The sequence below is a fragment of the Kitasatospora sp. NBC_00039 genome, assembly GCF_045160625.1.
In the GTDB taxonomy this organism is placed as follows: Bacteria; Actinomycetota; Actinomycetes; order Streptomycetales; family Streptomycetaceae; genus Kitasatospora.
This window is the reverse complement of sequence record NZ_CP108289.1, coordinates 5,018,708-5,246,600: the sequence shown is the minus strand read 5'-3', so window position 1 is coordinate 5,246,600 and position 227,893 is coordinate 5,018,708. Positions and strand designations below refer to the sequence as shown.

The window sequence follows — 227,893 nt, the reverse complement described above, 5'->3', positions numbered from 1 at the left end:
CCACCTGGCCGATCCGGTCCTTCAGCAGGTAGCCCACGCCCGAGCCGTCGCCGGAGTCCAACAGCTCGGCCGCGTAGGAGCGTTGCACGTACTGGCTGAGGACGAGCACCGGCAGCCGCGGGCGCCGTCCGCGCAGCGCCACGGCGGCCCGCAGGCCCTCGTCGGTCTGGCCCGGCGGCATCCGGACGTCGGTGATGACGATGTCCGGCGTGTGCTCGGCGACGGCCTCGTGCAGCGCCCCGGCGTCGCCGACGGCGGCCACCACCCGGTGGCCGAACCGGTCCAGCAGGCCGATCAGGCCCTCGCGCAGCAGCACGCCGTCCTCGGCGAGGACGATGTCCAGAGAGGTGGCCCCGGGCCGGCCCGGGCGACCCGCGGACTCACCGGAGTGGCTCACGGGCCGGCCGGGGCCGCTGGCGGACTCACCGGGGTGGCTCACAGGCTGATCGGGGTGCACGGGATCTCCACACGCAACAGGGTCGGCCCGCCGGGCGGGCTGCTCACCGCCAGTGTGCCGTCCACGACGGCGACCCGGTCGGCCAGGCCGGTCAGCCCGCTGCCGGCCGCCGGGTCGGCGCCGCCCCGGCCGTCGTCCGCGACCTCGATCGTCAACCGGCTGTCCACGTACCGGCCTTCGACGCGGGCCCGGCCGGCGCCGCTGTGCTTGGCGATGTTGGCGAGCGCCTCGGAGACGGCGAAGTAGCCGGCCGACTCGACCGGGGCCGGCAGCCGCCCGGGCAGGTCGAAGCGGGCGGCCACGGGAACGGGCGAGCGGTCGGCGGCATCCGCGCAGGCGTCCGGCAGGCCGCGGTCGGTGAGCACCTGGGGGTGGATGCCGTTGATCAACTCGCGGAGCTCGGCCAGGACTTCGCCCGCCTGACGGTGCGCCTCGGCCAGCCGGGCGGAGAGCTCGCCGCCCGGCTCCGCATCCAGCCGGGCCAGGCCGAGCGTCATCGTCAGCGCGACCAGGCGCTGCTGGGCACCGTCGTGCAGATCACGCTCGATCCGGCGCCGCTCCGCCTCGAAGGCATCCACCAACCGGGCCCGGGAGCTGACCAGTTCGCCGATCCGTCGCTCCTGCCCGCCCGGCCCCGCCACCAGCCGGACCAGCGCCGCCCGGCCCGCCGCCACCGCGGTCAGCGGGTACGCGAGCAGCGGGAACAGCAACGCCCCGCCCACCCCGAACAGGGCCGCGACGGGCAGGGAGTGGACCTGCCAGAGCTTCAGCACGTTCACCTGCTCGCCGTCCAGCAGCAGCAACGGCAGCGCGGCGAGCAGGTACCCGGGCACGGCGAGGGCGCAGCCGACCACCACCAGGTCGATCGGCCAGAGCACGAACGCGGCGAGGCCGGTGAGGCCCAGCTCGCGCCAGGTCGCCTGCTCCCGGTAACGCAGGCGCAGCCAGGCCGGGAGGCCGGGGCGGTCGGGCACGCGATGCGGGTCGGGGGCGCCCGTCGAGCAGGCGCAACAGCCGCCGCTCCCACGCCGCGTACGGCACCCCGACCAGCGCCAGCGCTGCCAGCAGCGGCAACCCGACCAGCAGCACCGCCAACACCCCGGCGACCACCGCGGCCACCAGCAGCCCGGCGCAGAGCACCAGTCCGGCCACCCCGCTCACCAGCAAATACGCCGCCGCCCGCCACGGCGCCCCCGACCGCAGGAACCCCGGCCGAAGGAACCCCGGCCGCGCCGGCTCCCCCCACAGTTCCCGCAGGTCCATCGCCCCCACCCTCCGCCCCCTGTCCGCCTCGCCGCCCACCCTAGGCAGCGGCGGGCGCGGTGTCGGTAGGGCCCGGCCTACCTTCCGGGGGGGGTGCCGCCGCACAGGAAGTCGGCCCCGGCGGCGTCCCGTGCGGCGGCAACCCCGTGACGCCCCCTACGGGTAGGGCGGGCCCCACCTCCCGGAGTGGGGCCCGGCCTGCTGACCGGGACCGGGGCCGGCCGGTTGGCTGGACGGCATGAGAATGGTGCGGATCGCGCGCAAGTCCCTGCAATCACGGTGGGTTTCACTACTCGGCGCATTCATCGCCCTCGCCCTCGGCGTCGCGATGACGGCGGTGATGCTGCTCGGGCTGGCCGCCGCCGTGGGCGCGCCCGGCGGGGAGGAGCTGGTGTCGCTCGTCGCGGCGCTCGGCACGGCCGGCGGGGTGAGCGCGTTCGTCTCGGCGTTCGTCGTCGCGTCCACCTTCTCCTACACGGTCGCGCAGCGCCGCCGTGAACTGGGCCTGCTCCGGCTGGCCGGCGCGACCCGGGCACAGGTCCGGCGGACGGTACTCGCCGAGGCGCTGGTCCTCGGCACCGCCGCCTCCGCGACCGGCTGCGCACTCGGCCGGCTCGGCGCGCCCGCCCTCGTCCGGTGGCTCGCGGACGTCGGCATGGCCCCGGCCGGCTTCGGGCTCGCCGACGGGGCGTGGCCGCTGCACGGCGCCTTCTGGACCGGCCTGCTGGTCGCCCTCGGCGGCGTCGCGGTGGCGGCCCGCCGGGCCGGCCTGGTCGGTCCGCTGGACGCGCTGCGCGCCGCCGACCTCGACTCCGGGGCGATGACCGCCGGCCGTCTGCTCTGGGGCCTCGGGCTGCTGCTCACGGCCGCCGCCCTGACCGGGGCGGCGCTCGCCGGCGACCCCGCCGACCTGCTGCACCGCAAGACCTACACCACCCGGCCGATGCTGCTGATCTCGGCCTGCGGTCTGCTCGCCCCGCTCCTCGCCCGCCCGCTGGTGCACCTGCTCACCTGGCTCCCGGTCCGGTTCACCTCGTACGCCGGCCGGTTGGTGCGCGGGAACGCCGCGGCGGCGGTCCGCCGGACGGGGGCGGTGGCCGCGCCGGTGCTGGTGTCGGTGGCGCTCACCGGCTCGCTGGCCGGGGCGCTGGACACGGTGAGCGCCGCCCGGACCGCCGAGGCCGCCGCCCGGACCGCCGCCGATCTGGTGGTGGTCCCCTCCTCCCGGCCGGGCCCGCTCGTCGAGGCCCTGCGCGCCGTCCCCGGCACCGCTGCCGTCTCTCCCACCGCGCCCACCACGCTCGCGCTGGTCGATCCGGACGGCAATGCGGTCAGGGCCGAGGCCCGGATGGCCGATCCGGCCGGACTGGCCGTGCTCGCCCGGCTGCCCGTCCGGTCCGGCTCGCCCGCCGGGCTGGGCGACGACGCCATCGTGCTCCCCGCCGAGTGGGGCCGGACGGCCGGCGAGCCGGTACCGGTGATCCGGGCCGACGGCAGCCGCACCACGCTGCGGGTGGCCGCCGTCCTGAGCGACGGCCTCGGCGACAACGGCCTCTACGTGACCGCCCGCAACGCCCCCGGCGCACGGGTCGACCGGATCGAGGTGCGCCTGGCTCCCGGCATGGACCCGGCCGGGCGGGACACCGCCACCGCACGTGTCCGCGAGGCCGCCCGGCCGTACGGCGCCACGGTGTTCACGCGGGACGACTGGCTCGCCGCCACCGCCCCCGCCAATGCCCGGATCGCGTGGCTGCGGACCGCCCTGGTGCTCGGACTCGCCCTCGTCTACACCGGGATCGCGCTCGCCAACACCCTGCTGATGGCCACCGCCGACCGCCGCCGCGAACTGGCCCTGCTCCGACTGGCGGGCGCCACCCGCGCCCAGGTGGTGCGACTGGTGACGGCCGAGTCCGTGCTGGTGGCGGCGGTCGGCTCACTCCTCGGCTGCGCGGTGGCCGCCGTCCAACTGGGCGCCATGCGTGCGGGGTTGGCCCTACTCGGGGCGCCGGCGCCGTGGACGCTGCCGTGGCGGCCGGTGGGCCTGGTGGCCGGGGGCTGCGTCCTGGTCGCGGCCGCCTGCGCCGCCCCGGCAGCTGCCTGGGCCCTGCGGCACCGTCCGGTCACGGCGGCCGCGCGCTGACCGGCCCGCCCGGCGCTGCCCTCAGACCGCCGCCCCTCTGGCAGTGCCAGCGCCCTCAGTTCACGGATCAGCGCCCGCACCGCCGCCGTCCCCGCCAGCTCCGGCGTGGTCACGTACCCGACGGAGCGGCTGGGCGGCTGCGGGCCGAGGTCGGTGACGGCCAGGCCGGGCGCGGCGCCGAGCAGGGCGTTCCGGGGCGTGATCGCCATCCCCAGCCCCTGCGAGACCAGCGAGACGGCCACCGTGTCGTCCACCTCGGCTTCGACGCCGCCTTCGACTACCACGAGGGCCCGATCGCGGACCGGCTCCACGAGGCCGCACCCGAGGGCCTCGACGTCTACTTCGACAACGTCGGCGGCGACCACCTCGAAGGCGCCATCACCGCCCTGCGCGACCACGGCCGGATCGCCTGGTGCGGCGCCGTCGCCCAGTGCAACCACCTCCGGGACCCGCCCGCCGCACCGCGCAACCTGTACGACGTGGTCGGCACGAGCCTTCGCCTGGAGGGCTTCCACGTCCGCAACCACCTCGACGCCCGCCCGGAGCTGTACGACTTCCTCGTCCCGCACCTGCGCTCGGGCGCCATCGTCCCGGACGAGACCGTCGTCCGGGGCTTCGAGAACGTCGTGGACGCCTTCATCGGCATGCTCCGCGGCACCAACACCGGCAAGATGATCGTCCAGCTCACCGACGCGCCCTGACGGCTCAGCGCCCGCCGAACTTCTCGTCCGTGAACACGACCTCACGCCCCAGCGGCATCAGCGAGATCGGGATCATCTTCAGGTTGGCCCACCCGAACGGGATCCCGATGATCGAGATGAACAGCGGGATGCTCGTGACCAGGTGCATCAGCGCCAGCCACCACCCCGCGAAGACCAGCCAGATCACGTTCCCCACGCAGGACGGCGCCCCGGCGTCCGGCTTCTCCACCGTCGTCCGCCCGAACGGCCAGATGACGAAGCCGGCGATGCGGAACGCGGCGATGCCGAACGGGATCGTGATGATGAGAACGCAGCAGACGATTCCCGCGATCACGTAGCCGATCGCCATCCAGATGCCGCAGAAGATCAACCAAATGGCGTTCAGGACGAACTCGATCACCTTCATGGTCGGCACCCTCTCACGGCCGACGGTCGGCCCCTATGACCCATCGTCCCCGCCCGCAGCCGTGTCTACGCCGTCCGGAGCCGCCCACTGGTCGGGCAACCCCTACAGCGGGGTGACCGCCTTCAGGACCAGGAGCAGCGCCACCGCCGCGTTGAGTGCGCAGAGCGCGGACGCCGCCGTGCCGATGGCGGCGACCATCGCGGCCAGGCCCGCCCGGCTGTGGGCCGGAGGCCAGTTGCGGGCGGACGGGACCGGGCCGAGGAGGGCGGCGACGCGGCGGGGGACGGGGCCGGGGGCGGCGAACGCGGCGAACCCGGGGGCCGGCGGCCGGCGGGAGGCGAGGGCGGCGCGGGCGACGGCGCGGGCGGTGACCCGCCGGTCGCCGACCGCCTGGGCCGACTCCTCGTCCGCCCAGCGCTCCGCGCTGTACGCCACCGCGTGCTGCAGGGGGCGCAGGAACGGGTTCACGCAGCCCGCGAGCTGGGTGGCCAGCAGATAGCGGTGGTGCCGGTGTGCGAGGTGGGCGCGCTCGTGGGCGAGCAGGGCGGCGCGCTCGTCGTCGGGGAGGCCGGCCAGCATGCCGGTGGAGACGACGACGCGCCCGGGCGAGCGGGAGGAGCCGGGCAGCGCGAAGGCGTACGGGACGGGGTCGGGGAGCAGGGCCACGTCGGAGGGGCCGTCCCCGGGCAGTTCGCGGCCGAGCGCGTGCCGGGCGCGGGTCCGGATCCGCAGGTGGCGGGCGGCGGTCCACAGGAGGGCGAGGAGGACGACCGTCAGCAGGCAGATCGCCGCCGTCCCGACGGTCTCGTGGTACGGCAGCGCCGCCCGCACCTCCGGGTCGGACCAGGTGTCCGGCAGGGGGTTGCCGGGGAGCTGGGCGGTGCCCACCACGCCGGTCAGGCCCAGGCAGACCGCGCTGCACAGCGCCATCACCGCGCTGATCACGGTGAGCAGCCGGGTGGCGCCGCGCGGGTGCAGGTGCTGCTCGGCGAGGCGGGCGATCGGTACCGCGGTCAGCGGCAGGATGAGCGGGAGGAAGACGAAGACGCCCACGGTTCAGCTCTCGGGGTGGGCCACAGCGGGATCGGCGGAGGCGCTCTCCAGGGCCGGAGCGTCCAGGCCGCCGTCCAGCGCCGCACTGTCCAGCAGCGTCCGCAGCAGCTCCTCGTCGTGCGGCAGCAGCGCGGTGACGAAGCTGGCCAGCACCGCGTCCCGGTCCGGCTCGCCGTCGAGCATCCGCCGCATCCGCAGCGCGGCCAGCCCCGCCGCGTCGGAGGCCGCCTGCCACAGGTAGGAGCGGCCCGAACGGCTGCGCGAGACGGCCTTCTTGGCGTGCAGCCGGGACAGGATGGTCATCACCGTGGTGTAGGCCAGGCCGCCCTCCAGGCGTTCCTGCACCCACCCCGCGGTGGCCGGGCCGGGCGCCCGCTGGAGCACGGCCAGCACCTGCGCCTCCAGCTCGCCCTGGCCGCGCCGCCGGGCCCGCGGATCCCCGGCCGCCTGGGCGTGCCTCTCCTCTGCCATGACGGCCACTCCCTCCGGATGCCGCGCCCCGCAGCCGGGCGGGGCGCGTTCTCATCCTAACGAGCGCCCGGCCGGCAGCCCCGACGAGCAGGCCCGCTGGGCAGGCCCGGCGAGCAGGCCCGGCGCGGCCCGCGGTGGAGACCCGGCTCAGCCCAGCGGCTCGCGCGCGTTCTGCCGCCGGTCCAGCTCGGCGATCTCGGGGTGGTTCAGGTCGAAGGCCGGGGATTCGGACCGGATCCGCGGCAGGGTGACGAAGTTGTGCCGCGGCGGCGGGCAGGAGGTGGCCCACTCCAGCGAACGGCCGTACCCCCACGGGTCGTCCTCCGTCACCTTCTCGCCGTACCGGGCGGTGTGCCAGACGTTGTAGAGGAACGGCAGCGTGGAGAGCCCCAGCAGGAAGGAGCCGATGCTGGAGACGGTGTTGAGCGTGGTGAACCCGTCCGAGGCCAGGTAGTCGGCGTACCGGCGCGGCATGCCCTCGGCGCCCAGCCAGTGCTGCACCAGGAAGGTGGCGTGGAAGCCGACGAAGAGGGTCCAGAAGTGGATCCGCCCGAGCCGCTCGTCGAGCATCCGTCCGGTGAACTTGGGCCACCAGAAGTGGAATCCGGCGAACATCGCGAACACCACCGTCCCGAACACCACGTAGTGGAAGTGGGCGACCACGAAGTACGAGTCGGAGACGTGGAAGTCGATCGGCGGCGCGGCCAGCAGGACGCCGGTGAGCCCGCCGAACAGGAAGGTGACCAGGAAGCCGACCGTCCAGAGCATCGGCGCCTCGAAGCTCAGCGAGCCCCGCCACATGGTGCCGATCCAGTTGAAGAACTTCACCCCGGTCGGGACGGCGATCAGCATCGTCATGATCGAGAAGAACGGCAGCAGCACCTGCCCGGTGACGAACATGTGGTGCGCCCAGACCGTGATCGACAGGCCGGTGATGGCGAGCGTCGCCGCGATCAGGCCGGAGTAGCCGAAGACCGGTTTCCGGCTGAAGACCGGGATGATCTCGGTGATGATGCCGAAGAACGGCAACGCGATGATGTAGACCTCGGGGTGCCCGAAGAACCAGAACAGGTGCTGCCAGAGCAGCGCCCCGCCGTTGGCCGCGTCGAAGACGTGCGAGCCGAACTTGCGGTCCGACTCCAGGCAGAGCAGCGCCGCCGCCAGCACCGGGAACGCGAACAGCACCAGCACGGCGGTGAGCAGGACGTTCCAGACGAAGATCGGCATCCGGAACAGCGTCATCCCCGGCGCGCGGAGGCAGACGATCGTGGTGATGAAGTTGACCGAGCCGAGGATGGTCCCGAAGCCGGAGAGGGCCAGGCCCATGATCCACAGGTCGGCACCGAGGCCCGGGCTGTGCTCGGCGCTGTTCAGCGGCGCGTAGGCGAACCAGCCGAAGTCGGCGGCGCCGTCGGGGGTGAGGAAGCCGAAGAGGGCGATCAGCGAGCCGAACAGGTACAGCCAGTAGGCGAGCGCGTTGAGCCGGGGGAAGGCCACGTCGGGGGCGCCGATCTGCAGCGGCATGATCCAGTTGGCGAAACCGGCGAACAGGGGCGTCGCGAACATCAGCAGCATGATCGTGCCGTGCATGGTGAAGAGCTGGTTGAACTCCTCGTTGCTGATCAGTTGCGTCCCGGGCCGGGCCAGTTCGATCCGCATCAGCATCGCCATCAGGCCGCCGACCAGGAAGAACAGGAACGAGGTGGTGATGTAGAGGGTGCCGATCCGCTTGTGGTCGGTGGTGGTCAGCCAGCCCACCAGGGCCTGGCCGCGCCGGCGGCGGCCGGCCGCGAGCCAGCGGTCCAGCCGGGGCGTCCGCGGCGGGTGCGGGGCCTGGTCCACGACGTCCTTCGGCAGAAGAGTCACGCTGCGCGCCTTCCGTGGTCGGGGCGGGCGGCGTCCGGGGCCGCCGGGGCGGCCGGACCGGGCCCGGACAGTGGTCGCCCCCACGACTACCAGCTGCCGGCCGCGCGACCCGGCGGCCGCGCGGGCGCGTCACCCGGACAGCCGCGGCCGGGTTGCCCGCGACTCCTGCGCGACGGACGGTCGAACCCGTACGCCCGTTCGGTCCGGTTCGGTCCGATTCGGCCCTGGAGGAGCCCCATGAGCAGCCCGTCGTCGTCCGCCCCCGACCAGCCCCCGCCCTGGCGTTCCGGCACCGGGGCACCACCACCGCCGCCATCGGTCAACCGGTTCAGCGACTGGGCGCCCGGTCTGGTGATCTTCGCCGGTGTCCTGATGCTCATCAACGGCTTCATGGAGGCGCTGCGGGGCATCATGGCGGTCGCCGACGACGACCTCTTCGTCACGACGCCGCGCTACGTCTTCCGGTTCGACCTCACCGGGTGGGGATGGATCCACATCGTCATCGGCGCACTGGTCGCGGTGGTCGGTGCCTTCGTCCTCAAGGGCTCCGACTGGGCCCGCTACGCGGGTATCTTCCTCACCGCGGTGAGCGCCGTCGAGAGCTTCCTGGCGATGCCGTACTACCCGCTCTGGTCGATCGTCGTGATCGCACTGGACGTCTTCATCATCTGGGCGCTCTGCGTCTACCGCACCGAGGACGTCGCCTTCTGACCTGCCGACCGGCCAACCGGCCGCCGCGCCCGCACCCGTCCCCGTGCCGGGGTGCGGGCGCGGCGCCGCGTCCGCGGGCCCTCTCCCGCACGGGCGGATCGCTCTCGCACCGAGGCTCGGGCGTCGCTCTCGCACCGGGGCTCGGGCGTCGCTCCCGCACCGGGGCGCGCCGGGTGATCACACACGGGCGCGCTGGGTGACCACAATGCTGAGCAGCACCACGACCGCCGTGACCGGCGCCGCCGCCGGCAGGTCCTCGGCCAGCAGCAGCACCGACCAGACCAGCGTCAGCAGCGGCTGCGCCAGCTGGAGCTGGCTGGCCCTCGGCACCCCGATCAGCGCCATCCCCCGGTACCAGACCACGAACCCGCCGAACTGCGAGACCGCCGCCGTGTAGGCCAGCCCGGCCAGCGCCTTCGCGCCCAGGTGGACGGGCTCGGCCGTCAGGGCCAGGGCGGCGGCCACCACAGTGACCGGCAGCGCCGCGACCACCGCCCAGGCGATCACCTGCCAGCCCGGCAGCTCCCGCGAGATCCGCCCGCCCTCGGCGTACCCGGCGGCGCAGATCAGCAGCGCGGCGAACAGGTAGAGGTCCGCGACGGTCGGCCGCCCGTGGCTCTGCAGCAGGGTGAAGGCCAGCACCGCCACCGCCCCGGCGAGCGCCGCCCCCCAGAAGGTCCGGGACGGCCGCCGGCCGGTGCGCAGCGCCGAGAACGCGGCGGTGGCGAGCGGCAGCACCCCGATGACGACCGCCGAGTGCGCCGTCGAGGAGGTCCGCAGCGCCAGGGTGGTGAGCAGGGGGAAGCCGAGCACGCAGCCGGCCGAGACCATCAGCAGCCCGGGCCAGTGCCGCCGCTCCGGGACGGGGACACGGGCGGCCGCCAGGCAGACCGCGGCGAGCAGTCCGGCCAGTGCGCCGCGCAGCCCGGTCGACGTCCACGGGCCGAAGCCGGTCAGGGCCCAGGCGGTGGCGGGGAAGCTGAAGGAGAAGGAGAGGACACCGAGCGCGGCCAGTGCGGCGCCGGAGCCGCCCGGGGCACCGGGAGTACCACCCGAGCCGCCGGACGTACCGGAGGCGCTGGAGGTACCGGAGGCCGACGGACCCTGCGGTGCTATCGCCGCGGACCGGATAGCGCTATCTTGTGTCGTCATGAACGAGCGTAGCAGTGTGGCCGATCTCGCCGAAAGACTGCGACGCGAGGTCGAGCGCTATCCGGAAGGACGGAAGCTGCCGTCGAGCCGAGCCCTGGTGGAGCGTCACCAGGTCAGCCCGGTGACGGTCTCCCGGGCGATGGCCGTGCTGGCCGCGGAGGGCCTGGTGGTCTCCCGGCCCGGCGCCGGGGTCTTCCGCACCGCCGCCTTCGCGGCCACCACCGCCTCACCGGCCGCCGCCCCGCCGCCGGCCCGTCCCGGCGACCTCTCCTGGCAGGAGGTCGCGCTGAGCGCCGACGCCGGCCAGCGCGACGTCGGCGCCGCGCCGCTGATCGCCACCCTCAACGTGCCGCCGCCCGACGTGATCGACCTCAACGGCGGCTACCCGCACGCCTCGCTGCTGCCGGAGCGGCTGCTGGCCGGCGCCCTCGCCCGGGCCGGACGGCGGCCCGGCGCCTGGGACCGGCCGCCGGTGGACGGGCTGACCGAGCTGCGCGGCTGGTTCGCCCGCGACATCGGCGGCAACGGCGGCCCGCTCGGCGCGGGCGACGTCCTGGTCACGGCGGGCGGGCAGAGCGCGCTCACCATCGCCCTGCGCTCGTTGGCCGCCCCGGGCGCCCCCGTCCTGGTGGAGTCGCCGACCTACCCCGGCATCCTCGCGGTCGCCCGCGCGGCCGGGCTGCGGGTGGTCCCCGTCCCGGTGGACGAGGACGGCGTCCGCACCGACCTGCTGGCCGCGGCCTTCGACGCCACCCGGGCCCGGCTCTTCGTCTGCCAGCCGTTGTTCCAGAACCCGACCGGCGCCGTGCTCTCCCCCGAACGCCGCGCCGAGGTGCTGCGGATCGCCCGGACCTCCGGCGCCTTCGTCGTCGAGGACGACTTCGCCCGCCGCCTGGTCCACGCCGACTCCCCGGCACTGCCGCGCCCGCTCGCCGCCGACGACCCGGACGGGGTGGTGGTGCACCTGCGCTCGCTGACCAAGGCCGCCTCGCCCAACCTGCGGGTCGGCGCGCTCACCGCGCGCGGCCCGGCCCTGCAACGGCTGCGGGCCACCCAGGTGGTGGACAGCTTCTTCGTGCCCCGGCCGCTCCAGGAGGCCGCCCTGGAGTTGGTCGCCGACCCGGGCTGGGCCCGGCACCTGCGCACCCTCGGCGCCGAGCTCCGGGACCGCCGCACCGTCACCGTGGCCGCGCTGCGCCGCGAGCTCCCCGGTCTGCTCGGCGCGCACCGGCCGGGCGGCTACCACCTCTGGCTGCGTCTGCCCGGCGGCACCGACGACCGGGCGCTCACCGCCGCCGCCCTGCGCGCCGGTGTCCTGGTCACCCCCGGCCAGCCCTACTACGCCGCGGAGCCGCCGGCCCCGCACCTGCGGCTGAGCTACGCCGCCGTGGACAGCACCGCCCACGCCGCCGAGGGCGTCCACCGGCTGCGGCGGGCGTACGAGGAGCTGACGGGCTGACGCGCGGAGCGCACCGGGCCAACCCGCCGGGTGGCCGGGCCTTCAGCCCCAGTGGCCGGCTTCAGCCAGGTGGCCGGGCCCGAATGCCAGGTGGCCGGACTCCGGCCCCGGTGGCCGGGCCTCAGACCCGGTAGCCGGCTTCAGCCAGGTGGCCGGGCCCGAATGCCAGGTGGCCGGACTCCGGCCCCGGTGGCCGGGCCTCAGACCCGGTAGCCGGCCATCCGCTCCAGGCGGGCGATCCGCTCCGCCATCGGCGGGTGCGTCGAGAACAGCTTCGCCCCCGCCTCGCCGGGCCGGAACGGGCTGGCGATCATCATGTGGCTGGCCGTCTGGAGCTGCGGCTCCGGCGGCAGCGGCAGTTGCCGGGTACCCGCCTCCAGCTTGCGCAGGGCGCTCGCCAGGGCCAGCGGGTCGCCGGTGATCCGGGCGCCGTCGGCGTCGGCCTGGTACTCGCGGGAGCGGCTGACGCCCAGCTGGATCAGTGAGGCGGCCAACGGTCCGAGGATCATGATCGCGAGCAGTCCGAAGAGCCCGGGCCCGTCGTCGTCGTCACTGCGCCCGAACGGCACCAGCCAGGCGAAGTTCACCAGGAACATCACCACCGAGGCGAGCGCCCCGGCGACCGAGGAGATCAGGATGTCCCGGTTGTAGACGTGACTCAGCTCGTGCCCGAGCACGCCCCGCAGCTCCCGCTCGTCCAGCAGCTGCAGGATGCCGTCGGTGCAGCAGACCGCCGCATTGCGCGGGTTGCGGCCGGTCGCGAAGGCGTTCGGCGCCGGGGTGGGCGAGATGTAGAGGCGGGGCATCGGCTGGCGGGCGGAGGTGGAGAGCTCGCGGACGATCCGGTACAGCCGCGGCGCCTCGATCTCGCTGACCGGCCGGGCCCGCATGGCGCGCAGGGCGAGCTTGTCACTGTTCCAGTACGCGTAGGCGTTGGTCCCGAGGGCGACCAGCAGGGCCACCACGAAGCCGGTGCGGCCGAAGAAGCTGCCGATCACCAGGATCAGCGCCGAGAGGCCGCCGAGCAGTGCTGCGGTCCTCAGTCCGTTGTGCCGGCGGTGCACGGCAGGCCCTCCAATGGTGCGGTGGGGAAGCCCTCTCTGCCTCGTCCCTCTGCCCCGACAACGGGCGACGACGTCGGCCTTGTTCCCTTGCGACCACCGTGACACCCGCACGGCGCCCCCACCGGGGCGGGCCGGCTCTCCCCGGGCCGCCGCCGGCCGGCTCCCCGGCCGCACCGGCCGGACCCACCCGGCCGAGGCCCCGCCCGCGTCAGAACAGGGTGCCGCCCACCACCTGGAGGACCAGCTGCGGAACCACCGAGAGCACCACGGCCACGGAGGCGGTGAGCCCCAGGGTGGCGGCCAGCGAGGCCGGCAGCCGGCGCTCGGCGACGGCCGTGGCGCCCTCGGCCGGAGCGAAGAGCCGCGCCGTCCAGAGCAGGTAGTAGTACAGAGCGATGACCACATTGACGGCCATGACCACGGCCAGCCAGCCCAGCCCGGAGTCGACGGCGGCGCGGAACACCACCACCTTGCCGAACAGGCCGATCACGCCCGGCGGCAGTCCGGCCAGGCAGAGCAGGAAGAAGGCGAGCGCCAGGGCCGTCCAGCGGCGCCGGGCGAACAGGCCGCGGAAGTCGTCCACGCTGGTCCCGGCCCTGCGGCCGACCGCGGCGACCACGCCGAAGGCGCCCAGGTTCACCACGCCGTAGATCAGCGCGTACGCGGCGGTGGCGCCGAGCGGGTCGGTGCCGGTCGGCGCGTACCCGGCGGCGGCGAGCGGCACCAGCAGGTAGCCGGCCTGGCCGATCGAGGACCAGGCGAGCAGCCGCACCGCGCTGTACCGGGTGTCGAACCGCTGCCGCAGCGCGCCGACGTTGCCGACCGTCATGGTGGCGGCGGCCAGCACCGCCAGCACCAGGCCCCAGGTGTGCGCGTACGGGCGGAAGGAGATCGCGGTGACCAGCGCCAGGCCGGAGAGGCCCGCCGCCTTTCCGACCACCGAGAGGTAGCCGGCCACCGGCAGCGGGGCGCCGGTGTAGGTGTCGGGCACCCAGAAGTGGAACGGGACGGCGGCGACCTTGAAGGCGAAGCCGACCAGGGTCAGCACCGCGCCGGCCTCGGCCAGCGGCTTCAGCTGCGCGGGGGCGTGCTCCAGACCGTCGGCGACCGCGGCCAGGTGCAGACTGCCGCTCGCGGCGTAGACGAAGCCGATGCCGAGCAGCATCACGGCGGTCGCGGTGACGGAGGAGAGGAAGAACTTCAGCGCGGCCTCGGCGCCCCGGCCGTCCCGGCGCAGCGCGACCAGCGCGAAGGCCGGCAGCGAGGCCACCTCCAGGGCGATCACCAGGGTGGCGAGGTCGCGGGACGCGGGCAGCAGGGCGGCGCCGGTGGCGCTGGAGAGCAGCAGGAACCAGTACTCACCGGCGGGCAGCTTCTCGTCGTCCACGGTGTGCGCCGAGAGCAGCGCGGCGATCAGCGCGCCGCCGAGCGCGAGCAGCTGGAAGACCAGGGCGAAGTGGTCGGCGACGTACGAGCAGCCTGCCGTGGCGGAGCCGCTGGTCAGCGGGGTGTCAGTGGCTCCTGTTACGTTCTGCGCACAGAAGGTGACCCGGGGTGATCCTCCGGTGAGCGGCAGGAGTGCGATGAGCGCGAGGGCGAGTCCGGCGGCGGTGAGCCGGCCGAGCAGCTTCTTGTGGCGCGCGGGCAGGAAGAGGTCGGCGACCAGCACGGCGAGGGCGGCCAGGGCGGCGATCAGCGGGGGCGCGATCGCCACCCAGTCCACGGACTGGATCAGGCTGCCCGGGTTGGCTACGGCGAGGGAGGTCACAGTGGGCTGCCCCGTGGAGTGAGGTCCGAGTGCGGTGCCGGTCGCGGCGCCGAGCTGCGTACTGGTGCCGAGCTGCGCGCCGAGGAGCTGCGCGCCGAGCGTGGTGCCGGGCATGATCAGCCACCTCCGAGGAGGTGCTTGACGGCGGGCTCGGAGAGACCGAGCAGGAGCGCGGGCCAGAGGCCGGCGAGCAGGGTGAGGGCGGCCAGCGGAGTCCAGCTGACGGCCTCGTAGGGGCGCAGGTCGGCCGGCTCCACCGGGGCGGACTGCTTCGGGTCGCCCATGCAGACGCGCTTGACCACGATCAGCAGGTACGCGGCGGTGAGGAGGGTGCCGAGGCCGGCCAGGACCATGTAGGTGACGAAGGCGGGGCGCGAGAGGCCGTCGGCCGGGTCGAACGCGCCGAACATCGCGAGCAGCTCGCCCCAGAAGCCGGCCAGCCCGGGCAGTCCGAGGCTGGCGACGGCGGCGAAGGCGAGCAGTCCGCCGATCCGCGGTGCCCGCCCGTAGAGGGCGGCGCCGGTGCCGCCCGCGAGCGTGTCGAGGTCGGCGGTGCCGTAGCGGTCCTTGAGCGCGCCCACGACGAAGAAGAGCAGACCGGTGATCAGACCGTGCGCGATGTTGGCGAACAGCGCGCCGTTGACGCCCACCTGGGTGAGGGAGGCGATGCCCAGCAGGACGAAGCCCATGTGGCCGACGGACGAGTACGCGATCAGGCGCTTGAGGTCGCCCTTCGCCCCCGGCCGGGCCAGTGCGAGACAGGCCAGCGAGCCGTAGACGATGCCGACGGCGGCGAACGCGCCCAGGTAGGGGGCGAGCGTCGCGGTGCCGTCGGGGACGACCGGGAGGAGGACGCGGACCAGACCGTACGTACCCATCTTCAGCAGCACGCCGGCGAGCAGCACGGAGCCGACCGTCGGGGCCGCCGTGTGCGCGTCCGGGAGCCAGCTGTGCAGCGGCCAGGCGGGGGCCTTGACCGCGAGCCCGACCATGATCGCCAGCGCGGCGATCACCTGGGTGGTGTGGCTCAGGCCGTTGCCGTGCGCGGCGGCCAAGGCCTGCATGTCGAAGGTGCCCGCCTTGCTGCCGACCAGCAGGAAGCCGAGCAGCATCACCGCCGAGCCGAGCAGCGTGTACAGGATGAACCGGTTGGCGGCCGGCACCTTCGCCCCGCTGCCCCAGCGGGCGATCAGGAAGTACATCGGGATCAGCACGATCTCGAAGGCCAGGAAGAAGAGCAGGAGGTCCAGCACCGCGAAGGTAGCGAGCATCCCGACTTCGAGGAGGAGGAACAGCCCGGTGAAGGCCCGGGCCGACGGCACGTCCTCCCCGGTGGGCAGCCGCTTCTCCGAGTACAGCGCACAGAGGAAGGTCAGCAGCGAGGTCAGCACGATCAGCGGGAGCGAGATGCCGTCCACGCCGAGGTGGAACCGCACGCCGATGGCCGGGATCCAGGACACATCGGTGGTGGCCTGCATCCGGCCGGGCTCGTCGTGGTCGAAGCCGGCCGCCAGGGCGACGGTCAGCAGCAGCACCACGCCGGTGACGACGGTGTTCAGCCGCAGCACGCGCCGGTCGGCGGCGGCCGCGTCGGCGCCGAACACCGGCGCCAGGGTCAGGGCGGCGCCGGCCAGCGGCAGCACCAGGAGGGCGATGAGGACTGCGTTCATCGGGGGCTCCTACGGACTGCGGTCGGCCGGACTGCGGTCGGCTCGGTCACCGGCTGGATCGGGGGAACGGGGTACGGCATCCGGCTACACCGCCACCAGGACGGCCAGCAGGACGACGCCGGCCAGCAGCGCGCTGAGGTAGGTCTGCGCGTTGCCGGTCTGCGCGAGCCGGACGGCCCGGCCGAGCAGGTTGGTGCCCGCCCCGCTGCCCTGCACGTACGCCTCCACGACCTCGCGGTCGAGGAAGCGGACCAGTTGCGCGGCGGCGGCCACCGGGCGGACGAACAGCGCGCTGTAGAGCCGGTCGACGCCGAAGCCGTGCCGGGCCGGGCCGAACAGTGGGCCGAGCAGGGTGCGCCCGGGGTCGGCGACGATCACCTCGGCGGCCGGGGCCCCGGCCTGCTCGGGCACCCGGCCCTCCGGCGCGGGGGCGGGCCGGCCGGCGCCGAGCCGCGCCACGGCGGAGCGCCAGGCGCCGTACGCCAGCAGCGCGCCGACCACGGCGAGGCCGGTACCGATCACGGCGGTGACGGCCGAGGGCCGCAGCGAGCCGCCGTCCAGCAGCGCGGGCAGCCAGTCCGAGCGCAGGCCGGTGACGCCGAAGCACATGGTCGGGATCGCCAGCACCCAGAGCGGCCAGCGCATTGCGGGCGGCTCGGCGGTGGCCGGGTCGGCCTCGTCCACCTCGGGCGAGTAGGGCGCGTCGGCCTCGTGGTCCGGCGCCGCCGAAGAGCCGGCGACTGCGGCCGGGGCAGGGGCCGGGCTGTGGAACGCCACCAGGAACATCCGGGCCGCGTACGCCGCCGTGAGCAGCACGGTGAGCCCGGCCGAGATCAGCACGATCCAGCCGGCCGCCTCCGGGACGGCCGAGGAAGGGCCGAGCCCGTTGGTCAGCGCCTCGCCGTCGGCGGCGTGCTCGGCGGCGGTCAGCACCGCCTCCTTGCTGAAGAAGCCGGAGAACGGCGGCAGCCCGATCAGGGCGACGAGGCCGATGCCCATCGTCCAGTAGGCGTCCGGGACGCGCTTGCGCAGCCCGGGCATCCGGGACATCGCGGAGATCGAGTTGGTGTGCGCGGTGTGGATCACCACACCGGCCGCGAGGAACAGCAGCGCCTTGAACGCACCGTGGCTGACCAGGTGGAAGACGGAGGCCTCGCGGTCGCCGCTGGCCAGCGCGCCGGCCATGTAGCCGAGCTGGCCGACGGTCGAGTACGCGAGCACCCGTTTCAGGTCGTCCTGGGCGAGTGCGCAGAGCGCCGAGCCGATCATCGTCACGGCGGCCATCACCGCCAGCACCACCAGCGCCGCAGCGGAGAGCAGGAAGACCGGCAGCAGCCGGGCGACCAGGTAGATGCCGGCCGCGACCATCGTGGCGGCGTGGATCAGCGCGGAGACCGGCGTCGGGCCGGCCATCGCGTCCGGGAGCCAGGTGTGCAGCGGGAACTGCGCGCTCTTGCCGGCCACGCCGGCGAGCAGCAGCAGCGCGGTCAGCGTCGGGTGGGCGATCCGCCCGTCGCCGGCGGCCGCCAGCACGTCCGGGATCCGGAAGCTTCCGGCGTCGGCGCCGAGCAGGAAGATGCCGAACAGGAACGGCACGTCGCCGAGCTTGGTGACCAGGAAGGCCTTCAGCGAGGCCGAGCGGGCGTCCGCGGTCTCCCAGTGGTGGCCGATCAGGAAGTACGAGCAGATGCCCATGACCTCCCAGCCGACCAGCAGCACGATCAGGTCGCCCGAGTAGACGACCAGGAACATCGCCGCCGTGAAGAGCGAGACCAGCGCCGCGTACGAGGGGTAGCGCGGGTCGTCCTTGAGGTAGGAGGTCGAGTACACCTGCACGCAGGTGGCGACCAGGCCGACCAGGACGGAGATCAGCGAGCTGTAGCCGTCCAGGTAGAAGCCGAGAGTGAGCTCCGGGCCGCCGGTCGGGGTGAGCCGGGCGGAGGCCTCCAGCACCTGGCCGGTGCCCAGCTGGAGCGCGACGACCAGGGCCAGCACGGCCGAGACGGCGACCGGCACGATCGCCAGCGGCCGGGCCAGGCCGGGCACCTTCCGGCCGGTGGCCAGGGTCGCGGCCGCACCGAGCGCGGGCAGCGCGGGGACGAGGGCGGGCAGGGCGAGGTTCATGCGGCGGCCTGGCCCTTCAGCGCCTCGGCTCCGGACGGCGCCTCCTCGGCGACGGACTCGGACGGGTCGCCGAGCGCGGTGACCTTGTCCACGTCCGCGGTGCCCCGGGCCCGGAACAGCAGCAGGACGATGGCGAGCCCGAGGCCGATCTCGGCGGCGGCGATGGTGATGGTGAACAGGGTGAGCGCCTGGCCGGCGTGCAGGGAGTCCCGCAGCCAGGCGTCGAAGGCGACGAGGTTGAGGTTGACGGCGTTGAGCATCAGCTCGACGGACATCAGCACCAGGATGACGTTTCGCCGGGCGAGTACGCCGTAGACGCCGACGCCGAACAGCAGCGAGGCGAGCACAACGGGGTAGGCGAGGTGCATCAGCTCTCCTCCGGCGAGGCCGCCGCATCCGGCGAGGTCCCCGAGGCCGCCGCATCCGGCGAGGTCGTCGAGTCCGGCGAGGTCGTCCCGGCGGGGGCCGACGGCCTGGGCACGGTCGCGGCGACCGTCCCGTTGGAGCCCACCGGCTTCCCGGCCCGGATCCGCCCGGCCCGGGGCACCGGCACCCGCCGCCCGGCCCCGCGCGTCAGCACGATCGCGCCGACCAGCGCGGCCAGCAGCAGCACCGAGAGCGCCTCGAACGGCAGCACCCAGGTGCGGAACAGGCTGGCGCCGGTCACCGCCGCCGAGCCGCCGCCCGCGCCGAGGTCGATCCAGGACGTGCGGAAGGCGTCCACGACGAGCGTCACCAGGGTGCCGGCCGTGGCCAGTGCCACCACCAGGGCGACCCAGCGGTTCTTCGAGTCGGCGTCCGGTGACCGCCCGATCGGCGCCTTGGTGAGCATCAGCCCGAACAGCACCAGCACGACCACCGAGCCGAGGTAGATCAGCACCTGTACCCAGGCGATGAACTCGGCGGTGAGCAGCAGGAACTCCACCGCCAGCCCGCCGAGCGCGGCCACCAGCCAGAGCGCGGCGTGTACCAGCTGCTTGGTGGTGACGGCGACGACGGCCGAGCCGAGCACGACGATGCCGACCAGCAGGAAGACGATCTCGACCCCGGTCGGGGAGAGGAAGGAACGCGCGGCCGGCTCCAGCGAACCGGTCGCGGCCAGCAGCGTGGCGGCGCTCACTCCGGCTCACCTCCCTCGGGCGTCTCCAGGGCGGCGGCCGCGGCGGCCGCCAGCTTGTCCGCCGCCTTGCGCGCGGCGGCGATCTCCTTGGGCTCCTCGGCCCCCGGGTCCAGCGCCGGCGGCGCCGGGACGGTCCACATCCACTCGCGGAGCTTCTCCCGCTCGTGGGTCAGCTCCAGGATGTCGGTCTCCGCGTACTCGAACTCCGGCGACCAGAAGAGCGCGTCGAACGGGCACACCTCGATGCAGATCCCGCAGTACATGCAGAGCGAGAAGTCGATGGCGAACCGGTCCAGCACGTTGCGGGTGCGGGCGCGCGCGTTCGGGTCGGCGGCCGGCAGCGTCTCCTTGTGGGAGTCGATGTAGATGCACCAGTCCGGGCACTCACGGGCGCAGAGCATGCAGACCGTGCAGTTCTCCTCCAGCAGCGCGATGACCCCGCGCGAGCGCGGCGGCAGCACCGGCTGCACCTCGGGATACTGCGCGGTGATGCTCTTCTTCGTCATCGTCCGCAGAGTCACGGCCAGGCCCTTGGCCAGGCCGGCACCGGGGAAACTCATGAGATCGCCACCTTGATGATGCCGGTGAGGGCGAGCTGGACGAGTGCGAGCGGAATCAGCACGGTCCACGCGAAGCGCATCAGCTGGTCCTCGCGCAGTCGCGGGTAGGTGACCCGCAGCCAGATCACCACGAAGGCCAGCGCAAAGGTCTTCAGAACGGTCCAGAGCCAGCCGAGCTCGTCCGGCAGCGGGCCGTGCCAGCCGCCCAGGAAGAGCACCGCGGTCAGCCCGGACACCACCAGGATGCCCGCGTACTCGGAGAGCAGGAAGAACGCGAAGCGCAGACCGGAGTACTCGGTGTACGCGCCGAAGATGATCTCCGAGTCGGCCACCGGCATGTCGAACGGCGGGCGCTGCAGCTCGGCCAGGCCGGCCGTGAAGAAGACGAACGCGCCGATGATCTGCCACGGGATCCAGTACCACTGCCAGGCGTCCACGATCCCCGGCAGCGAGAGCGTCCCGGCGGCCATCGCCACCGAGGCGGCGGCGAGCACCATCGGCAGCTCGTACGACATCAGCTGGGCGGCCGTCCGCAGACCGCCGAGCAGCGAGAACTTGTTCGCCGAGGCCCAGCCGGCCATCAGCTTGCCGATCACGCCGACGCCCATCACGGCGAGCACGAAGAACAGCCCGGCGTCGATCGCCTGGCCGACGAAGCCGTCCGGGCCGACCGGGATCGCGAGCAGCACGAAGAGGTACGGCAGCAGCGAGACGGCGGGTGCCAGCTGGAAGATCCGCCGGTCGGCGCCGGCCGGGACGATCTCCTCCTTCTGCGCGAACTTCACACCGTCGGCGACCAGCTGTGCCCAGCCGTGGAAGCCACCGGCGTACATCGGGCCGAGCCGGCCCTGCATGTGCGCCATCACCTTGTGCTCGGTCTGGCCGATGACCAGGGGGAAGGTGAGGAAGACGACGAGCGTGGCGGCACAGCGCAGCAACGTGTCGAGCAGGTTCACGCGCTGTCTCCGTCCTGGCCGGCCGACTCCGCCGGCGTCTCGCTCTCCGCGTCCTTCGCGTCCTTCGCGTCCTTCTGCTCCGGCTCGCCGTGCGCTGGCTTGCCGCGCTCCGGCTCGCCCTGCGCGGACCTGCCGTGCTCCGGCTCGCCCTTCGCGGGCTCGTCGTGGGCGGGCACGGGGTGGTGCCAGGGCGCGTCCGCGGACTGCGTCCGGGTCGGCCGCTCGGGCTTCACCTCTGCGGCAGCACTCCCGGCGCTCCCGGTGCTCTCGGCGGCGGTCCCGGTGGCCGCCTGGCTGACCGAGCCATCGCCGACCGTCCTGGTCCGGCGCGGCCGGTCGGCCCGCACCGGCGGCGCAGCACTCTCCGCAGCACCGTCCGAAGCCGCGGGCGTCTCCGCCGCCTGGCTGACCGAGCCATCGCCGACCGTCCTGGTCCGCCGTGGCCGGTCGGCCCGCACCGCGGGTCCGCCCTCGGCCGGAGCGCCCGCCGCGCCGGCGGCCGCAGCACCCGCGGCCGCCCGGGGCGTCCGCGCCGCGCCCGCCGCCCGCGCACCGCGTGCGGGCCGCTCGGCGACCGGCGGCAGGGTGCCCTTGAGCGGCCCCCACTCGTTCGGGTCCGGCACACCGGGCGGCTGCATCTTGCGCCGCGCCGGCCCGTCGCCGTGGTCGGACTCGCCCGGCTCCTTGGCACCGGGCCAGGCCTTGGCGACCCGGGCGGCGAGCACGAACTCCTTGCGCAGCGGGTACCCCTCGAAGCCGTCCGGCAGCAGCAGGGTGGCCAGGTAGGGGTGCCCGGGGAAGTCGATGCCGAACATCTCGTGCGTCTCGCGCTCGTGCCAGGCGGCACCGGCGTAGACCTCGACGGCGGTCGGCAGCGCAGCCTTGTCCCGCGGCACGCGGGTGCGCACCAGCAGGTGGCGCACGCCCGGGGCGTCGGCGGAGGCCAGGTGGGCGGCCACCGAGAAGCCCTCGGCCAGCTCGTCGACGGCGCTCAGCCAGTCGAAGAACGAGAGGCCCAGCACATCCCGGGCCGCGGTGAGCGCCTCGATCCAGTGCTCGGCGGGCACGTCGACAGTGACCAGGCCGTACGCCTCGGCGCCGGTGGCCCACTCGCCGACCGACGCCGCATACTCCTCGGCCGTGGTCACGAGGCCCCTCCCTCGGCAGTGGGCCCGGCCACCAGCGGGCGGCGCAGCGCGGCGGCCGGCGCGGTGTACCGGCCGGGCAGCGACTCGGCGGCGATCTTCTCCTGGAGCTTGAGGATGCCCTGGAGCAGCGCCTCGGGCCGCGGCGGGCAGCCGGGCACGTAGACGTCGACCGGGATGATCTGGTCGACGCCCTTGGTGACCGAGTAGGAGTCCCAGTAGGGACCGCCGGAGTTGGAGCAGGCGCCGAAGGAGATGACGTACTTCGGCTCGGGCATCTGCTCGTAGAGGCGCTTCACGGCGGGCGCCATCTTGTCGGTCACCGTCCCCGAGACGATCATCAGATCGGCCTGGCGGGGGCCCGGCGCGAACGGAATGACACCCATGCGAATGAAGTCGTGCTTGGCCATGGACGCGGCGATGAACTCGATCGCACAGCAGGCCAGGCCGAAGTTGAAGCACCAGAGGCTGTAGCGGCGGCCCCAGTTGAGGACCACCTTGACCGGGTCCGGCGCGAGCCGGGCCAGCGGGCCGATGCCACGCCGCTCGACGGCGGCACCGGGGCGCGCCGGGTCCGGCAGGCCCAGCGGGACCGGGCCGCCGGAGGCACCGTGCGCGTGCGCGTGGTTGTGCGTCACGTCCATTCCAGAACGCCCTTCTTCCAGGCGTAGAGCAGTCCGACCGCGAGGAAGCCGATGAAGACGAACATCTCGACCAGCGTTCCGGCGCCGTATCCGGCGGTGGCGAAGACGGTCGCCCACGGGAACAGGTAGATCGCGTCGACCGCGAAGATCACGTACAGGAAGGCGTAGACGTAGTAGCGGACCTGGGTGTGCGCCCAGTCCTCCCCCACCGGGTCCACGCCGCACTCGTAGGCGAGGAGTTTCTCCGGCGAGTACACCACCGGCCGCAGCAGCCGGTTGGCGGTGAACGCCACGGCGACGAAGAGCACGCCGACGACGGCGAGCAGGCCCATCGCGGCATACGCGTCGAAGTAGCCGCCGCCGACCGCCGGGTCGGCCGCGACGGCAGCTGCCGGCTGCCCCTCCATGCCACTCGCCTCCACATCGGCCGTGAAACCGCCCCACAAGGCAGTTCTACGACGTTTCTTTACACGGTCATAACCATCGCCAATGCGTGAGTCTAAGTGCACGGCCGTGGAGCACCGCACCCTGCCCGATCCGCAAGACAACCGGCGGCCGGCCCGCGGACGCCGGGACGTCCCGCGCCGGCCCCGGACCGCCTCCCGGGCCCCGCCGGCGGGGCCCGCCGGCGGGGGTGGGGATAACCCCCGCCCGGGGAGACGTATCACCCCCATGGCCCCAGCGGTCCCTTTCCGGGGAAGCTTGGATCATCAGCTCGACCGACAGGGACGGTAGATCCGGATGAAACCACTGCACCGCCGCGCCGCGGACGCCATCAAGGGGCAGGACGCGCGCATGGAACGCGCCCCGCTGTACGGCGCGCGGATGTGGCGGCAGGCCGGGCAGCTGATGCTCAACCTGCCGCTGGGCATCGCGGGGTTCGTCTTCACCGTCACGACGCTCTGCGTCGGCCTCGCGCTCTCCGTCACCGTGATCGGCCTGCCGCTGCTGGCCGCCGGGCTGGCCGGCTGCCGGGGCATGGGCGGCTTCGCCCGCCGCCGGGCCCGCTCGGTGCACGGCTCCGAGCTGCGCGACCCGGAGCCGGTGCGCCGGCCCCGCCCGGGGATCACCGGCTACGCGATCGCCCACCTCACGGACGCGCTAAGCTGGCGCTCGGTCCTCTACTACGTGCTGTTGCTGCCCTGGGGCCTGCTGAGCTTCGCCGTGACCCTGATCTGCGTGATCATCGGCTGGCCGGCGCTGCCCTGGGTGGTCCGCTTCGAGTCGGCGGTCGACCGGATGCTGGTGGAGGTCCTGCTCTCCCCCGGCGTGCTCTCCGAGCGGGTGCGCGAGCTGGAGGACGACCGCGGCACGGTGGTCGACACCGCCGCCGCCGACCTGCGCCGGATCGAGCGCGACCTGCACGACGGAGCCCAGGCCCGGCTGGTGGCGCTGGCGATGGACCTCGGCCTGGCCAAGGAGCGGCTTCGGGAGACGGAGACGCCGGACGACGTGGCCGCCGCCGCCAGGATGGTCGACAACGCGCACGGCGAGGTGAAGCTCGCCCTCCAGGAGCTGCGCGACCTGGCCCGCGGCATCCACCCGGCGGTGCTCACCGACCGCGGCCTGGACGCGGCGCTCTCCGCGGTGGCCGCCCGCTGCACCGTGCCGGGCGGGGTCAAGGTGAACGTCGAGCTGAAGGCCGCGGACGGCACGGTGGAGCGCCCGGACTCGGCGGTCGAGGGCATCGCCTACTTCACGGTCAGCGAGCTGCTGACCAACGTCTCCAAGCACTCCGGCGCAAGCTCCGCCACGGTGGACGTCTGGCGCGCCGGCGACCAGCTGATGGTGCTGGTCCAGGACGACGGCAAGGGCGGCGCGGCTCCCTACCCGGGCAGCGGCCTGGGCGGGCTGGCCGAGCGGATCCGGGCGGTGGACGGGGTGTTCCTGGTGGAGAGCCCGCACGGCGGCCCGACCACCGTCACGATCGAGCTCCCCTGGCACACCCGCGCCGCCCGCCGCTGATCGTCCGCCCGAAACCGGACCCCCGGACGGCAACCGGCCGGGACCACGTCGAGGCAGTCGACGTGGTCCCGGCCGCACCCGTGCGCCGGCCGCCCGCCGACCCTTGCGCGGTGTGCGGGCGGCCGGCGCCGGTGGTCTAGGGGGTTGCCAGGGTGCCGAGGGTGACCTCGGCGGTCCTGTCCTGGCCGTCCCGGGTGTAGCTGACGGTCACCTTGCTGCCCGGGGTGAGCGAGGCCAGCGCGGTGGTGAGCGAGTTCAGCGAGTCGACCGGGGTGTCACCGACCTTGGTGATCACGTCGCCGGCCTGCATCCCCGCCGCGTCGGCCGCGCCGCCCGGGCTGACGGCCACGATGACGGCCCCGGCCGGGTGGAAGTTCTGGTCGAAGTACGTGCGGGCGGTGATCCCGAGCGCGGCCCGGCCGGAGTTGGTGACCTTGCCGTCCTTGATCAGCTGGTCCGCGATGTTGGTGATGGTGGACGCCGGGATGGCGAAGCCGATGCCGGGCGCCGCGGCTCCGTTGGTCTCCGGCTCGGTCGCGGCGAGCGTGTTGATGCCGATCACCTGGCTGTTCAGGTTGACGAGCGCGCCGCCGCTGTTGCCCGGGTTGATCGCCGCCGAGGTCTGCACCATGTTGCCGATGGTGGCTCCCGGCGAGCCGCCGCCCGTCGGCTCGGCGACGGTCCTGCCGGTGGCCGAGACGATGCCCTCGGTGACACTGCCGGAGAGCCCGAGCGGGCTGCCCATGGCGAGCGTGATCTGGCCCAGCTGGACCTTGGTGGAGTCCCCGAAGACGGCCGGCCGGAGGCCGCCCGTCAGGCTGGTCAGCTTGATCACCGCGAGGTCGGAGTCCGGGTAGCTGCCGACCAGGGTGGCGTCCAGCGGCTTGGTGCTGTTGGCCAGGGTCACGGTGAAGGTGGTGGCGGTGCCGACCACGTGGGCGTTGGTGACGATGTCGCCCTTGTTGTCGTAGACGATCCCGGAGCCGAGGCCGGTCGCGGTGGTGATCTGCACCACCGAGGGCAGCACGTCGGCGATCACCTTCTGGTACGTGTCCTGGAGCTGGTTGCCGCTCGCCGGCTGGGTGGGGGCGGACGCGGAGGCGCCCGTGGTCGCGGAGGTGGACGACGAGGAGGAGGACCCTCCGCTGCTGCACCCGGCCACCGCCAGCGCGGCCACCACGGCGACCGCCCCGGGCACCGCCGGCCGCCCGCCGAACGCCTTGGGCCCGGTGGGGCGCGGCCCGGCCGGGAGAGGGCGGGTGGGCTCCTTCTTGCGGTTCACGATGGCCGCCTCCGATTCCCTCACCAGACAGAGATCTTTGTCAGCATTTCACCGGTATGCCCGAATGGCCCCACCGACTCGCCCGGCGCCGGCCCGAAAGCTCGACCGCCTAGGATGCGGGCCATGACTTGGTTGATCACCGGCGGTGCCGGATACATCGGCGGGCACGTGGTGCAGCAGCTCCTCGACGCGGGCGAGCGGGTCGCCGTCCTGGACGACCTCAGCACCGGTGACCGCACCCGGCTGCCGCAGGGCGTGGCCCTGATCGAGGGGTCCACGCTGGACCGCGCCGTGCTGGACGAGGCGATCCGCGAGCACGCGGTCGAGGGCATCCTGCACTTCGCGGCGAAGAAGCAGGTCGGCGAGTCGGTCGAGCAGCCCTTCTTCTACTACCGCGAGAACATGATCGGTCTGCAGACCGTGCTGGAGGCGGCCGCCGAGGGTGGCGTGAAGCGCTTCCTGTTCTCCTCCTCCGCCGCCGTCTACGGCATGCCGGACGTCGACCTGGTCACCGAGTCCACCCCCTGCGACCCGATGAGCCCGTACGGCGAGACCAAGCTGGCCGGCGAGTGGCTGGTCTCGGCGGCCGGCAAGGCCCACGGCATCTCCACCGTGTCGCTGCGCTACTTCAACGTGGCCGGCGCGGCCTCGCCGGAGCTGTCCGACGCGGGCGTGTTCAACCTGATCCCGATGGTCTTCGAGCGGCTCACCGCCGGCCAGGCCCCGCGGATCTTCGGCGCCGACTACCCGACCCCCGACGGCACCTGCGTGCGCGACTTCATCCACGTCTCCGACATCGCCTCCGCCCACGTGGCGGCCGCGAAGCGGCTGGCGGCCGACCCGGCCGGCGAGACCGCGCTGATCCTCAACATCGGCCGCGGCGAGGGCGTCAGCGTCAAGGAGATGCTGGACGTGATCGGCAAGGTGACCGGGTACGACGCCACCGGCGAGGTCACCCCGCGCCGCGCCGGCGACCCCGCCCGGGTGGTGGCCTCCGCCGAGCTGATCCGCCGGGAGCTGGGCTGGACCGCCCGTCACGGCGTCGAGGAGATGGTGGCCTCGGCTTGGGAGGGCTGGTGCAGCCGCCACCCGGAGGCCCGCCGGAAGTAGCGGAGCCGACGCGCAGGGGCGGGGGCCGTCGGCCGACCCCCGCCCCTGCCGTCTCCCCCGGTCAGTGCGAGGGCACCGCCGTGCCGTAGTAGGCGTCCAGCGCGTAGACGCAGCGGTCCTTGCTGCCGACGAAGACCTTCCCGCCGACCGCCACCGGCGAGCCGGTCAGCTCGCCCTTGGTGCCGAGCTCCCAGCGCAGCTGACCGGTCGCCAGGTCCAGGGTGTGCAGCGACTGGTCCCGGCTGCCCAGGTGGACCAGGCCGTCGGCGACCGCCGGGGAGCCGACGATCTCGCCCCTCGCGGTGTACCGCCACCGCTCCCGGCCGGTGGCCGACTCGAAGGCGTACAGCACCTCGCCGCTGCCGACCAGCACCATGCCGTCCCCGACCACCACCGGCTCGGCCCCCTGCCGGTTACCGGTGACGCCGCGCCAGCGGTCCCGGCCGGTGGCCGCGTCCAGCGCGTACACCGTGCCGAGGTAGTCGGCGACGTACACCGCGTCGGCGTCCAGCGCGGGCGGGGTGAAGAGCACGACGGGCGCCTCGAAGCGCCAGCGTTCGGCACCGCTCGCCGCGTCCAGCGCGTACACCCGGGTGCCGGCCGTCACGTACAGCACCCCGGCCCGCTCGGCCGGGCGCGACGGCACGTCCTCGCCGACCGGGAAGGACCACCGCAGGCCCGCCCCGCGCGGGTCTACGCAGCGCAGCCGCCCGCCGCCGTAGTAGTACGCGGCGCCGCCCACCAGGGCCGGGCCGGACTGCGGGTTCTCGTAGTCCTGCTGGGCGTCGTCGGCGCGCCACAGCTCGGCGCCGCCGGCCGCCGAGCGCAGCTGCACCCCGCCGCCCCGGACGCCGCAGCAGAGCACGCCGTCGGCGGCGTCCAGCGAGTAGACCCAGCCGTCCAGCGAGCTGCGCCAGCGCTCCGTGCCGTCCGCGACGTCGACGGTGTAGAGGTGCGGGCCGTCGGCGGCGTGCACCCGGCCGGCGTCGACGGCGAGCGCCCAGGCGACGTCGCGGGTCTTGTAGCGGCGCTGGCCGGAGGCGATGTCGAGGGCGTGCACCTCGAAGCTGGAGACGAAGAGGGTGCCGTCGGCGATCACCGGGGTGCCCCAGACGTCGTTGGACATCCGGAACCGCCAGGGGCGCCAGCGGGCGGCCCGCACCGGCGGCGGCGTGGCCCGGCGGACCCAGTCGGTCTCGGCAGGCGCGGAGCCCGGCCCGGCCTGCTCGGCCCTGGGCCCCGGGCCTATCCGCACCGAGGCGTTGGGCAGCCGCACCTCGGCGGCGCTCTCCCCGGCGACCGGGGCGCGGTGGCGGCGGGGGGCGGCGAGCTTCTCGGTGGCGGCCTCGGTGTCCGGCCCCGGGAGCGCCGGTGCGGCGTGCACCGGCCCGGTGCTGGGCGGGGCGTGGTGCCCGACGGGGTGCCGGGTGCGCGGGTCGTCCCGGTTCGGCCGCTGCGGCGGTACCGGCGCCTGCTGCAGAACGGGCTGGGGCTGCACCGGCTGCGGGGGCACCGGCTGCGGCGGCGCAGGGGCTACCGGGGCGGGCGGGGGCTGACGGCGGCCGCGCTTGCGCTCGATCAGCTCCAGCGCGTTGGGCGGCAGCCAGTCCCCGGCCTCGCCGGAGGCGTCGTCCCGGGAGAACAGGTGCGGGGCCAGCTCGGCCTGGATCTGCGCCGGCGACGGCCGGTGCTCGGGGGACGGCCGCATGCAGGCGCGGACCAGGTCCACCAGCTCGGCCGGCAGGCCGGAGAGGTCGGGCTGCTCGCGCAGCAGCTGGAACACCGTCTCGACCGGGTTGGCACCCCGGTACGGCGGGTGGCCGGTGGCGCAGAAGACCAGCAGCGAGCCGAGCGAGAAGACGTCGCTGGCGCCGGAGACGCTGCGGCTGTCGCGGGCCTGCTCGGGAGACATGTACGCCGGGGTGCCGACCGCGACGTTGGTCATGGTGAGCCGGGTGCTGGAGACCCCGGCCGCGATGCCGAAGTCGATCACCCGCGGGCCGTCCTCGACCACCAGCACGTTGGAGGGCTTGAGGTCGCGGTGGACCAGCCCGGCGGCGTGGATCGACTGCAGCGCCTCGGCGATGCCCGCCACCAGCCAGCGCACCGCCCCCGCCGGCAGCGGCCCGCACTCGGTGACCAGGTCCTCCAGGGACGGCGCCGGGACGTACGCGGTGGCCAGCCAGGGCACCCGGGCGTCGGCGTCGGCGTCCACCACGGCCGCGGTGTAGAAACCGCCGACCGTCTTGGCGGCCGCGATCTCCCGGGCGAAACGGACCCGGAACAGCTCGTCCTCGGCCAGCTCCCCCCGGACGGTCTTGATGGCCACTCGCCGGCCGGACGCGGAACGCGCCAGGTAGACCAGGCCCATCCCGCCCGCGCCGAGCCGCCCCAGCACCTCGAAGGGCCCGATCCGCCTCGGATCGTGCGCCGTCAGCTGGTCCACTCCGCTGCCACCTCCCCGTTTTCCGCACCCACCACGGGGTGCCGGACCCGATTCTCCAATGCCGCCCGGCCCATCTCCAACCTCCCCCGCCCAGAGGCTCCCCGGGGGCCCGTCGCGGTCGCCGTCCGGTCAGTGCCGCCGGAACGGCCGGATTCTGACGTCCGCTCCGGCGGCGGCTTGCATCCGGCCCGCCCGGACCCACCGCGGCCGGGTCCGCACCCAACCGGAGAGCGTCACGCTCTGTCACCGGATCACCCCTCAGCGGAGGGGCCGTCACGCTGTGAGGTCATAAGCACACGGGGGGGCTTGACCGGAGCACGGTGAATATCCGTCCGAACTGGTTCACACCCCTATACCAACCCCCGGGCGGAGTAATTGTCACATCACCGAATCGCGCCAAGATCGAGCCACGGTAAGCTGACGGCATGACAGGACAAGTTCGCACCGTCGACGGTCGCGTCGCCGGGCGACGCGGACAGGAGACGCGGCAGAAGCTGCTCGACTGCCTCCGCGAGATGCTCAGCACGTCGCCCTATCGGGACGTCAAGGTCATCGACGTCGCCCGTATGGCGGGTACCTCCCCCGCGACCTTCTACCAGTACTTCCCGGATGTCGAGGGCGCTGTCCTCGAAATCGCCGAGGAAATGGCCAAGGACTCCGACACGCTCAAAGAGCTGGTGGCCGGAAAGTCCTGGGCAGGGAAGTCCGGCACGGCCACTTCGGAAGAACTGGTCGACGGATTCCTCGCCTTCTGGCGCAAGAACGACGCCATTCTCCGAGTGGTCACGCTCGGTGCTGCCGAAGGGGACAAGCGGTTCTTCAAGATCCGCATGACGGTCCTCAACGCAGTCGCCAAGCCACTTACGGATGCCGTCAAGGAACTCCAGGCGAAGGGCCAGGCCGACAAGTCGCTCGACCCGGCAGCCGTCGCCGGCTCTCTGGTCTCGCTGCTCGCTTCGGCGGCCGAGCACCAGAAGGCCTTCACCTCCTGGGGCGTCAAGGTCAAGGACCTCAAGCCCAACCTCGCTCCCCTGGTGTACCTGGGTGTCACCGGCAAGAAGCCGCCCAAGTAGACCGATCCGCCAACCCACCCATCCGCTCCGCGCGCAACCCCGGCCTCCTGTCCGGGGAACGACGGACGGCGGCCGTGTCCTCGGGGGAGGTCTGCCGGCGGTCCGCAGCGCGCCAGACATGCCGGTGGGCGGGCACCCACTGCGGGGTGCCCGCCCACCGGCATTGTTCTTTTCCGGTCGCTACCGGACGGATTCAGGACGGGTTCAGGACGGCTCAGGCGGGTTGAGGACGACCGGTGACGCCCAGGCGACGCCCAGGGACCGCTCAGGCGCCGCCCAGGGGCCCCTCAGGGGCCGCTGAAGGCCCACTCGGGGCTTCGGGGCGCCGTTCCGGGGAGAGGCCGCTCAGGGGCAGCGGACGACCTGACCGGCGTACGCCAGGCCGCCGCCGAAACCGAACAGCAGCACCGGGTCGCCGGGCGACAGCTCGCCGCGCTCGACCAGCTTGGAGAAGGCCAGCGGGATGGAGGCGGCCGAGGTGTTGCCGGACTCCACCACGTCCCGGGCGACCACCGCGTCGGGGGCACCCAGCTTGGCCGCGATCGAGTCGATGATCCGCAGGTTGGCCTGGTGCGGCACGAAGCCCTTGAGCTCCGACGGGTCGATCCCGGCCTTCTCGCAGGCCTGCCGGGCCAGCGGGGCGATCTGGGTGGTGGCCCAGCGGAACACCGACTGGCCCTGCTGGCTGATCACCGGGTCCCAGCCGGTGATCACCACGGCGTCGCCCTTCTCCGGCTCCGAGCCCCAGACCACCGGGCCGATGCCCGGCTCGGCGCCGTCCTCCTGGGCCTCCACCACCGCGGCGCCGGCACCGTCGCCGAAGATCACGCAGGTGGTCCGGTCGGTCCAGTCGAGGGTGTCCGACATCCGCTCCGCGCCGATCACCAGGGCGGTGCGGGCCGCACCGGCCCGGATCGCGTGGTCCGCGGTGGCCAGCGCGTACGAGAAGCCCGAGCAGACCGTGTTGATGTCGTAGGCGGCGGGCGCCGTCACGCCGAGGCGGGCGGCGACGGCGGCGGCCGTGTTGGGGCTGCGCTCGACCGCGGTGCAGGTGGCGACCACGACGAGGTCGATGTCGGCGGCCGTGCGGCCGCTCTTCGCCAGCGCCTTCTGGGCCGCCTCGGTGGCGAGGTCCACCAGGGTCTCGCCCTCCGCGATGTGGCGGGTCCGGATCCCCACCCGGCTGCGGATCCACTCGTCGTCGGTGTCGACCAGCACCGCCAGGTCGTCGTTGGTGAGGACCTTCGGGGGCTGGTAGTGGCCGAGTGCCACAATGCGCGAACCGCTCATACAGCCACTCAACCCGGTTACCCACTGGTCTGCGGGGCGCGACCGGCTACAGGATCCGCGCCCGGAAGCTGTAGGAGGCCCACAAGGGCCGTTGCGGCGCCTGGGCCCACCACCCCGGACGGGTGCGCCCTCAGGCGGCCAGCGAGGCCGCGTCGCCCATCACGATCACCGGGTGGGCGGCCGGATCGAGGGTCCGGATCAGCAGGGCCATCTTGTCCTCGGGGACGGAGACGCAGCCGTGCGTCGGGCCGTCGTGGTCGACATGGATCCAGATCCCGCCGCCCTTGGAGGAGCCGTTGGGGCGGCGCGGGTCGAGCGGCGAGTTGCCGGGCACCCGGTTGTAGTTGATCGCGACCACGTAGTCGAAGGAGCCGGCCAGCTGGTCGCCGAAGAAGCCCGTCCCGGAGACCACGAAGCTCGGGTCCTTGTCGTACGGGAGCTTGCTGCCCGGGTCGGCCTTGCGGCCGCCGGCGTCGGTGAGCGAGAAGACCCCGATCGGGCTGCGCAGGTCGCCCTCGTTGTGGTCGGTGGTCCAGCCGTTGTTGCCGTTGTGGCCCTGCCAGGTCTCGCCGGCCAGCCACCGGCCCTCGGGGGTGCGGGTCCAGAGGGTGACGGTGTTCTTGTTGGCGTTCTTGTCCTGGCCGGAGGCGAGCACCACCTGGGTGGTCTCGGCGGGTATCCGGGCGGTGAAGGCGGCGCCGAGCCCCGGTATCGAGGCCACCGAACCGTCCGGCCGGGCCTCGCTGCGACCGGCGGCGGGCTCCCCGGTGTGCCGGTCGTCGACGGCCTGGGCCGCGGGGGCGGCCTGGGCACCGGCGGCCGGGGACGGCTGGTCCGGGGTGGAGACGCCATCCGGGCCGGGGCCGTCGGCGGTGGTGACGCCGGGCTTGGCGGAGTCCTGGCCGACGGTGTACCAGCCGGCGGCTGCCGCGAGCAGCAGCGCGGTACCGGCGGTCACGGCCTTGCCGGTGCGCTTCTTCGGCTTGGGCTTGCGGCGGTGGCCGCGGGCGGCCGCCCGGCCGCCGACCGGAGCCGCTTCCGCGGGCGCCGCGGCCGAGGCCACGACCACCGGCTCGGGGTCGAGCCCGGGCGCGAGGTCCGGCGCCGGCTCGGCGGCGTACGACGGTCCGGGCTCCGACCAGTACGCCCGCTCGGTCTCGGCGGGGTCGGCGGGGTACGAGTGGAAGGGCTGGTCGTAGGCGTCATAGGCGTCATAGGCGCCGTGGCTGCCGTAGCCCTCGTAAGCGGCCTGGCCCTGGTAGCTCTGCGGGGCCTGCTGGTTCTCGTACCCGTAGGGCGGCTGGTTCCCGTCGGCCGTGTACGGCTGCGCCGTGCCGTACTCCGGGTAGGACGGCTGCTCGTAGACCCCGTAGGACTGCTGCGGCACCTCGTACCCCGGCTGGTACGCCGGTTCGTGCATCGGCTCGTACGGCGGGTACGTGGTGGCGCGATGGGAACCGGACATGCGGCCGATCCTGCCAAACCAACGGCCTGTTGGGAAACCCGGGGGCTGTGCGGGGCCGGTGAAGACTGGGCCGGCCCGGGTGGAAACGCCCGTCTCCCGGGCCGGGCGGCGGCCCGGGAGACGGGGGAAATCACTGGTCGGCGTGGGGCCGCGCCGGTCGGTGCCCGGTCAGAGGCGCATGGCCTGCGGGGTCTCCCGGCGCGTCAGGTCCGGGCCGTCGTACTCGCGGATGACCTCGTAGCGGGTGTTGCGCTCCACCGGGCGGAAGCCGGCGTCCCGGATCAGGCCCAGCAGGTCGTCCCGGCCGAGCTTGTTCGGGGTGCCGAAGTTGTCCGCGTCATGGGTGATCTTGTACTCGACCACCGAGCCGTCCATGTCGTCCGCACCGTGGCTCAACGCCAGCTGCGCCGTCGTGACACCGTGCATCACCCAGAACACCTTGACGTGCGGCACGTTGTCGAAGAGCAGCCGGGAGACCGCGAAGGTCTTCAACGCCTCCGCACCCGTGGCCATCTCGGTGCGCGCCATCAGCCTGTTCCGCACGACGCCGTCCTTGGAGTCGTGGAAGTCGTGCTGGTAGCGCAGCGGGATGAAGACCTGGAACCCGCCCGTCTCGTCCTGCAGCTCCCGCAGCCGCAGCACGTGGTCCACCCGGTGCCGGGGCTCCTCGATGTGGCCGTACAGCATCGTCGACGGCGTCTTGAGGCCCTTGCCGTGCGCGAGCCGGTGGATCCGCGACCAGTCCTCCCAGTGGGTGTCGTGGTCCACGATGTGCTGACGGACCTCCCAGTCGAAGATCTCCGCACCGCCACCGGTCAGCGACTCCAGCCCGGCATCGATCAGCTCGTCCAGGATCTCGTCCGCCGGCAGACCGCTGATCTTCTCGAACCAGTGGATCTCGGTCGCGGTGAACGCCTTCAACGAGACGTTCGGCAGCGCCGCCTTCAGCTCCCGCAACGACCGCGGGTAGTAACGCCACGGCAGGGTCGGGTGCAGACCGTTGACGATGTGCAGCTCCGTCAGGGAGTCCACCTCCATCGCCTTGGCCAGACGCACGGCCTCCTCGATGCGCATCGTGTACGCATCCTTCTCGCCCGGCTTGCGCTGGAACGAGCAGTACGCACAGGACGCGTTGCACACGTTCGTCATGTTGAGGTGACGGTTCACGTTGAAGTGGACGACATCGCCGTTCTTCCGCGTCCGCACATGGTGGGCCAGACCACCCAGCCAGGCCAGGTCATCGCTCTCGTAGAGCGCGATCCCGTCCTCCCGGGTCAGCCGCTCACCCGCGTAGACCTTCGCCTCCAGCTCGCGCTTCAGCCCTGCGTCCATGCGGTGCCCCGCCTCCTCCGACTTCGAATCGTTGCCGGAACGAGCGTACGCCCCTGGCGCCCGCGGCCCCGTCGCGACCCGGGCGCGGCGACCTCAGCCCGCCAGTAGCTCCGCGAGCAGGGCCGGCTCGATGTTGCCGCCGCTGACCACCGCCGCCACCGCCTGGCCGCCGGTCTCGGCCGCGCGGTGGAAGTACGCGGCCGGGGCGACCGCGCCGGAGGGCTCGGCCACCAGCCGGCCACGGCGGGCCAGCAGGGCCACGGTGGCGCGGATCTCGTCCTCGGTGACGGTGACGATGTCGTCCACGTAGGCGGTGAGGTGCTCGAAGGGCAGCTCACCGACCGAGGGGGTGCGCAGCCCGTCCGCGATCGTCCGGTAGGTGTCGGCGACCGGCCAGGAGAGCCGCTCACCGGCCCGGAGGCTGGCCTGGGCGTCGGCCGCCAGCTCGGGCTCGACGCCGACCACCCGGACGCCCGGGCGGGTGAGCTTGAGCGCGGCCGCCGTGCCGGAGATCAGGCCGCCGCCGCTGACCGGCACCAGCACGGTGTCCAGCTCGGCCGGGGCGTCCTCGGCGATCTCCAGGCCGACCGTGCCCTGGCCCGCAATGATGAACGGGTCATCGTACGGCGGCACCCAGACGTAGCCGTGCCGCTCGGCCAGCTCGCCGGGCAGGGTGTCGCGCTCCTCCGGCGAGACCAGGAGCACCTCGGCGCCGAACGCGCGGGTGGCGTCGACCTTGACCGCCGGAGAGGTGTCCGGCATCACGATCACGGCCTTGATGCCGAGCAGCCCGGCCGCGTACGCCACCGCCTGCGCGTGGTTGCCGCTGGACTGGGCGACCACGCCGCGGGCCCGCTCCTGCCCGGTGAGCGCGGCGAGCCGGTTGTAGGCCCCGCGGGTCTTGAAGGCGCCGGTCGGCTGGAGGTTCTCCGGTTTGAGCCAGAGCCGGCGCTCGCCCTGGGCCGCCCAGGGGGCGGGGACCAGCGGGGTCCGTACCGCCACCCCGGCGATCCGCTGCCGGGCCGCGCGCAGCTCCTCCAGACCGACCAGTGCCATCGTTTTACTCCCCTTCGGCCAGAGGGAGTTCGCTCACCCGGTTCTCCCACTTCGTGGAGAGTACGACGGTCGTACGGGTCCGGGCCACGCCTTTCGTCCCGGAGATCCGCTTGACCACCGACTCCAGGCCCTCCACGTCGGAGACCCGGACCTTGAGCATGTACGAGTCGTCACCGGCGATGAACCAGCAGTCCTCGACCTCGCCGAGGTCCTTCAGCCGGTGTGCGACGTCCTCGTGGTCGGCCGCGTCGGTGAGCTGAAGGCCGATCAGGGCCGTGACACCGAAGCCGAGCGAGGCCGGGTTGACCGTCGCCCGGTAGCCGGTGATGACCCCGGCCTGCTCCAGGCGGTTGATCCGGTCCGTGACGCTCGGGCCGGAGAGGCCCACCAGTCGGCCCAGCTCGGCGTAGGACGCACGGCCGTTCTCCCGGAGCGCCTGGATGAGCTGTCTGTCCACCGTGTCCATATACCGTCCGCGTCCTTCCGAACCTCACCAGACCCACAGATCATTATCCGGATTCAAAGGCGCCATGCGCGGAACAACCCGGGTATCGCAGAGAACATACTCTCCCGCTCCCGGGCTCCTCACTCCCCCTCACTCCGGCTGCGCGGTGTGGCGCGCGGCCGCGCCCAACTCACCCTCCCAGCGCCGGTACAGCGTGTGCGGTACACCGACCGCGTCCAGCACCCGTCCGGCCACGAAGTCGACCAGCTCCCGGACGGTGGAGCCGCCCGCGTAGAAACCGGGCGAGGCGGGGAGCACGACGGCGCCCTGCGCGTCCAGCTCCACCAGGTGCTTCAGCGTCACCCCGTTGAGTGGCGCCTCTCGGACGCAGACCACCAGCGGGCGGCGCTCCTTGAGGGTCACGCTGGCGACCCGCTGGAGCAGGTCCTTGCTCAGGCCGAGCGCGATCCCGGCCACCGCGCCGGTGGTCGCCGGGACCACCAGCATGCCCTTGGCCGGGTAGGAGCCGCTGGACGGGCCGGCCGCGAAATCCCCGGCGGGCCAGTAGCGGACGTCATCGAGCTGCTCCGGGCCGAAGCGGGCGTCGTCGGTGGCCAGCCAGGCGGCGAGGTCGGTGCGCCAGTGCGCGTCACGGAACGAGATGCCGGTCTCGTCCAGGATGGTGAGCCGGGCGGCCCGGCTGACGATCAGGTCCACCGGCTCCCCGGCGGCGATCAGCGCCCGGATCACGGAGGCCGCGTACGGCGTACCGGACGCGCCCGAGACCCCGACCACCCACGGCTGACGCTTGTCTGTTCCCATGGCTCCCTTTCTATACGGAGGCCACCGCAACGGCCCCATCCGCCGTCACCCCTGGGAGGATGGGCGGCATGGCAGCGACCCTCGTCGACCTCACCCATCAGGTGACCACCGCGATGCCGGTCTACCCCGGCGATCCGGCCGTCGTCCTGGAGCCCGCGCTCACCACCGCCACCGCCGGGGTGAACGTGCTGGCCCTGCACCTCGGCTCGCAGTCCGGCACCCATGTGGACGCGCCGTACCACGTGGACGTCACCTGGCCGACGCTGGACGGCCTACCGCTGGAGCGGTTCACCGGCCCGGCCGTCGTCGCCGACCTGCGCGGTCTGGAGCCGCGTGCGGAGGTGACGCCGGAGCTGCTCGCCCCGGCGCTGGAGCGGTCCGCGGAGGGCACCGTCCTGCTGCTGGCCACCGGCTGGGCCCGGCACTGGGGCACCGACGCCTACCTCGCCCACCCCAGCCTGACCGCCGGGGCGGCCGAGGCGATCGTCGCCGCCGGGGTGCGGACGGTCGGCGTGGACGCGCTGAGCGTCGACCCCACCCCCGATCCGGGCCCGGGCGACCCGGCGGTGGCCGCGCTGCTGGCCGACCTGACCGACGAGCACGACCGGCCGGCCGCCGCAGAGCCCACGCTGGCCGCGCACCGGGTGCTGCTCGGCGCGTCCGGGGGCGGCGTGATCGCCGAGAACCTGACCGACCTGCGGACGCTGCTCATGGCCCAGCAGGCCGGGCGGCCGGTGGAGGTCTCGCTCTTCCCGCTGCGGCTGGTCGCGGCCGACGGCGCGCCGGTGCGGGCCGTGGCCCGGCTGGGGTGAGCGGTCGGGCTCGACCGGGCGGGCTCGACCGCACCGGCTTGACCGGACCGGCTTGACCAAAGGGGAACTTGGTCTAGACCATCCCCGGCGGGCGCCGCTAGGCTTTCCCGCCATGGCAGAGATCATCGGAGTGATCGAGCAGCTCTGGCGCTACCCCGTGAAGTCCACCGGCGGCGAGCGGCTCGACTCCGTCGAGGTGGACGAGCGCGGCCTGGCCGGCGACCGCCTGTACGCCGTGCGCGACGGCGCGGGCAAGTTCGGCTCCGGCAAGAACACCCGGCGCTTCCGCCGGATGGACGGCCTGCTCCGCCTCTCCTCCCGGCTCGGCCACCGGCTCGACGGCCCCGAGCTGTTCGACCCGCTCGGCCGGCCGGTCGCCGACCCGGCCGCCTTCCTGCGCGCCTACCTCCAGCGCCCGGACGTCGCACTCGCCCGCGAGGACGCCGTCTCCCACCTCGACCAGCTCCCGGTCAGCGTGCTCACCACCGCCACCCTGGACTGGGTCCGCGCGGCCTGCCCGTCCACCGTCGTGGACGAGCGCCGCTTCCGCCCCAACATCCTGCTGCGCACCCCGCCCGGCACCCGGCCGTTCGTCGAGGACGACTGGTTCGGCCACGAGGCCCGCAGCGGCTCCAGCGCCGGCGCCCGGCTGGCCTTCGTCCGCTCCAGCGAGCGGTGTGTGATGACCACCGCCGCCCAGCCCGGCCTCCCGCGCGCCCCCGAGATCCTCAAGGCCGTCGCCCAGGCGCACGACAACCGCCTCGACGCCCTCGCCGAGGTGGCAACTCCCGGCCGCCTGAGCGTCGGTGACGTCCTGTCGCTGGACTGAGCACACGCGGCAGGACTCCGCCCGCCCTGCGCGGGCACCGGCGAACGTTTCCGGTCAGCCGGCCCTGATCAGGCAGAACGGGTGGCCGGCCGGGTCCGCGTAGACCCGCCAGCCACCGGCGTCGGACAGCCTGGTGGCGCCGAGGGCGAGCACCTCGCGCTCGGCGCCGTCGAGGTCCTCCACGTCGATGTCCAAATGCACCTGCTGGGGGTGCGCCGGGTCGGGCCACTGCGGCGGCCGGTGGTCGGCGACACCCTGGAAGCAGAACACCGGGCCGCCCTCGGTGTGCACGGTGGACCACGTCTCGTCCAGCGACCACCGCCGGTCCGGCCGGTCGACCTCGCCGCCCAGCAGCGCCGCGTAGAACCGGGCCAGCACGGCCGGTTCCGGGCAGTCGAGGACGGTGCACTGCAGCTTGCCGATCACGTGTTCCTCCCGGGGTCCGGCTCGTTCTCGCCCACCGTGCCATGCGGGCATCGTGCCCGCACGGCCGCCCGCCGGGCACCCGCTTTACAGCAGGGTGCCACAGTCGGGAGCATGATCGGATGATCATGGGCGCAGGGTCGCTGGAGGAGCGGGTGGCGCGGATGCGCCGGGAGCGCGGGCTGCTCACACCCGGGGAGCTGATGGACCTCGCCGACCAGGGCGTCGTCGTACTCGACCCGTTCTCGGTGATCGTCTCGCGGCGGGTCCGGCTGCACCCCGGGAACGTGCTCTACCCCGGCGTGGTCATCGAGTGCGACGAACACAGCGGCTGCCTCCTCCGGCGGGGGAACGTGCTGCACGGCGGCACCCTGATCACGGCCACCGGCGGCGGGGTCATCGTGATCGGCGCGCGGTCGGAGATCGGCGAGGGCGGTGCACGGATCAAGGCGGCCGGAACCGACAGCATCGAGCTCGGCGACGAGACCTGGCTCGGGGGCGGCGCCGAGGTGACGGGCTCCAGCCGGATCGGCTCCGGCGCTCAGGTGCTCGGGCAGGTCTCGGCCCGTTCGGTGGTCCTGGCCGCCGGCCATCCGTACGGCTACCCGGACCCGGACGGGAGGGGCGGGGTGCTCAAGGGCTTCGGCCGGGCCCAGGGCGTCCGGGTCGGGGTGGGCGAGGTCGTCAACGGCAAGGGCGACTTCGGCGACGCACCGGTCGAACGGCAGCGTGCCTACCACCCGGAGGCGCCACGGCTCGGCTAGGCCGGCCCCGCCGTCCGGTACCGGCGCCGTCTGCTGGGCTGAACGTCTCAGCCCAGCGTGCGGGTGCGCTCCCGGACGGCAGCCGGCGCCTTGGCCGGGGAGCCGGTGTCGAACGGTGGTTGGGGGTCGTACTCGGTGCAGAGCTGGATGGCCTGGGCGGTGACGTCGTCGGTGAGCAGGGCAGCCAGCCGGAGGGCCATGTCGATACCGGACGAGACACCCGCCGAGGTGATGATCCGTCCGTTCCGGACGACCCGCTCGGCGGTGTAGGTGGCGCCGTGGCTCTCCAGATCGGCGACGGCGCCCCAGTGGGTGGTGGCGGTGAGCCCCTTGAGCAGCCCGGCGGCACCGAGGACGAGGGAGCCGGTGCAGACGGACGTCGTGAACCGGGTCGTCTCGTGCACGCGGCAGATCCAGTCGAGGAACTCCGGATCACCGGCGAGCGGCCGGGTGCCGTTGCCACCGGGGACGAGCAGCACGTCGCAGGCGTCGACCTCCGAGTAACGGGTGGGAACGTCCACCGTGAGGGCTCCCAACGCGTCGCCGACCCGGCCCGGTTGCGGCGCGACGAAGCGCACCTTCGCGCCCGGCACGTACGCGAGGATCTCGTACGGGCCGATCGCGTCGAGCGGCTCGAAGCGATCGAAGAGCGGGATCACGATGTCCATGTCCCGCAGCGTAGGCACGGGTTGGATCGGCTTTCCATGCCCGGCCGCGAACTTCACGCCATCGAGTGGCCCCCCGCTCCCGCGGGAATACCAGCCGGCGGGACCGGTCAGCCCACCACGTCGAGCGCGGCCCCGACAGCGGCGCGGATCGCGTCGTGCTGCGGGCCGAGGGCGTACTGCGGGTCGCGCCAGTGGTCCTGCGGGTAGAGCCAGACCGGCATCCGGACGAGGTGGTCGGGCTCCCAGTCGAAGCGGGGCCAGACGTGGGCGTGCAGGAAGGCGTCCTTGTTGCCGAGGATCTCCAGGTTGACGCGCCGGAACGCCGGATCTGCGGCCCGGCAGGCCCGTTCGACGGCCTCGCCGAGGCGGTCCATGTCGGCGAGGTAGGCGAGCCGGCGCGGGCGCGGCAGGTCGGAGAGGCGCTCGACACCCGGTTCGTCGGTCAGCAGGATCGAGTATCCGGGCAGGAACTGGACGTCGCCGACGACGGCGAACCCGGCGTCCAACCGCCTCATGACGGTGGGGTTCTCACCGCGCAGCGCGCTGCCGATCCGGTCGGCCCGCCAGCCTGGAGTGGTCTCGTCGATCATGCGCAGATGCTACGTCCCGGCCCGCACGACCGTCCCCCGGCGGGACGTTCGTCCCTCTGCGCCACCACCCGACCCTCCTGTGACCCGGATCACGCCGGGCATGCCGATGAGTTCCGCTCACGCTCCCGGTCTTACCGGGCATGACGAACACCACCGCAGTGCTGAGCGCCCCCGCCACCCGCACCCGCACCCTGCTGACCGCCGGCGCCGCCGCGGGCCCGCTGTTCCTGGCCGTGGGCATCACCCAGGGCCTCACCCGTGAGGGCTTCGACTTCGGCCGCAACGCCATCAGTCAGCTCGCGCTCGGCGGTCTCGGCTTCATCCAGGTGGCGAGCTTCCTGGTCACCGGCGTGCTGACGATCGCGGGCGCCGTCGGCCTCCGCCGGACCCTGCGCAACAGCCCCGGCGGCACCTGGGCCCCTCGCCTGGTCGGCGTGTTCGGCGCGTCGTTCCTCGTCAGCGCCGTGTTCAAGGCCGACCCCGGCGCCGGGTTCCCGGTCGGCGCCCCGGAGGGCCGGGTCGCCGAGCTCAGCCCGCACGGCACCGTCCACATGATCGGCGGCTCGGTCGGCTTCCTCGCCCTCTGCGCCGCCTTCCTGGTGCTCGCCCGGCACTTCGCCGCCGCCGGCGAGCGCACGTGGGCCGTCGCCTCCCGCGTCGTGCCGGTCGGCGTGCTGGCCGGATTCGCCGGCTCCGGAGCCACCGTCCTGGCTTTCACCGCCGGGGCCGCCCTCGGTCTGGGCTGGCTGACTGCAACCACCGCCAAGCTGACTGCGTGACAACCACCGGATCCGGATCACCACACGACCAGGAGACCCCCACCATGAGCACCGAACCCGCCAAGGGCCCCGCAAGCTACTTCCCGTCGATCGAGAAGAAGTACGGCGAGCCGGTCTCGCACTGGCAGGAGCTGATCCGCTCCTCCCCGCTGACCAGGCACATGGAGCTGGTCGCCTGGCTCAAGAGCGAGCACGGTCTCGGCCACGGACACGCCAACGCCCTCGTCAAGCACACGCTCGACGAGGGCGGGAAGAGCTGACGTCAGATCCCGAGGCCGCGCACGACCAGGTCGACCAGTGCGAAGAAGAACAGCGAGATCCCGACGAACCCGTTCGTCTGGAAGAACGCCCGGTTCAGCTTCGACAGGTCGTTCGGCTTCACGATGGTGTGCTCGTAGACGAAGGCGCCGGCCACGACCGCCAGCCCGATCCAGAACGCGGGCCCGGCGTCGGTCAGCACCGCGTACCAGCCGAGCAGCAGCGTGGTGAGCACGTGGCAGACGCGGGCGCCCCGGATCGCCGCCGGGATGCCGAAGCGGGCCGGCACCGAGCGCACGCCGCCCGCCCGGTCGGAGGCGACGTCCTGGCAGGCGTAGATCAGGTCGAAGCCGCCGATCCAGATGCCCACCGCCGCGCCCAGGACGACCGCGTCCCAGGACCACGAGCCCGTGACGGCCAGCCAGGCGCCGACCGGGCCCATGGCCTGGGCGAGGCCCAGGATCGCCTGCGGGAAGTCCGTGAACCGCTTGCCGTACGGGTAGACCACCATCGGGACGACGGCGACCGGCGCCAGCGCGAGGCAGAGCGGGTTCAGCAGCGCGGCCGCGCCGAGGAAGACCACCAGCGCGATCGCGGAGCCGGTGTACGCGGTCTTCACCGACACGGCGCCGGTGACCAGTTCACGCCCGGCGGTGCGCGGGTTCCGGGCGTCGATCTCGCGGTCGATGATCCGGTTGGCGGCCATGGCGAAGGTGCGCAGGCCGACCATGCAGACCGTGACGATGAACAGCTCGCCCCAGTGCACCCGCTCGTCGGCGAGGAACATCGCCGTCAGCGCGGCGATGTAGGCGAAGGGCAGGGCGAAGACCGAGTGCTCGATCATCACCAGCCGCAGGAACGCCTTCACCTTGCCCGGCGGGACCTCCGGAAGCGCCGCAGCGGTGCTCATGCGCCCGCCTCGCTTCGCTCGGCAGGGGCATTCGCCCATGCGCGCCCTTCGATGTTTCGCCCGCTGCGCTCGCTCACAGCCCGTACTCCTTCCAGCGGCGGTCCACCAGCTCGGCCGTGGCCGGGTCGGAGGAGACCATCTCGGGCCAGCCGCCGTCCCGGGTGTAGCCCTCCTCGGGCAGCTTGCGGGTCGCGTCGATACCCGCCTTGCCGCCCCAGAACTGCTGGTAGGAGGCGTGGTCGAGGTGGTCGACCGGGCCCTCCACCACCGTCAGGTCGCGGCTGTAGTCCACGTTGCCGAAGGCGCGCCAGGCGACTTCCTGGTAGTTGTGCACGTCGCAGTCGGAGTCCACCACGATGATCAGCTTGGTCAGCGACATCATGTGGGCGCCCCAGATGGCGTGCATCGTCTTCTGGGCGTGCTTGGGGTACTTCTTGTCGATCGAGACGATCACGCAGTTGTGGAAGCCGCCGGCCTCGGGCAGGTCGTAGTCGACGATGTCCGGGATGATGATCTTCAGCAGTGGCAGGAAGAACCGCTCGGTGAACTTGCCCAGCGGGCCGTCCTCCGTCGGCGGGCGGCCGACCACGATGGACTGCAGGATCGGGCGGCGGCGCATCGTCACGCAGTCGATCTTCAGTGCCGGGAACGGCTCCTGCGGCGTATAGAAGCCGGTGTGGTCGCCGAACGGGCCCTCGGGCAGCATCTCGCCGGGCTCCAGCCAGCCCTCCAGCACGACCTCGGCGTCGGCCGGGACCTGGAGCGGGACGGTCTTGCAGTCGACCATCTTGACCCGCTCCCCGGCGACGAAGCCGGCGAACAGGTACTCGTCGATGTCACCCGGCAGCGGCGCGGTGGCGGCGTAGGTGACGGCCGGCGGGCAGCCGAAGGCGATCGCGACCGGCAGCCGCTCCCCGCGACGGGCGGCCACCGCGTAGTGGTTGCGGCTGTCCTTGTGGATCTGCCAGTGCATGCCGATGGTGCGCCGGTCGTGCCGCTGGAGCCGGTAGAGGCCGAGGTTGCGGATGCCGGTGTCCGGGTCCTTGGTGTGGGTCAGGCCCAGGTTGAAGAAGGAGCCGCCGTCCAGCGGCCAGGTGAAGAGGGCGGGCAGTTCGTCCAGGTTGACGTCGTCACCGGTGAGCACGACCTCCTGGACGGCGGCCTCGCCCTGCTTGACCTTGCGGGGCGGCACGTGGGCCATCGAGGCGAGCTTGCCGAAGGCGTCCCGGAAGCCGGTGAAGCCCTGCGGCAGCTCCGGCTTCAGCAGGCCGGCGATCTTCTCGGAGATGTCGTCCGGACCCTTGAGGCCGAGCGCCTTGGCGAGCCGGCGCTCGGTGCCGAAGACGTTCATCGCCAGCGGCATCGACGAGCCCTTGACGTTCTCGAACAGCAGGGCAGGGCCCTTGGCCTTCTGGACCCGGTCGACGATCTCGCCGATCTCCAGATGGGGGTCCACCTCGGCCTTGATGCGCTTGAGGTCGCCCTCCCGGTCGAGGGCCCGCAGAAAGGAGCGGAGATCGTCGTATGCCATGCCAGTCAGTATCCGCCACCCGATAGCCTGGCTCGGTCAAGGGCCCCCGTGAAGCCGCCGCCGCTTCGAGGCCGCCCGCCACCACCGCCGTCGCCGGGGGAGATCGCCGCCGTGCTGAGGATCCTGACCTTCGTCCTTCCGCTCGCCCTCTGGGTGTGGGCGTTCATCGACTGCCTGACCACGCCCGAGGAGGAGGTGAAGCACCTGCCCAAGGTGATCTGGGTGATCATCGTGCTGCTCTTCCCGCTGGTCGGCTCGATCGCCTGGCTGGTGGCCGGCAAGCAGCGCGGCGCCCTGCAGACCCGGCCGGCGGGCCGCATCGCCGGCGGGCCCGGGTACGAGCGCCCGCGTGGCGGCCGGCCGCTCGCGCCGGACGACGACCCGGAGTTCCTGGCCTCGTTGAAGAAGGACGACAACCGGCACGAGGACATGCTCAGGCAGTGGGAGGCGGACCTGCGCCGCCGCGAGGAGGAGCTGCGGGGCAAGGACGAGCCGGAGGACGGCCGCAAGAGCTGACGCACTCCCTCGGACAGCCCACCCGGGACCATCCGGGTGGGCTTCGGTGTTTTTGGCGTATCCCTACGACTGATCGGCCGCCGAGGCCGCCCCTTCCCGCCCGGCCGACCCCGCCGGAGCCTGCCCGCAGCGGCTCCGTGGGCGGCCCGCCGACGACCCCCGGCGACCGGCCTGACCTGCACGTTTCCTCATGTCCAGATCATCCGAACGGGACCCGGCGGACAGCATCGGGTAATCGAACGGACACCGTCCGCACACGGCCTCCGGGGCCGGTTTCTGTGCAGCCCTGACATCTAAACGGACGCGACCTTGTACAGAATCGACGCCGAAACCAGCGCGGGGCCCCTCGTACAGTCATAAGTGAAGAAGTGATTCGCAGCCGGGGGCAATGCAGACGTTGGCTGTCGGACAGTTCCCTCACCCTTGGAGTGGTTCGAGATGACGGTTGTGCATGAGGCGCCGGTCGGCGACGAGATCCCCGAGGTCCCGGCCGACGCCCACGGGCGGGTCGCCGAGCTGCACGAACTGCGCGAACAGGTCCGCCGCGGCCCCAGCGAGAAGGCCACCGAGGCCCAGCACGCCAAGGGCAAGCTGACCGCCCGCGAGCGCATCGACCTGCTGCTCGACGAGGGCTCGTTCCGCGAGGTGGAGCCGCTGCGCCGGCACCGCGCCACCGGCTTCGGCCTGGAGGCGAAGAAGCCCCACACCGACGGCGTGATCGTCGGCTGGGGCACCGTGCACGGGCGCACCGTGTTCACCTACGCGCACGACTTCCGGATCTTCGGCGGCGCGCTGGGCGAGGCCCACGCACAGAAGATCCACAAGATCATGGACATGGCCATCGCCGCGGGCGCGCCGCTGGTGTCGCTGAACGACGGCGCCGGCGCCCGCATCCAGGAGGGCGTGACCGCGCTCGCCGGCTACGGCGGCATCTTCCAGCGCAACACCCGCGCCTCCGGCGTCATCCCGCAGATCTCCGTGATGCTCGGCCCCTGCGCCGGCGGCGCCGCCTACTCCCCCGCGCTGACCGACTTCATCTTCATGGTCCGCGAGACCTCGCAGATGTTCATCACCGGCCCCGACGTCGTCCAGGCCGTCACCGGCGAGAAGATCACCCAGAACGGGCTCGGCGGCGCCGACGTCCATTCCGGGGTCTCCGGCGTCTCCCACTTCGCCTACGACGACGAGCAGTCCTGCATCGAGGAGGTCCGCTACCTCCTGTCGCTGCTGCCCCAGAACAACCGCGAGATGCCGCCCACCGTCGTCAACGACGACCCCGTCGAGCGCCGCAACGACTCCCTCCTCGACCTGGTGCCCGCCGACGGCAACCGCCCCTACGACATGCGCAAGGTCATCGAGGAGATCGTCGACCACGGCGAGTACCTGGAGGTCCACGAGCGCTGGGCCACCAACGTGCTCTGCGTCCTCGCCCGCATCGACGGCCACGTCACCGGCATCATCGCCAACCAGCCCCAGTCGCTGGCCGGCGTCCTGGACATCAACGCCAGCGAGAAGGCCGCCCGCTTCGTCCAGATGTGCGACGCCTTCAACATCCCGCTGGTCACCATGCTCGACGTCCCCGGCTTCCTGCCCGGCGTCGACCAGGAACACGACGGCATCATCCGCCACGGCGCCAAGCTCCTCTACGCCTACTGCAACGCCACCGTGCCCCGCATCCAGCTCATCCTGCGCAAGGCCTACGGCGGCGCCTACATCGTCATGGACTCCCGCTCCATCGGCGCCGACCTCTCCTTCGCCTGGCCCACCAACGAGATCGCCGTCATGGGCGCCGAAGGCGCCGCCAACGTGATCTTCCGACGCGACATCAACGCCGCCGAGGACCCCGAGGCCATGCGCGCCCAGAAGATCAAGGAATACAAGAGCGAACTGATGCACCCGTACTACGCGGCCGAACGCGGCCTCGTCGACGACGTCATCGACCCCGCCGAGACCCGCCAGGTCCTCGCCGCCTCGCTCGCCATGCTCCGCACCAAGCACGCCGATCTGCCCAGCCGCAAGCACGGCAACCCGCCGATGTAGCAGCGCCGTTCAGCTGACCATTCACCAGTAACGTGCCGGGGGAGAAAACCACACCATGACCGCTTCCGCCGAACCTTCCTTCCGCATCGTCCGCGGCTCGCTCTCCGACGAGGAGCTCGCAGCCCTGACCGCCGTGCTGATGGCCCGCGCCGCGGCCGCCCAGCAGGCCGCGGCCGCCGCCGCGCCGGTCGAGCCGATCGCCACCTGGCACCGGCTGGAGCGCCGCCCGGCCTACTTCTCGCCGGTCAGCTGGCAGCAGGCCGCCTGACGGCTCCGCAGCACCCGACCGACGGCCGGTCACCCTTCGGGGTGGCCGGCCGTCGGCGTTACCGGCCCCGCCCGGCAGGGCCGGTCCGGCCGCAGGCGGCTCGGTAGAATACCTACTGGACGGTATGCGGCCCGCGCCCCGGCGCCTCCCCATAGGATCGGCCGCTGCCGAGCACGAGAACTTTCCAGGGAGGCTGCGATGGCCAGGCAGGCCCGGGCGCTGGCGACCCGCCAGGCGGTACTCCTCGCTGCGGCCGAGGTGTTCGACGAACGCGGCTACGCCGCCGCCACGATGTCGGAGATCCTGGAGCGGGCCGGCGTCACCAAGGGCGCGCTGTACTTCCACTTCCGCTCCAAGGAGGAGCTGGCACTGGCCGTCATCGAAGGCCAGGGGGCCTGGCTCGCGACCTGGGAGCCGACCTCCGACAGCCCGGTGCAGACCCTGATCGACCTCGGCTACGCCTTCGCGCACGCCCTGCTGGACGACCCGATGGTGCGCGGCAGCATCCGGCTGACCATCGAGCACGGCAGCTTCACCCAGCCGCAGGTCGGGGCCTACCAGGGCTGGTCGGACGCGGCGCGCGGGCTGCTGGAGCAGGCGCGCGAGGCCGGCGACCTGCACCCGGGCCTGGACGTGGCGGCCGCGGCCGGGGTGATCACCGGCGCGGTGACCGGGATCCAGCTCAGCTCGCAGGTGCTGAGCGGCCGCCGCGACCTGCTCCAGCGGATGGCCGACTTCTGGACGCTGCTGCTGCCCGGCCTCGTCCAGCCGCACGCGCTCGCCCGGCTCAGCGTGGCCGAGCGGACGCCGGGGAGTTCCTGAACCCGCGCGCGCCGGGGTCCGGCAGGACGGCAGGCGGCAGGACGTCAGGCGACAGGACGGCAGGTGCGGCAGGACGGCGGGCGGTACGGCCTCAGGTGCGGTAGGACGAGCAGCGGTCCGCCGGGACCAGGGCGGGCAGGGCGGCCGTCCACAGCGTGTGCAACGCCTCCGGCCGGAGCCGGCCGGTGTCCTCGGGCGCGAGCAGTACCAGCCCCGCCGCCAGGGTGGTGAGCAGCTCGGCGGCCTGCCGGCCGTCCACCCCGGGGCGCAGTTCGCCCGCGTCGGCGGCCCGGTCCAGCAGCCGGCGGAAGGCGGCGGTGAGGCTCTGCCAGGCGGCTCCGGCGCCGCCCCGGGCACCCTGGGCGAGCTGGACGCCGGCCCGGACCACCACGTCCTCGCGGAGCAGCCGGGCCAGCTCGTGGGAGAAGTCGATCAGGCCCTGGACGGCCGGCCCGGCGCCGCGCCGGGCCCGCAGGGCGGCCGAGCCGATCTCGCGCGCGGCCGCCGCACGGACGCCGTCGGCCAGCGCCTGCTTGGAGACGAAATGGAAGTAGAGCGCGCCCTTGCTGACCCCTGCGCGGCGGCTGATGTCGACCAGGCTGGCCGACTCGAATCCGGCTTCGGCGAACGTGTCCGCGGCCGCGAGCAGCACGGCCTGCCTGGTCCTCCCCGCACGTTCCTGCTTGACCACTGGCCCCTCCGGCCTCGGCCTCGGCGAGATCCCGGCTCGCCCGGCTGCTGTCAGGGCGCCGCCGTCGGTGGCGCGACGCCTCGCATGCGGACGGCCCGCCCGAAACCGCATGGTTGGTATCTAATCTAGCCCCTCGGTGGCCCCCGCCGTCCAGCGGGGACCGACCCCCGCCCAAGGTCTGCCCTCTCCCTGCCGGACGTTCCCGCAGCCCAGCGGCCGGGTAACGTGATCACGCCAAGTACCCGGCAGCGGTGACCCCGCTCGCAGGGCGCAAACCGGGTGGTCTGTATGTTTTGTGAAGGCCGCCCGCGCGGCCGGTCGACCGACACCCGGGAGTGGGGCCCGTCATGCCATTGATCGTAGAACCGGATGACCACGGTCCGTATCCCCACCCCGGTCCCGGCTACGACTTCCACGAGCGGACCGTCTCCCGGCATCTGGTCCACCGCTCCGCCGTCTCCGAGGTGCTCATCACCGGCTGGCAGGCGACCGGCCCCTACGACTTCCTGCTCGGCGCGCAGTGGCCCCGGCTGCACGGCTTCTACCGGCTGCCCGGCGACCGGCACCACGACCCGGTCCTGCTGGCCGAGACCGTCCGGCAGGCCGGGCTGCTGATCGGCCACGTCGGCTTCGGCGTGCCGGACGGCCACGAGTTCACGCTGGACGAGCTCTGTTACACGCTCGGCCCGGCCGGCCTGGAAGCGCTCGCCGTCACCGCCGCGCCCGCCTCGCTGATGCTGGAGGTCGGCTGCCACGACGTCCGGATGCGGCACGGCCGGCTGGCCTCGCTGCGGGTGCATGCCGAGATCCGGCGGGACGGCCGGCCGGTCGGCCATGCCTCCGGGCAGCTGCGGGTCTTCTCCCCCGTCGCCTACGCCCGGCTGCGCGGGGCCGGGAACCGGCCCGCCGGGCCCTGGCTCCCCGACGCCCCCACCGCGCCCGAGCTGGTCGGCCGCGAGCGGGCCGCCGACGTCGTCCTCGGGCCGTCGCCGGTGCCGGGCAGCTGGCTGCTGCGGGCCGACGCCCGCCACCCCGTGCTCTTCGACCGCGCCCCGGACCACGTGCCCGGGATGCTCGTACTGGAGGCCGCCCGGCAGGCCGCACAGCGGCTGCGGCACCCCGAGCGGGTCGTGCCGGTCGAGTTGGTCTCCTCGTTCAGCCGCTTCATCGAGCTGGACCGGCCCTGCCTGGTGCAGGCGGTCCGCGAACCCGGCACCGGCCTCGGCAACAGCCCCGAGCGGGTGCCGGTGCGGGTTCAGCTGGTCCAGGACGGCCGGACCGCCGCCGAGTGCCGGCTGGTCACCGCGCCGGTCGACGGCGGCGCCACCCGCCGGGAGGCCCTCGACGGCCGCCCGGCGGGGCCGGGCCGCGCTCCGGGCCTTCCGCTCGCCAGCTGACCCGCCGTCGGCCGCGTCGCGGTCCGCCGGGCTCAGGCCGCGACCAGCGCGGCCGGGCGGCCGGCGTGCATCACGCTGAGGTTGGCGGCCAGCCGGCCGGGGTCCTGGGCCAGCCAGAGCCGCAGCGCGGCGCCCAGCATGGCGCTGGCCGACCCGATCCGGACCTGGGTCACCTGGGCGATCCGGGCCGCGCCCGGGACCAGCAGGTCGGCCAGCGGGGTCGGCAGCCAGACCGTCAGGGCGCACGGCGCGGGGGCCGTGAGGGCGCCCAGCAGCCGGTAGGCGTCCGCCTGCGTGCTGAGCGTGGGGATGATGTCCAGCAGGCCGTCGGCCACGACCTCGGACACGTCGCTGCGGTGTCCCTGGGCGAGCCTGCGGAGCAGCGTGCGCTCGGCGGCGGTGATTCGGACGGTCAGCATGACCTCGTCGCACTCCATCGCGCGATTTCCTCCTCGTTCCTCCCCGTGCCGGCTCGGGTTGGCCGGCACGACTTACCCCTGTCACACCTCGGCCCGGCTTCCGATCTGCGGAGCGCCGGGCCGGTGGGTGCTTTCCTCCGGTCAGATCCCCGCGTAGGAGTGCTTTCCGGTGACGAAGATGTTCACCCCGTAGTAGTTGAACAGCCAGCAGGCGAACGCGGCCAGGGCCAGGTAGGCGGCCTTGCGTCCCTTCCAGCCGGCGGTGGCCCGGGCGTGCAGGTAGCAGGCGTAGGCGACCCAGGTGATGAAGGACCAGGTCTCCTTCGGGTCCCACTCCCAGTACTTGCCCCAGGCGGCCTCGGCCCAGATCGCGCCCGCGATGATGGTGAACGTCCAGAGCGGGAAGACCAGCGCGTTGATCCGGTACGACAGCTTGTCGAGCGTGGACGCGGCGGGCAGGCGCTGCCAGACGGACGCCGCCGTTCCGAGGGGGCCGGTGGTCAGGCCCGCCTCCATCCGCCGGTCGAAGGAGTCCTTGCCCAGGTACAGCAGCGTCGCGATGAACGCCGCGTAGAAGGCGCCGCCGCAGATGATCGCGGTGGAGACGTGGATCGCCAGCCAGTACGAGTGCAGCGCCGGGACGAGCTGCTCGGACTCGGTGTACAGCACCTGGGTGGCGATGCCGAGGGTGAGCACGACGGCCAGGGTGACCGGCAGGCCGAGCCAGCGGACGGGCTTCTTCGAGGCCAGCAGGCCGAGGTAGGCGACCGTCATGGCCAGCGCGAAGGCGCAGGAGAACTCGTACATGTTGCCCCACGGCCAGCGGGAGACCGAGAGGCCGCGGGTGAGCACGCCGCCCGCGTGCAGCAGGGCGCCCAGGACGGTGAGCGAGACCGCGATCCGGCCGGCCAGGTCGGCCCGCTCGCTGGTGCCGGCCGCACCCGGGCCGTCCACCTCGTCCTCTCCGCGCCCGCTGGTGACCACCGTCGCGCCCTCGCCCGCCAGGGCGGTGCGGGTGAGCGTGGTGGTGCCGCCACCCGCCGAGGCGACCGTGACGGTGACCTTCTTCGTGGCCTTGGGCTCGGCGGCGGCCGCGACCGTCTCGGCCAGGCTGCCCGCCTGTGCGGTCGAACGGACGGCGACGGCGCCCTTGCTACCGAAGGTCCATTCGAACATGTGGGCGAGCATGGCGATCGTGTACACGGCCATGGCCGAATAGATCAGCTTGTTGGAGAGGTCGGCCAGTTGGGGGTCGACCGCCGAGGCGAGATGCACCGTCTACTCCTTGGAGTTCTGGTCGGCAGGGACTGCGGGGTCTGCGGGTGCCGAGGCCTCGTCGGCCTCGTCGGCCCCGGGCTCGTCTGCTTGTTCATCCGGATCGTCGACCGCCGGGGCGTCGTCCTGGAGGTCCACCGCCAGCTCGGCCAGCTCCTCGGCGATCTTCGCCGACTCGCTGCGGGCCAGCCCGGCCAGCTCGACCAGGGTGCCGCCGCCGGGCAGCGCCACCGCGCGGACCCAGATCCGGCGCCGCTGCACGAACAGCGAGCCGATCAGGCCGAGGATCGCCAGCACGCCGCCGGCCAGGGCGATCTCGTTGCCCGGGCGGTGCGAGATGTTGAAGCTGGCCCACTGCTTGTAGCCCTCGAAGGTGACGGAGCCGTAGCCGTCCGGCAGCTCCCACGCCTGGCCGGGCTTCAGTCGGACCTTGGCGATCTTGCCGTCCTGCTGGAGCTGGGTCAGGTTCTTGGTGTTGAGCTGGTAGACGTTCTGCGGCAGGCCGGAGTCGGTGCCGAGGTCGCCCGCGAAGGCGTTCAGCACCAGCGCCGGGTCGGCGTCACCGGGGAAGAGCGAGCGCGGGCCGGTGTTCGCGTCGAAGGCCACCGGGGCGGTCGGCAGGAAGAAGCCGGAGAAGCCCATCTGGGTCTTCTTGCCGTCCTTCTCGCCGTAGTCGGAGACCTTGATGACGCCGGTGGAGGTCAGGTTGGCGTCCTGCGGCAGGAACGGCGTCGCCCCGGTGTAGACCACCTGGCCGGCGGCGTTCTTCACGGTGATCACGGGGGCGTAGCCGTGGCCGATCAGGTAGACCTTGCTGCCGCCGATCTCCAGCGGGTGGTTGACCTCGATCGTGCCCTTGGTCAGCTTGGAGGCGTCGCTGCCCGCGTAGTACTCGACGTTCGCGGTGAACTCGCGGGCGGCGCCGATCTGGTCGCCCTTGGTCTGGAAGCTCGACTTGAAGCTGTCCAGCTTCAGGTAGAAGGGGTCGAGGTCCTCGGTGCCGTAGAACCGCGATCCGGTGAAGTCGTCCAGCTGCGTGATGGTGTTGGAGTAGCCCTCGCCGCCCACCATCAGCTTGCCGCCGGTGCCGCTGGCCAGGCTCGCCCAGGCGAAGCCGCCGAGCAGCGCGAACAGCGACAGGTGGAAGACCAGGTTGCCGACCTCGCGCAGGTAGCCCTTCTCGGCCGCCACCGAACCGCCCGCCAGGTCGGCGCGGAACCGGCGCCTGCGCAGCAGCGCGTGCGCCGCGGCGTTCACCGCCTCGGCGTCCGCGTCGGTGCGCCAGGCCGCGTAGACCGGCATCCGGGTCAGGTTGCGCGGCGCGGCCGGCGGCGCGGCCCGCAGCACGCCGACGAACTGCCAGGTGCGCGGGACGATGCAGCCGGCCAGCGAGACGAACAGCAGGATGTAGATCGCCGAGAACCAGACCGAGCTGTAGACGTCGAACAGCTGGAGCTTCTCGTAGACCGGCGCGACCGTGGTGTGCTGCGTCTTCCAGGTCTCGACCTTGAACTGGTTCTGGCCGTTCTGCGGGATCAGCGAGCCCGGGATCGCGGCCAGCGACAACAGGAAGAGCAGGATCAGCGCGACCCGCATCGAGGTCAGCTGACGCCACATCCAGCGCAGCCAGCCGAGCACCCCCATGCCGGTGGGGCCGTCCGACTCGACCGGCGCGGTGGTCAGCCGCTCGGCCGCGTCCTCGGCCTCTGCCAGGGGCAGGTCGGTATCGGTCGTGGTCTTGCTCACGGTCAGATTCCGATCTGGAAGTCGGCGGTCCAGGACTGCAGCTCGTTCACCATCGAGTCCCAGACGCCGGTGACGAGCAGCAGACCGACCGCGACGAGCATGCCGCCGCCGATCCGCATGACGAGCGGGTAGTGCCGCTTGACCCACCCGAAGGCGCCCAGCGCCCGGCGGAAGGCCAGCGCGGCCACGACGAACGGTACGCCCAGGCCCAGGCAGTAGGCGGTCATCAGGAGGGCCGCGCGACCGGCGTCGGCTTCGTTGAGCGCCAGGTTCTGGACCGCGGACAGGGTCGGGCCGAGACAGGGGGTCCAGCCGACGCCGAAGACCACGCCCAGCATCGGCGCGCCGAGCAGTCCGACCGCCGGGCGGCGGTGCGAGCGCAGCTCACGCATGCTCAGCCCGGGCACCAGCCCCATGAAGGCGAGGCCCATCACGATGGTCAGGGCGCCGAGCACGATCGAGATGACCCGCTTGTGCTCCTGCAGCGTCGAACCGAAGTAACCGAACAGCGCGCCGCCAGAGACGAAGACGGCGGTGAAGCCGAGGATGAACAGCAGCGCCCCGGCCAACATCCGGCCGCGCCGGGCCCCGCGCGCGTCCGCGAGGTCGGCGGCCGAGAAGCCGGTGACGTACGAGAGGTAGCCGGGCACGAGCGGCAGCACGCACGGCGAGAAGAACGACGCCAGGCCGGCCACCAGCGCGATCGGCGCGGCCACCAGCAGCGCCCCACTCTGGATGGTCCCGGTGGTGTCGGCCAGCTGCGACGCGGCGCCGGCTGCCGCGCTCACTGCTTCTGCTCCGCGACCACCGGCTGGAGCATCGCTTCCAGGGCGTCGTCGACCTGGCCGCCGATGGCACGGGCCGCCAGCTTGCCGTCACGGTCGACCACCAGGGTGGTGGGCACGGACTGCGGGTTGAGGCTGCCCTTGGGGAACTTCAGCAGCTGGGTGCCGGCCGGGTCGTAGAGGCTGGGGAAGGTGACGCCCTTCTCCTGCTCGAACCGGACGGCGTTGGCCTTCTCCGGGTCCCGGGTGTTGATGCCGAGGAACTGGACGCCCTGGTCCTTGTACTTCTCCCAGATGCGCTGGAGGTCGTCCGCCTCGCCCCGGCAGGGCCCGCACCAGGAGCCCCAGACGTTGAGGACGACGACCTTGCCCCGGTAGTCCGAGAGCTTGACCGGCGTGCCCTCCAGGGTCTCGCCGGTGATGTCCGGCGCGTCCTGGCGGTGCCCGACCTCGGCCTTCGAGACGTTGTTGCCGTCGGCCTTGACGAAACCGATCTGGCCGTCACCACTGCCCGACGAGCCGGACGAGGAGCAGCCGCTGAGGGCGAGCGCGGCAGCGGCGGCCGTGACTGCGGCCGCTGCGGCGAGACGAGGACGGGGGCGCGTCGTGCCAGACATGTGAAAAGTTTCGCATGCTCTTCCGACCAGGTTCGGGGGGGTCCGACATTCCGTGTCGGACCCCCTCTGACCTGCAGCTGGACCAGACCACCCGGGCACGCCGGAGGTGACGCAGCCCATATTTAGACGGGTCTTACATCGGGCGGCGAGGCCTGCGCGCGGCCCGTCGGCGGGGCCTGCGGGGCACCGCGTCAGGCGCCGAAGCTCTTGCCCACCGGCTTGCTCTTGCCGCCCTTGCCGACCAGGTGCGCGGGCAGCAGGTCACGGGCCGGCTCGCGGTAGCCGACCGAGACGATCCTGTCGCCCTCGAACGTGAAGCTGGTCAGCGAGGCCAGCGAGCACTGCCGGTTGCGCGGGTCGTGCCAGAGCCGGCGGCGCTCCACGAAGGAACGGACGATCCAGATCGGCAGCTGGTGGCTGACGCAGACCGCCTCGTGCCCGCGAGCGGCGTCCCGGGCCGCGGCGAGCGCGCCCATCATCCGCACCGCCTGCTCGATGTACGGCTCGCCCCAGGAGGGCTTGAACGGGTTGGTCAGGTACTTCCAGTAGCCCGGGTTCCTCAGCGAACCGTCGCCGACCCCGAAGGTCTTGCCCTGGAAGATGTTGTCCGCCTCGATCAGCCGGTCGTCCGTCGCGAGGTCCAGACCGTGCGACTTGGAGATCGGCTCGGCGGTCTCCTGCGCCCGCTCCAGCGGGGACGCCACCACGTGGGTGATGTCCCGGCCGGCCAGGTCCTCGGCCACCCGGTCGGCCATCTGCCGGCCCAGCTCGGAGAGCCGGTAGCCGGGCAACCGGCCGTACAGGATGCCCTCCGGGTTGTGCACCTCACCGTGCCGCATCAGGTGGACGACGGTGATGTCCTTGGCGCTCACTTCTCAGTACTCCTGGGGCTCGGTGAAATCTAGGCCGTGGCCTCGGCGGCCGCACGGGCGGCGGCCGGCAGGGCGGCGGCGATCCGCTCGATCGCCCGCTCGTCGTGGGACGCCGAGACGAACCAGGACTCGAAGGCGGACGGCGGCAGGTAGACGCCCTGGGCGAGCATGGCATGGAAGAAGGCGTTGAAGCGGAACGCCTCCTGGGTCTTCGCCTCGTCGTAGTTGGTGACGGCGGTCTCGGTGAAGAACACCGAGAACATGTTCCCGGCGGTCTGCAGCCGGTGGGCCACGCCCTCCTTGGCCAGCGCGTCCGCGACCAGCGTGGAGACCTCGGCGGAGACCCTGTCCACCGTCGCGTACACCTCGTCGGTGCAGCCGCGCAGCTGGGCCAGGCCGGCCGCGGTGGCGACCGGGTTCCCGGAGAGGGTGCCGGCCTGGTAGACCGGGCCGGCCGGGGCCAGGTGGCCCATCACGTCGGCGCGGCCGCCGAAGGCCGCCGCCGGGAAGCCGCCGCCCATGACCTTGCCGAAGGTGAGCAGGTCCGGGGCCCAGCCCTCGACGGCCGCCTCCAGGCCGTACCAGCCGGCCTTGGAGACGCGGAAGCCCGTCATCACCTCGTCGGAGATGAACAGCGCGCCGTTCTCCTTGCAGAGCCGGGCCAGGCCGCCGTTGAAGCCGGGCAGGGGCGGGACGACGCCCATGTTGCCGGGCGAGGCCTCGGTGATCACACAGGCGATCTCGCCCGGGTACGCCTTGAACGCCTGCTCGACGGCGGCCAGGTCGTTGTACGGCAGCACGATGGTGTCGCCGGCCTGGGCGCCGGTGACGCCCGGGGTGTCCGGCAGGCCGAAGGTCGCGACGCCGGAACCGGCGGCGGCCAGCAGCGCGTCCACGTGTCCGTGGTAGCAGCCGGCGAACTTCACGATCTTCGCCCGGCCGGTGAAGCCGCGGGCCAGCCGGATCGCCGACATGGTCGCCTCGGTGCCGGAGGAGACCAGGCGGACCTGCTCGACCGGGGCCACCCGGGCGACGATCTCCTCGGCCAGCTCGACCTCGCCCTGGCCGGGCGTACCGAAGGAGGTGCCGCGGGAGACCGCCTGCTGGACGGCGTCGATGACCGCGGGGTGCGCGTGGCCGAGGATCATCGGGCCCCACGAGCACACCAGGTCGACGTACTCGCGGCCGTCGGCGTCGGTGAGGTAGGGGCCCGTGCCGGACACCATGAAGCGCGGCGTGCCGCCCACGGCACGGAAGGCGCGCACCGGGGAGTTGACGCCGCCGGGCGTGACGACCGAGGCGCGGTCGAAGAGCGACTGGGACTGGGGTGCTTCGTAGGGGTAGCTCACGGGAGACATGGTCTCAAATCGTGTCCTTCACCTCTGCATGTCGGACCTCATCATCTGGAACGATGATCCGGGGGACGAAGTCTGTACGGTTATCCGTACAACGGGGCCCCTGACTGCTCCCGCTGGACGGACCAGTCAGACTATGTACTCAGGCTTTCCACGCGGGGTGTGCAGACTCCCCGCGTGTGCAGGGGTGTGAAGAGGACTGCCGCGTGCCCCGACTGGGTACGGCGGCGCATGACGGGTAAGGAGCACGTCCGGTGGGACGCCGGACGTGCGGGGGTCTGTCGATTCCGGCGAATTCCGGTGAGGATGGTCCGAGTGTCCGAGGCGCAGGACGGCTACGACGAGGCCGCGGGTGGCTCCCGCCGGCCCGCCGAGGCCGCACGCGGGGGTACGGGAGCGGGTACGGGTCGTGGAGGTCGCGGCGGAGAGAGGCGGGGTGAGGGACGCGTGGGGGTGACCTACAAGTACTTCGGCGCACCCGACCGAGCCACCGCCGCCAGAGTCCCGACCGCGCTCGGCCCCGGCGGGCTCGGCCTCGACGCGGGCGAGCTCGGCTCGCTCGGGCGGCTCGGCGACCTGATGGAGACCAGCGGCTCCCCCAACGGCCACCTCTCCACCAAGATCAAGCCGGAGACCATGAGCGCGATGGTCCTCACCGGAATCCAGGGCGTGCCGCTGCACCAGGTCCCGCCGCTGGAGCTGGTCGTCCTGCACCCCGACTACGCCGTCGTCCAGCTCCCGCAGAACGTCGTCGAACCGCTGCGCAAGGCCGACGAGACCGAACTCGGCGCCGCCGCCTTCATCTGGTCCACCGTCCCCGACCGCCGGGGCCCGCGCGACGCCTTCGTGATCTACAGCATGCTGCACGAGTGGCAGGACTTCGCGAACCGGCTGCACGAGGCCGGCCACCAGCTGTACTGCCTGGTCTGGCCCTGACGTCCCGGCCCCCGCGCCCCCTCCGGGCCTGCGCCGCGGGGTGACCGGGGGCGCCCGACCGGGTCGCGCCAGGGACGGGCTGGCCGGCCCGAACGTGCCCGGTAACAGGTGTTCTGACGATCGGTGACATACTCCTGCCCGCACACCCGGCGTCGGCGGTTTCCACGCCGGGCCGTTCACAGGGGGATTTTCCGACGTTCATGTCATCGACTCGTATCACCATGCGCGCCACGCGGGCCACCCTCGGCGCATCCGTACTGGCACTGACCCTGCTGGCCACCTCGGCCTGCGGGCCTGACAACAGCTCCGGCGACACGACGGCCACGGGGGCCGCGACCAACGCGCCGGATCTGGGGCTGCCGGCCAATCTCGCGGATCTGAAGAAGTGGAGCTTCGACGACTGGGAGAAGTGGGCCAAGGACTACGCCCTCCCGGCCGTCGCCAAGGGCTACTGGAACCTGGACAGGATGCTGTCCGCCCAGCCGGCCGGGCAGGTGAAGCCGTCGGCGCCCCAGCCGTCCACCGCACCGGCGCAGTCCGCGCAGCCGACCACCGCCGTGCCGAAGCCGTCGACCGCCCAGACGCCGGGCGGAGCACCCACCCAGCCGGGCGACACCGGCAGCGACCCGGCGCCCCAGACCGTCACCGCGCAGGCCGTACCGCACCCGTACGCGAAGAACATGGCCGTATTCGGCAAGATCTTCTTCGACAAGCCCGGCGGCGAGAGCCTCGCGCCCGGCAAGCTGGGCCAGCACTACGTCTGCTCGGGGACCGTGGTGGCCGACCCGGCCCACCCCGGCAAGAGCAACCTGGTGTGGACCGCCGGCCACTGCGCCCACCAGGGCAAGGGCTCCACGTTCAACAGCAACATCGTCTTCATCCCCGACTTCAACAGCTCCGGCGCGGTGACCGGTGGCAAGCGGCCGACGGACCCCTCGCAGTACGCGCCGTACGGCGAGTGGGACGCGGTCAACTACGTCACCTCCCCGGTCTGGAAGGCCGAGGGCGGCGGCCCGGTGGGCCCCGCGGCGCAGTACGACTTCGCGATCCTGCGCGTCAAGCCCGAGAACGACGGTGGCAAGTCACTGGAGGAGACGATCGGCGGCGCCGTGCCGGTCTGGTTCAACGCCCCGCGCGACCAGCTGGCCGTCACCAATTACGGCTACCCGGCCGCACCGCCGTTCGACGGCATGGAGCTCAACCACTGCGAGGGCGGCAAGCCCTCCCGCTACTCGCTCGACCCCGCGCGCCCGCCGATGCTGGCCATCGGCTGCTCCATGACGGGCGGCTCCAGCGGCGGCGGCTGGCTGGCCACCAAGGACGGCAAGCCGGCCCTGGTCAGCAACGTCTCGGTCGGGTTCGAAGGTGAGCCGAAGTACCAGACCGGCCCGTACCTGGACAGTGTGGCGGCCGGCCTGTTCGACTTCATCGCCAAGAAGGGCTGACGGCACCCGGCGCACCGGCCGTCCCGCCGCCCCACGCGTGTGGGGCGGCGGGACGGCGCGCCGAACGGACGGGCCGCCGGGTCTCCCCGGCGGCCCGTCGCCGTGTGGTGTGTGACTGTCCGACCGCCTGGCTGCACGTCAGAAGATCCGCGCCTCAGAGGATCCGTGCCTCAGAGGATCCGTGCTCAGAGGATCCGTGCTCAGAGGATCCGTGCCTCAGAGCATCGGCACGGCCGGCCGGTCGGCGTCCGGGCGGGCGGGCCGCAGGACGACCGCGGTGAGCACCAGGGCCGCCGTGAGCAGGCCGGCCGCGACCGCGAAGGCGAGCCGGAAGCCGCCGGTGAGGGCATCCGCGGCGGAGTGGCCGGCCGCGGTCAGGGCGGCGCTGCGGGAGGTGGCCAGGGTGGTGAGGACGGCCACGCCGAGGGCGGCACCGACCTGCTGGGTGGTGTTGAAGAGGCCGGAGGCGGTGCCCGCGTCGGCCGTGCTCGCGCCGGACATGCCCAGCGCGGTGAGGCCGGAGAGCACCAGCCCGCCGCCACCGATCAGCAGCATGGTCGGCAGCAGGTGGACGACGTAGTCGGCGTCGGCCGGCAGCCGGGCGAGCAGCCCGAGTGCGGCGACCAGCAGCGCCAGCCCGGCGAGCAGGACGTTGCGCTCGCCGAAGCGGGCGTTCAGCCGGGCGGAGAGCAGCAGCGAGACGGCGCCGATGGCGACGGCCGCCGGGAGCATCGCCAGGCCGGTGGCGGCGGCTCCGTAGCCGAGCACGTTCTGCAGGTAGAGCGCGGCGAGGATCTGGAAGCCGAACATCCCGGAGATGGTCAGGATCTGCACGACGTTGGCGCCGGCGACGTTGCGGGAGCGGAACATCCGCAGCGGCAGCAGCGGGTGGGCGGCACGGGCCTGGCGCAGCAGGAAGGCGGCCAGCAGGGCGACGGAGAGCCCGCCGAGGCCGAGGGTGCGGGAGGAGGTCCAGCCGTGCTCGCCGGCGCCGACGACGGTGTAGATGCCGAGCATGAGGGCGGCGGTGACCAGGGCGGCGCCCAGGGCGTCGGCGCCGGCCCGCAGTCCGGGGCCGCGGTCGGAGTCGAGCACCCGGACGGCGAGCAGGGCGGCGGTGAGGCCGAGCGGCAGGTTGATCAGGAAGATCCAGTGCCAGTCGAGGGAGTCGGTGAGGACGCCGCCGAGGACCTGGCCGATCGAGGCGCCGGTCGCGCCGACGAAGCTGAAGGCGCCGATCGCACGGCCGCGCTCGCCGGGCTCGGGGAAGAGCGTGACGATCATGCCGAGGCTGACCGCGGAGGCCATCGCGCCGCCTACGCCCTGGAGGAACCGGGCCGCGATCAGCACGCCCTGGCCGGTGGCGACGGCGCAGAGCAGCGAGGCGGCGGTGAAGAGCGCGAGCCCGGCGACGAAGACCTTCTTGCGGCCGATCAGGTCGCCGAGCCGGCCGGCCAGCAGGAGCAGGCCGGCGAAGGCGATCAGATAGGCGTTCACCGTCCAGGTCAGGCCGGCGGGCGTGAAGCCGAGGTCGGCCTGGATGGCCGGCAGGGCCACGGTGACGATGGAGCCGTCCAGGACGATCATCAGCATCCCCGCGCAGAGGACCGCGAGGGCGAGCGCTCGGGAGCGGGCGGGAACCGCCGGGCCGGGGGAGGGCGCGGTCGGCGCGGCCTTGCGCGGGGCGGCCTTGCGCGGGGCGGGCGCGGTCGGGGCGTGCGTGGTCATGGTGGGTCTCCCGGTTCGTCGAGTACCGGGAATGACACTAACAGATTGTTTTGTTCGGGACTATCTTTCTCGGGAAGGTCTCGTCATCTACCCACTCAGCCCCTGGCGCGGCGGGCCCGCCGGACCGTCCGGTCGCTCTCCACCGGCTCGGCCAGATGCCCGCCCACCAGCCGCGACAGCGCCGAGACGAAGGCCGTCCGCTCCGGGCCCGGCAGCGACTCCAGCACCTCGCGGTGGACGCGGTCGGCGATCGCGGTGCCCTGCTCGACGGCCCGCTCGCCCGCCTCGGTCACCGAGATGATCCGGGCCCGGCGGTCGGTGGCGGACGGCCGGCGCTCGGCGAGGCCGGCCTTCTCCAGCTCGTCGACGGTGACGACCATGGTGGTCTTGTCCAGGTCGGCCAGTTCGGCCAGCTGGATCTGGGTACGCTCGGCCTCCATCGCATGGAAGAGCACGCAGTACGCGCGCGGGGTGATCCCGAGCTCGGTGAACGCGGCCGCCATCCTGGTCGCCAGCACGTGGCTGGCGTGGTCCAGAAGGCCGGAGAGGTCGCGGATCTGGCGCACGGGCGGGCTCGTCGTCATACGTCCGAGCGTAGCAAGGCCGTCTCCCGGCAGATGATCCCGTGAGCAACCAAATACGCCGCGCCCCGGCAGCACGCACCGACCTCCCGGAACGCGCCGGCCGACGGAACGCGCCGGCATCCCGGAAACGCGCCGATCGGCAGAACGCACCGCCGCGCGCAATGCCCGGCGCCGTGGGGCCACCCGGGCTACGGAGCGCCCGGGTGACGAGATGCCCGGGCTACGGAATGCCCAGCTCGAACAGCGCGTACCCCGCGTACCAGCCGGCCGCCAGCGACGGCACCGCGAAGAGGCCGATCAGGGCGGGCAGCCGCACCCGGCGCAGCGCGATCGCCAGGCCGATGACGAGCGGGAAGGCGGGCAGCAGGTAGCGCGAGATGTTGCTGAAGATCTGGTTGCTGCTCAGCGCGGTGAAGACGGTCAGCAGCGTGTAGACCACCAGCACCAGCGGCGGCCGGACGCGCAGCAGCAGCACCAGCAGGCCGGGCAGGGCGATCACCAGGCCGACCGCGATGAGGTCCGGCACCGGGTTGGACTGCCAGAAGGTCCAGTGCCCGGTGATCACGTCCAGGAAGGTGCGGGAGGTGGAGGCTCCCCAGTCGAAGTAGCGGTTCCAGGCACCGCGCTGGAGCTTGAAGTAGCCGCCCCAGTCGCCCATCCGGTAGCCGACCCAGGCGACGTACCAGAGCAGGCCCCAGGGGGTGATCAGCATCGCGGTCAGGGGGCGCGCGATTCCGTCCCTGCGCCGGATGAGTGCCACCAGCGCCGCGATCGAGACGGCCGCGATCAGCGCGGCCGCGGTGGGCCGGTTGAGACCGGCCGCGAGGGCCAGCAGGCCGGCGGTCACCCAGCGGCGCGTCATCACGCAGTAGCACGCCCAGGCGGAGATCGCGACGAAGAGCGAGTCCGAGTAGACCGCCCACTCCACCCCCGAGCCCGGGAAGAGACCCCAGATCACCGCGGCGGTCACGCCCGCCCGGAAGCCGCCCAGCCGCTCGGCGATCGCGAAGATCCCGGCCGCCGCGACGAAGGAGGCGACCACCGAGACGGCGATCCCGGAGCCGTACGGGCCGAGGCCGGTCACCGCGCCGACCAGCCGCATCAGCCACGGGTAGAGCGGGAAGAACGCAGCCGAGTTCTCGTGGTACGTGGCCAGCGTGCCGAAGACGTGCACCGGGACGAGCTGCGGGTTGTAGCCGTTCTCGGCGATCCGCTGGTACCAGATGCCGTCCCAGGTGCCGAGTACGTCCCAGGGCTGGGCACCGCCGCCGCGGCCGACCTCCTTCTTGAGGAAGTCCCCGGTGTGCGAGAGCAGCAGCATGAAGACGCCCAGACCGACCGCCTTCACCACCGCGTACGCGCCGATCGCGGGCGCGAAGCGGTCCACCGCGGCGGGGAACCGGCCGTGGCCCTCGGCACCGTCGGGCCGGGCGCCGGCACCGGACGGCTCCGCGCTCGCCGGCTCCGTACTCGAGGTGCTCGCTGCGGTGCTCATCGCTCGGGACTCCCTCCCCCGCTCGTGGTCGGCGCGGCCGTCGGTCGCTCAGCCGCCGAGCGAGCCTACGGCACGGGGGTTCGAGCGCCCGCGTCAACCTTCCGTGCCGGACACCCCGAAGGAGTGGAGCCGGTGCAGGGCGTCGACCAGCTCGCGGCCCCCGCGCGGAGGGTGCGGCCGTCCGGGGCGGTGAGCGGGCGGCGGGTGACCAGCCGGGCCAGCACGGCGTCGGGGTGCAGCAGCGTGCCGGCCGGGGGCAGGTTGACCAGCACGGTCTCCTCGGGGCCGCACTCCAGGAGCCCCGCGACGTCACCCCGGCGGACCAGCGCACCCTCGCGCAGCGCGTACGCCCCGGTCTCCGGAACCCGGACGGCGCGGGCCGGGGCACCGGCGTGGCGGACGGTCAGCTGCACGCCCTCCGCCCGGTCCGGGTCCGGCTTGCCGAGGGCGGGGACGCCGCGCCGCTCCAGCACGTGCCGGACCGGCGTGGGCAGCCGCCCGTCACCGCGCTCCAGCTCGGTCTCGCCCAGCAGCCAGCTGGAGCCCTGCATCCGGCAGTTGATCTCCAGGGCGAGCGCGCGGTCGTCGCGGAGCACGAACACCGCCCCGAAGACGCCCCGGTAGCCGAGGCCGGCCAGGGCCCAGCCGATCCGCTCGGTCGCGTCGAGGCAGCGGCGCACCGCGACCGGGAACAGCCGCTCGGGCGCCCCGAAGTCGCAGCCGGCGTACTGGCCGCACCCGGCGCCCGCCGCCTCGACCCCGGTCGGCTGGAGCGAGGGGCGCAGCACCTGCGGCAGCCCGTCCAGCCCGACGAAGCCGTGCACGTTGACCGCGGTGTCGCCGACGTACTCGCTGACCAGCCAGCGCTCCCGCTCGGGCAGGGCGGCCGCCTCCTCGGCGGAGCGGACCAGGTGGGTGCCGTTGCCCGCGGAGCCGCGCGGGGACTTGGCGACGTAGACCGCGCCGAAACGGTCGCGGAGCGCGCGGTGGTCGGGACGGCCGCCGACCACGGCGCCGGCCGGGGCCGGCACGCCGAGGTGGTCGAACCACTCGCGCATCGCCGTCTTGTCGACCAGGACCTCGCAGTCGGGGCAGGCGGCGGGGCAGCAGGGGGCCCGTCTGCCGTGCAGGCAGACGATGCCGATCCTGGTGAGCTGCCAGAGGGCCGGCCGGCTCGTGGGCCCGTAAACGGGCTCGGTCCCCGGAGGGCGTGCTTCCGGGGACCGACTTCGCTCTTGACCAGGGCTGGCGCTTCGCCCCCGTCCCTATCCCGCCGAGCGGACAGAGGGAGTGGACAGAGAGGGCGCTCTGCGGTCCAAGTGGCCGGAGCCGTGGCCGCGCTCGGCGCCTAGAAGGCGACGTTGGTGCAGTTGGTGTTGTACTCGATCTCGGGCGCCGGGGCGAGCAGCCCGGTGAGGGTGGCGGCCTGCGGCGCCGTGGAGCAGTTGTTGCTCTGCTCCGAGGCGCCGCCACCGCTCGCGTCGACGTTGAGGCAGTTGGTGTCGTACTCGATGTCGGGCGACAGGCCGGTCAGGGCGAGGACACCCGGGGCCGTGGAGCAGGTGTTGCTCTGCTCGACGGAGCCGCCGACGTGGTGGCTGGGGTGGCTGGGGTGGCCGCCGTCCGGGCCACAGGCGCTGGCGCCGCTCGCACCGGCGAGAATCAGCGCACCCGCAGCCGCCGTGAGGAACGCCGCCTTCTTACCAATGATCATAAGAGCCTCCACATGGGATCTACCCGCACATTCCGCGGACACCTGGCTAACGACGGCACCTGGCAAAGGTTCGGAAGCGTGCCCAGCTTCACCCGTCCGCACTACAGACTCAGGCTCCGTTGCCCCGTTGCCCCATTGCCCGGCGGAGTCAACGTCGGCCCCGGCAGCCGGTATCCGCACTCATCCCGCCGGGCCGGCGGTTCTGCCTGTGCTCAAGTCGCCTGCGGACCTTGCCGGTCCGGCTCCACGGTCGAGCGTCGCGCCCGGGCCCGGGGAACCGCCTGGCAGACCCGGCTCCGATCCGTACGCGGTGAAGTCGGTCATCCACGGGCCTTGTGCGTCGGCCCTCGGCCGGACGCAGCAGGCCGCGCCCGCGGGGGCAGGATGATCTGGCGTACGAGTTGGTGGAACGAGACGACGGCGGTGAGTGGAGGGAGCGCGGCGACGACCACGCCGGGAAATGTCCTGGAGGCGTGAATGACGCACAGGCCGGTGGCGACAGCCGAAAAGAGGACCACCACGACCCACGAATACGTGGCGCGGTGCCGCGTGAGGGTGGCGCGCAGGATCGACAGCGAGGCGACGAGCCAAGGGCCGTAGACAACCAGGGGCCACAGCTCCGCCAGGTTCCGTGAAACGCGAAGCGATGCCAGGTCCTGCAGCGGGTTATAGGAGAGCACCCATCCGAGGACGCTCACCGTGGCGACGGTCAGAGCGGCGAGAGCTGCGAACACGGTGCTGAGCGCCTGGGGCCACTGCCGCATCCTGGATACGCGGGGGCGCCGGCGACGGATGGCCCGGCGCTCGGCGGCCCGGCTGGCGTCCGGCATCTGCCCGACGTCCGGCACGGGACCGACGTCCTCCGCGGAGAACTGGATCCGGGTGAAATCCGGTGGGGGATCCCACCCGACCTCGCCCGCGCCAATGCTTTCCGGACAGTGCGGGTCTTGGCCTGCGGAATTTCCGTAGTACCAGCCGGGGTCACGGGGGACGGAGATTATCCCCGTGGCACCCTGGAATCCCTGGAATCCCTGGTAGGTCCCGAGTTCGTAAAACGACGTCGCATAGGCATTATGCCCCTGCCATGGCTGGCCATCGGCGAATGCCGGTCCGGTTGACACTTCCACTCTCACGCGGCAGATAACGCGGCAAACATGACATTGGTATTCGACTGGCGGAACGATTCACCCAGTTAGCTCAGGGCCGGCGCTCCCAGCAGAACGCCGAAGCGCCCCATGGCATCGGATTCGATCTCCTGCACCGTCCACAGAAAGTCCACCCACAGCTCGGAGCAGTACCGGAGACGAACCCGCTCCGCGCCGTACTCGAGGAAGATCTCTCCGGCACCCAGAAAATCACTTGAACTTCCCAGCGGATCCCCCTCCTCCACTCGGAACCGGCCGTCGGCGTCGGTGAACCGAAAGTCTGCGGACGCGGAGAACGAAGTTGTCGTAGTCACACCCGCATCAACGACGATAGCGTCGCCCAGGTGTGCGGCATGCGGGCGAATCTCCCTTTCGCGCCGCTCGGTTTCGAAGAACGACCGGTCGCAGCAATCCGCCGGGCCTGCGCCACCAACACATCTTCGGCCGGCGTGGCGGGCAAACAACATGCAAATGTTGGTTATCAGCGATCTTGCGCGGGGGACCCGCCGGGGTCTCCACGGCCGCGACCCGGCGCGGGGCTTGGCGGTGGCGGTGGCGGTGACGACGGCGCGTCAGTCAGCCCCGGCCAGGGTCGCGACGGACCGTCAACCGGGCCGCGGTCTCGGCCGGCCACTGCCCGCACCGGCGTCGGCGTCCGGCCGCGGGCCGCGGGCCGCGGGAGCATCTGTTGATTCCCGCACGGGACCGGACACGGCGGATCCCTCAGCCTGGGAACCCACCCGCCAGCGGCCGGGCCTCGCACGCAGCTGGTGGACCGGGCGCGAACTCGCGGCCCGGCGGGACCGGATGCCCGGATCCCGCAGTGGCCGGACGGGTCGAAGTGGCCGGGTTACGCATGGGGCTGCCGGTCGTCGTCCGTGTGACGGGAACCTGGCGAAGGAGTCGAGTCGCGGGAAGGTCACCACCGCGTTCGTCGGTCCCGACCGAGGAGACGAGTGCGCAGACTGCGGAGCAGAAGGCTCGTGTGAAGCGGGAGTCGGCCAGCCGGGACTCCCGGCAATCCTCGCGACCGCCGTCTCGGGCCGGGCTCGCACCGGCCGCATCCCGACTTTCCCGCCCCGGTTGGACGGCTTCACCGTCCGGTCCGGCCGCTCACCGCCCGGCTGCACGCGCCCTCGTCACGAGGACTGAGCTCAGGGCGACGGCAGAGTCATGCACCGCACGGGAGTTCAGCCCTTGGACGGCCCAGCCGTACCGACGCGGCGCCTGGGAGGAGAGCCTCCATCAGGACGGCACTCGGCCCCGTGCCCGTCCCACGCGGGGACGGACACGGGGCCGTCGGCGACCACTGTCCACAGAGGTCGTGGCCGGGCCGATCGCCTAGAACGCGACGTTCGTGCACTCGGTGGGGTACTCGAGCTTGGGCGCCGGCGCGAGCAGCCCGGTGAGGGTGGCAGCCTGCGGCGCCGTGGAGCAGTTGTTGCTCTGCTCCGAGGCGCCGCCACCGCTCGCGTCGACGTTGAGGCAGTTGGTGTCGTACTCGAGCTCGGGCGTCAGCGTGCCGGTCACAGCGAGGACGCCCGGGGCGGTGGAGCAGGTGTTGCTCTGCTCGACACCCTCCTGGCCGAACAGGTGGCCGAACCCGTGGGCACTGGCGCCACCCGCACCGACGAGAACCAGCGCACCCGCAGCCGCCGTCAGAAAGGCCGCCTTCTTGCCAACGTTCATTAAAGCCTCCGTGTGGGTCTTCTCCGCAGATTCCGCGGACACCGGACTAACGACGGCAACCTGAGGAGGCGTCGACACCGCACCCAACTTCACCCACCTGGCTTACTGCTGTACCCGGCCATCGCCGCCGCTCCCCGGATGAACCGTTCTGTGAACGGTCAGGCGCCGGTGCAGCGCGGCAGGATCGAGCAACGCACCGAGTTGGAGCTGATGGCGCCGTCCGAGCCGGCCACCCTCTCCTCGCCCAGCGCGAGCGCCGGCGGCTCGATCGGCAGGACGCGCAGCGTGGCCCTGGTCGCCGCAGCTCAGCCGAGGCGCCCGGCTGGCCTCTGGCCTGGCCTTATCCGGGCGCCTGCGGCGGCTGCGGTGAGGCGTCGGCCTTCGCCGATTTGCGGGCCGGTGCGGCAGGAGTTCTGCTGTAAATAGCCCCGCTTACTCGCCAGTTGCAAAGCGACGGCAGCTGCATCCCCACCTCTGGGGAGAGGGCAGAAGGGATGCACTCAGGCCCCCACCGCCAGCGCAGGCGCGCAGTCCCGGCCCGCGATGCGTCCATCCGGGCGGATGACGCGAGAGGAGGAGATGTCATGGGCATGACTCTACTTGAAGCCGTAGTCGCAGGCCGCGAGGGTGACGAGCTGGGCGGTCTCCCACTTCCCGAACGGTTCACCGCGGCGACGGTGCGGCTCAGCGACGTCGGCATGTTCCAGGGCGAAACGGACAAGGACGTCCGCAGGTCGCTCCGGATAGACGAAGTCCCCATGCCCGAGCTGGCGCCGGACGAGGCGCTGGTCGCGGTCATGGCCAGTGCCGTCAACTACAACACGGTCTGGTCGGCGATGTTCGAACCCATTCCGACCTTCCGTTTTCTCCAGCAGCTGGGACGCAGCGGCGGCTGGGACGCCCGCCACGACCTGCCTCACCACATCCTCGGATCCGATGCATCCGGAGTCGTGGTGCGGACCGGGTCGTCCGTGCGCCGTTGGAGCATCGGCGATCACGTGGTCGTCACTCCGGCATACGTCGACGGCCAGGAGCCGGCGACCCACAGTGACGGCATGCTGGGCAGCGAGCAGCGCGCATGGGGCTTCGAGACCAACTTCGGTGGTCTGGCCCACTTCGCCGTCGTGCGGGCCAGCCAGTTGCTGAGCAAGTCCCCGCTGCTCACGTGGGAAGAGGCCGCCGTCAACCCGTTGTGTGCCGCCACCGCGTACCGGATGCTCGTCAGCGACCGCGGCGCCCGGATGAAGCAGGGCGACGTCGTACTGATCTGGGGGGCGACCGGCGGCCTGGGCTCATACGCCGTGCAGTTCGTGCGCAACGGTGGTGGCATCCCGGTGGGTGTCGTGAGCTCGGCGGAGAAGGCCGACACCTTGCGAAGGCTCGGCTGCGAGGCGGTGATCGACCGCTCGGAGATCGAGCAGGGGGACCGCACGGTCCTCCAGCGTCCTGACGGCTGGAAGAAGCTCGGCTCAGCGATACGCGCGGCGGTGGGCGAGGATCCGCACATCGTTTTCGAGCACGTGGGCCGAGCGACCTTCGCGGCCTCGGTCTTCGTCGCCCGCCGTGGGGGCGCGATCGTGACCTGCGGATCCAGTACCGGATATGAGCACATGTTCGACAACCGCTACCTGTGGATGAAGCTCAAGCGGCTCATCGGCAGCCACGGCGCCAACCTGCACGAGCAGTGGGAGGTGAATCGGCTCATCAACATGGGCCGGATAGTTCCCACACTCTCGAAGACCTATGCCCTGGACGACGTTGCCTCGGCTGTCCGGAGCGTGCAGGTCAACGAGCACATCGGGAAGGTCGGGGTACTGTGCCTCGCCCCGCAGCCGGGGCTGGGCGTGACCGACCCCGTCGGCCGAGCACGAGTCGGCGAGGACCGGTTCCGTCTCTTCCAGGACGGAGACGGCGATGTGAGATCCGCGCCGACAGCCTGTCCGTAGTTCCCGCCCCTTCCAATGTCCCGGCATCGACGCCGGCCGGTGGCCTCATCCCCAGCTGTCGCCCCTGTCCCGTCCGTGCGGGCCGGGCGGTGAACCAGCCACGCCGCCCACCCCACGGGAGGTACGTCTTGTCCATCCTCAACGACGCTCGCCGTGCCGACCCGAAGCCGACGGTGATGCAGGCAGACACCCTCGGCAACCGCCTGGCCGAGGCTGCCGTGCGCAACCCGGACGCTCCTGCCTTCACCTTCGTCGACTTCGCAGCCGGCGGGACCGGGCAGGCCGCCGTGTCCACCTGGAGAGAGCTCGACCGTCAGGTGCGGGCAGCGGCGGCCGCGCTGCGCCGCGCGGGCGCCGGCGGCGAACCCGTGGCCGTCGTCGCCCCTCAGTGCCTCGAGTACGTCGTCGGCTTCCTTGCAGCGATCCGCGCGGGCGCCATCGCCGTGCCGCTCTTTCCGCCGGATCTCGCCCGCCATACCGACAAGCTCGCCGCCTCGCTGACCGACGCGAGGCCGACCCACATCCTCACGACCCGTGCCGAGCAGTCGGCCGTGGCGGCGTTCTGCGCCGCGAGCGGCATTCCGAACCGACCCCGTGTGCTGGCCGTCGAAGATCTCGTGTCCGCGCGGACCACCGAGGACGGCTCCGACGAACTGGCCGGCATCCAGCCGCGGCCCGAGGACTGCGCCTATCTCCAGTACACCTCGGGGTCGACACGGGCACCGTCCGGGGTGGAGATCACCCACGCCAACGTGGTCGCCAACGCGGGGCACCTCGTGCAGGCGTACGACATCCATCGGGACCGCAATCACATGGTCGGATGGCTGCCGCTCTACCACGACATGGGCCTGCTGCTGATGACCCTCCTGCCCGTCGTCGGCGGAGTGCACTCGGTGATCACCGATCCGCTGGCCTTCGTGCAACAGCCGGCGCGATGGCTGAGGTTGCTGTCCCGGTACCCGGGCGCCGTCACCGCCGCACCGAACTTCGCGTACGACTACTGCGCGCAGCGGGTACGCGAGGAGGACCGGGAGGGCCTCACCCTCGACAGGGTCGCTGTGATGATCAACGGCAGTGAACCGGTCCGGCCCACCACGTTGAACCGCTTCATGGCCGCCTTCGGCGACTACGGAGCCCGCCGAGTGGCGATGCGGCCCTCGTACGGTCTGGCGGAGGCGACGCTGATCGTCTCCGCCTCCCCCACCGAGGAAGAGCCGCAGGTCACCGCTTTCGACCGGGAACTGCTGGGCGGGGGCATCGCCAGAGTCGCCACGGACACCGCTTCCGTCCCCGTCACGGAACTCGTCTCCTGCGGACGGCCCCAGGGGCAGGAGGTGGCCATCGTGGACGCGGCGACATGCCGCCGGCAACCGGACGGCACGGTCGGGGAGATCTGGGTCAGCGGCCCCAACGTCGGGCGCGGCTACTGGGGCAATCCACAGAGCAGCGCGGAGACCTTCCGGGCGGTCCTGGCCGAGGACCGGTCCGCTGAGGGTGCCAGGCAGTGGCTGCGTACGGCCGACCTGGGCGTGTGGCACGACGGCCAGCTGTACATCACCGGCCGCATCAAGGACTTGATCATCATCGACGGCGTCAACCACTACCCCCAGGACATCGAACTGACCGTGCAGAACGCGCATCCGGCCATTCGCAAGGACCACGTGGCTGCCTTCGCCGTGTCCGCCGAGGCGGGTGAGGAGCTCGTCATCGTCGCCGAGTACTCCCCGCCCGCCACCGGTCCCGCGGCGGACCACCACAGCGTCACCCGCTCGGTGCGCCGAGCCGTTTCGACCGTCCACGCCCTGGCCGTACGGGACTTCGTCCTTGTTCCGCGCAACACCGTGCCCCGCACCACGAGCGGCAAGGTCGCCCGCCGCGCCAGCCATGACCGCTATCTGAACGGCGGCTGGAGCAGTGCCCGCAGGCCCGGGGCAGGATCCGAAGGGACGGCGTCATGAGGAGAGTCGAAGGCCCTGGCGGAACCACGCCGGGCGGTGCGCAATCCGACGCCCGCCCGGGTGGTGCGCCGGGGGCGGCATGGGGTGAGGCGGAGATCCGCCGACTGCTGCGGCAGCTGATCTCGGAGAGGTCCGACGTGCCCCCGGACGAGATCGACGACGACAGACCGCTGGCGGAGTACGGTCTGACGTCCCGTGACGCCGTCGCCGTCTCGGGGGAGCTGGAGAACGCGCTCGACGCGGTCCTGCCTGCCACCCTGCTGTGGGAGGACTCCACCGTCGACCGGCTGGTCCGCCGCCTCGCCCGGGGAGCGGCGGAGCCCGGAGCGCCCGAGGGGGTCGTGCCCGGCCGGGACGCGGCGCGCACGTCCGGGCCGGACGCACGTCTCCGCAGCCGGTCCGTCGCGGTCGTGGGCATCGGCTGCCGTCTGCCCGGCGGTGTCGAGGGGCCGGAGGCGTTCTGGGACTACCTGCTCGCCGGCGGCAACGCCGCACGCGAGGTGCCCGAGGACCGCTGGCAGGACTTCGAGGACGGTTCGAACGGCACGGCGGCTGCCCTCGCCCGCACCAGCCGGTGGGGCGGATTCCTGGGCGACATCGCGGGGTTCGACGCCGACTTCTTCGGGATCACGCCCCGCGAGGCAGAGCTGATGGACCCCCAGCAGCGCCTGCTGCTGGAGGTGACGTGGGAGGCACTCTGCCACGCCGGTGTCCCGCCGTCAGAGCTGCACGGCACTGCCACAGGGGTGTTCGTCGGTCTCAGCTCCCTCGACTACAGCCACCTGACCATGGCGGGCCTCGAGGGTGTGGCTGCCTGGACCAGCACCGGTGCGGCGGGGAGCATCGCCGCCAACCGCCTGTCCTACATGCTCGATCTGCACGGCCCGAGCATGACGATCGACACCGCCTGCTCCTCGTCGCTCGTCGCGGTGCACCAGGCGTGCCGGAGCCTGGCCGCCGGCGAGTGCGACACCGCCCTGGCCGCAGGGGTCAACGTCCTGCTCTCGCCGGTGATCACGGCGAACTTCGACCAGGCCGGCGCCCTGGCACCGGACGGCAGGTGCAAGGCCTTCGATGCCGCAGCCGACGGGATCGTCCGTGGTGAGGGGTGCGGCGTCGTCGTCCTGAAGCCACTGGACGACGCACGGCGGGCCGGCGACACGATCCTCGCCGTCATCCGGGGCACGGCGGTCAACTCCGACGGCCGCTCGTCCGGGATCATGGCGCCCAATCCCGCCGCTCAGGAGGCGCTGCTGCGCGATGCCCTCCGTGACGCCGACGTGGACGCGGCAGACATCGACTACGTCGAGGCGCACGGTACCGGCACACTGCTCGGCGATCCGATCGAGGCGGGCGCCCTGGGTGCCGTCCTGGGACTCGGCCGGCCGGCCGGCCGGCCGCTGCTCATCGGTTCCGTGAAGACCAACCTCGGGCACCTCGAAGGTGCGGCGGGCATCGTGGGTCTCATCAAGACGGTGCTTTCCCTGCACCACGGCACACTTCCCGCCAGTCTCCACTTCCGCACGCCCAACCCGCACATCGACTTCACGGCAAAGCGCCTACGCGTCGTCAGCGCAGCCACCGAGTGGCCCCGGGCGGGCCATCGGCCGGCGTTGGCGGGAGTGTCCGCCTTCGGATTCGGGGGCACCAACGCGCACGCCGTGCTCGAGCAGTGGTCTCCGGCCGGGTCACCGGCGCCGCAGGAGAGCGCTGCTCCGGGCGCTGGGGAAGCCCCTGCGCCGGACGCCGGCCCGCACGTCCTGGTGGTCACCGCCCGCTCAGCGGACCGGCTCGGTGACGCCGCCCGTGGTCTAGCCGGCTGGCTGACGACCGCGGCCGGCCGACAGACGCCCCTGTGCGACGTCGGGCACACCCTCGGACACGGTCGACGGGACGCCGTCAGCGCCGCCGTCGTGGGACGCGGGCACCAGGCCCTCGCGGCCGGGCTCCTCGCGCTGGCGGACGACCGGCCCTCGCCCGGCGTCGTGCGCGCTGCCGACGCCGGGGACACCGCGGCGGTCCCGGGCCGAGGACCGGTGTTCGTCTTCTCCGGATACGGCTCCCAGTGGTACGGCATGGGCCGCGGCCTTCTCGCGGATGACACCGCGTTCGCCGCAGCGGTGGACGACCTCGACGCGGCGTTCGCCGACGTGGCCGGCACGGCCCTGAGCCGCATGATCGCCCAGGGCGTGCCGACCACCGCCGTCCACGGCACCCAGTCCCTGCTGTACGGCGTTCAACTGGCACTCGCCCGTACCTGGCAGGCCTACGGCGTCGAACCCCGTGCCGTCATCGGCCACTCCATGGGGGAGGTGGCCGCAGCCGTGGTCGCCGGAACCCTTGATGCACGCGACGGACTGCGCGTGATCCTGGGCCGGTCGGCCCTGCTCGCCACCGTCGAGGGCGCCCGCGCCGGCGCCATGGCCTCCGTCGGGCTGCCCGAGGACACCCGCGCCGCAACGCTGGCGCGGTTCCCCGGCGTGGTGGTCGCCGTACACTCCTCGCCACGCCGATGCACGGTCACCGGCCCGGCGCAACCGGTGGCCAACCTGGTCGCCGAGCTGGAGGAAGCGGGCCTCGACGCCCGCCTGCTCGACGTCCACGGCGCCGGCCATTCGGCCGCCGTGGACGTCGTCCTGCCCGCCCTGCGCGAGGCCCTCACCGGCCTCCGGGGCAAGGCGCCCGCCATCGCCTGGTACGGAACGGTGTACGACGACCCACGCGACACGCCCGATCCCGATGCCGCGTACTGGTGCGCCAACCTCCGCCGCCCGGTCCGGCTGCGACACGCGGTGGCCGCGGCGGCGGCCGACGGCCACACCGTCTTCCTGGAGGTCTCACCCCACCCGATCGCCGCCCTGCCCATCCGCGAGACGCTCGACGAGGCACCCGGCGGGACAGCCCTCGTGCTGCCCACGCTGCGCCGGGACGACGACGAGTCCGTGGTCCTGCGCACCTCCCTGGCCGAGCTGCACCTGGCCGGAGCCCAACACCGGCGCGAGCTGCTGTGGCCGACCGGCCGGCGGACCGCCCTGCCCGCCGCGCCCTGGCGGCATGTACGCCACTGGGTCGACGGCGCGACGCGCAGGCGTCCGCCCCGCGCTGACGGACACCCCCTCCTCGGCCTGCGGATAGACCTCCCCGGCACCAACCGCGTGCTGTGGCAGGGCGACGCCGGCACCGGCGGGTGGAACCACATCGAACGGCACGTACACGGCACGGCGGTCCTGACGCTCGCGGCGTGCGCGCAGATCGTTCTCGCCGCGGCAACCGAGGCCACCGGCGTCCCGCCGGACGCCTTCCTGGTCCGCGATCTGACACTGGATCACCTCCTTCCGCTGTCGGACAGCACGCCGGTCACCACCGTCTGGGACCCGGCCGGCCCGGACAAGGCCGCCACCGTGAGCATCCAGACGCGGTCCCCCGCCGGGACCTGGCTGCGCCATGCCTCGGCCACGGTGGTGACCGGGCTGCCCGACGAGCCCCGCATTCCCGGCACCCGCGACGACGACCTCCCGGCCGTCGACGTCACCCTTCCCCACGCCACTGGGCCGGACACGCCACAGTCGGAGGCGCTGGGCGCGCTGCTCGATGCCGGCCTGCACGCGACCTCCCTGCCCCGGAGCACAGCCGGGGCCGCACAGCCGGAGCCGGACGGCGACCCGTCGGCCAACCCGTCCCCCGCGGCACTCCCCTTCTCGCTCGCCGCCCTGCGGGTGAGGCTCCGCACGACGCCGGGCCCGTGCCGCCTGCGCCGCCGCCTCGAGCAGGCCGCCGGAACCCGGGCCGGCGACAACGGTCAGCCACCTCCGCCCGAGCGCTGGACCGTCCGCCTGGACGACCGCGACGGCGACACCGTCATCGAGGCGCAGGGCGTGGCTCTGCGCACCCCCGAGCGGGCCGAGATACCACTGGCCCTGGCGGAAACCAGCTACGAAATCGTCTGGGACGAGGTCACCACACCCCCCGCCGCCGACCGCATTCCGGCCAACTGGCTGCTGCTCACCACCGGATCCGACGACACGTCCGGCAGGAGGAACCCGTTCGTCCCACCGCTCAGTTCGGCCCTCGAGCGCCGGGGAGCGAAGGTGGCGGTCGGACACTGCCGCAACGGCTCCACCGGACGGATCCTGGACGCCTGGCGCAAGGAGACCGCGAGTGCTCCCGGCTCGGTCGTTCTGCTCTGCACCGGGCCCGCTGACGGCTCCGGAGTCCGTGGGGCCGTCCTCGCGGCCACCGAGGTGGCCCGCCGGCTCGCCACCGTCCCCGGATCCGGCGCCGGCCCGCGCCTGTGGCTGGTGACCGAGCGGGCCGTGCCGGTGGCCGCCGGAGAGGCCTGCGATCCCGACCGCGCCTGCCTCCGGGGCCTGGTCCGCGTGCTGGCCCTGGAGCAACCCCAGCTCAGGGCCTGCGCGGTCGACGTCGACCGCGCGCCCGGTCTCGCCGACGACCTCGTCCAGGAGCTCCTCGGCGACTCCGAGGCCGACGAGGTCGCCTGGCGCGACGGCACCCGCTTCATCGCCCGCTTGGCCTCCGCCGCCCCGGACCGGGACGCCGCCGGGATCCGCTTCGCACGCCCGGACGGCGCCTACATCGTCACCGGCGGTCTCGGCGGGCTGGGACTGGCCACCGCCCGCCGGCTCGCCGAGCACGGTGCCGGCCGGCTCGTGCTGAACGGGCGCCGCCCGCCGGCCGAGGACACTCGGGCCGTCCTGGACGACCTGCGCGCCCTCGGGACGTCGGTGGAGGTCGTGCAGGGCGATATCGCCGAGCCCGACCTCGCGGCACGCCTTCTCGACGCCGCCCTGGCCGGGGGTCACGCCCTGCGCGGCGTCGCCCACGCGGCAGGGGTGCTGCACGACCGCATCATCACCGACCTGGAACCGGACGACGTCGAGACCGTGTTCCGGCCCAAGGTCGACGGCGCCCTGCGCCTGGAGGAGGCCGTCGCGGGGCACAGCCTCGACTGGTGGCTGGTGTTCAGCTCCGCCGCCGCCCTTCTCGGTTCCCCCGGCCAGGCCGCCTACGCCGCGGCCAACGCCTGGCTCGACGCGCTGGTGCAGCGCCGTCGTGCCGACGGTCTGCCCGCGACATCCATCGCCTGGGGCCCATGGGCTCGGATCGGAGGCGCCCCGAACACCGCGGCCATGGCGCTGGAACCCCTCATGCCGGCCCACGGGCTGGATGCCCTCCAACTGCTCCTCGCCGCCGGACGACCCCACACGGGCGTCGTACGGCTGGACGCCCGACGGGTCGTCGAGGCGTATCCGGGCATGGAGTCCGTCCCCTTCTTCACGAGCCTGCTGCACGACATCGCCCGCGAGACGGACCACTGGGGCGACCCCGATCAGCTGTGCGCCCTCGGCGCCCAGGCCCCGGCAGCGGTGCGCCGACGTCTCGCCCTCCGTGCGGCGGCCGTCATGGGCTATCGCACCGAGGACCTCGACAGTTCCGTCCCGCTCACCAGGCTCGGGCTCGACTCCCTGATGGCCGTTCGCATCCGGAACGCGGTCAAGCACGACTTCGGCGTTGTACTGCCGAACAAGCTGCTGATGCGCGGCGCCAGCCTCGATGACCTCACGGACGAACTTCTGAGCACACTCGACCTGCCTGGCGCACCGGAGTCGGTCGGCGTGGGCGACCGCACCTGCTCCCCGTCGCAGAGCGGCCCCGAGCCGAGCCGGACGACACTGCTCGCGAACGCCCCGGGTCCAAGCGGGCGGGCACCCCTGCCGACGACCATCGCCCCCCGGGACGCCGCCGAGCGGCTGGTCGCGGGAGTGTGGGAGCAGGTGCTCGGCCGGCGCCCCGACGGCGTTCTCCAGAACCTCCGGGCCGCAGGCGGCGACGACGCGACCGCCCGTGCCCTGGCCCTCGGTATCCACGCCCGGCTCGACGAGCCGCCACATGCCCTGACCCCGGAGCAGATCCTCGCCCGGCCTACCGTGGAGTCCATAGCCGACCTGATCCGCCCCGCTGTGAACGGTGACGGAGCGACTCCTCTGCGCGTGCTGCGCGATCCCGGCGGCACCACCACCCGCGCCCCGCTGTTCGTCTTCCACCCCGCCGGCGGACCGACGTCCGTGTACCGGCCGCTGGTGCGGCTGCTTCCCGCCGACCAGCCCGTCTACGGCTGCGAGCGCGTCGACGAGTTGGCGTCCATGGAGGAGAAGGCCAAGTACTACCTCGACCTGATGCGACGCATCCAGCCCCGGGGCCCGTACCAGCTGCTCGGCTGGTCCTTCGGTGGCTGCCAGGCGTACGAGATCGCCGTGCAACTGCGCGACCGAGGCGAGGACGCCGGCTATCTCGGCCTCATCGACACCATCCTGCCGGCAGCCCTGCCCGGCTCGGACTCGCAAGAGATCGTGCTGGAGCGGTTCAGACGGTTCGCCGACTACGTGGAGACCACGTTCGGCCATCACTTGCCGTTGCCGTACGAGGAGTTGCCGAGCATGACGGACGACGACCAGATCATGACGGTCATGCGCCTGGTTGCCGAGACCGGACTGTCCATGAGCCCGGGAATCCTGGAGCACCAGCGAACCTCGTACGTCGACGCCCGGATCGGCGAGCGCTACCGGCCGCGTCCGTATCCGGGGCACGTCACCCTCTACCGCGCCCAGGAGCCCCAGGTCATGATCACTGCGCTCGATCCCCGCTACCTCCGGGACGAGGCCGATCTGGGGTGGGCGCCACTGTGCCCCTCCCTCGAGGTCGTCCCGGTGCCGGGCGATCACCTGTCACTGATCGATCCGCCCCACATCGCGGTCATCGCGCAGCACCTTGCCCACACTCTGCACGGCGCCGCTGAGCCGGATCGATAGTGGCTCAGCGGCCGGGGGTACCGGCTCCGGCGACGTTCACACAGGTCGTGGTGTAAGTGATGTGGGGCGCGGGGACGAGCACGGGAACCACGACCGAGCCGAGGACGGGACTCGTGTCGCAGTGGTTGCTCTGGGACTCGGCCCCGTTCTCGCTGACGTTGACACAGGTGGTCTCGTGGGTGATGTCCGACGCCGGCGTCAACGGCGTAGCGACCACCACATCACCGACGAGCGGCCGCGTGCTGCACTCGTTGCTCTGCTCGACACCCTTGTGGCCCGTCAGGTGACCGATGCCGTCCGCACTGGCGCCACCCGCACCGACGAGAACCAGCGCACCCGCAGCCGCTGCCAGAAACGCCGCCTTCTTGCCAATGTCCATCTGAAGCCTCCGTAGGGAATCTCTACCGCGGACATCCGCGGACATCCGACTAACGACGGCAGCCCACGAAGGCTTCGGGAACACACACATATTCACTCGTCCGGACCACTCTGCCGAATCCGGCCGGCACCGGGTTCCGGTGAATCCTCTCCTTGGATGTCGACGGGGCCGGGATTCACCCGCCGGCTCGGAGCCGGTTTCCGGAAGTCGCGGGTGCGCCGAAGGCCGCCACCTTCTGAACCTGCCGATCTGCCCCACGCATACGGACGGACGAAGCCCCGGGACGAGAGGCTTCCAAGGGCTGCATTCCTGACCGGGGGAGCGGCGTCGCCTGTTCCCGGCCCGTCAGGGCCGGCGCACGTTCGTCGGCCTCAACGACACCGCGTTCGACCCGCCGCTGCCGGCCACCTGCGCGGGCGGTGCACCCGCTCCAAGACCGGCCGGGCCTTCCAGGTCCACGCCCACTACGACCGCCCCAGAGCCGCCCCGCCGGCAGGCTGCCGACCCGAACTGGCAGGCCGGGTACCGCCGCTGGCGGCCACCCGTCGAACGCGCCATGGCCTGGCTCGTCGTCCGGGGCAACCGCCGGGTCCCTTACCGAGGCGTCCTGAAGAACAACACCTGGCTCCACAACCTCCGCCGCCTGACCAACCTCGGGCTCACCCGCACGGGCCACACCTGGACCCTCGCCCCCGCGACCACATAGCCCAGGAGGGGCTGTCCCCAACCGGGACAGCCCCTCCATCAGCAAGATCTTCAGCAGACTTCTAGAACGCGACGTTGACGCAGTTGGTCTTGTACTCGATCTCGGGCGCCGGGGCGAGCAGCCCGGTGAGGGTGGCGGCCTCCGGCGCCGTGGAGCAGTTGTTGCTCTGCTCCGAGGCGCCGCCACCGCTCGCGTCGACGTTGAGGCAGTTGGTGTCGTACTCGAGCTCGGGCGTCAGCGTGCCGGTCAGCGCGAGGACGCCCGGGGCGGTGGAGCAGGTGTTGCTCTGCTCGACACCCTCCTGGCCGAACAGGTGGCCGAACCCGTGGGCACTGGCGCCACCCGCACCGACGAGAACCAGCGCACCCGCAGCCGCCGTCAGAAAGGCCGCCTTCTTGCCAACGTTCATTTGAAGCCTCCGTAGGGAATCTCTACCGCGGACATCCGCAGACATCCGACTAACGACGGCAGCCCGCGAAGGCTTCGGGAACGCACCAACATTCACTCGTCCGGACCACGAGTGCCGCTCGAGTGATCCGGCACCCGGTTATCGGGCCCTCGAACCCAGGGCATAATTCCGCCACCAATCCACGCAACGCAGACGCGGCCTCTGGAGGAATACTTCCAGAGACCGCATTCTTGACCGGACGTCACGCTTCGCCCCGTTCCGATCCCCCGGACGGGACGGAAGTCGGCCCGGTGGCTCAGCGACTCAGTGCGAGTGGTGCGGTCGGCCTGCGAAGTTGATGCAATTGGTGTGGTACTTGAGCGAGCTGGTCCCGACCAGCCCGGTGAGGGTGGCGGCCGCCGGGGCCGTGGAGCAGTCGTTGCTCTGCTCCGAGGCGCCGTGACCGCTCACATCGATGTTGATGCAGTTGGTGTCGTACTCGGCGTCGAGCGGGCCGGCCGAGGTGAGGATGCCCGGGGCCGTGGAGCAGGCGTTGCTCTGCTCGACCCCGCTGCCGAACAGGTCACCGATCCCGTGGGCACTGGCGCCACCCGCACCGACGAGAACCAGCGCGCCCGCAGCCGCCATCAGAAGGGCCGCCCTCTTGCCTACGTTCATCAAAAGCCTCCGTGTGGGGTTCTCCGCGAATGTCGACGGAGAATTCAGGCATACCAACGGAGGCCGTCATATCTTCGGGAGGACACCCAGCTTCACCCGTCCGGATCACGCATTGCACTCGAGTGATCGGGCTCCCGCTGCCCGTCGTCGAGCCCGCACGCGGAAGCGGCCCCTGGGAATGCTTCCAGGGGCCGCAACCTCGACCAGGAGGAGAATTCTTGCTTCGCCCGTCTCCAGCCCGCCGAACAGGACAGGAGGGGGTGGGTCAGCGACTCGTCGTCAGTGGCCGTGGTGGAAGTCGCCGGCGATGTTGACGCAGTTGGTCTTGTACTCGATCTCGGGCGCCGGGGCGAGCAGCCCGGTGAGGGTGGCGGCCTGCGGCGCCGTGGAGCAGTTGTTGCTCTGCTCCGAGGCGCCGCCACCGCTGGCGTCGACGTTGAGGCAGTCGGTGGTGTACTCGATGTCGGGCGACAGGCCGGTCAGCGCGAGGACGCCCGGGGCGGTGGAGCAGGTGTTGCTCTGCTCGACACCCTCGTGGCCGAAGAGGTGGCCGAACCCGTGGGCACTGGCGCCACCCGCACCGACGAGAACCAGCGCGCCCGCAGCCGCCGTCAGAAAGGCCGCCTTCTTGCCAACGTTCATTAAAGCCTCCGTGTGGGTCTTCTCCGCAGATTCCGCGGACACCGGACTAACGACGGCAACCTGAGGAGGCGTCGACACCGCACCCAGCTTCACCCATTCGGCAGAGCGGCCTCGACCCTGGCCCTGCACTCACGCCCGGGCATCGGGGGGGCGGGCGGGCATGAGTCGCCCTGCCCGACGGCGACCGGCCCGTGCTGACGGCGGGCCGGTCGAAGGACGATCACCACCTGGCGGGCGCCGCCCGGCCCCGGCCCGGAACCCGCCGGACACGCGACCGTGGCTGCGACGTGTTCCGGGGCCGGATCGGAGAAGGAGGCAGGCCGAGGGGCGTCCCGCTCAGTCGCGCGCCAGAAGGCGGGCGGCCTCGACCGCCCAGTAGGTCAGGATCTGCTCGGCACCGGCCCGGCGGATCGAGGTCAGCGTCTCCATGATCATCCGCTCCCGGTCGATCCAGCCGTTCGCCGCGGCGGCCTCGACCATCGCGTACTCGCCGGAGACCTGGTACGCCGCCACCGGTACCGGCGAGGCGTCGGCCACCTGCCGCAGGATGTCCAGGTACGCCATGGCCGGCTTCACCATCACCAGGTCGGCACCCTCGGCGAGGTCCTGTTCCAGCTCGCGCAGCGCCTCCCGGGCGTTGGCCGGGTCCTGCTGGTAGCTCTTGCGGTCGCCCTTCAGCGAGGAGCCGACCGCCTCCCGGAACGGGCCGAAGAACGCCGAGGCGTACTTGGCGGTGTAGGCGAGGATGCCCACGTCCTGGTGCCCGGCCTCGTCCAGGGCCCTGCGGATGACCGCGATCTGGCCGTCCATCATCCCGGACGGGCCGACCAGGTGGACACCGGCGTCGGCCTGCACCCGGGCCATCTCGGCGTAGCGCTCGAGCGTCGCGTCGTTGTCCACGCTGCCGTCGGCGGCCAGCACGCCGCAGTGACCGTGGTCGGTGTACTCGTCCAGGCAGAGGTCGGACATCACGACCAGGGAGTCGCCGACCTCGGAGACCACGTCCCGGATCGCCTGCTGGAGGATGCCGTCCGGGTTGGTGCCCTCGCTGCCGACCGCGTCCTGCACCTCCGGCACGCCGAACAGCATGACCCCGCCCAGGCCCGCCTCGGCGGCCTCGACCACGGCCTTGCGCAGGGTGTCGCGGGTGTGCTGGACCACGCCCGGCATCGACGTCACCGGCACCGGCGCGCTGACGCCCTCGCGGACGAACAGCGGCAGGATCAGCTCCGCCGGGTGCAGCCGGGTCTCGGCGACCAGCCGGCGCATCGCCGGGGTCGTGCGGAGCCGGCGGGGGCGAACGTACGGGAATTCAGCGGACACGGCTTCTCTCTCCGAACGGTTGTGCAGCGCCGGGGGCGACGGGGTTGCCGCCCCCGGCAGGAGGATTCTCAGCGGGCCTTGCGGCGCGAGCCCGGACGGCGCTCGCTGGGCCGGTAGACCGGCTCGCCCGCCGCGGTCGCGGCGTCGCGGCGCTTGGCCCCGAAGTCTGCCAGCGCCTGGGCCAGTGCGGCCGCCGACGGGGCCGGAGCCATCACGTCGACCCGCAGGCCGTGCTCCTCGGCGGTCTTCGCGGTGGCCGGGCCGATGCAGGCGATGACCGTCACGTTGTGCGGCTTGCCGGCGATGCCGACCAGGTTGCGCACGGTCGAGGACGAGGTGAAGAGCACCGCGTCGAAGCCGCCGCCCTTGATCGCCTCGCGGGTCTCGGCCGGCGGCGGCGAGGCGCGCACCGTCCGGTACGCCGTCACGTCGTCGACCTCCCAGCCCAGCTCGACCAGACCGGCCACCAGGGTCTCGGTGGCGATGTCGGCACGCGGCAGCAGCACCCGGTCGATCGGGTCGAACACCGGGTCGTACGGCGGCCAGTCCTCCAGCAGCCCGGCCGCGGACTGCTCGCCGGACGGTACGAGGTCGGGCTTCACGCCGAAGTCCACCAGCGCCTGCGCGGTGGTCTCGCCGACCGCCGCGACCTTGATCCCGGCGAACGCCCGGGCGTCCAGGCCGTACTCCTCGAACTTCTCGCGGACGGCGCGCACCGCGTTCACCGAGGTGAAGGCGATCCACTCGTAGCGGCCTGTGACCAGGCCCTTGATCGCCCGCTCCATCTGCTGCGGGGTGCGCGGCGGCTCGACCGCGATGGTCGGCACCTCCTGCGGCACCGCGCCGTACGAGCGGAGCTGCTCGGAGAGGCCGGTGGCCTGCTCCTTGGTCCGCGGCACCAGCACGTTCCAGCCGAACAGCGGCTTGGTCTCGAACCACGAGTGAGAGGCGCGGTGGGCGACCTGCTCGCCCACCACGGCTATCACCGAGGTCGCCGGGTCCACCGGGGCGGAGACCGGCGAGGGCAGCACCCGGGCCGCCTTCAGGTCCCCCGCGATGGTGGCCAGGGTGGCGGTGAAGGTGCGCTGGCGGGTGGTGGTGCCGGAGAGCGTCGCGCTGAGCGCCGACTCCGGCTTGCGGCCGTTGGAGACCAGCGCGTTGGCGGTGGCCGGCAGCTGGCCCAGGGTGGTGCGGACGACCAGCGTGGTCTCCGGCGCGCCCAGGTCCACCGGGCTGCCGGCGAGCAGCGCGGCGCCGTCCACGAACCGGACGTCGGTGCCGGCCGTGCCGCGCAGCGGGACGCCCGCGTAGGCCGGCACGCCGACCGACTGGGCGACACCCGGGATCACCTCGAACGGGATCCCGCCGCCCGCGCAGCTGAGCATCTCCTCGGCGGCGCAGCCGTCCAGGCCCGGGTCACCGTCGACGGTGCGGACCACGTGCTTGCCGGAGCGGACCGCCTCGGCGACCAGCTGGGCCAGGTCGAAGTCGGCGCCCTCGGCAGCGGGGGCGTGCACCTGCACACCGGCCGGACAGTGGCTGCGCACGGCGGCGGCCGTCAGCGGGTCGGCGACCAGGATGTCGGCCGAGGCCAGCACCTCGACGGCGCGCAGGGTCAGCAGGCCCGGGTCCCCGGGGCCCGCGCCCAGGAATGTGCACCGTCCGGCGGCGGCCGGCCCGCCCGCGAACGGGCTGTCGGCCGGGAACGGGGTGTCGGTGGCGGTGGTGGGGCTCATCGGGCTCGCTCCCCCATAAGGGCGGCCGCGCCCGCGTCGAGCAGCCGGGCGGCAAGGGCGTGGCCGAGGGCCGCCGCCTGCTGCTCGGCGGTCTCGTCGAGGACGATCGGACCGTTGGCGGACATCTTCAGCAGGGTGGCGCCGTCGACGGTGCCGACCACGCCCTCCAACCGCAGTTCGTACAGGTGGCCCCAGGTGGCCAGCGCAGCGACCGGCGCGGAGCAGCCGGCCTCCAGGGTGGCCAGCAGGGCACGCTCGGCGGCCACCGCGACCCGGGTGGGCAGGTGGTCCAGGGCCGAGAGGGCGGTGATCAGATCCGGGTCGGCGGTGGTGCACTCGATCGCGAGTGCGCCCTGGCCGGGGGCCGGGGTCATCAGCTCCGGGTCGAGGTGCTCGGTGATCTCGGCGGCGCGGCCGAGCCGGTTCAGACCGGCCGTGGCCAGCACCACCGCGTCGAGCTCGCCGGAGGCGACGAAGCCGATCCGGGTGTCCACGTTGCCGCGGATCGCGACCGTCTCCAGCTGGGCGCCGCGGGCGCGGGCCCACGCGTTCAGCTGGCCCATCCGGCGCGGCGAGCCGGTGCCGACCCGGGCGGTGTGCCCGGCGCCGGCCAGCTTCTCGACCAGCTCGTCCAGGGCCAGGCCCTCGCGCGCCACCAGGGCGTCGCGGACGTCCTCGCGCTCGGGCACCGCGGCCAGCACCAGGCCCGCGGGCTCGGCGGTGGGCAGGTCCTTCAGCGAGTGCACGGCGAAGTCGATCCGGCCCTCCAGCAGGGCGTCCCGCAGGGCGGAGACGAACACGCCGGTGCCGCCGATCTGTGCCAGCGCCTCCCGGGAGGTGTCGCCGTAGGTGGTGATCTCCACCAGCTCGACGGGGCGCCCGGTGAGCCGGGTCACCTCGCGGGCGACCATGCCCGACTGGGCCATGGCGAGCGCGCTGCGCCGGGTGCCGAGCCGCAGGGGTGCGGTGGCGGCCGGGGCCTGGTCGGTGAGCGGTTGACCATTCATGAGGTGATCGTCCCGGTGGTACTCGTGGGATGGCTGACGGTTCATCTGGCGCCCCCGCCCGAAGGCTGCTGGGTGCCGATCGGAGTGCCCGAGACCGCGTGCACGGCCGCCGGGTCGAGGTCGAACAGCTCGCGCAGCGCGTCCGCGTAGGACGCGCCGCCCGGCTCGGCGGCCAGCTGCTTCACCCGCACGGTCGGCGCGTGCAGCAGCTTGTCGACGACCCGGCGGACGGTCTGGGTGATCTCGGCGCGGGAGCGCTCGTCCAGACCGGGCAGCCGGGAGTCCAGGCGGCCCAGCTCGGCGGCCACCACGTCGGAGGCCATCGCCCGCAGCGCCACCACGGTCGGGGCGATCCGGGCGGCCCGCTGGGCGGCGCCGAAGGCGGCCACCTCGTCGGCGACGATGCCGGAGACGGCGTCCACGTCCCCGGCGCCGGGGGTGGCGGCGTGGGCGTGCGAGAGGCTCTCCAGGTCGACCAGGAGCGCGCCGGGCAGCTCGTGCACGGCGTGGTCGACGTCGCGCGGCATGGCGAGGTCGAGGAAGGCGAGCGGGGTGGCGGCACCGCGGGCGGCGACCGCCGCGGCGACGTCCTCGGCCCTGATCACCACGCCGGCCGCGCCGGTGCAGGAGATCACCAGGTCGACGTCGGCCAGCGCCTCGGGCACCTTGGCCAGCTCGACCGTCCTGGCCGCACCGGCGCCGAGGATCTCGACCAGCCGCTCGGCGCGCTCGGGCGTCCGGTTGGCGACCAGCAGGTCGGTGACACCGGAGCGGACGAGGGTGGCGGCGGCCAGCGAGCTCATCGAGCCCGCGCCGACCACCAGGGCCCGCTTGCCGGCGATCTCGCCCGCGCCGGCCGCGACCTGCTCCAGGCCGAAGGTCACCAGCGACTGGCCGGCCTTGTCGATGCCGGTCTCGCTGTGCGCCCGCTTGCCGACCCGCAGGGCCTGCTGGAACAGCTCGTTCAGGCCGCGCCCGGCGGTGTGCTCGTCCTGCGCCTTGGCCAGCGCGTCGCGCAGCTGCCCGAGGATCTGGCCCTCGCCGACCACCATCGAGTCCAGGCCGCAGGCCACCGAGAAGAGGTGGTGGACGGCGCGGTCCTCGTAGTGGACGTAGAGGTGGGAGGTCAGCTCCTCCAGGTCCACCCCGCTGTGGTGGGCCAGCAGCAGCGACAGCTCGGCGACGCCGGCGTGGAACTTGTCCACGTCCGCGTACAGCTCGATCCGGTTGCAGGTGTTCAGCAGCGCGGCCTCGGCGACGGTCGCGGTGGCCGCCGCGTCGTGCAGCAGCCTGGTCGGGACGTCACCGGTCAGGGCAGCGCGCTCCAGCACGCCGACCGGGGCGGTGCGATGACTCAGCCCTACGACGAGAAGACTCATGCCCGCCCCCTGGTGCCACAGATCTCGGTGCTCATGCCGGCATCACCGCGGAGAGCTCGCCCTCGCCGCCCTTGCCGGGCTTGTCGGCCTTCGGCGCCGCCTCGGCGTCCTTGGCCGCCGGCTCGGCGGTCGTACGGGTCTTGCCGGAGCCGCCGGCGGCACGGCGCAGCTTGGCGGCGGCCGCGCGGACCGGGCCGGGGGCGCGGTCCAGCACCGACTCGGTGCGGTCGGGCTCCTCGCCGGCCTTGCGCTGCTCGTGGAAGGCCAGGATCTGCAGCTCGATGGAGAGGTCCACCTTGCGCACGTCCACGCCGTCCGGGACGGTCAGCACGGTCGGGGCGAAGTTGAGGATGCTGGTGACGCCGGCCTCGACCAGGCGGTCGCAGACCTGCTGGGCGGCGCCGGGCGGGGTGGTGATGACGCCGATCGAGACGTGCTGGCTCTCCACGATGGACTCCAGTTCGTCCATGTGGCGCACCGGCAGGCCGGCCGCGCTGCTGCCGACCACGGCCGGGTCGGCGTCCAGCAGGGCCGCCACCCGGAATCCGCGGGAGGCGAAGCCGCCGTAGTTGGCGAGCGCGTGGCCGAGGTTCCCGATGCCGACGATGACGACCGGCCAGTCCTGGGTCAGGCCCAGCTCGCGGGAGATCTGGTAGACGAGGTACTCGACGTCGTAGCCGACACCGCGGGTGCCGTACGAGCCGAGGTAGGAGAAGTCCTTGCGCAGCTTCGCGGAGTTCACGCCCGCGGCGGCGGCCAGCTCCTCGGAGGAGACGGTCGGCACCGAGCGCTCGGAGAGCGCGGTGAGGGCCCGCAGGTACAGGGGAAGACGGGCGACGGTCGCCTCCGGGATTCCCCGGGCACGCGAGGGTCGGCGCGCGGCGCCCTGGTCGGGCGTCTGCGAACTGCTCTGTGGTGATCGGCCGATTGCCACGGTGCTCCTGTGGGTGAAGCTGGGCTTTGGCAGCCAGGCTATGCGTTTGTGAACGTGTGCACAAAGATGGTGTCCGATTTGTCCCCACACAGTGATGCGCATCACGCCGAGGACCCCATAGCACCGGTCCCTTTTCGGGCCGCCGCCGGGGGCTGTGCGCCCGGCGTCCGGACGGGGTATGGGGGCTCCCGAAGCGGCTCGGGCGGGCCCGCCGGCGACGCCTCGGGCGGCAGGTCGCGATGGCGCAGCGGAACGGGCTCACCGGACGGCCGGGAACGCGCCCGGCCCAGCCGCGGCCACGGCACCCGGGCCGCCTCGCGCAACGGCACCGCCCAGTCGTCCGGCGGACAGGACGGCGCCCCCACGCAGTGCCGCAGCAGCTCGGCGGTGGCCCGGGCGTCGCCCAGTGCGGTGTGCGCCGGGAACCGGCCCAGGCCGGCCGCCTCCGCGCAGGCCGCCAGGCCGAAGCCGCGGGCCTGCGGCAGGTGCGCGCGGGCCAGCCGCATCGTGCAGAGCAGGGGGACCGGCGGGAGCGGCACGCCGATCCGGGCGAACTCGCGGTCCAGGAAGGCGTGGTCGCAGGTCACGTGATGGCCGACCAGCACCCGGCCGGCCAGCAGCTCCAGCAGGCGCGGCGCGATCTCGCGGAACCGGGGGGCGCCCTCGACGTCGGCCTGGGCTATCCGGTGCACATGGGTCGGGCCGACCGGGCCCAGCGGGTCCAGCAGGGTGCAGAACTCGGCCTCGGGGCGCAGCGCCCCGTCCAGCAGCACCACGGCGACCTCGACCACCCGGTGCCGCCACGGGCTGCGGCCGGTCGCCTCCACGTCCACCACCGCGAACCCGCCGGCCCCGGCGGGCACGACAGAAGTCCCAGGGGTCGGGCCGGGAAGCATGGCGGCACTCCTCGCGTGCTCAGCCCCCCATGGGCGCAAACGAGTTCGATCGTAAGCCGACCAGCGGGGGGCTCCCCAGACCGATCCCGGTTTTCTTCACAACGATTCGGCGAACCGCCCCCGCCGGACGGCGGGGCGGCGGCAGGGGCGCGGGCCGCCCGGACCGGGCCCGGGCGCGTACCGCCCGACCCTCAGGCCCCCAGGGCGGCACGCAGGCGGCGCTCGTCGACCCGCCAGAAGTCGTGCTGGCGGCCGTCGATCAGGGTGACCGGGATCTGCTCCCAGTACTTCCGGTACAGCTCCTCGTCCTGTGTGATGTCCCTCTCCTCGAAGGACGCACCCAGCTCGCCGGCCACCCGGACGATCACCTCCCGGGCGTCGTCGCACAGGTGGCAGCCGGGCTTGCCGACCAGGGTCACGGTCCGCTCGGCCGGGTTCGGGCTCGGGTTCTTGTCACGTCGCAGCAGTGGGCTCACCCGGCCATTGTGCGCCCGCCCCACGCCGGCCCGGAGCCACGGGCGGGCCGCCCGGTGTTCACCGCGCGGGCACGCCGTCGTCACGGCCTCTCCCGGCCCGGCTGGCTATGCTCGGTGCCATGGCCGTGCTCCGAAGGCTCACCCAGTCAAGGCGTTCCACCACCGCGCGGACCGCCCTGGCCGGCGAGGCCGCGGCCGAGGCGGCGGAGGCAGCCCTGCAGGCCGAGCCGGCCGTCGCCGTCGCCCCGGACGCACCGGAGGAGCAGGCCCCGGCGGCCGACCGGTCGGCGAAGGCCCCCAAGGCACCCGCCGGGAACCACACCCCCGAGCGGGACGACCCGCGCGCCGCCGCCTTCTTCGACTGCGACAACACCATCCTGCGCGGCGCCGCGATCTTCTACCTCGGCGTCGGCCTCTACCGCCGGGGCTTCCTCACCCGCCGTGACATCGCCCGGTTCGCCTGGCAGCAGACCTGGTTCCGGCTGCACGGCGCCGAGGACCCGGACCACATGGCCGACGCCCAGCACACCGCGCTCGGCCTGGTCGCCGGCAAGCGGACCGCCGACCTCGAAGCCCTCTGCGAGGAGGTCTTCGAGCAGGTCGTCGCCGACAAGATCTGGCCCGGCACGCGCGCCCTGGTCCAGATGCACCTGGACGCGGGCCAGCGGGTCTGGCTGGTCACCGCCGCCCCGCTGGAGGTGGCCCGGGTCATCGCCCGCCGGCTCGGCATGACCGGTGCGCTCGGCACCGTCGCCGAGGCCGAGGGCGGTCTCTACACCGGCCGGCTGGTCGGCGAGCTGCTGCACGGGCCCGCCAAGGCGGCCGCCGTCCGGGCGCTGGCCCGCCGCGAACGGCTCGCCCTGGACCGCTGCGCCGCGTACAGCGACTCGGCCAACGACATCCCGATGCTCTCGCTGGTCGGCCACCCGTACGTGGTGAACCCGGACGGCGCGCTGCGCCGGCACGCCCGGGCTCAGGGCTGGCGGGTGCGGGACTTCCGGACCGGGCGCAAGGCGGCCCGGGTGGGCCTCCCGGCGGCGGCCGCACTGGGCGTCGTCGCGGGCGGGGCGGCCGCGGGGGTCGCCCTGCACCGCCGCCGGCGCGCCTGATCCGCGCCCGGGACCACACCCGGACCCGCCCGGACCCGCCCGGACCGCGTCCGGACGACGCCTCCGCCGTGCCGTGGCGCGCCGGGACGACGGCTTCCCCTGGGCGGGTGAACGCCCGTCAATCCGCATGCTGACCAGGCCGCTCGTACGGGCGAACTCCCGCGTGGCGCAGGGCCGTCCGAGCCGAGCGAACGAACCTGTCAGCCAGTGACCGGTTCTGATCGTTCGTCAGACGGGGAAAGTCGGGGGTTGCCGAGGCCAATGACTGGGAAACCGCTCGGCAGACCGCCGAATTGGTCACCCTGTGCGCCTGTTCGATCACGTTGAGCCGGATGAACGATGACATCTTCGGTCAGTGTCAGCCGAATATGCATGCAATGCGGATCCCAAACGACCACTTCGGCCACACGGTGTAGCTGTCATTGCACAAAGCGTTATTCTCTCCTGGATGCACGTCACCCACGCGCCCCTCCCGACCGGGCGGCGCGGGCGTGCTCTCCGCGCAGGCGGAGGTGATCCGTCCACAGTTCTGCCTCTGGGAGTCCCGTGTACCCACCCGTCCGGAACGACGCGCCTGCACCCTCCCGCCCGTCGCCCGCGCCCCTGCGCTCCCGTACCAGCCTCCGCGGCCGCCCGGCCTCCGCCCGGCAGATCTCCACCGGCCTGGAGCTGTTGCGCACCCTGCTCCGCAGCCAGCTCGCCGCCTCGCCCCAACTGGTCCCCGTCGGCGCCGCGTTCGGCTACGGCCCGCCCCAACCCGCCGGCCAGGCCCTGCGCACCACCGCCGCCGGCTCCTCCACCGGGACCGGCTCGCGCGGCCGGACCGGGGCCACCGGCACCAGCGGCCGCAGCCGGGCCAGAACGGCCCCGAGCCCCGGCTACGAGACCGAGCACAACCCGATCATGGAGCTGGTCGAGAAGGCCCAGGCCGGCGAGAGCGAGGCCTTCGGCCGCCTCTACGACCACTACGCGGACACCGTCTACCGCTACATCTACTACCGGGTGGGCAGCCGGGCCACCGCCGAGGACCTCACCAGCGAGACGTTCCTGCGCGCGCTGCGCCGGATCGGCACCTTCACCTGGCAGGGCCGGGACTTCGGCGCCTGGCTGGTGACCATCGCCCGCAACCTGGTGGCCGACCACTTCAAGTCCAGCCGGTTCCGGCTGGAGGTCACCACCGGCGAGATGCTCGACTCCAACGAGTGCGAGCGCAGCCCGGAGGAGTCGGTGCTGGAGTCGCTCTCCAACGCCGCCCTGCTGGACGCGGTGCGCCGGCTCAACCCGCAGCAGCAGGAGTGCGTCACGCTCCGCTTCCTGCAGGGGCTCTCGGTGGCCGAGACGGCCAGGATCATGGGCAAGAACGAGGGCGCCATCAAGACCCTCCAGTACCGCGCGGTGCGGACGCTGGCCCGTCTGCTGCCGCCCGACGCGCGGTGAGCGGAGCCGGACCGGGGGGCCGTGGCGGGAACACCGCCGGAGACGGCGCCGGGGACCGCCCCGGTGAGATAGCCGGGCAGCAGGCCGGGCGGACGACGGAGAGGGCGCCAGGGGTGCCGTCACCGTCGGTGCAGGCCCGACACGTCCGGGTGAACGGTCGGTCCGATGATCAGCCGTGCGTAACCGACCGCCCGCACCGCTCGTTGGCCAGCGTGCAAGCCTCCACCAGGCGTACGGTCAAGTCGAATTGCGACCTCTCACCCGATGGAGTGGCTTTGGCCCGCCGAGGCAACCGTCCGGCAGGCCGGGGTGTCGACAACGACGAAGGGAGGTGTGGCCCGTGACGGCAAACGTGCTGGAGCACCGGCGGGTGAAGGCCTTCGCCGAGGCGCTGGAGGCCCACCAGGCAGAGCAGCGCGGCGCCGCCGCTGGCGGATCGGCCAACACCGCTTCCACCGGGGCCGGTTCGGCCACCATGGCCGAACTGGTCGGCATGGCGGGTGCGCTCGGCGCGCTGCCCGGACCGGAGCTGGACGCGGAGGTCCGAACCGTCCAACGCGCCCAACTGATGGCCGCGTTCGAGCAGGCCTTCGCCGGCGGACCGGGCGCGACCGCCCCCCGCCAGCGCAGGCACCGGGCGGCCCGGATGGCGCCGCGCGGCCGTTGGAGCCGCCGGTTCGCGATCGGCGGCCTGGTCGCCGGGCTCGCCGTCGGCAGCTTCGCCGGCGCGGCCGTCGCCAGCTCCAGCGCGCTGCCCGGGGACACGCTCTACGGCATGAAGCGCGGCCTCGAAGGGCTCCGGCTGGACCTCGCGAACTCCGACAGCGAGCGCGGCGGGCTGCTGCTCGACAACGCCGCCACCCGGCTCGACGAGGCCCAGAGCCTGGTCGGCCGGACGGACGGCGCCGGCGCCGGCGCGCTCAGCCCGGGCACCGTCGATCGGGTCCGCAAGGCGCTCGACGACATGCACGCCGACGCCCTCAAGGGCCGCGACCTGCTGCGCTCGGTCTACCGGAGCAACGGCTCGCTCGACCCGATGCGCACCCTGGCCGGCTTCGCCCAGGACGAGGACGACCGCTGGAGCGACCTGCAGAGCAGGCTGCCGGTCCAGCTGATCCCCCAGGCGCACCTGGTCGACCAGCTCTTCGACGACATAAGCGAGGACGTCGCGCCCCTGCGACTGGCTGCGCCGCCCGCCAAGGGCGGCGACAAGGCCGGCAACGGGACGGGCGGCGACACGGGCTCCGGGCCCAACGGCAGCTCCCCGGCCGGCACCCCGGCCGTCGGCGGCAACGCCGCACCGGGCGCCGGGCCGGCCCAGAGCGGCGGCGCGGGCAGCGCCAACGGCGGCAAGGCCGGCACCACCGAGCGGGCACCGTCCACCGGGGCGGGCACGCCGGGCAACGGCGGCGTCGGCGCCCCGAGCAGCGTGCCCAGCAACGCCGCGGGCGCGGTGAACGGGCTGGTCGACAACCTCACCAACGGGCTCACCGGCACCAAGCCCTCGCCGAGCCCCGACCCGACGCCCGACCAGGCGGCCCCACAGCCGTCCGGGACGCCCAGCGCCGCCACCGGCGACGCACCGCCTCAGGGCGTCGAGGTGCCCGCGCTGATCCCCGGGCTGCTGCCCGGGCTGCGGGTCCTCGGCGGCTGACGCGGTCGAACACGGCTGAGGGGCCCGGCGCTGCCGCCGGGCCCCTCAGCCGTTCCGGAAAGGAATCCGGCAGGACGCCGGCAGGCTCAGAAGAACACCGAACGCCGCTGCACCAGCAGCTCGTAGAGGGTGTGCTGGATGGTCTCCCGCACCTCGTCGGCCAGGTCGAAGACCAGCATCGGGTCGTCCGCCGCCTCCACCGGGTGCCGGTCGGTGGCGATCGGCTCGCCGAACTGGATCGTCCACTTGGTCGGCAGCGGCACCGCGCCCAGCGGCCCGAGCCACGGGAAGGTCGGCGTGATCGGCACGTACGGCAGGCCCAGGAGCCGGGCCAGCGTCTTGAAGTTGCCGATCATCGGATAGGTCTCCTCCGCCCCGACGATCGAGCAGGGGACGATCGGCACCTGTGCCCGCAGGGCCGAGGCGACGAACCCGCCCCGCCCGAACCGCTGCAGCTTGTACCGGTCGGAGAACGGCTTGCCGATGCCCTTGAAGCCCTCCGGCCAGACCCCGACCAGCTCGCCGCGTTCCAGCAGCGCCTGGGCGTCCTCGTTGCAGGCCAGCGTGTGGCCGGCCTTGCGGGCCAGCTCGTTGATGCCGGGCAGGACGAACACCAGGTCGGCGGCGAGCATCCGCAGGAACCGCCCGCCGGGGTGGTGGTCGTGGATGGCGACCTGGGTCATCAGGGCGTCCAGCGGGATCGTCCCGGAGTGGTTGGCGACGATCAGCGCGCCGCCCTCGGCCGGGATGTTCTCGATCCCGCGCACCTCGATCCGGAAGTACTTCTCGGCGAGCGGACGCAGCAGCGAGAGCAGCACCTCCTCGGTCAGCTCGCGGTCGAAGCCGAACTCGTCCACCTCGTAGTCCCCGGTGACCCGGCGGCGCAGGAAGGCGAGGCCTTCGGCGGCCCGGCTCTCCCAGCCCTTGCCGAACAGCCGGGTGGCGGCCGGGCCGAGCCGCCCGGCCAGCGCCCCGCCGACGGCGTCGGCGAGCTGGTCGGCCAGGCCGGCGGGCCGGTCGGGCTCGCTCCAGCTGGGCGCGGACTCGATCGGGATGACCTTGGCCCGGCCCGGCGCATTCTCGGCTGCGGCACTCATCGCGGGTTCAGCTCCTGGGTCGGTCGGGGCGGGTGGCCGGGCCGTGCTCGCGCCCGAGCAGCGCGGCCAGCCCATCGGTGACGGCGGCGAGCCGCTCGGGCGGCAGCAGGCCGGCGGACTGCGCGGCGGCGAAGTCGGCGAACGCCTCCGGGGTGGTGTACCGGGGCCGGTAGCCGAAGGTCTCGCGCAGCCGGGTGGTGTCCACCACCCGGCCGTGGGTGAGCAGCCGCAGCTGCTCGGGCGAGAAGTCGACCATCCTGGTCTGCCGGGCCAGCCCGGCCATCCAGCTGATCGCGGGCAGCAGCAGCGGCAGCATCGGCCGGCCGAGCCGGCGGGCGCACTGGGAGAGCAGCAGCACGCCCTCCCCCGCCACGTTGAAGGTGCCGGCGTTGACGGTGCCCGGCTCGGGCTCGTCGGCCGCCCGGGAGAGGACCGCGAGCACGTCGTCCTCGTGGACGAACTGCAGCCGCGGGTCGTAGCCGAGGACGGTGGGCAGCACCGGCAGCGCGAAGTACTCGCTGAGCGGGGTGTCGGCGCCGGGGCCGACGATGTTGGCGAACCGCAGCACCGTCACCGCGACATCCGGGCGGCGCCGGGCGAAGCCGCGGACGTAGCCCTCGACCTCCACCGCGTCCTTGGCGAAGCCGCCGCCGGGCAGGTTCTTGGGCTGGGTCCGCTCGGTGAACACCGCCGGGTCGCGCGGCGCCGAGCCGTAGACGCCGGTGGTCGACTTCACGACCAGCCGCCGCACCCCGGGCGCCTTCTGGCAGGCACCGAGCAGTTGCATGGTGCCGATGACGTTGGACTCCTTGACCGACGAGCGGTTGGTGGAGCCCAGGCCGGTGGCGCTCACGGCCAGGTGGACGACGGTGTCGACGCCGTGCTCGGCGATCACCCGGGCCACCGCCGGGCGGCGCAGGTCGAGCTGGTGGAACCGGTACGGCGCGGCGGGCCCGTCCGGCTCCTCGACGGCCTGCCGGGGCGGCAGCACGTCCACGCCGACCACCAGGTCGACGCCGGGCCGGCGGCGGAGCTCGGCGGCGAAGCGGGCCCCCAGCTGGCGGGCCACGCCGGTGACGAGCACGACCTTGCCCACGGTGCTGCACCTCGTTCCTCGGCCTCCGCGGCCTGCGTGCACCGTACCGCGACACCGCGGCGGGCCGTGAAACGACACCGCCCGCCCAGACCACAGGGGTCTGGACGGGCGGTGGAAGCGCCGGGCGCGCAGGGCGCGGCGGGCGCTTACTTCTTGTTGCGGCGCTGCACGCGGGTCCGCTTCAGAAGCTTGCGGTGCTTCTTCTTGGCCATACGCTTGCGACGCTTCTTGATGACAGAGCCCACGGAACAACCCTCGCTCACTGAGACTCCCGTCCGTGAGAGACGGAGTCCATACGACTGACGGAGGGCCTAGCCTACCGTCCGTGGGCCCAGGGCAGTAATCGTGCTCCCGGTGACCGGGAAACTCGGGGGAAATCTGCGGCAAACGAGTGCGGGGCCCACCGGCTGTGAGCCCCGACCCGCCGCCTGTCCTACGCGCTCTCGAGCCGCACGTACGACTCCTTGAGGTACTCGTGCACCGCTTGCTGGGGCACCCGGAAGGACCGCCCGACCCGGATGGCCGGCAGCTCTCCGCTGTGCACCAACCGGTACACCGTCATCTTCGACACCCGCATGACCGCGGCCACCTCGGCCACAGTCAGGAAGACAACTTCCTGCAGGGGGCGTTCGCCGGAACTCATGACCATCACCCGACCCTTACCCGTGTGCAAGGCACCGGCTTCCCCTCCGGTGACTCCACCGGCACACGTGTATCCCCAGAGTAGTTATGGGTGGTACCAGTGGGAAGAGGGAGAAGCGCAGTCCTCGTACGGTGAGAGATAGGACCGTTGCAGTACGTAGTCGCTCGGCGGTCTGCCGTACCGTCCGTGCGCACCGCCCACACCCTTCACAACCGGGGGCCGTGGTTCAGGCCCCGGCCAGGGCCCTGGTCAGTGCCCCCGGTCAGGGCAGCAGGCCGTGGTGGGGCAGGACGGCGCGGCGGGCGGCCAGGATCGCCTGGTCGAGCCGGTCGGCCGGATCGTATCCCGCGTCGAAGTCCCGCCAGGCCGGGCGGGCGCCGTCGGTCATCCGCAGCGGGGCCGGGCGGCGGGTGCGCCGGTACACCTCCGCGCGCCAGGCCTCCGGGGTCTCGGCGGCAGGGTCGACGGGCCGGCCGGCCGCGGTGGCGACGAGGTGGGTCCAGGTCCGCGGGACGACGTCCACGACGGCGTACCCGCCCCCGCCGAGGGCGATCCAGCGGCCCTCGGCGTGCCGGTGGGCCAGGGTGTGCAGTTCCTCGGCGATCAGCCGCTGGGCGTCGACGGTGACGGCGAGGTGGGCGAGCGGATCCTCCAGGTGGGTGTCCGCGCCGTGCTGGGTGACCAGGACCTGCGGGCGGAAGGCGGCCAGCAGCTCGGGCACCAGGGCGTGGAAGGCGCGCAGCCAGCCGGAGTCACCCGTGCCGGCGGGCAGCGGCAGGTTGGCGGCGGTGCCGGGGGCGTCGGGGCCCCCGGTCTCGGTGGCCCAGCCGGTCTGCGGGAAGAGCGTGGCGGGGTGTTCGTGCAGCGAGACGGTGAGGACCCGGGGGTCGTCCCAGAACACCTGCTGGACGCCGTCGCCGTGGTGGACGTCCACGTCGACGTAGGCGACCCGCTCGGCGCCGAGTTCGAGCAGCCGGGCGATGGCGAGCGCGGGGTCGTTGTAGATGCAGAAGCCGGACGCCTTGCCGGGCATGGCGTGGTGCAGGCCCCCGGCGAAGTTGACGGCGTGCGAGGCCTCGCCGCGCCAGACCGCCTCGGCGGCGGCCACCGACTGGCCGGCGATCAGCGCGGAGGCGGAGTGCACGGCGGGGAAGGCCCAGTTGTCGTCGGTGCCGAGCCCGTGCCGCTGGTCCCGCTCCTCCGGGTGGGCGGCGGCGTGCTTGACCGCCTCGACGTATTCGCGGGTGTGCACCAGGTGGAGGGTGGAGTCGCCGGCCGGCGGCGCCGAGCGGACGGTCACACCCGGCCCGGTGTCCAGCCCGAGCGACTCCACGAGGCGCATGGTGAGCGCCAGCCGCTCCGGGTCCATCGGGTGGCCGGGACCGAAGTCGTAGGCGGTGACCGCCTCGTCCCAGAAGAGATGCAGGCCGCAGGGGGTGTCACGCTCGGCTTCGGGCATGGCCTCCACGGTAGTGCGTCGCGGCGGTGCGACAGCCGCCAGGGGCGTGGCCCCGGCCCGCGGGCGCGGCTACCCGCGGGCGTCCCGGCCGGCCGGCCGCGGTGCGGGGCGGCCCCGGTACCGCTCGCGGTGACGGCCGCGGTGCCCGTCCGGCCCGCCAGGCGGCAGCCGGGACAGTCGGGGTGGCCGTGCCGGGCGGCCGTGTCGCGGGTGCGCCAGTGCCGACGGCCGGGCGGGCGCGGGCCCGTGGCCTGGCCCCCACAGGCGCGCATCCTGGAGGTCTACGGCCCGTTCCACCAGCGCCTCGGCGCGCTGTTCGCCGACTACACCACGGCCGAGATCGCCGTCCTCGCGGACTGGTTCACCCGCGCCAAGGCGCTGATGCAGGAGTCACTGGACGAGATCCGCGAGCCCTGAGCCCTGAGCCCAGCACCCGGACCTCGGGCCGCGGGCCTCAGGCCTCAGGCCTCAGGCCTCAGGCCGTCGCCGGGGCGAGCACCGGGACCGGGGCGAACCGGCCGGCCAGCGGCAGGACGGCCAGCACCAGCAGCATCGGGGCGAGCAGCGCCCAGCGGTACGAGCCGGCGCCGGCGATCGCCCCGACCAGGGGCGAACCGATCAGGAAGCCCACGTAGTTGAAGAGGTTGAGCCGGGCCACGGCGGCGTCCGAGTCGGCCGGGAAGAGCCGCCCGCCGGCCGCGAAGACCTGCGGGATGATCGCGCAGATCCCGAAGCCGAGCACGGTAAACCCTGCGATCCCGGCCGCCGCACCGGGCGCGGCGGCCGCCGCCGCGAAGCCCAGCGCGGCCAGTGCGGCACCGCCGCGGACCACCGGGACGGCGCCCCAGCGCTGCACCGCGCGGTCGCCGACCGCACGGCCGAGCAGCATCGCCACCATGTAGCCGAGGTAGGAGAGCTTGGCGACGTCCTCGGGGCTGCCCAGGCCGTCGGTGAGGTACTTGACGCTGTAGTTGGAGACCGAGGCGTCGGCGATGTAGGCGAAGGCCATCGCCAGGCAGAGCGGCAGCAGCGGCCGCCACGGAATGGACCGGGCCGCGGCCTCGGCGGCCTCCCGGACGGCGTCGCCGAGTTCGGCGGGCCCGGCGGCCGAAGGCCGGGGGAGGGTGCCGGCCGCCACGGCGAGCGGGGCGATCACGGAGGCGGCCGTCCCGAACAGGACGGGCAGGCCGAGGTCGTAGTGCGAGCCGAGGCCCGCGAGGGCCGCGCCGACGATGCCGCCGAGACTGAACGCGGCATGGAAGCCGATCATGACCGAGCGGCCGTAGCGGCGCTGGAGGCCCACCCCGAGCATGTTCATACTGGCGTCCAGCGCGCCGACCAGCAGCCCGAACGCGCCCAGCGCGATGGCGAGTTGCCAGAGCGTCCCGCCGAGCCCGGCACCGGCCAGGGTGAGGCAGACGGCGGGCTGGACCACCCGCAGCACGGCCCGCGCGCCGGTCCGCTTCACCAGTTGCTCGGAGAGGATCGAGCCCACCCCGGCCAGGACCGGCACGGCGGCCAGGAAGACCGGCAGCAGCGCGTCGCTGAGCCCGTACCGGTGCTGGAGCTCGGGGATGCAGGTGACCAGCAGAGCGAACGTGACGCCCTGGAGCAGGAAGCTCGCGGCGAGCGCGGCTCTGGCCTGCCGCAGCCGAGGGGGTATCGCGGTGCTCACACGGACCTCGCTACTGGCCGGTACGACGATGTTGGCGAGAGCGTAGGCGGTGGCGGGCGATTGCGGGAGGGGTCGCGCGGGAGTTCCGGGGTCCGGTCCTGCGGGCTCAGAGCAGCGCCGGCACCTCGGCCAGGGCCGCGATCAGCCCGGTGGCACCGGCGGCGGTGAGCTTGGCCGGGTCGGTGAGCGCGGTGTAGCCGTACACGTCCATCCCGGCGGCGCGGGCGGCCAGCACGCCGTTGGGACTGTCCTCCAGCACCAGGCAGCGGGCCGGGTCGACGCCGAGCGTACGGGCGGCGTGCAGGAAGAGGTCGGGCGCGGGCTTGCCGACGCCGACGTCCTGGGCGCTGAAGATCCGCTCCTCGGCGTGGTACCCGCGCAGGCCGGTGACGTCGAGGGCGGTGCGGATCCACGCGTGGCTCGCCGAGGAGGCCAGGCAGTAGGGCACGGACCGCTGCTGAAGCTCCTTCAGCAGCGGCTCCGCGCCCCGGACGGCGGTGAGCTCGGCGTCGAACGTGGCGAACACCCGGGCGTGGAACAGGTCGTCGAAGCCGTCGGGCAGCTTCGCGCCGTCGTACCGCTCGGCGATCACGTCGTGGATCCGGTGGGCGGCGGTGCCCATGAAGTCCCGGTAGGAGTCCTCGGTCGTGGTCGGGTACCCGAGCTCGGTCAGGTACTCGGCGAGCAGCCGGTTGGAGAGCGGCTCGCTGTCCACCAGGACACCGTCGTTGTCGAAGATCACCAGGTCGTAGGCCATGCCGTCGAGCCTACTGGGCGGCTCCGGCCGCCCTACTTTCCGCCGGAGGCCAGCTCCCGGGAGCGGTCCCGGGCCGCCTCCAGGGCGCCGAGCAGGGCGGCCCGCACCCCGTGGTTCTCCAGCTCGCGGATGGCCGCGATGGTGGTGCCGGCCGGCGAGGTGACCGCCTCACGCAGCTTCACCGGGTGCTCGCCGGAGTCCCGCAGCATCACCGAGGCGCCGATCGCCGACTGCACGATCAGGTCGTGCGCCACGTGCCGTGGCAGGCCGAGCAGGATGCCCGCGTCGGTCATCGCCTCGACCAGGAAGTAGAAGTACGCCGGGCCGGAGCCGGACAGCGCGGTGGCCGCGTCCTGCTGGGCCTCCGGCAGCCGCAGCGCCTTGCCCACCGAACGGAAGATCTCCTCGGCGCGCTCCAGGTGCGCCTCGGTGGCGTGCGAGCCGCCGGAGATCACGCTCATCCCCTCGTCCACCAGGACGGGCGTGTTGGGCATCACCCGGACCACCGGGGTGCCGGCCGCCAGCCGGGCCTCGAACCAGGCGGTGGGGATGCCGGCCGCCGCCGAGATCACCAGCCGGTCCGCGCCGACGTGCGGCGCCAGCTCGTCCAGCAGGGTGCCCATGTCCTGCGGCTTCACCGCGAGGATCAGGGTGTCCGCGAGCTTGGCGGCCTCGCTGTTGCCCACCACGGCGACGCCGTACGTGGCGGCCAGCTCGGCGGCCCGCTCCGGCCGGCGGGCGGTCACCAGGACGTCCGCCGGGTCCTTCCCGGCCCGCAGCAGACCGGAGAGCAGGGCCTCCCCGATCTTGCCCGTGCCGAGGAAGGCGATCTTCTGCCCGTGCGCCGCGTTGTTTCCCATGGCCGCTCCTCACCTCGCTACTGCGGCCATCTTCGCACTGCGCCCGCTGTCCGGGCGGGACCGTCCGACCCGTGGGAAGGGAAAGTGTTCTAGGGGAGAACTCGGGGTTCTCCCCTATGGCCCCCGGCTCGGGTGCAGGCGCACCGTGGAGATGTGACTCCTCCTCTCCGGGAGCCGGAGAGGCTTCTCACGTGGCTCCGCGGAGCCTCATGACGGCCAAGCCCTGACCGCCGTCCGAGGACGGGCCACTGATTCATACGCAGGGCTGATCACGCAGGGAGAGGAAATGGCACACGGAGAGATGTCGCGACGTGAGAACCGGCAAGTCGCCGTCGCCGCCGCGACGGTGGGACCGTGGCGGACGGCCGCGGGTGTCGGTGCGGTGGTGGGGGCGACGGCCCTGGGGATCGACGCGATCTCCGGGGCCTGGTCGCTGAGCATGCTGGCCGGTCCGGCCGGCTGGGCGCTGTTCTTCTTCTTCCTGGTCGGCACGGTGGGCGGCCGGCTGCGCCGCGACACCGGAGACCGGCGGCTGCGCGCGTGGGCGGCCGAGCACCCGTGGCAGTCGGCGCTGCCGGCGGCCGGCGGACTGCTGGTGCTGAACACGCTGGCGCAGGCGTTCCTCGGCGACGCGAGCCTGTTCGGCGCGTTCTTCCTCTCGCTGCTGCCGGCCGGCGTGCTGCTGGCGGTCGCGGGCGTGGTCGGCTCGGTGAAGCAGGCCCGCGACAAGGGGTGAGGCGGCCCCGGACCGGACAAAAAGGGGCTATTCCCGCACGCCGCACACGAGTTCACCACAAGGTGCGGACCCGATCGAAGAACCGTCACACCCCGTCGGCATACTGGCGCGATGCCGATAGCCGAAGATCCAGAACCGCGCCCGTCCGAGGGCCGGAGCCCGGACGGGGCGGACCCGTCCGGGGCGGGCGGGAAGGACCCGTTCGACGACCTCGTCCTGGACGAGGAGTTCGTCAAGGGCGCTGCCGTGAAGGAGCAGTCGGGCCGCACCCGGATGCTCGCCGCCCAGTGGAAGCACACCCCTCCGGTCGACCCCGGCGGCCGCCGCTCGGTGAACGACGGCCCGGCGAAGGGGAGGCGGTTGGGCCGCGCCCCGAAGCCGGTCGACCCCTGGGGCGGCCCCCGCCCGCGCCGCCGGCTGGAGTGGCGCACGCCGCTCTACGTGGTGCTGACGATCGCCGTGCTGCTCGCGGCACTGAACCTGAACGCCCTGCGGAGCTGGTACTCCGAGCACTACGGCAGCGACAGCGGCTCCTCCGCCGCGCCGTCCGCGCCCCCGGAGACGGCGAAGCCGACCACCGCACCGCCGGCCGCCGACGCGCAGCAGCCGACCGTGGACCACCCGTGGGCCGGCTCGCCCGCCGAGGGCTGGCCGACCACGCTGGACGCCTTCGAGCTGTCGCAGGCCCCCGGCGCGATCGGGGTGTTCAGCGCCGAGCAGGTGGCCGCCCAGGTCAAGCTGGTGAAGGCGTACCTGGCGGCGGCCAACCTGGATCCGAAGGTGATCGCGGGCGGGCGGCCGGACGCGGCGCTGGCGATGCTCGAACGGGAGACCAGGGACGAGATCGAGGCCGCACTGGCCCACCCGTCGAAGGAGAACGACCCCACCGGGTCGTTCAGCCGCTTCGATCCGCGCGAGACGGTCCCGGTGACCGACACCGTCAAGCTGCAGGGCCGGATCAGCGTCGAGGGCGACGGCGAGAAGGGCGTCGTGGTGCACACAGACTTCACCTACGTCTACGCCCTGCGCCCGGGGCCGGAGGCCGCGCAGCTGGCCGCCTCCCGGCGCCCCACGACGGGCCCCCCGTCGCAGTCGGCGGCTCCTGCCCCCAAGGGCGACGGGACGGCCAAGGGCGACGGGACGGCCAAGCCGGTGGGCCTGCTGGTGCCGGCGGCCGACGTCGCCGGGGACACCTGGACCGCCCGCACCGTGGTACGGAAGATCGAGGACTTCCGGTTCTACGACCCGGGCAAGTACCGGAACGACCCGAAGAAGATCAACTTCGGCAGGAGCCGCTCGGAGTCCGGCAACTCGGCGTGCGACGTCTACGACGGCTACCTCCACCCGCAGTTCAACCAGTTCGCCCGGCCGCAGCCGAATCAGAGCGGGCCGACCAGCGACCCGTACGACCGCTCCAAGGACCTGACGGACCACGAGGACTGCGGCACGGTCAGCCGCAGCTGACCGCCGTCAGCGCTTGCGCTTGCCCCGGCCCGGCGCCTTGGCGTCGGGCCGGCCGCTACGGCCGGCCTGGCGGCGCCCGTGGGCGGCGGTGGCCCGCTCGTACCCGGCCCGCTTGACCGCCTCGCCAGGGGCCTCGGTGAGGCTGCGCAGGAAGTAGGCGAACAGCGCGCCGGCTCCGCCGATGATCCAGACCGCGCCGAGCGACTTCTCCTCGGCCATCCAGCCGGTCAGCTGGTCCCTGCCCTCGGTGAGCAGCGTCCAGTTGCGCAGCCCGGAGAGGCAGGAGCAGATCGCGAGGGCGGCGAGCAGCAGCCCGTTGACGAAGCCCCCGTTGTCGGAGAGCCGGACGCCGTCGACGGCGAGGCGCAGGACGAGGGCCACGGCAGCGGTCGCCAGCAGGGCGCCGACCGGCACGACGACCCGGCGCGTCCAGTAGTCGCTGCCACGGCCGACCCAGCTGGTGCCGAACCAGCGGATCGGCTCCGGCTCGGGGGCGCCGACGGGCTTGGGGGCGGGGGTGGGGTGCTCGGTCACACGGCCGATTATCACCCGGTGCCGCGGGAACGCGGAGGAGCCGTCCGCCGGGGCGGAACGGCTCCTCGTGGTGCGCGGTGCTGTGCGCGGGGTGTCAGGCGGGTGCGCGGTGCGTCAGCCGAGCTTGGAGACGTCGCGGACGGCGCCCTTGTCGGCCGAGGTGGCCATCGCGGCGTAGGCGCGCAGGGCCTGGCTGACCTGGCGGTCGCGGTTCTTCGGCCGGTAGCCGCCCTCGGCCTCCAGCTTCAGCCGGCGCTCGTGGAGCTCCTCGAAGGAGACCTCCAGGGAGATCTTCCGGCCGGGGATGTCGATGGCGATGATGTCGCCGTCCTCGACCAGGGCGATGGTGCCGCCCGACGCGGCCTCCGGGGAGGCGTGGCCGATCGAGAGGCCCGAGGTGCCGCCGGAGAAGCGGCCGTCGGTGACCAGCGCGCAGGCCTTGCCGAGGCCGCGGCCCTTCAGGAAGGAGGTCGGGTAGAGCATCTCCTGCATGCCGGGGCCGCCCCTGGGCCCCTCGTAACGGATGACGACGACGTCGCCCTCCTTGACCCGCTTGGTGAGGATCGCGTCGACGGCGTCCTCCTGGGACTCGACCACGACGGCCGGGCCGCTGAAGGTCCAGATCGACTCGTCCACGCCGGCGGTCTTCACGATGCAGCCGTCCTCGGCGAGGTTGCCGTACAGCACCGCGAGGCCGCCCTCGACGGAGTAGGCGTGCTCGACGCTGCGGATGCAGCCCTTGGCCGCGTCGGTGTCCAGCGACTCCCAGCGCTCGGACTGCGAGAACGCCTCGGCGGAGCGGACGCAGCCGGGGGCGGCGTGCCAGAGCTCGACGGCCTCGGCGGACGGCGAGCCGCCGCGGACGTCCCAGGTCTTCAGCCACTCCGCGAGCGAGTCGGAGTGGACGGTGTGCACGTCCTCGTTGAGCTGTCCGCCGCGGTAGAGCTCGCCGAGGATGGCGGGGATGCCGCCGGCCCGGTGCACGTCCTCCATGTAGTACGAGCCGTTGGGCGCGACCTTGGAGAGGCAGGGCACCTTGCGGGAGATGGCGTCGATGGCCCGCATGTCGAAGTCCAGCTCGGCCTCCTGGGCGGCGGCGAGCAGGTGCAGGATGGTGTTGGTCGAGCCGCCCATGGCGATGTCGAGGGCCATGGCGTTCTCGAAGGCGGCGCGGGTGGCGATCGAGCGCGGCAGGACGGAGTAGTCGTCCTGGTGGTAGTGGCGCTTGGTGATCTCGACGACGGTCCGGCCGGCCCGCTCGTACAACGCCCTGCGGGCGGTGTGGGTGGCGAGCACCGAGCCGTTGCCGGGCAGCGAGAGGCCGATCGCCTCGGTGAGGCAGTTCATCGAGTTGGCGGTGAACATGCCCGAGCAGGACCCGCAGGTCGGACAGGCGTTCTCCTCGATGATCGCGATGTCCTCGTCGGAGACGTTCTCGTTCACCGCCTGGGAGATCGCGTCGACCAGGTCGAGCTTGCGCACGGTGCCGTCGACCAGGGTGGCCTTGCCGGCCTCCATCGGACCGCCGGAGACGAAGACGGTGGGGATGTCGAGGCGCAGCGCCGCCATCAGCATGCCGGGGGTGATCTTGTCGCAGTTGGAGATGCAGATCAGGGCGTCGGCGCAGTGCGCGTTGACCATGTACTCCACGGAGTCGGCGATCAGGTCGCGCGAGGGCAGCGAGTAGAGCATGCCGCCGTGGCCCATCGCGATGCCGTCGTCCACCGCGATGGTGTTGAACTCGCGCGGGATGCCGCCCGCCTGCTTGATCGCCTCGGAGACGATCCGGCCGACCGGCTGCAGGTGGGTGTGGCCGGGGACGAACTCGGTGAAGGAGTTGGCGACCGCGATGATCGGCTTGCCGAAGTCCTCGCGGGCTACGCCGGCGGCCCGGAGAAGCGCCCGGGCGCCTGCCATGTTGCGACCGTGGGTGACCGTACGGGACTTCAGCTCGGGCACTGTGCTCCACTCCTTCGGAGGCCGGCGGCGCCGCCGGTAGGGAGGGTGCGGCGGCCGCTGTGTCTTCCGAGACTACGCCCGCCGTCCGGGCGGTGGACGCCACGTCCGCGATGCGGTCAGCCGCGCGTGCGCGCCACGGTCAGGTCCAGCACGTACGGCTCGATCACCCAGCCGTCCGGGAACTCCGCCAGCAGGGCCTCGCGCTCGACGGCGAGCAGCGGGGCGCGCTGCTCGGGGGTGAGGGAGGCGAGGTAGGAGCGGGAGGTGAGGTCGGTGAGCACGTGGTCCACCGTGACCCGGCGCTCCCAGCGCAGCACGGCGCTGTCGATCCGCAGGTCGTACGGGGCGAGGTGGCCGGCGATCTCGTTGACCGCGCCGTAGCCGTGGTACCGCTCCTGCAGGGCGACGGCGAGCCGCTCGCCCATGGCGCGCACCCAGCCGACGCTGCTGTCCTTCACGTTCCACCAGGTGGCCAGGGCGCCACCAGGCCGCAGCACGCGGATCGCCTCGGGGACGGAACGCTCCGGGTGGGTCCAGTGGAAGGCCTGGGCGTAGGTGACGAAGTCGGCCGAGTGGTCGTGGAAGGGCAGCTCGTCGCCACTGCCCTTGACCAGCGGCAGGGCCGGCGAGGAGGCCAGGAACTGGGCGCCCATGCCGTCGTTGGGCTCGACACCGACGACGTCGGCGCCGCGGCCGGCCAGCAGCCGGGTGGCGATACCGGTGCCCGCGCCGACGTCCAGCACCCGGGCGCCCTTCAGCGGACGGCCGGCCAGGCGCTCCAGCTCGTCGAACAGCTCGTCCGGGTAGGAGGGCCGCGCCCGGTCGTACTCGGCGGCCACCCCGCCGAAGGACTTGGCCAGCTCCCGGAAATCCGTCGATTCCGTCATCTCTCCCCCTCCGTACGGCAGTTCGTGGTCATCGTACCCGGGCCGGGGTGGCCAGGTGGAGCCTGGTGAAGGCGAGCGCCTCGGCGAGGTCGGCCTCGCGTTCGGCGGGGGAGGCCGAGCGCCGGGTGTTGACCTCCAGCACCACGTGGCCGTCGAAGCCGGTGCGGGCCAGGTGCTCCAGCAGCTCGGCACAGGGCTGCTTGCCGCGGCCGGGGATCAGGTGCTCGTCCTTGCCGGAGCCGCTGCCGTCGGCCAGGTGGATGTGGGCCAGCCGGCCGCCCATCCGCTCGACCATGGCGAGGGCGTCGATCCGGGAGGTGGCGGCGTGCGAGAGGTCGATGGTGAAGTGCCGGTACTCCTCCTCGGTGACGTCCCAGCCGGGGGCGTAGGCGAGCATCTCGCGGTCGCGGTAGCGCCACGGGTACATGTTCTCGACGGCGAAGCGGACGTCGGTCTCACCCGCCATCCGGTTGATGCCCTCGACGAACTCGCGGGCGTACTGGCGCTGCCAGCGGAACGGCGGGTGGACGACGACGGCGCTCGCGCCGAGCTTCTCGGCCGCGGCCCGGGCCCGGACCAGCTTGGTCCACGGGTCGGTGGTCCAGACCCGCTGGGTGATCAGCAGGCAGGGCGCGTGCACTGCCAGGATCGGCATCCGGTGGACGTCGGAGAGTCTGCGCAGCGCCTCGATGTCCTGGCTGACGGGGTCGTTCCAGACCATCACCTCGACCCCGTCGTAGCCCAGCTTGGCGGCCAGTTCGAAGGCGATGGCGGTGCCGGCCGGGTAGACGGAGGCGGTGGAGAGGGCGACCTTGGTGTCGGGGATGTGCAGGGCCGGGTGCGGGGGCAGCACCAGACGGTCGGTGGTGCGCAGCAGCGGGGCGGTCCGGCCGGCGGCCTGCCGGGCGGCCTTGACGGACTTCACCGACTGCACGGCGGCCTTGGCGGCGCCGGCGGCGCGTGCGGTCCGCGTCTCGCGGGGTGCCTGGGCGGTGGGGGCCTTGGCCGCGGGGGCCTTCCTCGCCTGCTTCCTCGCCTGCTTTTTCGCCGGCCCGGCCGGGGTGGCCTCCTCCCGGGTGGCCTCCTCCGGGGCGTCCTTCTCCCGGGTGGCCTTCTCCGGGGCGTCCTTCTCCGGGGCGTCCTGCGCGCTCTGCTGTGCGGCGCTCCGGGTGGCTTTCCGTCCGGCCTTCTCCGCAGCCTTCCGGTCGACCCCGCCGGCGGCCTTCTTCGCCGCCGCCGCGGTCTCGGCTGCGGTCGCCGCCTTGGCCGCCCGGACGCCCTTCACCACCTTGCCGAGTTTGCGGGAGCGGCCGGCCGTCCCGTCCGGACCCTCCGCGGGGCCCTCCCCGCCGGCCGGGCGCGTGCGGCGCGGGGCGTCCGGCCGCGGCTGCCCGTCCCCGGGTGCGCGGCCCTCCTGCGTCCCGTCCTCGCCCGCTGCTTGCGCCACGGGAGACAGCGTAAGCGGACCGCGCCCGGAACGGGGAGCAGGGCTCTCGGGGTCGGTCCGGACGGCCCTCAGGTGGTGAGGGCGGGACGGCGGCGGTCGGTGGGGCTGTCCATGGTGTCCAGACGGCGCAGGATGATGCCCTCGCGCAGCGCCCACGGGCAGACGTCCAGCTCGTCCAGGCCGAAGAGGTCCATCGCGGCGTCGGCGACCAGCGCGCCGGCCAGCAGCTGCTTGGCGCGGCCCTCGGAGACGCCGGGGATCTGCGCCCGTTCGGCGACGGTCATCGCGGAGAGCCGGGGCAGCCAGGCGGAGAGGTTGCTGCGGGTGAGCCGCCGGTCCGCGTAGGGGCCGGCGTCGGCGGGGGCGGCGCCGGTCATCCGGGCGAGCTGCTTGAAGGTCTTGGACGTGGCGACGGCGTGGTCCGGCGCGCCGAGCCGGGCGATCTCGCCGACCACCGCGGCCATCTCGGCCCGGATGTGGCGTCTGAGGCCGCGCAGATCCTCCGGGTCGGCGACGTCGCCGGACAGCCAGCGGCCGGTGAGGCGGCCGGCGCCGAGCGGCAGCGAGCAGGCGACGTCGGGCTGCTCGTCCAGCCCGCAGGCGATCTCCAGCGAGCCGCCGCCGATGTCGAGGTTGAGCAGCCGGCCGGAGGACCAGCCGAACCAGCGGCGGACGGCCAGGAAGGTGAGCCGGGCCTCGTCCTGCCCGGAGAGCACCCGCAGCTCGACGCCGGTCTCCTCGGCGACCCGGCGGAGCACCTCCTCGCCGTTGGCGGCCTCCCGGACGGCGGAGGTGGCGAACGGCAGGATGTCGACGACGCCCTTGTCCTCGGCGACCCGCAGCGAGGAGGCGACCATGCCGACCAGTTTGTCGACGCCTGGTCCGCTTATCGCGCCCTGCCCGTCGAGGAGTTCGGCCAGCCGCAGCTCGGCCTTGTGGGAGTAGGCGGGCAGCGGGGCGGCCCCGGGATGGGCGTCCACCACGAGGAAGTGGACCGTGTTGGAACCTACGTCGAGCACACCGAGTCGCATAACTCTCCACGCTACGCGATCCTGCCCCGGGGCAGACCTGGCACGGCGGTATCGGTGCTGGTCCGGGCCGGTCGGCCGGGAGGGCCCCGGCTCAGTGCACGCGGGCGCGTCGCGGGGCGGCCTCCGGGCTCCCGGTGCGGCAGTCGGCGTCCGCCCAACGGCGGGCCCGGGCGGGGGTGTCGGTGATCAGACCGTCGGCGTCCCGCTCGGTCATCAGCTGCCAGGACTCCTCGTCGTCCAGTGTCCAGACGTAGACCTCGCGGCCGGCCCCGTGCTCGGCGGCGATCCGGGAGGCGGTGGCCAGCGTGGCGTCGAGGGCGATGCCGTGCAGCGGCAGGCCGCCCGGGTCCTCGGCGATGCCGGCGCCCTGGATGAGGACCACCGGCAGGCCGGGGGCGGCGGCGTGGGCCTGGCGCAGGTGCTCGGCGGAGAACGAGTACAGCAAGACCCGGGCGCCGCTGCCGGCCGCGATCCCGGCGATCCGGGAGACGTCCTCGGCGCGCTGCCACTTGAGCTCCATCAGAAGCGGGACGCCGGTGCCGGCCAGCCGCCTCAGCAACTCCTCCAGGGTCGGCACCGGTTCGGCCGGGCCGGGGCCGACGGTCACCCGCAGCTCGGCGAGCTGGGCGGAGGTCAGGTCGGCGATCGCGCCCTTGCCGTTGGTGGTGCGGTCCACGGTGGCGTCGTGCATCAGCACCGGAACGCCGTCCCGGGTGGTCTGGACGTCGGTCTCCAGCCAGTCGGCGCCCTGCTGGAGGGCCTTCTCGAAGGAGGCCATGGTGTTCTCGGGGGCGTCGAGCGGCGCGCCCCGGTGGCCGATCACCACCGGCGGGGCGCAGACCGGCTGGGCGGCGGCCGGGCGGGCGCGCAGCCCGGGGTCGGAGGCGCAGGCGGCGGCCAGCACCGCGAGGGCGGCGAACACAGCCGTGCGGGCGGCGCGGGGCGACGTGGTCACGGCGGCGGGGCTCCAGCTCTGTTGCGGACGCCGCGGCGGAGGCGGGCGTTCGGAGGGAACGTCGGAGGTCGGCCAGGAATCGTCAAGATGATCCGACAACCCGACAGTACGGTCGGCTCACCTCGGGGTGCGCCCGCTCCCCGGGACGCCCCGGCCGCGGAGCACCGCAGATCACCCGGACGCACGCGCCCGCCTGCGCCGTCACAGCAGGCCGTCCCAGAGCTGCTCGACTATGACGGCCCACCAGTTCTCCGGGTCGTCGAAGACGGTCGGGTCGATCGCCGCCAACCCGCGCTGCAAGGCGTCGACGGCGGCCCCGGCGGCCAACGGGTCGAGCCCGCGCAGGCCGGGCAGCCGCTCGGCGAACAGCGCCAGGCAGCGGACGAAGGACGCCGGCCCGTCGTTGCAGTGCCGGGCGGTGGCGTAGTCGGGGTCGACCGCCCGGACGGCGCCGCAGGCGGTGTCCACCGTGATCAGCGCCCAGCCGTCCGTGCCCAGCAGCAGCTGCGGGGCCAGGGCCAGGCGCTCCCGCTCGGCCACCCGGGTGCCGCGGCCGATCTCCGCCAGGTGGCCGGCGAGCGGCGGCAGCACCGTACCGGGCCGGGTGCCGTCCGCGATCGCGTCCGGCCGGGGGTGGTGCAGCGCGAAGAAGCCCTCGACCGCCACCGGCACGCCGACCGTCAGCAGGACGCGGGCGGAGGCCTCCGGCAGGTCCGCCCGGGCGACGTCCGCCGGGTCGAACCTCTGGACGCCGCCGGCGCCGAACCGTTCCACCAGCCGGGCCGCCAGCACCCCGTCCGGCTCGGCGGGCACCGGCGGCAGAGTGCGCGGGAACGGCACCCTGTTGCGGGCCGGCGCACCCTCCCCGGGCCCCTCGGGCGCCCCGGGACCCTCGGGCGCCTCGGGCGGCAGGGCGCGGACGGCCGCCGCACGGTGGTCGAAGTACGGCCCGTACGGCAGGTCGAAGCCCACCCGGACGTCCGGCAGCTCGGCCGCCAGCGCGTACGCCCAGTAGCCGCCGGGCAGCGCGCTCAGCCGCAGGTCGGTGTGGACGGACAGCATGTGCTCGGCCCGCACGCCCTGCTCGCGCAGCCACCACCAGCCGCGCAGCGCCGGGTGCGGCAGGCCGGGCGCCGAACGCAGCGCCAGCGAGCGCACCTCGCCCAGGTCGTCCCGGTAGGTCAGCTCGGCCCGGGTGCCCCGGCCGGTGGCCGGCGGCCGGGCCGGGTCGTGGGCGCCCGCACCGAGGAAGTCCCGGTAGAGCGCGACCACCGCGTCCACCGGCACCGACGGCCAGACGGTGAACCGCCCGGTCTCCCGGTCCACCACCGCACAGGCCGCCCCCACCTCCTCGGGAGCCCGCCGCTCCCCCGTCAGCGGGTCGACCCGGGCCGGCGACGGCTCGGCCCAGACCACCCAGCCCAGCTCGAACTCGTGCGAGTGCACCCGCCGGCTCCCGGTCGAACCGTCGGCCGAAGCCCTCGGCAGCTCGCCGTTGATCCAGCGGTGGGCGGCCTCGATCGCCTGCGCGCGGGTGGTCACGTGGTGGAGCTCCTTGCATGGGCGCGAGCACGGACGGACGGACCGGACGGCGGGCACCGGAGCGCCGGTCCGGCCTCCGGCCCCCCACCGGCCACCTGCCAGGATCCCACGCGCCGCCGGCGCACCGGCCGGCCCGGCCCCCTCCCGGGGAGACGGCGCCGGGCGGACGGACGGGACGTCACGAGGCCTGGGCCGTGGCGAAGTCGGGGCGGCGGGCGGCGAGGTCGAGGGGGCGGCCGTCGGGGTCGAGGGCGATGGCCCAGAGGCCGTGGGCGGCGTCGTGCAGGGGGGCGTGGCCCTGGCGGCCGACCTGGTGGTCGAGGTAGGTCACGGTGTCCTCGTGGTTGACGGCGTTCCAGGCGTGCGGGCGGCCGAAGCCGTCCAGGGTGAGCAGCACGGCCTGGGCGCCGTGGCCGGCCCGCCGCAGCTCGCCGGCAAGCCGGCCGAAGGCCGTTCCGCCGTCGCCGAGGTCGCGGAAGGGTGCGCCGAGTTCCCGTTCGGCGCGGTCCCGCCCGCCGCGTTCGCCCGCGTCGCCCTCGGTGGGGATGCGCGGGGCCGCGCAGGTCGGGCGGCCGGTGAAGGTGTCGACGGCGGAGAGGGCGATCTCCAGGCTGTTGTTGGCCCGGCCGGGCCCGCGGTGCCCGCCGTCGTTGACGACCTCGGCCCAGCCGCCGGCCGCCGGGTCGGGGTGACGCAGCGGCAGGCCGTCGGCGTCCCGGGGCGCGCGGCGTTCGATCTCCCGCTGATGCTCGGGGTCGACGGGGCCGAGGCCGCCGGGCAGCCCGTAGGGGCGGCTGTCGGCGATGGTCCGCAGCCGGAGGACGAGCTCGTCGGGGGCGGTGCCGCGCCTCCCCCGCAGGGCGAGCTGAAGGGCCATCGCGTGGGCGGTGGCGACGGGCACGGCGGCCCAGTCGAGCCCGGTCTGGCCCTCGGCCGGGGAGCCGTCGGGGCGGCGCCGCTGGTCGCCCGGGTGGAACTCGGGGCGCCCGGTGCCGGGGCCGGCGAACGGCGGGGCGGCCGGGGGCGGCGGCACGATCAGCGGGCCAGGTGTGGTGACGGGGTGCGGGGTGCCGGTGGCGGCGCGCGGGCCGCCACCGGGCCCGGCGCCGGGCCGGGCCTCGCCGGGGGCGTGCTGCCCGGAGGCGCCGGGCGCCGCGGACCCGCCGGGCGCCGGGCTGCCCGTGCCGACCGGGACGCCGACCACTCCGGCGGGCCCGGCGGGCCCGGCCGGTACCGGCGCACCGGGGTGGGCGCCACCGGCCGGCGGACCGGCGACGCCGCCGCCGAACGGTGCCGTGCCCTGCCCGGCCGCCGGCGGGGCGGCGCTGTAGCCGCCGCCGTAACCACCGCCGTAGCCGGCCGACCCGCCGCCGAGCGGGCCGGGGCCGGTCGGACCCGCGGCCGGTCCAGCCCCGACCGGCACGTTGAACGGGCCGTTGTAGGAGGTGCCGCCGTGCGAGGCGCCGCCGGCCGACGGCGCGTCCGGCCCCGGCGTGTACGACGGGTACGAGGCGGGCGCCGACGGCGCGGGCGGGGCGAGCACGGAGTCGGTCCGCACGGTGACGGGCGCGCCGCCGCCGGAGGCGTACGAGGCCGCGGCCGGGGTGGCCGGCGCCAGGTTGTAGTCCCCCTCGGCCGGGCCGCCGCCCCCGCCGCCGTGGTGCGCCGGGGCGGCCGGCCGGTCCGGGGTGTCCGGGCGGGCGGGTGGCGGCGACCAGTCGCCGCCACCGGTCACCGGGCCGGTCCGCACCGGCGCCCGGCCGCCGTCGGCGGCGGAGGCGTCCGCGCCGGGGCCGCCCGAGGAGCCCGGCCCGCCGCCACGGCCGTGCCCGTTGCCGTCGGCTCCGGCCATGATCACCAGATCGTCCGGCCCGGCCCCGGTCACCCCCGTCCCGGGTGCCACGGGGGCGCCCGGCGCGCCGGGCAGCACTGCCCCCGGCCCGTCGGCGAGCGGGCCGCCCGGCTTGCCGTCGAGCCCGTGGCCGTTCCCCTTGCCGCCCCCCGCGAGGTCGGACAGCGGGACGACGACCTCCTTGCCGTCCTTGTCGGTCAGCACCGGCCGGCCGTCCTTGCCGAGCACCGGCCGCCCGTGCTCGTCGACCTTGACGGTGAGGTCCTCCACCCCGACCACCGGCCTGCCGTCCGCGCCCTGGACGACGAGCAGGCCGCTCGGGTCGGCGACCGGCGTGCCGTCGGCCCGGACGATGACCGGGTTGCCGAGCTCGTCCAGCACCGGCCGGCCGGTCTCGTCCAGTTTGACCGCGAGCCCGGGGACGCCGACGACCGGCTTGCCGTCCTCGCCGATCACCGGCTTGCCGTCCTTGCCGACCACCACCGCCAGGCCGGCGCCGCCCGCGCCGAGCACGCCGGGCTCGCCGAGCGCGGCGGGCAGGCCGGCGGCCAGCGGGTCGAACGCGCCGCCGGGGCCGGTGGTGTACGAGGCCGGGCGGACGCCGCCGGGGCCCCCGTCCGGCCCGAGGCGCAGCATGGCGACCACGGCGGGCTCCTTGAGCGTGCCGCTCAGCCCGTCCTTCATGGCCCGGCCTAGTTCGTCCAGCAGCCCGCCGATCTTCAGCTTCGCGGCCTCGACGGCGAGCGCCGCCGTCACCTCGGCGACCTTCTCGGTGGCGGCGTTCTGCACCCCGGTCGCGATGGCGTTGACGCCCTGCCGGAGCCCCCCGAAGACGCCGCCGGGGGCGCTGCCCCCGCTCTGGGTGGTCTGGGTGGCGGCGGCGATCGCGGCCGCGGCCTCCTTGGCCTTGGCCGCCTGCTCCTCGGCCTTCTTCAGCTCGGCGGCCAGCTCGGTGAGGGTGGCGACGATGTCGCCCTTGCAGCTGTCGACGGCCCGGGCGGCCTTGTCGAAGGCGCCGGCGATCAGGCCGGTGGCGGAGTGGGCGTCGTCCAGGTGGCCCTTGCCGCTCCCGCTGAACGCCTGCCAGTACGCCTCGAAGGCCTCCACCGCGCGGCCGGAGTTGTCCCCGGCGACGCGCTTGGCGGAGTCCCCGCCGCGCTTGCCGAGGCGCTCGGCCTCGGTGCCGAACTCGCGCCAGAGTCCGGCTGCCTTGCGCAGCCCGTCCTCGTCGGCCTGCGGCCACTGGTGACCGGTCCTGGCCAGTACCGGCGCCAGCTCCTCGGGCAGTTTCCGGGACACGTGCCTCCCCCTTCGACGTGCGGTCTTCGAACTGCGGACTTCGCCGTGCGGGCCATCGGCCGCACCGGCCGGACGGGCCGGAGGTCAGGCCGACATGTCCTTGGGGACGGTCTTTCCGCCCGCAGGGGTTGCGCCCGGCCTCCCGCCCGGCACCGCCGCGCCGGGCCCCGCCCCGCCGCCGAACCCCGTCGCGGCCGAGGTGTCCGCGTCCGCGGTCCGTTCGGCCATGGTGTGCAGCCCGGAGCCGACCTGGCCGAGCCGGCCGGCCAGCCCGCGCAGGCCGCCGAGCAGCCCGCCGTGCGCGTCCTTGTAGACGGCGGCGAACCCGCTGCCCGGCTTGTCCAGCCCCCACGGGCTGCCGAGCGCGGCGAGCGCCTGCTCCAGGGTGGCGGTCGCCTTCCCGAAGTCCTGCGAGATCTTCTCGAACTCCCGCCCCTCGCCGTGCAGTTCCCACGGCTTGATGACGAACTTGCCGCCTCCGGACCCGCCTGTGCTGCTGCCGCTGGCCATCCCCGTACCTCCCCGTAGCGGACCGGCCGCCATCCTAGGGCCGCTTCCGGGCGCTCCCGCAGCACGCCGGGGACCTCTTCACCCCGCCTTCACGCCCGCCGACGCGGCGTACCCCTGCCGTCACCCGGTGGAATCGTCGCAAATGCCCAAGCCACGGGCGGTTCGCACCGGCGCCGAGGCTCTACCCTTGCCGAGTGGCAGCAGCAGACACGTCCAAGAAGAAGTCCAAGACCGGCACCACCGCGGTCGACCTCGCGATGCCCACCCTGCGTACCGAGGTCCCGCTCGACTTCCCGCGCGCCTGGGTCGAGTTCGGCGACCCCGACGACGAGGAGCAGGTCTTCCGCTGCGACCTCACCTGGCTGACCTCCCGCTGGTCGTGCATCTTCGGCCGGGGCTGCCAGGGCATCCGCGAGGGCCGGGGCGAGTCGGACGGCTGCTGCACGCTCGGCGCGCACTACTCGGACGAGGACGACGAGCAGCGCGTGGCCGGCCACGCGGCCCGGCTGACGCCCGAGCTCTGGGAGAACTTCTCGCACGGCACCGACGCCAAGGGCCGGATCAAGCCGGACGGCGGCATCACCATGCTCGACGAGGACGGCGACCGGCAGACCCGCCGGGTCAACGGCGCCTGCATCTTCGTCAACAGCCCGGGCTTCGCGGGCGGCGTCGGCTGCGCCCTGCACGCCCTCGCCCTCAAGGAGGGCAAGGAGCCGCTGGAGACCAAGCCGGACGTCTGCTGGCAGCTCCCGGTGCGCCGCACCTACGACTGGATCGACCGCCCGGACGACACCCGCTACCTCCAGGTCACCATCGGCGAGTACGACCGCCGCGGCTGGGGCCCGGGCGGCCACGACCTGCACTGGTGGTGCACCGGCAGCCCGGACGCGCACACCGGCGCGGACCCGGTGTACGTCAGCTACCGCCCCGAGCTCACCGAGCTGATGGGCAAGGCCGCGTACGACGTGCTGGCCGGCCTCTGCGAGCAGCGGATCGCCACGAAGGGCGACCGCAGGGTGGCCCCGCACCCGGCCGACCCGGCGAAGCCGAAGAAGAAGCAGCCGTAGGCGCGGGCTGCTCGGCGGCCTACTTGTCGATGTCCCCGACGACGAAGAACATCGAGCCCAGGATCGCCACCATGTCGGCGACCAGGGTGCCGGGCAGCAGCTCGGTCAGCGCCTGGATGTTGTTGAAGGACGCCGAGCGGAGCTTGAGCCGCCAGGGCGTCTTGTCGCCGCGCGACACCAGGTAGTAGCCGTTGACGCCGAGCGGGTTCTCGGTCCAGGCGTAGGTGCTGCCCTCGGGGGCCTTGAGCACCTTGGGCAGCCGCAGGTTGACCGGGCCGGGCGCCAGCGTGGCCAGCTTGTCGAGGCAGGCGTCGGCGAGGTCCAGCGCGTTGACGGTCTGCTCCAGCAGGCACTCGAAGCGGGCCAGGCAGTCGCCCTCCTCGCGGGTGACCACGGTCAGCACCGAGCGCAGCTCGTCCGAGCCGTACGCGAGGTAGGGCTCGTCGCGGCGCAGGTCGAAGTCGAGCCCGCTGGCGCGGGCGATCGGCCCGCTGACGCCGTACGCCTCGGCGTGCGCCCTGCTGAGCACGCCGACGCCGGCGGTGCGGGCGCGGAAGATCTCGTTGCCGAGGACGAGGTCCTCGAAGACCGGCAGCTGCGACCGGACGGTGGCGACCGCCGCACGGACCCGGCCGAGCCAGCCGGCCGGGAGGTCCTCCTTGAGGCCGCCGACCCGGTTGAACATGTAGTGCATCCGGCCGCCGGAGGCCTCCTCCAGGACGTGCTGGAGGTCCTCGCGGCCGGAGAAGGCGTGGAAGATCGGGGTGATCCCGCCCAGCTCCAGCGGGTAGGAGCCGAGGAACATCAGGTGGTTGAGCACCCGGTTCAGCTCGGCGAGCAGGGTGCGGATCCAGACCGCGCGCTCGGGCACCTCCATGCCGAGCATCCGCTCGACGCCCAGCACCACGCCCAGTTCGTTGGCGAAGGCGGAGAGCCAGTCGTGCCGGTTGGCCAGCATGATGATCTGCCGGTAGTCGCGGGCCTCGAAGAGCTTCTCCGCGCCGCGGTGCATGTAGCCGATCACCGGCTCGGCGGTCACGATCCGCTCGCCGTCCAGCACCAGCTTCAGGCGCAGCACGCCGTGGGTCGCGGGGTGCTGCGGGCCGATGTTGAGCACCATGTCGGTGGTGCCCGCCTCGCCCGTGAAGTTCTCGGCTCCCGCCCCGATGCCGACCGTGGTCTCCCTCATGACCCCAGAGTCTGCCATCCCGGCAGCATCCCCAGGCTCTCCGGTACCGGCATGCGGACGGTCTGCGCGAGCCAGCCGAACGCGCCCAGGCCCGCGGAGTCGGTCAGCTCGGCGCCCTCGCCCGCACCGCCGAGCGCCCGCAGGTAGGCGAGGGGGTCGGTGGAGGCCAGGGCGAGCGCCGGGCGGGCGCCGCTGACGCCGAGCGCCCGCAGGGCGTCGCGCTGCGTCGTCCACAGGCTGTGGAGACCGGGCACGGCCACCGCGTCCAGCGCCACGTGCGCGGTGACGTCGCGGGATCCGTCCGGCACCGGCGGCACCTCGCGTCCGGCCCGGAAGCCGGTCAGGGTGGCCAGCGGCGGGCGGCGGGCGGCGGTGTGCCCGTAGTCGACGGCGACGGCGAGGCCGCGCTCCAGCCCGCCGACGGCCCGCGCCCAGGCCGTGTCCCGGGGCCCGCCGAACTCCACGTACGCCCCCGGGTCGCGGACCGGCCACCAGCGGGCGGCCCAGGCGGCGTCCGCCGCGTCCACCGGCCCGCCCGGGCGCTCGGCGCCCGTCACGGTGTCCACCTCGACGTAGCGCAGCACCCCGTCCTCGTCCACCTCGCCGGCGTCCAGCGGCACGTTGTCCAGCCACTCGTTGGCGAACAGCAGCCCGGTGACCCCGCTCGGCACCTCGTCCGTCCACAGGGCTGTGGACGGCAGTGCGTCCGGCCGGTCGGCGATCTCCACGCCGTACGGCCGCAGCCGGGCCCGCACCGCGTCCGGCAGCTCGGCCAGCACGCCGGCCAGCAGCTCGCCGCGGCCCGCCCCGACGTCCACGAAGGCCAGCTCCTCCGGACGGCCGAGGGCCGCGTCAACCTCAAGCAGCAGCCGGGCCACCGCACGGGCGAACAGCGGGGAGGCGAGCACGGAGGTGCGGAAGTGCCCGGCCGGGCCCTCCGGCCTGCGGTAGAAGCCGCCGTCCGGGTCGTACAGGGCCCGTTCCATGGCGGGCTGCCACCGCATCCAAGTCATGCAGCGGGACGCTACCGGGATCCGGGCGCACCCTCCCAAACGGAGCGGGGGCTTCTCCGACCTAGGGAGTAGGACGGATCGCCCTCCCGGCGGACCTGGGCACACTGTGCGACTGCCTACGCTTGAGACGTGCAACGACTCAACGCCTGGCTCCGCCGTCACCCCATGGTGGTCGACTCCGCCTGGGCGGCGATCGTGCTGTTCTTCGGGGTGCTGCCCAGCGACGCCGGCGAGGAGGGGTGGCGCGGGGGCGTGCAGCTCGCCGTGGCGATCACCCTGCCGCTGCTGATGGTCTTCCGGCGGCGCCGGCCCGACCTCACGGTGGCCGCCGCCGTCGTCATCGGGCTCACCCAGGTCGCGCTGAACGTCGACCCGGGCTCCTCCAGCATCGCCTACCTCGTCTTCGCGTACACCGGCGCCGCCTTCGGCTCCGCCTGGATCTCCAGACTGGCCCTCGCCGCCGGCCTGGCCGCCGGACCGCTGGTCTTCTGGCAGCAGGGGCTGCTCAAGAGCACGTACCACCCGGAAACCAGGACGACCACTCTCCACCCCTACGGCGTCGGCGAGACGCTCCTCATCATGGCGCTGATGACCAGCCCCTTCATCCTCTGCTGGGCGTGGGGCCGGCTGACCCGGGTGCGCCGGGCCTACCTGGTCGAGCTGGAGGACCGCGCCGCCCGGCTGGAACGCGAGCGGGACGCCCAGGCCAAGGTGGCCGTCGCCGCCGAACGGGCGCGGATCGCCCGTGAGCTGCACGACGTGGTCGCGCACAACGTCTCCGTCATGATCGTCCAGGCCGACGGCGCCGCGTACGTCCTGGACAACTCGCCGCAGCAGGCCAAGGAGGCCCTCGGCACGATCGCCTCCACCGGGCGCCAGGCGCTGGTCGAGATGCGCCGCCTGCTGGGCGTGCTGCGGACGGCCGACACCGCCGAGGAGTACGTGCCGCAGCCGGGCGTCGAGGAGCTGCCCGAGCTGCTGGACCAGGTCCGCACGGCCGGCCTCCAGGTGGAGTTCGCCACCTCGGGCAACCTCCGCGAGCTGCCCCGCGGCGTCGAGCTGACGGTCTACCGGATCGTCCAGGAGGCGCTGACCAACGTCCGCAAGCACGGCGGCCCCGACGTGCACGCCCGGGTCGCGGTCGACTTCGGCGAGCGCGAGCTGGCCGTCCTGGTCGAGGACGACGGCCGCGGCTCCACCGACGAGCAGCTGGCCACCGGCGGCATCGACGGCCAGGGCCACGGCCTGATCGGCATGCGCGAGCGGGTCGGCATGGTCGCCGGCAGCCTCGACGTCGGGCCGCGCCCCGGCGGCGGCTTCCGGATCCGGGCCGTCCTACCGCTCAAGGCAGCCCATTGACCGGGCCGCCCCCGAACGCCCCTACCGCGCCGCCCCCGAACTAGGAGCCACCTTGACCATCCGCGTGATGCTCGTCGACGACCAGGAGCTGCTGCGCACCGGCTTCCGGATGATCCTGCAGTCGCAGGGCGACATCGAGATCGCCGCCGAGGCCGGCGACGGCGCGCAGGCCCTGGAGAAGCTGAAGCACACCGAGGTGGACGTGATCCTGATGGACGTCCGGATGCCCCGCCTGGACGGTGTGCAGACCACCCGCCGGATCTGCCTCGCCGAGGACGGCAGCCCCCTGCCGGACGCCCCGCACGTCCTCATCCTCACCACCTTCGACCTCGACGAGTACGCCTTCGCCGCGCTCAAGGCCGGGGCCAGCGGCTTCCTGCTCAAGGACGTGCCGCCGACCGAGCTGGTGGCCGCGATCCGCGCCGTGCACGGCGGCGACGCGGTGGTCGCGCCCACCACCACCCGCCGCATGATCGACCGCTTCGCCGAGGTGCTGCCCACCCCGGCCAGCGCGCCCGGCCCGGACACCCTCGGCCCGCTCACCGAGCGCGAGCGCGAGGTCTTCCTGCTGGTCGCCCAGGGCCTGTCGAACGGCGAGATCGCCGCGCGGCTGGTGCTCTCCGAGGCCACCGTGAAGACCCACGTCGGCCGGATCCTGGCCAAGCTCGGCCTGCGGGACCGGGTCCAGGCCGTCGTCCTGGCCTACGAGGCGGGTCTGATCCGGGCCGGCGCCACGGATTGAAGGCGCGCCGGGCCGCGCCCGTAGAATGGGCCGGTGCGTCCGGTACCCGAGGAGGACCGGAACGGAGAGTGAGGACCAGGGCCGAGCCGTGAGCAGTGCCGACAGTGCCGACTTCACCCCGCTCGCCGACGGTTTCGGCGACCCGGCCGACCCCGGCAACCGCCCCGCCCGGCTCGCCGTCGGCGTGGTCGGCACCGGCCGGGTCGGCCCCGCGCTCGGCGCCGCCCTCCAGCTCGCCGGGCACCGGGTGGTCGCCGCCTCCGGGGTCTCCGCCGCCTCCCGCCGACGCGCCGACGCGCTGCTGCCGGGCGTACGGATCGTCACCCCGCCGCAGGTCCTCGCCGCCGCCGACCTGGTGCTGCTCACCGTCCCCGACGACGCCCTGGCCGACCTGGTCGCCGGCCTGGCCGCGACCGGTTCGGTCCGCCCGGGCCAGCTGCTCGTGCACACCTCCGGCGCGCACGGCGTCGCCGTCCTGGAGCCCGCCACCCGGGCCGGGGCGCTGCCGCTGGCACTGCACCCCGCGATGACCTTCACCGGCACCTCCGTCGACCTCGCCCGCCTCGCCGGCTGCCCGTTCGGGGTGACCGCCCCCGAGGAGCTGCGCCCGGTCGCCGAGGCGCTGGTGGTGGAGATGGGCGGCGAGCCCGAGTGGGTGCCGGAAGACGTCCGCCCGCTCTACCACACGGCCCTCGCGCACGGCGCCAACCACCTGGTCACGCTGGTCGCGCAGGCCCTGGAGCTGCTGCGCACCGCCGGGGTCGCCGAACCCGGCCGGCTGCTCGGCCCGCTGCTCGGCGCCGCCCTGGACAACAGCCTGCGCTCCGGCGACGCGGCCCTGACCGGCCCGGTCGCCCGGGGCGACAGCGGCACCGTGCGGCGCCACCTGGCGCAGCTCAGTACGGTGTCCCCGGACATCCCGGCCGCCTACCGGGCGATGGCCCGCGCCACCGCCCAGCGGGCGCTCGCGCACGGGACGATCGACGAAGCGTCGGCGGCGGCGCTGCTGGACGTACTGAACGAGGAGAGCTGACCAATGGCACGCGGCAAGCAGCCGGGCAAGGCCCAGCGGGCACCCAAGGTCCACCGGGCCGTCGTGACGCGCACCGTCGCCGACTTCGAGGCGGCCTTCTGGCCGGACGAGCAGCCGGTGGACAACGCGGTCGTGATGACCATGGGCGCACTGCACGAGGGCCACGCCGCGCTGATCCGGGCCGCCCGCAAGCAGGTCGGCCGGGAGGGCCGGGTCGCCGTCACCGTCTTCGTCAACCCGCTGCAGTTCGGTGCGGGCGAGGACCTGGAGCGCTACCCGCGCACCCTGGACGACGACGTCAGGCTCGCCGAGGAGTCCGGTGCCGACGTGGTCTTCGCGCCGTCCGTCGACGAGGTCTACCCGAACGGCGAGCCCCAGGTGCGCCTGGCGGCCGGCCCGATGGGCGAGCGCTACGAGGGCGCCACCCGCCCCGGCCACTTCGACGGCGTGCTGACCGTGGTCGCCAAGCTGCTGCACATCACCGACCCGGACTTCGCCTTCTTCGGCGAGAAGGACGCCCAGCAGCTGGCGATCATCCAGCGGATGGTGGCCGACCTGGACTTCGACGTCGAGATCGTGGGCGTTCCGACGATCCGCGAGGAGGACGGGCTGGCGCTCTCCTCCCGCAACCGCTACCTCTCGGACGAGGACCGCGTGCACGCGGCGGCCCTCTCCAAGGCGCTGTTCGCCGGCCGCGACGTGGCCGCGCAGGGCCCGAAGGCCGTCCGCGAGGCCGCCGCGGCCGTCCTGGACGCCGCCGAGGGCGTCACCCTCGACTACCTCGCCCTGATCGACCCGCACGCCTTCACCGATGCGGCGGACGACTTCCAGGGCGAGGCGGTGCTGGCCGTCGCCGCGAAGGTGGGCTCGACCCGCCTGATCGACAACGTCCACGTCATCTGCCGCTAGGCGGATGGGCACGAAGCACAGAACCGCCCGGCAACCCGGGCGAATCCGGTAGGCAACCCCCAGGCATGCACTCACAGGAGGCGTGACCCCCAATGCTCCGCACCATGCTCAAGTCCAAGATCCACCGGGCCACCGTGACCCAGGCCGACCTGCACTACGTCGGTTCCGTCACGGTGGACGAGGACCTGCTCGACGCCGCCGACCTGCTCCCCGGCGAGCTGGTCCACATCGTCGACATCAACAACGGCGCCCGGCTGGAGACGTACACCATCGCCGGCCCGCGCGGCTCCGGCGTGATCGGCATCAACGGCGCCGCCGCCCGCCTCGTCCACCCGGGCGACCTCGTCATACTCATCGCCTACGGGCAGATGGACACCGCCGAGGCCAAGGGCTACGAGCCGAAGGTCGTCTTCGTGGACGCCGACAACCGGATCACCGGCATGGGCGGCGACCCCGCCGAGGCCGGGGAGGGCACCGGGCTGCTCCGCGGCGACCAGGCGTACGGTGACGGCAACGACGCGGCCCCGACCGCCGCGCGCTGAAGGAGCCACTGAACGCCATGTCCGTCACGCACCGCCTCGCCGCCCCCGCCCCCGGCTGGACGACCACCACCGACGTCGTCGTGGTGGGCTCCGGCGTGGCCGGCCTCACCGTCGCCCTCAACGTCCGCAAGGCCGGCCTGCGGGCCGTGGTGGTCACCAAGGCGATGCTCGACGACGGCTCCACCCGCTGGGCCCAGGGCGGCATCGCCGCCGCCCTGGGCGAGGGCGACACCCCCGGGCAGCACCTGGACGACACCCTGGTGGCGGGCGCCGGGCTCTGTGAGGAGGAGGCCGTGCGGACCCTCGTCACCGAGGGCCCGGAGGCCGTCCGCCACCTGATCGCCACCGGCGCCGCCTTCGACCGCGGCGAGGACGGCGAGATCCTGCTCACCCGCGAGGGCGGCCACCACCGGCGCCGGATCGCGCACGCGGGCGGGGACGCCACCGGCGCCGAGATATCGCGCGCGCTGGTCGCCGCCGTGCGCAGCGACCCGGGCCTGGAGCTGATCGAGCACGCCCTCGTCCTCGACCTGCTGACCGACGCCGACGGCCACGCGGCCGGCCTGACCCTGCACGTGATGGGCGAGGGCCAGCGCGACGGCGTCGGCGCCATCCGGGCCCGCGCGGTGGTGCTCGCCACCGGCGGCATGGGCCAGGTCTTCTCGGCGACCACCAACCCGGCGGTCTCAACCGGCGACGGCGTCGCGCTCGCGCTGCGGGCCGGCGCCGAGGTCACCGACCTGGAGTTCGTCCAGTTCCACCCGACCGTGCTCTGGCTCGGCCCGGAGGCCGAGGGCCAGCAGCCGCTGGTCTCCGAGGCGGTCCGCGGCGAGGGCGCGCACCTGGTCGACGCGGCCGGCACCCGGTTCATGCTCGGCCGGCACGAGCTGGCGGAGCTGGCCCCGCGCGACATCGTCGCCAAGGCGATCACCCGTCAGATGCAGCTGCAGGGCACCGACCACATGTACCTGGACGGGCGGCACTTCGGCGCCGAGATGTGGGAGCAGCGATTCCCGACCATCCTCGCCTCCTGCCGCGCGCACGGCATCGACCCGGTCACCGAGCCGATCCCGGTCGCCCCGGCCGCGCACTACGCCTCCGGCGGCATCCGCACCGACCTGCACGGCCGCACCACCGTCCCGGGCCTGTACGCCTGCGGCGAGGTGGCCTGCACCGGGGTGCACGGCGCCAACCGGCTGGCGTCCAACTCGCTGCTGGAGGGCCTGGTCTTCGCCGAGCGGATCGCCGCCGACCTGACCGGCCGGCACCGCGCGGGCGACCTGCCCGAGCGGTCGGTGGACGTCGCGGCCGCCCGCGCCGCGCACGCGGTGCCGCTGCCTGCGCCCGAGGCGCGCGCCGAGATCCAGCGGCTGATGTCGCGCGGCGCCGGCGTGCTGCGCTCGGACGCGTCGATGGCCGACACCGCCGCCGGGCTCGCCCTGCTCGCCGGGCCGGGGGCACCTCACAGCCGCCGGGCCGGGGACGCGTCCGCGGACGTCGCCGAGGAGAAGCCGGCCGACCCCCGGGTGGAGACCTGGGAGGCCGCCAACCTGCTGCTGGTCGCCACCGCCCTGGTCACGGCCGCAGCGCAGCGGGCCGAGACCCGCGGCTGCCACTGGCGCGAGGACTTCCCCGAGCGGGACGACGCCCACTGGCAGCGCCACCTGATCACCACCCTCACCGCCTCCGGCGACCTTGTCAGCACCCCTGAGGAGCAGTAGAACCATGACCCACTCCCACGAGGAACTCCCGATGGCCGGCGGCTGCGGCGACGGCTGCGCGTGCGGGGACGGCGAGGGCTACGAGACCGGCCTGGACCCGCAGCTCGCCGAGCTGCTGGAGGAGGCCGGGCTGGACCCGATCGAGGTCGAGGACATCGCCACCCTGGCGCTGGCCGAGGACCTGGCCGGCGGCGAGGACGTCACCTCGGTCGCCACCGTGCCGGCCGAGGCCGTCGCCACCGCCGACTTCACCGCCCGCGAGGCCGGCGTGGTGGCCGGCCTGCGGATCGCCGAGGCCGTCGTCTCGCTGGTCTGCGAGGAGGAGTTCGAGGTCGAGCGGCACGTCCAGGACGGCGACCGGGTCGAGGCCGGCCAGGTGCTGCTCTCCGTCCGCAGCCGCACCCGCGACCTGCTGACCGCCGAGCGCAGCGCGCTCAACCTGCTCTGCCACCTCTCCGGCATCGCCACCGCCACCCGCGCCTGGGCGGACGCCCTGGAGGGCACCGGCGCGGTGGTCCGCGACACCCGAAAGACCACCCCGGGCCTGCGGGCGCTGCAGAAGTACGCGGTCCGCTGCGGCGGCGGCGCCAACCACCGGATGGCGCTCTCCGACGCCGCCCTGGTCAAGGACAACCACGTGATCGCGGCCGGCGGCGTCGCCGAGGCGTTCCGGGCCGTCCGGGCCGCCTACCCCGACCTGCCGGTCGAGGTCGAGGTGGACACCCTGGAGCAGATCCCGCCGGTGCTGGACGCCGGGGCCGACCTCATCCTGCTGGACAACTTCACCGTCCCGCAGCTCAAGGAGGCCGTCGAGCTGGTGGCCGGCCGCGCCCGGCTGGAGGCTTCCGGCGGCCTGACCCTGGCCTCCGCGCACGAGGTCGCCCAGACTGGTGTGGACTACCTGGCCGTGGGCGCGCTCACGCACTCCTCGCCGATCCTGGACATCGGCCTCGACCTGCGCGCCTGACACCTGATCGCCCCTCACGCAGAAGGCACCCATGCTGCTCACCATCGACGTCGGCAACACCCAGACCACACTCGGCCTGTTCGACGGCGAGGAAGTGGCCGAGCACTGGCGGATCTCCACCGATCCGCGCCGCACGGCCGACGAGCTGGCGGTCCTCCTGCAGGGGCTGATGGGCTCGCACACCGCGGTCAACGAGGCCGCGGTGGAGGGCCTGGCGATCTGCTCGTCCGTCCCCTCGGTGCTCCACGAGTTCCGCGAGGTGACGCGCCGCTACTACGGTGACGTCCCCGCGGTGATCGTGGAGCCCGGGGTGAAGACGGGCGTGCACGTCCTGATGGACCACCCCAAGGAGGTCGGCGCCGACCGGATCGTCAACGCGCTGGCCGCCAACCACCTGTACGGCGGCCCGTGCATCGTGGTCGACTTCGGCACCGCCACCACCTTCGACGCGATCAACGCCCGCGGCGACTACGTCGGCGGGGCGATCGCCCCCGGCATCGAGATCTCCGTGGAGGCGCTCGGCGCGCGCGGCGCCCAGCTGCGCAAGATCGAGCTGGCCCGGCCGCGCAACGTGATCGGCAAGAACACCGTCGAGGGCATGCAGTCCGGCATCCTCTACGGCTTCGCCGGCCAGGTCGACGGCCTGGTCGACCGGATGGCCCGGGAGCTCGCCAAGGACCCGGACGACGTCCAGGTCATCGCCACCGGCGGGCTGGCCCCGCTGGTCCTCGGCGAGGCCGCCACGATCGACGTGCACGAGCCCTGGCTGACCCTGATCGGCCTGCGCCTGGTGTACGAGCGCAACCGCCCGAGCTGAGGCGCCGGGCCCTACCCGTGGGGTGACGGGGAGGCCTCGGACGTCGGCCCGACCGAGGCGGTCGGGGCGACGGCGGGGAAGGTCACCGGGCCCGACTGCGGCTTCCCGCTCTGGGCGGCGGCCGCGGACTCGATCGCCGCCCGGAGGTCGGCGACGGGGGTGCCGTTGAGGATGCCGTTGCGCAGTCGGCCGTCCTTCGGCAGCGCGTCCGCGACGCGCTTCCAGCGTGGGTCGGCGGCCACCGCGGCGAGCTGCGTCGGGCTCAGCGGAGGGTCCGCGCGGGTGATCGGGGAGCCGTTCTCCAGCGGCTTACGGTTCCACTCCCGGAGCTGCACCTGGTAGCCGTCCTTGGCGTACAGGTTTGCGGACCACATCTTGCTTCCGGCCGGCTCGTTGTCCCGCGTGCCGGCCTGGTAGACCACCAGCTCGGAGCCGTCCGCCAGGGTGCTCGCGGTGCAGGCGTCCCCGCCCAGCTGCGCGGGGCACCCGCGGTCCGCACTCACCCCGGCCAGCCGCGCGATCCAGAGCAGGTACTGCACCGCGCCGTGGCCGTCGTCCAGGGTCAGCCGGAGCTGCGGGATGTCGTTCTCCGTCCCCCGGGCCTCCCCCACCTCGGTCGCCCCGGCCGGCAGCAGTTCGGTCAGCATGGCCAGGAACTCCTGCCCGGAGACCTGTGCGGCCGAGGGATCCCCGGCGGACGCTGGGCCGGCCTTGCCGGAGCCGCCCACCGCGCCGCTCGCGGCCACGCCGCCGACCCCGATCAGCGCCAGCGCGGCGGCTCCGGCCAGCACCGACGCCCGCCTGCGGCGGCGCAGCCGGCGGCCGTACGCCCAGCCGGAGTCGACCAGCGGGGTGGTCTCGGCGTGGAACACCTCCCCCGCGCGGCTGATCGCCTCGGCGAAGTCCTGCTCGTACTGGGTGTCGGGAAGGTCCCGGTCTGCGGGCATGCTGAACCACCGTTTCAGGTCGGTCGGTCGGGTGTGTGGGGCGAGCCGGCTCAACGCCCGGCGAGCTCGCCGAGGCTGTCGCCGAGTACGGCGCGGATCCGGTCGAGCGCCCGGACCGTCCGGGTGCGGACCGCGCCCGAACTGCTGCGAAGGATCTCGGAGGTCTCCTCGACGCTGCGGTCCTCCCAGTAGCGCAGGACGAGCACCGCCCGGTCGCGCGGCGCGAGCCTGGCGAGCGCGTCGACCAGGGTCAGCCGCAACGCCGGGTCGCTCTCCCGGGCGGCGCCGTCCGGGACGGCGCCGACGGGCTGCTCGCCGCTGCTGCGGCGGCCGCGGTGCGAGAGGAAGGCGCGCACCAGCACGGTGTGCGCGTACCCCGCCGGGTTGTCGATCCGGGCGCGCGGGACGAGCCAGGAGGTGCGGTGCCACTGGGCGTAGATCCGCCCGAGGGTCTCCTGGACCAGGTCCTCCGCCAGGTGGGTGTCCCCGCCGGTGAGGAGGCAGGCGGTGCGGTACAGGTGCGGGGTGCGGGCCGCCGCGAAGGCCCGGAAGTTCTCGTCCCGGTCCCGGACCCCCGCCGTCCGAAGCTGACCTTCTCGTGCCATCTGCCGGGCTCCCCTGCCTCGTTTTCCCCTACACCTGAATGACCGGCGGCGGGCCGGGGATGTTACAGACGCCCGCAGGATCTCCGGCGCGACCGGTCCGGCCGGCAGGCCGGCACGGCGGCTGCCACCGGTCGAGGCCCGCCTGTCCCATGACCGCCGCTCGTACGGGCACCGCGCCTTCTCCGCGCGGAACGCCCCTGCCCCGGGCGCGGATCCGCAAGGGGCGACGAGGCCGGCCGAGCGCGGCGGCCCGGGCCCTTCCGCAAGGTCAAGACGGTCCTGACAGTTCATCAATACTGTTGTATACAGACCTGATTGGCCGTGGACGGTCGGCCGGATCGAGGGTGGGGGCGTGACGGAGTTCGAGGAGCCGGAGGTGACGGCCGGGGACACCCCGGCCGGGGGGCCGGAGCCGCTGGAGGACGAGTCCGGGCGGCGCGGGCTGCGGCGGCGCAGACGGCTGCTGCTGGCCGTGGTGGCGGCCGCGGTCGCCCTCTCCGGCGGCGGGCTGGCCGCCTCACTGGTGATCAAGTCGCCCGCGCAGGCGGCGGCGGAGAGCGAACCCCCGCCGGCGGACGTGCTGACCGCCCCGGTGGAGAAGCGGGTGCTGACCGACTCGGTGGTGGTCCGCGGACAGGTCAGCGCCGGCCAGTCGGTGGACGTGGCGCCGGCCGGCGGCGGGGCGGGCGGGGTCAGGCCGGTGGTGACCAAACTGCCGCTGAAGGCCGGCGACCGGGCCCAGGCCGGGCAGCCGGTGCTGGAGGTGGCCGGGCGGCCGGTGTTCGCGCTCAAGGGCGACCTCCCCGTCTACCGGGACCTCAAGCCCGGGGCCACCGGACAGGACGTCCGACAGTTCCAACAGGCCCTGGAGGAGCTCGGATTCGGCTCGGACGGCGACCCTGCGGGCACCTACGGGGCGGCGACCAAGACCGCGGTGAAGGCGTTCTACGCGGCGCACGGCTACGACCCGCTGCCGGCCTCGCCGGACGGGGACGCCCAGGTGTCGGCCGCCCAGGACGCGGTGACCGGCGGCGATCGGGCGCTGTCCGACGCCAAGGACGCTCTGAAGGCCGCCCGGAAGCGGTACGACGACGCGGTGGCCGCCCAGCGGGCCCAGCAGTCCGCCCAGGCCCCGGGCGCCGCGACGGCCATGGCAGGCGCGCCGGCCACCCCGCCGCCCGGCGGCACGGGCACGGGCTCCGCCGGCCCGGGCTCCGCCGGCGAGAGCCCGGTGGACGCCGCCCGCACCGCCGTCGACACCGCCCAGAAGCAGGTGACCCGCTCCGGCGAGGACCTCGCCAGGCTCCGGAAGAAGGCCGCCGACGTCACAGCCGCCGACGGCCCGATGGTCCCGGCCGCCGAACTGCTCTTCCTGTCCGGCTTCCCCGCCCGGGTGGACGCCGTCACCGGCCGGATCGGCGGCGAGGTCAGCGGCAGGGTGCTGACCGTCTCGGCCGGGGCCCTGGTGGTCAAGGGCACGCTGACCGTCTCCGACAAGGGCCTGGTCCACCCCGGCCAGCCGGTCGAGATCCTCTCCGAGGTGACCGGGGCCAAGGCCACCGCCAAGGTGGCGGCCGTCGCCGACGCCCCCGGCGACGGCCAGCAGTCCGCCCCCGGCAGCACCCAGGGCGGCACCGGCCAGCAGGTCGGCGGCGGTCAGGGAGGCGGGCCGGCCGGCTACCAGCTGGTCATCCAGCCGGACGCCCCGCTCGACCCGAAGCTGGCCGGCCAGGACGTCCGCCTCACCGTCCAGGCCGCCTCCTCGGCCGGCCCGGTGCTGGTCGTCCCGCTGTCGGCGGTCTCCGCGACGGCCGACGGCAAGACCGTGGTGACGGTCTACGAGAACGGGCGGCGCCGCCGGGTGGAGGTGGCCCCGGGCACCGTCGGCGGCGGCTGCGCGGAGGTCCGGCCGCTGACCGAGGGCGCGGTCGGGCCCGGCGACCAGGTGATCGTCGGCGTGAAGGACGCCTCCGGGGCGGGCGCCCCGTGAGCACCCCCGTCGTCGAGTTCCGCCAGGTCGGCCTGACCTACCCGGGGCCGCCCCCGGTCGCCGCCCTCAGGCCCTGCGACCTGGCCGTCGCCCCGGGCGAGTACGTCACGGTGATCGGGCCGTCCGGCTCCGGCAAGTCCACCTTCCTCAACCTCGCCGGCCTGCTGGACACCCCCACCACCGGCCGGTACCTGCTGGACGGCATCGACACCGGCGCACTCCCGGACGGCGACCGCACCGCGCTGCGCGGGCGCCGGATCGGCTTCGTCTTCCAGTCCTTCCACCTGCTGCCGCACCGCTCGGCGGCCGAGAACGTCGCCCTCGCCCTGCTGTACACGGCGGCCCGCGGCCGCCGGGCCGCCGCCGAGCGACGGGAGCGCGCCCGCGCGGCCCTCGTCCAGGTGGGCCTGGCCCACCGGCTGGACGCCCTGCCGACCCGGCTCTCCGGCGGCGAGCGGCAGCGGGTCGCGATCGCCCGGGCGCTGGTCGGACGGCCCTCCCTGCTGCTCTGCGACGAGCCGACCGGCAACCTGGACACCGCCACCGCGGAGTCCGTCCTCGCCCTGCTGGACGAGCTGCACGCGCGGGGCCTGACCGTCCTGCTGATCACCCACGACCCGCAGGTGGCCGCCCGCGGCCGACGGACGGTGGCGATCCGCGACGGCGTGCTGCGGGAGGTGGCCGCGGCATGAGGCTACGCCGCCGTACCCCCGTGGTCGAGCCGTCCCGGCTGCCGCTGCGCGCCCTGCTCTCCGAGGCCCTGGCCGGGCTGCTGCAGCAACCTGCCCGCTCGGCGCTGACCGGCCTCGGGACCGTCCTCGGGGTCGGCGCCTTCGTGGCCGTCCTCGGGCTGACCGCCACCGCCTCCTCCCGGATCGACTCCCGGTTCAGCGTGCTGACCGCGACCGAGGTGAACGTCGAGGACACCGGCGGGCCGCGGCCGGAGCTGACCGCGCTCTCCTTCCCCTCCGACGCCGACGCCCGGATCCAGCGGCTGAACGGGGTCGAGGCGGCCGGCGTCTACTGGCCGGTGCGCCAGGCCACCGGCGCCGTCCGGGCCGCGCCGGTCGGCCGGCAGAACGGCGGGGAGCAGGTGGCGGTGGTCGCCGCCTCGGCCGGCGTGCTGGCGGCGGCCGGGCCGCAGCTCGTCCAGGGCCGGACCTTCGACTCCTGGCACGACGGCACCGGCCGGCAGGTCGCCGTGATCGGCGCCGCGGTGGCGGCCCGGCTGGGGATCACCACGCTGGACACCCAGCCCGCGATCTTCCTGGACGGCAAGCCGTTCAGCGTCATCGGGATCGTCGGCGACGTCCGCCGCAAGGCCGACCTGCTGCTCTCCGTCACCGTGCCGCGCGGGGCCGCCGAGAGGCTCTGGGGCCCGCCCGACCGGAGCCGGGCGAAGATGGTCATCTCCACCAGGATCGGCGCGGCCCGGCAGATCGCCGACGAGGCCGCGCTCGCCCTGGACCCGGCCCACCCGGAGAACTTCAAGCCGGTGCCGCCCCCGGACCCGCGCACGCTGCGCTCCGACGTCACCTCCGACCTCGACCGGCTCTTCCTGCTGCTCGCCGGGCTCTGCCTGGTGATCGGCGCGGCCGGGATCGCCAACACCACGCTGGTGGCCGTCCTGGAGCGGACCGGCGAGATCGGCCTGCGCCGGGCGCTGGGCGCCAGGGGCCGCCACATCACCGGCCAGTTCCTCGCCGAGTCGGCCTCGCTGGGGCTGGTCGGCGGCCTGGTCGGCACCTCGTTGGGGGTGCTCACGGTGCTCGGCGTGGCGCTGGCCCGCGACTGGACCCCGGTCGTCGACCCGGCGACGGTGGCCGCCGCGCCGGTCCTCGGCCTCGCCACCGGCCTGGTGGCCGGCGTCTACCCGGCCTGGCGCGCGGCCCGGATCCAGCCGGCGGAGGCGCTGCGACGCTGACGCCGCACCGGTCCGGCGTCGGGCGGGCGGCCCCGGCCCCCGCCCGGGCCCTTCGTCCACGGGAAATCCGCGGGCATCCGGCGGGCCGAACGTGGGGCGTCGGCGCGACGTTACCGACAAATCGGATATTCCTCACGTAGTGTCAACCCATGCCTACGCCACACGGATCGCGCGGCGGCATGGCCTTCAGCGCCGACGAAGTCCGCGTGCTGCGCCGCGCCCTCGCCCAAGCCCTGCACCCTGCCGCCCCCCTCCATCTCCAGGCCCCCGACCGGTTGCCGTTCGCCGGCGCGGGCGCGGACATGTGGGCCGAGGACGTCCAGGAGGCCCTGCGCCTGACCGAGGCGATCGACGAAGCCGTCCAGGAGGGCGGCCGGCTGCGCACCTTCCTGCTCGCCGACCTCGGCCGCTACCGGGCCGCGCTGCCCGGCAGCGCCCGCGGCTACCTGGAACGCCTGGAGGAGGCGGTGACCGACGGCTACCTCCCGGGGCCCGAGGACCTCACCGCGCTGCGCGGCCTGACCCGCCAGCCCTGCGGCCAGAGCGAGCGGACCCGCCGCTCGCGGCTGGCCGGCCGCTGCCACGCGCTGGCCGAGGCCGCCGTCCGCGAACGGCTCGCCCTCACCACCGGCCAGCGCCACCTCGTCGCCGTACCGAGCCCCGCCGCACCCCCGAGCAGTCTCCCCACCCCTGTTGGAGGACGGATTCCGATGAGCAGCACCGACGCCGGCACCGAGCAGCCCGCCACCCCCGCGTCCGCGCCCCGCCCGCACCGGATGCCCACCCCGGCCGAGCTCTTCGGCCGCCGCCCCAAGCCTCCGGCCCGCCCCGCTCCCCCCGCCGCGCCGGAGGAGGAACTGGAACTCGCCACCGGCACCGGCTGACCGGGAGGGCCGAGAGGGGCGGCGGGCCGACGGCCCGCCGCCCCTCTCTCCTCGTCTCTTCGTTGCCGAACAGTGATCGTCAAAGGGCAGCCCCGATGATCACCCCACTGGTATGACTGTGTGCTGCCGGAGTACGCCTCCGGTGGGGGCGGGCTCTGCAGGAACACTCTTTCGTTCGTTTCACCGGTCACGATGCCCGTGGCCGGGCCGGACCGTGCGCGGTCCGCCATCGTTCGCTCCCTGATCCGCCGACTCGCGATCCCTGGAGCATGGATGGACCGGTCCACCCCCTACCCGCCGCGGCCCCGGGTCTGGGCACCGCCGCGCACTCTGCTGCGCCTCGCGGTCGCCGCGACCGCCCTGGCCCTCGCGGCGGTCACCGTGCCGGCGTCCGCCGCACCGGCCGTCTCCCCCGGCGACCCCGTCCCGCCCGCGGCCGTCCAGCCCGGCCGGTTCGTCCAGACGGACCTCACCAGGCTGCTGGACACCCGGGCCGCCATCGGTGTCCCGGCCGAGGGGCCGCTCGGCGGCGACAGCACCCTCCGCTTCCCGGTCGGACAGCTCGCGCCCGGTGCCACGGCAGTGGTCCTGAACGTGACGGCGACGGACACCACCGAGGACAGCTTCGTCACCGTGCACCCCGACGGCCGGCCCCGGCCCGGGACGTCCAACCTCAACTTCACCCCCGGCCAGACGGTCGCCAACCTGGTCACCGTCCCGGTGTCCAACGGGTACGTCGACGTCTACAACCACGTCGGCTCGGCCAGCCTGATCGCCGACCTGTTCGGCTACTACACGGACGACCCCGCGGCGACCGCCTCGACCTTCCAGCCCGTCACCCCGTCGCGGGCGCTGGACACCCGCATGACCGGTCCGGGCGGCACCGCGCAGCCGGTCGGCACCGACGCCACGGTCAACCTCGCGCTCGCCGGGCGCAACCGCGTCCCGGCCGCCGGGGCCACGGCCGTGGTGCTCAACGTCACCGCCACCGACACCGAGGACTCCAGCTACCTCACGGTGTACCCGCACGGCACCGCCCGGCCGGTCACCTCGAACCTCAACTTCACCGCGGGCCGGACGGTGCCCAACCTCGTCACCGTCCCGCTCGGGGCCGACGGCAGCGTCGACCTCTACAACCACGTCGGCTCGGCCGACCTGGTCGTGGACGTGTTCGGCTTCTACACCGGCGCCCCCAGCGGCTCCGGCTTCACCTCCGCCGGCCCGGCCCGGGTCCTGGACACCCGCGACCCGGGCCACCACCCGGTCGGCCCGGGCGAGATCCTGAGCTGGTCCGTCGGCGACGAGCCGGCCCTGCCCGCCGGCAAGGTGAGCGCCGTCGTGCTGAACGTGACCGCGACCGGCCCGACGGCCACCAGCCACCTCGACGTCTACCCGGGCGGGAGCCCGCGGCCGAGCAGCTCGAACCTGAACTACACGGCGGGGCAGACCGTGGCCAACACGGTGATCGTCCCCGTCGACGGCTCCGGGAACGTCAACTTCTACAACCACTCCGGCTCGGTGGACGTGGTGGTCGACGTGTTCGGCTACTTCACCGCACCGCAGGGCGGCCCGACCGGGCTGTCGATGGACTACGACAACCCGGTCGCCTGCGACCTCCCCGGCCCGGGCCGCTGGCTCCGCCCGGGCCTCTACTCGACCGGCTTCAACGCCGTCCAGGGCGCGCTGCCGGGCGCCACCGGCCCGGTGTGGACGCAGCTCGTCGTGACCGGCCCGGCCGGCACCAGGACCTACGCGGGCAAGCCGGCCGATCCCGGGACCAAGTCCACCATCGGCGTCCCGCTGCCGGACCTCCAGCAGGGCACCGCGTACAGCTGGTACGCGTACACCACGGACGGGGTCCACGCCTCCGCGGCCAGCAGGCCGTGCTACTTCCGCTACGGGAACGACCCCGGTTTCAGGATGAAGATCTCGGATCCCAGCGGGCCCGTGTACACCGGGCAGACGACCAGGATCACGTTCACCGCCACCACGGACGACATCGAACCGGGCCTGCAGGCCGCGTCGTTCCGCTACGGCCTCGGTGACGTCTACAACATGAACTCCACCGTGACCGCGACCGACGGCACCGCGACGGTCGACCTCCGCCCGAGCAGCTGGGGCTCCCAGGTCCTGTACGTCGAGGCCACGAGCGCCGACGGTACGCGGGTCTCCAGGGCGAGCACGTCGTTCTACGTGATCTGGCGCTGACCGGAAGCACACGGAAAGGGGGAGGGCGCACGGCGCCCTCCCCCTCTCGGCGCGCGCTGCGGATATCCCGTGGCGGAGCACGGTGTGTGGCTGGCTACCCTTGTGGGGTGAGCGATCAGAGCCCCCTCCCCGCGACCGACGACCTTCCCGAGCAGATGCGCGTCCGGCGCGAGAAGCTGGACCGGCTCCGGGCGGCCGGCGTCGACCCGTACCCGGTCGGCTTCCCCCGGACCAGCACCATCGCGGACCTCCGTGCCAAGCACCCGGACCTCGCTCCGGACACCGCGACCGGCGAGCGGGCCGGCATCACCGGCCGCGTGATCCTCTCCCGGACGGGCGGCAAGCTCTGCTTCGCCACCCTGCGCGACGGCAGCGGCGACCTCCAGGTGATGCTCTCCCTGGACAAGCTGGGCGAGGAGCGGCTGGCGGCCTGGAAGTCCGACATCGACCTCGGCGACCAGGTCGGCGTCGAGGGCGAGGTGATCACCTCCCGCCGCGGCGAGCTGTCGGTGATGGTGGACAACTGGGCGCTCACCGCCAAGTGCCTGCGCCCGCTGCCGGACAAGCACAAGGGCCTGACCGACCCGGAGGCCCGGGTCCGCCAGCGGTACGTCGACCTGATCGTCAACCCCGAGGCCCGCGAGATCCTGCACCTGCGCTCCAAGGTGGTCCGCTCGATCCGCCGCACCTACGAGGAGCGCGGCTACATCGAGGTCGAGACCCCGATGCTCCAGCCGGTGCACGGCGGCGCCAACGCGCGTCCGTTCAAGACGCACATCAACGCGTACGACATCGACCTCTTCATGCGGATCGCCCCCGAGCTGTACCTCAAGCGGCTGGTGGTCGGCGGCGCGGAGAAGGTCTTCGAGATCAACCGCAACTTCCGCAACGAGGGCGCGGACTCCACCCACAACCCCGAGTTCACCTCGCTGGAGTCGTACGAGGCCTACGGCGACTACGACACCCAGGCCGAGCTGATCCGGGCGACGATCATCAACGCCGCCCGGGACGCGCTGGGCACCACGGTGATCCGCGGCCTGGACCCGCACGGCGTCGAGCACGAGATCGACCTGGCCGAGCCGTGGGCCGAGGTCAGCGTCTACCCCGGCATCTCCGCCCACCTGGGCACCGAGGTCACCCCGGAGACCGGCGTCGAGGAGCTGCGCAAGCTGGCCACCGAGCACGGCATCCCCTTCGAGAAGGAGTGGGGCCACGGCCAGATCGTGCTGGAGATGGTCGAGCGCCTGCTGGAGGAGAACGCCGTCGCGCCGACCTTCATCAAGGACTACCCGACCGAGGTGTCCCCGCTCACCCGCCAGCACCGCTCGATCGCGGGCGTGGCCGAGAAGTGGGACCTGGTGATCTTCGGCACCGAGATCGGCACGGCCTACTCCGAGCTGGTCGACCCGGTCGAGCAGCGCGCCCGCCTGACCGCGCAGTCCCTGCTCGCGGCCGGCGGCGACGTCGAGGCGATGCAGGTCGACGAGGACTTCCTGCGGGCCCTGGAGTACGCGATGCCGCCCACCGGCGGCCTCGGCCTCGGGGTGGACCGCCTGATCATGCTGCTCACCGGCAAGAACATCCGGGAGACCGTGCTCTTCCCGCTGGTCAAGCCGGAGCCCAAGGCGTCCGCCGCCACCGCGGCGGAGAAGACCGAGGAGGAGTGACCTGATGGACTACGTCAGCGCGATCGTCCCGCCGCTGGTCATGGCGATCGGATTCGGCTTCCTGGTGCGGGCCATCATCCGCAGCCAGGGCGGGGCCCAGAAGGCCAAGGAGGACCTGGTCGACTGACGCCGTCAGCCGCCCGCGGACACCGGCGCGCCGCCATTCCCGATTCCCGGGGGTGGCGGCGCGCCGGTTTGGCAGCACTTCACAAGATTTGCCCCATTCACTCCCTATCCTGGCCGCACTATGGTCCGGCAACTCGGCGAACTTGAGAACGCCATCATGACCCGGGTGTGGCAGTGGAACCGACCGGTCACGGTTCGCGAGGTTCTGCTGGATCTGCAGTCGGAACGCGAAATCGCGTACACCACGGTGATGACCGTCCTGGACAAGCTCCACAGAAAGGGCTGGCTGCGCCGGGAGCGCGCCGGCCGGGCCTATCGATATGAACCGGTCTCGTCCCGCGAGGCGTACACGGCGGCTCTGATGAACGACGCCTGGGCCACCAGTGACAATCCGGCGGCCGCCCTGGTGCACTTCTTCGGCCTGATGTCGCCCGAGCAGCGGGAGGCGCTGCGGGACGCGCTGCGGGTGGCCGCTCTGTTCCCGACCGTCCCGGGCCCGCCGGATTCCGCCGGGCCCGGGACGGATACCGGGGAGACCGGGGCGGGGCCGGCGCGATAACGTCCCGCCATGGAGGTCACCATCCGCCGGGCGCGGACCACGGACGTGCGGACAGTGCGCAGGCTCATCGACGCCTACTCGCGCGACGGCATTCTGCTCGACAAGCCCACCGTCACACTCTTCGAGTCCGTCCAGGAGTTCTGGGTCGCGGAACGCGACGACAACGGGGCGGTGGTGGCCTGCGGCGCGCTGCACGTCATGTGGGAGGACCTCGCGGAGGTTCGTACGCTCGCCGTCGATCCCTCCTGCCGCGGACACGGCGTCGGACACCTGCTGCTGGAGAAGCTGCTGCAGACCGCGCGCTGGCTGGGCGTCCGTCGGATTTTCTGCTTGACGTTCGAGGTCCCCTTCTTCGCGAAACACGGTTTCGTCGAGATCGGCGAGGTCCAGGAAACCGATGATGGTACGACAGACCCGGCGGCGATCGCTACGGATGTCTATGAAGAACTTCTCCGCTCGTACGATGAAGGTGTCGCGGAGTTCCTCGACCTGGAGCGGGTGAAGCCCAACACTCTGGGCAACTCGCGCATGCTGCTGCACCTGTGAGCGGCTCCCGGCCCCCTCAGGGGTTTGTGTTTTCCGCTGAAAGGCGCTTTCCTTTCCTTAGGCAATGGGTCGTTTAGCGGAAAGGGAAGCCCGTGGCACAGAGGGTGCAGGTCATTCTTGAAGACGATCTCGACGGTGGTTCGGCGGACGAGACGGTGACGTTCGCGCTCGACGGCGTTGCCTACGAGATCGATCTGAAGAGCGCCAACGCGGACAAGCTCCGCGGTCTGCTGGCGCCGTACGTGGAGAAGGGCCGCAAGCAGAGCGGCCGGCTCGCCGGCGCCCGCCGCCCGGGCCGTGGCACGGCTCCGCGCCCGTCCGGCAGCGCTCCGGACACCGCCAAGATCCGCGCGTGGGCCAAGGAGCAGGGCCTGGAGGTCAACGACCGCGGCCGGGTGCCGAGCACCGTCCGCGAGGCCTACGACAAGGCCAACGCGGCCTGACCCCGGCGCCGCCGGATCAGGTGCGGGGCGCCGGCGCGGGCCGGCGGTGTTCCTGGCACACGCGCGGGGCGCGGAGGGATCCTCCTCCGCGCCCCGCGGCGCACGCCCGGGCGGCAGGCACCGGTCCGGGCGGCGTTCCGGGCGGCGTTCCGGGCGGCGGAACAATCACAGGCCGTGCAACGCTGTAGGGGCGAAGCGGTAACGCAGGCACCACCGGGATGGCCTACCGGCCACAGCGGCCGCAGCTGAACCACCGTCACCGCCGGCCGACTTCTCGCCAGGCGAACACCGCCACCGCGGAAACTGCGCGAGAACCACCCCGATACCGGGTATGAATGCAGGTGGACGGGGTCCTCGACCCCGCCCGGGGCAGTACGTGCGACCGGCCGGGGGCCGTTCCGGATCCGCCGAGTCCGGCGATGTTCGCCGATGGCGTAGCGGTATCTGGTGCATCCGGCCCACCTGTGGGAACACCGTCTCCCAGCATCAGGTTGGGATTGGTGTCGGCTGGTCGCGCAGCATGTCGCTCCCGTACCGGGGAGTGAATCCGTGGGCCGCGCCGCTGAGCGGGACTAGCATGCGGAAGGACAGGGCGGGGACCGACCCCGAACTGCCCGACCGCTCTGAGGAGCGATAAACGATGTTCGAGAGGTTCACCGACCGCGCGCGGCGGGTTGTCGTCCTGGCTCAGGAAGAAGCCCGGATGCTCAACCACAACTACATCGGCACCGAGCACATCCTCCTGGGTCTGATCCACGAGGGTGAGGGTGTCGCCGCTAAGGCCCTGGAGAGCCTCGGGATTTCTCTAGAGGCTGTTCGCCAGCAGGTCGAGGAGATCATCGGCCAGGGCCAGCAGGCCCCGTCCGGTCACATTCCCTTCACCCCCCGGGCGAAGAAGGTCCTGGAGCTGTCGCTCCGCGAGGCCCTGCAGCTCGGCCACAACTACATCGGCACCGAGCACATCCTGCTCGGCCTGATCCGCGAGGGCGAGGGCGTCGCCGCCCAGGTCCTGGTGAAGCTGGGCGCCGACCTCAACCGGGTGCGCCAGCAGGTCATCCAGCTGCTCTCCGGCTACCAGACCGGCGGCGGCAAGGAGTCGGCCACGGCCGGCGGGCCCGCCGAGGGCACCCCGTCGACCTCGCTGGTCCTGGACCAGTTCGGCCGCAACCTCACCCAGGCCGCCCGCGAGGCCAAGCTCGACCCGGTCATCGGGCGCGAGAAGGAGATCGAGCGGGTCATGCAGGTGCTGTCCCGCCGCACCAAGAACAACCCCGTGCTGATCGGTGAGCCCGGCGTCGGCAAGACGGCCGTGGTCGAAGGCCTGGCCCAGGCGATCGTCAAGGGCGAGGTCCCGGAGACGCTCAAGGACAAGCAGCTCTACACGCTGGACCTGGGCGCCCTGGTGGCCGGCTCGCGCTACCGCGGTGACTTCGAGGAGCGCCTGAAGAAGGTGCTCAAGGAGATCCGCACCCGCGGCGACATCATCCTGTTCATCGACGAGCTGCACACCCTGGTCGGCGCGGGCGCCGCCGAGGGCGCCATCGACGCCGCCAGCATCCTCAAGCCGATGCTGGCCCGTGGCGAGCTGCAGACCATCGGTGCCACCACGCTGGACGAGTACCGCAAGCACCTGGAGAAGGACGCCGCGCTGGAGCGCCGCTTCCAGCCGATCCAGGTCGCCGAGCCGTCGCTGCCGCACACCATCGAGATCCTCAAGGGCCTGCGCGACCGCTACGAGGCCCACCACCGGGTCTCCATCACGGACGCCGCCCTGGTCGCCGCCGCCACCCTGGCCGACCGCTACATCTCGGACCGCTTCCTGCCGGACAAGGCCATCGACCTGATCGACGAGGCCGGCTCCCGGATGCGCATCCGCCGGATGACCGCGCCGCCGGACCTGCGCGAGTTCGACGAGAAGATCGCCGACGTGCGCCGCGAGAAGGAGAGCGCGATCGACGCGCAGGACTTCGAGAAGGCCGCGTCCCTGCGCGACGACGAGAAGCAGCTCCTGCAGGCCAAGGCCAAGCGCGAGAAGGAGTGGAAGGCCGGCGACATGGACGTCGTCGCGGAGGTGGACGAGGAGCTCATCGCCGAGGTCCTGGCCACCGCCACCGGCATCCCGGTCTTCAAGCTCACCGAGGAGGAGTCCTCCCGGCTGCTGCGCATGGAGGACGAGCTGCACAAGCGCGTCATCGGCCAGAAGGACGCCATCAAGGCGCTCTCCCAGGCCATCCGGCGCACCCGTGCGGGCCTCAAGGACCCGAAGCGCCCCGGCGGCTCGTTCATCTTCGCCGGCCCGTCCGGTGTCGGTAAGACCGAGCTGTCCAAGACGCTCGCCGAGTTCCTCTTCGGCGACGAGGACGCGCTGATCTCGCTCGACATGTCCGAGTTCTCGGAGAAGCACACCGTCTCCCGGCTCTTCGGTTCGCCCCCCGGCTACGTGGGCTACGAGGAGGGCGGGCAGCTGACCGAGAAGGTGCGCCGCAAGCCGTTCTCCGTCGTCCTCTTCGACGAGGTCGAGAAGGCCCACCCGGACATCTTCAACTCGCTGCTGCAGATCCTGGAGGACGGTCGCCTGACCGACTCCCAGGGCCGCGTGGTCGACTTCAAGAACACCGTCATCATCATGACGACGAACCTCGGCACCCGGGACATCTCCAAGGGCTTCAACCTGGGCTTCGCGGCCACGGGTGACACCCAGACCGGGTACGAGCGGATGAAGGCGAAGGTCGGCGAGGAGCTCAAGCAGCACTTCCGCCCCGAGTTCCTGAACCGCGTCGACGACATCGTGGTCTTCCACCAGCTGTCCGAGGAAGACATCATCCAGATCGTCGACCTGATGATCGACAAGGTGGACGGCCGCCTCAAGGACCGCGACATGGGCCTGGAGCTCAGCGTCGAGGCCAAGAAGCTGCTGGCCAAGCGCGGCTACGACCCGATCCTGGGTGCCCGTCCGCTGCGCCGCACCATCCAGCGCGACATCGAGGACCACCTCTCCGAGAAGATCCTCTTCGGCGAGCTGCGGGCCGGCCACATCGTGGTCGTCGGTGTCGAGGGTGACGGCAAGGAGGCCAAGTTCACCTTCCGCGGTGTGGAGAAGTCCGCGGTCGCGGACACCCCGGCCGCTGTTGCCTCGCCGGGTCCGGACCTGACGAAGTAGCAACATTTAACAGATAACAGCAAACGGTCTGAGCCCCCGGCGTTCACGTCGGGGGCTCAGACCGTTTTTCGTGCTGCCACAAAAGCTGTGATCCACCCCACGATGCCGCAGGTGGGGAGCCTGATCGGGGGGTGGTGTGGGGACGATCGAACCATCCGTCATCTTTTAATACCAATGTTGTTGACAGACCGTCAGCTGATAGTGAGTCGCGGAGCATAGCGCTGTGGCCATGTCACGGTCAAGGTCTATCTTTTCCGTCCACCCTTGGATCAAATGTCGTCCACCTGTCTTTCATTGGTTTACCGGATGGCCAAGAGCCGGACCGGTTTGGGGAGGACGTCACAACGTTGAAGATGACCAGGAAAGCCGCTGCGGCCGTTTCGGCCGCCGCGGTCATAGCCGCGCTCGGCGCGGGGCTGCTCCCGGGGACGGCCTTCGCCGCCGGATCCGCCCCGGTGCCGCAGGACCCGGCCGACGCCGTTCAGGTCAGCACTGAGCACAACCTGCCGGGCCCGCTCACCGAGAAGGTCGAGGCCGAGCAGAAGGCTGCCACCGAGCAGCTGCTCGCCGGCACCGCCCAGATCGAGCAGCACGGCGGCGGCAGCAGCATCAAGCTCGGCAAGGACAAGTACGTCGAGCTGGCCCGTGAGCGCACGGACAAGATCTTCACCATCCTGGTCGACTTCAGTGACCAGGTGGACAACACCACGAAGACGCCGGACGGCAAGATCAAGTTCGGTGGCGACCCCGGCCCGCAGCACAACCAGATCGAGAAGCCCGACGCGGCGACCAACAACTCGACGCTCTGGCAGGCCGACTACAACCAGTCGCACTACCAGGACATGTACTTCAGCAAGACCCAGGACTCGCTGAAGACCTTCTACGAGAAGCAGTCCTCGGGCCGCTACTCGGTCGACGGCCAGGTCACCGACTGGGTGAAGGTGCCGTGGAACGAGGCCCGTTACGGCTCGGACTACTGCGGCTCGCACGTCTGCTCCAACGCGCAGGACCTGATCCGCGACGGCATCAACGCCTGGGTCGCCGACCAGAAGGCCAAGGGCCAGACGGACGCTCAGATCAAGTCCACCATCGCGCAGTACGACCAGTGGGACCGGTACGACTACGACCACGACGGCAACTTCAACGAGCCCGACGGTTACATCGACCACTTCCAGATCGTGCACGCCGGTGAGGACCAGTCGGCGGGCGGCGGCAAGCAGGGCGACAACGCCCTCTGGGCCCACCGCTCGTACGTCTACGGCACCCAGGCCGGCTCGACCGGTCCGTCGAACAACCTGCTCGGCGGCACCCCGGTCGGTGACACCGGCATCTGGATCGGCGACTACACCATGCAGCCCGAGAACGGCGGCCTCGGTGTCTTCGCCCACGAGTACGGTCACGACCTCGGTCTGCCGGACCTGTACGACACCTCGGGCAGCGGGATCGACAACTCGGTCGGCTTCTGGTCGCTGATGTCCTCCGGCTCCTGGCTGGGTGAGGGCAAGAACTCGATCGGCGACATGCCGAACGACCTCGACGTCTGGAGCAAGCTCAAGCTCGGCTGGCTGAAGTTCGACAAGGCCAAGGCCGGCACCGAGTCGACCCACCACATCGGCCCGGTGGAGTACAACTCCAAGCTGCCGCAGGCGCTGGTCGTCGACCTGCCGAAGAAGACCGTCACCACCACGATCAACACCCCGTTCGCGGGTGCCAACGAGTGGTGGAGCGGCAGCGCCGACGACCTGAACGTCACGCTGACCCGCGACGTCGACCTGACCGGGAAGACCTCGGGCTCGCTCTCCGCGAAGGCCTGGTACGACCTGGAGCAGGACTTCGACTACGCCTACGGCGAGGTCTCCACCGACGGTGGCGCCACGTGGAAGGCCCTGGAGGGCACCTTCAACGGCACCGCCCTCCCGCACAACGCCGCCGACAAGGCGTCGCTGAGCGGCAACTCGGGCAACAAGTGGGGCGACCTGGTCTTCCCGCTGGACGCCTACGCGGGCAAGGCCGTCAAGGTCCGCTTCCACAACACCACCGACGGCGGCCTGCACCTGAAGGGCCTGGCCCTGGACGACATCGTCGTCACCGCCGACGGCGCCACCGTCTTCACCGACGGTGCCGAGAACGGTGACAACGGCTGGGCCGCCAAGGGCTTCTCGCGCATCTCGGGCAAGTTCTCCAACGACTACGCCCAGTACTACATCGCCGAGAACCGCCAGTACATCTCGTACGACCGGACCCTCAAGACCGGCCCGTACAACTTCGGCTTCGGTGCCGCCAAGCCGAGCTGGGTGGAGCACTACCCCTACCAGGCCGGTCTGCTGATCTGGTACTGGGACGAGTCGCAGACCGACAACAACGTCACCAACCACCCGGGCCAGGGTCTGATCCTGCCGATCGACTCGCACCCGACCCCGGTCAAGTGGGCCGACGGCACCCTGATGCGCCCGCGCATCCAGGGCTACGACTCGACCTTCGGCTCGCGCAAGACCGACGGGCTGACCCTGCACAAGAACGGCGTCGAGACGATCGTCCCGAAGGCCAAGGGCGTCGACGAGTTCAGCGACCTGAAGGACTACTGGTCGAAGGACAACCCGTACAGCAGCGTCATCGTCCCGAAGACGGGCACCAGCATCGAGGTCGAGAACGAGTCCTCGAACTACCTGGAGACCTGGATCCGGGTCCGCCCGGTCGACAACTGATCGCACCGAGCAGTGACGATCAGCCTCTGACCAGGCACCGCTGATTCACCGTCCGGCCCGTCCCCGCACCCGCGGGGGCGGGCCGGACGTCTTTTCAGGTCCGTGCTCTCAGGCCCTCAGAGCGGCCTCCTCGGCAGCAGCGCGAGAAAGGCGTCCACCGCCTCCGCGATCTCCTTCTCGGTCCAGTCCAGCGCGTCGGCCGCCACCGTGACCTCGGTCATCGACAGGCCCGGCAGGCCCTGCTCCCGCCAGGAGCCGAACAGCGCCGTCCCCGCCTCCTCGGCCAGCCGCAGACCCGCCGTGTCCAGCTCCTCCGGGGCGTACGGCAGCCAGAGCTGGAACTGGTGGGTGTGCGGCGGGGCCGGGTGGATCCGGGCCCCCGGAACGACCGCGAACGAATCGGCGAGCGCCGCCGCGACGGTCTTGGCCTGCGCCACGTACCCGGGCAGCAGCGGCAGTTCGCGGTCCAGCCCGGCGAGCGCGGCCAGCGCGGCCGGCCACTGCTGGAAGAGCTGGCCGCCGTAGCGGTGCCGCCAGGCCCTGGCGGTCCGGACGAAGGCCGAGCGGCCGGCCAGCGCGGCGCCACTGATCCCGCCAAGGGTCTTGTAGAAGGAGACGTAGACCGAGTCGGCCGTGGCGGCGATCTCCGGCAGCGACCGGCCGAAGTGGACGGCCGACTCCCAGATCCGGGCCCCGTCCAGGTGCAGCGCCGCGTGGTGCTTCTCGCGGACCACCGCGGCGACCGCCTCCAGCTCGGCCCAGGACGGCAGCACGAACCCGGCCTCGCGCAGCGGCAGCTCCAGGATCATCGCGGCGTACGGCTCGTCGAACGCCTCCAGCTCGGCCACGGTCGGCAGCCTCGGCGCGACGGTGGGCCAGACGCTGCGCAGGCCGCTGAGCACGGTCAGCGCGTGGCGTTCGTGCTGCTCGGTGTGGCCGAGCGGGTGGGTCGCGACCGTCGGCAGCCCGGCGGCCTCGGCGTGGATCCGCAGCGCGACCTGCTGGGCCATGGTGCCGGTCGGGAAGAACGCCGCGTCCTCGGTGCCGAGCAGCCCGGCGACCTTCTGTTCCAGGGCGCGGACCACGCCGTCGCCGTACATGTCCGGCCGCCGGTCCAGGTCGTACACGCCCTCGGCGTCCTCGGCCAGGGCGGCGAGGTGCTCGCGCAGGCTCAGCGGCCGGGCACCGGAGAGCAGCCGTTCGCAGCCGCGCCGCGCGGCGAAGCGGCGCTCCTGGAGGCCCGGGCCGTGGCCGCCTTCGGTGGATTCGCTCCTGTTGGGATACATGCGTCGATGGTCCCGCAGCAGGGGCGCCCGGTCAGCGGTGCGAGCACGTGCCCGGGATTCGTGCCGCGGAAACGTCCGAACCCCGGCGGCGGGTGGGACTGGTCACAGGGGTCCACAGCGGTACGACCGGCGGTAGTAGAGGCGGGGAGCGGGCGTCCGGAGTGGCCCGGCCCCCGAACGGACGATCGGATCACATGATCGTTACTCCGTCAGCTTGAATCTCCGGCACGACGCCGACTACACGCCGTAGTACGTCACACCGTTTGGGACTCCGCCCGGTGACGGTTACACCTGAGTGGTCCCCCGCTCAGCACGCCCGAACGGGCTCGTTGTGCTGCCCCCGTACGTCCGTGAGGTTGAGCTTCCGATGTCTTCCGTCCCGCCCATGGGGCCGGCCCTCCGTCGCCTCGCCGCCCGCGCGGCGACCCAGGCGGCGGCCTGGCAGCCCCGGCTCGGCCACGCCGTCCGCACCCACGCCGCCCCGCTGCACGCGCTCACCGCGCCCCGGCACACCCTGCCCGGCGGCCCGCTCCGGGCCGACCGGCACCGCACCGTCACCGCGGTCGGGGCCAGCGCGGTGATACTCTCCGGCGCCCTGCTGGTCGCCACCCCGGTCAGCGCCTCGGCTCAGACGGTCACCCCCACCACCCCCGGCAGCTCGGCGTTCACCGTCGCGCAGGGCGCCGCGCCCACCCCGGCGCTGGTCCAGGTGGCGGGCCCGAGCACGTACAAGCTCCCGCACGAACAGGGCTCCGCACAGGAGTACGTGGCGGTCGCCGCCAACCTGCAGGCCCCGGAGCCGCCCGCGGCCGCCCCCTCCGCGGACCAGGCGCCTGCGTCCGCGCCCGCTCCGGCACCCGAGGCCGCGCCCGCTCCGGCACCCGAGGCCGCGCCGGCTCCGGCACCCGAGCCCGCGCCTGCCCCGGCACCCGCTCCGGCACCCGAGTGGTCCGCCCCCGTCCCGGGCGCCCCGACCAGCAACCCGTACGGGGTGGCCAACCCCGAGTACGCGGCCGGGTACCACACCGGGGTGGACTTCGCCGTCGCCCCGGGCACCCCGCTGCTCGCGGTCGGCAACGCCACCGTGGTGTCGGCCGGCTGGGACGGCGCCTACGGCAAGGAGGTCGTGCTCCGGCTCGCCGACGGGCGCTTCGCGCAGTACGCGCACATGTCGGCGATCTCGGTGAAGGCGGGCGAGCGCGTATCGGCGGCCGAGCAGATCGGCCGCTCCGGGAACACCGGCAACTCGACCGGGCCGCACCTGCACTTCGAGATCCGCTCCAGCAACCACTACGGCTCGGTGATCAACCCGATCGCGTACCTCTCCGGACACGGGGTCACCGGGTTCTGACCCGCCCGCGCACACGCCCGAGGGGCGGCCCGGAGCCGGGCCGCCCCTCGGGCGTCAGTGTCGACCGCGCCGGTCAGACCTGCGCCGCGGGGTGGTCGATCAGGGCGCCGATCTCCAGGGCGACGCGCTGCGCGGCCGCCATCGCCTCCTCCAGCGAGGCCGCCCTCACCGCGTCGTCCGGGATGTGCCCGGCGGCCTCGCCGTCGCAGGCGTCCTGCTTGAGCAGGAATAGCGCCGAGTTGATGGTGAACAGCGACATGGCGGCGCGCAGCCGGTCCTCGAAGGTGGCCTGCGGGCCGTGCACCAGGCGGACCATCGCGACCATCCGGTCCTTGAACTCCAGCCCGGCCGGCGAGTCGCGCAGTGCGGGCTGGTTCTCGTGGAAGAAGCGCAGCAGCGGTGCCCGCTCGGACATGCCGGCCGCGAACCGCCGGATCAGCTCGTCCCGCAGCTCCGGCGTCCACGGCTGCTCGGCGCCCCACGCGAGGGTCTCGTCGATCGGCGCGGCCATGCTCTCCACGATGCCGTGGACGATGTCGTCCTTGGTCTTGAAGTGGTAGTAGAGCGCGGCCTTGGTGACGCCCAGCCGGTCGGCGATCTCCCGCAGCGAGGTCTGTTCGTAGCCCTGTTCCGAGAAGAGCTCCAGCGCGACCACGATGATGCGGGCCCGGGTGTCGCTGCGGGGGCTGTGCGGAGTACCCATGGCCTGCCTCATGACTGCGTCGGTTGACTGCTGCTCGTTCTCGGGTGCCCCTCGGGCACCCCACCCCCGGGCTCATTCTCCCTGCCCAGGCCGCCGGCCGGGAAACTGGCTTGACGACCGGCTAGCGCACAACCTACCGTGCCCACGGTCAACAAACTAGCCGGGCGACAAGTAAGTGCCGTCGAAGGCCCGAACGATCGTCCGATCCTGTCCGGGAGACACCCCCATGTCACAACCCAAGGCCGACAACCCGGCGCCGGAGAAGAAGACGTCCGAGGAGGAGGAGCAGCCGCGCTCCCCCCGTGAGATCCGCCTGGTCATGGTCGGCCTGGTGGTCACCATGCTGCTCGCCATGCTCGACGGCCTGATCGTCGGCACCGCGATGCCGACCATCGTCGGCGACCTCGGCGGCGCCGAGCACCTGTCCTGGGTGGTCACCTCCTACACCCTGGCCACCGCCGCCTCCACCCCGATCTGGGGCAAGCTCGGCGACCTCTACGGCCGCAAGGGCACCTTCCTCACCTCGATCGTGATCTTCCTGGTGGGCTCGGCCCTCTCCGGCCTCTCCCAGAACATGAACGAGCTGATCGGCTTCCGGGCCCTCCAGGGCCTCGGCGCCGGCGGTCTGATGGTCGGCGTGATGTCGATCATGGGCGCGCTCGTCCCGCCGCGCGACCGCGGCAAGTACCAGGGCATGTTCGCCGCGGTGATGGCGCTCGCCACCATCGGCGGCCCGCTCGTCGGCGGCTTCATCACCGACCACCTGAGCTGGCACTGGACCTTCTACATCAACCTGCCGCTCGGCCTGGTCGCGCTCGCCGTCGTCATGGTCACCCTGAAGCTCCCGAAGGTCCGCAACAACGCCCGGATCGACTACCTCGGTGCGGTCCTGCTCACCACCGGCATCACCGCGCTCACCCTGATCACCACCTGGGGCGGCCAGCAGTACGCGTGGGGCTCCAAGCAGATCCTGGGTCTGGCCGCGCTGGCCGCCGCCACCCTGATCGCCTTCTGCTACGTCGAGCAGCGGGTCCAGGAGCCGATGCTCCCGCTCGGCCTGTTCAAGAACCTGAACTTCACCCTGGTCTCGATCATCGGCTTCGTCGTCGGCTTCGTGATGTTCGGCTCGACCGTCTTCCTGCCGCTCTACCAGCAGATCGTGCAGGGCGCCTCGGCCACCAACTCCGGCCTGCTGCTGATGCCGATGATGTTCGGCATGCTGGTCGTCTCGCTGGTGGTCGGCCAGGCGGTGACCAAGACCGGCAAGTACCGGATCTTCCCGATCATCGGAACGATCGTGATGACCGCCGGCTTGGTGCTGCTCTCCACGCTCTCCACCGACACCGGCAGCTTCGCCGCCTCCTGCTGGATGGTCGTACTCGGCGCCGGCATGGGCTTCCTGATGCAGATCACCATGCTGGTCGCGCAGAACAGCGTCGAGCTGAAGGACATGGGCGTGGCCAGCTCCACCGCCACCCTGTTCCGCACCATCGGCGGCTCCTTCGGCGTCGCGCTGTTCGGCGCGCTGTTCAACAGCCGGGTCACCGAGACCATGAAGGACCGGCTCGGCGACGCGGCCGCGAACGGCGGCGGCAAGGGCGACCCGAGCCAGCTGAGCCCGGCCGCGCTCAAGGCGCTGCCCGCCCCCGTCCAGGACGCGTACCACCACGCGGTGGCCAACGGCATGCACACCGTCTTCCTGTGGGGTGCCGCGGTCGCGGTCATCGCGGTCGCCGCCGCGCTCTTCGTGCGCGAGGTCCCGCTGCGGGGCGCCGGTGCGCCGGCGTCGGACGGCGACGGCAAGGCCACCGAGCCCAACGCCGAGGCCGTCGCCATCTGACGTCCGCGGTCCGGAAATCCCCCTTCCCCCCTCCCTCACGAGAGGGGGGAAGGGGGATTTTCCGTCATACCGGCCGGTGCACCGGAAGCCTGCCGCGACGGCCTGGCCTACCTCATACCGGCCGGTGCACCGGGAACTGCTCCGGGAACTCCGGTGCACCGGGAGCTGCTCCGGGAACTACTGCGGCAGCCGGTAGACGCCCTGCTCGACCGGCTCGACCAGGCCGTCGGCGACCAGACCGTCCAGCGCCCGGGCCCGCTGCACCGCGTCCGGCCAGACGGCGTCCAGCCGGGCCTGCTCGACCGTGCCGTGCTCGGCGCGCAGCACCGCCAGGAGCTTCCCGCGGACCTGCCGGTCCGTCCCCTCGTACGACTGGCCGCGCCGCGCCGGGCCCTCGTACGGCGGGCGGCCTGCCCGCTGCCAGGCGCAGCCGGTCAACAGCGGGCAGTCGCCGCACTCCGGGCTCCGCGCCGTACAGACCAGCGCGCCGAGCTCCATCACGGCGACCGCCCAGGTCGCCGCCGTCTCCGCGTCCTCGGGCAGCAGTGCCGTCGCCGTCCGCCGCTCGGCGGCCGTCGTGGCCTGCGCCGGGTACTCGACGCCCGTCACCGCGCGGGCGAACACCCGGCGGACGTTGGTGTCCAGCACCACGTGGCGCCGGCGGAAGGCGAAGGAGGCCACCGCGGCCGCCGTGTACTCCCCCACCCCGGGCAGCGAGAGCAGCGTCGCGTGGTCGTCCGGGACGAGGCCGCCGTGCTCCTCGGTGATCGCCACCGCGGCCGCGTGCAGGCGCAGCGCCCGCCGCGGGTAGCCGAGCCGGCCCCACATCCGGACCGCCTCGCCGGGCGCGTCGGCGGCCAGGTCGGCCGGTGTCGGCCAGCGCTCCAGCCATGCCGCGTAGGCGGGCAGCACCCGCTTCACCGGGGTCTGCTGGAGCATGAACTCGCTCACCATCACCGCCCAGGACGAGGCCTCGGGGGTCCGCCAGGGCAGCTCGCGGGCGTTGGCCTCGTACCAGCCGAGGACGGTGGAGTGCAGCACCGGCAGCGGCAGAGGCAGCGGGACGGCGGCGGGACTGGGGGCGGGGGTGACGGTGATGGCAGCCATGGCCCTTCGATCCTCCCACGCCCGTTCCGCCCACCGAAGCGGAGTCCGAAGATCCGGATCGCCGCGCGAAAACCCCCGATCAGCCTCCCTCGAACGGCGCAAATGGCGGATCATGTGAAGGAAGGGGCGAGTGTGCGGTGTTGGTGAGTCAAAGGGCACACACTGTCTCGTAGAGTTTGGGCGTGCCCTCTCTCCGTCAACCCGTGGGACCGCTGCCGGCTTCGATCTACTGGCGACGGCGCGTCGTCGTGCTCGTCGCCGTCGCCGCGGTCGTCGCCCTGATCGCCTGGCTGATGTCCGATCAGGGCGGTGGTGACGGTGGATCATCCGGCAAGGCCGCACAGGCCGTGCCGTCCCAGACCCCCGTCCAGGCGATCACGCCCGGCGCCTCCCCCAGCGGCCCCGCGAACAACTCGCGCCCCGGCAGCGGCGGGAGCGGTGGCACCAACCCGGGCGGCGGCGCGGTCTCCGGTTCCGGCGGCGGCGACGTAAGCCTCAGCACCGGCGGCACGGGCGGGGCGCCCAACCCGGCCCCCGCGACCGGCGGCGGCGCGGCGGCCGGCGGGACGGCCGCGGGCGGTGCGGCTGCGGGCGGTGGCGCGGCCGGCGGCACCGGTGGTGGCACCGGCGGCAGCGGCGGGGCTCCCGCGGTGAACACCCCCGAGGTGATGGGGCTGCCCGTCTGCGCCTCGTCGCAGGTGACGCTGGAGCTGGCCGGCGCACAGAACTCCTACCAGCCCAAGGACAAGCCGAAGCTGGCACTGACCGTCCACAACTCCTCCGGTGCCAACTGCCGGGTGGACCTGGGCCGGACCGCCTCCGCCATCACCGTGACGGCCAGCAACGGCGAGCGCATCTGGTCCTCCGGCGACTGCCCGTCCGACCGGGGCAGCACCTGGGTGCAGATCCCGGCGAACAGCAGTCTGACCGAGACCTTCACCTGGGACCGCAGCCGCAGCAAGCAGCAGTGCGCCACGGCCGACCCGGCGGCCGCCCCCGCCGGCAACTACCTGGTGGTCGCCGACCTCACCGGCCTCTCCGGCGGCCAGGTGTCGGCACGCTCCTCGATCCGCCTGGAGAGCTGACCGCTCCTCAACCCGCCCTCCCGAGGCCCCGGCGCGATTCCGCGCCGGGGCCTCGGTGTGCGGCGTGCTTCGGTGTGCGGCGTGCTTCGGTGTGCTTCGCGGGCGTTCGGGGGTCCGCGCGGGTGTTCGGGGGTCCGCGCGGGTGTTCGCGGGTTCGCGGGTTCGCGGGTGTTCGCGGGTGGTCGCGGGTGGGCTCGCCTCGGCCGGCGGCCGCGGCTCGGCCCTGGTGCTCCGCTGACGCCGTAGCGGTCACGGAGCGACAGGACGGCCCCCGGGGAGTGGATCCCCGGGGGCCGTCCTCGCGTGTGCCGACGGTGCGCCGGTCAGACGTACCGCTCCAGGATGGACGATTCGGCAAGGCGGGACAGGCCCTCACGGACCGAGCGGGCGCGCGTCTCGCCGACGCCCTCGACCGTCTGCAGATCGTCGATGCTGGCGGCCAGCAGCTTCTGCAGACCGCCGAAGTGCTCGACCAGCCGCTCTATCACCGTGTTGGGCAGCCGGGGGATCTTGGCCAGCAGCCGGTAGCCGCGCGGCGAGACCGCCGAGTCCAGCGACTCCGGGGAGCCCGAGTAGCCGAGCGCCTTGGCCACCGTCTGCAGGTCGAGCAGCTCGGCGTGGGTCAGCGCCTCCAGGTCGGCCAGCACCTCGGTGACCGTCCGGCCCTTCTTGGCGGCCCGCTCGGGGAAGTAGTCCCGGGCGACCAGCTCGCGCTCCGGCTCCACGCCCGCGATCAGCTCGTCCAGCTGGAGCGAGAGCAGCCGGCCGTCGATGCCGAGCTCCAGCACGTAGCCGGCGATCTCGGTGGCGATCAGCCGGACCATCTCCAGCCGCTGGGCCACGGCGGTGACGTCCCGGACCGTCACCAGGTCCTCGATCTCCAGCGCGGAGAGCGTGCCGGCCACCTCGTCCAGCCGGAGCTTGTACCGCTCCAGGGTGGCCAGCGCCTGGTTGGCCCGGGAGAGGACGGTCGTCGAGTCCTCCAGGACCCGGCGGGTGCCGTTGACGTACATCGCGATCAGCCGCATCGAGTGCGAGACCGCGACCACCGGGAACCCGGTCTGCCGGTTGACCCGCTCCGCGGTGCGGTGCCGGGTGCCGGTCTCGTCGGTGGGGATGGTGGAGTCCGGCATCAGGTGCACCCCGGCCCGGACGATCTTGGTGATGTCCTTGTCGAGCACCACGGCGCCGTCGAGCTTGCACAGCTCGCGCAGCCTGGTCGCGGTGAACTCGACGTCCAGGACGAAACCACCGGTGCAGATCGACTCGACCGTCTTGTCGAAGCCGAGCACGATGAGACCACCGGTGTTGGCCCGCAGCACCCGTTCCAGGCCGTCACGCAGCCCCGTGCCGGGCGCGATGGCGGTGAGGGAGGCCCGCAGCAGGGCCTCCTCGCGGGAGGACTTGTCCGCCCGGTCGCTGGCTGCCACGTGACTCCTCCGGTCGACCCCGTGCCGCGCGCCTCGCGCCGTGCGCCGGCCTACGGTCTGTTGCTCTGTCGCTTAGTACTGCCTTATCACCAATGAGACAGGGGAAAGTCTAACTGTGTACGGCAACGACAGGGCTTGGGTCAGTGCAGTTCGTCGGAGTCGAGCGGCTCCCACCCTTCCATCAGCTCCTCCGGGTGGGCCACGACGGGGGGTGCGGCGGCGGCCCGGCGCGGGGTGGGCGGCCCCGACGGTGCCTCACCACGCGGCTTGGCGGCGGCCCGGCGGCGGCCCGGAATGGCCCGCAGCGCCTCGCCGATGTCCGCGACCTCGACCACCTTCATGCCCGGCGGCACCTTGCCCGGGTCCGGCGGGACCAGCGCGTGGGTGAAGCCGAGCCGGTGCGCCTCCGCCAGGCGGCGCTGCACACCCGTCACCCGCCGCACCTCGCCCGCCAGGCCGACCTCGCCGATCGCCACCAGGTTGCTCGGGAGCGGGGTGTCGGAGGAGGAGCTGGCCACCGCGAGGGCGACGGCGAGGTCGGCCGAGGGCTCGCTCAGCTTCACCCCGCCGACCGTCGCGGTGTAGATGTCCTGCTTGCCGAGCTTGACTCCGCCGTGCCGCTCGACCACGGCCAGGATCATCGCGATCCGGGGCGACTCCAGGCCCGACGTCGTCCGGCGCGGGGACGGGATCTGCGAGTCCACCATCAGCGCCTGCACCTCGGCCACCAGCGGGCGGCGGCCCTCCAGCGTGACGGTCAGGCAGGTGCCCGGGACGGGCTTGTCACGCCTGGTCAGGAAGAGGCCGGACGGGTCGGCCAGGCCCGCGATGCCCTCGTCGTGCAGCTCGAAGCAGCCCACCTCGTCGGTGGCGCCGTACCGGTTCTTGACCCCCCGGATGATGCGCAGCCGGGCGTGCCGGTCCCCCTCGAAGCTCAGCACCACGTCCACCAGGTGCTCCAGCAGGCGGGGGCCGGCGATCTGGCCGTCCTTGGTGACGTGGCCGACCAGCAGGGTGGCCATGCCGCGCTCCTTGGACGCCCTGATCAGCGCACCCGCCACCTCACGGACCTGCGCCGGGCCGCCGGGCGCGCCGTCCAGCTCGGCGGAGGCGATGGTCTGCACGGAGTCCAGGATCAGCAGGCCGGGGTTGACGGCCTCGATGTGGCCGAGGACGGCGCCGAGGTCGGACTCGGCCGCGAGGTAGAGGTGCTCGGAGAGCGCGTTGATCCGGTCCGCGCGCAGCCGGACCTGGCCGGCCGACTCCTCGCCGGTGACGTAGAGCGTGCGGTGCTGCGCGGTGGCCGCCTTGGCCGCGACGTCCAGCAGCAGGGTGGACTTGCCGACGCCGGGCTCACCGGCCAGCAGGACGACCGCACCGGGGACGAGACCGCCGCCGAGCACCCGGTCGAGCTCGGGCACGCCGGTGGAGCGGGCCGTCGCGACCTGGCCGTCCACCTGGGAGATCGGGCGGGCGGGCGCACTGACCGGGCCGGCGGCCGTCGTCCGGATCGGGACGGCGCCGTACTCCTCGACCGTGCCCCAGGCGTTGCACTCCGGGCAGCGGCCGACCCATTTGGGCAGCTGGTTGCCGCACTCGGTGCAGCGGTACGCCGGGCGCGGCTTGGCGGTGGTCTTGGTGCGGGCAGCCATGCGGTCACCGTAGCGCCTGGGTCCGACAACGGGCCGTGGACAGGGGTGGACAGGGGCGGACAGGGGCGGGCGAGGGGGCGCGGGCCGGGACGCGGGGGCTCGCGTGAGGTCCACGAATGGGCGATGTTGTTACCCGAAAGAAGTACAACAGCAGGGAATAGCCCGGATGACGTGCTCCGGCTCTCTACCGTCGGACGGGTGACAACGAGTACTGAAGGGCCGCGGAGCACGGAAGGTCCGCGCGACCCCGTGCTCGCGGCGTACGAGCGGCAGGTGGACGGCCTGTTCACCTACTGCCTCTCGGTGCTGTGCGAGCACGACGCGGCCGCCGCCGCCCTGTGCGAGGTGCGGGAGCTGGCACTGCGGCACGGGGTGCGACTGGCGGAGCCCGGGATGGTGCGGGCCTGGCTGTACTCGCTGGCGCGGTACTGCTGCCTGCGGCGACTGGAGGACGGTACGGGGCCCTCCGGTGCCGGTCCGGGCCCCTCGGTGGCGGAGGCCGGGGCGGGCGTTCCGGCGGCGGAGGCGGCCCGGCGACGGCGCGAGCTGGCCTCGCTCGCCTGGCCCGAGGCGGCCGGCACCGACCCCGAGCAGCGCGAGGCGCTGGAGCTGTCGGTCCGCCACCGGCTCAGCCCGATCGAGGTGGCGGCCGTGCTGGGCGTCCCGTTCGAGACCTCCCGCGTGCTGCTCGCCTCGGCAGAGGCGGAGGTCGGCCGGACCAGGGCGGCGCTGCTGGTGCTCGGCGTCGGCAGCTGCCCCGAGCTGGACCGCCTCGGCGGGGCCGGCGCAGAGAGCTGGCGGGACTGGGTGCTCGGCCCGGCGCTGCGCCGGGAGCTGGTGCAGCACGTGGTGGAGTGCCCGACGTGCCGGGGCACGGCCGAGCGGGTGGCCGGCGAGGTGGCGGAGGGGACGGCGGGCCTCTCGGGGCTACCGGTGCTCACCGCGCCGTCGGCGCCGTCGGCGGGCGAGGCCGGCCGGGGCGGCGGGGTGTTGTTCCTGCCGCGTGCGGCCGGGGCCCCGGCGGGGCGGCGAACGGCCGTCCCCGCCCCGGTGGTCGAGCCGGGCCTGCGGTTCGACCAGGGCGGGTTCCCGCGCCACCGCGCGCCGGACGCGGGCCGTGCGGTGGCGGTGCGCCGGCGGGTGGTGACCACGGGAGTGCTGGCGGCGGTGCTGGCCGCGCCGGTCGTCGCGCTCTGGGCCGGCCATCGGGGTGGCGGCGGCGCCGGCGCGGCCGCGGCGGTCTCCTCCGTCCGGGTCGAGGACGACCAGCGGGCCGCCGGGCACCGGCCGGGCGGTTCCGGGCCGACCGACGGAGGTCCCGGGCGAGCCGGGCAGGTCGGCGGGGTGGTGGGCGCCGTAGGGGCGGCTCCGGCGGTGGCCGGGATGGAGCTGGCGTGGGCCGGGCCGGTGAGTGCAGAAACGTTGCTTCCCGGGATTCAGGGGCCCGCCATCCCTGTGCCCGCGCACGGTGCGACGCCGCTGGGCAGTCCGACGCTGGTCGCGGCACCAGCGCCGGCACCGGCGCCCGCTGCCGGTCCGGCGGCGGGCGGTGCCGGGGGCAGCGGGCCCGGAGCCGGGGTGCCCGTGCCCGCTCCTGCCGGGCTGCTCACCGTCGAGGCCGGCGAGTACGGCAACCGGACCGTGCTCACCCTCACCAACTCCGGCACCACCGAGATCCGCTGGCACGCCGAGGTGGACGCCGCCTGGCTCCGGCTCAGCCGGGACGCCGGAACGCTCGCTCCGGGCCAGCGGATCACCGTGATCGTCACCGTGGACGAGGACCTCGCCCCCGACGGGCACTGGACCGCCCGCATCGCACTGCCGCCCTCGCAGGCCGTGGTCACCCTGGAGGGAGGCCCGCACAACCGCGGCGGCTCCACCTCGGCCCCGGCCGAACCGACGACGGGCCCGGCCCCGTCGGGCACACCCTCGCCGGGCGGGACGCCCTCCGGCACGCCGACCGGCGGGCCGACCGGTACGCCGAGCTCGCCCGGCTCCCCGACCGCGACGGCCTCACCGTCGTCCGCTTCACCCTCGTCCGCCCCGCCGACGACTGCGCCGACGGCGACGGCATCGGCCTCGCCTCCGTCGTCGCCCTCGCCGTCTTCCCCGCCGGCGGGGAGCGCGTCCGCCCCTGCCGCGACCGGGTCGGTGTCACCGCACTGACCCGGTGGGGGCGGGGTGGGCCAGGCTGCGGCCGGGGTGGTTGGGGTGGCCGGGGTGAGGGTGGCGGGGTGGCCGGGCTGCGGCCGGGTGGCCGGGGCCGCTAGGCCGTCAGGCCCGAGATCGCGTCGCCGATGTACTTCACACCGAGGACGACCAGGACCACCACCATGATCGCTGCATTGTGCGCCGCCATCCACGCCTTCCACTCCCCCAGCACGCGGGCCGAACGGTCCCCGCCGAACAGGTAGACCGAAAGCGGCAGCAGCGTGCAGAGCGAGCCGATCAGTACCATCAGCGCGGCCGCGACCGCCTTGCCGCCACCGGAGGCCGTACTGGTCGCGATGGAGACGGCGCCGCCGACCGCCAGCACCAGGTTCTTGGGGTTGGCCGCCACCAGGACGGCAGCCAGCCCGGCCGCCCTGCCCGGGGTGATCCGGTCGATCGCCTGCATCCACTTCGGCGGGCCGTGGACGTGCCCCTCTCGCGGGCGGCCCTGCCACTGCTTGAGGCCCAGCAGCACGAAGAGCACGCCCAGTGCCAGCTTCAGCCACCACTCCCAGGCCGGTTTGGACGAGTCGGTGCTCAGCCCCGATCCCGCCGACACCACCACGGTGACCACCACCGTCAGCGTCACCACCCAGCCGGCCGTGAACGCCAGGCCGTTGGCCTTCCCCTTCGGGGTGGCCAGCATCAGGATCACCGCGATCAACGGCATCGGGCTGATCGCGATGCCCACGGCCGAGGCCAGCATCTGGCCGACGGCGTCGCCCATCCCTGCGTCCCTTCGTCGGTGCGCCGGCTGCCCGTCGGTGCCGGTCGGTGCCGGTGCGCGGCCCCGGCGCCCGTACCCGTGCGGTTCAGGTGCGCCGGATCGGCGGTACCCGGTAGGTGCCGTCCAGGGCGACCGGCTTCGGCTGGTAGAGCCGGATGATCGGGCGGAACCCGCCCTCCGGGGTGGGCAGCCAGTTCGCCGCCCCGGCCGGGTCGGCTGGCCGCTCGTGCTGGAGCCGGAGCGTCAGCGAGCCGTCCTCGCCGTAGACCAGGCCGGGGGTGCGGTCGCCGATCGAGTAGCGCGCGTCCGGGTTCGCCACCAGGTAGTACTCGGGCAGGCCGTACATGGTGACGGACCAGAAGGCGTCAGCCGGCGGGGGCTGGTCGAAGCGCAGCGTGTACGCGTGGGCGCCGTTCAGCGGGCGGCCGTCGGAGTCGTCGTACGTCATCGCGTACACCGCCTCGTACGCGTGGTTGCCCCAGAGGCCGGCGCGGGCGGCGGCGGCCCGGCTGAGGTAGGCGGCGCGGCGGTCGGGGATGCGCCACTCCTGGTCGTCGATCGTGCCCGGGCCGAGGAAGTCGACGTTGTAGTCGAACAGGTGCAGGGCAGTGCGCCATTCACCCGCCGGGTGGTCCTCCGGCGGCCGGGTGGCGTCCTCGACCCGTTCGCGGCCGGCCGCCATGCCCTTGAGCAGGGCGAGGGTCCAGTCGGGCGCGGCGGCCCGGTACGGCGAGGGCCCCGAGTCGAGCAGACCGAGCGGGGCGAACCGCTGCTGGTACTCCACGTCCGCCGCGGCCGGCGGGAAGGCCGCCATCCAGACCCGGAGCCGTTCGAAGAACGACAGCCGCTCGGGCACGTCCGGGTCCGGTGCGGGCAGCCCGGCGACCAGGCCGCCCGGCTCCAGCGATTCGAGCGTCAGCCCCTCCTGGAGCGCCCGGACGCGCGGCAGGTCGTCGGGGCCGGTGCAGGCGAAGCGGCCGACGATGGTGGCCACGGTGGTCGGCGAGACGATCACGTGCTCGTGGTCCGTCGGGGCGCCGTGCCAGCCGGGCGGGACGATCAGCCAGGTCTGCGCGCCGGTGCCGGTGGCCCGGCGGCCGACGTAGGCGAAGTTGTCGGTCCACGCGTCGACGAACTGCAGCACGTAGTACGCCCCGTCGGTGTCCGGCACGTGCAGCACCTGGGGGCCCTCGGAGAGGTCGAGCTGGGCGATCGAGTAGACGGTGTCGTTGTTGACGGAGACGAAGGGGTCGTCCGGCCCGGCGAGCCGGGCGGCGTGGCTGACGTGGTTGAACGGAGCCGCCGGCAGGATGCCCATGCCGCCCTCGGTGAAGCGCTCGACCATGGTGAGGTCGGAGACCAGCGGATAGCCGTAGACGTAGGCGTCGGCGGCCAGGGCCTCCAGCTCGGGCTCGGTCATCGGGATTCCTTCTCTGGTCCGGCGTGCGTGGGTACGGGTGGTGCGGGCGGGCGGTACGCGTGGGTGATGCGGGCGGGAGGTACGGGTGGCTGGCACGGGTTGCGCGGTCCGGGCAGCCCGGTGCGGGTGAGGTGGCGCGAAGGCGCGGTGGTCAGCGCGGTGTCAGGGGCGGGGGCGTCCAGCGGCCGTCGAGGACCGACTCGTCCGGGCCGTAGAGCCTGAGGACCACCGTGAAGGGGCCGTCCGGCGCGGGCAGCCAGTTGGCCGAGTGCTGGGCGTCGGCGGGGCGCTTGTGCTGGAGGTAGAGGGTGAGGCCCCCGTCCGCGTCGCGGACCAGCCCGGGGGTGCGGTCGCCGATCGAGTAGCGGTCCAGGATGTTGTCGACCAGCCGGCGCTCCGGGAGGGCGTACATGGTGGCCGACCAGAAGAACCGGGCCGGCGGCAACCCGTCCGGGCCGAACCGCACGACGTAGTCGTGGTCGGCGGCGTCGGGCGGCCGGTTGCCCTCGCTGTCGGCGAGCCAGCCGCCGTGCCAGGCCTCCTGCACGGGCAGCCCGTACAGGCTCTTCATCGCGCCGACCGCCTGCTCCAGGTAGGCGGTGCCGAGCTGCTCGCGGGTACCGCAGAGGCCGGTGGAGCCGGTGGTCTCCTCGGCCGCGCGTTCCAGCTCGGCGCGGCCGTCGGCGATACCGCGCTCGATCTCGGCGCGGACCGCGATCGGCAGCGCGGCGGGCTCGAACTCGCCGCAGCCGTCGATGCCGAGGTCGGTGAGGCGGCCGCGCAGGTCGGCCTCGGCGGGCAGTACGGGGAAGAAGCCGAGCAGGAAGTCGAGGAAGCTGAAGAACTCGATGGTGTCCAGCACCTCCTCGCGCCAGACCGGCCAGACCGGGTTCGGCACGGGAGCCGGTGCCGCCGTGCCCGCGTACTCGTGCAAGGGGCGCAGGCGGTACTGCTGCTGGATCTCCTTCAGCTCCTCGACGGCCCCGGGTGACGTGCCGCCGAGGTAGGTGCGGCCGAGCACGCCGATCAGCTGGGTGGCCGTGCGGATGACGCCGTTGATGCCCTCGGGGGCCTCGCCCCGCCAGCCGGGGCCGGCCACCAGGTAGTCGCCGGCCTCCTGGCCGGTGGCGCGGGCTCCGACGAAGCCGGCGAAGACGGTGTCGAGTTCGTGCAGCGGGAGCACGTAGTAGCGGTCCTCGGCGGGTACCGAGATCACCCACGGCTCGGCGCGGAGGTCGAGCCAGGCCCAGGAGTACGGGGTGTCGTTGTCGGGGGTGACGACGTCGGTGTCGGCCGGGGTGAAGGGCTGCGGGTAGTGCCGGAAGACGCCGAAGCCGCCGACGTACCTCGGGTCGGCGTCGTCCACCGCCTGCGCGTACATGGTGCGGTAGTTCTGCAGGATCGGATAGCCGCGGACCCACGCTTCGGCGGCGGTCGCACGGATGGTGGCCGGGTCCACGAGTGCCGGGTTGACCATGCTGTCGCTCTCCCCAGTGCCGGAGCATCGCCCAGAAGACCGGATCATTGCTCAGAAATCAGACATATAGGTACACGGGGGATGCTATGCGGACCCGATTGGATCAGCACCTCGACCGGCAGGCCCACCTGTCCGGGGTGGCTAGCCCGCCGTCTTGGGCGGTCTGCCCACCGTGCCGCGCTGCCTCCCCCCGTCCGGCGCGGCCGGCCCGTCGCCCTCTGCCGAGAGCGAACGAGCGCGTGCGGATGAAGCAGGGGAGGCAGCCTTACCGGTATGAAGATCCTTCTACTCGGTGGCTCGTCCTTCCTTGGGCGGGCCTTCGCCTCCGCTGCCCTCGACCGGGGCCACGAGGTGACCACCTTCAACCGCGGCCGCTCCCACAGCGACCTGGCCGGGGTCGAGGCCGTCCGGGGCGAGCGCGACTCCGCCGACGACCTGGCACGGCTGGTCGAGGGACGGCACTGGGACGCCGTCGTCGACACCTCGGCGCAGCAGCCCGCCCAGGCGGTGATCTCCGCCCGGCTGCTCCGCGAGCACGCCGACCACTACACCTTCGTCTCCTCCGTGCACGCCTTCTCCGACTGGCCGGCCCTGGCGGTGAACGAGGACTCGCCGCTGCACCCCTGCCCCGCCGACACCCCGCCCGACCAGCCGCCCGGCAACGCCCTCAAGGCCGGCTGCGAGCGCGCCGTGCTGGAGCACTTCGGCGCCGACCGCACCCTGATCCTCAACAGCGGGCTGCTGATAGGCCCGTACGAGAACGGGGGCCGCCTGCCCTGGTGGCTGGAGCGGATGGCCCGCGGCGGCCCGGTGCTGGCGCCGGGCGACCGGGAGCGGGCGATGCAGGTGATCGACGTCCGTGACTTCGCCGCCTTCGGCATCGAGGTGGTGACCGCCCGGCACACCGGGCGCTACATCACCACCGCTCCGACCGGGAACGTCACCTTCGGGGAGTTCCTCGCCACCTGCCGGGAGGTGGTCGGCGAGCCCTCCGACGGCCGCCCGGCCGCCGAGCTGGTCTGGGTCGAGGACGGCCCGCTGCTCGCCGAGGGCCCGGACAGTGTCCTGCCGTGGCTGGAACTCCCGCTCTGGGCGCCGGACGTGCCGGAGATGGCGGGCGTCTGGCTCGCCGACACCGCCCGGGTGCAGGCGGCCGGGCTCCGCTGCCGGCCGTTCACCGAGACCGCGCGCGACACCTGGGCGTGGCTCCAACAGCGCGGGCCCGCCGAGGACACGGACGCGGATGGCCTCAAGGGGCGCAAGGGTGCCCGGCACAAGAACGGAATCGTCCCGGCGAAGGAGCAGCGCCTGCTCGCCGCGCTCGCCTGATCCCTGCCGGGCGCGTAATCCTGGCCCGTCTGCCCCTGGTCGGCCACGCGTGGGCGGGTGGTGGGGCGTCGCGCCGGCCGACCTCCCACTCCCCCGCACGCCGTCCGGTCAGTGGGTACGGCGGGTGACCAGCTCCGCGAGGGCGAGCAGCTCGTCGGCCGCGGACGGCTCGGGCACCGCCGTGGCCAGCTGGGCGAGCGCCGTGGCCATCCGCTCGCAGGACTCCCCCTGGGCCCAACCGCGCCCGCCGGCCCCCTCGACGGCGGCCGCACAGCGGTTCAACTCCTCTGGACTGAGCAGACGTTCGAGCGCGTACAGCTCGGCCAGGGCGCGCCCGTCGGCCGTGCCGGAGCCGAGCGCCGCCACCACCGGCAGCGACTTCTTGCGCGCGACCAAGTCCGCCCCGACGGGTTTGCCGGTGACGGCCGGATCGCCCCAGATCCCGATCAGGTCGTCGATCAGCTGGAACGCCAGGCCGATCTCGCGGCCGAAGCCGTCCATCGCCTGCGCGGCCTCCTCCGAGGCGCCCGCGTACGTCGCGCCCATCGCACAGGCGGCGCCGAGCAGCGCTCCCGTCTTGGCCTCCGCCATCGCCAGGCACTCGGTGAGCGAAACGTCACTGCGCTGCTCGAAGGCGCAGTCGATCTGCTGGCCCTCGCAGAGCTCGACCACGCAGTCGGTCAACCGGCGGATCGAGCCCTGGGCAGCCGGGTGGGTGTCCTCGGCGAGCAGGCGCAGGGCCAGCGAGTGCAGCGCGTCCCCCGCGAGAATGGCCTCGGTGGTGCCGAACACCCGCCAGGCGGTGGGACGGTGGCGCCTGGTCTCATCACGGTCGATGACGTCGTCGTGGAGCAGGGTGAAGTTGTGGACCAGCTCGACGGCGGCCGCGGCGGCGGTGGCCGTGGCCGGGGTACCGCCGAGTGCTTGGGTGGCGGCCAGCACCAGCGCTGGTCTGATGGCCTTGCCGGAGGGCGCGGCCACCGGTGTGCCGTCCGCCTCCCACCAGCCGAAGTGGTAGCCGGCCACCCTGCGCATCGAGCCGGGCAGCGAGTCGACGGCGGCGCGCAGGACCGGGTCGACGAGGCCGCGGGCGCGGGCGAGCACGTCCTCCGCCTCGTGCCCCTCGCGGTGGTCGCGTTCCAACGTGAAGATTGCCATTGGGTTCCTCCCCCTGATGTGACGACGATGGGCGCCGCCCGGCCGGGGTGCGGGTGAGCCCCGGCCGGGTGGCGCGGGTCCGACCGGCCCCGGTCAGTCGCGGTGGTGCGCGACGTCGACGTTTTCCAGGACGCCCACCGCGTCGGGCACCAGAATGGCGGCGGAGTAATAGGCGCTGACGAGATAGGAAATGATGGCCTTCTCGCTGATTCCCATGAACCGGACGGAGAGGCTCGGCTGGTATTCGTCCGGAATTCCGGCCTGGTGCAGCCCGATGACGCCCTGGTTCTCCTCCCCGGTGCGCAACGCGATGATCGAGCTGGTGTGACCGCCGACGACCGGGATCTTGTTGCACGGGAAGACCGGCACCCCGCGCCAGCCGAAGACCTGCCGGCCCTGGACCTCGACGGTGTCCGGGTAGAGGCCGCGGCGGTTGCACTCCCGGCCGAAGGCGGCGATGGCCCGCGGGTGGGCGAGGAACATCTTGGTGGAGCGGCGCCGGCTCAGCAGCTCGTCCATGTCGTCCGGGGTGGGCGGGCCGGAGTGGGTCTGGATCCGCTGGTCGTACTCGGCGTTCTGCAGCAGCCCGAACTCCTCGTTGTTGACCAGCTCGAACTCCTGGCGCTCGCGCAGCGCCTCGATGGTCAGCCGGAGCTGGTGCTCGATCTGGTTCATCGGCTGGTTGTAGAGGTCGGCGACCCTGCTGTGCACCTTGAGGACCGTCTGCGCGACGCTCAGCTCGTACTCGCGCGGCTTCAGCTCGTAGTCCACGAAGGCGCCGGGCAGCTCGTACTCGCCGTGGTGGCCGGCGGAGAGGCCGATCGCCGCCTCGCCGTGCTTGTTCTGCGCCTGCTCGAAGCCGGCCAGGTAGTCCATGATCTGGAGCTGGAGCGCCTCGGAGCGGTCCGCGAGGTCCTGGAACGCGGGCCAGGCGAGCGCCAGGACGGTACCGGCGGTGGCGGCCTTCACCGTGTACGGCCAGGCGCCGTCGTCCTGCCGGAGCGCCTCGTCGCCCAGGTGGTCGCCGTCGGCGAGAGTGCCGACCACCGTCTGCTCGCCGTACTTCCCGGATCCCAGCCGGTCGAGCTTGCCGTGCGCGATGATGAAGACCTCGTCGATCGGCGCCCCGGCCGCGACCAGCACGTCACCGGCGGAGAACTCGCGTTGGACGAAGCGCCCGGCCAGCTCCTCAAGGACGGCGTCGTCCTCGAGGCCGCGCAGCACCGGTACCTCGCGCAGCGTCGGCGGGACGATCCGCACCTCGGAGCCGGTCTTCACGAAGCTCACCCGGCCGCGGCCGACCGAATAGCGCAGGCGACGGTTGACCCGGTAGGTGCCGCCGGACACCTGGACCCACGGAAGCATCCTGAGCAGCCAGCGCGGGCTGATGCCCTGCATCTGCGGCGCGGACTTGGTGGTCGTCGCGAGGTTCCGCGCGCCCGCCGTGCCGAGACTCTGCTGCTGCCGGGCCTGCGGCTCGCCGCCCGGCGCAGGAATACCGACGTTGGTTTCGGTCGACATAGGGAGCCCTTCAAATACCCGATGAAGTGTCGCCTTGCAACAATCATGGTGAGGCCATTCGGTGGGCTTCGCAATCACTCTTTCGAGTGGTCGGAATAACCGAACAAATAGGACGACTGGATCACCAGATCGATATCAGTTCGACCATTATTCGAACATCTAATAATGCCTCGCCCCGGCGGCCGCCCCGCGCTCCCTCCCCGGAGCCGCCCGCGACACCCTTCCCGCCCCTCACCCACCCCGGGTTCGCGCCCGGGCGAGGGGCCGCTAAGGTGCCACCTCAAAGGGCCACGGGGCCAGTTGACGAGTGTGGTCGGACCGGATGCCCTCCCCTCGTTCACCCCTGCCCTGGGAGCCGTCATGAGCGCCCCCGTACGTATCTGGCTCAACCGCACCTACGCCGAGAACGTGTTCTTCATCGAACAGCTGCGCGAGGCTCCGCGGCCGGTCGAGATCCACGCCACCCACGTCGACCCCGACTCCCCCGTCCTTGCCGCCGCCGACCACGCCACCCTGGAGCCGGGCGGCCTCACCCCCGACGCGTACGTCGGCTACGCCCTCGACTACTGCACCCGGCACTCCGTCGACGTCTTCCTGCCCCGCCTCCACCAGCTCGCGATATCCCTGCACCACCAGGAGTTCGAGGCGATCGGCACCGCCCTCGTCTGCCCGCCCGCCACCGCCGTCGCGGCCTTCGACAGCAAGGCGGACGGCTACGCGGCGATCGCCGCCGCCGGACTGCCCACCCCGCCCTGGTGGCAGGTCCGCACCGCCGCCGACCTGCTCGCCGCCGTCGAACGGATCGAGGCCGCCGGGCTCACCGCCTGCCTCAAGCCCTCCTCGGGCGCCGGCGGCGAGGGGTTCCGGGTCCTCACCCGCGAGCCCTTCGGCCTGCACCGGCTTTCCGGCTGGGACAGCCGGGTCCAGGTCGACCAGGTGGCCGCCGCGCTGGAGGCCGCCGCACCGGAAGGCATCATCCCCGGGGGCGCCGGCGGTCCCGCCGACCTGCTGGTGATGCCCTACCTGGAGGGCCCCGAGGTCTCGGTGGACTGCCTGGCCGACCGCGACGGCACCCTGCTCGCCGCCGTCGGCCGCAGCAAGCACCGGCGCCGCCGCAGCTTCACCACCGCCCGGCGGTACCTGGAACCCGCCCGCCGGGTGGTCGAGTCCACCGGGATGGCGTTCCTCTCCAACGTGCAGTTCCGCCACCTGGCCGGGGAACCGGTGGTCATCGACGTCAACACCCGGCCCTCGGGCGGCCTGCACCAGCTGCGCCTGTGCGGCCTCAACCTGCCATGGAGCGCGGTGCAGTTGGCGCTCGGCGAGCGGCCCGACACCGGCCGGGCCGGAGACCTCGCCCGGGACTTCACCGGAGACTTCGGCGGGGACTTCGGCGGCATCGACTACACGCTCGTCTCGGGCATCCAGCCGGTGCTGCCGCGCCAGGCCCCGTTCGCCCGCGGTCTCGCCCCGGTGGGGCTGGTCCACTGAGCACGGCGCGGACGCGCTCCGGGACCCGACCGGACTGCTACAGCGGCCCGTTCCAGTCCAGCGTGGGTTCCAGCACGCCCTCGAGGGTGAGCAGCCAGCGCTTCACGTCGATCCCGACCCGCCCGCCGCCGAAGCCGCCGATCCCGTCCGCCGCCACCACCCGGTGACACGGCACCAGCAGCGCCACGGGATTGGCGGCCATCATCTGCCCGACCGTCCGGGCCGCCAGCCCCGGCTCCGACACGTCCTCGAACACCCCGCTGCGGGAGGCCAGTTCGCCGTAGGTGATGGTCCGCCCGAAGGGCACGTCGTGCCAGAGCGTCTGCAGCACCGCGCGGTGCGGCCCGGCGCTCAGGCTCCAGTCGATCGGCAGCCCCAACTCCCGGCTGCGGCCCGCAAGGTAGGCACCGATCCGGTCCGTGACGGCGGCGATCTTCGGCTCGTCCGTGCAGCGCGGCAGCTCGCCGCCCGCGTGCCCCAGGTAGCCCGCGGCCGCCACGCCCAGCGGCGTCACCGCGATGTGCATCGGCCCGCTCGGCAGCGGCGTCTCCACGGTCAGCCACGACATCGGGCCGGGCCCGGAACGGCTGCCGGCGCCGGTGCCGGTGCCGGTACCGGACCTCGGGCCGAACCTGGGGCCGGACGCCTGCCGGGGCTGCGACTCGGACTGTGGCACGTACGGGCCCCCACCCTCCTCCGCCGGGCCGGCCGCCGGCCACGCCGGCCCCCGGAAGGCGCGCGAGGACCACCCGCCCCGCGCGCCATCGTACGGCTCCGGCCGGTCCGGCACGGCCGCGGCTAGAGCCGCCCCTTCAGCTCCGCGGCGAGCCCGCGCGACCAACGCGACAACTCGGCCCGGTCCGGCGCCCGGCCCTCGCAGAGGGCGCCGAGCTGGGCGTCGTTGATCCGGTTCGGACCGGGGATCTCCAGCAGATACGCGAGCTCCTCCAGCACCGTGGCAAGCCGCTTCCCGTCCGTGTGGTCCAGGGCGACCGCCGACTCGTGGTGGCTGATGGTAGAAGAACCGGGCATGGCCTACCTCCTCCGTTCGCCCCCGCACTCCCTCCACGGTACGACCGCCCCGGCCGCCCTGCGCGCCACTGTCGCGAGCGGGGGGAGTCCGGCTCCGCCGCGCACCCGGCCGGACACGGTGCGCGGTGCACGGAGAGCCGCCCGCGGCCCGCGTCAGGGCACCTCGGCCGGCTCTTCCGCCGCCCGTTCCCCCTCCGCCCCGCGCTCGCCGCCCATCGCGTGCTCGCTTTCCGCGGCCCCGTGCTCCCCACCCACCGCGCCACCCTGCTCCCAGCGCCGCCGCCGCACCGCCGGGACGGCCAGCACCAGGATCCCGGCCACGATCTGCCACAGCGCGCCGAACAGCAGCACCGCGGGCACCCCGGCCCGGCTCGCGATCGGCCCGGCAGCCGCCAGCCCGGCCGGCCCCAGCACGAAGGCCCCGAGCGATCCGAACGAGGCCACCCGCGCCAGTACTCCGGGCGGCACCCAGCTCTGCATGGTCGTGCTGTACAGGGTGCCGCAGACCGCCGAACCGGCCCGCGCGACCACCGCCGCCGCCGCCACCCAGGGCAGCGACGCCCCCACGGCGAGCGCGCCCGAGGGCAGCGCCCAGCCGAGCGTCGCCACCGTGGCCACCGCGAGCGGCCGACCCGGCCTGCGCCCCAGCATCAGCATCCCGGCCAGCACCGCGCCGACCCCGTACACGCCCATCACCAGGCCCCAGCCGCGCGCCCCTCCCAGGCTCCGCTGCGCGGTCAGCGGGCCGAGCACCAGGAACGGCGCCCACACCAGCAGGTTGAACAGCCCCATGTGCGCGGTGGTGATCCACAGCCACGGCCGCGAGCCGAACTCGGCCCAGCCGTCCCGCAGATCGCCGAGCAGCGAGCCGGACGGGCCCTCGACAGCCACCCTGCCCGGCAGCCGCAGCCGGGCCAGCGCGAACCCGCCAATCCCGTACGTCACCGCGTCCACCAGCAGCACCGCCGCCGGACCCTGCACGGCCGTCACGACGCCCGCCGCCGCCGGCCCCGCCACCGTCGCCACCGAACGGGCCAGCCCCAGCAGGGTGTTGGCGTCCGACAGCAGTTCCTTGCGGCGTACCAGGTCCGGCACCAGCGCGCCGAGCGCCGGCGTGAACAGCCCCTCGCCGACGCCCCAGACGGCGACCAGCACCACCATCGCCCACACCGGCGCCCGGCCCGCCACCAGGACCACGGCGAACGCGGCCTGGACCACCCCTCGCAGGACGTCCGAGCCGAGCATCACCCACCGGCTGCCCAGCCGGTCCGCGATCACGCCACCGGCCAGCAGCACCAGCACGATCGGCAGGATCCGGGCGGCCATCACCCAGCCCAGATCGGTACCGCTGCCGCCGCCTTCGAGCACCGCGAACGCCACCGCCACCGGCGCCATCGAGGAGCCGAGCAACGAGGTCGTGTAGCCGACGAAGAACCATCTGAAGTCGCGCTCGCCCAGTACGGCGAGACGGCCTCCCAGCCGCCGCCGGCGGGCCGGAATCCGCTCCGTTTCCACTGCCATGGGCGGCAAGTCTGCCCCCGCCCGGGAGCGGCGTTCAAGGGTTTCCGGCGGAAAACCTGAGCCGAACGGCATCAATATTGCCGACCGCCGCGACAGCCGCAGTAAATTCTCCCATCAACCGCCTCCCACCTGCCATTTACTGCGCTTCACCGGTACTCTCGAACAACCTTCACGACCCATATGTACTGCGGTATTTACTGCGGAAGAGAGGCTCATGTGCCCGATCAGCCACCGGTGGAGTACGCGGTCGCCGTCGAGCGTTATCTCGCCGCCTCCGAGCTCGGCGCGGGCTCCCGCCGGATCTACCGGATCGCCCTGAACACCTGGGCCTGGGCGCTCGCCGACCGCCCCGCCCCCACCGGCCCCGAACGGCGCCGTGCCCGGCCGCCCGTCCTCCCGCTCGCCCTGCTCGACCACCCCGGAGCGGCCGCCCGCCTCCAGGCCGCCGTCACCCACCGCGCCGGCGGCGCCGACCCGCGCACCCTCAACCGCGAACTCTCCACCCTGCGCGCCGCCGTGGCCTTCTGGCGCACCCGGGGCTGGATCGACACCGACCCCACCACAGCCCTGCGCCAGCGCCCCTTGCCCGTCACCGACGCCGCCCCGCTCACCCCGGACCAGCTCCGCGCCCTCTTCGCCCTCCGCGCCCCGCTGCGCGAACAGGCCCTCTGGCACCTGCTCCACGAGAGCGGCGCCACCATCGAGACCGTCCTCGCCCTCGACGCCGACGACCTCGACCTCCCCCACCGCCGCACCCGTCCGCCCGCCCCGCCACTGCACTGGGGGGCCGGGACCGCGCGCCTGCTCCCCCTCCTCCTCGCCGGCCGCACCACCGGCCCGCTCTTCCTCACCGGCCGCCGCGCCCCCGCCACCACCCCCGCCCGCGACCGCTGCCCCCACACCGGCCGCGCCCGCCTCTCCTACCGCCGCGCCGCCGAACTCTTCACCGCCCACACCCCGGCCCCCGGCTCGACCCTGCGCCAACTCCGCCCGGCACCCCCGAAAACACCACCGCCCCCGGACAACGAGCCCGGGGCCGGTGATCACGCGACCACCACCCGCTGACGGCACGGTCCGGCCCCCGCCGCACACCGCGGAACCGGGATCCGCGGGAGAACGCCGAAGGGCCCCTCCACCCGTGATGGAGGGGCCCTTCGAAGTGCTTTGGCGGAGCGTCTGCACAGAGCCCCCTGTCGGGTTCGAACCGACGACCCCCGCTTTACAAGGATTGGCGTGAGGCCCTGCCGCTGACCTGCGGTAAGCCCACCCTGGCCACCTGACCGCCGCCGGGCCGCTGGCGCCCGCGATTCACCGTCACGTACCGCCCGATCTGGCACGCCTGTGGCACAGCCCCAGCCCCAAAGCCAGCATTGGCAGACTTTACAGTCCACTGAGGCTATCGCCTGCGACCCTGGTACTGCGCCTTCCGGGCACTAGATCACCTCGGGTTGACCCTGGTGAGACTGCTCTAGCTGCTGCTCACGCATTCGCTGGTCTGCCCGTAGAGCTTCGACAGTAGTGGCGAAACCTTCCAAATTCTGTTCATCATCCCGCCCATAGGGGGAAATGCCCAGATCGATCGCAATGACATGCTGCTCCATACTATCGGCAGTTTGCTGAAGGTTAAATGCGCGCTCTCGCGGCTTAAAATACCCGACCACAGCAGTGATTACCGTAATCGTGAAGCCCAAGACAATGAGGACCCCCTTTCCCGGCTGCGGAGGGTCATACCATGCGGTAATTGCAGAGACCCCCGCAGAGCCGACAAAGACTACCCACTGCAAAAAGAGGTGAACGCGCCGATAGTAGCGAGACTCCTTGCGGAGCCTAACCACTTCGCCAGGGATCCGCTCCTTATATGACGCCCGACGATCCACCGTAGACGGCGTGAGCCTCCTCGCCTCAAGGATTCTGCGCTCCTCGGCCAACTCCAGGTCGAGCTTAAGGTCGCTCACCGGGGTCTTGCGATCCTCCCAGAATTCAAGGTCTCCATTGAATTCCAAATTCGCCAAGGCAATGAAGAGAGCCAGCAATGCTGCCAAAATGCCAGCAAATGTTCCATTAACCTCGCCTGGAATATCCCGCCCCAGCCATACAAAGAGCCCAAGCCCAGCCCACAGCAGAGCAACAAGGGCAAATAGCAGCGGGACCCCGAAAAGGCCAACCACCTGCATGCGTCGATTTCTAATTCGGTGACGAAGGTCGGCGACCTCGCGACGATGCTCAATCAGGGCATCCGTCGTATCCACACTCCCTGAAGCACTCATCGATTCCGACATCGACTTTCCACCCCCACGGACGTAAGCCTTCCCACTGTCCGGCTAATTCTGCCAGCCCGCGGGTCTCGCTGGGCGACTTTAGAGAGACTCCTCGCGTCCAGCCGTGGCGATGCTCAGTCTTCCCGGGAGCTTCCTTCGTTCTCACTCCCCCTCAGCCCGAAATAGCCTGCCACTGTCGTCCCTACTTGCGGGCGGCGGAGCGGTTTTGGCCGGTGTCCTGTCTGGTCTGGGGTCGAGCATGATCGGGGGGCCGTAAGCTGTTGCGACTCGGTCAGGGCTTTTGGGCCTGACCGCAATTTGGCCGAGTGGCCCCCCGGTCTTGCTCGACGAGGGTCCCGGTCCTGGCAGGTGGGTAAAACCGTGGAGCCGACCGTCACCAGCCACGGCCGGTAGTGACCTGCACCCATGTCCTCCCGCCTGGCGCGGCCGGCCGCCGCCGTCGCGGGGCGCAGACAGGAGCGGCGGCGAGCGGCAGGGCCGCGCGCTGGCGCGCCGCGCGCGCCCTTGAACCCGTAGAGAAGAGTTTTACGCATCCCTCCTCCCCTTCACCCACCCCTCTCACCTCCCCTCCCCCTGCTCCTGGGCCCGCTGGCCGCCTATGATCGACAAGCTCTGACCTGACGGTTCTTCACCATCCTGCGCGGGGGCCATGGATACGATCACCCAGCTTGTGACCATCGCGGCCGTGGTTCTCGGTGGGCTCACGACGTACCTGACGAACAGCTTGATGGAGCGAAGCAGGCGCAAGGACGGGTTGCGGCTCCGCTGGGACGAGAAGAAGTTAGACGCCTACGCCGACTATGTCGGGCAGGTCCGGACCACGATCCACATCTCGGTCCTCCTGTACGAAGTCCGGGAAGAGATCCGGCAGATGCCTCGTACTGAGCACGAGCTGTCGATGGAGCTGACCGAAGCTGGTGGGGATCAGGGCAAGGCCTTCGAGCGGGTCATGCTGTTGGCCGGCGACGAGGTGATCGAGGCAGCTCACGCGATCCAGGAGACCCTTGCAGCGATCGGCTGGCAGGCTCGGGGGATGGTCGCCGGCTCCCTTGCCGACTGGCGGGCGCTGCACACCGAAGCGTTCAAGGCGATCAACCGGTTCCACGAAGCCGCTCGCGCCGACCTTGGTGTCGGGGGCCGTTTTGAAGGTGACCGACACACCGCTCGTGGACTGCTGCTGCCTGGCGCCCGGGCCGCCGGCGAGTCGACCGACCGAGCCTGAACCGGGCAGCAAAACGGCCCCAGCGAACTGCCGGGGCCGGTCCTGCCGCATCACGCTCAGCCGGCGTCGATCCGCCAGTTCTCCAGCGCCAACAGCGCCTCCGCCCGGGCCTGGACGACCGCCATGCGGGCCGCTCGCTCGATCTCCTGGCTGTGCGCCGCCTGGTGGGTGCTCTGTCCGGGCCACTTCCGGTACAGGAGTCCGGTCTCCTCGATGAACCACCCGCGGCTGACCGCGTTGAGCGCCAGCAGCAGCCCGGTGTCCTCGGACGCCGGAAGTGCCATCCACCCGCCGAGTGCGAGCAGTAGATCCCGTCGCACGCACAGCGTCGCCGGGTGCACCTGGGCACGGAAGTCGTGTGCCTTCCAGTGGGCCAGCACCTCGCCGCGCTCTACCGGTCCGGCCGGCGGGTCCTGGTCGAAGCCGACCGTGCTGCCGTCCGGTAGCAGGTCGAGCACGCGGGACGTCGTCCACGCCACGTCCGGCCGGCTGGTGAGCACGGCAAGGTCCCGGGCCAGCGTCCCGGGCGGCAGCATGTCGTCGGCGTCGAGCACCTTCACGAACTGTCCGGTGGCTCGGGACAGCCCCATCGTGCGTGCCATGCCCGCCCGCCCGTGTCGGCCCTGGCCGAAGCTGATCCGGGCATCGTCCGGGACGTGCGGGGCGACGTCGTCCGTCTCGCTGTCTTCCTGGATCACCCACTGCCAGTCCCACCCGTCCGGCAGGTCCTGCTCCAGCAAGGACTTGTAGGCGTCCGCCAGATACTCGGCGCTCGGGCCGTGGACGGCCGTGATGACGGTAACGAGGTTGGTCATGCTCACCACCTGTTCAGCTTGGTTGTGTAGACCATTTCGGTACGGTCACCCGGGAGCACCACATCGGCGACCTCGACCACGCGGTCTGTCGTGTCGATGCAAGTCTTCCGGAGGAGGATCACGGACACACCCATCGGCAGGCCGAGTTCTTCGATTTCCTCCGGCGTCGGGGGCCGGGTGCGGAAGGTCTCCACGACGCGGTCCAGCTCGATCCCGACGCTGAAGAGCTGGTTCTGCGTGCCACCCGGCCACGGCTCCTGGTCCTCGCTGAGCAGGTCCGGGTTCCCCGCGATCATGTCGAGTACGAGGTAGGACCGGGCGACGTTGAACGGTGCGCGCTCCTCGCTGTAGCGAGTGCGGTAGGTGCGCTGGAGCAGGATCGTCCCCTCGGGGATGCCGAACGCGGCGGCGAGATCGGCATCCGCCGGCGTCTGCTCGTACTTGGCCGCGAACACCAGATCGTTCACGGTGAGCCCGGTGTCGTGCTCGGTGGCGCCGGTCTTCAACCGCTCCGCCTCCGACTCGCGGGCGCGGTCCTTCTCCCACTGGTGCCGCAGATTGTCGCGCGTGACCGGGGTCGGCTGCCGGCGGACGAACGTGCCCCGACCGTGCTGCTTGTCGACCAGCCCTTGCGCCTGGAGCACTCCGACCGCCTGGCGCACGGTCGGAACGCTCACCTCGTAGATGTCAGCCAGCTCAGTCTCAGCGGGGAGCCGCTCGCCCGGGGGCAGGCTTCCGTCATCGATCTGGGCCGTGAGCTTGGCCGCGATCTGCTCGTAGCGCTTCGCCATGGTGCTGGTCACCGTCCTGTCGGGGTCTCCCGCCATCCTAAGTCCTAAAGAGGTGTTGACGACTAGCTGATGAGCCGTCATAGTCATGGGGACAGCAACTCCTAATGAGGACTTGAAGACAAGATCTCATGAGGTGCTGATGACACCCGGTATCTGCCGTGGTGAGGCTGCTCCGAGGGTCGATAGCTCCCCCCGGACCAGATGAAGGAGCCCAGCTCATGCGCTTCATCCCCGTCGACACGACCGCCGCGCTGGTGATGGTCGCCCAGGCGCCCCGCCCGAAGCTCAAGGACCGCCGTACCGGCGAGATGGCTATGGACACCGAGACCGGCGCGCCGCTGGTCACCCTGGACGTCACCTTCGTGGCCAACGGCGAGGCTGACATCCTGTCCCTGACCGTCCCGCAGCCGGGCATCCCGGACGGTCTGGCGCCCGGCATGCTGGTCAGTGTCACCCGGCTCATCGCGCGGCCGTGGGAGAACGAGTTCAACGGTCAGAAGCGCTCGGGCATCGCGTTCCGCGCCGACGCCGTGACCGTCACGTCCGCTCCGGCCTTCGCCGGCGCGAGCGCCTGATCGCCATGGACGCCTTGACGACGGCGCTCATTGAGCTGGGCGTCCCCGCTGCGGCCCTCGGTTCCGGCGCCCTCTACGCGAGGGCCAAGCTCCCGCGCACCTACTGGGCGACCGTCGGTCTGCCGCTGACCGTCCACCGCATCCGGCGCGACTACGACAACGTAATGGAGGCGTGCGGCCTCACCGTCGAGCCCTCATTCTGGCGGGCGATGGCCTCCTCGGCCACCAACCGGCCGGCGCGCCCCGCGATGCCCAAGATCCGTAGCATCACTGCCAGTTCGACCGGTTTGCGGATTCGGCTCCGGCTCGCCCGTGGCCAGGAGACGGCCGACATGCTGAATGCCACCGAGCGTCTGCGGCACGCCTGGGGTGTCCACGCGGTGTACGCCTCGGAGGTGAAGCCCGGCGTGGTGGACCTGCGGGTGGTCGGCTTCGACGTGCTGCGCAACGTCCGCATGCCGCGCCGGGTCACCGCCAAGTCCGCCGGCCTGCTGCGGGTCCCGGTCGCAGTCCGGGCCGACGGCGCCGTCCACTACCGGGACTTCCGGCAGGTGCCCAACGGGCTCAACCTCGGCGCTAACCAGTCCGGCAAGTCGATGTTCACCCGGAACCTGATCCATGGCCTGGCCGCTCAGCCGGTCGCCCTGGTGGGCATCGACTGCAAGCGCGGCGTGGAACAGCGCCCATTCGCCCCGCGGCTGTCCGCCCTGGCCACCGATCCGGGCGAAGCGCTCGGCCTGCTGCTGGCGCTGCTGGTCGAGATGGACGACCGTTACGACCTGATCCGCGCCCATCAGGGTGTCCCCGGGTCGGTGGCTGCCGAGGACGTGACCGCCGATATCTGGGGCCTGCCCGCCAAGGTCCGGCCGGTGCCGATCGTGGTCCTGGTGGACGAGATCGCCGAACTCTTCCTCGCCGCCGGCAAGGCCGACGAGGAACGCCGGAACCAGATCGTCATCGCGCTCATCCGGCTCGCCCAACTCGCCCGCGCCGCAGGCATCTTCCTGGAGATCTCGGGTCAGCGCTTCGGCTCGGAGTTGGGCAAGGGTGCGACACTGCTCCGATCCCAGCTCACCGGCCGCACTGTCCACCGGGTCAACGACCTGGAGACCGCGCGCATGGGCCTCGGCGACATCTCCGAGACCGCCATGCTCGCCGCTACCCGGATCAGCCCCGACATGCCCGGAGTTGCTGTCGCCGGCGACACCTCGGGCCGCTGGTCCGAGATCCGCACGCCGTATCGCTCGCTCTCCGAAGTCGCCGACCGCTGCGCGAACTTCGTTCACCTGGTGCCGCCGCTCCCTCGCCTCGCAGCCTTCCGCCCGCAGATCGCATCGGCTGCCGCCGCGGTGAGCGTCCCGCCGATGCCCTCGGCGCCGCCGGTCTTCGCGCCGGTTCCGGCCTCCGAGTAGAGCCCCCGCCCACGGTCGGCGTGACCGCCCCGCGCCAAGTTCCTACCCCCGCCATGCCTTGAACAGGAGAACGCCCATGTCCCGCAAGCCCTCCATCTCCGAGATCGGCGCCTTCATCGGCCGACTCAAGGCCAACTCCGAGAGCGGCGCCAACCCCGGTCCGCTGCTGGCCGAGAAGGCCGACCTGTTGGAGCGCATCGCCAAGACCAACCCGGGCGACCGCGACGCCGCCGAGGTCGCCCGCGACGCCCGTGCCGCCGCCGACCGCGCCCAGCGCGACGCCCGGTGACCCCCGTGGCCGCCCGCAAGCGCCCGACGGCGCCCATGCCCGCGCCCTGCCAGCCCTGCGAGGGCACCGGTCAGATCACCGAGGCCGTCTACACCGGCCGTGGTGCGCGCCGCCGCCGGCTCGCCGAGCAGGAAGCCACGTGCCTCGACTGCCTCGGCTCCGGAATCGCGCTGGAGGTGAACCGGTGATCCGGATCCGTGTGACCTGCGACGTCGACTCCGTGGCCGCTGTGGTCGCCGACCTGTGCCGCCTCTGGGCGGTGCACGACGTCAAGGAGTACCCCGCCCGGGACCCCGGTCAGCGACGCATCTACATCACCGCGTCCCGCCGCACGACCCGCGCCAGGTAGCACCCACTCGCCGAGTCCGGGCGGCCCACCGCCGGCTCGCCCGGTCTCCGCCCTACCGAACTGGAGGTGAACCGACATGCGCCGACTCCCCAAGCTGGACGCCGTCCTGGCGCAGGCCGTGATCGCTGCCGCACTGTCCTTCGCCCACCTGCACGACCTCGCCGAGTCCGCCGGTCAGTCCGGCTGGAAGTCCTGGGCCTACCCGGTGTCCGTCGACCTGCTGCTCGTCGCCGCCTGGCGCCGACTGCGGTCCGGGGCCTCGGTCCGGCTCGCCTGGTGCTGGTTCGTCATCGCCCTGGCCGCTTCGCTCGGTGCCAACATCGGCACCGCCGGACTGCTCGACCTCGGCAATGCCCCGGCCTGGCTCCGCGTGCTCGTCGCCGGCTGGCCCGCCGCCGCGTTCCTGGGCGGCACCCTGCTGGCTCACTCGACCACCGTGCCCACGCCGGATGTCACCCCGGTTGAACCGGAGCAGGACGTCCCCGAGGCCGACGAACTGCCGCCGCTCTACTCCCCGGCCGCCGAGCCGGTGACCGAGCCGACCCAAGTGCTCCCTTCGCCGCCCGTCCCGGAGCTCGCCCCAATTCCCGTACCGGAGCCGACTCCGGAGCCCGCTCCCGCTGCGGTCCCGACCGTCCCGTCCTTCCTCCTCGATCACGCCCGGAAGGTCGCCGACGACCACCGCATCCGTACCGGCAACCCGATCGACGCCGCGACGCTCCGTACCCGGCTCGGCATCAAAGATCCGCTCGCCTCGGCCCTCGTCGCCGAACTCGTCTGAAGGAACGGCCTGATGAACATCTCGCTGCCCCTCCTCCCGGTGCTCGCGCTCGCCGCCTGGTTCATCGTGCGAAATCTCCGCCTGCGCTGGTGGGCCGTCGCCGCGCTCGTCCTCCTCGGCTTCTACCTCGCCAGCTCCTCGGCCGGCCCGCTGATCGACAAGACCACCCGCGACGGTGTCGAGGTCATCAACAAGACCGGCACCAAGTAGCCGACCAGATCGGAGAGTTCCGCATGAACATCACCCTTCTGAACCTGCCGCCGCTGGTCACGGTCGACGGCTCCGGCCTGGTCGCTGAGATCGAGGCGTACTTGGCCACGCTGCCCGCCCCGGTCCGCGTCCAAGTCCCGTACATCTCGCCGCTCGGCTCCACCGTGCAGACCTGGAACGCCGGGTACCCACTTCCGCACGTCACCCTGCTCGACCGACTCACCCGGCGCCCGGCCCGTCAGATCCCGGTGACCGCCAGCGACCACCTGCGGCTCGTCTCCCGGTACATCACCGCCGCCGGCTGGATGCAGGGCGCCATGTGGGACTCCGCCGGCCGGGTCTGCCTCCTCGGCGCCCAAGCCGCCGTCCTCGTCCACGGCTATGGCACCCCGACCACCGTCCAGACCGCCCGGGTTCAGCTCATGGAGATCCTGCACGCCACCGGTCGCCCCGTGTGCTCCCCGGACGAGTTCAACGACCGGCCCACCACCCGGCAGGCCGACATCCACCACCTGCTCGACCGCGCCGCCGCCCGCGCTCTGTCGCTCGGCCTCTGACCTCCCCGGGGACGGCCAACACGCCGCCAGCATCCCGCCGCCCCGGAGATCGCAACCCTCCGCAACCCATCACGAAGGACCGCTCATGGATCTGCCCACGATCTTTGCCGCCGGTGCGCCGCTGATCGGATGGACCACTCACAGCGCCTGGCTGAACCGCCGCCTGGCCACCGCCCGCCGCGACCCGCTCACCGGGCTCCACACCCGCGCCGGCTTCACCGCCCGCGCCCACCGACTGATCGCGAACCACCCGGACCGCGCATCGGTGCTGCTGATCGACCTGGACGACTTCAAGGCCACCAACGACACCCACGGCCACGCCGCCGGCGACGCGGTACTCACTGCCACCGCCGAACGCCTCTCCATCTGGGTCGGCCGCTCCGGCATCGCCGCCCGCCTCGGCGGGGACGAGTTCGCTGCCGTCGTCCTGGACGGCCCCGGCCGCCTGCCCGGCCTGCTCGCGGCCCTCCACCGACCGGTCGCCTACGCGGGCTTCTCGCTTCCGGTCGCCGCCTCGGTGGGCATCTGCCCCGCCGCGGAGCTGCCTGTCGTCTCGCTCACGGACGCGCTCGCCGCCGCCGACCGGGACATGTACGCGCACAAGCGCGACGGCCGTACCTCCCGCCGCCGCTGACCTCAAGACCAGCCCCGGGGCGGCAACACGCCGCCAAGCATCCCGCCGCCCCGAGGCCGCAACCCCTTCCCGAACCGAAGCCCACGAAGGAGAGCACCATCATGCCCCAGCACAGTCACGCCCCGACTCGGATCTGCCCGGACTGCTCGGGTCACGCCACGGCACACATCGCCACGGGCGTGCGCCTCCGTGACGGCTCCCGCGCCACTGTCCCGGTCAGCTGCTCGGCCTGCCACGGCGCCGGCACCCTCGTCCGCCTCCTGGCCACCGCCGCGAAGGCCGTCTGACATGGCCCTCCTCGACTGGCGCGATTCCCGCCACTGGGCCCAGAAGCCCGCCCCCTGCGGCGTCTGCGACAAGCCGACCAACCTGCGCTCCGACCGCGGCAAGCCCGTCCACAAGGTGTGCGCGGAGCAGTGGACCGAGCAGCACCAGAAGCCCGCCGACCAGTCCTAACCAGCCCCGGGCCCCGGAGTCAGCAACCGGCTCCGGGGCCCTCCCTCGCATTGGAGGTGAACTACATGACCACGACCACCGCGCCCCCGGTCGCCGACCTGCTCGGGCTCGCCCAACTCGGCACCATGCCCGCCCTCATGCGGCAGCTCTCCGGCCTCGCCGGCTGCACCTCGCCCATCCGGCTCGCCGGCTGGCGCACCGAGATCAACCAGACGACCGGGCAGGTGCTCCACCATCTGGAGTCCGCCGAGCTGCCCGCCGGGAACCTGCTCGTACGCTGCGGCAACCGCCGTGTCACCCGCTGCCCGTCCTGTGCCGAAACGTATCGCCGCGACACGTACCACCTGATCACCGCCGGACTCGTCGGTGGAAAGGGCACCCCGGAGACGGTCGCCACCCATCCCCGGGTCTTCGCTACCTTCACCGCCCCATCGTTCGGGCCCGTCCACAACCGGCCCTCCTCCGGTCGCTGCCGCTGCGGTATCGCCCACGCGGCCGACGATCCGGCGCTCGGCTCGCCGCTCGACCCGGAGACGTATGACTACGAGGGCGCCATTCTGTGGAACGCCCATGCGGGCAAGCTCTGGGCCCGCTTCTCGATCCACCTCCGCCGGGAAGTCGCCAAGCGGGCCGGGCTGACGCAGCGGGAGTTCCGCGACTTCGCCCGCATCTCCTTCGGCAAGGTCGCCGAGTACCAGAAGCGCGGCGCGATCCACTTCCACGCAGTCATCCGCCTCGACGGCCCTGAGGGTGGCACCGACCGCCCGCCGGTTTGGGCCTCCGCCGAGCTGCTGACCGACGCGATCCGCGCCGCCGTCCGCCGAACCGAGATCGCTGGTCCCCTGGTCGACGGCCGCGAGCACCGGTTCGCCTTCGGCAGGCAGCTCGACATCCGCACGATCCGCAACGCCGACTTCGCAGGACCCGTCCCGATCACCGAACGGGCCGTCGCCGCCTACATCGCCAAGTACGCCACCAAGGGCGCCGAGACCGCTACCGGCACCCTGGACCGCCCGGTGCGCCTACTCGCGGAGATCGCCCAGTACGACATCCCCGAACACTCCCGCCGGCTCATCCGAACCTGCTGGAACCTCGGCGCCCGCCCCGACCTGGCCGGTCTCCGGCTCCGCGCTTGGACGCACATGCTCGGCTTCCGGGGCCACTTCTCCACGAAGACCCGCAAGTACTCCACCACTCTCGGTGCGCTCCGCGGCGCCCGAACGGCCTGGCGTCGCGCTCAGACGCTCGAACGCCTTCATGGCCCCGATGCCCTCGCCGCTGAGGACACCACGCTCGTCCTCGCGCACTGGGTCTTCGCCGGCCACGGCCTCACCCGCGGCGAACAGTGGCTCGCCGCCGCCATCCAACCCGCACCCGGCACGGAAGGAGAACCGACCCATGACTGACCGCCTGTTGACCGCCGCACAGGTCGCCGAACGGCTCGGCACCTGGGAGACCAGCGGGGAGCGATTCCCCCGCCGACTGATCGCCGAGCGCCGGATCGCCTTCGTCAAGGTTGGCCACCACGTGCGAATCCCCGCCTCGGCCGTCGACGCGTTCATCGCCGAACGCACGGTGCAGCCGGTGACCACCCGCCGTCGGCCGCTCCGGAAGGTGGCGTGATGGCCAACTCCAGGGGCAACCGCCGGCGCTTCGGCTCGGTCCGCAAGCTCCCATCGGGCCGCTTTCAGGTCCGCTACCCCGACCCGGTCACCGGCCTGATGCGTCCGGGTGAGGAGACGTACCCCACCAAGACGGACGCCGAGGTCGCGCTGACGCTCATCGAGGCTGACATCAAGCGCGACCAGTGGACCGACCCGGACGCCGGGAAGGTCATATTCGGTGACTTCGCCGACGAGTGGTTGAGGGACAGGAAGTTGGAGGACACCACCAGGGAGCGGTACGAGGGCGTGCTCCGGCTACACATCAAGCCGACGTTCAGTGCCCGCTTCCTGTCCGAGATCACACCAGCCCGGGTCCGGACGTGGCGAACGCGCCTCCTGGAAGGGGGAGTCGGCGAGCCGACCGTGGTCAAGGCGTACCAGCTCCTCCGCAGCATCATGTCCACCGCCGTGGACGACGAGCTGATCAAGCGCAACCCGTGCCGGATCACGGGCGCCGACACCTACGACGTCCCGGAGCGCCCGGTCCTGACCATCCGCGAGGTGTACGCCCTGGCGGCGGCGATCCAGCCTCAATGGCGGGCGCTGGTGCTGCTCACCGCGTTCACCACGCTCCGGCTCGGCGAGCTGGCCGCGCTCCGCCGGCGGGATGTCAACCTGGATGCCCGAACCCTCTGGGTCCGCCGAAATCAGGCCGAGCTGAGCAACGGCAAGCTGATCACCAAGGCTCCCAAGAGCCGCGCCGGCTTCCGCCCGGTGGCCTTCCCTGACCTCATCGTCCCAGACCTGGAGCAGCACCTTGAGCGTCACGCCGCCAAGGGGCAGGACGGGCTGTTCTTCGTCGGCCCCCGGGGCGGCAAGCTCCGCCGGAGCAACTTCCGGGATGACTGGACGGCTGCCAAAGCCAAGGCCGGCGTCTCGTCGGACGTCCACTTCCACGACGTCCGGCACACTGGCAACAACCTCGCCGCGCAGAACGGGGCCAGCACCCGGGAGCTCATGACCAGGATGGGCCACAGCACCACCCGAGCCGCGCTGATCTACCAGCACATGACCAGCGACCGCGACCGTGCAATCGCCGACCGGATGGGCGATGCCGCCCGCCGCGCACTATTCGATGATCCGGCAGCAGGAGGCTCGGGAGCATCTGAGTAGCAGGATCCGTTGCGTGCAGCTGAACCAGCATCACCACCGGCCAGCCCCGTCCGCGCTGCTCCACGCGTACAGGGCTGGCCTTCCGCCGTTACAGGGGAGCCGACTTCCAGACTCATGCCTCGACATGTCAGCGACATGATCTAGGGTCTGGCCATGACGACTTCCCTCGGCCCGATGGCTCCCGGCGACATCCGCACTCGGGCACAGATCCGACAGGAATTCGGAGGAAGCCCGCAGGGTGGCATCTGCCCCTCGGGTGAAAAGAAGAGTGTCAATCTCTATTCTGACCCAAGTGTCGGGGAGAACGTCGGCTACTACGACGGATGGCTAGCAGAGAAAGATGAGCTAGGCCCTGTCTTTGAATACACCGGGGCCGGCCTGACTGGCGACCAGACATTTGAGGGCACGTTTGGGCTGGGTAACCGGGCCATCCTCCGCCACGCCGAACAAGGCCGGAAGCTAAGGGTATTCATTCGCGCGGGCACCATTAAGGGAACTGCGACAGCAACCCACCGCTACGTCGGCACTTTCAATCTTGACCAGCGTCTTCCGTACGTCTGGCGGAAGGTCCGCGGAGAAAATGGCGAGGTGCGAAGCGTAATCGTCTTCCGCCTACGCCCTGATGGTGCCTTCGAAAGCTCTGCAGCGGATGCTATCCCCGCGGCCAAGGAAACCACGGTTGACTTCGTCCAGTTTCAGCCAATCACGGCATCGATGCTGAACTCAGGGCCAGCAACCCAAGGGGCGCTATCCATTCCGGCACAACAGCCCGGAGCAAAGGGTTCTACGAAGAATCGAACCGCGCACGCATCTACCGAAGGCATCTTTGTCGTGCCCGAGGCTTTCAATACGGAGATGAGCCTCAGGGCTGCTACCGCGGCAAGCATCGCCGTTCGCCGCGAGGCTGCACTGACAAAGTCGTATTGGGCTCACTTGGAATCATATGGACACAAGGTTGGTGCATTCCAGATCAGGGTCGAGGGTTTGAGCTCGACCCTGCGCACCGACCTCTACGACGCCACCGCTCACGTCCTCTACGAAGCCAAGGGCTCCAGCTCGCGTGAGGACGTACGCATGGCTATCGGCCAGCTGCTCGACTATGGCCGCTACGTAAAGACAGACGCCCACCCGCGCGAGCCTCGGCAGGTGGTACTGCTTCCCGCAGCCCCAGACCCGGACATTCGCAATCTACTTGAGCGCCACCAGATCGGATTGGTGCACCAGTTGAGCGATGGTCGATTCACTGGCCCAGACGCACTGGCTCTGGGCTAGTCCGCCATGGGCGCTGCTCCAGACTCCAACCGGCGCTAACAGGCCGGAGCAGCGCCCATTTCCTTCTAGAAGCTCCACTTCCTGGCAGCGAATCCCAAAGGCGTCGCACCGGAGTACGGCACCAGGTCCAGGGGGTGCATCCACGCATCGGAGAAGTGGATGTTCAGATGGAGAGCCAAGGGCAACAACACATCCCGATCCGGCACCGCATCTACCTGCATGAGCGATGACCCCGGCGACGGCGACCTGTCAAGATTGCCGTTCTTGGGATCCGTCCATTGCAGATGACCTTTACCAAGGACCCACACACTGTCCGGCCATTCGATCGGGTCACGTCCCGCACACCAATCCATCAGATGGCTGCCGATCGTCTCAAGGTTCAGACTGCCAAAGGCAACGATCATCCCGGATGTCGGGAAAAAGCTAAACGTCTTGCCATAGGCAGATGTGGAGCGAGGGATGAGACCCGGAACCGGCCTGTAAGCCACTTTTCCAAGCCGGCGAACCTTGGCAATCTTCTCGCAGGCATCCACCAGCTGCGCTTTATCGAGTTTTGTCTTTACCTCAACCACGCCGTAGACGCACTCGCTAGGAATGATTCTGTAACCGTTCAGTGTCGTGAACGGCGGCGTCCCTCGATCAATCAGCACGATGTCACACTGCGGCGAAACATCCCCGGCAGAGGCCACAATCTCAGCACTGTGGACAGCCTCAACATGCGACGGCAGGTAGCCCGAGAGGAACTCGCGCACCAACGCCTCGCGTGACGTGCCAGCCTCACCGTTGTGGTTGAAGTTCCGGGACTGCTCAAAGTCGGCGTGCATCTTCTTGGCCACGGAGCCGAGGATCATGCCGAGCTTCTCTTGGGTCATGCCCGGATCCTAGGCTCCTCCGTGTGGCCGCGGTCGGCCGTTGCAGCTACTCGTCGGCCGCTTCTGGCACGCCCGTGGCACAGCCTGAGTAGCTCCGCGGCAACAACGAAGGGCCAGCACCACCGGATCACCCCGGTGAGCTGGCCCTTCTGGCGTTCCCGCCGCGGAGCCCCCTGTCGGGTTCGAACCGACGACCCCCGCTTTACAAGAGCGGTGCTCTGGCCAGCTGAGCTAAGGAGGCATGGTGACCGTCCGCGACATGGTCACGGCGGCACCGGGGGCAGTCTACCGGGCGGGGGTCGGGCGATGGTGGCATATCCGGGGGATGGACCGGGCGGGGCCCGGGCGGGGCAGGTGGGCGGGCGTGATGGAACCGATGCCGAAATCGGGTGGGCCGGGGGCTGACAAGCGGCGAAGGCGCAGGTAGCGTCGCCTGGAGTCGCCGTGTGCAGTGGTTCAGACCACTGGGCGGGCGGCGCGACATCCACCCTTTACTCGGATCGTCCGGCACGTTCCTGCCGGTGAAGGAGAGCACAGCCATGGCTTCTGTGACGTACGACAAGGCGACCCGCGTCTACCCCGGGGCCGACAAGCCCTCCGTGGACGCGCTGGACCTGGACATCGCGGACGGGGAGTTCCTCGTCCTGGTCGGCCCCTCGGGCTGCGGCAAGTCGACCAGCCTGCGCATGCTGGCGGGCCTGGAGGACGTCAACAGCGGCGCGATCCGCATCGGCGACCGCGACGTGACGCACCTGCCGCCGAAGGACCGGGACATCGCGATGGTGTTCCAGAACTACGCGCTGTACCCGCACATGACCGTCGCGGAGAACATGGGCTTCGCGCTCAAGATCGCGGGCGTCAACAAGACGGAGATCCGGGCCAAGGTCGAGGAGGCCGGGAAGATCCTGGACCTCACCGCGCTGCTGGACCGCAAGCCGAAGGCGCTCTCCGGCGGTCAGCGCCAGCGTGTCGCGATGGGCCGCGCGATCGTCCGCGAGCCGCAGGTCTTCCTGATGGACGAGCCGCTGTCGAACCTGGACGCCAAGCTCCGCGTCTCGACCCGCACCCAGATCGCCGGCCTCCAGCGCCGTCTGGGCATCACCACCGTGTACGTCACGCACGACCAGACCGAGGCGCTCACCATGGGCGACCGGGTCGCGGTGCTCAAGGACGGCCTGCTCCAGCAGGTCGACACCCCCCGCAACATGTACGACCGGCCCGCCAACCTCTTCGTGGCCGGCTTCATCGGCTCGCCCGCGATGAACCTGGTCGAGGTGCCGCTGGTCGACGGCGGCGTGAAGTTCGGCGGCTCGGTCGTCAACATCTCCCGCGAGGACCTCGCCGGCGCCGGCACCGACAAGACCGTGACCGTCGGCATCCGCCCGGAGCACTTCGAGATCGTCCCGAGCGGCGGCATCGAGGGCGTCGCCGTCACCGTCAACGTGGTCGAGGAGCTCGGCTCGGACGGCTTCGTCTACGGCACCACCAAGATCGGCGGCGAGGACAAGGACCTGGTCGTCCGCGTGCACGGCCGCCAGATCCCGGCGCGCGGCGAGACCATCCACGTCGTGCCGATCGCCGACGAGACCCACGTGTTCTCCACCAGCTCCGGTGCCCGCCTGAGCAACTGAGCGACCCGGCGCCCCCCTGCCCGAGGACGTGGGGCCCGGGCGCGGAGCAGCGCAGGACGGAGCCCCGTCGGACCATCGCGGTCCGGCGGGGCTCCGCCGTCAACCGGCCTTCGTCAACACGATGAAGGGACGAACCGGGACACCACGTCACTCGATGGTGTAACGGAGGGCGATCCGGCCCCTACCCGGCGCTACTCTCCTGAGCGTGAAGCAGCTTGTTCGCCGTATCGGCCAGACCATCGCCCTCACTCTGCCCGTCGTCCTGGTGACCACGGGCACCCTCGCCGTGACCAGGGTGCCGTGGGCTCCGCCGACGGGCCTGGACCAGCAGGTGGTGGCGGCGTCCAGCGGGGACGGCGCCGGCATCGGCCGGGCGTCCACCGGCAAGGCTCCGGAGGGGCTCGACCCGCAGGACGCGCTGCGCGTCGCCCTGCTGGACGAGCTGCGCGCGCACAACCCGGGCACCGCGCTGGACCTGCTGGAGCGCTCGATGCGCGAGCAGCCGGCGCTGACGCCGTACTGCAGCACGCTCGCCACCGAGCTGGGCAAGGCGGCGGTGCGCAAGTACCAGGGGGACGCCCAGCGGGCCCGTTCCTTCGCCCGCCCGGTCTGTGACGGCTCGTTCGCCTCGGGAACCACCGGCTGACCCTCCCTGCCACTGTGGGCCGCCACCGGCGCGCGCCTATTGTGCAGGCATGACCGCTGACACCACGCCCCCGCGGGCGCCGCAGCCTCCCACGCCCCAGCAGACCGTCGTCACCCAGGCCGTCATCCTGGCCGGCGGCCAGGGCTCCCGGCTGCGGCCCTACACGGACGACCGCCCGAAGCCGCTGGTCGAGATCCCGGGGACGGGCACGCCGATCCTGGGGCACCAGCTGGCCTGGCTCGCCTCCGAGGGCGTCACCGACGCGGTGATCTCCTGCGGGCACCTGGCCGACGTACTGGAGGAGTGGCTCGACAAGGCCGACCTGCCGCTGCGGGTCCGCACCGTCGTCGAGGCCGAGCCGCTCGGACGCGGTGGCGGTCTGAAGTACGCGGCCAAGGCGCTGCCCCGGCCGGGCGAGCCCTGGTACGCCACCAACGGCGACATCTGGACCAGGTTCAGCCTGCGCGACATGGCCGCCTTCCACCACGAGCGGGGCGCCGTCGCGACCCTCGCGCTGGCCCGGCCGCGGATTCCGTGGGGTGCGGTGGAGACCGACCAGTTCGGCAACGTGCTGGACTTCATCGAGGCCCCGCCCTCGCCGTTCCTCATCAACGCCGGGCTGTACGTGTTCAGTCCGGAGTTCGCCGAGCTGCTGCCGGACGTCGGCGACCACGAGCGCACCACGTTCCCGCAGCTGGCCCGCGGCAAGCGACTGGCCGGGTACCAGCTGCCGCAGGGCGTCTACTGGCGTGCCATCGACACCGCGAAGGACCTCACCGAGGCGGCCAAGGAGCTCGCCGCGGGGGCAGGCCGCACTCCCGGCTAGACGCTCTCCCCGCGGGCCCTCAGGAGGCCGCAGGGCGGCCACCGCACGGCCATCGGCGCCCCCGCGCCCGAATTGGGGGCGGCCACCGCACGGCAATCGGCCGGGTGCTCCCCCACGGAGCACCCGGCCGATCCGTTCCCCGGCCCCTGAGGGGCCGGAGCCCCCAAGCGACCGGACGGCCCGTCAGGTCGACGTCGGCGACCCCGGTCGCGAACTGCGGGCGCCGCCGGACAGCTCGGACAGCGGCCCGCTGCCCAGCACCCCGCCCAGCAGGCCCGAACCGGAGCCGGTGCTCTGGCTGGGCTTGGGCGCCGTCCCCGAACCGCCCGGCGCTGGTGTGGTGCGCTGCGCGGAGGACGAGCCGGCCGGCGCGGCGGCCGACGGTGCCGCCGACGGCGCCGAGCCGGTACCGCCGGTCTCGGGCTTGGTCGACCGCGCCTTGCCGCTCGGGGTGGCCGTCGCGGCCTTCGACGAGGCCGAGGCCGGGGTCGGCGGCGCGGACGCACTCGGCGTCGGCGAGGCGGGCCGGGAGGGAACGGGCGAGGGCGAGGTGGACGGGCCCTGCCCGCCGGGCGCCACGGACGGCCCGCCGCTCGGCCAGACCGGCGTGCCGTAGTCGGTGGCCGGCCGGGACGGCGCGGGGTGCGGACGGCCGCCGGTGCGGACCGCGGCGCCCAGCATCGCCCCGAGGACCAGGGTCAGGCCGACCACCACCGTGGTGACCACGGCGCCACGCCGCAGCACCCGGCGGCGCAGCGCCCCCGGTGCGCCGGAGCCGTACCGGCGCCAGGCCTCCAGGTTGAGCCGCCCGTCCAGCGAGGCGTACGGCGCTCCGGCGATCAGCAGCGGACTCCAGGCCGCCAGGAAGATCAGGTCGGGCGTGTCGTAGACCGGCACGGACCGCCAGCTGACGGTGAAGAGCAGCGCGGCGGAGAGCAGCATCGCCGCCCCTGCCGCGAGCCGCTGCCAGAGGCCGAGGAGGGTCAGCACGCCCACCACGATCTCGGTGAACGACACCACCAGGCCCGAGCCCACCGGGTGCGCCATCGCGAAGGACAGCAGCGGCTCGGCGACCTTCCACGGGTGCAGCGAGGAGAGCCAGCGCATCATCGAGCCGCGCTCGCCGCCGTCGAAGTACACCGGGTCGCAGAGCTTGCTGAACCCGGCGTAGACGGAGAGCGAGCCCAGCACGGCGCGCAGCGGCAGCAGCACCAGGCCGAGGTCGACCCGGCGGCCGGGGTACCAGGGCTGCCTGCCCTCGGCGGACGCGGCCGAGACCTCGGGCAGCTCGCCGCTGGGCGTCCAGCCCTGCGGCACGCCGACCGAGCCGACGCCGGCCTCGGTGGCCGTCCCGCCGCCCTCGCGCGGCTGGCGCGGGACGGTCCGGGCGCCCGCGTACGGCGGGATCACCTGGGTGTCGTAGCCGGCCGGGTCTCCGTCGCCCATGCCGCGCCTGCCGACCCCGGCCGGCGCGGGCACGCCACTGAGCCGGACGGCGTCCAGCAGCTGGGTGGCCGCGAGGTCCCCGGGGGGCGCCTGCCCGGTCCAGGTGACGGCGGTGACCCGGCCCTTGCGGCGCGGCGCACCGGCGCCGCCGGCCCCTGCGAACGCCGGCACGGCGGAGGCGGGCACGACGACCTGCGGGGTGACCAGCGGACGTCGGATCAGGCCCTGGGTGGCGTACGGGTCGCCGAACGCGGCGCCGGTGGACAGCAGTCCGGCCGGGGCCTCGATCAGCGGCGCCACCGGGGTGCCGAGCCGGAGCCGGAAGCTCGCCTGGGTGCTGCTGAGGCGCGCGGGGTCGGACGGCACCTTGACGGTGTTGAGGCCGGGGCCCGCGTCTATCCCGGTGCTGCCGCCGCCCAGGAGGGGGCGCCGAGGTGTTCTGGTGTCCACACCCGTCTAACCGGGTGACACCCGGTTAGGACACTCTCGCGAGTGGATATCCGGCGCCCACTTGAAGTGATCATGAGTAAAGCGATCGGGCCCGGTCGGGCCCGATCGCTTTCACCCGGATTGCGGACGCGCTGCGGAAAATTCGAAAGATCGCCTGCGCCGCGCGACTCGCCTGTGCTGGGCCGAGAGCCCGCCTCAGCCGACCTTGCTGCGCAGGCGCGCGGCCTCGTACAGCACGATGCCCGCGGCGACGCCGGCGTTCAGCGACTCGGTGGCACCCGGCATCGGGATCCGCACCCGGATGTCGCAGGTCTCCGAGACGAGCCGGGACAGGCCCTTGCCCTCGCTGCCCGCGACGATCACGACCGGGCCGGACAGCGCCTCCAGGTCGCCGACCTCGGCCTCCCCGTCGGCGGCCAGACCGACCACCATCAGGCCGGCCTTCTGGTACGCCTCCAGCGCCCGGGTGAGGTTGGTGGCGCGGGCGACGGGCAGCCGCGCCGCGGCACCGGAGGAGGTCTTCCAGGCACCGGCGGTCATGCCGGCCGCCCGGCGCTCGGGGATGACCACGCCGTGCGCGCCGAAGGCGGCGGCGGAGCGGACCACGGCGCCCAGGTTGCGCGAGTCGGTGACGCCGTCCAGCGCCATGATCAGCGCGTCCTCACCGGCGTCGGCGGCGTCGGCCAGCAGGTCCTCGGGGTGCGCGTACTCGTACGGCGGGACCTGGAGCACCAGGCCCTGGTGGTTCATGCCGCCGGTCATCTGGTCCAGCTGGGGCCGCGGGGCCTCCATCAGCGGGATGCCGCGGTCGTTGGCGGCCTGGAAGGCGTCGCGGACCCGGTCGTCGGTGTCGATGAACTGCATGACGTACAGCGCCGTGGCCGGAACGCCGCCCTGCAGGGCCTCGACCACCGAGTTGCGGCCGAACACCAGCTCGGCGGCACCGGCGCCGCCGCGGCCGCCCCGGCCGCCGGCGCCGGCCCGGCGCATGCCGGCCCGGGCCTTGGCGTCCCGCTCGCGCTTCAGCGCGGCGTTGGCCTGGCGCTGCTTCGGGTGGCCCTTGCGCTCCGCGCCGGGAGGGGTCGGGCCCTTGCCCTGGAGCGCCTTCCGGCTGTGGCCGCCGGTACCGACACTCGCGCCCTTCTTCGATCCGGGGTTGCGACGGTTCCTGCGTGCACTGTTGCCGGCCATGGCTGTACTTCCTGTCTGTCCGGCATGCCCGGCCGCCCGGTGGAAACCGGAGCCGGCCGACGGCATGCGCTACGTCATGCGGGAGGGCCGCACCGGTCCGGTACGGCCCACCCTCACCCCGATCGTCAGATGGGGTTACTGGCTGTTGATCGTCCAGCGCGGGCCGGACGGGGTGTCCTCGATCGCCAGCCCGGCCACGCCGAGCTGGTCGCGGATGGCGTCCGCGGTGGCGAAGTCCTTGCGGGCCCGGGCCGCCTGCCGCTGCTCCAGCACCATCCGGACCAGCGAATCGACCACGCCGTGCAGGTCGTCACCGCGCTCCGCCCCGGCCCAGTGCGGGTCGAGCGGATCGAGACCCAACACTCCGAGCATCGCACGGACCTCGGCCAGACGCGCCACCGCGTTCTCCTTGTCGTCCGCGGTGAGGGCGCTGTTGCCCTGGCGGACGGCGGTGTGCACGATGGCCAGCGCCTGCGGAACGCCCAGGTCGTCGTCCATCGCCTCGGCGAAGGCCGGCGGCACCTCGGGCGCCGCGTCGACCGGCCCGCAGCGTTCGACGGTCCGCTGGACGAAGCCCTCGATCCGGCCGAAGCCGGCCTCGGCCTCGCGCAGCGACTCCTCGCTGTACTCGATCATCGAGCGGTAGTGCGGGGCGGCCAGGTAGTAGCGGAGCACGATCGGCCGCCAGCGCTGGACCATCTCGGAGACCAGCACCGAGTTGCCCAGCGACTTGCTCATCTTCTCACCGGCCATGGTGACCCAGGCGTTGTGCACCCAGAAGTTCGCGAAGTCGTCGCCGTACGCCTTGGACTGGGCGATCTCGTTCTCGTGGTGCGGGAAGATCAGGTCCAACCCGCCACCGTGCACGTCGAAGGCCGCGCCGAGGTACTTGTGGGCCATCGCCGAGCACTCCAGGTGCCAGCCCGGGCGGCCGCGGCCCCACGGGGTGTCCCAGCTCGGCTCACCGGGCTTGGTGGCCTTCCACATCGCGAAGTCGCGCGGGTCGCGCTTGCCGGTCTCGCCCTCGCCCGCGGGCTGGCGGAGGTCCGCCAGCTTCTGGTTGGAGAGCGCGAGGTACTCGGGGTACGACTTCACGTCGAAGTAGACGTTGCCGTCGGCCGCGTAGGCGTGCCCCTTCGCGATGAGCGTCTGCATCATCTCGATCATCTCGGGGACGTGCCCGGTCGCCCGCGGCTCGACGGTCGGCGGCAGGCAGCCCAGGGCCGAGTAGCCGTCGTTGAAGGCGCGCTCGTTCTCGTAGGCGATCTGCCACCACGGGGTGCCGAGCTGGCGCTCCTTGGCGATCACCTTGTCGTCGATGTCGGTGACGTTCCGGGCGAAGGTCACCTGGTAGCCGCGGTAGGCGAACCACCGCTGCATGATGTCGAAGTTGAGGCCGGACCGGATGTGCCCGATGTGAGGCGCCGACTGGACGGTAGCGCCGCACAGGTAGATCGAGACACAACCCGGTACAAGCGGGACGAAGTCGCGTACCTGGCGGGTGCTGGTGTCGTACAGGCGAATGCTCACAGCGTCAAGCGTAGTGGGCAGCAGGGGGTGCCCCGCGACATTCTCGAATGTCAATACCGCGGCTGCGCCGTTTCTTCTCCGTGACTTGGTGGAGGCGCCCCCTCCGTGCCGGACCGCCGGACCGGCCGCTCAGAGGTTGCCGACCACCTTGCGCGGGGCGATCCGCACGACCACCCGCACATCGTCCGGGCCGTCGAAGCGGTAGACCTTCTCGCCGCGGTACTTGTGCGCCAGCTCGTCGATCAGCTCCCGGCCGCCCTCCCGGGTGAGCGTGACCTCGCCGCGCACCTCCAGGTAGGAGTACGGGCTCTCCGGAGGGTTGACCACCAGGGAGATCCGCGGGTCCTTCAGCAGGTTGAGGTGCTTGCGGCGGCCCTCGACGGTGGAGAACAGGACGTCGTCGCCGTCCCGCTTCACCCAGACCACGGAGGACTGGGGGCTTCCGTCGGGCTGGATCGTGGAAACGACGGCGAAGCTCTTGCCGTCGATCAGGGCCTTGGCCCGGTCGGAGAGATGCGCGGTCATCGGGACCTCTTCTCGTCAAGCGGCGTACGGGAGGCCCCTGCCGAGGGGCCCGCACCGAACCGTAGCGACTCCCGCCCCGGCAGGGCGTCCTGAACACCCGTCAACCTCAGGGTGTCCCCGGAACGGACCCCTGCGCCCGGCCGGTGAGACCCAGGCCGGGCCGGGCCCCCGGCCTGGGCGGCCCCTCAGCGCCGCTCGTACACCAGGGCGGTGGCGATCGCCGCCAGGCCCTCGGCCCGGCCGGTGAGGCCCAGGCCGTCGGTGGTGGTGCCCGAGACCGAGACGGGCGCGCCGACCGCCGCCGAGAGCGCGGCCTGGGCCTCGTCCCGGCGCTTGCCGATCTTCGGCCGGACGCCGATCACCTGGACGGAGACGTTGCCGATCTCGAAGCCGGCCTCGCGCACCAGCCGGGCCGCCTCCTTGAGCAGCGTGACGCCGGAGGCGCCCGACCACTCCGGCCGGTCGGTGCCGAAGTGCGCGCCCAGGTCGCCGATCCCGGCGGCCGAGAACAGCGCGTCGCAGGAGGCGTGCGCGGCCACGTCGGCGTCCGAGTGCCCGGCCAGGCCGTACTCGGCGCCCGGCCACTCCAGCCCGGCGACCCACAGCGGCCGGCCGGCCTCGAAGGCGTGCACGTCGGTGCCGATGCCCACCCGGGGGATCAGCGGTACGGCGGGCCCGGCGGCCGTCGTCGGATCAGTAGCCATCGGATGCCCTCCGGCGGGCGAGTACGGCCTCGGCGAGCACGAGGTCCAGCGGACGGGTCACCTTGAACGCCTCTTCGTGGCCGGGCACCACCACCACCCTGCCGCCGAAGCGCTCCACCAAGCCGGCGTCATCGGTGACCGGCGGCAGGCCGCCCTCGGCCTCCTCGGTCAGCGCCTTGGCGTGCACCCCGGCCAGCGTCTCCCGGCGGAAGCCCTGGGGCGTCTGGACCGCCCGCAGGGTGGCGCGGTCGGGCGTGTCGAGCACCGGCTCGGGCCCGCCCGGGTTGGGCTCGACCCGCTTGACGGTGTCGGCCAGCGGGACGGCGGGCACCACGGCCTCGGCGCCGGACCGGACGGCGGCCGCGACCGCGTCCACCACCTCGACCGGGACGAGCGGCCGGGCCGCGTCGTGCACCAGGACGATCTCCACCTCGGGCGGGATGGCGGCGAGACCGAGCCGGACCGACTCCTGGCGGGTCGCCCCGCCGGCCACCACCCGGACGTCCTTGCCGTCCAGCCCGTGGCTGTCGAGCAGGCCGACCACCTCGGCGACCCCGTCGGCCGGCGCGGCGACCACGACCAGGCCGACCGCCCGGCTGCGGGCGAGCGCCCTGACGGCGTGCACCAGGAGCGGCACCCCGCCCAGTTCCCGCAGGGCCTTGGGGGCTCCGGGCCCCAACCGCTCACCGCGTCCCGCGGCGGGCACCACTGCTGCTGCAACTGCTGCTGCGGCGTTCAGGTTTCACTCCTTCGGCGAAGTGGGTATGGCCATGGCGTGCACGACGAGCGCGTGCACGACGGGCGTCCGGACCCCTTCCGAAAGCACCATGGTCCCCCCGCCCGCCGACCACGCACCGCGGCACACGCAGAACGCAGTACGCGCAGGAACGGTCATGCAGACCCGGGACCGGCCGGCTCGGGTGAGGGGGCGTCGTCCGGACACGCCTCAGCGCCCGAAGTGCCACTGCACCACTCCAGGACGTTTCGTCCGGGGAGCGGCGCGCCGGCATCGGGCGCTGTGAGCGGTGGGCGGCAGCCCGACTGCACTACGAGGCGAGCACCTCGTCGAGCAGCGTCTCCGCCTTGTCCTCGTTGGTGTTCTCGGCCAGCGCGAGCTCGCTGACGAGAATCTGGCGTGCCTTGGCGAGCATGCGCTTCTCGCCGGCCGACAGACCGCGCTCGCGCTCGCGACGCCAGAGATCGCGCACAACCTCGGCGACCTTGATAACGTCACCCGAGGCGAGCTTCTCCAGGTTCGCCTTGTAGCGACGGGACCAGTTGGTCGGCTCTTCGGTGTACGGTGCGCGGAGCACCTCGAAGACCCGGTCCAGACCCTCCTGGCCGACCACATCGCGCACGCCGACGAACTCCGCGTTCTCGGCGGGCACGCGGAGCGTCAGGTCTCCCTGCTGCACCTTGAGCACCAGGTAGGTCTTGTCCACACCTTTGATCTGGCGAATTTCGATGGCCTCGATCAGCGCGGCCCCGTGATGGGGGTAGACCACCGTGTCGCCAACCTTGAACGTCATGTGACAGGACCCCTTCCGTGGCTTTCCAGAATAACACGCTTTTCGGCGCACCCGAAGGGCGTTTTCGCAGGTCAGGGCGGGTCTCGGGGCTTGACAAGGACCCCCATGACGTGCTGCGACCGATGTTCGACGGGGGCTTACCGCAGGTCGGAGGCGGTTCCGGCGCCCACCGAAACCTGCGGCAACACTCCCGAAACCGCGATTGGATCTTGAGTTTTCACCGTTTATCGGGCCGTTTCCCGATCGTGATCCGATCTTGGTCGATTTTGACCTGGACACGGCGATGTGCCGCCGTACGGGCGCCCGGGACAGCTTCGGCGGGCGACACGGGGACCACCCCGTGAGGAGCGCATAAGCAAGGTCGATAATCTGAGACCCGACCACCCGCCACGTGACCTAGGAGAAGCCGCCGCCGTGAGCCGCAGCCTTCGAGTCGGCAGCATCGCCGCCATCGCCGCCCTCGCCATCGCCTCGCTGTCGTCCTGCGCGGCCGGCAACACGCCGGACACTCTGGAGATCAAGCCCGACAACGCCCAGGCGACGCTGGGCACCAACATCCGGCTGAACAACATCGTCGTCGTCACCGGCGACGAGCCCTCCGGTGAGTACACCGGTCCCGTCAACGTGACGGTGAACATCAGCAACTCCGGGAAGACGCCGATCGAGCTGCAGTCCGTCGCCGTCGGCACCAGCGCCGCCGCCCTGCTCGACGAGAAGGGCGCCCCGGTGGGCTCCCTCGTCATCCCGGCCGGCGGCACGGTGCTGCTGGGTGGCGACGGCAACCCGTCCGCCAAGGTCCCCGCCGCCACCGTGGTCGTCGGCGGCTACGCGCCCACCGAGTTCGCCTTCAAGAGCGGCGAGAAGGTCGGGACCGAGGCCGCCGTCAGCCCGAACGCGGGCCTGTACAAGGGCTGGGGCCCCGGCCCGGCGGCCGCCCCGTCCAAGCCCGCGGGCTCGCCGTCCGCCCCCGCCGCGACCACCGTCCCCGCCACCGGCGCGGCCACCCCGGGCGCCACGCCGTCCGGCGCCGCCGCTCCGGCCGGTACCGCCACGCCGGCCGCCGGGACCCACTGACCCGCGGCCGTCCAGGGCTGAACGACAGGGGGATGGCCCCTCCGGCACCTGCCGGAGGGGCCATCCCCCTGTGCTCGTGTCCGCTGCCGTGTCCGCGCGTGCGGCCCGGCCCGGGTTTACGGCTCGAACTTGTAACCGAGGCCGCGGACCGTCACCAGGTAGCGCGGCGCGCCCGGGTCCGGCTCGATCTTCGCCCGCAGGCGCTTCACGTGGACGTCCAGCGTCTTGGTGTCGCCGACGTAGTCCGCGCCCCAGACCCGGTCGATCAGCTGCATCCGGGTGAGCACCCGGCCCGCGTTGCGCAGCAGCATCTCCAGCAGGTCGAACTCCTTGAGCGGCAGGTCCACCTTGGCGCCGTCCACCGTCACCACGTGGCGGTCGACGTCCATCCGGACCGGGCCCGCCTCCAGCGCGCCCGGACCGCCGCCCTCGCCGGGGCCCTCGGTCTCGCCGCGCCGACGCAGCACCGCGCGGATCCGGGCGACCAGCTCGCGGGTGGAGTACGGCTTGGTGACGTAGTCGTCCGCACCTATCTCCAGGCCGACGACCTTGTCGATCTCGCTGTCCTTGGCGGTGACCATGATCACCGGGACGCTGGAGCGCACCCGGAGCTGGCGGCAGACCTCGGTGCCGGGCAGGCCCGGCAGCATCAGGTCGAGCAGGACGAGGTCGGCACCGTTCCGTTCGAACTGCTCGAGCGCGTCGGGGCCGGTGGCGGCGATGGCCACCTCGAAGCCCTCCTTGCGGAGCATGTACGACAGGGCGTCGCTGAACGACTCCTCGTCCTCGACCACCAGTACTCGGGTCACGATCAGGCCTCCGGGGCAAGCTGGGGGGTTGTTTCTGACAGGAGTTGCGCGGACTCCCCGGCGGGGAGCGTGTGGTCCGCGGGCGCCTGCCCGGCAGGCAGGCGCAGGGTGAAGGTGGAGCCCTGGCCCTCGACGCTCCACACCGAGACGGTGCCCCCGTGCGAGGCGGCAACGTGCTTGACGATGGAGAGACCGAGGCCGGTGCCGCCGGTCTGGCGGGAGCGGGCCGGGTCGACGCGGTAGAAGCGCTCGAACACCCGCTCGCGGTCCTTCTCGGAGATGCCGATGCCCTGGTCGGTGACCGAGATCTCGATCAGCTCGCCGTCGGCCTCGCCGAGGGCGGCGGCGCTGGAGATCCGGCGGGTCGCTATCGCCACGCGGGTGCGCGGCGGGCTGTAGTTGACCGCGTTCTCCACCAGGTTGCCCAACGCGGCGGCCAGCTGGCCCCGGTTGCCGTGCAGGTAGAGGCCGGCGATGCCGCCGGCCGCGATCAGGATCTGCTTGGCGGCCGCCTGCTGGCGGCAGCGGTCGATCGCCTCGGCGATCAGCTCGTCCACCGAGACCGGCTCCGGGTCGACCATCAGCCGGTCATCCTGGACCCGTGAGAGGTCGATGATCTCCTGGACCAGGCTGGCCAGCCTGGTCGCCTCGATCTGCATCCGGCCGGCGAAGCGCTGGACCGCCTCCGGGTCGTCGGACGCGTCGGCGACCGCCTCGGAGAGCAGCGAGAGCGCGCCGACGGGGGTCTTGAGCTCGTGGCTGACGTTGGCGACGAAGTCGCGGCGGACCGCCTCGACCCGACGGCGGTCGGTCTGGTCCTCGACCAGTACCAGGACCAGCCGGGAGCCCAACGGGGCGACCCGGACGGACACCGCGAGGGGCTCGGCGGTGCGCGCCGTGCCCGGGCGCGGCACCTCCAGCTCGACCTGGCGGATCTCGCCGTCCCGGCGGGTGGCACGGGCCAGCGCGAGCATCGGGTCGACGGCGACCGCGCCGCCGCGCACCAGGCCCATCGCGTACGCCGCCGAGCTGGCCTTGACCACCTCGTCGCCCTCGCCGAGCACGATCGCGCAGGATCGGAGCACGGAGAGTACGGTGTCGACCCCCGGGGGAAGCGGGGGCTCGTGGGTGCCTGCGCCGAGCGCCTGCTGCCGGTTCTTGCCGCTGGTTCCGCCGTGTCTGCTCCTGGCCTGTTCGCGCTCGCTCCAACGGAAGGCGATGGAGGCCGTGAGGCCGACGCCGAGCCCGGCTATGGCGCAGGCAGCGGCGGCGGCCACGTTCACGTCCATGCGGCCAGCCTAAGCGCACAGCCAGGCCACTCCCCAAGGGTCGGATCAAGGGATCGGCCGCGCGTTGCCGAGAATTCACCTTCACGTAGCTGCCGATTCACTGCACGGGTCGTGCGTGGTCGCCCGGACGGCCGAGAGTTGGCCACGCAGCCCGTGTGGGAGGGGTGGCGGACCGAACACCCGTCCGCCGGCCCCGGTGCGCGCGTACCATTCGCGCCACCAGCAGCGGTCACCCGAACGCCGTACCGACGGTCGTACGGGACGACCGGTCGGCACCGCCACCGACATAGCTACTGAGGAGAGAGCATGCGCGACGCGTACCACGAGGAACTCGACTCGATCGGCGACAGCCTGGTCGAGATGGCCCGGCTGGCCGGTTCGGCGCTGGGCCGAGCCACCACCGCACTCCTCGACGCGGACCTGGCGCTGGCGGAGAGCGTGATCGCCGCCGACGGGAAGATCAACGACCTGCACCACGAGCTGGAGAACCGGGCGATCGACCTGCTCGCCCGCCAGCAGCCGGTCGCCACCGACCTGCGCATCGTCGTCACGTCGCTGCGGATGAGCGCCGACCTGGAGCGCTGCGGCGACCTCGCCCGGCACGTGGCCAAGGTCGCGCGGCTGCGCTACCCCGACTCGGCCGTTCCGCGCGACCTGCACGCGACCGTCCTGGAGATGGGCCAGCTCGCCCAGCGGCTGGTGGCCAAGGCGGGCCTGGTGATCGCCACCAAGGACGTCGAGAAGGCGCTGGAGCTGGAGCAGGACGACGACGCGATCGACGCGCTGCACCGCGAGCTGTTCGCGCACCTGATCGACGACCGCTGGCACCACGGCATCGAGACGGCCGTCGACGTCACCCTGGTCGGCCGCTACTACGAGCGCTTCGCCGACCACGCGGTCTCGGTGGCCAAGCGCGTGGTGTACCTGGTGACCGGCGAGCACGTGGACGAGTTCGTCGCCGCCACCGAGGCCGCGGAGGCCGCCGGGAAGTGACCCGGCGGGTGGGGCGCTCACCCTGCGGGGTGAGTAAACCTCGGGCAGAGGTGGTGAGGGCGCACGGCCTTTCGGGCGCCCCACCACTGCGCGCCCGTTGACGCTCCCTCCGATCGGCGGTTTCACTCGATGCCGTAGGCACCGAAGTGTGCCCCTCACAAGGAGGGTCCAGCGCGATGAAGGCAAACCCGACTCGACCGACCCCGGCACACGACACCGTTGAGCCGCCCGCCCCGAAGCTGCTGCCCGTCCTTGCGGCCGGCTGCGGCTGCGGTCCGGGCTGCGGCTGCGGCTGCCAGTCCGGCGCCCCCTGCCAGTGCGGCGGCGTCAGCGGAGGCTGCTGCGGGCACTGAGCCCGGCGCCCGGCGGAGTTCCGGGGTGCGCGGCCGCCGTGGGAGGCGGTCGCGAACGTCGGACGACGCAACGGCGACGGCCCCACTCCCGCACACGCGGGGAGTGGGGCCGTCTCGTCTTCGGGCTACTTCTTGCCCTGGTTCTTGACCGCCTCGATGGCGGCGGCGGCGGCGTCCGCGTCGAGGTAGCGGCCGCCCTTGGCGACCGGCTTGAAGTCGGCGTCCAGCTCGTAGACCAGGGGGATGCCGGTCGGGATGTTGAGGCCGGCGATGTCCTCGTCGGAGATGCCGTCGAGGTGCTTGACCAGCGCACGCAGGCTGTTGCCGTGGGCGGTGACCAGGACGGTCTTGCCGGCGGCGAGGTCCGGGACGATGGCGTCGTACCAGTACGGGAGCATCCGGTCGACGACGTCCTTGAGGCACTCCGTGCGCGGACGCAGCTCGCTCGGGATGTCCGCGTAGCGGGCGTCACCGGCCTGCGAGTACTCGGCGTCGTCGGCCAGCACCGGCGGCGGGGTGTCGTACGAGCGGCGCCAGAGCTGGAACTGCTCCTCGCCGAACTCGGCCAGCGTCTGGGCCTTGTCCTTGCCCTGGAGGGCGCCGTAGTGGCGCTCGTTCAGACGCCAGCTGCGGCTGACCGGGATCCAGTGGCGGTCGGCCTTGTCCAGGGCGATCTGCGAGGTACGGATCGCACGGCGCAGCAGCGAGGTGTGCACCACGTCGGGGAAGAATCCCTCGGCGGCGAGGAGCTCGCCACCACGTGCGGCCTCCTTCTCGCCCTTCTCGTTGAGGTCGACGTCGACCCAACCGGTGAACAGGTTCTTCTGGTTCCACTGGCTCTCGCCGTGGCGGAGGAGGATGAGTCGGTACGTCGTGTCAGCCATGGCCCCCAGCTTAGTGGAGGCCCAAAAACCCCCTGGTTCGGACCTCCCCCCACGTGTAATGTGCGCACTGCATCTGTGCCACTTACCTGGCCGCTGTTCGGACCTGCCGGTACCGCTCAGCGGCACACCTGCCGCCCGGGAGCCCCCACATGCCCGATCTGCCCGTCTCCGCCCGAATCCGGAGAGCCGCGAGCGAGACGATGGGCGGGATGCCCCGGCAGTTCTGGTGGCTCTGGACAGGCACCCTGATCAACCGGCTCGGCGGGTTCGTCGTCACGTTCCTGGCGCTCTACCTGACGGCGGATCGGGGCTACTCGGCGTCGTACGCGGGTCTGGTCGCCTCGCTGTTCGGCCTCGGTTCGGCGATCGCGGCAGTCGGCGCCGGGGTGCTGACCGACCGGATCGGACGGCGGCCGACGCTGGTCGCCGCGCAGCTCGGTACCGCGCTGTTCACGACGGTGCTCGGCTTCACGGACGGGCAGGTGGCGATCGCCGCGGTCGCCTTCCTGGTCGGCCTCTGCAACAACGCGACGCGGCCGGCGACCTCGGCGATCATCGCGGACATCGTGCCCGCCGAGGACCGCGTCCGCGCCTACTCGCTGAACTACTGGGCGATCAACATCGGCTTCGGCCTCTCCGCGGCGGCCGCCGGCCTGATCGCCACCCATGGCTACCTGACGCTCTTCCTGCTGGACGCGCTCTCCACCCTGGTCTGCGCGGTGGTCATCTTCGTCCGGATCCCCGAGACCAAGCCGGACGCTCCGGCCGCGCAGGCAGGCGAGCCCGCGATCGGGCTCGGCACGGTGTTCCGGGACGCCCGCTTCATGGCGGTGGTGGCGCTCAACCTGCTGCTCGCCCTCGTCGCCCAGCAGGGCAGCACCACACTGGCCGTGGACATGGGCCGGGCCGGCATCACCTCCACCCAGTACGGGCTGGTGATCGGCCTCAACGGGCTGCTCATCGTGCTGCTGCAGATCCCGCTCACGCGGTGGATGGAGAACCGCAACCGGACCGCGCTGCTGGTCGCCAGCGCGCTGTTCATCGGCTGGGGCTTCGGGCTGACCGCGCTCGCCGGGTCGTCCGCCTGGTTCTACGCCTTCACCGTCGCGGTCTGGACGATCGGCGAGATCCTGAACGCGCCGACCATGATGGGCCTGGTCGCCGAGCTGTCGCCGACTCACGCCCGTGGCCGCTACCAGGGCGTGTACTCGCTCTCCTGGTCGCTCGCCTCGTTCCTCGGGCCGGCGGCCGGCGGGGTGCTGCTGGAGCGGGCCGGCGGTGGCGCCATGTGGGGCGCCTGCGCGGTCTGCGGCACGATCGCGGCGGCCGGGTACGTGGTGCTCGGGCGGCGGCCGGGCGCGGCGACGGCGGGGGTGGCCGGGGGCGCGAGCACCTCGGTGGCGCCCGGGAAGACGGACGCCGAGGCCGAGCCGGCCCCGGCGGCTTGCTGAACCCGGGGCTGCTCGGCGGGGGCCGTCGGGCGGCCGGGCGGCGGTACAACCCGACGCGGGCGGTTCGACGGCGGGGCCCCTCGACGGCGGGGCTACTCGGCGGCGGGGCTACTCGGCGACGGCCTCGGACGCGGGTGCAGCCTCGGTCTCGGGCGCGGCCCCGGTGGCCGGTCCGGCGAGGTGGGCGAAGGCGGCCAGGTTGCGGGTGGACTCCCCGCGCTTGGTCCGCCACTCCCACTCGCGCCGGATGGCGGAGGCGAAGCCCAGCTCCAGCAGGGTGTTGAACGGCTCGTCGGCGTTGTCCAGCACCGTCCCGAGCAGCCGGTCCACCACGTCCGGGGTGAGCACCTCCAGCGGCAGCCGGCCCGCCAGGTAGACGTCGCCGAGCGCGTCGATCGCGTAGGCGACGCCGTACAGCCGGGTGTTGCGCTCCAGCAGCCACCGGTAGACGGCCTCGTGGTTCTCGTCCGGGCGGCGGATCACGAAGGCGTTCACCGAGAGGGTGTGGTCGCCGGCCCGGAGCGCACAGGTGGTGCTCAGCTTGCGGGTGCCCGGGAGGGTCGCCACCAGCGTGTACGGGTCGGTGGTGGCCGGCTCCCAGGCCACCCCGGCGTCGTCCAGCGCGGTGCGCAGGAGGGTCAGGGCCTCGTCCTTGGTGCGGATTGCCATGGGGGTGACGTTACTCGGCGGTACCGGCACCCGAAAGCGGGGCGGGCTCAGGCCAGACGGCGGCGGGATCCGCCGAGACGGCCGGCCGGGCGGGCCAGGCTGCCTGCGTACACCTCGGCGGTGGTCGCCGCCGCGGTGTCCCAGCCGAACCCGGCGGCGTGCCGGGCCGCCGCCGCCCCCTGCCGGGCGAGCAGGCCCGGCTCGGTGACGTACGGCTCCAGCGCATGGGCCCAGGCCTGCGGGTCGTGGCCGCGGACCAGGGTGCCGGTCACACCGTCCCGGACCGCGACCGGCAGGCCGCCGACCGCGGCCGCCACCACCGGCGTCCCGCAGGCCTGCGCCTCCAGCGCGACCAGCCCGAAGGACTCGCTGTACGAGGGCATCACCAGCGCCGTCGCCGCGCGGTACCACTCGGCGAGCTGGGCCTGCCCGACCGGCGGGTGGAACCGGACCACGTCACAGATGCCCAGCTGGGCGGCGAGCTTGTGCAGGCTCTCCGGCTTGGCCAGCCCGGTGCCGGACGGACCGCCGACCACGGGCACCACCAGCCGCTCGCGCAGCTCCGGCTGCCGCTCCAGCAACGCAGCGACCGCACGGAGCAGCACGTCCGGCGCCTTCAGCGGCTGGATCCGGCCGGCGAAGAGCAGCACCGCGGCGTCCTGCGGCAGGCCGAGCCGGGCCCGCGCGGCGGCGCGCGCCTCCGGGCCGCCCGGGCGGAAGACGTCCAGGTTGACGCCCGGGTGGACGACGGCCAGCTGGTCCGGGCGGGCCGCGTAGTGCAGGGCCAGCTCGGCGGCCTCCTCGGTGGTGTTGGCGATCAGCCGGTCGGCTGCCTCGACCACCTGCGTCTCGCCGATCACCCGGGCGGCCGGCTCGGGGGTGTCCCCCTCGGCCAGCGCGGCGTTCTTGACCTTCGCCATGGTGTGCATGGTGTGCACCAGCGGCACGCCCCAGCGCTGGGCGGCCAGCCAGCCGACCTGGCCGGAGAGCCAGTAGTGCGAGTGGACCAGGTCGTAGTGGCCGGGGCGGTGGCCGGCCTCCGTCCGGAGCACACCGTGGGTGAAGGCACAGAGCTGGGCCGGCAGGTCCTCCTTGACCAGCCCCTCGAACGGGCCGGCGGTGACGTGCCGGACCAGGACGCCCGGGGCCAGCTCGACGGTGGGCGCGTCGTCCGAGCAGATCGCCCGGGTGAAGACCTCGACCTCGATGTCCAGCGCGGCGAGCCGCTTGGCCAGCTCCACGATGTAGACGTTCATGCCGCCGGCGTCGCCGGTGCCGGGCTGGTGCAGCGGGGAGGTGTGGACGGAGAGCATGGCTATCCGGCGCGGGCGGCGCCGGCCACCCGTGACCAGCGACTGGAGCCGGCCCCGCACGGGCGGGGTCGGCTGGGCACGGCGTACCGAACGGACGGGGTGCTGGATCACCTGGCTGAAGCCTCCTCTGTGCTGCCCGCCTCTGCAGCCCTGCTCTGTCTCCGCGGCGCTCCGCAGCCTGCCTGCCTGCCGTGCGCCGCCTGCCGTACGGTGTGTGCGCCACCGCCCACACCGCACCACCGCGTCGCGGTCGCGGCGCGGCGGTGAGCTACCCCGTCCGGGCACGCATCACCACCAGTGTGCCAACCACCGGGTGACCGACCGGCATTCCCGTCTCAGCACATGAGATGACCCCCGGCGACGGACGGGCGGCGGTACGCCGGACGCGGGCTCGCCGGCGCGGGGCGGGGCGGGGTACAGCGGGCGGGGTACAGCGGAGCGCGGTACGACGGGCCTGGGCGCGCGGGGCGTCGGAACGGACGGGCCGGGGCGGGGGCGGACGGCAGGGCGCCCGGGGGCGGCCGCGTACGCTTTTCGGCATGGCCGCCTCCTTCGACTCCGTGACCACGCCTGCCCGCGGGCGGGCGGGGCGGCCGGTGGGGACCGTCACCCGCGGCACCACCAACACCAACCGCCTCCGGCGGATGGACCGCTGGATCGCCCACACGCTGGGCCCCGCGCTGCGCTCCGCCGACCGCCCGCCGGTCGCCGTCGACCTCGGGTACGGCGCCGCGCCGTGGACGGCGGTCGAGCTGTCCGGGCGGCTGCGGGCGGTGCGGGCGGACGTCCGCGTGGTGGGGATCGAGATCGAGCCGGAGCGGGTCGCGGCCGCGCTGCCGTACGCGGAGCCGCCGCTGCTCACCTTCCGGCGCGGCGGCTTCGAGGTGCCGCTGGACGGCGGCGCGCCCGCCCAGCTGATCCGGGCCGCCAATGTGCTGCGGCAGTACGAGGAGTCGGCGGTGGCCGGGGTCTGGGAACGGCTCTGCGCCCGGCTGGCTCCGGACGGGCTGCTGGTCGAGGGGACCTGTGACGAGGTCGGACGCCGGCACGTCTGGGTCGCGCTCGGGCCGCAGGGCCCGCGGACGGTGACCTTCGCGGCCCGGCTCGGCGGGCTCGGGCAGCCGTCCGACCTGGCGGAGCGGCTGCCCAAGGCGCTGATCCACCACAACGTGCCGGGCCGGCCGGTGCACGCCTTCCTCACCGACTTCGACCGGGCCTGGGCGGCGGCCGCGCCCTACGGGGCGTTCGGGGCCCGGCAGCGCTGGGTGGCCGCCTGCACGGCGCTGGCCGGCAGCTGGCCGCTGGTGGACGCGCGCGGGCGGTGGCGGCAGGGCGAGGTCACCCTTCCGTGGACGGCGCTCGCCCCGTAGGCGCCCGGCTGGCGCCTACGGCTGCCGCGCTGCTGAGCGAGCCCGGGGATTCACTCGAACGAGTTATCGAATATCTCTGGCGTGTTGACGCCTGGTCACGCCACCATGGGGGCATCCGATCGGCGCCTCAGTCCTGCCCCTCCGACCCCTGCCCCTCCTCCTTACTTCCGCCCCTCCGACTCCATCGCCCGCCAGACCCGTTCGAATGTCCCGTACGCCTCGGGGCCGAACAGCACGAACCGCACCTCCGCCGGCTCACCCACCGCCCCCGGCACCTCCGCCACGACGGTGCCGAGCGCGATCCGGGCCGCGTCCTCCAGCGGCCACCCATACACCCCGGTCGACACCGCCGGGAAGGCCACCGTCCGCGCGCCCAGCTCCGCCGCCACCCGGAGCGACTCGCGATAGCAGGAGGCCAACTGCTCCGCCCGCACGTCGTACTCCTCCTCCCGGTAGACCGGCCCCACCGTGTGCACCACCCAGCGGGCCGGCAGCCGCCCCGCCGTGGTCGCCACCGCCTGCCCGGTGGGCAGGCCCCGGCCCCAGTGCGAGGCCCTGAGCCTGCGGCACTCCTCCAGAATCCGCGGCCCGCCCTTGCGGTGGATCGCACCGTCCACACCGCCACCACCGAGCAGAGAGGAGTTGGCGGCGTTCACGACCGCGTCCACCTGCTGTTCCGTGATGTCACCCTCGACCAGGGTGATCCGTGTCACCACCGTGTCCGCCCTTCCGGGCCCGGCCCGGCGCCTGTCGGCAGGGCCCCGGTCGTCGCCATGTCCTGTTCACCACACCACCACCGGCGTGGCACCCACACAACCGTGCCGGTCGGCCAGAGAGTTCCCCGGAGATCACGTTATGGTCGCGAGAAGTTCCCCGACGCAGGGTGCCACGCGGGCACTGCGGACGGACGCCGACCGTTACGCACTCGGGGAAAGGGAGGATCAACCGATGCCCGCAACGGGAGACGGGCGGGCACCTGGTGCCGCCGACCCGCCGGGCACCCTCGACGGTGCCCGCTCCGGCCGTACCCACAACCGGTCCGCCGCCCACAAACCGGCCGGCCCGGCCACGGCGCCTCCCCCGATACCCCACCCCCGGTCGAACGCCGCCCCCGCGTCGTCGCCCGCCCCACCCCAGGCGGCCCCGCTCCGGCTGCTGGTGATCGAGGACGACGCCTCCGACGCCCAGCTGCTCAAGGCCGCGGTGGCCGACAGCGGCGCCCCGATCGAGATCCACTGGGCCCGCGGGCTGGAGCAGGCCTCCGAACTGCTGGCCCCCGCCTCGTCCCGGCGCGGCCGGGCACGCGGCACCGACTTCAGCTGCGTCCTCCTCGACCTCGCCGCCCCCGCCGACCTGCCCCACCCCTCGGACGCCTCGGACGGCCTGGAGGGCCTGCACGAGTTGCTCCGCCGGGCCCCGCACACCGCCGTCGTGGTGCTCACCGACGCCGCCGGCGCCGAGCTGGGCGCCGCCGCGGTGGCCGCCGGCGCGCAGGACTTCCTGATCAAGCACGAGACGGACGGCCCGCTGCTCGCCCGCGCCCTGCGGTACGCCGTCGAGCGCAAGCGCGCCGACGAGTCCCAGCGCCGGCTTGTCGAGGCCGAGCTGCGCGGTCAGGAGAACGCCCGGCTCCAGCGCCACCTGCTGCCCACCCCGCTGCTGGACGGCGCCGGGCTCTCCTTCACCCGGCGATACCGCCCGGGCCGCCGCCGCGCCCTGCTCGGCGGTGACTTCTACGACGCGGTGCGCACCGACGACGGCACCGTCCACGTCGTGATCGGCGACGTCTGCGGCCACGGCCCGGACGAAGCCGCGCTCGGCGTGGCGCTCCGGATAGCGTGGCGCACCCTGGTCTTCGCCGGCCTCACCGGCGAGGCCCTGCTGACCACCCTTCAGCACGTCCTGGAGCACGAGCGGCGCAGCGACGAGATCTTCGCGACGCTCTGCATGCTGGTCATCGAGCCCGGTGACGCCGCCGGCAAACTCGACCCGCTCCGCGCCGTCGAACACGCCCGGCTCTACCTCGCCGGCCACCCCGCGCCCCTGCTGCTCAGCGCCGGCCAGAAGCCGGCGATGCTGCCGGCCGACCTCGCCGGCCCCGCACTCGGCCTGCTCCCCTGCGACGACGGCCAGGCCGTCTGGCCCGCGCACCGGGTCGAACTGCCTGCCGGCTGGCGGCTGCTGCTCTACACCGACGGCCTGATCGAGGGTCGGGTCGGGGCCGGCTCGCGCCGGCTCGGCCAGGACGGCCTGGCGGACCTCATCGGCGACCACCAGTCCGCCGGGCTGACCAGGGGCCGCCTGGTGGACAGCGCGATCGCCGAGGTCGAGGAGCTGAACGGCGGCGCGCTGACGGACGACGTCGCCGTGCTGCTGCTGGAGCGCAACCCGGTGCAGCTGATCCTGGGCTGACCGGGGCGGGGGCACATACGGAGAGCCCCGGCGCGCGGATGGTTCCGCGTGCCGGGGCTCGACGCTCGTCCTGCCTTGTCCCGCCCGTGCCTTGTGCTGCCTCGGCCCGCCCGAGTCCGTGTCTCGTCCTGCCCGTGTCCACCCGTATCAGGCCGTATCGGGCCGTATCGGGCCGTATCAGGCCGTGTCCGGGCGTGGACCGCCCGGTGGCTACCAGGGGCCGTAGGGGCCCATGTTGCGCCGGTCGCCCCGGCCGCCGCCCCGGCCGGTCAGCTCCCGGATCGCCGGGCGCACGTCGACCATGTAGACGATCGCCGCGACCAGGCCCGCCAGGGTCAGGAAGCTGGTCATGAAGTTCGCCCCGAACAGCAGGTCCAGCCCGAAGGCGATCCCCAGGACCGCCAGCCAGAACCCCTTGGTCTTCTTGTCCGCCGCCCGGTACGCGTCCTCCGGTCGGGTGGCCGCGTCGACCAGGGCGAACAGCTTGAAACCCAGGATGGCGACGGCCAGCCACCAGAACGGGTTCAGGTAGTCCAAGCCCAGGATCTGAGCCACTCCGCCCATCGCGGTCTCCTCTGCGTCTCGGCTCCGGCGTCCCGGCCGCCGCCCATCCTGGCACGGCGATCCGCCCGCCACGGTGTCAACGTCCCGAGGTCACCAGATGTGCCCCGGGCGGCCCGGACTCAACCGGGCCGTGGTGGCTCCCGGCGTTCCGCCGGCCGGCCGGCGGACTACTCGGTGCTCTTGCGGGCCCGGGGGGACTTCTTGACGGCGCGCTCGGCTGCGGGCTCCGTGGCGGCCTCCGCCCCGGGCTCGTCGTCCTCGACCAGCTCGGCGTCGACCGCCTCGGGCTCGGCCTCCACCGGCTTCGCGGAGGCGGGCTCGGCCGCCACCGGCGTGGACTCGGCGGGACGGCCCCGGTCGACGACGCCCTTGCCGCGCTCGGCCAGCTCGTCGTAGGCCTCCTTGGCCTTCACCGCCAGCTCGACCGCGCGGCCGACCTGCTGGAGCGCGAAGCTCTGCGCCTTCTCCTGGAGGATCTTGAGGTCGGTGGGCAGTGTGGTCACCGAGTCCGCGACCTTCGTCTGCGCCTCCACCAGCCGGCTCTGCGCCTCCTGGAGCCTGGCGGTGGCCTTCTCCTGCGCGCCCTTGCGGTCCGCGGCCAGCGCCTCGACCTTGCCGGGCACCTCGCGCAGCTTCTCGTAGGCGAGGTCCCCCGCGCCGGCGAGGGCGTAGAGCGGGGTCGGGTCGCTCAGGGTCTTCTTGATCTCATCCGTGATCGGCATGGCCGGTCCTCCCGTGGTCTAGGTTGCCGGGCCGGCGGTCTTCGGCCGGTCGGCGTCGGGGTCTTCGGGCACCGCGTCAGTGTCCTTGCGCGCGGCGTTCTCCTTGAGGAAGGCGTCGTAGACCGCGAGCAGCGCCTGCTTCTGCTGCTCGTTGATCAGCGGATCGGCCAGGATCGAGGCCCGCAGCTCCAGGCCCTCGCCCCGCCGTTCCTCCAGGATCCCGGCCTGGACGTACAGCGTCTCCGCCGAGATCCGCAGTGCCTTGGCGATCTGCTGGAGGATCTCCGCGCTCGGCTTGCGCAACCCTCGCTCGATCTGGCTGAGGTAGGGGTTGGACACGCCGGCGGCCTCGGCCAGCTGCCGCAACGAGTACTGCGCGTTCCGCCGTTGCTCGCGGATGTACTCGCCCAGCGAACCGACATTCAGTGAGGCCATGCGACCAGGCTGCATCACCGCGCTTGCAAATGCAAGCATGCTGCTAACAGCAGCAAACACGGCGTCGCGCGCCGACCACAGGACGGGGAACGGCCGACGGGCACGGGGCTCGTGTCGGTGGGCGAGCTCCAGGCACCGGCGCGCGGCGGGCGCGAGTGCCGCCCAGGCCGTCTCGAAGCTCTCCGTGATCCCCGTCCGGCCGAGACCAGTGAGGCCGGACCCCGGCCGGGGACTCTGCGATCGGACGGGAACGGCCGCACGAAGGCAATCGGGCGCAGGCGCTCAGGCGAGCTCGGGGACCCGGATCGGCATGAGGAGGGAGAAGGTGCCGGCCCGCCCGGCCGTCCGGATGGCCAACGGGGCGATCGGGCCGCCGATTTCGAGGACGAGCTGCTCGGGGCCGCCGGCCCGGAGGGCGTCCAGGAGGAAGTCGCGATTGACCGCCACCCGGACGTCGTCGGGGGCGGGCTCGGCGCCGTCGGAGGCGATGGTGAGCCGCCCGTCCCGGTCGAGGGTGAGCACGGTGACCTCGCAGGCGGAGCCGTGCGGACCGGAGGGCAGGCTGCGGGTGGCGCCGGCCTCGACCGCGCCGAGCAGCTCGGCGGCGGGCAGGCCGACCCGGTGGCCCGGGTCGAGCCGGACCAGCGAACGGTAGTCGGGGTAGTCGTGGTCGAGGGTGGCGCCCTCGATCCGGTGACCACCGGTCGTGACGCGGAACCGCCCGGCGCCGATGGCCAGTTCCGCCTCCTCCGCGCCGGAGCCGAGCAGCACGCGGACGGCGTCGGCCAGCGCGGTCGGGACGATCACGCCCGTCGAGGACGTCGACGGCGCGGGCACTTCGGCCAGCGCCATCCGGTACCGGTCGGTGGCGACCAGCCGCAGCAGTCCCCCGTCCAGGTCGAACAACACGCCCGACAGCATGGGTACTTCGGGGTCACTGCCGACCGCGAAGCGGACCGCGTCCAGGGCGGCGGCCAGCTCGCGGGCGGAGACGGTGAAGCCGTGCGCGGCGGGGGCGGTGGTCATGGGGTTCTCCCTCTGGTCGATCAGCGTGCGGATCAGGGAGAGCTCCCGGCGGGCGTCGGCGAGGCCGTCCTCCAGCCGCCGCAGATGCGCGTCGAGCACCCGGTGGGCCGTGCCGTCGCCAGGGGCCGCGGCGAGCACGGCCCGGATGCCGGCGAGGGGCAGGCCCACCCGCCGCAGCCGGCAGAGCAGCCGGGCGTCGGCGAGCTGGTCCGGCGCGTACCAGCGGTAGCCGGTCTGCGGGTCGACCCAGGCGGGGGCGAGGACGCCGGCGCCGTCGTAGAAGCGCAGCGCACTGACGCCGAGGCCGCTGTCGCGGGCCAGTTCACCGATGCTGCGCAGGTCGCTCTCCATGCCTGGGACTCTGGGGCCTCGACCAGGTCGAGGGTCAAGCCGCACGGCCGGACCGGCGTCGACGGTACCGGGCGGCGCGACCGTCACCACATGGTTGAACTTTGAACGAGATCGCCCTACAGTGGAGGCAACAAGTTGAAGCCTAAACAAATGGCTTCGAACCCGAGGAGGAGCCATGGGCCTTTTCAACCGCACCAAGAACGCCGTCGCCACCACCGTCATCGACACCCCCGCCGGCCCGGACCTGGGCCACCTCACCGGCGACTGGGCCATCGACACCACCCACAGCGAGGTCGGCTTCTCGGTGCGCCACGCCATGGTGACCAACGTCAAGGGCCGCTTCACCGACTACGACGGCAAGCTGCACCTGGACGGCACCACCCCGGGCAACTCGAGCGCCGAGCTGGTGATCAAGGTCGCGAGCATCGACACCAACCAGGCGCAGCGCGACGAGCACCTGCGCACCGGCGACTTCTTCGCCGCCGACGCCCACCCGGAGATCCGCTTCCGCAGCACCTCCGCCGAGCGTCTGCGCGGCGACTCGTACCGGATGAACGGCGAGCTCACGATCAAGGGCACCACCCGCCCGATCGTGCTGGACCTCGACTACACCGGCAGCGCCACCGACGCCTACGGCGCCGAGCGGGTCGGCTTCGAGGGCTCGGCCGTACTCGACCGCACCGACTGGGGCCTCACCTACAACGCCGCCCTGGAGACCGGCGGCGTGCTGATCGGCGAGAAGGTCAAGCTCAGCTTCGACATCTCCGCCGTCAAGGCGGCCTGAACCGGCCGACCACGGCCGCCGGACCGACCTTCGCACCGACGGTCGCCGTAGCGACCGCCCCGCCCACGCCCCACCCCTGCCGACCCCCGAGCGGCAGGGGTGGGGACGTCTCCGCGCACAACAACGCCCCTCGGCCGCCGAATTCCGGTCCTGCGGGATCCGCCGTCGTCCGGCGTGACGAACCGGCTGCGGCCGGGACGACCTACGCCCCCGGCAGTACCGCCCCCGCCTCCAGCAGCGCCGCGTCGGCGGCCGGCAGCCAACTGCCCGCCGGGCGCCGCAGCCACCCCTCCCGGGCGCCGAGTTCGCCGGCCGCCGCGCGCAGCGCCGTCAGTCCCGGGTGCCGCAGACCCGGGCGGTGTACCAGGCTGACCAGGCTGAGCGGCACCGGGTCGACGAGTGGCACGTTCACCACGCCGGGGATCAGCGGCCCGCTGGTGGTGGTCAGCATCGGGTCGCCGTGCCGGGTGAGGTAGCGGGCGGTCTCGTCCACCCCGACCGGCGGGACGTACGGCGCCGCCGCCGTCAGCCTGTGCTCGCGCAGCAGCCGGGTGCCGAAGTCGGCCCATTCGGTGGTGGCCGGGTTGCCGGCGCAGACGTCCACGGGGTGGCCGGCCAGCTCCGCCAGGCGCAGCACCGGTCGGCCGGCCAGCGGGTGGCCGACCGCCATCATCACCGAGACCCGCTCCAACCGCACCGGCGTCTGGACGAGTTGGCCCCGCACCCGGGCGTCCAGGCCGGCGAACCGGCCGAGCGAGGCGTCCAGGCGGTGGGCGATCAGCTCCTCGGCCGCCGCCGCCAGACCGCCGAGGAAGCGGGCCAGGATGTCGCCCTCCGGCCAGGCGGCGCGGGCGAGTTCGAGCAGCCGGTCGGAGGTCAGATCGGGGCCGTTGACGTTGCTGTTGACGTCCAGCAGCAACGGGCGGAGCTCGGCGGCCGTCACGATCTCGTCGTGCAGGGCGAGGAGCTGGCGCGCCTTCGGCAGCAACAGCAGCCCCGCCCGGGTGAGTTCGACGCTACGGGTGGTCCGGGTGAAGAGCGCGTCGCCGAGCAGCCTCTCCAGCGCGCGGACGTCCCGGCTGAGCGCCTGCTGGGCGACGTGCAGGCGTTCGGCGGCCCGGCCGAAGTGCAGGGTCTCGGCCGTCGCGACGAAACCGCGGAGCAGGCGGGGGTGCAGGTCGGAGGGCATGACGGCAGATTAACAACATCATGTTGTCAGTACGGCGAAACAGGTGTTGGACCGTGCCCGGGCCGAGACGTGAGGCTGGGAGCTCCCTCCCCCACTCTCTGCTTCGGAGTACCGTGCGCGCCTCCTACCGACGGCTCTTCGCCCTGCCCGGCACCGCCGCCTTCACCTTCGCCGGGCTGTTCGGCCGGCTCTCGATGTCGATGACGGGCGTCTCCCTGGTGGTGCTGCTCGCCGAACGACGCGGCTCGTACGCACTGGCGGGCAGCGTCTCGGCGGCCGGCCTGGTCACCGGGGCGATCGGCATGCCGCTGCTCGGCCGCCTGGTCGACCGGTACGGGCAGGCGCGCGTCGCCGTCCCGGCCACGCTGTACAACGCCGTCCCGTTCACCGGCCTGCTGGTCTGCGTCCGCTCCGGCGCGCCCGACTGGACGCTGTACGCCTGCTGGGCGGCCGGCGCGGCGGCGCCGAACCTGGGCGGCATGGCGCGGGCCCGCTGGGCACACCTCTACCGGGCCGACCCGGCCGCCCGGCACCTCGCCAACTCCTTCGAACAGGCGCTGGACGAGCTCTGCTTCATGGCCGGGCCGGTGCTCGCGATGCTGCTCTGCACGGCGGTCGCACCGGAGGCCGGCATGCTCACCGCCGGGGTGCTCGGCTCCGTCGGCGCCCTGCTCTTCGCCGCCCAGCGACGCACCGAACCCCCGCTCGCGGAGCGCCCGACGGGCAGCGGCCACGGCTCGCCGCTGCGGGTGCCGGGGCTGCGGGTGCTGGTGCTGACCTTCCTCGCCAGCGGCGTGGTCTTCGGCTCGATGGAGGTGACCACCGTGGCCTACGCCGACGCTCTCGGACAGAAGCCGGTGGCGGGCGGTCTGCTGGCGCTGGTCGCGGCCGGCTCGTGCGTGGCCGGGCTGCTCTTCGGCCTGCTCCGGCCGCGCCGGGCGGCGGGCGTCCGTTTCCTGCTCGGTGTCACCGCGATGGCCGTCCTGCTGCTCCTGCCGCTGGCCGCGGGGGTGGGCGGCGCCGGACCGGCCGTGCTCGGCGTCACGCTGTTCGTGGCCGGGACGGGCACCGCACCGACCATGGTCACCGGCATGACGCTGGTCCAGGAGCTGCTCCCGCAGAGGCAGCTGAACGAGGGCATGGCGGTCGCGGTGTCCGGCATCGTGGTCGGCATCTCGGCCGGCGCGGCCCTCGCCGGGGCGGTCGCCGAGCACGCCGCACCCGGCTCCGGCTACTGGCTGCCCGCGGGAGCCGCCGCGCTCGCCCTGCTGATCGCCCTGGCGGGCCGCCGCCACCTGCGGATACCGGGCTCTTCCACGGCCCCGGACGCCCCCCTCCCGGTGCAGGGCTCCCTCCCGGTACGGGGCACTTCATCGGCCGCGGGCGCTCCCTCGGCGTCCGAAAATTCCGAACGGGCTGTCACTGCCGCGCGCTAGCGTTCGGGCATGGAGACGGCGACCATCCGATACGTCCGTGGCGACGCCACCGCGCCCCAGGCGAAGGGCGTGAAGGTGATCGCGCACGTCTGCAACGACCTCGGCGGGTGGGGCAAGGGATTCGTGCTGGCCCTGTCGCGGCGCTGGCCGGAGCCGGAGGCGGCGTTCCGGCGCTGGCACCGGGAGCGCGCGAAGAACGACTTCGGCCTGGGAGCCGCCCAGTTGGTGCAGGTCGAGCCGTACGTCTGGGTGGCCAACCTCGTCGGGCAGCGCGGCCTCCGGACCGGCCGGTCGACGGGCGTACCGGTGCGGTACGAGGCGATCGACACCGCGCTGGCGGCGCTGGCCGAGCGGGCGCCCGCGCTCGGCGCCTCCGTCCACATGCCGCGGATCGGCTGTGGACTGGCAGGCGGGCGCTGGGAGTTGGTCGAGCCGCTGGTGACGGCCCGCCTGGTGGACCGGGGGATCCCGGTGACGGTCTACGACGTCGACTGAAGGCCCGCCGATGCCGGTGACGGCCGCACCGACGCCGCCGGCCAGGTGTACTCGTACTCGGGCAGCAGGTAGCCGCCCGGGAAGACGCCCTCCTGCTCGGCCGTCCGGCGGCCGCCCTCGCGCTCGTAGAACGCGACCGCCCGGGCGTTGTCGCGCAGCACCTCCAGGTAGAGGTCGGCGCCGGGGTGCTGCCTGGCGACATGCCCGCGCGCCGCGTCGAGCAGCGCACGGCCGATGCCTCCGCCGGTCTGCCCGGGCCGGACGTGCAGGTTGTCCAGGAGCACCCGCCCGTCCTCCTGCGGCACCAGGTAGACGAAGCCGACGACGCTCCCGGTCTGTTCGGCGATCAGCAGCTCGGGGGTGTTGGCCGGTTCGCCGTAGTCGACGGTCAGCCGCAACGCCCAGAGCTCGCGCCGCGCGGCGACCATCCCGTCACCGAGCGCCTGCTCCGGGACGATGCCGGTGTAGGCGGTGCGCCAGCTGAGGGCGTGCAGGCCGGCAACGGCCTCGGCGTCGTGCGCGGTGCCGCGGCGGATGGTGGCGTTCATGTGACGAGCTTCCCACACGCCCCAGCTTGAGCATGTTCAACTCCAGCCCCTAGAGTCATGCCCATGCTTTTGAACGCGTTCGAACCGGACGCGGGCGGAGCGGCGGTACCGGGTGCGGAGGGGGCATCCGGTGCTGTCCGTACCGACACCGGTCGGAGCTGAGCGGTCGTGTCAGGCCTGCCCTGACACCGCCAGGCAGGCGGGAGTTTGACGGCAGGCCCTAGGCTCGGAGCCGTGAACGACCTGGCAGCGACGAACGGACCCGACAGCACGAGTGGCACCGCCGGCACCGACAGCCCCGGCGACAGCCTCGCCACCGGCACCCCCGCTCCGGCGGAGCTTCCCGGCGGAAGAGCCCAGCCGAAGACGGACAAGAGTGAGGCGACCCGGGCCCTGATCCTGGAGACCGCGATGCGGCTGTTCCAGGAGCGCGGCTACGAGAAGACCACCATGCGCGCCATTGCCACCGAGGCGGGCGTCTCGGTCGGGAATGCTTACTATTATTTTTCGGCGAAGGAATTCCTGATCCAGGGATTCTACGACCGGATGACGTACGACCACGCGGCGGACGCCAGGAATCGCATGGCCCATACTCGGGATTTCGCCGAGCGGCTGGAAATCGCGCTGACCTCCTGGCTCGACACCGCCGCGCCGTACCACGAGTTCGCCGCGCAGTTCTTCCGGACGGCCGCCGACCCGACCAGCTCGCTGAGCCCGTTCTCCAACGAGTCGCACCCGGCGCGGGCGACCGCCGTGGAGCTGTTCCGCGACGTGCTGCAGGGCTCGGAACTGGCGCCGAAGCTGGACGCCGAGCTGGTCGAGCTCCTGCCGGACGTCCTCTGGCTGCACCTCATGGTCGTGGTCCTCTACTGGGTCTTCGACCGGACCGAGGACACCGAGCGGACGCGGGAATTCGTCCGCCGGTCCACCCCCATGGCGGCCCGGGTGATCAACCTCTCGCGTTATCGGGTATTCCGGCCGATTGTCCGCGACGCCAAGGGACTTATTCAGGACTTCATCCTGCCGACCATCGGGAAAACCGCCGTCAAGTAGGCGGAGCATGCGAAGCCGGGGATCGAACGGCGCCGGGCCGGCCGTCGGGGAGACGGCCGGCCCGGCACCGGTGCTTCGGGGCGCCCGACTCAGAAGCCGTCCGGGTTCCAGGAGAGCAGCGGTGTGCGCAGTACCAGGTCCACGGCGGCCGCGGCGCCGTCCCAGACCTCGGTGACCAGACCGGCCGCGGCCAGCCGGGGAGCCGTCTCGCCGCCCAGGTAGAGCGACCCGAGCGCCGAGGATTCGAGCAGGAGGTCGGGCACGTCGGTGGTGCGGGTGCAGCGGCCGGTGCCATCGGCGGCGGCCTCGATCGCCCAGCGACCGGCGGCGTAGCCGTCGCGGTCCTTGACCTCCAGCACGACCCGGCCGGGCGCGCCGTACGTCCGGGCGTTGAACGCGGCCTCGAAGTCGAGCACCCGCAGCCACATGAAGTCGGCATTCTCCGCGTACGGGGTGGCCGCGCGCGGGTCGTTGAGCAGCAGAGGCAGCGGGTCGTCCGGGCCTATGTTCTCGATCACGACCTTGCGCACCCAGTCGACCGAGAACAGGAACCGCCACAGTTCGGCGGCGGTGGCCCGGTCGAGGGCGAGGAAGTCGACCACGGTGAGCGTGCAGTTCGGGTAGCTGCCGTCCCAGGTGTCATCGACCCGGTAGACGGCCAGGCCGGTGGCGTTGCCCTCGGCGTCCCGGTGGACGGCGGCGAAGGGCTCCTTCCACTCGAAGCCCGGGACCGGGACCGCGCCGGTGTGGCGCTTCCACCACGCCTCGTCGCGGGCGAGCGCGCCGGGCTGGGTGAGCCGCCAGCGGTCGTGCAGCTCGGGGCCCACCTTGCGCAGCTCCTCCATGGTGAGGAACTCGATCCGCCCGCCGGGCACGGTGGGCAGGCCGTCGCGCAGGCCGCGGGCGCGCGTCAGGTCGACGTTCCACCCGTGGCCACGGGTGGCCGGGCCGAAGCCGAACCGGGCGTAGATGCTGTACTCGGCGGCGATCAGGACGGCGACGGGGGCGCCGCGCTCGCGGGCGGCCGCGAGGTCCCGCGACATCATCCGGCTCAGCAGGCCGCGCCGGCGGTGGGTGGTCGTCACGGTGACGGAGGTGATCGCGTTCGCCGGGACGACGGCCCCGCCGGGGACGGTCAGCTCGACGTCGAAGCTCCGGTAGGTGGCGACGAACCGGCCCTCGGCCTCGGCCCCGAGCGCCCGCCCGGGCTGCCACTGCAGCCGGCGGAACTCCAGCGCGCTCTCCGCGTGCGGGCGCAGGAACCCCAGGGAGATCGCGCGGCCCCAGGCCTCGATCTCGCTCTCGGCGATCGCCCGGATCTCTGCTCCGCCGACCGTGTCGGTCCGTTCCTCCAGCCGGCCGTGGCCCTGGTCGCCGGTCTCGCCGTACGCATCGTTGCCCATCCGCCCACGGTACGGCGGGCCCCCGGCGGCGGCATCCGATTTATTCCGCCGCTGCCCCGGGCCGGTCCAGGGGGTCGAAGACCCAGTGGTTGACCCGCAGAAGCCGGCCCGCGAAGTCCACCTCCCGCTCGCCGAGCAGCCGGAAACCGAGGGTGCGGCAGATGCCGTTGGACGGCCCGTTGGTGGTTGCCGGGTGGGCGTGCACCGGGCCCCAGCGGCCGTCCCGGGCGGCCAGGTCGAGCACGGCCCGGACGGCCGCCTTGCCGACGCCGCGGCCCTGGAACTCCGGCAGCACCATCCAGCCGATCTCGGAGACGACCTCGCCGCCCTCCTCGTTCGGCCAGAGCGTGACGCTCCCGGCCACCTCGCCCGGCGCGGCCCCGTCCGGGACGATCATCTTGATCCAGGAGCGGTCCGCCGCCGCGGCCAGCACGTCCCGCCGGACCTTGTCCGCGATGCCCTCCACCGGCAGCGGCCCGCCCAGTTCGGCCATCATCACCGGATCGCACCGCATCCGGACGTAGGCCCCGGCATCCCCCGGCTCGACGTCCCGCAGCCTCATGTCACTTCCCTTCCGGCCGGCCATCGTACGGCCGCCCTCCGACAACCGGCCCTCCGACAACCAGCCTTCCGCACGCCGGCCTTCCGCACGCCGGGCGGGACGGGCGGGACGGGCGGGACGGGCAGGACGGCGGACGGAGGGACGGCGGACGGGCATGATGGGAGCCATGTCTCCGGTCCCCGTCACCCCGCGTCCCCTGAACGCCGCCGAGCGGGCGGTGCTGGAGCACGTGCTCTCCGCCGGCTTCGACGGCGCCGCCGAACTACGGAGCCAGCTGGACCGGACCGAGGTGGTGGCCGTCTGGGGCCCGCGGTCGGTCAGCGTGGACGTCCGGGTGCGCGAGCCGGCGCCACCCGCGGCGGCGCTCCGGGGCACGAGGCCGCTGCCGGTCGACGCGATGGTGTTCGACGAGGCCGGCGAGTACGTCGGCGAGCTGCTCGTCTGGACCGAGGACGGCGCCCTGGCCGGCCTCGAATACGCCTGGGTGACCGACGAGATGCCGCTCACGCTGCCGCCGGTCACCCGGATCCGGCCGGGCGCCCCGGATTCGCGGCAGTTCTGACGGGTCGTCACCACCGGCAGGCGCCGCCACGACACCGACCCCGCCACGTTCACGACTCGACCTGCTCGCCGGCGCCTGCCCTCAACGGAACGCCTTCCAGCGCCAGGACCGTGGTCACGGCCGGGCGTAGAAGTCCGGCTTGCCCATGATCCAGAGGCTGGCCTGTTTGACCGGCATGCCCGCGCGGGGTGCCTCGATCATCTGGTCGTCGCCGATGTAGAGGCCGACGTGGTGGATGTCGGCGGCGCGGCCGGTGTCGGTCCAGAAGACGAGGTCGCCGGGGCGGAGCTGGCGGTAGCCGATCGGGGTGCTCTGGGCGTACTGGTCGGCGGCGAAGTGGTTGAGCTGCCGGCCGCCCTCGCGCCAGGCCATCATGGTGAGCCCTGAGCAGTCGTAGCCGCCGGGGCCCTCGCCGCCCCAGATGTACGGCAGGCCGATCTTGGAGCGGGCGAAGGCGACGGCGGCGGCCGCGCCCTCCGCCGACCACGGGCGGGCGGCCGTGGTCGGCGGGCCGGCCGCCACACCCCCGGCGGCCTTCGCGGCTTCGGCCCGGGCGGCCTCGGCAGCCGCTGCCTCGGCGGCGGCCCGGGCGGCGGCCTCGGCCTCGCGGGCGGCGATCGCCTCCAGCGCCTCGCGCCGCTGCCGCTCCAGCTCGACGGTGGTGTGGCGGGCGGCGGCGAGGTCGGTGAGGAGCTGTTCGCGGCGCCGGGCGGTGGTGAGGAGCTGGTTCTGCTGGGCGGCGAGCCGTGCCTCTGCCCGCTCCCGGGCCGCGCCGACCTCCGCGGCGGCCTTCTCGGCGGCCGCGGCCGCGGCGCGCGCGGCGGCCGAGGCGCGGGTCGCGGCGGCGGCGGTGGAGGTGGCCGCGTCGAGGATCTGCCGGGTGCGGTCGCTGGCCACGCCGACCACGGCGGCCCGGTCGCCGGCCTCGCGCGGACCGCGGGCGCCGATCAGGGCGTTGATGGCGGAGAGTTCGGCGGTGGTGCCCTGACGGTACGTTTCGGCGGCCAGCGCGGCGGCGTCCTCGGCGGCCGCGGCCCGGTCGGCCTCGGCGGAGGCGGCCCGGCCGATCGCGGCGGACTCCTCGGCCCGGGCCCTGGTGAGCGCGAGCTGGGCGCCGTTGTAGGCCTCGACGGCCCGTTCGGCGACCTGGCCGGCCCGGTCGAGCTCGGCCTTGGCGGCGGTGAGCCCGGCCTCGATGGCGGTGACCGAGGCGGCCCGGCGGTCGGCCTCGGCTCGTGCGTGGTCGATGTCCTCGGCGGACGGGTAGGCCTCGTCGGCCGCCGGGGCGCCCGAGGCCTGGTCCGGGTCGACCGGGGCGGCCGCGGCGACCGGGAGCTGCCCGAGCACGGCGGTGAGGGACAACAGGAGGATCGGCAGAAGCCTGCGCGCCACGAGACATCCCTTCTCAGGGTCCCGGACGGGGCCGCCGGGTGGCCGTTCGGCAGAGCGGGCTCCCGGCAAAGCACCCCATCACATGACAAATCGTTTACGCATCGCCATGCTCTCAAGCCGGGCGGCCTTCACGTCCCAGGCCCGCACGGCCACCCGGGTGACCCGTCAGATGATCTGACTGGACATCAACTCCAGCCGGGTGCGCAGGGTATACGAACTACCGTCGGATCCGGCGGGTGTGCGGCCGCAGGTGGGGGTGGCGGCCGGGCCGCGGCTCCAGGCCGGTCGGGCGGACCGCGTAGGTGCGGTTGCGGCCGGCCCGGACGGCCCGACGGCGCTGCTGGGCGCGGCGCCAGGTGCCGGGCTCGCGCGTTCCGTCGGCGGGGGTAGCCGTGCCGGAGCCGGGCGCGGCGGCGGCCGCCGAGCGGCGGTCGGCCAGCCGGGCGGAGCGCCGGGCCAGGGCGCGGGCCGCGTGCGCGTCGAGGTGGGCGGAGGCCCGGGCGGCCATCCGTTCGGCGACCCGGTGGGCGGCGGGGTGGTTGGCCGGGACCTTGTCCGGGGCGCCGGCGATCAGGTCGAAAAGCCAGGTACGGGCAACGTCCGCACGCCGGTGCAGTCGGCGCTCGCGCCGGAGCGCACGAGCCCGGCGACGCGGGCGCGTCGCGTAGCGCCAGCGCGCCCAGGGGCTGCTGGGCCGGGCCAGCCGGATCGCGCCGATCCAGGAGATGCCGGGCACCATGATGCCGAGCAGGCCGGTCCACACCTTGCCCTTGAGCAGGGCGACGATGGAGACCAGCATGTTCACCGAGATCACCGAGACCAGCCCCCACCTGGTCTCCTGACTGGGCACCACACCGAGCGGCACGTAGCCGACCAGCAGCAGCGCGGTGAAGAGGATGCCGAAGATCACCGCGTCCACCGACTTGCGGCCCTGCTCGCCCCAGTAGACGTCGTCCAGGTGCAGGATCAGCGCGAACTCGTCCAGCACCAGACCGCAGCCGATGCCGAAGAGCAGGCCGAACACGTCGATCCAGGGGTGTCCGCCGTAGGTCGCGAACACCCCGATGCCGCCGACGAGCAGGAAGCCCAGGCCGAACACCATGTGGTGGATGTGCAGGCCGCCGGGGGTGACGTTGCCCGGCCACCAGCGCACCTGGGCCCTGATCATCCGGACGCTGAACCTGATGAAGACGAAGGAGGTGATGAACCCGACCAGCAGCAGGAACAGCGGTTGCTTGTGCGCGGCGACGATGTGCTCGCGGTAGCCGTCCAGCAGTGTGGTCATGCGTCTTACCTTCGTTCCTGGTCCTGCGTCCGGCCTGCCGCGACATGGCCCGGGGGGCCGACACCGGCGCAACGAGCGTGGCATACGGTCCGGCAGCCGCCGGTGCGGGCGGGAAGCCGCCGGTGCGGGCGGGAGGCCGCGGGTGCAGCTGGGAGGGCGCGGGTGCGCGCCGCCGGCCGCGAGTGGTGTCAGAAGCCGCGGGTGCGCTTGGCCGCCCGGCGGGGGACGGCCGGCAGCTCGGCGTCGGCCGGCAGCTTCATGAAGAGCCGGGCGATCTCGCCCCCGAGGTTCACGCCGATCGCCAGCGCCAGGGCGATCGCGGCGGCCCGGGTGATCTGCACCAGGCCGCCCGCGGAGTGGCCCTGGGCGAAGGAGAGCATGCCGAGGTAGAGCGCCGAACCGGGCATCAGCGGGCCGATCGCCGCGGTCACGTACGGCAGTGCGGAGCCGTAGCGGTAGCGGGCCATCAGCTGGCCGAAGAGGCCGACCAGGCCGGCCGCCACACCGGTGGCGACGATCGGCGAGATCCCCGCGTTGTGGACCAGCACGCCGTAGCTGGACCAGCCGATGCCGCTGTTCAGGGTGACCAGGGCGAGCAGGCGGCGGTCGGTCTGCAGCAGCATCGCGAAGGCGAGCGTCAGCACCAGCGCGGCGACCATCTGGACCGGCGGGTAGTTGACCCCGGCCAGGCCCTCGTCCGGTTTGAGCTCGGCGTCGTAGCCGACCCCGAGGTAGAGGATCAGCATCACGCCGATGACGATGCCCGCCACCAGGTAGATCACTTCGAGCAGGCGGGCGGCGGCGGTGATGTAGAAGCCGGTCAGGCCGTCCTGGACGGCGGCGACCAGGGCCCGCCCGGGCAGCAGCGCGAACAGCCCACCGGTGATCACGACGGAGCCGCGCAGGCCCCAGTCGTTGAGGGAGAGGATGATGCCCGAGGCCGCCGCGGGCATCGCGGCCAGCACGAACTGGTAGAACTCCGGCAGGCCGCGACGGGCGATCAGCGAGGCCAACCGGTCGCCGAGGACGGCCGCGATGAAGGCGCTGGCGAAGACCAGCCAGGCCTTGTCGTCGATCCGCCCGCCGACCAGGAAGGTCGCCGCGCCGGCCAGCAGCCCGGTGTTCAGCGCGAGCAGCCAGGCCGGGTACGGGTGCCGGTTGCGGCGGATCAGGGCGAGCCGGCGGTACGCGTCGTTGACGCTGACCGTCTCCGCGGTGATGTCGGCGACCAGCTCGTACACCGCGTTGAGCCGGGTGTAGTCGGAGGTGCGGCGGCGCACCACGCGGTCCGCGGTGACCGGCGGCTCGACCAGCGAGGGCTGGTGCGAGATCCCGATCAGGGTGAAGGTGACCTGCGGCTCGCAGCGGTCCAGCCGGTAGGCGTGGGCGATGCCGAGCATGGCCGCCTCGACGTCCTCGGCGGCCTCGCCGCTGGCCAGCAGCAGTTCGCCGATCCGGAGCGTCAGGTCGAGGATGCGGGGAACGTTGCGGGCGGCGGAGGGGTGCAGTTCGCGCGGGGTGCGTTCGAAGGCCGGGCGCTCGGTCATCGGGGTGCGCAGCAGCGTGCGCATCCGGTCCGGCCAGGGCGCCTCGCCGGGGGCTCCGGGCTTCAGGGCCGGGACGGCGATGCCGGTCGGCGGGGTGTAGCCGGCCGCCTGCCACTCCTCGGGGGTGAGGGTGTCCTCGGCGACCGAACGGCGACGGTAGGCCGCCGGGATCTCGTCCGCCGGCTCCTCGGCGGCCTCGTCGGCGCGCTCCGGGCTCAGCAGGCCCTTGGTCTCGGGGACGGGCGGGGCGAGCGGGATCACGGTGGCCGGCTCGGCGGCCGGGGCGGGGTGGCCGAGCAGGCCCTCGGTGGGCGGCGCGTCGGAGGGGTGGAGCGGCTGCGCGCCGGGAGCCCGACGCGCCTGCCGGGCCCCTCTGCCGCCCCTGGCCCGCTTGCCTCCGCCCGGTCGGCCCCGCTTAGGCACTTCCGCTCCTTGCCGCCCCTGATGGCGCCGGGGTCGCCGGGCCGCCGTTCGATCTCGGGTACACCTTGCCCGATCGGACTGCCGGACGCACATGTACGCCGCGGCGGGCGCCGGGTGCGGGGGGTGCCTACCCGGCGTGGTCGCCCCGACCCGGGCCGGCTGCGATCAGAGCCCGTACCGCTCGATGACCTCCTCGTGCCGGCCGGTGTCCGTGCCCGCCGCCCTGGCCAGGTCGAGCCAGGCCAGCGGGTGCGGCCAGGCGCCGGTGAGCCGGTGCAGCAGCGCGTCGGCCTCGGCGGCGTTGGCGGTGGGCGGCACCCCGACGGCGGCGTAGACGCCGGGCAGGAAGGCGTCCTCGTCGGCCGGGTCGGTGATGGTGTAGCCGTCCCCGCTGTAGGCCCAGACCGCGTAGCCGGCCTGGGCCAGCTCCTCGCGCAGCACGGCCCAGGCCTCGTCGCCGGGCCAGCCGCCGTCCATCCAGTAGGTGGTGTAGCCGGCCGGGTCGAGCAGGGTGAGCAACCCGAACACCGGGCGCCAGCGCCGCCGCTCCTCCTCCGGCGCGTCCTCGGCGGGCGGCTCCTCCAGCAGCGCCGGGGCGAAGACCACCACGTCGCCGTGGTTGAGCGTCACGTCGTCGCCGAGCACCGGCAGGATGCGGGCGGTGGCCGGGCCGGTCCGGACGGCCGGGAGGTCGGCGGTGGCGCCGTTGGTCCGGGTGGCCCGGACGGTGACCAGCTGCCACTCCTCGTCCACCGGGCCCTCGGGCTCGTCGAACTCCAGGCCGATCAGGGCGCCGGTGGAGCGGACCACCTCCCAGTCCCGGTTGGCGGTGGCGGCGGTGATCAGGTGCCAGAGGTCGGGCTCCTGGACGGTGCGGTACTGCTCCTCCTCCGGCGTGCCCTCGGCGGGCAGCGCGTGTACCAGGAGCTCCTGGTAGAACCGCTGCGCACCCGCGTGGTCGCCCAGCTCGGTGGCCGCGGCGGCGGCCATCCGGCGGGGGCTGATCCGGCCCGGGTGCTCGGCCAGGATCGCCTCGCAGTGCTCCACCACCTCCGCCCAGCGGCCCTCGGCGGCGGCCCAGCGGGCCCGGACCCAGTGGCCGTCGGCCGGTCCGGTCGCTGCCAGGCGGTCGGCGAGGCGGCGCAGGCCCTCGTCGTCCTCGGCCTCGATCAGGGCACTGGCGAGCATGCCGCTCAGTTGCTCGCTCGCCGGATCGGCGTCCAGCCGCTCCCAGAGGAGGTCGGCGGCGGCCCGGACGTGGCCGAGGCCGCCCAGCACCGCGGCCAGGTTGAGAGCAAGGCCGGTGGAGCCGTCCTGCTCGCCCCGGTACCGGTCCAGGGCGACGGAGAGCAGGTCGGCGCCGGTCTCGGGGGGGACGCCCACGGCGGCGAGGTGCGCGAGCAGCTCGCCCGGCGGGACGGGCAGTTCGGGCACCGGCAGCGCCTCGGCGGCCGCCCGCAGCGCGGCGACCTCCGCGGCCACGCCGTCCGTGCGGCGCAGCCGGGTGAGCTTGCGCTCGCCGGTGGCGGCCAGGGTGAGCGCGACCGTGCGGGCCCCGCGGGCGAGGGCGAGCCGCCCGGCGGCCAGCAGCAGGTCGACGCAGGGGCGGTGCGAACCGGTGCCGTCGAGGTAGCCGACCCAGCCGGCCACGGTGGCGCCCAGCTCGGCGTCGTTCTCCCAGGCTCCGGCCGCGACCAGCAGCTCGACGGTCTTCGTCCAGGCCGGCCGCAGGTCGGCGTGGCGCTCGGCCTCCTCCCGGCCCGGGAGCAGTGCGAGCGCCTCCTCGGTGCGGCCGAGCGAGGCGAGCGCGCGGGCCCGCGTCAGGGCGCCCCAGCGCCGGTCGCTGTCGTCGATCTCCCGGCCGCGGGCGCGCTCGGCCTGCTCGGCGGTATCGAGCAGGGTCAGCACCTCCTCGTGCCGGCCGAGCAGGTGCAGGGTGCCGGCCCGGGCGTGGTGGAAGTGGAGCGAGAGCCGCTGGCCGGCCGCCTGCATCCGGGCGGCGGCGGTGTCCAGGTGGTCGAGCGCCTCGCCGGGGCGGCCGTCGTCCTCCAGGGCGTCGGAGTACTCCCGGGAGAGGCAGTCGAAGCAGGCCCGGGACGGCTCGATCCGCTCCAGCGTCTCGCTCAGCACGGCGAGCCGCTCGGGCACGTAGCCGGGGCCGTCGACCCGGGCGTGGCAGATCGCGAAGTCCTGCACCACGCAGACCGACTGCGGGCAGCCTGCGGTCTCCTCGCGGTGGGCGAACTCCAGCAGGTCGACCGCCTCGGGCAGAACCTGCTCGCCCTGGTGGCGCTTGTTCAGCAGGTTCTGCATCCGCCAGTGCCGCAGGTAGACCTCGACCCAGGGCAGGCCGAGCGACCGGGCGGCGGCGACGGCCTCCGGGTAGACGGCGTCGAGCTGCTCGTTGCGGCCCTCGTTGGCGTGGCCGGGGAGCTCGTAGATGGCGTCGGCCAGCCGCCGGTGGCCGGCCTCGGCCAGCTGCTCGTGGGTTTCGCGCACCCAGGCCCAGATGTCGGTACTCATGCCTCTTCCGTCTCCCCCTGCGGGTCGTGCGCCGTGCTGGTGGTCAGTGTGGCCCGGACCGCTGACGGTCCGTCCGGACCGTGGGCCGGGGCCGTCGGTTCAGCCCGCATCCGTGAGCCCGCCCGGGCTGTCCGGGACGGCGGGCAGCCCGGCCGGCACGGCGGCGGTCAGCGCGGAGACCGCGGTGCCGATGCCCGCCAGGGCCGCGGTGAGGTCGCCGCCGCCCCCGCCGGCCGAGGCCGCCGCCATGATCACCTTGAGCGAGCGGAGCAGCCCGGCGGCGGTGGCGCTGCCGGTGTGCCCGTCGCGGTAGGCGGTGAGCAGGTCCTGGACGGCCGGGCTGGCCAGGTTGAGGTAGAGCCGGGCCTTGACCTCGCCGTCGGTGCGGGCGGTGAACGCCCGGGCCAGCCGCAGCGCGGCGGACGGGATCCGGGCGTCCGCCTGGTCGTCCTCGATCCGGGCCTTGAGCTCGGCCTCCCGGTCGGGGACGAGGACCAGCGGCAGCCCGGCCGGCTCGAACCGGGCCGGGACGAGCTGCTCGCCCTGGTCCGCGAGGGCTCCGGCGAGCCAGGCGGCCTCCTCGGCGGGCAGCGGGCGCTCCGGGTCGCGGAACAGCTCGCGGTTGCCGCGCTCGCTGCCCAGCTCGACGATCCGGCAGTCCCGGAGCTGGGCGTAGCGGCGCAGGAACGGCAGCACGGCGTAGCGGTCGCCGCGCGCGATCGGCACCTGCATCGCCCGGTAGAGCATCTCCTCGAAGCCGCCGTTGCTGCCGAGCGCGACGTGCACCGCGCCTCCGCCGGCCGCCCGCAGCGCGCCGGCCGTGAGGTCTCCCTGCGAGGTGGGCACCGGGACGTCGTCGGCGAGCAGGGTGAAGAGCCGGTCGTCGCAGAGCGCGGCGCCGAGGAGGTCCTGGCCGTGCCGGGCGAGGATGCGCCGCCAGACGGCGGGCCGCAGCCGGGCGGTCTCGTAGAGGCCGTCCACGACGGCGTCGGTGAGGGCCTGCTGGAGCGCGCGGTAGTGCTCGTCGCGCTGGAGGTCCTCGCGGCTGGCGGTGGGGGTGAGCCGGCTGGACTCGACCACGCCGCCGATGAACCCGGCCCAGCCGGGCAGCAGGTCGCGGGCGTCGTCGGCGAGCAGCATGCCGCGCAGGTAGACGGCGAGGTCGCGGTTGTCGCTGCTGCCGTAGGTGCCGCCGTCCTGGACCCAGAGCAGGCCGACGGCGTCGCTGCCGCCCTCGACGGGCCGGACGGGGAAGGCGGTGAGCGGCTCGAAGCGGCGGCCGAAGGCGGTGGCGAACCGCATCCGGGCGGCGTACGGGTCTGCGTCGGAGGGGTCGCGCGCAGCGCCTCGGCCGAGGCTGGTGGTGGTCGACGGGTCGGAGGACTGCCGCCAGGGCACCGGGACGGCGTTGACGGGCTGCTCGTCGTCGCCGACGTAGACCGGGATCGGCAGCAGCACGCAGTACCGGCCGAGCACCTCGCGCAGCGCGTGCTCGTCGGCGAGGTGGGCGTGTTCGGTCTTCAGCGACAGCTCGACCACGGTGCCGGCGCCGGGCCGCGCGGCGGCCGGCTCGACGCTGTACTGCTCGCCGCCGAAGCTGCGGTAGCGGTGGCCGAGCAGCGGCTCACGGTGGGAGGTGGTGGTGACGGTGACCTCGTCGGCCACCGAGAAGGCGGAGAGGAAGCCGAGGCCGAAGGCGCCGATCAGCTCCTGGTTGCCGGTCAGTTCGCGCAGCATCCGGGTGTAGCCGGTGCCGACGGTGGCGAGGTAGGCGTGGATCTCCGGCTCGGTCAGGCCGGCGCCGGTGTCCTCGATGCTGACGGTGCGCCGGTCCGCGTCGGCTCGTACCCGGATCAGCGGCCGGTGGTCGCCGTCCGGGTCCTCCAGCAGGCGCCGGGTGTGCGAGTCGTGGGCGTTCTGGACGAGCTCGCGCAGGGCGACCAGCGGGGTGGAGTAGAGATGGGTGGCGAGGACGTTCACCAGTCCGCCGAGATCGACCTCGGTCGTACGCAGATCCTCGGCGGGCACGGGGTCGGGCGGGAGACCTTCAGACATGGGTCCTCAGTGTGCCAGTGCGACTATCCGGCGACCATTTCTTTCTGACGACGGACGTCCGGTCAACCTGGTATTGACCGCCGGGGGTGGCGGACCGGCCGTCGAGTGCTCCGTTCGGGTGCATCAACCTCCCTCCACACGGGTGGATTTGGCGCTGGGAGCGTAACGCCTCGCCGTCCCACCCGGGATCCGGATATGCCGCCTTCATGACACCATCGGGCGAATTGCCACTCATTCGGTGGAGTTCGTCCACGGCGCTGGTGAATGCTGGTCGCGCGACGTCAGGCAACG

Annotated in this window: 207 protein-coding genes, 1 tRNA gene and 1 pseudogene (1 of these 209 only partly in view); 86 read left to right on the top strand and 123 right to left on the bottom strand. The window is 73.0% G+C overall.

What is annotated here, in order from left to right:
* A protein-coding gene (locus tag OG286_RS23315; protein ID WP_396321549.1) for a response regulator crosses the window boundary here: on the bottom strand, positions 1–337 show its 5' portion. It extends 299 nt beyond the left edge of the window; only the first 337 of its 636 coding nucleotides appear in the window; its start codon is at positions 335–337; its stop codon lies off the left edge, out of view.
* Positions 338–435: 98 nt separating this feature from the next.
* A pseudogene (locus OG286_RS23310) lies at positions 436–1,720 on the bottom strand (sensor domain-containing protein).
* Positions 1,721–1,958: 238 nt separating this feature from the next.
* Here OG286_RS23310 and OG286_RS23305 point away from each other — a divergent pair.
* Together OG286_RS23305 and OG286_RS23300 are read left to right on the top strand one after the other, a co-directional pair.
* A complete protein-coding gene (locus tag OG286_RS23305) occupies positions 1,959–3,860 on the top strand; it encodes an FtsX-like permease family protein (RefSeq protein WP_405360186.1) in 1,902 nt (633 codons plus the stop codon).
* Complete coding sequence (locus OG286_RS23300; RefSeq protein WP_405363728.1) at positions 3,746–4,561, top strand: zinc-binding dehydrogenase; 816 nt, start codon at positions 3,746–3,748, stop codon at positions 4,559–4,561. The genes OG286_RS23305 and OG286_RS23300 overlap by 115 nt, the downstream gene beginning before the upstream one ends.
* A gap of 4 nt (positions 4,562–4,565) precedes the next feature.
* On the opposite strand, the gene OG286_RS23295 is transcribed toward OG286_RS23300, so the two are convergent.
* From OG286_RS23295 to ctaD, 4 genes are all read right to left on the bottom strand, one after another.
* The gene (locus OG286_RS23295) at positions 4,566–4,967 is read right to left on the bottom strand and encodes a YccF domain-containing protein (protein WP_396321517.1); all 402 of its coding nucleotides are present in this window, start codon (positions 4,965–4,967) and stop codon (positions 4,566–4,568) included.
* Between the two features lie 102 nt (positions 4,968–5,069).
* Complete coding sequence (locus OG286_RS23290; protein WP_396321518.1) at positions 5,070–6,020, bottom strand: M56 family metallopeptidase; 951 nt, start codon at positions 6,018–6,020, stop codon at positions 5,070–5,072.
* 3 nt (positions 6,021–6,023) lie between these two features.
* A complete protein-coding gene (locus OG286_RS23285; RefSeq protein ID WP_396321519.1) occupies positions 6,024–6,491 on the bottom strand; it encodes a BlaI/MecI/CopY family transcriptional regulator in 468 nt (155 codons plus the stop codon).
* A gap of 147 nt (positions 6,492–6,638) precedes the next feature.
* Positions 6,639–8,297, bottom strand: coding sequence for a cytochrome c oxidase subunit I (ctaD, locus tag OG286_RS23280; RefSeq protein WP_405363730.1), 1,659 nt, complete (start codon positions 8,295–8,297; stop codon positions 6,639–6,641).
* Between the two features lie 297 nt (positions 8,298–8,594).
* On the opposite strand from ctaD, the gene OG286_RS23275 reads away from it, so the two are divergent.
* Entirely contained in the window at positions 8,595–9,068 is a 474-nt protein-coding gene (locus OG286_RS23275) for a hypothetical protein (protein ID WP_405360187.1), read from the top strand.
* A 177-nt stretch (positions 9,069–9,245) separates the two neighbouring features.
* Here OG286_RS23275 and OG286_RS23270 read toward each other — a convergent pair whose 3' ends face one another.
* The gene (locus OG286_RS23270; protein ID WP_396321521.1) at positions 9,246–10,220 is read right to left on the bottom strand and encodes a DMT family transporter; all 975 of its coding nucleotides are present in this window, start codon (positions 10,218–10,220) and stop codon (positions 9,246–9,248) included.
* Here OG286_RS23270 and OG286_RS23265 point away from each other — a divergent pair.
* Entirely contained in the window at positions 10,219–11,679 is a 1,461-nt protein-coding gene (locus OG286_RS23265; RefSeq protein WP_405365766.1) for a PLP-dependent aminotransferase family protein, read from the top strand. The genes OG286_RS23270 and OG286_RS23265 overlap by 2 nt on opposite strands.
* Before the next feature lie 200 nt (positions 11,680–11,879).
* Here OG286_RS23265 and htpX read toward each other — a convergent pair whose 3' ends face one another.
* The 11 genes from htpX to ndhC form a co-directional block, all read right to left on the bottom strand.
* Complete coding sequence (gene htpX, locus OG286_RS23260) at positions 11,880–12,743, bottom strand: zinc metalloprotease HtpX (protein ID WP_396321523.1); 864 nt, start codon at positions 12,741–12,743, stop codon at positions 11,880–11,882.
* A 208-nt stretch (positions 12,744–12,951) separates the two neighbouring features.
* Positions 12,952–14,625 carry an NADH-quinone oxidoreductase subunit N gene (locus tag OG286_RS23255; RefSeq protein WP_405360192.1) on the bottom strand — a complete coding sequence of 558 codons (1,674 nt, stop codon included), beginning with the start codon at positions 14,623–14,625 and terminating at the stop codon, positions 12,952–12,954.
* 2 nt (positions 14,626–14,627) lie between these two features.
* Complete coding sequence (locus OG286_RS23250; protein ID WP_405365765.1) at positions 14,628–16,181, bottom strand: NuoM family protein; 1,554 nt, start codon at positions 16,179–16,181, stop codon at positions 14,628–14,630.
* Positions 16,182–16,265: 84 nt separating this feature from the next.
* Positions 16,266–18,305 carry an NADH-quinone oxidoreductase subunit L gene (locus OG286_RS23245; protein WP_405365764.1) on the bottom strand — a complete coding sequence of 680 codons (2,040 nt, stop codon included), beginning with the start codon at positions 18,303–18,305 and terminating at the stop codon, positions 16,266–16,268.
* Positions 18,302–18,673, bottom strand: a complete 372-nt coding sequence (gene nuoK, locus OG286_RS23240; protein WP_405365763.1) for an NADH-quinone oxidoreductase subunit NuoK — start codon at positions 18,671–18,673, stop codon at positions 18,302–18,304. The genes OG286_RS23245 and nuoK overlap by 4 nt, the downstream gene beginning before the upstream one ends.
* Positions 18,673–19,425 (bottom strand): NADH-quinone oxidoreductase subunit J, encoded by a 753-nt coding sequence (locus OG286_RS23235; RefSeq protein ID WP_405365762.1) that lies wholly within the window; start codon positions 19,423–19,425, stop codon positions 18,673–18,675. The genes nuoK and OG286_RS23235 overlap by 1 nt, the downstream gene beginning before the upstream one ends.
* Complete coding sequence (locus tag OG286_RS23230; RefSeq protein WP_396321529.1) at positions 19,422–19,985, bottom strand: NuoI/complex I 23 kDa subunit family protein; 564 nt, start codon at positions 19,983–19,985, stop codon at positions 19,422–19,424. The genes OG286_RS23235 and OG286_RS23230 overlap by 4 nt, the downstream gene beginning before the upstream one ends.
* The gene (nuoH, locus tag OG286_RS23225) at positions 19,982–20,935 is read right to left on the bottom strand and encodes an NADH-quinone oxidoreductase subunit NuoH (protein WP_396321552.1); all 954 of its coding nucleotides are present in this window, start codon (positions 20,933–20,935) and stop codon (positions 19,982–19,984) included. The genes OG286_RS23230 and nuoH overlap by 4 nt, the downstream gene beginning before the upstream one ends.
* Before the next feature lie 2 nt (positions 20,936–20,937).
* Entirely contained in the window at positions 20,938–22,089 is a 1,152-nt protein-coding gene (locus OG286_RS23220; protein ID WP_405365761.1) for an NADH-quinone oxidoreductase subunit C, read from the bottom strand.
* Complete coding sequence (locus OG286_RS23215) at positions 22,086–22,730, bottom strand: NADH-quinone oxidoreductase subunit B (protein WP_396321531.1); 645 nt, start codon at positions 22,728–22,730, stop codon at positions 22,086–22,088. Before OG286_RS23215 ends, OG286_RS23220 begins: the two co-directional genes overlap by 4 nt.
* Positions 22,721–23,137, bottom strand: a complete 417-nt coding sequence (gene ndhC, locus OG286_RS23210) for an NADH-quinone oxidoreductase subunit A (protein ID WP_396321532.1) — start codon at positions 23,135–23,137, stop codon at positions 22,721–22,723. The genes OG286_RS23215 and ndhC overlap by 10 nt, the downstream gene beginning before the upstream one ends.
* Before the next feature lie 388 nt (positions 23,138–23,525).
* Here ndhC and OG286_RS23205 point away from each other — a divergent pair, with 388 nt between their 5' ends.
* On the top strand, positions 23,526–24,695 hold the full coding sequence (locus tag OG286_RS23205; protein ID WP_396321553.1) for a sensor histidine kinase: 1,170 nt from the start codon (positions 23,526–23,528) through the stop codon (positions 24,693–24,695).
* Between the two features lie 136 nt (positions 24,696–24,831).
* On the opposite strand, the gene OG286_RS23200 is transcribed toward OG286_RS23205, so the two are convergent.
* Positions 24,832–25,893: a S1C family serine protease gene (locus OG286_RS23200; RefSeq protein ID WP_396321554.1), complete on the bottom strand. Its 1,062-nt coding sequence runs from the start codon at positions 25,891–25,893 to the stop codon at positions 24,832–24,834.
* A gap of 207 nt (positions 25,894–26,100) precedes the next feature.
* Here OG286_RS23200 and galE point away from each other — a divergent pair, with 207 nt between their 5' ends.
* The gene (galE, locus tag OG286_RS23195; RefSeq protein WP_396321533.1) at positions 26,101–27,087 is read left to right on the top strand and encodes a UDP-glucose 4-epimerase GalE; all 987 of its coding nucleotides are present in this window, start codon (positions 26,101–26,103) and stop codon (positions 27,085–27,087) included.
* Between the two features lie 61 nt (positions 27,088–27,148).
* On the opposite strand, the gene OG286_RS23190 is transcribed toward galE, so the two are convergent.
* The gene (locus OG286_RS23190) at positions 27,149–29,533 is read right to left on the bottom strand and encodes a PQQ-binding-like beta-propeller repeat protein (RefSeq protein ID WP_396321534.1); all 2,385 of its coding nucleotides are present in this window, start codon (positions 29,531–29,533) and stop codon (positions 27,149–27,151) included.
* 425 nt (positions 29,534–29,958) lie between these two features.
* On the opposite strand from OG286_RS23190, the gene OG286_RS23185 reads away from it, so the two are divergent.
* On the top strand, positions 29,959–30,606 hold the full coding sequence (locus OG286_RS23185; protein WP_380313970.1) for a TetR family transcriptional regulator: 648 nt from the start codon (positions 29,959–29,961) through the stop codon (positions 30,604–30,606).
* A gap of 345 nt (positions 30,607–30,951) precedes the next feature.
* Here the strand turns inward: OG286_RS23185 and OG286_RS23180 are convergent, their stop codons facing one another.
* From OG286_RS23180 to OG286_RS23155, 6 genes are all read right to left on the bottom strand, one after another.
* Positions 30,952–31,896, bottom strand: a complete 945-nt coding sequence (locus tag OG286_RS23180) for a beta-ketoacyl-ACP synthase III (RefSeq protein WP_396321535.1) — start codon at positions 31,894–31,896, stop codon at positions 30,952–30,954.
* Between the two features lie 130 nt (positions 31,897–32,026).
* Positions 32,027–33,361: a L,D-transpeptidase family protein gene (locus OG286_RS23175; protein ID WP_405365760.1), complete on the bottom strand. Its 1,335-nt coding sequence runs from the start codon at positions 33,359–33,361 to the stop codon at positions 32,027–32,029.
* Between the two features lie 168 nt (positions 33,362–33,529).
* Entirely contained in the window at positions 33,530–34,693 is a 1,164-nt protein-coding gene (gene mqnE, locus OG286_RS23170; RefSeq protein ID WP_405359729.1) for an aminofutalosine synthase MqnE, read from the bottom strand.
* Between the two features lie 93 nt (positions 34,694–34,786).
* Positions 34,787–35,749 (bottom strand): threonine/serine dehydratase, encoded by a 963-nt coding sequence (locus tag OG286_RS23165; protein WP_396326110.1) that lies wholly within the window; start codon positions 35,747–35,749, stop codon positions 34,787–34,789.
* A 4-nt stretch (positions 35,750–35,753) separates the two neighbouring features.
* A complete protein-coding gene (locus OG286_RS23160; RefSeq protein ID WP_209417486.1) occupies positions 35,754–36,215 on the bottom strand; it encodes an Lrp/AsnC family transcriptional regulator in 462 nt (153 codons plus the stop codon).
* 129 nt (positions 36,216–36,344) lie between these two features.
* On the bottom strand, positions 36,345–37,016 hold the full coding sequence (locus tag OG286_RS23155) for a UbiX family flavin prenyltransferase (RefSeq protein WP_396326111.1): 672 nt from the start codon (positions 37,014–37,016) through the stop codon (positions 36,345–36,347).
* 68 nt (positions 37,017–37,084) lie between these two features.
* Between OG286_RS23155 and OG286_RS23150 the strand changes: the two genes are divergently transcribed.
* Complete coding sequence (locus OG286_RS23150) at positions 37,085–37,828, top strand: cyclase family protein (protein WP_396326112.1); 744 nt, start codon at positions 37,085–37,087, stop codon at positions 37,826–37,828.
* Between the two features lie 112 nt (positions 37,829–37,940).
* On the top strand, positions 37,941–38,657 hold the full coding sequence (locus OG286_RS23145) for an MOSC domain-containing protein (protein WP_396326113.1): 717 nt from the start codon (positions 37,941–37,943) through the stop codon (positions 38,655–38,657).
* A gap of 54 nt (positions 38,658–38,711) precedes the next feature.
* Here OG286_RS23145 and OG286_RS23140 read toward each other — a convergent pair whose 3' ends face one another.
* The gene (locus OG286_RS23140; RefSeq protein ID WP_396326114.1) at positions 38,712–39,083 is read right to left on the bottom strand and encodes a VOC family protein; all 372 of its coding nucleotides are present in this window, start codon (positions 39,081–39,083) and stop codon (positions 38,712–38,714) included.
* Between the two features lie 119 nt (positions 39,084–39,202).
* Between OG286_RS23140 and OG286_RS23135 the strand changes: the two genes are divergently transcribed.
* Positions 39,203–39,844, top strand: a complete 642-nt coding sequence (locus tag OG286_RS23135) for a hypothetical protein (RefSeq protein ID WP_405365759.1) — start codon at positions 39,203–39,205, stop codon at positions 39,842–39,844.
* Between the two features lie 47 nt (positions 39,845–39,891).
* Here OG286_RS23135 and OG286_RS23130 read toward each other — a convergent pair whose 3' ends face one another.
* Both OG286_RS23130 and OG286_RS23125 read right to left on the bottom strand, forming a co-directional pair.
* A complete protein-coding gene (locus OG286_RS23130) occupies positions 39,892–40,512 on the bottom strand; it encodes a DJ-1/PfpI family protein (protein ID WP_396326116.1) in 621 nt (206 codons plus the stop codon).
* Positions 40,513–40,619: 107 nt separating this feature from the next.
* Positions 40,620–41,102 carry a diadenosine tetraphosphate hydrolase gene (locus tag OG286_RS23125; protein ID WP_396326117.1) on the bottom strand — a complete coding sequence of 161 codons (483 nt, stop codon included), beginning with the start codon at positions 41,100–41,102 and terminating at the stop codon, positions 40,620–40,622.
* A gap of 140 nt (positions 41,103–41,242) precedes the next feature.
* On the opposite strand from OG286_RS23125, the gene OG286_RS23120 reads away from it, so the two are divergent.
* Together OG286_RS23120 and OG286_RS23115 are read left to right on the top strand one after the other, a co-directional pair.
* Positions 41,243–41,881, top strand: coding sequence for a DUF998 domain-containing protein (locus OG286_RS23120; RefSeq protein ID WP_405360207.1), 639 nt, complete (start codon positions 41,243–41,245; stop codon positions 41,879–41,881).
* A gap of 44 nt (positions 41,882–41,925) precedes the next feature.
* Positions 41,926–42,141, top strand: a complete 216-nt coding sequence (locus tag OG286_RS23115; protein ID WP_405360209.1) for a DUF4287 domain-containing protein — start codon at positions 41,926–41,928, stop codon at positions 42,139–42,141.
* A 2-nt stretch (positions 42,142–42,143) separates the two neighbouring features.
* On the opposite strand, the gene mqnP is transcribed toward OG286_RS23115, so the two are convergent.
* Together mqnP and OG286_RS23105 are read right to left on the bottom strand one after the other, a co-directional pair.
* Positions 42,144–43,049, bottom strand: a complete 906-nt coding sequence (mqnP, locus tag OG286_RS23110) for a menaquinone biosynthesis prenyltransferase MqnP (protein ID WP_396326120.1) — start codon at positions 43,047–43,049, stop codon at positions 42,144–42,146.
* Between the two features lie 73 nt (positions 43,050–43,122).
* Complete coding sequence (locus OG286_RS23105) at positions 43,123–44,580, bottom strand: menaquinone biosynthesis decarboxylase (protein WP_405360212.1); 1,458 nt, start codon at positions 44,578–44,580, stop codon at positions 43,123–43,125.
* A gap of 111 nt (positions 44,581–44,691) precedes the next feature.
* On the opposite strand from OG286_RS23105, the gene OG286_RS23100 reads away from it, so the two are divergent.
* From OG286_RS23100 to OG286_RS23085, 4 genes are all read left to right on the top strand, one after another.
* Positions 44,692–45,096: a PLD nuclease N-terminal domain-containing protein gene (locus OG286_RS23100; RefSeq protein ID WP_396326122.1), complete on the top strand. Its 405-nt coding sequence runs from the start codon at positions 44,692–44,694 to the stop codon at positions 45,094–45,096.
* A gap of 438 nt (positions 45,097–45,534) precedes the next feature.
* Complete coding sequence (locus OG286_RS23095) at positions 45,535–47,136, top strand: acyl-CoA carboxylase subunit beta (RefSeq protein WP_405360214.1); 1,602 nt, start codon at positions 45,535–45,537, stop codon at positions 47,134–47,136.
* Positions 47,137–47,191: 55 nt separating this feature from the next.
* Complete coding sequence (locus OG286_RS23090) at positions 47,192–47,404, top strand: acyl-CoA carboxylase subunit epsilon (RefSeq protein WP_396321823.1); 213 nt, start codon at positions 47,192–47,194, stop codon at positions 47,402–47,404.
* A gap of 198 nt (positions 47,405–47,602) precedes the next feature.
* The gene (locus tag OG286_RS23085) at positions 47,603–48,226 is read left to right on the top strand and encodes a ScbR family autoregulator-binding transcription factor (RefSeq protein ID WP_396321824.1); all 624 of its coding nucleotides are present in this window, start codon (positions 47,603–47,605) and stop codon (positions 48,224–48,226) included.
* 91 nt (positions 48,227–48,317) lie between these two features.
* Here OG286_RS23085 and OG286_RS23080 read toward each other — a convergent pair whose 3' ends face one another.
* Positions 48,318–48,917: a ScbR family autoregulator-binding transcription factor gene (locus OG286_RS23080; protein ID WP_396321825.1), complete on the bottom strand. Its 600-nt coding sequence runs from the start codon at positions 48,915–48,917 to the stop codon at positions 48,318–48,320.
* Positions 48,918–49,264: 347 nt separating this feature from the next.
* On the opposite strand from OG286_RS23080, the gene OG286_RS23075 reads away from it, so the two are divergent.
* The gene (locus OG286_RS23075; RefSeq protein ID WP_396321826.1) at positions 49,265–50,314 is read left to right on the top strand and encodes a ScbA/BarX family gamma-butyrolactone biosynthesis protein; all 1,050 of its coding nucleotides are present in this window, start codon (positions 49,265–49,267) and stop codon (positions 50,312–50,314) included.
* A 32-nt stretch (positions 50,315–50,346) separates the two neighbouring features.
* Here OG286_RS23075 and OG286_RS23070 read toward each other — a convergent pair whose 3' ends face one another.
* From OG286_RS23070 to hemL, 7 genes are all read right to left on the bottom strand, one after another.
* Complete coding sequence (locus tag OG286_RS23070) at positions 50,347–50,751, bottom strand: hypothetical protein (protein ID WP_396321827.1); 405 nt, start codon at positions 50,749–50,751, stop codon at positions 50,347–50,349.
* Positions 50,752–50,874: 123 nt separating this feature from the next.
* Positions 50,875–52,008 (bottom strand): c-type cytochrome biogenesis protein CcsB, encoded by a 1,134-nt coding sequence (gene ccsB / locus OG286_RS23065; RefSeq protein ID WP_396321828.1) that lies wholly within the window; start codon positions 52,006–52,008, stop codon positions 50,875–50,877.
* A gap of 3 nt (positions 52,009–52,011) precedes the next feature.
* Positions 52,012–53,754, bottom strand: coding sequence for a cytochrome c biogenesis protein ResB (locus OG286_RS23060; protein WP_396321829.1), 1,743 nt, complete (start codon positions 53,752–53,754; stop codon positions 52,012–52,014).
* A gap of 2 nt (positions 53,755–53,756) precedes the next feature.
* A complete protein-coding gene (locus OG286_RS23055; protein ID WP_396321830.1) occupies positions 53,757–54,542 on the bottom strand; it encodes a cytochrome c biogenesis CcdA family protein in 786 nt (261 codons plus the stop codon).
* Entirely contained in the window at positions 54,539–55,156 is a 618-nt protein-coding gene (locus tag OG286_RS23050; RefSeq protein WP_396321831.1) for a TlpA family protein disulfide reductase, read from the bottom strand. Before OG286_RS23050 ends, OG286_RS23055 begins: the two co-directional genes overlap by 4 nt.
* A 191-nt stretch (positions 55,157–55,347) precedes the next feature.
* Positions 55,348–55,995 carry a histidine phosphatase family protein gene (locus OG286_RS23045; protein WP_396322067.1) on the bottom strand — a complete coding sequence of 216 codons (648 nt, stop codon included), beginning with the start codon at positions 55,993–55,995 and terminating at the stop codon, positions 55,348–55,350.
* Positions 55,996–56,057: 62 nt separating this feature from the next.
* Positions 56,058–57,386, bottom strand: a complete 1,329-nt coding sequence (gene hemL / locus OG286_RS23040) for a glutamate-1-semialdehyde 2,1-aminomutase (protein WP_396321832.1) — start codon at positions 57,384–57,386, stop codon at positions 56,058–56,060.
* 303 nt (positions 57,387–57,689) lie between these two features.
* On the opposite strand from hemL, the gene OG286_RS23035 reads away from it, so the two are divergent.
* On the top strand, positions 57,690–58,319 hold the full coding sequence (locus tag OG286_RS23035; protein ID WP_380322880.1) for a hypothetical protein: 630 nt from the start codon (positions 57,690–57,692) through the stop codon (positions 58,317–58,319).
* A gap of 200 nt (positions 58,320–58,519) precedes the next feature.
* The gene (locus OG286_RS23030; RefSeq protein ID WP_405360220.1) at positions 58,520–59,764 is read left to right on the top strand and encodes a hypothetical protein; all 1,245 of its coding nucleotides are present in this window, start codon (positions 58,520–58,522) and stop codon (positions 59,762–59,764) included.
* 216 nt (positions 59,765–59,980) lie between these two features.
* Here OG286_RS23030 and OG286_RS23025 read toward each other — a convergent pair whose 3' ends face one another.
* From OG286_RS23025 to OG286_RS22990, 8 genes are all read right to left on the bottom strand, one after another.
* A complete protein-coding gene (locus OG286_RS23025) occupies positions 59,981–61,492 on the bottom strand; it encodes a DHA2 family efflux MFS transporter permease subunit (protein ID WP_396321834.1) in 1,512 nt (503 codons plus the stop codon).
* 95 nt (positions 61,493–61,587) lie between these two features.
* Complete coding sequence (locus OG286_RS23020; RefSeq protein WP_396321835.1) at positions 61,588–62,076, bottom strand: MarR family winged helix-turn-helix transcriptional regulator; 489 nt, start codon at positions 62,074–62,076, stop codon at positions 61,588–61,590.
* Between the two features lie 220 nt (positions 62,077–62,296).
* Positions 62,297–63,571 (bottom strand): hypothetical protein, encoded by a 1,275-nt coding sequence (locus OG286_RS23015; RefSeq protein WP_396321836.1) that lies wholly within the window; start codon positions 63,569–63,571, stop codon positions 62,297–62,299.
* Positions 63,572–63,636: 65 nt separating this feature from the next.
* The gene (locus OG286_RS23010; protein WP_396321837.1) at positions 63,637–64,629 is read right to left on the bottom strand and encodes a hypothetical protein; all 993 of its coding nucleotides are present in this window, start codon (positions 64,627–64,629) and stop codon (positions 63,637–63,639) included.
* Positions 64,630–64,919: 290 nt separating this feature from the next.
* Positions 64,920–65,285, bottom strand: coding sequence for a hypothetical protein (locus OG286_RS23005; protein WP_396321838.1), 366 nt, complete (start codon positions 65,283–65,285; stop codon positions 64,920–64,922).
* A 320-nt stretch (positions 65,286–65,605) separates the two neighbouring features.
* A complete protein-coding gene (locus OG286_RS23000) occupies positions 65,606–66,418 on the bottom strand; it encodes a DUF2637 domain-containing protein (RefSeq protein WP_396321839.1) in 813 nt (270 codons plus the stop codon).
* A gap of 59 nt (positions 66,419–66,477) precedes the next feature.
* Positions 66,478–66,897 carry a hypothetical protein gene (locus tag OG286_RS22995; RefSeq protein ID WP_396321840.1) on the bottom strand — a complete coding sequence of 140 codons (420 nt, stop codon included), beginning with the start codon at positions 66,895–66,897 and terminating at the stop codon, positions 66,478–66,480.
* 874 nt (positions 66,898–67,771) lie between these two features.
* On the bottom strand, positions 67,772–68,119 hold the full coding sequence (locus OG286_RS22990) for a hypothetical protein (protein ID WP_396321841.1): 348 nt from the start codon (positions 68,117–68,119) through the stop codon (positions 67,772–67,774).
* A gap of 590 nt (positions 68,120–68,709) precedes the next feature.
* Here OG286_RS22990 and ccrA point away from each other — a divergent pair.
* The 3 genes from ccrA (at position 68,710) to OG286_RS22975 (ending at position 78,850) form a co-directional block, all read left to right on the top strand.
* Positions 68,710–70,065, top strand: a complete 1,356-nt coding sequence (gene ccrA / locus OG286_RS22985; protein WP_396321842.1) for a crotonyl-CoA carboxylase/reductase — start codon at positions 68,710–68,712, stop codon at positions 70,063–70,065.
* 128 nt (positions 70,066–70,193) lie between these two features.
* A complete protein-coding gene (locus OG286_RS22980; protein WP_405360224.1) occupies positions 70,194–72,023 on the top strand; it encodes a fatty acyl-AMP ligase in 1,830 nt (609 codons plus the stop codon).
* Positions 72,020–78,850, top strand: a complete 6,831-nt coding sequence (locus OG286_RS22975) for an SDR family NAD(P)-dependent oxidoreductase (protein ID WP_405360225.1) — start codon at positions 72,020–72,022, stop codon at positions 78,848–78,850. The genes OG286_RS22980 and OG286_RS22975 overlap by 4 nt, the downstream gene beginning before the upstream one ends.
* Before the next feature lie 4 nt (positions 78,851–78,854).
* On the opposite strand, the gene OG286_RS22970 is transcribed toward OG286_RS22975, so the two are convergent.
* The gene (locus OG286_RS22970) at positions 78,855–79,229 is read right to left on the bottom strand and encodes a hypothetical protein (RefSeq protein ID WP_396321845.1); all 375 of its coding nucleotides are present in this window, start codon (positions 79,227–79,229) and stop codon (positions 78,855–78,857) included.
* A 556-nt stretch (positions 79,230–79,785) separates the two neighbouring features.
* Between OG286_RS22970 and OG286_RS22965 the strand changes: the two genes are divergently transcribed.
* Positions 79,786–79,935 (top strand): hypothetical protein, encoded by a 150-nt coding sequence (locus OG286_RS22965; protein ID WP_396321846.1) that lies wholly within the window; start codon positions 79,786–79,788, stop codon positions 79,933–79,935.
* Positions 79,936–79,996: 61 nt separating this feature from the next.
* On the opposite strand, the gene OG286_RS22960 is transcribed toward OG286_RS22965, so the two are convergent.
* The 10 genes from OG286_RS22960 to OG286_RS22915 form a co-directional block, all read right to left on the bottom strand.
* Positions 79,997–80,344 carry a hypothetical protein gene (locus OG286_RS22960; RefSeq protein WP_396321847.1) on the bottom strand — a complete coding sequence of 116 codons (348 nt, stop codon included), beginning with the start codon at positions 80,342–80,344 and terminating at the stop codon, positions 79,997–79,999.
* Positions 80,345–80,647: 303 nt separating this feature from the next.
* Entirely contained in the window at positions 80,648–81,001 is a 354-nt protein-coding gene (locus OG286_RS22955; RefSeq protein WP_396321848.1) for a hypothetical protein, read from the bottom strand.
* Between the two features lie 279 nt (positions 81,002–81,280).
* On the bottom strand, positions 81,281–81,643 hold the full coding sequence (locus OG286_RS22950) for a hypothetical protein (protein ID WP_396321849.1): 363 nt from the start codon (positions 81,641–81,643) through the stop codon (positions 81,281–81,283).
* Positions 81,644–81,979: 336 nt separating this feature from the next.
* The gene (gene hemB, locus OG286_RS22945; protein WP_396321850.1) at positions 81,980–82,966 is read right to left on the bottom strand and encodes a porphobilinogen synthase; all 987 of its coding nucleotides are present in this window, start codon (positions 82,964–82,966) and stop codon (positions 81,980–81,982) included.
* Between the two features lie 68 nt (positions 82,967–83,034).
* Complete coding sequence (locus OG286_RS22940; protein WP_396321851.1) at positions 83,035–84,702, bottom strand: uroporphyrinogen-III synthase; 1,668 nt, start codon at positions 84,700–84,702, stop codon at positions 83,035–83,037.
* Positions 84,699–85,709, bottom strand: a complete 1,011-nt coding sequence (hemC, locus tag OG286_RS22935) for a hydroxymethylbilane synthase (RefSeq protein ID WP_405360229.1) — start codon at positions 85,707–85,709, stop codon at positions 84,699–84,701. Before hemC ends, OG286_RS22940 begins: the two co-directional genes overlap by 4 nt.
* Positions 85,710–85,750: 41 nt before the next feature.
* Positions 85,751–87,088: a glutamyl-tRNA reductase gene (locus OG286_RS22930; protein ID WP_396321853.1), complete on the bottom strand. Its 1,338-nt coding sequence runs from the start codon at positions 87,086–87,088 to the stop codon at positions 85,751–85,753.
* Positions 87,089–87,119: 31 nt separating this feature from the next.
* The gene (locus tag OG286_RS22925) at positions 87,120–88,022 is read right to left on the bottom strand and encodes a redox-sensing transcriptional repressor Rex (protein ID WP_405360232.1); all 903 of its coding nucleotides are present in this window, start codon (positions 88,020–88,022) and stop codon (positions 87,120–87,122) included.
* Between the two features lie 101 nt (positions 88,023–88,123).
* The gene (locus OG286_RS22920) at positions 88,124–88,885 is read right to left on the bottom strand and encodes an exonuclease domain-containing protein (protein ID WP_396321855.1); all 762 of its coding nucleotides are present in this window, start codon (positions 88,883–88,885) and stop codon (positions 88,124–88,126) included.
* Between the two features lie 224 nt (positions 88,886–89,109).
* Positions 89,110–89,394: a glutaredoxin family protein gene (locus OG286_RS22915; protein ID WP_396321856.1), complete on the bottom strand. Its 285-nt coding sequence runs from the start codon at positions 89,392–89,394 to the stop codon at positions 89,110–89,112.
* Positions 89,395–89,513: 119 nt separating this feature from the next.
* Here OG286_RS22915 and OG286_RS22910 point away from each other — a divergent pair, with 119 nt between their 5' ends.
* The 3 genes from OG286_RS22910 to OG286_RS22900 all read left to right on the top strand — a co-directional run bounded on the left by OG286_RS22910 (position 89,514) and on the right by OG286_RS22900 (position 93,594).
* The gene (locus tag OG286_RS22910; protein ID WP_405360235.1) at positions 89,514–90,503 is read left to right on the top strand and encodes an HAD family hydrolase; all 990 of its coding nucleotides are present in this window, start codon (positions 89,514–89,516) and stop codon (positions 90,501–90,503) included.
* 651 nt (positions 90,504–91,154) lie between these two features.
* A complete protein-coding gene (locus tag OG286_RS22905) occupies positions 91,155–91,940 on the top strand; it encodes an ECF subfamily RNA polymerase sigma factor, BldN family (protein ID WP_396322068.1) in 786 nt (261 codons plus the stop codon).
* Positions 91,941–92,280: 340 nt separating this feature from the next.
* Complete coding sequence (locus tag OG286_RS22900) at positions 92,281–93,594, top strand: DUF5667 domain-containing protein (protein WP_405360237.1); 1,314 nt, start codon at positions 92,281–92,283, stop codon at positions 93,592–93,594.
* Positions 93,595–93,680: 86 nt separating this feature from the next.
* Here OG286_RS22900 and OG286_RS22895 read toward each other — a convergent pair whose 3' ends face one another.
* The 5 genes from OG286_RS22895 to OG286_RS22875 form a co-directional block, all read right to left on the bottom strand.
* The gene (locus OG286_RS22895; protein ID WP_405360239.1) at positions 93,681–94,691 is read right to left on the bottom strand and encodes a lysophospholipid acyltransferase family protein; all 1,011 of its coding nucleotides are present in this window, start codon (positions 94,689–94,691) and stop codon (positions 93,681–93,683) included.
* 7 nt (positions 94,692–94,698) lie between these two features.
* Positions 94,699–95,787: an NAD-dependent epimerase/dehydratase family protein gene (locus tag OG286_RS22890; RefSeq protein ID WP_396321860.1), complete on the bottom strand. Its 1,089-nt coding sequence runs from the start codon at positions 95,785–95,787 to the stop codon at positions 94,699–94,701.
* A gap of 146 nt (positions 95,788–95,933) precedes the next feature.
* Positions 95,934–96,032 carry a 30S ribosomal protein bS22 gene (locus tag OG286_RS22885; RefSeq protein ID WP_003948845.1) on the bottom strand — a complete coding sequence of 33 codons (99 nt, stop codon included), beginning with the start codon at positions 96,030–96,032 and terminating at the stop codon, positions 95,934–95,936.
* A 188-nt stretch (positions 96,033–96,220) separates the two neighbouring features.
* Positions 96,221–96,430 carry a helix-turn-helix domain-containing protein gene (locus tag OG286_RS22880; RefSeq protein WP_148644250.1) on the bottom strand — a complete coding sequence of 70 codons (210 nt, stop codon included), beginning with the start codon at positions 96,428–96,430 and terminating at the stop codon, positions 96,221–96,223.
* A 262-nt stretch (positions 96,431–96,692) separates the two neighbouring features.
* Complete coding sequence (locus tag OG286_RS22875; RefSeq protein ID WP_396321861.1) at positions 96,693–97,889, bottom strand: acetoin utilization protein AcuC; 1,197 nt, start codon at positions 97,887–97,889, stop codon at positions 96,693–96,695.
* A gap of 246 nt (positions 97,890–98,135) precedes the next feature.
* On the opposite strand from OG286_RS22875, the gene OG286_RS22870 reads away from it, so the two are divergent.
* A complete protein-coding gene (locus OG286_RS22870) occupies positions 98,136–98,306 on the top strand; it encodes a hypothetical protein (RefSeq protein WP_396321862.1) in 171 nt (56 codons plus the stop codon).
* Between the two features lie 58 nt (positions 98,307–98,364).
* Here OG286_RS22870 and OG286_RS22865 read toward each other — a convergent pair whose 3' ends face one another.
* From OG286_RS22865 to proC, 3 genes are all read right to left on the bottom strand, one after another.
* Positions 98,365–99,564, bottom strand: coding sequence for an MFS transporter (locus OG286_RS22865; protein WP_396321863.1), 1,200 nt, complete (start codon positions 99,562–99,564; stop codon positions 98,365–98,367).
* 106 nt (positions 99,565–99,670) lie between these two features.
* Positions 99,671–100,321, bottom strand: coding sequence for an HAD family hydrolase (locus OG286_RS22860; RefSeq protein WP_396321864.1), 651 nt, complete (start codon positions 100,319–100,321; stop codon positions 99,671–99,673).
* Positions 100,322–100,353: 32 nt separating this feature from the next.
* Positions 100,354–101,181 (bottom strand): pyrroline-5-carboxylate reductase, encoded by an 828-nt coding sequence (gene proC, locus OG286_RS22855; protein WP_396321865.1) that lies wholly within the window; start codon positions 101,179–101,181, stop codon positions 100,354–100,356.
* A gap of 286 nt (positions 101,182–101,467) precedes the next feature.
* Here proC and OG286_RS22850 point away from each other — a divergent pair, with 286 nt between their 5' ends.
* Positions 101,468–101,917: a hypothetical protein gene (locus OG286_RS22850; protein WP_396321866.1), complete on the top strand. Its 450-nt coding sequence runs from the start codon at positions 101,468–101,470 to the stop codon at positions 101,915–101,917.
* A gap of 111 nt (positions 101,918–102,028) precedes the next feature.
* Positions 102,029–103,381: a hypothetical protein gene (locus tag OG286_RS22845; RefSeq protein WP_396321867.1), complete on the top strand. Its 1,353-nt coding sequence runs from the start codon at positions 102,029–102,031 to the stop codon at positions 103,379–103,381.
* A gap of 6 nt (positions 103,382–103,387) precedes the next feature.
* On the opposite strand, the gene OG286_RS22840 is transcribed toward OG286_RS22845, so the two are convergent.
* From OG286_RS22840 to OG286_RS22800, 9 genes are all read right to left on the bottom strand, one after another.
* On the bottom strand, positions 103,388–103,915 hold the full coding sequence (locus OG286_RS22840) for an EamA/RhaT family transporter (protein ID WP_396321868.1): 528 nt from the start codon (positions 103,913–103,915) through the stop codon (positions 103,388–103,390).
* Between the two features lie 114 nt (positions 103,916–104,029).
* A complete protein-coding gene (ilvD, locus tag OG286_RS22835; protein WP_396321869.1) occupies positions 104,030–105,874 on the bottom strand; it encodes a dihydroxy-acid dehydratase in 1,845 nt (614 codons plus the stop codon).
* A gap of 116 nt (positions 105,875–105,990) precedes the next feature.
* Positions 105,991–106,761, bottom strand: coding sequence for a class I SAM-dependent methyltransferase (locus tag OG286_RS22830; RefSeq protein WP_396321870.1), 771 nt, complete (start codon positions 106,759–106,761; stop codon positions 105,991–105,993).
* A 28-nt stretch (positions 106,762–106,789) separates the two neighbouring features.
* A complete protein-coding gene (locus OG286_RS22825; protein ID WP_396322069.1) occupies positions 106,790–107,617 on the bottom strand; it encodes a sugar phosphate isomerase/epimerase family protein in 828 nt (275 codons plus the stop codon).
* A 659-nt stretch (positions 107,618–108,276) separates the two neighbouring features.
* Entirely contained in the window at positions 108,277–109,239 is a 963-nt protein-coding gene (locus OG286_RS22820; protein WP_405360248.1) for a Ppx/GppA family phosphatase, read from the bottom strand.
* 91 nt (positions 109,240–109,330) lie between these two features.
* Positions 109,331–110,194 (bottom strand): glycerophosphodiester phosphodiesterase, encoded by an 864-nt coding sequence (locus OG286_RS22815; RefSeq protein WP_396321872.1) that lies wholly within the window; start codon positions 110,192–110,194, stop codon positions 109,331–109,333.
* A gap of 201 nt (positions 110,195–110,395) precedes the next feature.
* Positions 110,396–111,736, bottom strand: a complete 1,341-nt coding sequence (locus tag OG286_RS22810; RefSeq protein ID WP_396321873.1) for an SUKH-4 family immunity protein — start codon at positions 111,734–111,736, stop codon at positions 110,396–110,398.
* Between the two features lie 178 nt (positions 111,737–111,914).
* Positions 111,915–114,887: a toxin glutamine deamidase domain-containing protein gene (locus OG286_RS22805; RefSeq protein ID WP_396321874.1), complete on the bottom strand. Its 2,973-nt coding sequence runs from the start codon at positions 114,885–114,887 to the stop codon at positions 111,915–111,917.
* 84 nt (positions 114,888–114,971) lie between these two features.
* Positions 114,972–115,397, bottom strand: a complete 426-nt coding sequence (locus tag OG286_RS22800; RefSeq protein ID WP_405365758.1) for a hypothetical protein — start codon at positions 115,395–115,397, stop codon at positions 114,972–114,974.
* A gap of 257 nt (positions 115,398–115,654) precedes the next feature.
* Here OG286_RS22800 and OG286_RS22795 point away from each other — a divergent pair, with 257 nt between their 5' ends.
* Positions 115,655–116,464 carry a hypothetical protein gene (locus tag OG286_RS22795; RefSeq protein WP_405366078.1) on the top strand — a complete coding sequence of 270 codons (810 nt, stop codon included), beginning with the start codon at positions 115,655–115,657 and terminating at the stop codon, positions 116,462–116,464.
* Positions 116,465–116,483: 19 nt separating this feature from the next.
* Here OG286_RS22795 and OG286_RS22790 read toward each other — a convergent pair whose 3' ends face one another.
* Together OG286_RS22790 and OG286_RS22785 are read right to left on the bottom strand one after the other, a co-directional pair.
* Complete coding sequence (locus OG286_RS22790; protein WP_396321876.1) at positions 116,484–117,653, bottom strand: NADH-quinone oxidoreductase subunit D; 1,170 nt, start codon at positions 117,651–117,653, stop codon at positions 116,484–116,486.
* Positions 117,650–118,666, bottom strand: coding sequence for an SAM-dependent methyltransferase (locus OG286_RS22785; RefSeq protein ID WP_396321877.1), 1,017 nt, complete (start codon positions 118,664–118,666; stop codon positions 117,650–117,652). Before OG286_RS22785 ends, OG286_RS22790 begins: the two co-directional genes overlap by 4 nt.
* Before the next feature lie 165 nt (positions 118,667–118,831).
* On the opposite strand from OG286_RS22785, the gene OG286_RS22780 reads away from it, so the two are divergent.
* From OG286_RS22780 to OG286_RS22745, 8 genes are all read left to right on the top strand, one after another.
* On the top strand, positions 118,832–120,025 hold the full coding sequence (locus OG286_RS22780) for a sensor histidine kinase (RefSeq protein WP_396322071.1): 1,194 nt from the start codon (positions 118,832–118,834) through the stop codon (positions 120,023–120,025).
* Between the two features lie 52 nt (positions 120,026–120,077).
* Positions 120,078–120,767: a response regulator gene (locus tag OG286_RS22775; protein ID WP_396321878.1), complete on the top strand. Its 690-nt coding sequence runs from the start codon at positions 120,078–120,080 to the stop codon at positions 120,765–120,767.
* Positions 120,768–120,855: 88 nt separating this feature from the next.
* Entirely contained in the window at positions 120,856–121,800 is a 945-nt protein-coding gene (locus tag OG286_RS22770) for a Rossmann-like and DUF2520 domain-containing protein (RefSeq protein WP_405360252.1), read from the top strand.
* Positions 121,801–121,803: 3 nt separating this feature from the next.
* On the top strand, positions 121,804–122,709 hold the full coding sequence (panC, locus tag OG286_RS22765) for a pantoate--beta-alanine ligase (RefSeq protein WP_396321880.1): 906 nt from the start codon (positions 121,804–121,806) through the stop codon (positions 122,707–122,709).
* Between the two features lie 92 nt (positions 122,710–122,801).
* Positions 122,802–123,251, top strand: coding sequence for an aspartate 1-decarboxylase (gene panD / locus OG286_RS22760; protein ID WP_396321881.1), 450 nt, complete (start codon positions 122,802–122,804; stop codon positions 123,249–123,251).
* 17 nt (positions 123,252–123,268) lie between these two features.
* The gene (locus tag OG286_RS22755) at positions 123,269–124,972 is read left to right on the top strand and encodes an L-aspartate oxidase (protein WP_405360255.1); all 1,704 of its coding nucleotides are present in this window, start codon (positions 123,269–123,271) and stop codon (positions 124,970–124,972) included.
* 4 nt (positions 124,973–124,976) lie between these two features.
* Positions 124,977–125,939: a carboxylating nicotinate-nucleotide diphosphorylase gene (nadC, locus tag OG286_RS22750; protein ID WP_396321883.1), complete on the top strand. Its 963-nt coding sequence runs from the start codon at positions 124,977–124,979 to the stop codon at positions 125,937–125,939.
* A 31-nt stretch (positions 125,940–125,970) separates the two neighbouring features.
* A complete protein-coding gene (locus OG286_RS22745; protein WP_396321884.1) occupies positions 125,971–126,756 on the top strand; it encodes a type III pantothenate kinase in 786 nt (261 codons plus the stop codon).
* A gap of 11 nt (positions 126,757–126,767) precedes the next feature.
* Here the strand turns inward: OG286_RS22745 and OG286_RS22740 are convergent, their stop codons facing one another.
* Positions 126,768–127,703, bottom strand: coding sequence for a hypothetical protein (locus OG286_RS22740; RefSeq protein WP_405360258.1), 936 nt, complete (start codon positions 127,701–127,703; stop codon positions 126,768–126,770).
* A 50-nt stretch (positions 127,704–127,753) separates the two neighbouring features.
* The gene (locus tag OG286_RS22735) at positions 127,754–128,308 is read right to left on the bottom strand and encodes a SigE family RNA polymerase sigma factor (protein ID WP_405360260.1); all 555 of its coding nucleotides are present in this window, start codon (positions 128,306–128,308) and stop codon (positions 127,754–127,756) included.
* 352 nt (positions 128,309–128,660) lie between these two features.
* Between OG286_RS22735 and OG286_RS22730 the strand changes: the two genes are divergently transcribed.
* From OG286_RS22730 to OG286_RS22675, 12 genes are all read left to right on the top strand, one after another.
* Positions 128,661–130,298 (top strand): peptidoglycan-binding protein, encoded by a 1,638-nt coding sequence (locus OG286_RS22730; RefSeq protein WP_405360262.1) that lies wholly within the window; start codon positions 128,661–128,663, stop codon positions 130,296–130,298.
* Positions 130,295–130,990: an ABC transporter ATP-binding protein gene (locus OG286_RS22725; protein ID WP_396321888.1), complete on the top strand. Its 696-nt coding sequence runs from the start codon at positions 130,295–130,297 to the stop codon at positions 130,988–130,990. The genes OG286_RS22730 and OG286_RS22725 overlap by 4 nt, the downstream gene beginning before the upstream one ends.
* Positions 130,987–132,222 carry an ABC transporter permease gene (locus OG286_RS22720; protein ID WP_405360264.1) on the top strand — a complete coding sequence of 412 codons (1,236 nt, stop codon included), beginning with the start codon at positions 130,987–130,989 and terminating at the stop codon, positions 132,220–132,222. Before OG286_RS22725 ends, OG286_RS22720 begins: the two co-directional genes overlap by 4 nt.
* Before the next feature lie 149 nt (positions 132,223–132,371).
* Complete coding sequence (locus OG286_RS22715; RefSeq protein ID WP_396321890.1) at positions 132,372–133,106, top strand: hypothetical protein; 735 nt, start codon at positions 132,372–132,374, stop codon at positions 133,104–133,106.
* 273 nt (positions 133,107–133,379) lie between these two features.
* Complete coding sequence (locus OG286_RS22710; RefSeq protein ID WP_405360266.1) at positions 133,380–135,314, top strand: hypothetical protein; 1,935 nt, start codon at positions 133,380–133,382, stop codon at positions 135,312–135,314.
* A 62-nt stretch (positions 135,315–135,376) separates the two neighbouring features.
* Positions 135,377–136,981, top strand: a complete 1,605-nt coding sequence (gene lysX, locus OG286_RS22705; protein WP_405366077.1) for a bifunctional lysylphosphatidylglycerol synthetase/lysine--tRNA ligase LysX — start codon at positions 135,377–135,379, stop codon at positions 136,979–136,981.
* A gap of 4 nt (positions 136,982–136,985) precedes the next feature.
* Positions 136,986–137,108: a hypothetical protein gene (locus OG286_RS22700; RefSeq protein ID WP_256463529.1), complete on the top strand. Its 123-nt coding sequence runs from the start codon at positions 136,986–136,988 to the stop codon at positions 137,106–137,108.
* A gap of 120 nt (positions 137,109–137,228) precedes the next feature.
* Positions 137,229–137,666, top strand: coding sequence for a BlaI/MecI/CopY family transcriptional regulator (locus OG286_RS22695; RefSeq protein WP_396321892.1), 438 nt, complete (start codon positions 137,229–137,231; stop codon positions 137,664–137,666).
* Between the two features lie 9 nt (positions 137,667–137,675).
* The gene (locus OG286_RS22690; protein ID WP_396321893.1) at positions 137,676–138,212 is read left to right on the top strand and encodes an amino-acid N-acetyltransferase; all 537 of its coding nucleotides are present in this window, start codon (positions 137,676–137,678) and stop codon (positions 138,210–138,212) included.
* A 92-nt stretch (positions 138,213–138,304) separates the two neighbouring features.
* On the top strand, positions 138,305–138,655 hold the full coding sequence (locus OG286_RS22685) for an Lsr2 family protein (RefSeq protein ID WP_396321894.1): 351 nt from the start codon (positions 138,305–138,307) through the stop codon (positions 138,653–138,655).
* 640 nt (positions 138,656–139,295) lie between these two features.
* The gene (locus tag OG286_RS22680; RefSeq protein ID WP_396321895.1) at positions 139,296–141,815 is read left to right on the top strand and encodes an ATP-dependent Clp protease ATP-binding subunit; all 2,520 of its coding nucleotides are present in this window, start codon (positions 139,296–139,298) and stop codon (positions 141,813–141,815) included.
* 353 nt (positions 141,816–142,168) lie between these two features.
* Positions 142,169–144,520 (top strand): immune inhibitor A domain-containing protein, encoded by a 2,352-nt coding sequence (locus tag OG286_RS22675; protein ID WP_396321896.1) that lies wholly within the window; start codon positions 142,169–142,171, stop codon positions 144,518–144,520.
* A gap of 116 nt (positions 144,521–144,636) precedes the next feature.
* Here OG286_RS22675 and OG286_RS22670 read toward each other — a convergent pair whose 3' ends face one another.
* Positions 144,637–145,806: a threonine aldolase family protein gene (locus OG286_RS22670; protein WP_396321897.1), complete on the bottom strand. Its 1,170-nt coding sequence runs from the start codon at positions 145,804–145,806 to the stop codon at positions 144,637–144,639.
* A gap of 385 nt (positions 145,807–146,191) precedes the next feature.
* On the opposite strand from OG286_RS22670, the gene OG286_RS22665 reads away from it, so the two are divergent.
* Positions 146,192–147,157 (top strand): M23 family metallopeptidase, encoded by a 966-nt coding sequence (locus OG286_RS22665; protein WP_396321898.1) that lies wholly within the window; start codon positions 146,192–146,194, stop codon positions 147,155–147,157.
* Positions 147,158–147,230: 73 nt separating this feature from the next.
* On the opposite strand, the gene OG286_RS22660 is transcribed toward OG286_RS22665, so the two are convergent.
* A complete protein-coding gene (locus OG286_RS22660) occupies positions 147,231–147,860 on the bottom strand; it encodes a TetR/AcrR family transcriptional regulator (protein ID WP_396321899.1) in 630 nt (209 codons plus the stop codon).
* Positions 147,861–148,086: 226 nt separating this feature from the next.
* Here OG286_RS22660 and OG286_RS22655 point away from each other — a divergent pair, with 226 nt between their 5' ends.
* Positions 148,087–149,700, top strand: a complete 1,614-nt coding sequence (locus tag OG286_RS22655) for an MDR family MFS transporter (protein ID WP_396321900.1) — start codon at positions 148,087–148,089, stop codon at positions 149,698–149,700.
* 177 nt (positions 149,701–149,877) lie between these two features.
* Here the strand turns inward: OG286_RS22655 and OG286_RS22650 are convergent, their stop codons facing one another.
* The gene (locus OG286_RS22650; RefSeq protein WP_405360271.1) at positions 149,878–150,807 is read right to left on the bottom strand and encodes an A/G-specific adenine glycosylase; all 930 of its coding nucleotides are present in this window, start codon (positions 150,805–150,807) and stop codon (positions 149,878–149,880) included.
* Between the two features lie 182 nt (positions 150,808–150,989).
* On the opposite strand from OG286_RS22650, the gene OG286_RS22645 reads away from it, so the two are divergent.
* A complete protein-coding gene (locus OG286_RS22645) occupies positions 150,990–151,892 on the top strand; it encodes a hypothetical protein (protein WP_396321902.1) in 903 nt (300 codons plus the stop codon).
* Positions 151,893–152,215: 323 nt separating this feature from the next.
* Here OG286_RS22645 and disA read toward each other — a convergent pair whose 3' ends face one another.
* Positions 152,216–153,274, bottom strand: coding sequence for a DNA integrity scanning diadenylate cyclase DisA (disA, locus tag OG286_RS22640; protein WP_148644934.1), 1,059 nt, complete (start codon positions 153,272–153,274; stop codon positions 152,216–152,218).
* A gap of 188 nt (positions 153,275–153,462) precedes the next feature.
* The gene (radA, locus tag OG286_RS22635) at positions 153,463–154,974 is read right to left on the bottom strand and encodes a DNA repair protein RadA (RefSeq protein WP_396321903.1); all 1,512 of its coding nucleotides are present in this window, start codon (positions 154,972–154,974) and stop codon (positions 153,463–153,465) included.
* A gap of 198 nt (positions 154,975–155,172) precedes the next feature.
* Here radA and OG286_RS22630 point away from each other — a divergent pair, with 198 nt between their 5' ends.
* Positions 155,173–157,140, top strand: a complete 1,968-nt coding sequence (locus OG286_RS22630; RefSeq protein ID WP_405365757.1) for a BACON domain-containing protein — start codon at positions 155,173–155,175, stop codon at positions 157,138–157,140.
* Positions 157,141–157,240: 100 nt separating this feature from the next.
* Here OG286_RS22630 and OG286_RS22625 read toward each other — a convergent pair whose 3' ends face one another.
* The 3 genes from OG286_RS22625 to OG286_RS22615 all read right to left on the bottom strand — a co-directional run bounded on the left by OG286_RS22625 (position 157,241) and on the right by OG286_RS22615 (position 160,809).
* The gene (locus OG286_RS22625) at positions 157,241–157,912 is read right to left on the bottom strand and encodes a GAP family protein (RefSeq protein WP_396321905.1); all 672 of its coding nucleotides are present in this window, start codon (positions 157,910–157,912) and stop codon (positions 157,241–157,243) included.
* Positions 157,913–157,997: 85 nt separating this feature from the next.
* On the bottom strand, positions 157,998–159,332 hold the full coding sequence (locus OG286_RS22620; protein WP_396321906.1) for a DUF1254 domain-containing protein: 1,335 nt from the start codon (positions 159,330–159,332) through the stop codon (positions 157,998–158,000).
* Between the two features lie 151 nt (positions 159,333–159,483).
* A complete protein-coding gene (locus OG286_RS22615; protein ID WP_405365756.1) occupies positions 159,484–160,809 on the bottom strand; it encodes a DUF1254 domain-containing protein in 1,326 nt (441 codons plus the stop codon).
* Positions 160,810–161,082: 273 nt separating this feature from the next.
* Here OG286_RS22615 and OG286_RS22610 point away from each other — a divergent pair, with 273 nt between their 5' ends.
* On the top strand, positions 161,083–162,138 hold the full coding sequence (locus OG286_RS22610; RefSeq protein WP_405365755.1) for an NAD-dependent epimerase/dehydratase family protein: 1,056 nt from the start codon (positions 161,083–161,085) through the stop codon (positions 162,136–162,138).
* A 108-nt stretch (positions 162,139–162,246) separates the two neighbouring features.
* On the opposite strand, the gene OG286_RS22605 is transcribed toward OG286_RS22610, so the two are convergent.
* Both OG286_RS22605 and OG286_RS22600 read right to left on the bottom strand, forming a co-directional pair.
* Complete coding sequence (locus tag OG286_RS22605) at positions 162,247–163,296, bottom strand: family 2 encapsulin nanocompartment cargo protein polyprenyl transferase (protein WP_405365754.1); 1,050 nt, start codon at positions 163,294–163,296, stop codon at positions 162,247–162,249.
* 93 nt (positions 163,297–163,389) lie between these two features.
* A complete protein-coding gene (locus OG286_RS22600) occupies positions 163,390–164,817 on the bottom strand; it encodes a family 2B encapsulin nanocompartment shell protein (RefSeq protein WP_405365753.1) in 1,428 nt (475 codons plus the stop codon).
* 360 nt (positions 164,818–165,177) lie between these two features.
* Here OG286_RS22600 and OG286_RS22595 point away from each other — a divergent pair, with 360 nt between their 5' ends.
* Positions 165,178–166,308, top strand: a complete 1,131-nt coding sequence (locus OG286_RS22595; RefSeq protein WP_396321911.1) for an ATP-grasp domain-containing protein — start codon at positions 165,178–165,180, stop codon at positions 166,306–166,308.
* A 37-nt stretch (positions 166,309–166,345) separates the two neighbouring features.
* On the opposite strand, the gene OG286_RS22590 is transcribed toward OG286_RS22595, so the two are convergent.
* The 3 genes from OG286_RS22590 to OG286_RS22580 form a co-directional block, all read right to left on the bottom strand.
* A complete protein-coding gene (locus tag OG286_RS22590; RefSeq protein ID WP_396321912.1) occupies positions 166,346–166,984 on the bottom strand; it encodes a methylated-DNA--[protein]-cysteine S-methyltransferase in 639 nt (212 codons plus the stop codon).
* 122 nt (positions 166,985–167,106) lie between these two features.
* Complete coding sequence (locus OG286_RS22585) at positions 167,107–167,340, bottom strand: hypothetical protein (protein ID WP_396321913.1); 234 nt, start codon at positions 167,338–167,340, stop codon at positions 167,107–167,109.
* A gap of 153 nt (positions 167,341–167,493) precedes the next feature.
* Positions 167,494–168,861: an MFS transporter gene (locus OG286_RS22580; protein ID WP_405365752.1), complete on the bottom strand. Its 1,368-nt coding sequence runs from the start codon at positions 168,859–168,861 to the stop codon at positions 167,494–167,496.
* A gap of 216 nt (positions 168,862–169,077) precedes the next feature.
* Here OG286_RS22580 and OG286_RS22575 point away from each other — a divergent pair, with 216 nt between their 5' ends.
* Complete coding sequence (locus OG286_RS22575) at positions 169,078–169,926, top strand: hypothetical protein (RefSeq protein WP_405365751.1); 849 nt, start codon at positions 169,078–169,080, stop codon at positions 169,924–169,926.
* A 368-nt stretch (positions 169,927–170,294) separates the two neighbouring features.
* Here OG286_RS22575 and OG286_RS22570 read toward each other — a convergent pair whose 3' ends face one another.
* Positions 170,295–171,140 carry an SLATT domain-containing protein gene (locus tag OG286_RS22570; protein WP_405365750.1) on the bottom strand — a complete coding sequence of 282 codons (846 nt, stop codon included), beginning with the start codon at positions 171,138–171,140 and terminating at the stop codon, positions 170,295–170,297.
* A gap of 649 nt (positions 171,141–171,789) precedes the next feature.
* Between OG286_RS22570 and OG286_RS22565 the strand changes: the two genes are divergently transcribed.
* Positions 171,790–172,362: a hypothetical protein gene (locus OG286_RS22565; protein ID WP_405365749.1), complete on the top strand. Its 573-nt coding sequence runs from the start codon at positions 171,790–171,792 to the stop codon at positions 172,360–172,362.
* A 56-nt stretch (positions 172,363–172,418) separates the two neighbouring features.
* On the opposite strand, the gene OG286_RS22560 is transcribed toward OG286_RS22565, so the two are convergent.
* The gene (locus tag OG286_RS22560; protein ID WP_405365748.1) at positions 172,419–173,177 is read right to left on the bottom strand and encodes a glycosyltransferase; all 759 of its coding nucleotides are present in this window, start codon (positions 173,175–173,177) and stop codon (positions 172,419–172,421) included.
* 2 nt (positions 173,178–173,179) lie between these two features.
* On the bottom strand, positions 173,180–173,968 hold the full coding sequence (locus OG286_RS22555) for a GntR family transcriptional regulator (protein ID WP_405366076.1): 789 nt from the start codon (positions 173,966–173,968) through the stop codon (positions 173,180–173,182).
* Positions 173,969–174,186: 218 nt separating this feature from the next.
* Here OG286_RS22555 and OG286_RS22550 point away from each other — a divergent pair, with 218 nt between their 5' ends.
* The 15 genes from OG286_RS22550 to OG286_RS22480 all read left to right on the top strand — a co-directional run bounded on the left by OG286_RS22550 (position 174,187) and on the right by OG286_RS22480 (position 183,280).
* Entirely contained in the window at positions 174,187–174,543 is a 357-nt protein-coding gene (locus OG286_RS22550; RefSeq protein ID WP_352289669.1) for a hypothetical protein, read from the top strand.
* Positions 174,544–174,548: 5 nt separating this feature from the next.
* Complete coding sequence (locus tag OG286_RS22545; RefSeq protein ID WP_405365747.1) at positions 174,549–175,955, top strand: FtsK/SpoIIIE domain-containing protein; 1,407 nt, start codon at positions 174,549–174,551, stop codon at positions 175,953–175,955.
* 76 nt (positions 175,956–176,031) lie between these two features.
* The gene (locus OG286_RS22540; RefSeq protein WP_405365746.1) at positions 176,032–176,244 is read left to right on the top strand and encodes a hypothetical protein; all 213 of its coding nucleotides are present in this window, start codon (positions 176,032–176,034) and stop codon (positions 176,242–176,244) included.
* A gap of 5 nt (positions 176,245–176,249) precedes the next feature.
* Positions 176,250–176,432 (top strand): hypothetical protein, encoded by a 183-nt coding sequence (locus OG286_RS22535; RefSeq protein WP_405365745.1) that lies wholly within the window; start codon positions 176,250–176,252, stop codon positions 176,430–176,432.
* On the top strand, positions 176,429–176,593 hold the full coding sequence (locus OG286_RS22530; protein ID WP_405365744.1) for a hypothetical protein: 165 nt from the start codon (positions 176,429–176,431) through the stop codon (positions 176,591–176,593). Before OG286_RS22535 ends, OG286_RS22530 begins: the two co-directional genes overlap by 4 nt.
* 76 nt (positions 176,594–176,669) lie before the next feature.
* Positions 176,670–177,374 (top strand): DUF2637 domain-containing protein, encoded by a 705-nt coding sequence (locus OG286_RS22525; protein WP_405365743.1) that lies wholly within the window; start codon positions 176,670–176,672, stop codon positions 177,372–177,374.
* A gap of 12 nt (positions 177,375–177,386) precedes the next feature.
* On the top strand, positions 177,387–177,584 hold the full coding sequence (locus OG286_RS22520) for a hypothetical protein (protein ID WP_405365742.1): 198 nt from the start codon (positions 177,387–177,389) through the stop codon (positions 177,582–177,584).
* A gap of 23 nt (positions 177,585–177,607) precedes the next feature.
* Complete coding sequence (locus tag OG286_RS22515) at positions 177,608–178,141, top strand: hypothetical protein (RefSeq protein WP_405365741.1); 534 nt, start codon at positions 177,608–177,610, stop codon at positions 178,139–178,141.
* Positions 178,142–178,226: 85 nt separating this feature from the next.
* Positions 178,227–178,775, top strand: a complete 549-nt coding sequence (locus OG286_RS22510) for a GGDEF domain-containing protein (RefSeq protein WP_405365740.1) — start codon at positions 178,227–178,229, stop codon at positions 178,773–178,775.
* A 101-nt stretch (positions 178,776–178,876) separates the two neighbouring features.
* On the top strand, positions 178,877–179,062 hold the full coding sequence (locus OG286_RS22505) for a hypothetical protein (RefSeq protein ID WP_405365739.1): 186 nt from the start codon (positions 178,877–178,879) through the stop codon (positions 179,060–179,062).
* A 1-nt stretch (position 179,063) separates the two neighbouring features.
* On the top strand, positions 179,064–179,231 hold the full coding sequence (locus OG286_RS22500) for a hypothetical protein (RefSeq protein WP_375981425.1): 168 nt from the start codon (positions 179,064–179,066) through the stop codon (positions 179,229–179,231).
* Between the two features lie 65 nt (positions 179,232–179,296).
* Entirely contained in the window at positions 179,297–180,637 is a 1,341-nt protein-coding gene (locus tag OG286_RS22495) for a replication initiator (protein ID WP_405365738.1), read from the top strand.
* Positions 180,630–180,854: an excisionase family DNA-binding protein gene (locus OG286_RS22490; protein ID WP_405365737.1), complete on the top strand. Its 225-nt coding sequence runs from the start codon at positions 180,630–180,632 to the stop codon at positions 180,852–180,854. Before OG286_RS22495 ends, OG286_RS22490 begins: the two co-directional genes overlap by 8 nt.
* Entirely contained in the window at positions 180,854–182,008 is a 1,155-nt protein-coding gene (locus OG286_RS22485; protein WP_405365736.1) for a tyrosine-type recombinase/integrase, read from the top strand. Before OG286_RS22490 ends, OG286_RS22485 begins: the two co-directional genes overlap by 1 nt.
* Before the next feature lie 153 nt (positions 182,009–182,161).
* A complete protein-coding gene (locus OG286_RS22480; protein ID WP_405365735.1) occupies positions 182,162–183,280 on the top strand; it encodes a hypothetical protein in 1,119 nt (372 codons plus the stop codon).
* Positions 183,281–183,345: 65 nt separating this feature from the next.
* Here OG286_RS22480 and OG286_RS22475 read toward each other — a convergent pair whose 3' ends face one another.
* Both OG286_RS22475 and OG286_RS22470 read right to left on the bottom strand, forming a co-directional pair.
* A complete protein-coding gene (locus OG286_RS22475) occupies positions 183,346–184,152 on the bottom strand; it encodes a DUF6602 domain-containing protein (RefSeq protein ID WP_405365734.1) in 807 nt (268 codons plus the stop codon).
* A gap of 167 nt (positions 184,153–184,319) precedes the next feature.
* Positions 184,320–184,393 (bottom strand) — tRNA-Thr (locus OG286_RS22470).
* Between the two features lie 298 nt (positions 184,394–184,691).
* Between OG286_RS22470 and OG286_RS22465 the strand changes: the two genes are divergently transcribed.
* The 3 genes from OG286_RS22465 to OG286_RS22455 all read left to right on the top strand — a co-directional run bounded on the left by OG286_RS22465 (position 184,692) and on the right by OG286_RS22455 (position 187,255).
* A complete protein-coding gene (locus OG286_RS22465) occupies positions 184,692–185,783 on the top strand; it encodes an ABC transporter ATP-binding protein (RefSeq protein ID WP_396321935.1) in 1,092 nt (363 codons plus the stop codon).
* Between the two features lie 205 nt (positions 185,784–185,988).
* Entirely contained in the window at positions 185,989–186,429 is a 441-nt protein-coding gene (locus OG286_RS22460) for a hypothetical protein (protein ID WP_396321936.1), read from the top strand.
* 49 nt (positions 186,430–186,478) lie between these two features.
* The gene (locus OG286_RS22455; RefSeq protein WP_396321937.1) at positions 186,479–187,255 is read left to right on the top strand and encodes an NDP-sugar synthase; all 777 of its coding nucleotides are present in this window, start codon (positions 186,479–186,481) and stop codon (positions 187,253–187,255) included.
* Positions 187,256–187,438: 183 nt separating this feature from the next.
* On the opposite strand, the gene OG286_RS22450 is transcribed toward OG286_RS22455, so the two are convergent.
* From OG286_RS22450 to OG286_RS22420, 7 genes are all read right to left on the bottom strand, one after another.
* Positions 187,439–189,151 carry a DoxX family membrane protein gene (locus OG286_RS22450; protein ID WP_396321938.1) on the bottom strand — a complete coding sequence of 571 codons (1,713 nt, stop codon included), beginning with the start codon at positions 189,149–189,151 and terminating at the stop codon, positions 187,439–187,441.
* Between the two features lie 195 nt (positions 189,152–189,346).
* Positions 189,347–190,342 (bottom strand): 23S rRNA (guanosine(2251)-2'-O)-methyltransferase RlmB, encoded by a 996-nt coding sequence (gene rlmB, locus OG286_RS22445; RefSeq protein ID WP_396321939.1) that lies wholly within the window; start codon positions 190,340–190,342, stop codon positions 189,347–189,349.
* Positions 190,343–190,477: 135 nt separating this feature from the next.
* Positions 190,478–191,872: a cysteine--tRNA ligase gene (gene cysS, locus OG286_RS22440; protein ID WP_396321940.1), complete on the bottom strand. Its 1,395-nt coding sequence runs from the start codon at positions 191,870–191,872 to the stop codon at positions 190,478–190,480.
* A 129-nt stretch (positions 191,873–192,001) separates the two neighbouring features.
* Positions 192,002–192,397 (bottom strand): PPOX class F420-dependent oxidoreductase, encoded by a 396-nt coding sequence (locus OG286_RS22435; protein WP_396321941.1) that lies wholly within the window; start codon positions 192,395–192,397, stop codon positions 192,002–192,004.
* A gap of 185 nt (positions 192,398–192,582) precedes the next feature.
* On the bottom strand, positions 192,583–193,101 hold the full coding sequence (gene ispF, locus OG286_RS22430) for a 2-C-methyl-D-erythritol 2,4-cyclodiphosphate synthase (protein ID WP_396321942.1): 519 nt from the start codon (positions 193,099–193,101) through the stop codon (positions 192,583–192,585).
* Positions 193,091–193,810, bottom strand: coding sequence for a 2-C-methyl-D-erythritol 4-phosphate cytidylyltransferase (gene ispD / locus OG286_RS22425; RefSeq protein WP_396321943.1), 720 nt, complete (start codon positions 193,808–193,810; stop codon positions 193,091–193,093). Before ispD ends, ispF begins: the two co-directional genes overlap by 11 nt.
* Before the next feature lie 337 nt (positions 193,811–194,147).
* Positions 194,148–194,630: a CarD family transcriptional regulator gene (locus tag OG286_RS22420; RefSeq protein WP_030244332.1), complete on the bottom strand. Its 483-nt coding sequence runs from the start codon at positions 194,628–194,630 to the stop codon at positions 194,148–194,150.
* Between the two features lie 414 nt (positions 194,631–195,044).
* Between OG286_RS22420 and OG286_RS22415 the strand changes: the two genes are divergently transcribed.
* On the top strand, positions 195,045–195,704 hold the full coding sequence (locus tag OG286_RS22415) for a DUF461 domain-containing protein (RefSeq protein ID WP_396321944.1): 660 nt from the start codon (positions 195,045–195,047) through the stop codon (positions 195,702–195,704).
* 116 nt (positions 195,705–195,820) lie between these two features.
* Here OG286_RS22415 and OG286_RS22410 read toward each other — a convergent pair whose 3' ends face one another.
* Positions 195,821–196,513, bottom strand: a complete 693-nt coding sequence (locus tag OG286_RS22410; protein ID WP_396321945.1) for a response regulator — start codon at positions 196,511–196,513, stop codon at positions 195,821–195,823.
* 2 nt (positions 196,514–196,515) lie between these two features.
* The gene (locus OG286_RS22405) at positions 196,516–197,802 is read right to left on the bottom strand and encodes a sensor histidine kinase (protein WP_396321946.1); all 1,287 of its coding nucleotides are present in this window, start codon (positions 197,800–197,802) and stop codon (positions 196,516–196,518) included.
* A 306-nt stretch (positions 197,803–198,108) separates the two neighbouring features.
* On the opposite strand from OG286_RS22405, the gene phoU reads away from it, so the two are divergent.
* Complete coding sequence (gene phoU / locus OG286_RS22400) at positions 198,109–198,795, top strand: phosphate signaling complex protein PhoU (RefSeq protein WP_396321947.1); 687 nt, start codon at positions 198,109–198,111, stop codon at positions 198,793–198,795.
* Between the two features lie 478 nt (positions 198,796–199,273).
* Here phoU and OG286_RS22395 read toward each other — a convergent pair whose 3' ends face one another.
* Entirely contained in the window at positions 199,274–200,032 is a 759-nt protein-coding gene (locus OG286_RS22395; protein WP_396321948.1) for a phosphoglyceromutase, read from the bottom strand.
* Between the two features lie 149 nt (positions 200,033–200,181).
* On the opposite strand from OG286_RS22395, the gene OG286_RS22390 reads away from it, so the two are divergent.
* On the top strand, positions 200,182–201,483 hold the full coding sequence (locus OG286_RS22390; protein WP_396321949.1) for an MDR family MFS transporter: 1,302 nt from the start codon (positions 200,182–200,184) through the stop codon (positions 201,481–201,483).
* A gap of 108 nt (positions 201,484–201,591) precedes the next feature.
* Here OG286_RS22390 and OG286_RS22385 read toward each other — a convergent pair whose 3' ends face one another.
* Positions 201,592–202,152, bottom strand: a complete 561-nt coding sequence (locus tag OG286_RS22385) for a YbjN domain-containing protein (protein WP_396321950.1) — start codon at positions 202,150–202,152, stop codon at positions 201,592–201,594.
* A gap of 47 nt (positions 202,153–202,199) precedes the next feature.
* On the bottom strand, positions 202,200–203,525 hold the full coding sequence (gene mshA, locus OG286_RS22380; protein ID WP_396322073.1) for a D-inositol-3-phosphate glycosyltransferase: 1,326 nt from the start codon (positions 203,523–203,525) through the stop codon (positions 202,200–202,202).
* 479 nt (positions 203,526–204,004) lie between these two features.
* Here mshA and OG286_RS22375 point away from each other — a divergent pair, with 479 nt between their 5' ends.
* Positions 204,005–204,835, top strand: coding sequence for a class I SAM-dependent methyltransferase (locus OG286_RS22375; protein WP_396321951.1), 831 nt, complete (start codon positions 204,005–204,007; stop codon positions 204,833–204,835).
* A gap of 161 nt (positions 204,836–204,996) precedes the next feature.
* Here OG286_RS22375 and OG286_RS22370 read toward each other — a convergent pair whose 3' ends face one another.
* Complete coding sequence (locus tag OG286_RS22370) at positions 204,997–205,548, bottom strand: O-acetyl-ADP-ribose deacetylase (RefSeq protein ID WP_396321952.1); 552 nt, start codon at positions 205,546–205,548, stop codon at positions 204,997–204,999.
* 235 nt (positions 205,549–205,783) lie between these two features.
* On the opposite strand from OG286_RS22370, the gene OG286_RS22365 reads away from it, so the two are divergent.
* Entirely contained in the window at positions 205,784–207,247 is a 1,464-nt protein-coding gene (locus tag OG286_RS22365) for a PP2C family protein-serine/threonine phosphatase (protein WP_396321953.1), read from the top strand.
* Positions 207,248–207,457: 210 nt separating this feature from the next.
* Here the strand turns inward: OG286_RS22365 and OG286_RS22360 are convergent, their stop codons facing one another.
* The 4 genes from OG286_RS22360 to OG286_RS22345 all read right to left on the bottom strand — a co-directional run bounded on the left by OG286_RS22360 (position 207,458) and on the right by OG286_RS22345 (position 210,345).
* Positions 207,458–207,811, bottom strand: a complete 354-nt coding sequence (locus OG286_RS22360) for a DUF2516 family protein (protein ID WP_396321954.1) — start codon at positions 207,809–207,811, stop codon at positions 207,458–207,460.
* A 167-nt stretch (positions 207,812–207,978) separates the two neighbouring features.
* Positions 207,979–208,533 (bottom strand): hypothetical protein, encoded by a 555-nt coding sequence (locus tag OG286_RS22355; RefSeq protein WP_396321955.1) that lies wholly within the window; start codon positions 208,531–208,533, stop codon positions 207,979–207,981.
* Positions 208,534–208,551: 18 nt separating this feature from the next.
* Positions 208,552–208,968: a helix-turn-helix domain-containing protein gene (locus OG286_RS22350; RefSeq protein ID WP_396321956.1), complete on the bottom strand. Its 417-nt coding sequence runs from the start codon at positions 208,966–208,968 to the stop codon at positions 208,552–208,554.
* Positions 208,969–209,250: 282 nt separating this feature from the next.
* Entirely contained in the window at positions 209,251–210,345 is a 1,095-nt protein-coding gene (locus OG286_RS22345; RefSeq protein WP_405360283.1) for a MerR family transcriptional regulator, read from the bottom strand.
* A 175-nt stretch (positions 210,346–210,520) separates the two neighbouring features.
* On the opposite strand from OG286_RS22345, the gene OG286_RS22340 reads away from it, so the two are divergent.
* Entirely contained in the window at positions 210,521–211,129 is a 609-nt protein-coding gene (locus OG286_RS22340) for a YceI family protein (protein WP_396321958.1), read from the top strand.
* A 202-nt stretch (positions 211,130–211,331) separates the two neighbouring features.
* Here the strand turns inward: OG286_RS22340 and OG286_RS22335 are convergent, their stop codons facing one another.
* Complete coding sequence (locus OG286_RS22335) at positions 211,332–212,318, bottom strand: LysR family transcriptional regulator (RefSeq protein ID WP_396321959.1); 987 nt, start codon at positions 212,316–212,318, stop codon at positions 211,332–211,334.
* A 113-nt stretch (positions 212,319–212,431) separates the two neighbouring features.
* Between OG286_RS22335 and OG286_RS22330 the strand changes: the two genes are divergently transcribed.
* Positions 212,432–213,754 carry an MFS transporter gene (locus OG286_RS22330; RefSeq protein ID WP_405360285.1) on the top strand — a complete coding sequence of 441 codons (1,323 nt, stop codon included), beginning with the start codon at positions 212,432–212,434 and terminating at the stop codon, positions 213,752–213,754.
* A gap of 9 nt (positions 213,755–213,763) precedes the next feature.
* A complete protein-coding gene (locus OG286_RS22325) occupies positions 213,764–214,249 on the top strand; it encodes a macro domain-containing protein (protein WP_405360287.1) in 486 nt (161 codons plus the stop codon).
* On the opposite strand, the gene OG286_RS22320 is transcribed toward OG286_RS22325, so the two are convergent.
* Positions 214,234–214,797 (bottom strand): GNAT family N-acetyltransferase, encoded by a 564-nt coding sequence (locus OG286_RS22320; protein WP_396321962.1) that lies wholly within the window; start codon positions 214,795–214,797, stop codon positions 214,234–214,236. The genes OG286_RS22325 and OG286_RS22320 overlap by 16 nt on opposite strands.
* A gap of 234 nt (positions 214,798–215,031) precedes the next feature.
* Between OG286_RS22320 and OG286_RS22315 the strand changes: the two genes are divergently transcribed.
* Positions 215,032–215,850, top strand: coding sequence for a TetR family transcriptional regulator (locus OG286_RS22315; RefSeq protein WP_396321963.1), 819 nt, complete (start codon positions 215,032–215,034; stop codon positions 215,848–215,850).
* 89 nt (positions 215,851–215,939) lie between these two features.
* On the opposite strand, the gene OG286_RS22310 is transcribed toward OG286_RS22315, so the two are convergent.
* Together OG286_RS22310 and OG286_RS22305 are read right to left on the bottom strand one after the other, a co-directional pair.
* Positions 215,940–217,253, bottom strand: a complete 1,314-nt coding sequence (locus OG286_RS22310; RefSeq protein ID WP_396321964.1) for a GNAT family N-acetyltransferase — start codon at positions 217,251–217,253, stop codon at positions 215,940–215,942.
* A 40-nt stretch (positions 217,254–217,293) separates the two neighbouring features.
* Positions 217,294–217,815, bottom strand: coding sequence for a GNAT family N-acetyltransferase (locus tag OG286_RS22305; protein ID WP_396321965.1), 522 nt, complete (start codon positions 217,813–217,815; stop codon positions 217,294–217,296).
* A 166-nt stretch (positions 217,816–217,981) separates the two neighbouring features.
* Between OG286_RS22305 and OG286_RS22300 the strand changes: the two genes are divergently transcribed.
* Positions 217,982–218,377, top strand: a complete 396-nt coding sequence (locus OG286_RS22300; RefSeq protein ID WP_396321966.1) for a hypothetical protein — start codon at positions 217,982–217,984, stop codon at positions 218,375–218,377.
* Between the two features lie 114 nt (positions 218,378–218,491).
* On the opposite strand, the gene OG286_RS22295 is transcribed toward OG286_RS22300, so the two are convergent.
* The 5 genes from OG286_RS22295 to OG286_RS22275 all read right to left on the bottom strand — a co-directional run bounded on the left by OG286_RS22295 (position 218,492) and on the right by OG286_RS22275 (position 227,602).
* Complete coding sequence (locus tag OG286_RS22295; protein WP_396321967.1) at positions 218,492–219,769, bottom strand: C40 family peptidase; 1,278 nt, start codon at positions 219,767–219,769, stop codon at positions 218,492–218,494.
* A 217-nt stretch (positions 219,770–219,986) separates the two neighbouring features.
* The gene (locus OG286_RS22290; RefSeq protein ID WP_396321968.1) at positions 219,987–221,054 is read right to left on the bottom strand and encodes a hypothetical protein; all 1,068 of its coding nucleotides are present in this window, start codon (positions 221,052–221,054) and stop codon (positions 219,987–219,989) included.
* 188 nt (positions 221,055–221,242) lie between these two features.
* Positions 221,243–223,024 (bottom strand): threonine/serine exporter family protein, encoded by a 1,782-nt coding sequence (locus tag OG286_RS22285; protein ID WP_396321969.1) that lies wholly within the window; start codon positions 223,022–223,024, stop codon positions 221,243–221,245.
* A 165-nt stretch (positions 223,025–223,189) separates the two neighbouring features.
* Positions 223,190–225,547 carry a hypothetical protein gene (locus OG286_RS22280; RefSeq protein WP_396321970.1) on the bottom strand — a complete coding sequence of 786 codons (2,358 nt, stop codon included), beginning with the start codon at positions 225,545–225,547 and terminating at the stop codon, positions 223,190–223,192.
* A gap of 99 nt (positions 225,548–225,646) precedes the next feature.
* Positions 225,647–227,602 (bottom strand): ATP-binding protein, encoded by a 1,956-nt coding sequence (locus tag OG286_RS22275; RefSeq protein ID WP_396321971.1) that lies wholly within the window; start codon positions 227,600–227,602, stop codon positions 225,647–225,649.
* Between the last annotated feature and the right edge of the window lie 291 nt (positions 227,603–227,893).

Bases quoted from the DNA above. Each gene is read 5' to 3' on its own strand.
- OG286_RS23305 (WP_405360186.1), top strand. From the start codon at position 1,959: ATGAGAATGGTGCGGATCGCGCGCAAGTCCCTGCAATCACGGTGGGTT.
- OG286_RS23295 (WP_396321517.1), bottom strand. From the start codon at position 4,967: ATGAAGGTGATCGAGTTCGTCCTGAACGCCATTTGGTTGATCTTCTGC.
- OG286_RS23285 (WP_396321519.1), bottom strand. From the start codon at position 6,491: ATGGCAGAGGAGAGGCACGCCCAGGCGGCCGGGGATCCGCGGGCCCGG.
- OG286_RS23275 (WP_405360187.1), top strand. From the start codon at position 8,595: ATGAGCAGCCCGTCGTCGTCCGCCCCCGACCAGCCCCCGCCCTGGCGT.
- OG286_RS23265 (WP_405365766.1), top strand. From the start codon at position 10,219: ATGAACGAGCGTAGCAGTGTGGCCGATCTCGCCGAAAGACTGCGACGC.
- OG286_RS23270 (WP_396321521.1), bottom strand. From the start codon at position 10,220: ATGACGACACAAGATAGCGCTATCCGGTCCGCGGCGATAGCACCGCAG.
- OG286_RS23255 (WP_405360192.1), bottom strand. From the start codon at position 14,625: ATGCCCGGCACCACGCTCGGCGCGCAGCTCCTCGGCGCGCAGCTCGGC.
- OG286_RS23250 (WP_405365765.1), bottom strand. From the start codon at position 16,181: ATGAACGCAGTCCTCATCGCCCTCCTGGTGCTGCCGCTGGCCGGCGCC.
- OG286_RS23245 (WP_405365764.1), bottom strand. From the start codon at position 18,305: ATGAACCTCGCCCTGCCCGCCCTCGTCCCCGCGCTGCCCGCGCTCGGT.
- nuoK (WP_405365763.1), bottom strand. From the start codon at position 18,673: ATGCACCTCGCCTACCCCGTTGTGCTCGCCTCGCTGCTGTTCGGCGTC.
- OG286_RS23230 (WP_396321529.1), bottom strand. From the start codon at position 19,985: ATGAGTTTCCCCGGTGCCGGCCTGGCCAAGGGCCTGGCCGTGACTCTG.
- OG286_RS23215 (WP_396321531.1), bottom strand. From the start codon at position 22,730: ATGGACGTGACGCACAACCACGCGCACGCGCACGGTGCCTCCGGCGGC.
- ndhC (WP_396321532.1), bottom strand. From the start codon at position 23,137: ATGGAGGGGCAGCCGGCAGCTGCCGTCGCGGCCGACCCGGCGGTCGGC.
- OG286_RS23205 (WP_396321553.1), top strand. From the start codon at position 23,526: ATGGAACGCGCCCCGCTGTACGGCGCGCGGATGTGGCGGCAGGCCGGG.
- galE (WP_396321533.1), top strand. From the start codon at position 26,101: ATGACTTGGTTGATCACCGGCGGTGCCGGATACATCGGCGGGCACGTG.
- OG286_RS23185 (WP_380313970.1), top strand. From the start codon at position 29,959: ATGACAGGACAAGTTCGCACCGTCGACGGTCGCGTCGCCGGGCGACGC.
- OG286_RS23180 (WP_396321535.1), bottom strand. From the start codon at position 31,896: ATGAGCGGTTCGCGCATTGTGGCACTCGGCCACTACCAGCCCCCGAAG.
- OG286_RS23175 (WP_405365760.1), bottom strand. From the start codon at position 33,361: ATGTCCGGTTCCCATCGCGCCACCACGTACCCGCCGTACGAGCCGATG.
- mqnE (WP_405359729.1), bottom strand. From the start codon at position 34,693: ATGGACGCAGGGCTGAAGCGCGAGCTGGAGGCGAAGGTCTACGCGGGT.
- OG286_RS23165 (WP_396326110.1), bottom strand. From the start codon at position 35,749: ATGGCACTGGTCGGTCTGGAGGAGCTGCGCGCGGCCCGGCAGCGGATC.
- OG286_RS23160 (WP_209417486.1), bottom strand. From the start codon at position 36,215: ATGGACACGGTGGACAGACAGCTCATCCAGGCGCTCCGGGAGAACGGC.
- OG286_RS23155 (WP_396326111.1), bottom strand. From the start codon at position 37,016: ATGGGAACAGACAAGCGTCAGCCGTGGGTGGTCGGGGTCTCGGGCGCG.
- OG286_RS23150 (WP_396326112.1), top strand. From the start codon at position 37,085: ATGGCAGCGACCCTCGTCGACCTCACCCATCAGGTGACCACCGCGATG.
- OG286_RS23145 (WP_396326113.1), top strand. From the start codon at position 37,941: ATGGCAGAGATCATCGGAGTGATCGAGCAGCTCTGGCGCTACCCCGTG.
- OG286_RS23135 (WP_405365759.1), top strand. From the start codon at position 39,203: ATGATCATGGGCGCAGGGTCGCTGGAGGAGCGGGTGGCGCGGATGCGC.
- OG286_RS23130 (WP_396326116.1), bottom strand. From the start codon at position 40,512: ATGGACATCGTGATCCCGCTCTTCGATCGCTTCGAGCCGCTCGACGCG.
- OG286_RS23125 (WP_396326117.1), bottom strand. From the start codon at position 41,102: ATGATCGACGAGACCACTCCAGGCTGGCGGGCCGACCGGATCGGCAGC.
- OG286_RS23120 (WP_405360207.1), top strand. From the start codon at position 41,243: ATGACGAACACCACCGCAGTGCTGAGCGCCCCCGCCACCCGCACCCGC.
- OG286_RS23115 (WP_405360209.1), top strand. From the start codon at position 41,926: ATGAGCACCGAACCCGCCAAGGGCCCCGCAAGCTACTTCCCGTCGATC.
- mqnP (WP_396326120.1), bottom strand. From the start codon at position 43,049: ATGAGCACCGCTGCGGCGCTTCCGGAGGTCCCGCCGGGCAAGGTGAAG.
- OG286_RS23105 (WP_405360212.1), bottom strand. From the start codon at position 44,580: ATGGCATACGACGATCTCCGCTCCTTTCTGCGGGCCCTCGACCGGGAG.
- OG286_RS23095 (WP_405360214.1), top strand. From the start codon at position 45,535: ATGACGGTTGTGCATGAGGCGCCGGTCGGCGACGAGATCCCCGAGGTC.
- OG286_RS23090 (WP_396321823.1), top strand. From the start codon at position 47,192: ATGACCGCTTCCGCCGAACCTTCCTTCCGCATCGTCCGCGGCTCGCTC.
- OG286_RS23085 (WP_396321824.1), top strand. From the start codon at position 47,603: ATGGCCAGGCAGGCCCGGGCGCTGGCGACCCGCCAGGCGGTACTCCTC.
- OG286_RS23075 (WP_396321826.1), top strand. From the start codon at position 49,265: ATGCCATTGATCGTAGAACCGGATGACCACGGTCCGTATCCCCACCCC.
- OG286_RS23070 (WP_396321827.1), bottom strand. From the start codon at position 50,751: ATGGAGTGCGACGAGGTCATGCTGACCGTCCGAATCACCGCCGCCGAG.
- OG286_RS23050 (WP_396321831.1), bottom strand. From the start codon at position 55,156: ATGTCTGGCACGACGCGCCCCCGTCCTCGTCTCGCCGCAGCGGCCGCA.
- OG286_RS23045 (WP_396322067.1), bottom strand. From the start codon at position 55,995: ATGCGGCACGGTGAGGTGCACAACCCGGAGGGCATCCTGTACGGCCGG.
- hemL (WP_396321832.1), bottom strand. From the start codon at position 57,386: ATGTCTCCCGTGAGCTACCCCTACGAAGCACCCCAGTCCCAGTCGCTC.
- OG286_RS23035 (WP_380322880.1), top strand. From the start codon at position 57,690: ATGGTCCGAGTGTCCGAGGCGCAGGACGGCTACGACGAGGCCGCGGGT.
- OG286_RS23030 (WP_405360220.1), top strand. From the start codon at position 58,520: ATGTCATCGACTCGTATCACCATGCGCGCCACGCGGGCCACCCTCGGC.
- OG286_RS23025 (WP_396321834.1), bottom strand. From the start codon at position 61,492: ATGACCACGCACGCCCCGACCGCGCCCGCCCCGCGCAAGGCCGCCCCG.
- OG286_RS23020 (WP_396321835.1), bottom strand. From the start codon at position 62,076: ATGACGACGAGCCCGCCCGTGCGCCAGATCCGCGACCTCTCCGGCCTT.
- OG286_RS23015 (WP_396321836.1), bottom strand. From the start codon at position 63,571: ATGAGCACCGCAGCGAGCACCTCGAGTACGGAGCCGGCGAGCGCGGAG.
- OG286_RS23010 (WP_396321837.1), bottom strand. From the start codon at position 64,629: ATGCGCGAGTGGTTCGACCACCTCGGCGTGCCGGCCCCGGCCGGCGCC.
- OG286_RS23005 (WP_396321838.1), bottom strand. From the start codon at position 65,285: ATGATCATTGGTAAGAAGGCGGCGTTCCTCACGGCGGCTGCGGGTGCG.
- OG286_RS22995 (WP_396321840.1), bottom strand. From the start codon at position 66,897: ATGTTGTTTGCCCGCCACGCCGGCCGAAGATGTGTTGGTGGCGCAGGC.
- OG286_RS22990 (WP_396321841.1), bottom strand. From the start codon at position 68,119: ATGAACGTTGGCAAGAAGGCGGCCTTTCTGACGGCGGCTGCGGGTGCG.
- ccrA (WP_396321842.1), top strand. From the start codon at position 68,710: ATGACTCTACTTGAAGCCGTAGTCGCAGGCCGCGAGGGTGACGAGCTG.
- OG286_RS22975 (WP_405360225.1), top strand. From the start codon at position 72,020: ATGAGGAGAGTCGAAGGCCCTGGCGGAACCACGCCGGGCGGTGCGCAA.
- OG286_RS22970 (WP_396321845.1), bottom strand. From the start codon at position 79,229: ATGGACATTGGCAAGAAGGCGGCGTTTCTGGCAGCGGCTGCGGGTGCG.
- OG286_RS22965 (WP_396321846.1), top strand. From the start codon at position 79,786: ATGGCCTGGCTCGTCGTCCGGGGCAACCGCCGGGTCCCTTACCGAGGC.
- OG286_RS22960 (WP_396321847.1), bottom strand. From the start codon at position 80,344: ATGAACGTTGGCAAGAAGGCGGCCTTTCTGACGGCGGCTGCGGGTGCG.
- OG286_RS22955 (WP_396321848.1), bottom strand. From the start codon at position 81,001: ATGAACGTAGGCAAGAGGGCGGCCCTTCTGATGGCGGCTGCGGGCGCG.
- OG286_RS22950 (WP_396321849.1), bottom strand. From the start codon at position 81,643: ATGAACGTTGGCAAGAAGGCGGCCTTTCTGACGGCGGCTGCGGGCGCG.
- OG286_RS22940 (WP_396321851.1), bottom strand. From the start codon at position 84,702: ATGAGCCCCACCACCGCCACCGACACCCCGTTCCCGGCCGACAGCCCG.
- hemC (WP_405360229.1), bottom strand. From the start codon at position 85,709: ATGAATGGTCAACCGCTCACCGACCAGGCCCCGGCCGCCACCGCACCC.
- OG286_RS22930 (WP_396321853.1), bottom strand. From the start codon at position 87,088: ATGAGTCTTCTCGTCGTAGGGCTGAGTCATCGCACCGCCCCGGTCGGC.
- OG286_RS22910 (WP_405360235.1), top strand. From the start codon at position 89,514: ATGGCCGTGCTCCGAAGGCTCACCCAGTCAAGGCGTTCCACCACCGCG.
- OG286_RS22895 (WP_405360239.1), bottom strand. From the start codon at position 94,691: ATGAGTGCCGCAGCCGAGAATGCGCCGGGCCGGGCCAAGGTCATCCCG.
- OG286_RS22880 (WP_148644250.1), bottom strand. From the start codon at position 96,430: ATGAGTTCCGGCGAACGCCCCCTGCAGGAAGTTGTCTTCCTGACTGTG.
- OG286_RS22875 (WP_396321861.1), bottom strand. From the start codon at position 97,889: ATGCCCGAAGCCGAGCGTGACACCCCCTGCGGCCTGCATCTCTTCTGG.
- OG286_RS22860 (WP_396321864.1), bottom strand. From the start codon at position 100,321: ATGGCCTACGACCTGGTGATCTTCGACAACGACGGTGTCCTGGTGGAC.
- proC (WP_396321865.1), bottom strand. From the start codon at position 101,181: ATGGGAAACAACGCGGCGCACGGGCAGAAGATCGCCTTCCTCGGCACG.
- OG286_RS22850 (WP_396321866.1), top strand. From the start codon at position 101,468: ATGGCACACGGAGAGATGTCGCGACGTGAGAACCGGCAAGTCGCCGTC.
- OG286_RS22845 (WP_396321867.1), top strand. From the start codon at position 102,029: ATGCCGATAGCCGAAGATCCAGAACCGCGCCCGTCCGAGGGCCGGAGC.
- OG286_RS22830 (WP_396321870.1), bottom strand. From the start codon at position 106,761: ATGACGGAATCGACGGATTTCCGGGAGCTGGCCAAGTCCTTCGGCGGG.
- OG286_RS22820 (WP_405360248.1), bottom strand. From the start codon at position 109,239: ATGCGACTCGGTGTGCTCGACGTAGGTTCCAACACGGTCCACTTCCTC.
- OG286_RS22800 (WP_405365758.1), bottom strand. From the start codon at position 115,397: ATGGCCAGCGGCAGCAGCACAGGCGGGTCCGGAGGCGGCAAGTTCGTC.
- OG286_RS22795 (WP_405366078.1), top strand. From the start codon at position 115,655: ATGCCCACCCTGCGTACCGAGGTCCCGCTCGACTTCCCGCGCGCCTGG.
- OG286_RS22790 (WP_396321876.1), bottom strand. From the start codon at position 117,653: ATGAGGGAGACCACGGTCGGCATCGGGGCGGGAGCCGAGAACTTCACG.
- OG286_RS22785 (WP_396321877.1), bottom strand. From the start codon at position 118,666: ATGACTTGGATGCGGTGGCAGCCCGCCATGGAACGGGCCCTGTACGAC.
- OG286_RS22780 (WP_396322071.1), top strand. From the start codon at position 118,832: ATGGTGGTCGACTCCGCCTGGGCGGCGATCGTGCTGTTCTTCGGGGTG.
- panC (WP_396321880.1), top strand. From the start codon at position 121,804: ATGGCACGCGGCAAGCAGCCGGGCAAGGCCCAGCGGGCACCCAAGGTC.
- panD (WP_396321881.1), top strand. From the start codon at position 122,802: ATGCTCCGCACCATGCTCAAGTCCAAGATCCACCGGGCCACCGTGACC.
- OG286_RS22755 (WP_405360255.1), top strand. From the start codon at position 123,269: ATGTCCGTCACGCACCGCCTCGCCGCCCCCGCCCCCGGCTGGACGACC.
- nadC (WP_396321883.1), top strand. From the start codon at position 124,977: ATGACCCACTCCCACGAGGAACTCCCGATGGCCGGCGGCTGCGGCGAC.
- OG286_RS22745 (WP_396321884.1), top strand. From the start codon at position 125,971: ATGCTGCTCACCATCGACGTCGGCAACACCCAGACCACACTCGGCCTG.
- OG286_RS22740 (WP_405360258.1), bottom strand. From the start codon at position 127,703: ATGCCCGCAGACCGGGACCTTCCCGACACCCAGTACGAGCAGGACTTC.
- OG286_RS22735 (WP_405360260.1), bottom strand. From the start codon at position 128,308: ATGGCACGAGAAGGTCAGCTTCGGACGGCGGGGGTCCGGGACCGGGAC.
- OG286_RS22720 (WP_405360264.1), top strand. From the start codon at position 130,987: ATGAGGCTACGCCGCCGTACCCCCGTGGTCGAGCCGTCCCGGCTGCCG.
- OG286_RS22715 (WP_396321890.1), top strand. From the start codon at position 132,372: ATGCCTACGCCACACGGATCGCGCGGCGGCATGGCCTTCAGCGCCGAC.
- OG286_RS22710 (WP_405360266.1), top strand. From the start codon at position 133,380: ATGGACCGGTCCACCCCCTACCCGCCGCGGCCCCGGGTCTGGGCACCG.
- OG286_RS22700 (WP_256463529.1), top strand. From the start codon at position 136,986: ATGGACTACGTCAGCGCGATCGTCCCGCCGCTGGTCATGGCGATCGGA.
- OG286_RS22695 (WP_396321892.1), top strand. From the start codon at position 137,229: ATGGTCCGGCAACTCGGCGAACTTGAGAACGCCATCATGACCCGGGTG.
- OG286_RS22690 (WP_396321893.1), top strand. From the start codon at position 137,676: ATGGAGGTCACCATCCGCCGGGCGCGGACCACGGACGTGCGGACAGTG.
- OG286_RS22680 (WP_396321895.1), top strand. From the start codon at position 139,296: ATGTTCGAGAGGTTCACCGACCGCGCGCGGCGGGTTGTCGTCCTGGCT.
- OG286_RS22675 (WP_396321896.1), top strand. From the start codon at position 142,169: ATGACCAGGAAAGCCGCTGCGGCCGTTTCGGCCGCCGCGGTCATAGCC.
- OG286_RS22670 (WP_396321897.1), bottom strand. From the start codon at position 145,806: ATGTATCCCAACAGGAGCGAATCCACCGAAGGCGGCCACGGCCCGGGC.
- OG286_RS22665 (WP_396321898.1), top strand. From the start codon at position 146,192: ATGGGGCCGGCCCTCCGTCGCCTCGCCGCCCGCGCGGCGACCCAGGCG.
- OG286_RS22660 (WP_396321899.1), bottom strand. From the start codon at position 147,860: ATGGGTACTCCGCACAGCCCCCGCAGCGACACCCGGGCCCGCATCATC.
- OG286_RS22655 (WP_396321900.1), top strand. From the start codon at position 148,087: ATGTCACAACCCAAGGCCGACAACCCGGCGCCGGAGAAGAAGACGTCC.
- OG286_RS22650 (WP_405360271.1), bottom strand. From the start codon at position 150,807: ATGGCTGCCATCACCGTCACCCCCGCCCCCAGTCCCGCCGCCGTCCCG.
- radA (WP_396321903.1), bottom strand. From the start codon at position 154,974: ATGGCTGCCCGCACCAAGACCACCGCCAAGCCGCGCCCGGCGTACCGC.
- OG286_RS22625 (WP_396321905.1), bottom strand. From the start codon at position 157,912: ATGGGCGACGCCGTCGGCCAGATGCTGGCCTCGGCCGTGGGCATCGCG.
- OG286_RS22620 (WP_396321906.1), bottom strand. From the start codon at position 159,332: ATGACCGAGCCCGAGCTGGAGGCCCTGGCCGCCGACGCCTACGTCTAC.
- OG286_RS22615 (WP_405365756.1), bottom strand. From the start codon at position 160,809: ATGGTCAACCCGGCACTCGTGGACCCGGCCACCATCCGTGCGACCGCC.
- OG286_RS22610 (WP_405365755.1), top strand. From the start codon at position 161,083: ATGAAGATCCTTCTACTCGGTGGCTCGTCCTTCCTTGGGCGGGCCTTC.
- OG286_RS22605 (WP_405365754.1), bottom strand. From the start codon at position 163,296: ATGGCAATCTTCACGTTGGAACGCGACCACCGCGAGGGGCACGAGGCG.
- OG286_RS22600 (WP_405365753.1), bottom strand. From the start codon at position 164,817: ATGTCGACCGAAACCAACGTCGGTATTCCTGCGCCGGGCGGCGAGCCG.
- OG286_RS22595 (WP_396321911.1), top strand. From the start codon at position 165,178: ATGAGCGCCCCCGTACGTATCTGGCTCAACCGCACCTACGCCGAGAAC.
- OG286_RS22585 (WP_396321913.1), bottom strand. From the start codon at position 167,340: ATGCCCGGTTCTTCTACCATCAGCCACCACGAGTCGGCGGTCGCCCTG.
- OG286_RS22580 (WP_405365752.1), bottom strand. From the start codon at position 168,861: ATGGCAGTGGAAACGGAGCGGATTCCGGCCCGCCGGCGGCGGCTGGGA.
- OG286_RS22570 (WP_405365750.1), bottom strand. From the start codon at position 171,140: ATGTCGGAATCGATGAGTGCTTCAGGGAGTGTGGATACGACGGATGCC.
- OG286_RS22565 (WP_405365749.1), top strand. From the start codon at position 171,790: ATGGATACGATCACCCAGCTTGTGACCATCGCGGCCGTGGTTCTCGGT.
- OG286_RS22560 (WP_405365748.1), bottom strand. From the start codon at position 173,177: ATGACCAACCTCGTTACCGTCATCACGGCCGTCCACGGCCCGAGCGCC.
- OG286_RS22555 (WP_405366076.1), bottom strand. From the start codon at position 173,968: ATGGCGAAGCGCTACGAGCAGATCGCGGCCAAGCTCACGGCCCAGATC.
- OG286_RS22550 (WP_352289669.1), top strand. From the start codon at position 174,187: ATGCGCTTCATCCCCGTCGACACGACCGCCGCGCTGGTGATGGTCGCC.
- OG286_RS22545 (WP_405365747.1), top strand. From the start codon at position 174,549: ATGGACGCCTTGACGACGGCGCTCATTGAGCTGGGCGTCCCCGCTGCG.
- OG286_RS22540 (WP_405365746.1), top strand. From the start codon at position 176,032: ATGTCCCGCAAGCCCTCCATCTCCGAGATCGGCGCCTTCATCGGCCGA.
- OG286_RS22525 (WP_405365743.1), top strand. From the start codon at position 176,670: ATGCGCCGACTCCCCAAGCTGGACGCCGTCCTGGCGCAGGCCGTGATC.
- OG286_RS22520 (WP_405365742.1), top strand. From the start codon at position 177,387: ATGAACATCTCGCTGCCCCTCCTCCCGGTGCTCGCGCTCGCCGCCTGG.
- OG286_RS22515 (WP_405365741.1), top strand. From the start codon at position 177,608: ATGAACATCACCCTTCTGAACCTGCCGCCGCTGGTCACGGTCGACGGC.
- OG286_RS22510 (WP_405365740.1), top strand. From the start codon at position 178,227: ATGGATCTGCCCACGATCTTTGCCGCCGGTGCGCCGCTGATCGGATGG.
- OG286_RS22505 (WP_405365739.1), top strand. From the start codon at position 178,877: ATGCCCCAGCACAGTCACGCCCCGACTCGGATCTGCCCGGACTGCTCG.
- OG286_RS22500 (WP_375981425.1), top strand. From the start codon at position 179,064: ATGGCCCTCCTCGACTGGCGCGATTCCCGCCACTGGGCCCAGAAGCCC.
- OG286_RS22495 (WP_405365738.1), top strand. From the start codon at position 179,297: ATGACCACGACCACCGCGCCCCCGGTCGCCGACCTGCTCGGGCTCGCC.
- OG286_RS22490 (WP_405365737.1), top strand. From the start codon at position 180,630: ATGACTGACCGCCTGTTGACCGCCGCACAGGTCGCCGAACGGCTCGGC.
- OG286_RS22485 (WP_405365736.1), top strand. From the start codon at position 180,854: ATGGCCAACTCCAGGGGCAACCGCCGGCGCTTCGGCTCGGTCCGCAAG.
- OG286_RS22480 (WP_405365735.1), top strand. From the start codon at position 182,162: ATGACGACTTCCCTCGGCCCGATGGCTCCCGGCGACATCCGCACTCGG.
- OG286_RS22475 (WP_405365734.1), bottom strand. From the start codon at position 184,152: ATGACCCAAGAGAAGCTCGGCATGATCCTCGGCTCCGTGGCCAAGAAG.
- OG286_RS22465 (WP_396321935.1), top strand. From the start codon at position 184,692: ATGGCTTCTGTGACGTACGACAAGGCGACCCGCGTCTACCCCGGGGCC.
- OG286_RS22455 (WP_396321937.1), top strand. From the start codon at position 186,479: ATGACCGCTGACACCACGCCCCCGCGGGCGCCGCAGCCTCCCACGCCC.
- rlmB (WP_396321939.1), bottom strand. From the start codon at position 190,342: ATGGCCGGCAACAGTGCACGCAGGAACCGTCGCAACCCCGGATCGAAG.
- OG286_RS22435 (WP_396321941.1), bottom strand. From the start codon at position 192,397: ATGACCGCGCATCTCTCCGACCGGGCCAAGGCCCTGATCGACGGCAAG.
- ispF (WP_396321942.1), bottom strand. From the start codon at position 193,101: ATGGCTACTGATCCGACGACGGCCGCCGGGCCCGCCGTACCGCTGATC.
- OG286_RS22420 (WP_030244332.1), bottom strand. From the start codon at position 194,630: ATGACGTTCAAGGTTGGCGACACGGTGGTCTACCCCCATCACGGGGCC.
- OG286_RS22405 (WP_396321946.1), bottom strand. From the start codon at position 197,802: ATGGACGTGAACGTGGCCGCCGCCGCTGCCTGCGCCATAGCCGGGCTC.
- phoU (WP_396321947.1), top strand. From the start codon at position 198,109: ATGCGCGACGCGTACCACGAGGAACTCGACTCGATCGGCGACAGCCTG.
- OG286_RS22395 (WP_396321948.1), bottom strand. From the start codon at position 200,032: ATGGCTGACACGACGTACCGACTCATCCTCCTCCGCCACGGCGAGAGC.
- OG286_RS22390 (WP_396321949.1), top strand. From the start codon at position 200,182: ATGCCCGATCTGCCCGTCTCCGCCCGAATCCGGAGAGCCGCGAGCGAG.
- OG286_RS22385 (WP_396321950.1), bottom strand. From the start codon at position 202,152: ATGGCAATCCGCACCAAGGACGAGGCCCTGACCCTCCTGCGCACCGCG.
- OG286_RS22375 (WP_396321951.1), top strand. From the start codon at position 204,005: ATGGCCGCCTCCTTCGACTCCGTGACCACGCCTGCCCGCGGGCGGGCG.
- OG286_RS22365 (WP_396321953.1), top strand. From the start codon at position 205,784: ATGCCCGCAACGGGAGACGGGCGGGCACCTGGTGCCGCCGACCCGCCG.
- OG286_RS22360 (WP_396321954.1), bottom strand. From the start codon at position 207,811: ATGGGCGGAGTGGCTCAGATCCTGGGCTTGGACTACCTGAACCCGTTC.
- OG286_RS22355 (WP_396321955.1), bottom strand. From the start codon at position 208,533: ATGCCGATCACGGATGAGATCAAGAAGACCCTGAGCGACCCGACCCCG.
- OG286_RS22350 (WP_396321956.1), bottom strand. From the start codon at position 208,968: ATGGCCTCACTGAATGTCGGTTCGCTGGGCGAGTACATCCGCGAGCAA.
- OG286_RS22345 (WP_405360283.1), bottom strand. From the start codon at position 210,345: ATGGAGAGCGACCTGCGCAGCATCGGTGAACTGGCCCGCGACAGCGGC.
- OG286_RS22340 (WP_396321958.1), top strand. From the start codon at position 210,521: ATGGGCCTTTTCAACCGCACCAAGAACGCCGTCGCCACCACCGTCATC.
- OG286_RS22335 (WP_396321959.1), bottom strand. From the start codon at position 212,318: ATGCCCTCCGACCTGCACCCCCGCCTGCTCCGCGGTTTCGTCGCGACG.
- OG286_RS22325 (WP_405360287.1), top strand. From the start codon at position 213,764: ATGGAGACGGCGACCATCCGATACGTCCGTGGCGACGCCACCGCGCCC.
- OG286_RS22320 (WP_396321962.1), bottom strand. From the start codon at position 214,797: ATGAACGCCACCATCCGCCGCGGCACCGCGCACGACGCCGAGGCCGTT.
- OG286_RS22310 (WP_396321964.1), bottom strand. From the start codon at position 217,253: ATGGGCAACGATGCGTACGGCGAGACCGGCGACCAGGGCCACGGCCGG.
- OG286_RS22305 (WP_396321965.1), bottom strand. From the start codon at position 217,815: ATGAGGCTGCGGGACGTCGAGCCGGGGGATGCCGGGGCCTACGTCCGG.
- OG286_RS22300 (WP_396321966.1), top strand. From the start codon at position 217,982: ATGTCTCCGGTCCCCGTCACCCCGCGTCCCCTGAACGCCGCCGAGCGG.
- OG286_RS22290 (WP_396321968.1), bottom strand. From the start codon at position 221,054: ATGACCACACTGCTGGACGGCTACCGCGAGCACATCGTCGCCGCGCAC.
- OG286_RS22280 (WP_396321970.1), bottom strand. From the start codon at position 225,547: ATGAGTACCGACATCTGGGCCTGGGTGCGCGAAACCCACGAGCAGCTG.
- OG286_RS22275 (WP_396321971.1), bottom strand. From the start codon at position 227,602: ATGTCTGAAGGTCTCCCGCCCGACCCCGTGCCCGCCGAGGATCTGCGT.